At 72.2% G+C, this 230,686-nt stretch carries 182 protein-coding genes, 5 tRNA genes and 1 pseudogene (1 of these 188 running past the window's edge); 132 read left to right on the top strand and 56 right to left on the bottom strand.

Annotation, left to right across the window (positions count from 1 at the left end; genetic code table 11):
• The 4 genes from ACH4MY_RS02545 to ACH4MY_RS02530 form a co-directional block, all read left to right on the top strand.
• On the top strand, positions 1-1,765 hold the end of the coding sequence (locus ACH4MY_RS02545) for an ABC transporter ATP-binding protein (RefSeq protein ID WP_397996417.1). Its footprint begins 1,979 nt before the window's first position; the window shows 1,765 of its 3,744 coding nt (coding positions 1,980-3,744); the start codon falls outside the window, past its left edge; its stop codon occupies positions 1,763-1,765.
• 83 nt (positions 1,766-1,848) lie between these two features.
• The gene (locus ACH4MY_RS02540; RefSeq protein ID WP_397996415.1) at positions 1,849-2,202 is read left to right on the top strand and encodes a hypothetical protein; all 354 of its coding nucleotides are present in this window, start codon (positions 1,849-1,851) and stop codon (positions 2,200-2,202) included.
• 86 nt (positions 2,203-2,288) lie between these two features.
• Positions 2,289-2,714, top strand: a complete 426-nt coding sequence (locus ACH4MY_RS02535) for a hypothetical protein (protein WP_397996413.1) — start codon at positions 2,289-2,291, stop codon at positions 2,712-2,714.
• Positions 2,715-2,813: 99 nt separating this feature from the next.
• Positions 2,814-4,259 (top strand): aminopeptidase, encoded by a 1,446-nt coding sequence (locus ACH4MY_RS02530; protein ID WP_397996410.1) that lies wholly within the window; start codon positions 2,814-2,816, stop codon positions 4,257-4,259.
• A 56-nt stretch (positions 4,260-4,315) separates the two neighbouring features.
• On the opposite strand, the gene ACH4MY_RS02525 is transcribed toward ACH4MY_RS02530, so the two are convergent.
• On the bottom strand, positions 4,316-6,142 hold the full coding sequence (locus ACH4MY_RS02525; protein WP_397996407.1) for a glycoside hydrolase family 3 protein: 1,827 nt from the start codon (positions 6,140-6,142) through the stop codon (positions 4,316-4,318).
• Between the two features lie 109 nt (positions 6,143-6,251).
• On the bottom strand, positions 6,252-7,181 hold the full coding sequence (locus ACH4MY_RS02520) for a LysR substrate-binding domain-containing protein (protein WP_397996404.1): 930 nt from the start codon (positions 7,179-7,181) through the stop codon (positions 6,252-6,254).
• Positions 7,182-7,290: 109 nt separating this feature from the next.
• Between ACH4MY_RS02520 and ACH4MY_RS02515 the strand changes: the two genes are divergently transcribed.
• Positions 7,291-8,220 carry an EamA family transporter gene (locus tag ACH4MY_RS02515; protein WP_397996402.1) on the top strand — a complete coding sequence of 310 codons (930 nt, stop codon included), beginning with the start codon at positions 7,291-7,293 and terminating at the stop codon, positions 8,218-8,220.
• Here ACH4MY_RS02515 and ACH4MY_RS02510 read toward each other — a convergent pair.
• Positions 8,207-9,097: a LuxR C-terminal-related transcriptional regulator gene (locus ACH4MY_RS02510; protein ID WP_397996400.1), complete on the bottom strand. Its 891-nt coding sequence runs from the start codon at positions 9,095-9,097 to the stop codon at positions 8,207-8,209. The genes ACH4MY_RS02515 and ACH4MY_RS02510 overlap by 14 nt on opposite strands.
• A gap of 410 nt (positions 9,098-9,507) precedes the next feature.
• Here ACH4MY_RS02510 and ACH4MY_RS02505 point away from each other — a divergent pair, with 410 nt between their 5' ends.
• The 15 genes from ACH4MY_RS02505 (at position 9,508) to ACH4MY_RS02435 (ending at position 27,896) form a co-directional block, all read left to right on the top strand.
• A complete protein-coding gene (locus tag ACH4MY_RS02505; protein WP_397996397.1) occupies positions 9,508-10,308 on the top strand; it encodes a hypothetical protein in 801 nt (266 codons plus the stop codon).
• A 190-nt stretch (positions 10,309-10,498) separates the two neighbouring features.
• On the top strand, positions 10,499-11,089 hold the full coding sequence (locus tag ACH4MY_RS02500; RefSeq protein WP_397996394.1) for a GNAT family N-acetyltransferase: 591 nt from the start codon (positions 10,499-10,501) through the stop codon (positions 11,087-11,089).
• A gap of 386 nt (positions 11,090-11,475) precedes the next feature.
• A complete protein-coding gene (locus ACH4MY_RS02495) occupies positions 11,476-12,060 on the top strand; it encodes a cysteine hydrolase family protein (RefSeq protein ID WP_397996391.1) in 585 nt (194 codons plus the stop codon).
• A gap of 29 nt (positions 12,061-12,089) precedes the next feature.
• Entirely contained in the window at positions 12,090-13,118 is a 1,029-nt protein-coding gene (gene hypE / locus ACH4MY_RS02490; RefSeq protein WP_397996389.1) for a hydrogenase expression/formation protein HypE, read from the top strand.
• Between the two features lie 30 nt (positions 13,119-13,148).
• Positions 13,149-15,530 (top strand): carbamoyltransferase HypF, encoded by a 2,382-nt coding sequence (gene hypF / locus ACH4MY_RS02485; protein WP_397996387.1) that lies wholly within the window; start codon positions 13,149-13,151, stop codon positions 15,528-15,530.
• A gap of 4 nt (positions 15,531-15,534) precedes the next feature.
• Entirely contained in the window at positions 15,535-16,869 is a 1,335-nt protein-coding gene (locus ACH4MY_RS02480; protein ID WP_397996385.1) for a diaminobutyrate--2-oxoglutarate transaminase family protein, read from the top strand.
• Between the two features lie 55 nt (positions 16,870-16,924).
• Positions 16,925-17,626 (top strand): hypothetical protein, encoded by a 702-nt coding sequence (locus ACH4MY_RS02475; RefSeq protein ID WP_397996382.1) that lies wholly within the window; start codon positions 16,925-16,927, stop codon positions 17,624-17,626.
• Positions 17,623-18,960 carry an MFS transporter gene (locus tag ACH4MY_RS02470; RefSeq protein ID WP_397996380.1) on the top strand — a complete coding sequence of 446 codons (1,338 nt, stop codon included), beginning with the start codon at positions 17,623-17,625 and terminating at the stop codon, positions 18,958-18,960. The genes ACH4MY_RS02475 and ACH4MY_RS02470 overlap by 4 nt, the downstream gene beginning before the upstream one ends.
• 7 nt (positions 18,961-18,967) lie before the next feature.
• The gene (locus ACH4MY_RS02465) at positions 18,968-20,251 is read left to right on the top strand and encodes an amidohydrolase (RefSeq protein WP_397996377.1); all 1,284 of its coding nucleotides are present in this window, start codon (positions 18,968-18,970) and stop codon (positions 20,249-20,251) included.
• Positions 20,248-21,498, top strand: a complete 1,251-nt coding sequence (locus ACH4MY_RS02460; protein ID WP_397996375.1) for an acetyl-CoA carboxylase biotin carboxylase subunit family protein — start codon at positions 20,248-20,250, stop codon at positions 21,496-21,498. Before ACH4MY_RS02465 ends, ACH4MY_RS02460 begins: the two co-directional genes overlap by 4 nt.
• 90 nt (positions 21,499-21,588) lie before the next feature.
• Positions 21,589-24,207 (top strand): ATP-grasp domain-containing protein, encoded by a 2,619-nt coding sequence (locus ACH4MY_RS02455; RefSeq protein WP_397996372.1) that lies wholly within the window; start codon positions 21,589-21,591, stop codon positions 24,205-24,207.
• A complete protein-coding gene (locus tag ACH4MY_RS02450; RefSeq protein ID WP_397996369.1) occupies positions 24,204-25,595 on the top strand; it encodes an MFS transporter in 1,392 nt (463 codons plus the stop codon). Before ACH4MY_RS02455 ends, ACH4MY_RS02450 begins: the two co-directional genes overlap by 4 nt.
• Positions 25,592-26,839, top strand: a complete 1,248-nt coding sequence (locus tag ACH4MY_RS02445) for a PLP-dependent aminotransferase family protein (protein WP_397996366.1) — start codon at positions 25,592-25,594, stop codon at positions 26,837-26,839. The genes ACH4MY_RS02450 and ACH4MY_RS02445 overlap by 4 nt, the downstream gene beginning before the upstream one ends.
• A 53-nt stretch (positions 26,840-26,892) precedes the next feature.
• Positions 26,893-27,264 carry a nuclear transport factor 2 family protein gene (locus tag ACH4MY_RS02440; RefSeq protein ID WP_397996363.1) on the top strand — a complete coding sequence of 124 codons (372 nt, stop codon included), beginning with the start codon at positions 26,893-26,895 and terminating at the stop codon, positions 27,262-27,264.
• A gap of 83 nt (positions 27,265-27,347) precedes the next feature.
• On the top strand, positions 27,348-27,896 hold the full coding sequence (locus tag ACH4MY_RS02435; RefSeq protein ID WP_397996360.1) for an AAA family ATPase: 549 nt from the start codon (positions 27,348-27,350) through the stop codon (positions 27,894-27,896).
• Positions 27,897-28,029: 133 nt separating this feature from the next.
• On the opposite strand, the gene ACH4MY_RS02430 is transcribed toward ACH4MY_RS02435, so the two are convergent.
• Positions 28,030-29,076 (bottom strand): LacI family DNA-binding transcriptional regulator, encoded by a 1,047-nt coding sequence (locus tag ACH4MY_RS02430; RefSeq protein WP_397996357.1) that lies wholly within the window; start codon positions 29,074-29,076, stop codon positions 28,030-28,032.
• A gap of 111 nt (positions 29,077-29,187) precedes the next feature.
• On the opposite strand from ACH4MY_RS02430, the gene ACH4MY_RS02425 reads away from it, so the two are divergent.
• From ACH4MY_RS02425 to ACH4MY_RS02415, 3 genes are read left to right on the top strand one after another with little or no spacing between them, the layout of a single operon-like run.
• Entirely contained in the window at positions 29,188-30,339 is a 1,152-nt protein-coding gene (locus tag ACH4MY_RS02425) for a Gfo/Idh/MocA family protein (protein ID WP_397996355.1), read from the top strand.
• A complete protein-coding gene (locus ACH4MY_RS02420; RefSeq protein ID WP_397996353.1) occupies positions 30,336-31,487 on the top strand; it encodes a dihydrodipicolinate synthase family protein in 1,152 nt (383 codons plus the stop codon). Before ACH4MY_RS02425 ends, ACH4MY_RS02420 begins: the two co-directional genes overlap by 4 nt.
• The gene (locus ACH4MY_RS02415) at positions 31,484-32,287 is read left to right on the top strand and encodes a sugar phosphate isomerase/epimerase family protein (RefSeq protein WP_397996350.1); all 804 of its coding nucleotides are present in this window, start codon (positions 31,484-31,486) and stop codon (positions 32,285-32,287) included. The genes ACH4MY_RS02420 and ACH4MY_RS02415 overlap by 4 nt, the downstream gene beginning before the upstream one ends.
• 246 nt (positions 32,288-32,533) lie before the next feature.
• On the opposite strand, the gene ACH4MY_RS02410 is transcribed toward ACH4MY_RS02415, so the two are convergent.
• A complete protein-coding gene (locus ACH4MY_RS02410; RefSeq protein WP_397996347.1) occupies positions 32,534-33,004 on the bottom strand; it encodes a DUF937 domain-containing protein in 471 nt (156 codons plus the stop codon).
• 141 nt (positions 33,005-33,145) lie between these two features.
• Here ACH4MY_RS02410 and ACH4MY_RS02405 point away from each other — a divergent pair, with 141 nt between their 5' ends.
• Positions 33,146-35,377 (top strand): ATP-dependent RecD-like DNA helicase, encoded by a 2,232-nt coding sequence (locus ACH4MY_RS02405; protein ID WP_397996344.1) that lies wholly within the window; start codon positions 33,146-33,148, stop codon positions 35,375-35,377.
• A 179-nt stretch (positions 35,378-35,556) separates the two neighbouring features.
• A complete protein-coding gene (locus tag ACH4MY_RS02400) occupies positions 35,557-36,846 on the top strand; it encodes a citrate synthase (RefSeq protein WP_026057844.1) in 1,290 nt (429 codons plus the stop codon).
• A 374-nt stretch (positions 36,847-37,220) separates the two neighbouring features.
• Here the strand turns inward: ACH4MY_RS02400 and ACH4MY_RS02395 are convergent, their stop codons facing one another.
• Both ACH4MY_RS02395 and ACH4MY_RS02390 read right to left on the bottom strand, forming a co-directional pair.
• Complete coding sequence (locus ACH4MY_RS02395; RefSeq protein ID WP_397996340.1) at positions 37,221-39,482, bottom strand: heavy metal translocating P-type ATPase; 2,262 nt, start codon at positions 39,480-39,482, stop codon at positions 37,221-37,223.
• A 71-nt stretch (positions 39,483-39,553) separates the two neighbouring features.
• Positions 39,554-39,778, bottom strand: coding sequence for a heavy-metal-associated domain-containing protein (locus tag ACH4MY_RS02390; RefSeq protein ID WP_397996337.1), 225 nt, complete (start codon positions 39,776-39,778; stop codon positions 39,554-39,556).
• 113 nt (positions 39,779-39,891) lie between these two features.
• Here ACH4MY_RS02390 and ACH4MY_RS02385 point away from each other — a divergent pair, with 113 nt between their 5' ends.
• On the top strand, positions 39,892-41,100 hold the full coding sequence (locus ACH4MY_RS02385) for a cation:proton antiporter (RefSeq protein WP_397996335.1): 1,209 nt from the start codon (positions 39,892-39,894) through the stop codon (positions 41,098-41,100).
• On the opposite strand, the gene ACH4MY_RS02380 is transcribed toward ACH4MY_RS02385, so the two are convergent.
• Positions 41,078-41,776 (bottom strand): TetR/AcrR family transcriptional regulator, encoded by a 699-nt coding sequence (locus tag ACH4MY_RS02380; protein ID WP_397996332.1) that lies wholly within the window; start codon positions 41,774-41,776, stop codon positions 41,078-41,080. The two genes, ACH4MY_RS02385 and ACH4MY_RS02380, sit on opposite strands and share 23 nt — an antisense overlap.
• A 164-nt stretch (positions 41,777-41,940) precedes the next feature.
• On the opposite strand from ACH4MY_RS02380, the gene ACH4MY_RS02375 reads away from it, so the two are divergent.
• The 3 genes from ACH4MY_RS02375 to ACH4MY_RS02365 are packed head-to-tail and all read left to right on the top strand — an operon-like array spanning position 41,941 to position 46,517.
• Entirely contained in the window at positions 41,941-44,244 is a 2,304-nt protein-coding gene (locus ACH4MY_RS02375; RefSeq protein WP_397996329.1) for an MMPL family transporter, read from the top strand.
• Positions 44,245-44,265: 21 nt separating this feature from the next.
• The gene (locus ACH4MY_RS02370) at positions 44,266-45,582 is read left to right on the top strand and encodes a hypothetical protein (protein ID WP_397996327.1); all 1,317 of its coding nucleotides are present in this window, start codon (positions 44,266-44,268) and stop codon (positions 45,580-45,582) included.
• 38 nt (positions 45,583-45,620) lie between these two features.
• A complete protein-coding gene (locus ACH4MY_RS02365) occupies positions 45,621-46,517 on the top strand; it encodes a hypothetical protein (RefSeq protein ID WP_397996324.1) in 897 nt (298 codons plus the stop codon).
• A gap of 83 nt (positions 46,518-46,600) precedes the next feature.
• On the opposite strand, the gene ACH4MY_RS02360 is transcribed toward ACH4MY_RS02365, so the two are convergent.
• A complete protein-coding gene (locus ACH4MY_RS02360) occupies positions 46,601-46,798 on the bottom strand; it encodes a helix-turn-helix transcriptional regulator (protein WP_397996322.1) in 198 nt (65 codons plus the stop codon).
• Between the two features lie 262 nt (positions 46,799-47,060).
• Positions 47,061-47,990 carry a sugar phosphate isomerase/epimerase family protein gene (locus tag ACH4MY_RS02355; RefSeq protein ID WP_397996319.1) on the bottom strand — a complete coding sequence of 310 codons (930 nt, stop codon included), beginning with the start codon at positions 47,988-47,990 and terminating at the stop codon, positions 47,061-47,063.
• A gap of 180 nt (positions 47,991-48,170) precedes the next feature.
• Here ACH4MY_RS02355 and iolC point away from each other — a divergent pair, with 180 nt between their 5' ends.
• From iolC to ACH4MY_RS02325, 6 genes are all read left to right on the top strand, one after another.
• Complete coding sequence (iolC, locus tag ACH4MY_RS02350) at positions 48,171-49,127, top strand: 5-dehydro-2-deoxygluconokinase (RefSeq protein ID WP_397997362.1); 957 nt, start codon at positions 48,171-48,173, stop codon at positions 49,125-49,127.
• 9 nt (positions 49,128-49,136) lie between these two features.
• The gene (gene iolB, locus ACH4MY_RS02345; protein ID WP_397996316.1) at positions 49,137-50,015 is read left to right on the top strand and encodes a 5-deoxy-glucuronate isomerase; all 879 of its coding nucleotides are present in this window, start codon (positions 49,137-49,139) and stop codon (positions 50,013-50,015) included.
• A complete protein-coding gene (iolD, locus tag ACH4MY_RS02340; protein ID WP_397996313.1) occupies positions 50,012-51,880 on the top strand; it encodes a 3D-(3,5/4)-trihydroxycyclohexane-1,2-dione acylhydrolase (decyclizing) in 1,869 nt (622 codons plus the stop codon). The genes iolB and iolD overlap by 4 nt, the downstream gene beginning before the upstream one ends.
• Before the next feature lie 14 nt (positions 51,881-51,894).
• Positions 51,895-53,406, top strand: coding sequence for a CoA-acylating methylmalonate-semialdehyde dehydrogenase (mmsA, locus tag ACH4MY_RS02335; RefSeq protein WP_397996311.1), 1,512 nt, complete (start codon positions 51,895-51,897; stop codon positions 53,404-53,406).
• A 222-nt stretch (positions 53,407-53,628) separates the two neighbouring features.
• Complete coding sequence (locus ACH4MY_RS02330) at positions 53,629-56,400, top strand: alpha/beta fold hydrolase (RefSeq protein WP_397996309.1); 2,772 nt, start codon at positions 53,629-53,631, stop codon at positions 56,398-56,400.
• Positions 56,397-57,272 carry an ABC transporter permease gene (locus ACH4MY_RS02325; protein ID WP_397996307.1) on the top strand — a complete coding sequence of 292 codons (876 nt, stop codon included), beginning with the start codon at positions 56,397-56,399 and terminating at the stop codon, positions 57,270-57,272. Before ACH4MY_RS02330 ends, ACH4MY_RS02325 begins: the two co-directional genes overlap by 4 nt.
• Before the next feature lie 33 nt (positions 57,273-57,305).
• On the opposite strand, the gene ACH4MY_RS02320 is transcribed toward ACH4MY_RS02325, so the two are convergent.
• On the bottom strand, positions 57,306-58,025 hold the full coding sequence (locus ACH4MY_RS02320; protein WP_397996305.1) for a DNA-binding response regulator: 720 nt from the start codon (positions 58,023-58,025) through the stop codon (positions 57,306-57,308).
• A gap of 215 nt (positions 58,026-58,240) precedes the next feature.
• Between ACH4MY_RS02320 and ACH4MY_RS02315 the strand changes: the two genes are divergently transcribed.
• The 4 genes from ACH4MY_RS02315 (at position 58,241) to ACH4MY_RS02300 (ending at position 63,907) form a co-directional block, all read left to right on the top strand.
• Positions 58,241-59,863 (top strand): VWA domain-containing protein, encoded by a 1,623-nt coding sequence (locus ACH4MY_RS02315; RefSeq protein ID WP_397996304.1) that lies wholly within the window; start codon positions 58,241-58,243, stop codon positions 59,861-59,863.
• Positions 59,864-59,957: 94 nt separating this feature from the next.
• A complete protein-coding gene (locus ACH4MY_RS02310; protein WP_397996302.1) occupies positions 59,958-60,425 on the top strand; it encodes a DUF1772 domain-containing protein in 468 nt (155 codons plus the stop codon).
• A gap of 377 nt (positions 60,426-60,802) precedes the next feature.
• The gene (locus tag ACH4MY_RS02305; protein WP_397996300.1) at positions 60,803-61,684 is read left to right on the top strand and encodes a BTAD domain-containing putative transcriptional regulator; all 882 of its coding nucleotides are present in this window, start codon (positions 60,803-60,805) and stop codon (positions 61,682-61,684) included.
• A gap of 189 nt (positions 61,685-61,873) precedes the next feature.
• A complete protein-coding gene (locus ACH4MY_RS02300; protein ID WP_397996298.1) occupies positions 61,874-63,907 on the top strand; it encodes a helix-turn-helix domain-containing protein in 2,034 nt (677 codons plus the stop codon).
• Positions 63,908-63,952: 45 nt separating this feature from the next.
• Here the strand turns inward: ACH4MY_RS02300 and ACH4MY_RS02295 are convergent, their stop codons facing one another.
• Positions 63,953-65,215, bottom strand: coding sequence for an IS701 family transposase (locus ACH4MY_RS02295; RefSeq protein WP_397996295.1), 1,263 nt, complete (start codon positions 65,213-65,215; stop codon positions 63,953-63,955).
• A 362-nt stretch (positions 65,216-65,577) separates the two neighbouring features.
• Between ACH4MY_RS02295 and ACH4MY_RS02290 the strand changes: the two genes are divergently transcribed.
• Both ACH4MY_RS02290 and crcB read left to right on the top strand, forming a co-directional pair.
• Positions 65,578-66,006, top strand: coding sequence for a CrcB family protein (locus ACH4MY_RS02290; RefSeq protein WP_397996292.1), 429 nt, complete (start codon positions 65,578-65,580; stop codon positions 66,004-66,006).
• The gene (gene crcB / locus ACH4MY_RS02285; protein WP_397996289.1) at positions 66,003-66,356 is read left to right on the top strand and encodes a fluoride efflux transporter CrcB; all 354 of its coding nucleotides are present in this window, start codon (positions 66,003-66,005) and stop codon (positions 66,354-66,356) included. The genes ACH4MY_RS02290 and crcB overlap by 4 nt, the downstream gene beginning before the upstream one ends.
• 31 nt (positions 66,357-66,387) lie before the next feature.
• Here the strand turns inward: crcB and pucL are convergent.
• A pseudogene (pucL, locus tag ACH4MY_RS02280) lies at positions 66,388-67,050 on the bottom strand (factor-independent urate hydroxylase); the annotation flags it as partial.
• A 173-nt stretch (positions 67,051-67,223) separates the two neighbouring features.
• Here pucL and ACH4MY_RS02275 point away from each other — a divergent pair.
• From ACH4MY_RS02275 to ACH4MY_RS02255, 5 genes are read left to right on the top strand one after another with little or no spacing between them, the layout of a single operon-like run.
• Entirely contained in the window at positions 67,224-67,478 is a 255-nt protein-coding gene (locus ACH4MY_RS02275; RefSeq protein WP_397996287.1) for a hypothetical protein, read from the top strand.
• Positions 67,475-67,564 (top strand): K(+)-transporting ATPase subunit F, encoded by a 90-nt coding sequence (gene kdpF / locus ACH4MY_RS02270; protein ID WP_033204243.1) that lies wholly within the window; start codon positions 67,475-67,477, stop codon positions 67,562-67,564. Before ACH4MY_RS02275 ends, kdpF begins: the two co-directional genes overlap by 4 nt.
• An 8-nt stretch (positions 67,565-67,572) precedes the next feature.
• A complete protein-coding gene (gene kdpA, locus ACH4MY_RS02265) occupies positions 67,573-69,237 on the top strand; it encodes a potassium-transporting ATPase subunit KdpA (protein ID WP_397996284.1) in 1,665 nt (554 codons plus the stop codon).
• Positions 69,234-71,339, top strand: a complete 2,106-nt coding sequence (gene kdpB / locus ACH4MY_RS02260; RefSeq protein WP_397996281.1) for a potassium-transporting ATPase subunit KdpB — start codon at positions 69,234-69,236, stop codon at positions 71,337-71,339. The genes kdpA and kdpB overlap by 4 nt, the downstream gene beginning before the upstream one ends.
• 5 nt (positions 71,340-71,344) lie before the next feature.
• The gene (locus ACH4MY_RS02255) at positions 71,345-72,019 is read left to right on the top strand and encodes a potassium-transporting ATPase subunit C (protein WP_397996279.1); all 675 of its coding nucleotides are present in this window, start codon (positions 71,345-71,347) and stop codon (positions 72,017-72,019) included.
• 72 nt (positions 72,020-72,091) lie between these two features.
• On the opposite strand, the gene ACH4MY_RS02250 is transcribed toward ACH4MY_RS02255, so the two are convergent.
• Positions 72,092-73,246, bottom strand: a complete 1,155-nt coding sequence (locus ACH4MY_RS02250) for a winged helix DNA-binding domain-containing protein (RefSeq protein WP_397996276.1) — start codon at positions 73,244-73,246, stop codon at positions 72,092-72,094.
• 52 nt (positions 73,247-73,298) lie between these two features.
• Between ACH4MY_RS02250 and ACH4MY_RS02245 the strand changes: the two genes are divergently transcribed.
• The 3 genes from ACH4MY_RS02245 to ACH4MY_RS02235 all read left to right on the top strand — a co-directional run bounded on the left by ACH4MY_RS02245 (position 73,299) and on the right by ACH4MY_RS02235 (position 77,430).
• Complete coding sequence (locus ACH4MY_RS02245) at positions 73,299-74,972, top strand: DUF2079 domain-containing protein (protein WP_397996274.1); 1,674 nt, start codon at positions 73,299-73,301, stop codon at positions 74,970-74,972.
• Positions 74,973-75,068: 96 nt separating this feature from the next.
• Positions 75,069-75,935, top strand: coding sequence for a hypothetical protein (locus tag ACH4MY_RS02240; protein ID WP_397996271.1), 867 nt, complete (start codon positions 75,069-75,071; stop codon positions 75,933-75,935).
• Positions 75,936-76,107: 172 nt separating this feature from the next.
• Entirely contained in the window at positions 76,108-77,430 is a 1,323-nt protein-coding gene (locus tag ACH4MY_RS02235; RefSeq protein WP_397996268.1) for an esterase-like activity of phytase family protein, read from the top strand.
• A gap of 104 nt (positions 77,431-77,534) precedes the next feature.
• On the opposite strand, the gene ACH4MY_RS02230 is transcribed toward ACH4MY_RS02235, so the two are convergent.
• Positions 77,535-77,607, bottom strand: a tRNA-Arg gene (locus tag ACH4MY_RS02230).
• A gap of 302 nt (positions 77,608-77,909) precedes the next feature.
• Here ACH4MY_RS02230 and ACH4MY_RS02225 point away from each other — a divergent pair.
• From ACH4MY_RS02225 to ACH4MY_RS02190, 8 genes are all read left to right on the top strand, one after another.
• On the top strand, positions 77,910-79,520 hold the full coding sequence (locus ACH4MY_RS02225; RefSeq protein WP_397996265.1) for a dynamin family protein: 1,611 nt from the start codon (positions 77,910-77,912) through the stop codon (positions 79,518-79,520).
• Positions 79,521-79,803: 283 nt separating this feature from the next.
• Positions 79,804-81,477, top strand: a complete 1,674-nt coding sequence (locus ACH4MY_RS02220; protein WP_397997360.1) for a GTP-binding protein — start codon at positions 79,804-79,806, stop codon at positions 81,475-81,477.
• Between the two features lie 296 nt (positions 81,478-81,773).
• Positions 81,774-82,364 (top strand): single-stranded DNA-binding protein, encoded by a 591-nt coding sequence (locus ACH4MY_RS02215; RefSeq protein ID WP_397996263.1) that lies wholly within the window; start codon positions 81,774-81,776, stop codon positions 82,362-82,364.
• A gap of 223 nt (positions 82,365-82,587) precedes the next feature.
• Complete coding sequence (locus ACH4MY_RS02210) at positions 82,588-84,027, top strand: LAETG motif-containing sortase-dependent surface protein (protein WP_397996260.1); 1,440 nt, start codon at positions 82,588-82,590, stop codon at positions 84,025-84,027.
• Positions 84,028-84,309: 282 nt separating this feature from the next.
• Positions 84,310-85,974 carry an energy-dependent translational throttle protein EttA gene (ettA, locus tag ACH4MY_RS02205; RefSeq protein ID WP_266891988.1) on the top strand — a complete coding sequence of 555 codons (1,665 nt, stop codon included), beginning with the start codon at positions 84,310-84,312 and terminating at the stop codon, positions 85,972-85,974.
• Positions 85,975-85,976: 2 nt separating this feature from the next.
• Complete coding sequence (locus tag ACH4MY_RS02200) at positions 85,977-86,399, top strand: acyl-CoA thioesterase (protein WP_397996257.1); 423 nt, start codon at positions 85,977-85,979, stop codon at positions 86,397-86,399.
• Positions 86,396-87,070 (top strand): hypothetical protein, encoded by a 675-nt coding sequence (locus ACH4MY_RS02195; protein WP_397996254.1) that lies wholly within the window; start codon positions 86,396-86,398, stop codon positions 87,068-87,070. Before ACH4MY_RS02200 ends, ACH4MY_RS02195 begins: the two co-directional genes overlap by 4 nt.
• On the top strand, positions 87,067-87,489 hold the full coding sequence (locus tag ACH4MY_RS02190; protein ID WP_397996251.1) for a GNAT family N-acetyltransferase: 423 nt from the start codon (positions 87,067-87,069) through the stop codon (positions 87,487-87,489). The genes ACH4MY_RS02195 and ACH4MY_RS02190 overlap by 4 nt, the downstream gene beginning before the upstream one ends.
• Here the strand turns inward: ACH4MY_RS02190 and ACH4MY_RS02185 are convergent.
• The 5 genes from ACH4MY_RS02185 to ACH4MY_RS02165 all read right to left on the bottom strand — a co-directional run bounded on the left by ACH4MY_RS02185 (position 87,443) and on the right by ACH4MY_RS02165 (position 96,129).
• Positions 87,443-88,081, bottom strand: a complete 639-nt coding sequence (locus tag ACH4MY_RS02185) for a hypothetical protein (RefSeq protein WP_397996248.1) — start codon at positions 88,079-88,081, stop codon at positions 87,443-87,445. The genes ACH4MY_RS02190 and ACH4MY_RS02185 overlap by 47 nt on opposite strands.
• Positions 88,082-88,130: 49 nt before the next feature.
• On the bottom strand, positions 88,131-89,117 hold the full coding sequence (locus ACH4MY_RS02180; protein ID WP_397996245.1) for an ABC transporter ATP-binding protein: 987 nt from the start codon (positions 89,115-89,117) through the stop codon (positions 88,131-88,133).
• On the bottom strand, positions 89,114-91,909 hold the full coding sequence (locus ACH4MY_RS02175; protein WP_397997358.1) for an FtsX-like permease family protein: 2,796 nt from the start codon (positions 91,907-91,909) through the stop codon (positions 89,114-89,116). Before ACH4MY_RS02175 ends, ACH4MY_RS02180 begins: the two co-directional genes overlap by 4 nt.
• Positions 91,910-92,094: 185 nt before the next feature.
• Positions 92,095-95,445, bottom strand: a complete 3,351-nt coding sequence (locus ACH4MY_RS02170) for an FtsX-like permease family protein (RefSeq protein WP_397996242.1) — start codon at positions 95,443-95,445, stop codon at positions 92,095-92,097.
• Between the two features lie 279 nt (positions 95,446-95,724).
• Positions 95,725-96,129 (bottom strand): globin, encoded by a 405-nt coding sequence (locus ACH4MY_RS02165; protein ID WP_397996239.1) that lies wholly within the window; start codon positions 96,127-96,129, stop codon positions 95,725-95,727.
• An 85-nt stretch (positions 96,130-96,214) separates the two neighbouring features.
• Between ACH4MY_RS02165 and ACH4MY_RS02160 the strand changes: the two genes are divergently transcribed.
• A complete protein-coding gene (locus tag ACH4MY_RS02160; RefSeq protein WP_397996236.1) occupies positions 96,215-97,168 on the top strand; it encodes a methyltransferase domain-containing protein in 954 nt (317 codons plus the stop codon).
• Between the two features lie 9 nt (positions 97,169-97,177).
• Here the strand turns inward: ACH4MY_RS02160 and ACH4MY_RS02155 are convergent, their stop codons facing one another.
• From ACH4MY_RS02155 to ACH4MY_RS02090, 14 genes are all read right to left on the bottom strand, one after another.
• Positions 97,178-98,629: an FHA domain-containing protein gene (locus ACH4MY_RS02155; protein WP_397996233.1), complete on the bottom strand. Its 1,452-nt coding sequence runs from the start codon at positions 98,627-98,629 to the stop codon at positions 97,178-97,180.
• A gap of 41 nt (positions 98,630-98,670) precedes the next feature.
• Positions 98,671-100,002, bottom strand: a complete 1,332-nt coding sequence (locus ACH4MY_RS02150; protein WP_397996229.1) for a VWA domain-containing protein — start codon at positions 100,000-100,002, stop codon at positions 98,671-98,673.
• A 52-nt stretch (positions 100,003-100,054) separates the two neighbouring features.
• Positions 100,055-101,530 (bottom strand): protein phosphatase 2C domain-containing protein, encoded by a 1,476-nt coding sequence (locus ACH4MY_RS02145; RefSeq protein ID WP_397996225.1) that lies wholly within the window; start codon positions 101,528-101,530, stop codon positions 100,055-100,057.
• A 2-nt stretch (positions 101,531-101,532) separates the two neighbouring features.
• Positions 101,533-104,049, bottom strand: coding sequence for a tetratricopeptide repeat protein (locus tag ACH4MY_RS02140; RefSeq protein ID WP_397997356.1), 2,517 nt, complete (start codon positions 104,047-104,049; stop codon positions 101,533-101,535).
• A gap of 76 nt (positions 104,050-104,125) precedes the next feature.
• Positions 104,126-105,403, bottom strand: a complete 1,278-nt coding sequence (locus ACH4MY_RS02135; protein ID WP_397996222.1) for a hypothetical protein — start codon at positions 105,401-105,403, stop codon at positions 104,126-104,128.
• 70 nt (positions 105,404-105,473) lie between these two features.
• On the bottom strand, positions 105,474-106,502 hold the full coding sequence (locus ACH4MY_RS02130) for a glutamate ABC transporter substrate-binding protein (protein WP_397996219.1): 1,029 nt from the start codon (positions 106,500-106,502) through the stop codon (positions 105,474-105,476).
• Between the two features lie 11 nt (positions 106,503-106,513).
• The gene (locus ACH4MY_RS02125; protein ID WP_397996216.1) at positions 106,514-107,950 is read right to left on the bottom strand and encodes a hypothetical protein; all 1,437 of its coding nucleotides are present in this window, start codon (positions 107,948-107,950) and stop codon (positions 106,514-106,516) included.
• A 254-nt stretch (positions 107,951-108,204) separates the two neighbouring features.
• Positions 108,205-109,194 (bottom strand): N-acetylglucosamine kinase, encoded by a 990-nt coding sequence (locus ACH4MY_RS02120; protein WP_397996214.1) that lies wholly within the window; start codon positions 109,192-109,194, stop codon positions 108,205-108,207.
• Positions 109,185-110,450: a 6-phospho-beta-glucosidase gene (locus ACH4MY_RS02115; RefSeq protein ID WP_397996211.1), complete on the bottom strand. Its 1,266-nt coding sequence runs from the start codon at positions 110,448-110,450 to the stop codon at positions 109,185-109,187. Before ACH4MY_RS02115 ends, ACH4MY_RS02120 begins: the two co-directional genes overlap by 10 nt.
• A gap of 8 nt (positions 110,451-110,458) precedes the next feature.
• Complete coding sequence (locus ACH4MY_RS02110; RefSeq protein ID WP_397996209.1) at positions 110,459-111,343, bottom strand: carbohydrate ABC transporter permease; 885 nt, start codon at positions 111,341-111,343, stop codon at positions 110,459-110,461.
• 3 nt (positions 111,344-111,346) lie between these two features.
• Positions 111,347-112,345 carry a carbohydrate ABC transporter permease gene (locus ACH4MY_RS02105; RefSeq protein ID WP_397996206.1) on the bottom strand — a complete coding sequence of 333 codons (999 nt, stop codon included), beginning with the start codon at positions 112,343-112,345 and terminating at the stop codon, positions 111,347-111,349.
• 16 nt (positions 112,346-112,361) lie between these two features.
• A complete protein-coding gene (locus ACH4MY_RS02100) occupies positions 112,362-113,705 on the bottom strand; it encodes an ABC transporter substrate-binding protein (protein ID WP_397996203.1) in 1,344 nt (447 codons plus the stop codon).
• 57 nt (positions 113,706-113,762) lie between these two features.
• Positions 113,763-114,977, bottom strand: a complete 1,215-nt coding sequence (locus ACH4MY_RS02095) for an ROK family protein (protein WP_397996200.1) — start codon at positions 114,975-114,977, stop codon at positions 113,763-113,765.
• 163 nt (positions 114,978-115,140) lie between these two features.
• Positions 115,141-116,220, bottom strand: a complete 1,080-nt coding sequence (locus tag ACH4MY_RS02090) for a mechanosensitive ion channel family protein (RefSeq protein ID WP_397996198.1) — start codon at positions 116,218-116,220, stop codon at positions 115,141-115,143.
• Between the two features lie 238 nt (positions 116,221-116,458).
• On the opposite strand from ACH4MY_RS02090, the gene ACH4MY_RS02085 reads away from it, so the two are divergent.
• A complete protein-coding gene (locus tag ACH4MY_RS02085; RefSeq protein ID WP_015033643.1) occupies positions 116,459-117,022 on the top strand; it encodes an HNH endonuclease in 564 nt (187 codons plus the stop codon).
• 65 nt (positions 117,023-117,087) lie between these two features.
• Here the strand turns inward: ACH4MY_RS02085 and ACH4MY_RS02080 are convergent, their stop codons facing one another.
• Positions 117,088-120,261 carry a beta-N-acetylglucosaminidase domain-containing protein gene (locus tag ACH4MY_RS02080; protein WP_397996195.1) on the bottom strand — a complete coding sequence of 1,058 codons (3,174 nt, stop codon included), beginning with the start codon at positions 120,259-120,261 and terminating at the stop codon, positions 117,088-117,090.
• Positions 120,262-120,495: 234 nt separating this feature from the next.
• On the opposite strand from ACH4MY_RS02080, the gene ACH4MY_RS02075 reads away from it, so the two are divergent.
• Genes ACH4MY_RS02075 through ACH4MY_RS02065 form a run of 3 tightly spaced genes read left to right on the top strand, consistent with a single transcriptional unit; the run spans position 120,496 to position 123,045 of the window.
• A complete protein-coding gene (locus tag ACH4MY_RS02075) occupies positions 120,496-120,696 on the top strand; it encodes a hypothetical protein (RefSeq protein WP_397996193.1) in 201 nt (66 codons plus the stop codon).
• A 1-nt stretch (position 120,697) separates the two neighbouring features.
• On the top strand, positions 120,698-122,797 hold the full coding sequence (malQ, locus tag ACH4MY_RS02070; protein WP_397996191.1) for a 4-alpha-glucanotransferase: 2,100 nt from the start codon (positions 120,698-120,700) through the stop codon (positions 122,795-122,797).
• A 20-nt stretch (positions 122,798-122,817) separates the two neighbouring features.
• Complete coding sequence (locus tag ACH4MY_RS02065; protein ID WP_371636413.1) at positions 122,818-123,045, top strand: hypothetical protein; 228 nt, start codon at positions 122,818-122,820, stop codon at positions 123,043-123,045.
• Between the two features lie 75 nt (positions 123,046-123,120).
• Here the strand turns inward: ACH4MY_RS02065 and ACH4MY_RS02060 are convergent, their stop codons facing one another.
• The gene (locus tag ACH4MY_RS02060; protein WP_397996188.1) at positions 123,121-123,627 is read right to left on the bottom strand and encodes a MarR family winged helix-turn-helix transcriptional regulator; all 507 of its coding nucleotides are present in this window, start codon (positions 123,625-123,627) and stop codon (positions 123,121-123,123) included.
• Between the two features lie 142 nt (positions 123,628-123,769).
• Between ACH4MY_RS02060 and ACH4MY_RS02055 the strand changes: the two genes are divergently transcribed.
• The 5 genes from ACH4MY_RS02055 to ACH4MY_RS02035 all read left to right on the top strand — a co-directional run bounded on the left by ACH4MY_RS02055 (position 123,770) and on the right by ACH4MY_RS02035 (position 129,728).
• On the top strand, positions 123,770-124,744 hold the full coding sequence (locus tag ACH4MY_RS02055; protein WP_397996185.1) for an EamA family transporter: 975 nt from the start codon (positions 123,770-123,772) through the stop codon (positions 124,742-124,744).
• Positions 124,745-124,758: 14 nt separating this feature from the next.
• Complete coding sequence (locus ACH4MY_RS02050; RefSeq protein WP_397997354.1) at positions 124,759-125,754, top strand: DMT family transporter; 996 nt, start codon at positions 124,759-124,761, stop codon at positions 125,752-125,754.
• A 10-nt stretch (positions 125,755-125,764) separates the two neighbouring features.
• Positions 125,765-126,691: a LysR family transcriptional regulator gene (locus tag ACH4MY_RS02045; protein WP_397996182.1), complete on the top strand. Its 927-nt coding sequence runs from the start codon at positions 125,765-125,767 to the stop codon at positions 126,689-126,691.
• 59 nt (positions 126,692-126,750) lie between these two features.
• Positions 126,751-127,872, top strand: a complete 1,122-nt coding sequence (gene alc, locus ACH4MY_RS02040; protein WP_397996179.1) for an allantoicase — start codon at positions 126,751-126,753, stop codon at positions 127,870-127,872.
• 116 nt (positions 127,873-127,988) lie between these two features.
• On the top strand, positions 127,989-129,728 hold the full coding sequence (locus tag ACH4MY_RS02035) for an FG-GAP-like repeat-containing protein (RefSeq protein WP_397996176.1): 1,740 nt from the start codon (positions 127,989-127,991) through the stop codon (positions 129,726-129,728).
• A gap of 121 nt (positions 129,729-129,849) precedes the next feature.
• Here the strand turns inward: ACH4MY_RS02035 and pepN (ACH4MY_RS02030) are convergent, their stop codons facing one another.
• The 4 genes from pepN (ACH4MY_RS02030) to ACH4MY_RS02015 form a co-directional block, all read right to left on the bottom strand.
• Positions 129,850-132,432 carry an aminopeptidase N gene (gene pepN, locus ACH4MY_RS02030; protein WP_397996173.1) on the bottom strand — a complete coding sequence of 861 codons (2,583 nt, stop codon included), beginning with the start codon at positions 132,430-132,432 and terminating at the stop codon, positions 129,850-129,852.
• A gap of 163 nt (positions 132,433-132,595) precedes the next feature.
• A complete protein-coding gene (locus ACH4MY_RS02025) occupies positions 132,596-133,612 on the bottom strand; it encodes an aspartate-semialdehyde dehydrogenase (RefSeq protein ID WP_397996170.1) in 1,017 nt (338 codons plus the stop codon).
• A 154-nt stretch (positions 133,613-133,766) separates the two neighbouring features.
• Complete coding sequence (locus ACH4MY_RS02020; protein WP_397996167.1) at positions 133,767-137,087, bottom strand: S8 family serine peptidase; 3,321 nt, start codon at positions 137,085-137,087, stop codon at positions 133,767-133,769.
• Positions 137,088-137,262: 175 nt separating this feature from the next.
• Positions 137,263-137,805 carry a CGNR zinc finger domain-containing protein gene (locus ACH4MY_RS02015; protein WP_397996164.1) on the bottom strand — a complete coding sequence of 181 codons (543 nt, stop codon included), beginning with the start codon at positions 137,803-137,805 and terminating at the stop codon, positions 137,263-137,265.
• 132 nt (positions 137,806-137,937) lie between these two features.
• On the opposite strand from ACH4MY_RS02015, the gene ACH4MY_RS02010 reads away from it, so the two are divergent.
• The 5 genes from ACH4MY_RS02010 (at position 137,938) to ACH4MY_RS01990 (ending at position 141,810) form a co-directional block, all read left to right on the top strand.
• Complete coding sequence (locus ACH4MY_RS02010) at positions 137,938-138,393, top strand: VOC family protein (protein ID WP_397996161.1); 456 nt, start codon at positions 137,938-137,940, stop codon at positions 138,391-138,393.
• 109 nt (positions 138,394-138,502) lie between these two features.
• On the top strand, positions 138,503-139,408 hold the full coding sequence (locus tag ACH4MY_RS02005) for a pyridoxamine 5'-phosphate oxidase family protein (RefSeq protein WP_397996158.1): 906 nt from the start codon (positions 138,503-138,505) through the stop codon (positions 139,406-139,408).
• A gap of 58 nt (positions 139,409-139,466) precedes the next feature.
• Positions 139,467-140,090 carry an HPP family protein gene (locus ACH4MY_RS02000; RefSeq protein WP_397996155.1) on the top strand — a complete coding sequence of 208 codons (624 nt, stop codon included), beginning with the start codon at positions 139,467-139,469 and terminating at the stop codon, positions 140,088-140,090.
• A gap of 9 nt (positions 140,091-140,099) precedes the next feature.
• Complete coding sequence (locus ACH4MY_RS01995; RefSeq protein WP_397996153.1) at positions 140,100-140,567, top strand: NUDIX hydrolase; 468 nt, start codon at positions 140,100-140,102, stop codon at positions 140,565-140,567.
• Between the two features lie 100 nt (positions 140,568-140,667).
• Positions 140,668-141,810 (top strand): serine hydrolase domain-containing protein, encoded by a 1,143-nt coding sequence (locus ACH4MY_RS01990; protein ID WP_397996150.1) that lies wholly within the window; start codon positions 140,668-140,670, stop codon positions 141,808-141,810.
• A gap of 16 nt (positions 141,811-141,826) precedes the next feature.
• Here ACH4MY_RS01990 and ACH4MY_RS01985 read toward each other — a convergent pair whose 3' ends face one another.
• Entirely contained in the window at positions 141,827-142,831 is a 1,005-nt protein-coding gene (locus ACH4MY_RS01985; protein WP_397996147.1) for a hypothetical protein, read from the bottom strand.
• A gap of 182 nt (positions 142,832-143,013) precedes the next feature.
• The gene (pepN, locus tag ACH4MY_RS01980) at positions 143,014-145,575 is read right to left on the bottom strand and encodes an aminopeptidase N (protein WP_397996144.1); all 2,562 of its coding nucleotides are present in this window, start codon (positions 145,573-145,575) and stop codon (positions 143,014-143,016) included.
• 164 nt (positions 145,576-145,739) lie between these two features.
• On the opposite strand from pepN (ACH4MY_RS01980), the gene ACH4MY_RS01975 reads away from it, so the two are divergent.
• Positions 145,740-146,375: a DsbA family protein gene (locus tag ACH4MY_RS01975; RefSeq protein ID WP_397996141.1), complete on the top strand. Its 636-nt coding sequence runs from the start codon at positions 145,740-145,742 to the stop codon at positions 146,373-146,375.
• A 106-nt stretch (positions 146,376-146,481) separates the two neighbouring features.
• Here the strand turns inward: ACH4MY_RS01975 and ACH4MY_RS01970 are convergent, their stop codons facing one another.
• From ACH4MY_RS01970 to ACH4MY_RS01960, 3 genes are all read right to left on the bottom strand, one after another.
• Positions 146,482-147,126 (bottom strand): superoxide dismutase, encoded by a 645-nt coding sequence (locus ACH4MY_RS01970; RefSeq protein ID WP_397996138.1) that lies wholly within the window; start codon positions 147,124-147,126, stop codon positions 146,482-146,484.
• A gap of 203 nt (positions 147,127-147,329) precedes the next feature.
• A complete protein-coding gene (locus tag ACH4MY_RS01965; protein ID WP_397996136.1) occupies positions 147,330-148,748 on the bottom strand; it encodes an amino acid permease in 1,419 nt (472 codons plus the stop codon).
• 117 nt (positions 148,749-148,865) lie between these two features.
• Positions 148,866-150,239, bottom strand: a complete 1,374-nt coding sequence (locus tag ACH4MY_RS01960; RefSeq protein WP_397996134.1) for an amino acid permease — start codon at positions 150,237-150,239, stop codon at positions 148,866-148,868.
• A gap of 254 nt (positions 150,240-150,493) precedes the next feature.
• Here ACH4MY_RS01960 and ACH4MY_RS01955 point away from each other — a divergent pair, with 254 nt between their 5' ends.
• Positions 150,494-151,087 carry a biotin transporter BioY gene (locus ACH4MY_RS01955; protein ID WP_397996131.1) on the top strand — a complete coding sequence of 198 codons (594 nt, stop codon included), beginning with the start codon at positions 150,494-150,496 and terminating at the stop codon, positions 151,085-151,087.
• Positions 151,088-151,170: 83 nt separating this feature from the next.
• Here ACH4MY_RS01955 and ACH4MY_RS01950 read toward each other — a convergent pair whose 3' ends face one another.
• Entirely contained in the window at positions 151,171-152,619 is a 1,449-nt protein-coding gene (locus ACH4MY_RS01950; protein WP_397996128.1) for an amino acid permease, read from the bottom strand.
• A gap of 196 nt (positions 152,620-152,815) precedes the next feature.
• On the opposite strand from ACH4MY_RS01950, the gene ACH4MY_RS01945 reads away from it, so the two are divergent.
• Both ACH4MY_RS01945 and ACH4MY_RS01940 read left to right on the top strand, forming a co-directional pair.
• Positions 152,816-153,310 (top strand): ribose-5-phosphate isomerase, encoded by a 495-nt coding sequence (locus ACH4MY_RS01945; RefSeq protein ID WP_397996126.1) that lies wholly within the window; start codon positions 152,816-152,818, stop codon positions 153,308-153,310.
• Positions 153,310-154,119, top strand: coding sequence for an Fpg/Nei family DNA glycosylase (locus tag ACH4MY_RS01940; RefSeq protein ID WP_397996123.1), 810 nt, complete (start codon positions 153,310-153,312; stop codon positions 154,117-154,119). The genes ACH4MY_RS01945 and ACH4MY_RS01940 overlap by 1 nt, the downstream gene beginning before the upstream one ends.
• On the opposite strand, the gene ACH4MY_RS01935 is transcribed toward ACH4MY_RS01940, so the two are convergent.
• Entirely contained in the window at positions 154,116-155,345 is a 1,230-nt protein-coding gene (locus ACH4MY_RS01935) for a GNAT family N-acetyltransferase (RefSeq protein WP_397996120.1), read from the bottom strand. The genes ACH4MY_RS01940 and ACH4MY_RS01935 overlap by 4 nt on opposite strands.
• A gap of 106 nt (positions 155,346-155,451) precedes the next feature.
• Here ACH4MY_RS01935 and ACH4MY_RS01930 point away from each other — a divergent pair, with 106 nt between their 5' ends.
• Both ACH4MY_RS01930 and ACH4MY_RS01925 read left to right on the top strand, forming a co-directional pair.
• Positions 155,452-156,597, top strand: coding sequence for a PP2C family protein-serine/threonine phosphatase (locus tag ACH4MY_RS01930; RefSeq protein ID WP_397996117.1), 1,146 nt, complete (start codon positions 155,452-155,454; stop codon positions 156,595-156,597).
• Positions 156,598-156,768: 171 nt separating this feature from the next.
• Positions 156,769-156,963 carry a hypothetical protein gene (locus ACH4MY_RS01925; RefSeq protein WP_266891893.1) on the top strand — a complete coding sequence of 65 codons (195 nt, stop codon included), beginning with the start codon at positions 156,769-156,771 and terminating at the stop codon, positions 156,961-156,963.
• Positions 156,964-156,997: 34 nt separating this feature from the next.
• Here the strand turns inward: ACH4MY_RS01925 and ACH4MY_RS01920 are convergent, their stop codons facing one another.
• A complete protein-coding gene (locus tag ACH4MY_RS01920; protein ID WP_397996113.1) occupies positions 156,998-157,621 on the bottom strand; it encodes an amphi-Trp domain-containing protein in 624 nt (207 codons plus the stop codon).
• Between the two features lie 159 nt (positions 157,622-157,780).
• Positions 157,781-157,854: transfer RNA gene (locus tag ACH4MY_RS01915), tRNA-Gly, on the bottom strand.
• A 132-nt stretch (positions 157,855-157,986) separates the two neighbouring features.
• Here ACH4MY_RS01915 and ACH4MY_RS01910 point away from each other — a divergent pair.
• From ACH4MY_RS01910 to clpX, 5 genes are all read left to right on the top strand, one after another.
• A tRNA-Pro gene (locus tag ACH4MY_RS01910) sits at positions 157,987-158,063 on the top strand.
• 171 nt (positions 158,064-158,234) lie between these two features.
• Positions 158,235-159,620, top strand: coding sequence for a trigger factor (gene tig, locus ACH4MY_RS01905; RefSeq protein ID WP_397996111.1), 1,386 nt, complete (start codon positions 158,235-158,237; stop codon positions 159,618-159,620).
• Between the two features lie 240 nt (positions 159,621-159,860).
• Positions 159,861-160,478, top strand: a complete 618-nt coding sequence (locus ACH4MY_RS01900; RefSeq protein WP_383786439.1) for an ATP-dependent Clp protease proteolytic subunit — start codon at positions 159,861-159,863, stop codon at positions 160,476-160,478.
• 59 nt (positions 160,479-160,537) lie between these two features.
• Positions 160,538-161,200 carry an ATP-dependent Clp protease proteolytic subunit gene (locus ACH4MY_RS01895; RefSeq protein WP_397996107.1) on the top strand — a complete coding sequence of 221 codons (663 nt, stop codon included), beginning with the start codon at positions 160,538-160,540 and terminating at the stop codon, positions 161,198-161,200.
• Between the two features lie 168 nt (positions 161,201-161,368).
• The gene (gene clpX, locus ACH4MY_RS01890; RefSeq protein ID WP_397996104.1) at positions 161,369-162,652 is read left to right on the top strand and encodes an ATP-dependent Clp protease ATP-binding subunit ClpX; all 1,284 of its coding nucleotides are present in this window, start codon (positions 161,369-161,371) and stop codon (positions 162,650-162,652) included.
• A gap of 99 nt (positions 162,653-162,751) precedes the next feature.
• Here the strand turns inward: clpX and ACH4MY_RS01885 are convergent, their stop codons facing one another.
• Positions 162,752-163,726, bottom strand: coding sequence for a hypothetical protein (locus ACH4MY_RS01885; protein ID WP_397996101.1), 975 nt, complete (start codon positions 163,724-163,726; stop codon positions 162,752-162,754).
• 138 nt (positions 163,727-163,864) lie between these two features.
• Between ACH4MY_RS01885 and ACH4MY_RS01880 the strand changes: the two genes are divergently transcribed.
• Both ACH4MY_RS01880 and ACH4MY_RS01875 read left to right on the top strand, forming a co-directional pair.
• Positions 163,865-166,492, top strand: a complete 2,628-nt coding sequence (locus ACH4MY_RS01880) for a valine--tRNA ligase (RefSeq protein WP_397996098.1) — start codon at positions 163,865-163,867, stop codon at positions 166,490-166,492.
• 136 nt (positions 166,493-166,628) lie between these two features.
• On the top strand, positions 166,629-167,780 hold the full coding sequence (locus tag ACH4MY_RS01875; RefSeq protein ID WP_397996095.1) for a sensor histidine kinase: 1,152 nt from the start codon (positions 166,629-166,631) through the stop codon (positions 167,778-167,780).
• Between the two features lie 105 nt (positions 167,781-167,885).
• Here the strand turns inward: ACH4MY_RS01875 and ACH4MY_RS01870 are convergent, their stop codons facing one another.
• Positions 167,886-168,905: a rod shape-determining protein gene (locus ACH4MY_RS01870; RefSeq protein ID WP_397996092.1), complete on the bottom strand. Its 1,020-nt coding sequence runs from the start codon at positions 168,903-168,905 to the stop codon at positions 167,886-167,888.
• A 112-nt stretch (positions 168,906-169,017) separates the two neighbouring features.
• Here ACH4MY_RS01870 and ACH4MY_RS01865 point away from each other — a divergent pair, with 112 nt between their 5' ends.
• The 20 genes from ACH4MY_RS01865 to galE all read left to right on the top strand — a co-directional run bounded on the left by ACH4MY_RS01865 (position 169,018) and on the right by galE (position 197,462).
• Positions 169,018-170,520 (top strand): glutamate ligase domain-containing protein, encoded by a 1,503-nt coding sequence (locus tag ACH4MY_RS01865; protein WP_397996090.1) that lies wholly within the window; start codon positions 169,018-169,020, stop codon positions 170,518-170,520.
• A 5-nt stretch (positions 170,521-170,525) separates the two neighbouring features.
• Positions 170,526-170,891: a DUF4233 domain-containing protein gene (locus ACH4MY_RS01860; RefSeq protein WP_397996088.1), complete on the top strand. Its 366-nt coding sequence runs from the start codon at positions 170,526-170,528 to the stop codon at positions 170,889-170,891.
• A gap of 66 nt (positions 170,892-170,957) precedes the next feature.
• A complete protein-coding gene (gene ndk, locus ACH4MY_RS01855; RefSeq protein WP_329278755.1) occupies positions 170,958-171,371 on the top strand; it encodes a nucleoside-diphosphate kinase in 414 nt (137 codons plus the stop codon).
• A gap of 301 nt (positions 171,372-171,672) precedes the next feature.
• Entirely contained in the window at positions 171,673-172,692 is a 1,020-nt protein-coding gene (locus ACH4MY_RS01850; RefSeq protein ID WP_397996085.1) for a rod shape-determining protein, read from the top strand.
• A gap of 94 nt (positions 172,693-172,786) precedes the next feature.
• A complete protein-coding gene (mreC, locus tag ACH4MY_RS01845) occupies positions 172,787-173,794 on the top strand; it encodes a rod shape-determining protein MreC (protein WP_397996082.1) in 1,008 nt (335 codons plus the stop codon).
• Positions 173,791-174,459: a rod shape-determining protein MreD gene (mreD, locus tag ACH4MY_RS01840; RefSeq protein ID WP_397996079.1), complete on the top strand. Its 669-nt coding sequence runs from the start codon at positions 173,791-173,793 to the stop codon at positions 174,457-174,459. The genes mreC and mreD overlap by 4 nt, the downstream gene beginning before the upstream one ends.
• Positions 174,460-174,478: 19 nt before the next feature.
• Complete coding sequence (mrdA, locus tag ACH4MY_RS01835) at positions 174,479-176,731, top strand: penicillin-binding protein 2 (protein ID WP_397996077.1); 2,253 nt, start codon at positions 174,479-174,481, stop codon at positions 176,729-176,731.
• A gap of 4 nt (positions 176,732-176,735) precedes the next feature.
• Positions 176,736-177,935: a rod shape-determining protein RodA gene (rodA, locus tag ACH4MY_RS01830; RefSeq protein WP_397996074.1), complete on the top strand. Its 1,200-nt coding sequence runs from the start codon at positions 176,736-176,738 to the stop codon at positions 177,933-177,935.
• A 49-nt stretch (positions 177,936-177,984) separates the two neighbouring features.
• Positions 177,985-179,502 (top strand): CHAD domain-containing protein, encoded by a 1,518-nt coding sequence (locus ACH4MY_RS01825; RefSeq protein ID WP_397996072.1) that lies wholly within the window; start codon positions 177,985-177,987, stop codon positions 179,500-179,502.
• Between the two features lie 52 nt (positions 179,503-179,554).
• Positions 179,555-181,483: a TIGR03960 family B12-binding radical SAM protein gene (locus ACH4MY_RS01820; RefSeq protein ID WP_397996069.1), complete on the top strand. Its 1,929-nt coding sequence runs from the start codon at positions 179,555-179,557 to the stop codon at positions 181,481-181,483.
• A gap of 76 nt (positions 181,484-181,559) precedes the next feature.
• Positions 181,560-183,005 carry a hypothetical protein gene (locus tag ACH4MY_RS01815; protein WP_397996066.1) on the top strand — a complete coding sequence of 482 codons (1,446 nt, stop codon included), beginning with the start codon at positions 181,560-181,562 and terminating at the stop codon, positions 183,003-183,005.
• A 122-nt stretch (positions 183,006-183,127) separates the two neighbouring features.
• Positions 183,128-183,919 carry a TIGR03936 family radical SAM-associated protein gene (locus tag ACH4MY_RS01810; RefSeq protein WP_397996063.1) on the top strand — a complete coding sequence of 264 codons (792 nt, stop codon included), beginning with the start codon at positions 183,128-183,130 and terminating at the stop codon, positions 183,917-183,919.
• 235 nt (positions 183,920-184,154) lie between these two features.
• A complete protein-coding gene (locus tag ACH4MY_RS01805) occupies positions 184,155-187,991 on the top strand; it encodes a ribonuclease E/G (RefSeq protein ID WP_397996061.1) in 3,837 nt (1,278 codons plus the stop codon).
• A gap of 250 nt (positions 187,992-188,241) precedes the next feature.
• Positions 188,242-188,562: a 50S ribosomal protein L21 gene (gene rplU / locus ACH4MY_RS01800; protein WP_015033583.1), complete on the top strand. Its 321-nt coding sequence runs from the start codon at positions 188,242-188,244 to the stop codon at positions 188,560-188,562.
• Between the two features lie 13 nt (positions 188,563-188,575).
• Positions 188,576-188,830, top strand: a complete 255-nt coding sequence (gene rpmA / locus ACH4MY_RS01795) for a 50S ribosomal protein L27 (RefSeq protein WP_030317577.1) — start codon at positions 188,576-188,578, stop codon at positions 188,828-188,830.
• 107 nt (positions 188,831-188,937) lie between these two features.
• Positions 188,938-190,377, top strand: coding sequence for a GTPase ObgE (gene obgE, locus ACH4MY_RS01790; RefSeq protein ID WP_397996057.1), 1,440 nt, complete (start codon positions 188,938-188,940; stop codon positions 190,375-190,377).
• A gap of 145 nt (positions 190,378-190,522) precedes the next feature.
• On the top strand, positions 190,523-192,160 hold the full coding sequence (locus ACH4MY_RS01785) for a glycosyltransferase (RefSeq protein ID WP_397996054.1): 1,638 nt from the start codon (positions 190,523-190,525) through the stop codon (positions 192,158-192,160).
• Positions 192,161-192,369: 209 nt separating this feature from the next.
• Positions 192,370-195,153, top strand: a complete 2,784-nt coding sequence (locus tag ACH4MY_RS01780) for a CDP-glycerol glycerophosphotransferase family protein (RefSeq protein ID WP_397996051.1) — start codon at positions 192,370-192,372, stop codon at positions 195,151-195,153.
• Positions 195,146-196,300, top strand: coding sequence for a glycosyltransferase (locus tag ACH4MY_RS01775; RefSeq protein WP_397996049.1), 1,155 nt, complete (start codon positions 195,146-195,148; stop codon positions 196,298-196,300). Before ACH4MY_RS01780 ends, ACH4MY_RS01775 begins: the two co-directional genes overlap by 8 nt.
• Positions 196,301-196,478: 178 nt before the next feature.
• Positions 196,479-197,462, top strand: a complete 984-nt coding sequence (gene galE / locus ACH4MY_RS01770) for a UDP-glucose 4-epimerase GalE (RefSeq protein WP_397996047.1) — start codon at positions 196,479-196,481, stop codon at positions 197,460-197,462.
• 94 nt (positions 197,463-197,556) lie between these two features.
• Here galE and ACH4MY_RS01765 read toward each other — a convergent pair whose 3' ends face one another.
• Complete coding sequence (locus ACH4MY_RS01765; RefSeq protein ID WP_397996045.1) at positions 197,557-199,350, bottom strand: proline-rich domain-containing protein; 1,794 nt, start codon at positions 199,348-199,350, stop codon at positions 197,557-197,559.
• A 368-nt stretch (positions 199,351-199,718) separates the two neighbouring features.
• Between ACH4MY_RS01765 and ACH4MY_RS01760 the strand changes: the two genes are divergently transcribed.
• The 7 genes from ACH4MY_RS01760 (at position 199,719) to ACH4MY_RS01730 (ending at position 206,274) form a co-directional block, all read left to right on the top strand.
• Complete coding sequence (locus ACH4MY_RS01760; protein WP_397996042.1) at positions 199,719-200,714, top strand: glycosyltransferase family 2 protein; 996 nt, start codon at positions 199,719-199,721, stop codon at positions 200,712-200,714.
• Positions 200,714-201,181 carry a GtrA family protein gene (locus ACH4MY_RS01755; RefSeq protein ID WP_397996039.1) on the top strand — a complete coding sequence of 156 codons (468 nt, stop codon included), beginning with the start codon at positions 200,714-200,716 and terminating at the stop codon, positions 201,179-201,181. Before ACH4MY_RS01760 ends, ACH4MY_RS01755 begins: the two co-directional genes overlap by 1 nt.
• Positions 201,182-201,289: 108 nt before the next feature.
• Positions 201,290-202,393, top strand: a complete 1,104-nt coding sequence (proB, locus tag ACH4MY_RS01750) for a glutamate 5-kinase (protein WP_397997352.1) — start codon at positions 201,290-201,292, stop codon at positions 202,391-202,393.
• Between the two features lie 155 nt (positions 202,394-202,548).
• Positions 202,549-203,070 (top strand): hypothetical protein, encoded by a 522-nt coding sequence (locus tag ACH4MY_RS01745; protein WP_397996037.1) that lies wholly within the window; start codon positions 202,549-202,551, stop codon positions 203,068-203,070.
• A gap of 110 nt (positions 203,071-203,180) precedes the next feature.
• On the top strand, positions 203,181-204,464 hold the full coding sequence (locus ACH4MY_RS01740) for a glutamate-5-semialdehyde dehydrogenase (protein ID WP_397996034.1): 1,284 nt from the start codon (positions 203,181-203,183) through the stop codon (positions 204,462-204,464).
• Between the two features lie 76 nt (positions 204,465-204,540).
• The gene (locus ACH4MY_RS01735; protein ID WP_397996031.1) at positions 204,541-205,101 is read left to right on the top strand and encodes a hypothetical protein; all 561 of its coding nucleotides are present in this window, start codon (positions 204,541-204,543) and stop codon (positions 205,099-205,101) included.
• Between the two features lie 90 nt (positions 205,102-205,191).
• A complete protein-coding gene (locus ACH4MY_RS01730; RefSeq protein WP_397996028.1) occupies positions 205,192-206,274 on the top strand; it encodes a hypothetical protein in 1,083 nt (360 codons plus the stop codon).
• Between the two features lie 103 nt (positions 206,275-206,377).
• On the opposite strand, the gene ACH4MY_RS01725 is transcribed toward ACH4MY_RS01730, so the two are convergent.
• The gene (locus tag ACH4MY_RS01725) at positions 206,378-207,502 is read right to left on the bottom strand and encodes a M48 family metallopeptidase (RefSeq protein ID WP_397996025.1); all 1,125 of its coding nucleotides are present in this window, start codon (positions 207,500-207,502) and stop codon (positions 206,378-206,380) included.
• 128 nt (positions 207,503-207,630) lie between these two features.
• Between ACH4MY_RS01725 and ACH4MY_RS01720 the strand changes: the two genes are divergently transcribed.
• From ACH4MY_RS01720 to ACH4MY_RS01690, 7 genes are all read left to right on the top strand, one after another.
• Positions 207,631-207,855 carry a hypothetical protein gene (locus tag ACH4MY_RS01720; RefSeq protein WP_397997438.1) on the top strand — a complete coding sequence of 75 codons (225 nt, stop codon included), beginning with the start codon at positions 207,631-207,633 and terminating at the stop codon, positions 207,853-207,855.
• A gap of 83 nt (positions 207,856-207,938) precedes the next feature.
• Positions 207,939-208,100, top strand: a complete 162-nt coding sequence (locus ACH4MY_RS01715) for a hypothetical protein (RefSeq protein ID WP_030550482.1) — start codon at positions 207,939-207,941, stop codon at positions 208,098-208,100.
• A gap of 51 nt (positions 208,101-208,151) precedes the next feature.
• Positions 208,152-208,772: a nicotinate-nucleotide adenylyltransferase gene (nadD, locus tag ACH4MY_RS01710; RefSeq protein WP_397996021.1), complete on the top strand. Its 621-nt coding sequence runs from the start codon at positions 208,152-208,154 to the stop codon at positions 208,770-208,772.
• A 19-nt stretch (positions 208,773-208,791) separates the two neighbouring features.
• A complete protein-coding gene (locus ACH4MY_RS01705; protein ID WP_397996019.1) occupies positions 208,792-210,516 on the top strand; it encodes an LCP family protein in 1,725 nt (574 codons plus the stop codon).
• A gap of 84 nt (positions 210,517-210,600) precedes the next feature.
• Positions 210,601-211,068, top strand: coding sequence for a ribosome silencing factor (rsfS, locus tag ACH4MY_RS01700; RefSeq protein WP_397996016.1), 468 nt, complete (start codon positions 210,601-210,603; stop codon positions 211,066-211,068).
• Positions 211,065-211,718: a histidine phosphatase family protein gene (locus ACH4MY_RS01695; RefSeq protein WP_397997349.1), complete on the top strand. Its 654-nt coding sequence runs from the start codon at positions 211,065-211,067 to the stop codon at positions 211,716-211,718. Before rsfS ends, ACH4MY_RS01695 begins: the two co-directional genes overlap by 4 nt.
• A gap of 95 nt (positions 211,719-211,813) precedes the next feature.
• Positions 211,814-211,886 (top strand) — tRNA-Ala (locus tag ACH4MY_RS01690).
• Between the two features lie 42 nt (positions 211,887-211,928).
• Here the strand turns inward: ACH4MY_RS01690 and ACH4MY_RS01685 are convergent.
• A complete protein-coding gene (locus ACH4MY_RS01685; RefSeq protein ID WP_397996013.1) occupies positions 211,929-212,798 on the bottom strand; it encodes a helix-turn-helix transcriptional regulator in 870 nt (289 codons plus the stop codon).
• A gap of 101 nt (positions 212,799-212,899) precedes the next feature.
• Between ACH4MY_RS01685 and ACH4MY_RS01680 the strand changes: the two genes are divergently transcribed.
• Positions 212,900-214,333: an MFS transporter gene (locus ACH4MY_RS01680; protein WP_397996010.1), complete on the top strand. Its 1,434-nt coding sequence runs from the start codon at positions 212,900-212,902 to the stop codon at positions 214,331-214,333.
• A 137-nt stretch (positions 214,334-214,470) separates the two neighbouring features.
• Entirely contained in the window at positions 214,471-214,704 is a 234-nt protein-coding gene (locus ACH4MY_RS01675) for a hypothetical protein (RefSeq protein ID WP_017239283.1), read from the top strand.
• Here ACH4MY_RS01675 and ACH4MY_RS01670 read toward each other — a convergent pair.
• The gene (locus ACH4MY_RS01670) at positions 214,683-215,903 is read right to left on the bottom strand and encodes a glycosyltransferase 87 family protein (RefSeq protein WP_397996006.1); all 1,221 of its coding nucleotides are present in this window, start codon (positions 215,901-215,903) and stop codon (positions 214,683-214,685) included. The genes ACH4MY_RS01675 and ACH4MY_RS01670 overlap by 22 nt on opposite strands.
• A 121-nt stretch (positions 215,904-216,024) precedes the next feature.
• On the opposite strand from ACH4MY_RS01670, the gene ACH4MY_RS01665 reads away from it, so the two are divergent.
• The 10 genes from ACH4MY_RS01665 to ACH4MY_RS01620 all read left to right on the top strand — a co-directional run bounded on the left by ACH4MY_RS01665 (position 216,025) and on the right by ACH4MY_RS01620 (position 228,852).
• Positions 216,025-216,097: transfer RNA gene (locus ACH4MY_RS01665), tRNA-Ala, on the top strand.
• Positions 216,098-216,398: 301 nt separating this feature from the next.
• The gene (leuS, locus tag ACH4MY_RS01660) at positions 216,399-219,275 is read left to right on the top strand and encodes a leucine--tRNA ligase (RefSeq protein WP_397996003.1); all 2,877 of its coding nucleotides are present in this window, start codon (positions 216,399-216,401) and stop codon (positions 219,273-219,275) included.
• A gap of 123 nt (positions 219,276-219,398) precedes the next feature.
• Positions 219,399-220,148: a hypothetical protein gene (locus ACH4MY_RS01655; protein ID WP_397996000.1), complete on the top strand. Its 750-nt coding sequence runs from the start codon at positions 219,399-219,401 to the stop codon at positions 220,146-220,148.
• A 143-nt stretch (positions 220,149-220,291) separates the two neighbouring features.
• On the top strand, positions 220,292-221,137 hold the full coding sequence (locus ACH4MY_RS01650; RefSeq protein ID WP_397995998.1) for a DegV family protein: 846 nt from the start codon (positions 220,292-220,294) through the stop codon (positions 221,135-221,137).
• Between the two features lie 541 nt (positions 221,138-221,678).
• The gene (locus tag ACH4MY_RS01645) at positions 221,679-222,371 is read left to right on the top strand and encodes a helix-hairpin-helix domain-containing protein (protein ID WP_397995995.1); all 693 of its coding nucleotides are present in this window, start codon (positions 221,679-221,681) and stop codon (positions 222,369-222,371) included.
• Positions 222,372-222,433: 62 nt separating this feature from the next.
• Positions 222,434-225,031 carry a ComEC/Rec2 family competence protein gene (locus ACH4MY_RS01640; RefSeq protein ID WP_397997346.1) on the top strand — a complete coding sequence of 866 codons (2,598 nt, stop codon included), beginning with the start codon at positions 222,434-222,436 and terminating at the stop codon, positions 225,029-225,031.
• A gap of 55 nt (positions 225,032-225,086) precedes the next feature.
• Entirely contained in the window at positions 225,087-225,710 is a 624-nt protein-coding gene (locus tag ACH4MY_RS01635; protein WP_397995992.1) for a winged helix-turn-helix domain-containing protein, read from the top strand.
• Positions 225,707-226,993: an MFS transporter gene (locus ACH4MY_RS01630; protein ID WP_397995989.1), complete on the top strand. Its 1,287-nt coding sequence runs from the start codon at positions 225,707-225,709 to the stop codon at positions 226,991-226,993. Before ACH4MY_RS01635 ends, ACH4MY_RS01630 begins: the two co-directional genes overlap by 4 nt.
• A 23-nt stretch (positions 226,994-227,016) precedes the next feature.
• Complete coding sequence (locus ACH4MY_RS01625) at positions 227,017-227,862, top strand: arylamine N-acetyltransferase (RefSeq protein WP_397995986.1); 846 nt, start codon at positions 227,017-227,019, stop codon at positions 227,860-227,862.
• Between the two features lie 99 nt (positions 227,863-227,961).
• A complete protein-coding gene (locus ACH4MY_RS01620) occupies positions 227,962-228,852 on the top strand; it encodes a YceI family protein (RefSeq protein WP_397995983.1) in 891 nt (296 codons plus the stop codon).
• An 86-nt stretch (positions 228,853-228,938) separates the two neighbouring features.
• Here the strand turns inward: ACH4MY_RS01620 and ACH4MY_RS01615 are convergent, their stop codons facing one another.
• Positions 228,939-229,199 carry a hypothetical protein gene (locus ACH4MY_RS01615; protein ID WP_397995981.1) on the bottom strand — a complete coding sequence of 87 codons (261 nt, stop codon included), beginning with the start codon at positions 229,197-229,199 and terminating at the stop codon, positions 228,939-228,941.
• Positions 229,200-229,309: 110 nt separating this feature from the next.
• On the opposite strand from ACH4MY_RS01615, the gene holA reads away from it, so the two are divergent.
• Positions 229,310-230,302, top strand: a complete 993-nt coding sequence (gene holA, locus ACH4MY_RS01610; protein ID WP_397995978.1) for a DNA polymerase III subunit delta — start codon at positions 229,310-229,312, stop codon at positions 230,300-230,302.
• The last annotated feature ends 384 nt before the right edge of the window (positions 230,303-230,686 follow it).

Here is a 230,686-nt window from a genome sequence, read left to right as displayed (position 1 = left end):
GGACGCCTACGGGCTGCGCCGGCTGCTCCGCGGCTTCGGGGCCCCGCTGCTGATCAGTCTCGGCCTGGTCGCCCTCGACGCCGGCGCCGGACTGCTGCTCCCCGTCCTGATCCGGCACGGCATCGACGAGGGCGTGAACCGGCTCGCGATCGGGGCCGTCTGGGCGGCCTCCGCGCTGGCCCTGGTCACCGTGCTCGTGCAGTGGGTCGCGCAGACCGCGGAGACGCGGATGACCGGCCGTACCGGCGAGCGGGTCCTCTACGCGCTGCGTCTGAAGATCTTCGCCCAGCTCCAGCGGCTCGGTCTCGACTACTACGAGCGCGAGCTGACCGGCCGGATCATGACCCGGATGACCACGGACGTGGACGCCCTGTCCACCTTCCTGCAGACGGGCCTGGTCACCGCCTTCGTCTCGGTCGTGACCTTCTTCGGGATCATGGTCGCTCTGCTGGTGCTCGACCTCCAGCTCGCCCTGGTCGTCTTCGCGACCCTGCCGGTCCTCGCCGTCGCCACGTACTACTTCCGCCGCTCCAGCGTGAAGGCGTACGAGCTGGCGCGCGAGCGGATCAGTGTGGTCAACGCCGACCTCCAGGAGTCCGTCACCGGTCTCCGGATCGTGCAGGCCTTCCGCCGCGAGCGGTCCGGCGCCGCCCGGTTCGCCGAGCGCAGCGACCACTATCGCGAGGCGCGCGTCCGGGGGCAGTGGCTGATCTCGGTCTACTTCCCGTTCGTGACGCTGCTGTCCTCGGCCGCCGCCGCGGCCGTCATGATCGTCGGCGCCAACCGGATCGAGGCGGGCACGCTCACCACCGGCGCCCTCGTCGCCTATCTGCTCTACATCGATCTGTTCTTCGCCCCCGTGCAGCAGCTCTCGCAGGTCTTCGACGGCTACCAGCAGGCCGCCGTCTCGCTGAAGCGGATGCAGGAACTCCTCCAGGAGCCCACGTCGACGGCCGCCGCCGACGCGCCCCTGGACGTGCTGTCGCTGCGCGGCGAGATCGCCTTCGAGGACGTCTCCTTCGCGTACGGGGGAGAGGACGGCGCGGCGAAGGACGAGACCGCCCTCACCGGCATCGATCTGCGCATCCCGGCCGGTCAGACGGTCGCCTTCGTCGGTGAGACCGGCGCGGGCAAGTCCACCCTGGTGAAGATGGTCGCCCGGTTCTACGACCCGACGTCCGGCCGGATCACCGCCGACGGCGCCGATCTGCGGGACCTCGACCTCACCGCGTACCGGCACCGGCTGGGCGTCGTCCCCCAGGAGGCGTACCTCTTCGCCGGCACGGTCCGTGACGCCATCGCCTACGGCCGTCCCGACGCGAGCGACGCCGAGGTGGAGGCGGCGGCCCGCGCGGTCGGCGCCCACGACATGATCGCGACCCTCGACGGCGGCTACCTCCACGAGGTGGCCGAGCGGGGCCGCAATCTCTCCGCAGGCCAGCGCCAGCTCATCGCGCTGGCCAGGGCCGAGCTCGTCGACCCGGACATCCTGCTTCTCGACGAGGCCACGGCGGCCCTGGACCTGGCCACCGAGGCGCAGGTCAACCAGGCCACCGACCGGCTCGCCGGCCGCCGGACGACGCTGGTCGTCGCCCACCGGCTGACCACGGCGGCCCGCGCCGACCGGGTGGTCGTCATGGACCACGGCCGGGTCGCGGAGGACGGCACCCACGAGGAGCTGCTCGCGCTGGGCGGCCGGTACGCGTCGCTGTGGAGCACGTTCATCGGGGAGCCGGTGGACGAGGAGGAGCCGGAGCGGGTGTGAGCGGCGGGATGAGTACGGGCCGTCCGCCCGTCTGAGTATCCGGACGGATGCCCGGGCCGCCGTCCGCGGGCTTGGATGGGGGCATGAGCCACGACTCCCGTACCCGCGCGGCCTCGCCCGTCCCGATCACCCCGCCGGACGTCGAGGGTGCCCGGCTGCGGAAGCGGTCCACGGTCTGGGCGGGGCTGTTCGTGCCCGCGAGCCTGCTCGCCGGCATCCTCGTGCTCACCCGTGAGGACACCGCGAGCTGCCTCGCCCACGGGACGAACTGCGACGGCACCCCGGGCTTCCTGTACGCCGCGGCTCTGGTGGTCTTCGTCGCGGCCCTGGTGACCGTACGGAGCACCTCCCGCCCCGAGGTCCGCAGGGCCGCGTTCCGGACCCAGATCGGCGCCGAGAGCGTCTTCCTGCTTCTCCTCCTCACCGCGTTCTCGTAGGAGCCCACGCCGGAGGCAACCATTCCGGTGATCGGCGCGTCGTAGGTCCGTACACCCGTACGGCGATCCACCCGGGAGGGGAACGCATGCCCACGGACACGAAGAACGCACGACGTGGCCCACGGCCGCTCACCCGCGTCCTCGCGCCGCTCCTCGCCGCCCTCGCGCTGACCCTGACCCCGGCCACCCTCGTCCCCGGTCTCGGCGCCACCACCGCGGAGGCCGCCTCCGTCTGCCAGGGCCGTCCCACCCGCACGATCACCTTCGCCACCGGCGAGCTGCGCCTCTACAAGACCCGCCACTACGCCTGCGCCGTCACCGTCGCCAAGCGCCCCGGCGCCCGCCGCGCGATGACCGTCTCCCTCCAGCCGCGCGGCGGCCGGCCCGCCGTCCGGTCCGGACGGTTCGACCGGCAGGCCGGGCCCGTCACCGTCCACGCCCTCAACCGCTGTGTCCGGGCGGCCGGTTCGGTGGCGGGACGGGGCACGACCACCGGCTGGATCCTGTGCTGATACGAAGGAAAGTCCAAGGGTAAGGACCAACTGGGTCTGGCGGTCCACACGTTGCCCCCGCTAGGTTCGCGTGACCGTTGTGAACCAAGGGGAGGGTGAATGCGCAAGTCGCTGAGATGGGCGCTGTCGCTTTCGGTGCTCATAGGCACCGTGGCACCGACCGGCGTGGCTACCGCCGCGGATACGGACACGGGCAGCACGGCCGTCGTCGACTCGCAGAGCACGGACATCAAGGACCGCATCCTGGCGATCCCCGGGATGAGCCTGATCGAGGAGAAGCCGTACGCGGGCTACCGCTTCTTCGTCCTGAACTACAAGCAGCCGATCGACCACCGGCGCCCGTGGGCCGGCACGTTCGACCAGCGGATCTCCGTCCTCCACAAGGACACGGGCCGCCCCACCGTCTTCCGCACCAGCGGGTACTCGCTCAGCACCACGCCGAGCCGTGCCGAGCCGACCCGGATCATCGACGGCAACCAGGTCTCCATGGAGTACCGCTTCTTCACGCCGTCCCGGCCGCAGCCCGCCGACTGGTCCAAGCTGGACATCTGGCAGGCGGCGAGCGACCAGCACCGGATCTTCACCGCCCTCAAGAAGATCTACGGCGAGAAGTGGCTCTCCACCGGAGCCTCGAAGGGCGGCATGACCGCCACCTACTTCGAGCGCTTCTACCCGCGGGACATGGACGGTGTCGTCGCCTACGTCGCCCCGAACGACGTGGTCAACAAGGAGGACTCGGCCTACGACCGGTTCTTCGAGACCGTCGGCACCAAGGACTGCCGCGACCGCCTGAACAACCTGCAGCGCGAGGCCCTCGTCCGCCGCGCGCCCCTGGAGGCCAAGTACAAGGCGTGGGCCGAGTCCGAGGGCGCCACCTTCAACACGGTCGGCACGCTCGACAAGGCCTTCGAGGCCGTCGTGCTCGACTTCGTGTGGGGCTTCTGGCAGTACTACGGCGAGGACGTCTGCGACCAGATCCCGGTGGCGAAGACCGCCACCGACGACGAGGTGTACAACACGATCGACGCCTACTCGGGCTGGTCCGCCTACACCGACCAGGGCCTGGAGCCGTACACCCCGTACTACTACCAGGCGGCGACCGAGCTCGGCTCGCCCACCATCACGCAGCCGCACCTCAAGGGCCTGAGCCGCTACGGCTACCAGCCGGCGAGCAACTTCGTGCCGCGCGAGATCCCCATGAAGTTCAAGCAGCACGCCATGCGTGACGTGGACAACTGGGTGCGCAAGAACGCGAACAAGATGCTCTTCGTCTACGGCGGCAACGACCCGTGGGGCTCCGAGAAGTTCCACCTCGGCAAGGGCGCGCGCGACAGCTACGTGTACGTGGCCCCGGGCGCCAACCACGGCGCCAACGTCGCCGGGCTCGTCGAGGCCGAGCGGAACAACGCCACCGCCCGCATCCTCGCCTGGGCCGGCGTCCCCGCCCCGGCCGTCCAGGCGGCGCAGCCGCTGGCCCGCTTCGACGCGCGTCTCGACAAGCCCGTCGACGAGGACGCGACGAAGGAGCACGGCCTGCGGCCGTGACATCCCGCGGCAGGTGAGGCGGGGTGCGTCCGGCTCGGACGCACCCCCCTTCCGGGTCAGCGGTACGACAGGCCGTGGCCGACCGGGTAGAGCACCTTCGCCGGGTCGTCCGCGTCCTGCACGGGAACCGGCAGACGGCCGAGGGGCCGCGCCCGCCCGGCCAGGACCCGTACGGCCGCCCGGAGTTCGACATCGGTCCAGGAGTAGGCGGCGAGCGTCGCCCGCTGGCCGCTGATCCGGGCGATGTCGTACGGGTTGCGGATCGCGATCGTCACGACGGGGACCCCGGTCGCGACGAGCCGCGCCACGAGCGTGCGCTGCGGGCTGGCCGCGGTGACGTTGTACGTCCCGACGAGGACCACGTCCTTGCCCGCTGCCGCCGCCACCGCCTCCTCGATCCGCGCGGCCGTCGGGGTGATCCCGGTGGAGAGCGCGGTCGCCGTGAAGCCCAGCTCCGTCAGGGCCGTCGTGAGCGTGGTGGTCGGCGGCCCCGTCGTCCCCGACGGCGAGGCCGGATCGGCACCCACGACGAGGACCGAGCCGAGGCGCGCCGGGTCCAGCGGCAGGAAACCGCCCTCGTTGAGCAGCAGGGTGGTGGTCGCCTCGGCGATCCGGTCGGCCTGGGCGAGGTGGGCGGCGGTGCCGACCGTCCGCTCGACGCCGGCCCGGGTCACGTAGGCGTGACGGAAGAGGCCGAGCTTGGCCTTGAGCCGCAGGATCCGCAGGATCGATTCGTCGAGCCGGTCCTCCGTCAGTTCGCCGTCCCTGACCGCCTTCAGGACCGCGTTCCACGCCACGTCCAGCTTCGGCGGATTGAGCAGCTGGTCCACCCCCGCCTTGAGCGCGAGCACCGGGACGCGCTCGTCCCCGTACTTGGTGCGCACCCCCTCCATGCCGAGCGAGTCGGTGACCACCACACCGTCGTAGCCGAGCTGCTCGCGCAGGATGCCGGTGAGGATGGGCCGGGAGAGGGTCGCCGGATCCTCGCTGGGATCGAGCGCCGGGACCACGATGTGCGCGGTCATGATCGAGTCGATGCCGGCGGCGACCGCCGACCGGAACGGCGGGGCGTCGAGCTCCGCCCACTCCGCCCGGGTGTGGGTGATCGTCGGCAGCCCGTAGTGGCTGTCGACGGCGGTGTCGCCGTGCCCCGGGAAGTGCTTGGAGGTGGCCGCGACCCCGGCCCGCTGGTAGCCCTTGACCTGCGCGGCGACCAGACCCGCGACCGCCGCCGGGTCGGAGCCGAAGGACCGGACGCCGATGACCGGGTTGGCCGGGTTGACGTTGACGTCCGCGACCGGGGCGTAGTTCTGCCGGATGCCCACGGCCGCGAGCTCCTCGCCCGCGATCTGGGCCGCCTTGCGGGCGTCCGCGTGCGAGCGGCCGGCGCCGAGGGCCATCGCGCCCGGCACCAGGGTGGCGGGTTCGCCCACCCGGCAGACGATGCCGTGCTCCTGGTCGGTGGAGATGAGCACCGGGACCGGGGTGGGCTGCGCGAGAGCGGCCTGCTGGATGCCGTTGGAGAGCGCGGCGATCTGCTGCGGGTCGCGGGTGTTGTGGGCCCAGGTGAAGTAGATGACACCGCCCACGTGATAGCGCTCGACCAGCTCGGCGGCCGTACGGACACCGATCTCCTGGAGGTTGGCGTCGATGTCGGCCTGGTCGGGTGCGGTCGCGGAGTGGCCGTACACCCGCATCACGAAGAGCTGGCCGACCTTCTCCTCGAGGGACATGCGGTCGATGATCCGCCGGAGCTTCCGGTCGTCGTGCCGGTCCTTCTCGGCGTGGGCGGGGGTGCCCACCCCGGTGACGGCGGCCGCTGCCGCGGCGGCGGTCACCGTGAGGAGAGTGCGTCGGGAGGGGGCGGGGGCGCGGTGGTGCACTGATGCTCCTTCCGGCCGTGCGAGGTTGGAGGAAACGCTCGGAAGGCTCCTTCCGCCTTATGAAGGAAACTTCCAAGGAGTCACGGATAGCCCGAAAGTAACTGCCAGGTCAAGGACCCGCGCACGAATCACCCACGGCGGCGATCCCGGGCCAGAGTTCCTGGAGCGTACGGACCGTCTCCCGGATCGCCGGGCGCCGCGCCGCCCCGGTCCGCCACATGGCGTGCAGCCGGCGCGTCGGCATCGGGTCGAGCCGCACCGGCGCCACCTCCGGCGGCAGCGCCCCGCGCCCGAGGCGCGGCACGAGCGCGATCCCCAGACCGGCCGCCACCAGGGCCACCTGCGTGTGGTTCTCGCCCGCCTGATGGACGATCAGCGGTTCGTACCCCGTCGCCCGCAGCGTCTGTACCAGCCAGTCGTGACAGACCGACCCCGGCGGCTGGGAGATCCACCGTTCGGCCGCCAGCTCCCCCCGGCGCACCGAGTCCCGCGCCGCCAGCGGGTGGTCCCGGGGTACGAGGATGTCGCACAGGTCGTCGCCGATGACCGCCTGCTCGACACCCGGCGGCGCGGGCAGCGGCGCGATGTCCCAGTCGTGCGCCACCGCCAGGTCGATCACGCCCCGTGCCACCAGGTCGATCGACAGGTGGGTGTCCACCTCCGAGAGCCGGGCGTCGAGGTCCGGGTGGAGGCGCGCCAGTTCCGCGAGCACCCGGGGCATCAGTCCGCGCGCCGCACTCGGGAAGCAGGCGATCGCCAGGCGGCCGGAGGGGCGGCCCCGCCGCTCCTCCAGCCGCACCTCCGCCTCCTCCATGAGGGCGAGCAGTCGGCTCGTCGTGGCGGCCAGCTGATGGGCCTCGTCGGTGAGGCGGATGCCGCGGCCCTGCCGTTCGAGCAGGGTCGTGCCGGTCTCCCGCTCCAGCTTGGTGATCTGCTGGGAGACCGCGGACGGCGTGTAGCCGAGGGCCGCCGCTGCGGCGCCCACCGTCCCGTGGACGGAGACGGCGTGCAGGGCCCGCAGGCGGCCGAGATCCAGCACCAGGATCACTCCGGAGACGTCGAAGGAGAAGTGGATGTAGCAACGCTACATTCAACGATGAAGCAATTCGTGCTGGTGCTACATGGTCATCTGCGGGGATGCTCGGATCATGCGCCCCGCCCACATCGCCCTCGCAGCTCTGGTCGCCGCTGTCTGGGGAGTCAATTTCGTCGTCATCGAGATCGGCCTCGGGCACTTCCCGCCGCTGCTCTTCTCGGCCCTCCGCTTCCTCGCCGCGGCACTGCCCGCCGTCTTCCTCGTCGGCCGTCCCAAGGTGGCCTGGAAGTGGATCATCGGCGTCGGCCTCGTCCTGGGCGTGGCCAAGTTCAGCTTCCTCTTCATCGGCATGGACCTGGGAGCCCCCGCGGGTCTCTCCTCGCTGATCCTCCAGATCCAGGCCGTCTTCACCGCCGTGTTCGCCTACTTCGCGCTCGGGGAGCGGCCGGGGCGCGTCAAGCTCGCGGGCATGGGCATCGCCCTCGCGGGCATCGCGGTCGCGGCGGTCGACGAGGGGACCTCGGGCCCCCTGATCGGCTTCCTCCTGGTGATCGCGGCGGCGGTCTGCTGGGGCGTCTCCAACGTCCTGACCCGCAAGGCCTCACCGCCGGACGCCCTCAACTTCATGGTCTGGGTCAGCACCGTGCCCGTGCTGCCGCTGCTCGTGCTCTCCCTCCTGGTGGAGGGGCCGGAGCGGGACCTCGCCGCGCTGCGCGGACTCGACTGGGCCGGCGTCGGCGTGATCGTCTACGTCGCCTGGATCACGACCATCTTCGGCTTCGGCACGTGGGGCTGGCTTCTGCGCCGCTACCCGGCCTCCTCCGTGGCGCCGTTCTCGCTGCTCGTCCCGGTCTTCGGGATGTCGTCGGCGGCGCTGTTCCTGGGGGAAGGGGTGAGCGGGCTGCGCTGGTGCGCGGCGGCCCTGCTGGTCGGTGGTGTGGCGCTGACGTCGCTGTGGAGATCGTCACCGCCGGCGCCGCGGTCGTCGCCGCCCGCGGCGCCGGAGGGGTCCCTCCCGGCCCCGCTGCCTAGTGGCCGCTGAACGGCTCCTTGCTCAGCAGATAACCCGCGTGCAACCGATTGCGGGCGCCGATGCTTTTCATGATGTGGGAAATGTGGCGTTGACAATTCCGCAGCGATATTCCGACGACTTGGGCGATCCTTTTGTCGGACTCGCCCTGGGTGAGCAGCGAGATGATCGTCTGCTGAATTTCCGACGTGGCGGTGGCCCGATAGGCCCGGCCGTCCTCCGTGGTGAGGTCGGAGGCGATCGTCCACGCTCGGTCGAAGGCCTCCGCCACGAAGGAGATGACCAGCGGATCCCGGACGATCACGGCCCCCTTCGACCCGTCGAGGAGCGGCAGGACGCCCACCTTCCGGTCGAAGATGATGCAGCGGGGAAATCCGCCCGCGAGCGTCCGCACCCGTGCGCCCAGCGGGGTCACCAGGCTGACATAGGAGAGGGTGGCGGGGCTGAAGCGCGCGGTGTGCTGGTAGAGCGTGCGCATTTTCACGCCTCGGCCGAGCAGCCTGGTCGTGCGGTCCATGCTGTCGGCGAGAACCTCCTCCATGCGGGCGCCGCCGGGCTGCGAGGACAGCGCCTCCTCGTCGCACTCGTCGGCGAAGTTGGTGATGAGCCGCCGGACATCGGCCAGGTCGGGAACGATCTCCGACGAGGAGTCCCCGTGCTGGAGCGGCTGGGTGTGCAGTTCGAGCTGGTCCAGCACGTCCTTGAGCTCGTCGACCAGCGCCTGTTGGCGGGTCAGCGCCCGCTGGAGCGGATTGAGGACCTTGACCCGGGCGAAGGTCACGGAGTGCGGGGTCAGCGCGTCCGGTCCTGTCGGGTCGGGCCCTTCGCAGCGCAGAAGGCCGAGTTCGCGAAGATCGTGGACGGCCTCGTCGACCTCCCGCTGGTCCATGCCCAGCGTCGCGGAGGCGGCCTCCGCCGTGAACCCGGGTGATTTTACGACAAAACGGTAGAGACGGTCAGCAGCGGTATTGAGGAGTGGAGGGGTAATCGCACCACTTCTGCCAGTTTCATCCAATGTATCCCCCTGTCATGTTTCCGCCAGGAACAACATGATCCCAGAGGGGACTGGCCCTGAAACTGCTTTCCGCCAGAGGATGAGGCGCAGCGCTGACAACCTCAACGCTCGTTCGAAAGGTAGGGGTTTTCCATGGCACGTGCAGCGAGAGACCTTCTCGCCATCACGGCTTCTGCGGCTCTGTCCTTACTCCTCGTACAGGGAATCGGCGCTCCGTCCGGGGACACCAACCTCGCCGGGGCCCGACAGAGCAATGTGATCAACGACCTCGGGTGGGGATGACCATGCCTCGTAGCAAGTCGTACAACACGTACTCCAGCCTCCAGCGCCCCGAGTTCCGCCGGCGCGTGGACGAGCTCCTCCTGAAGTTCGAACGTGACTTCTACGAGAAGAGCAAGGGCGCGGAGGGCATGCTCGACGCGGCCAGTTTCGACATGGACCTCTACAAGCGCCACAACGTCGAGACCATGATCCGGATCGGCCTCAAGCGCGCCGTCGACCCGCTGGTGGCCAACTACTGGGCCACCCGCGACCCGCAGCTCGCCAAGGAGTGGGGTCTCTACGGCGCCGAAGAGGGCCGCCACGACCGCATGTTCGCGGGCGACCTGCACAAGGTCGGGATGACGGACGAGGAGATCTACGCGATCCGTCCGACCTTCGCGACCGAGCTCCTGAACGGCTACTTCTATTACACGCTCGCCACCGAGGGCCCGCTCGCCTCGATGATCAGCGGTTTCTACCTCGAGTACATCGCCGGCAAGACCCAGCCGGACTGGCTCGACATCATGGAGCAGCACGTCGGCGCGAACAACACCAAGGGCGCCCGTGCGCACCTCGCGCTCGACGAGGACGACGACCACGTCGACATGGTCTGGAACATGATCATGCGCGTGATCAAGGACGAGGACGACGAGGAGCGCTTCGTCGAGCACCTCACGAAGATCAACTCCCTCTTCGTCTCGTACTTCGTCGAGGTCTACGCCTCCACCGTGCTGGGCGCAGGCGGCGACCCGTCGCTGCTGACGCAGGCGGCCCCCGCCGCCGCCGTGCAGACCAACCTGCAGTCCCGCGTCGCCGCGGTCTGAGGTTCCGAGGGCAACGGCACCCCGGAGCACTCCGAGGGTCCGCCCGGCACCCGAACACCCCCTGGCGGCACCGGACATCGCGCGAACGCACGCACCACCCACGCTGCCCGCCGCAGCGCCGGGCGGCGCGGGCGGCGATGTCCGGTGTCCCTGCGGGCTGCCCACTGTCCGGCAAACCACAGGAAGACCCATGCGATACGAATGGCCGCGTGAACTGTCCGAGAAGGACATGCGCGAAATGATCGAGCTGATGGACGCCGTCGCGGTCAAGGAGCAGACCCTGGGCTTCTACGAGCCCGTCGGGCTGGAGAAGGGCCTTCCGCTGCTGCGGGCCTTCGACGCCGACCTGCGCAAGGGCGCCATCGACGTCCTGACCGTCCGGGACGAGACCGACGACGACAGGATCGTCGGCATGGTGACCCTCGCCCGGGCCCCGCTGCCGGCACGTCGCCACATCGTCGACATGCGCCGCTGTGTCATCGCCCCCGACCGCAGGGGCCAGTTCCTCCTGGAGGGCTGGGCCGTGGCCCTGCACAAGGCCCGCGACATGGGCTGCGAGGTCATCACCCTCGAAGTCCGCGGCGACGGCCCGGTCGAACTCTGGGAGCGGCTCGGCTTCCGCCCCTACGGCGTGCTGCCCGACTACGCCCGCCTCGACGGCCGCGAGGCCGTGACAGGTCACTACCTGTACGCGCGCATCGCCGACATCCTGGCGCACTTCGAGACGACGGGCAGCTGGCTGCACGAGCCCGAGCGGGACACCGTCGGCGCCGTGAGCTGACCCCGCACGCCTCAACTCCGGGGCATCGCGCACGGCGGACAGCACCACATCCGCACATCGCGCAGGGCACACGGCCGCGGCACACGGCGGACGCCGCACCGCACCCGCCGCACGGCGCGTCTCCCTCGCGCACGCCGCACCGCGCACGCCGTATCGCGCCCGCGGCACTCGCGCACCGCGCACGGCATCACCGCACGCCGTCCCGCCCGGACCCCGCTCACGCACCGGGGACCGCGCCGCGGTGCCGCCCCGCCGTCGGCCCCTACGGCGACAGCCCGGCACGGCCGCGCGGAACGCGCCGCCGCCGAGCCCCCGAATCGCTCTCCCCGGCGCGCCTCCGCGCGCCCGGCATCAAGACATCCAAGGCCTCACCGAAGGGCACACCCATGTCCAAGATCGCCGTACTCACCAACGACCTCCAGTACGAGCTCGTGGAGAAGAACCCCGAGCGCGTCGCGGCCGTCGCCGCCGCCACCCCGCACTTCACCGGCTTCCTCGACGAGATCCGCCGCCGCGGCCACCACGTCTTCCACCTCCAGCTGGTCAACGACCCGGACGACCCGAACGCCGAGCGCTACGACGGCCACCTCCCGGTCCAGCGCGGCACGCGCGGCGCCGAGGTCATGGAGGAGTTCCTCGCCCCCGAGGACGTCGTCATGGAGAAGAGCAAGGACTCCGGCTTCTACGAGACGGACCTGCACGAGCGCCTCCAGGCCCTCGGCGTCGACACCGTCCTCATCACCGGCATGCAGACGCAGATCTGCGTCCAGACCACCGCCGCCGACGCCTTCTTCCGCGGCTACAACATCTGGGTCCCCGCCGACTGCGTGGTCTCCGCCCGTACGGAGGACAAGGACCGCGCCCTGGAGTGGCTGGCCGGCTACTGCGCCACCGTCTCCGACTCCGCCGAGGTCATCAGCGTCCTCGACGCCGAGGGCGCCCTGCCCCGCAAGAACATCAAGACCCCGTGACCGCGACCCTCCCGGCGGAAGGAACAGCCATGCCCGCGAGCACGGCCAGCAGCAGTGACGAGATCCTCCTCGACCACGGCACCGGCGCGAAACTGAGCCAGGAACTGGTGCAGCTGATCGCGGAGACCCTCGGCGACGTCTACGTGGGCATCATGGAGGACAGCGCGATCCTCCCGGTCGAGACCGGCCGGATCGCCATGACCACCGACTCCTTCGTCGTCGACCCGCCGTTCTTCGGCAACGGCGACATCGGCAAGATCGCCGTCTGCGGCACGGTCAACGACCTCGCCGTCGCGGGCTCCCGCCCCAAGTACCTGACGCTCGGCCTCATCCTGGAGACGGGCCTGCCGATCGAGCGCCTCAAGCAGGTCCTCGTGTCGATCCGCGAGACCGCCCGCGAGGCGAACGTGCAGATCGTCGGCGGCGACACCAAGGTCGTCCGCAAGGGCGAGGCCGACCAGCTCTACCTCAACACCGCGGGCGTCGGCGTCTTCGAGCGCGAGCCGCTCTCCATGACCGACGTACGCCCCGGCGACAAGGTCATCCTCAGCGGGCCCATCGGCAACCACACCGTCCACCTGCTCTCCATCCGCGAGGGCCTGGGCTTCGAGCAGCGCGTCGGCAGCGACTGCGCCCCGCTCAACAACCTCATCGACGGCGTCCTCAGCCGGGTGCCGGCCGGCGCCGTCCGCTCGATGCGCGACGTCACCCGCGGCGGTCTGACCGCCGTCCTCCACGAGTACGCGGGCAAGCTCGGCCGTACCGTGCGCGTCGACACCCCGAGCCTGCCGATCCAGCACGAGACCGCCATGGCGGCCGACATGCTCGGCATCAACCCGCTGCACTGCGCCAACGAGGGCTGCCTGGCCGTCTTCGTCGACCCCGCCGCCGAGGCGGAGGTCCTGGAGGCGCTGCGCTCGCAGCCGTACGGCGAGCACGCCGTGACCATCGGCGAGATCTCGGAGGACACCGAGGCCCTGGTGCTGCTGCGGGACGCCGAAGGCCGGGAGACACAGCTCGAAGAACTGCTCGGGGCCGAACTGCCCCGGCTGTGCTGAGGACCTGACCCAGAACCTGAGGAGATCGCCATGAGCACCGTGACTTCTCCGCCGGACACCGCGAGCGCCCCGCCGTACACCGAACAGTGGCGGCTGCGGGTCACCGGGGTGGTACAGGGCGTCGGCTACCGGCCGTTCGTCTACAAACTGGCCCACGAACTGGGCCTCTCCGGCTGGGTCCGCAACGACCCGGAGGGCGTCCTGGTGGAGGCGTCCGGACCGGACGCCGACCTGGCCCGGTTCGCCGCGGCCCTCACGGACCGCGCGCCCGAACTCGCCCGCGTCGACGGTGTCATGGTGACCCGGGGGCTCCCCGCGGGCAGCGTGCCCGAGGGACCCTTCGCCATCGTCCACAGTGAGCAGGCCGGCGCCCGCTCCGCCCTCATCCCGGCCGACACCCACGTGTGCGGCGACTGCCAGGGGGAGCTGCGCGACCCCCTGGACCGCCGCCACCGCTACCCCTTCATCAACTGCACCAACTGCGGGCCCCGTTACTCCATCATCCAGGCCCTGCCCTACGACCGGCCCATGACCACCATGGCGTCCTTCACCATGTGCGAGGCCTGCGCGGCCGAGTACGAGGACCCCATGGACCGGCGCTACCACGCCCAGCCCAACGCCTGCCCGGACTGCGGCCCCCGGCTGCTGCTCACCGACCGCGAGGGCGGCACCTCCGAGGGCGACACCGCCCTGCGCAGGGCCGCCCAGGTGCTGGCCGACGGCGGCATCGCGGCGATCAAGAGCGTCGGCGGCTTCCACCTCGCGGTGGACGCCACCCAGCCGGAGGCCGTGGCCCTGCTGCGCCGCCGCAAGCGCCGCGACTCCAAGCCGTTCGCGGTGATGGTCCGCGACCTCGCCACCGCGCAGCGCCTGGCGGTGCTCTCCGAGGACGAGATCGACGTCCTGCGCTCGCCCGCCCGCCCGATCCTGCTCGCCCGCAAGCAGCCGGACGCGCTGCCCGAATCGGTCGCGCCCCGCAATCCCAACCTCGGGATCATGCTGCCGTCGGCGCCCCACCACCACCTGCTCCTGGACGAGCCGGGCCTGGAGGCCCTGGTGATGACCAGCGGCAACATCTCCGGCTACCCGATCGCGTACCGCAACGAGGAAGCCCTGGAGCAGCTCTTCGAGATCGCGGACGTCATCCTCTACCACGACCGCGACATCGAGATCCGGGTCGACGACTCCGTGGTGCGGCTCTCCGTCCACGACGAACTCGACGCCCCGCTCCTGCAGTTCGTCCGCCGGGCCCGCGGCTACGCCCCGTATCCGGTGGACGTCGGCCGCGAGATCGTGCCCGCCGTCGCCCTCGGCGCCGAGCTGAAGACGACGGTCGCCCTCTCGCACGGCTCGAAGGTCTTCCTCAGCCAGCACATCGGTGACCTCAAGAACGACGAGACCTTCGCCTCCCACCGCCGCACCGCCCGCCACCTCGCGCGCCTCTACGCCCTGGAGCCGCGCCTGACCGCGCACGACCTGCACCCGCAGTTCCGCTCCACCCGGGCGGCTCTCGACGAGGACGGCGCGGGCCGCACCGTCGTCGAGGTGCAGCACCACCACGCGCACATGGCCTCCTGCATGGCCGAGAACCACGTCACCGGCACCACTCTCGGCGTCATCTTCGACGGCTTCGGCTACGGCGAGGACGGCACCGTCTGGGGAGGCGAGTTCCTCCTCGGTGACTACGCCGCCTACCAGCGGGTCGGCCGGCTCCGCAGGCTGCCGCTGATCGGCGGCGACCAGGCGGTGCGCGAACCGATCCGTACCGGCTACGCCCTCGCCCTCGACGCCTACGACGGCGACCGGGAACGGGCCGCGGCCGCCTTCCCGGCCCTCGCCGGCCTGGACGACCAGCAGCGCCACGTGTACGCCACGATGGCGGCCCGCGGCATCAACTCCCCGGCCACCTCCAGCATGGGGCGGCTCTTCGACGGGGTCGCCGCGCTCGCCGGAGTGTGCGCCAGGGCCGAGTACGAGGCGCAGGGGCCCATCGAGCTGGAGGGCCTGCTCCTGCGGGACTCCGCCGTGGAGCCGGCGTACCGGTTCGAGGCCCGGGTGCCCGACGGGGACGGGGCCGGCCCGGTCGAGATCGACCCGAGGCCCGTGATCCGGGCCATGGCCGAGGACATCGCGGCCGGCCTGCCCGCCGACCGGGTCAGCCGCCGCTTCCACACCGCCGTCGTGGAGATGGTCCGCGAACGCTGCCGGGCCTTCCGCCAGGAGACGGGCGTGAGCCAGGTCGTGCTCTCCGGCGGTGTGTTCCTCAACGAGTTCCTGCTGCTCAACTGTCTGACCGGGCTCACCGCCGACGGTTTCGACACCTACGTCCACCGACAGGTCCCGACCAACGACGGGGGAATCGCCCTCGGTCAGGTCATGGTCGCGGACGCCCGCACACCAGCTGGGAAGTGATGACGTGACCACCCTCACGCCGGACCAGATCTTCGAGTACGTCCGGGCCCGCGAATCCGGCGCCCGGACCTACGCCAACGCCTTCGGCCAGGTGCTCCAGGACGGCCGCGACACCCGCATCCGCGACGGTCACGGCCGCGAGTACATCGACTGCCTGGCCGTCGCCGGCACCCTGGCCCTCGGCCACAACCACCCCGAGGTGCTCCGCCGGGTCCGCGAGTACCTGGACTCCGGCCAGGTGCAGCAGGCCCTCGACCTGACCACACCCGCCAAGTACGCGTTCCTGTCGGCGCTCTACCAGTGGCTGCCCGGCACGATGGCGGACACCTTCCGCACCCAGTTCTGCGGCCCCTCCGGCGCGGACGCGACCGAGGCGGCGGTGAAGCTGTTCAAGACCGCCACGGGACGCCGCACGGTGCTCTCCTTCCACGGCGCCTACCACGGCATGACCGCCGGTTCGCTGGCCCTCACCGGCAACCTGGGGGCCAAGGAGCCGGTGCCGTCCCTCATGCCGGACGTGCACCACCTGCCGTACCCCTACGACTACCGCTGCCCGTTCGGACTCGGCGGAGAGCAGGGCGTCCAGGTCGGACTCACCTACATCGAGCGGCTGCTCACCGACCCGGAGAGCGGCATCACCAAGCCGGCCGCCATCATCCTGGAGGCCGTGCAGGGCGAGGGCGGCGTGATCCCCGCGCCCCCGGAATGGCTGCGCGGACTGCGCGAGATCACGACCCGGCTCGACATCCCGCTCGTCCTGGACGAGATCCAGGCGGGCTGCGGCCGCACCGGCACCATGTGGGCCTTCGAGGAGTCCGGCATCGAGCCCGACGCGATCCTCGTCTCCAAGGCCATCGGCGGCGGCTTCCCGCTCTCCCTGCTGCTCTACCACGGCAGGTACGACACCTGGCAGCCCGGCGCCCACGCGGGGACCTTCCGCGGCAACCAGATCGCGCTGGTGGCCGGCGCCGCCACCCTCGACGTCCTCGCCGAGGAGGGTCTCGTCGAGAAGGCCGCCGCCAAGGGAAGGCTGCTCGGCGACCTGCTGCGGCGCCTCGCCCGGACCCGTCCGGAGATCGGCGACGTCCGCGGCAGGGGCCTGATGTGGGGCATCGAGATCGTCGATCCCGACGGTCCCGCCGACGCGCTGGGGGCGAAGCCCGCCGACGGCGACCGCACCCGCCGCATCAAGAAGGCCTGCCTGGACCACGGTCTGCTCCTGGAGAGCGGCGGACGGCACGGCGCCGTGCTGCGGCTCCTCCCGCCCCTCACCATCACCGAGGAGGAGATCCACACCGTGGTCGGCTCCCTGGAGAAGGCACTCATCGACGTGACCTGAGGGCGCACTCCCCGGAGCCAGGGCACGACGCGACGAACGTGAGGAAAGAAAGCACATGACGACGGGAACCGGTCCCGAGCAGTGGCGCGTCGACTTCGACGCCGAAGTGGTCTTCAGCAACGGGGGATCCCTGCGCACCGAGGGGTTCCGCCTCGACATCCCCCGTGACCACATCGACGACGCGGAACTGGGTGAGCTGCTCGTACGGCACCTGGGGCTGTTGATGGTCGGCGGTACGTCCGTCAGCCGCAAGGAACTGATCCGGGAGCCGCACAAGGGCTCCCGGAACACCGAGGCGGCCGAGGCCGGGACGGGCCGCCGCGCGATCGGCCTGACCGGGGCCGGGACCCGGCTCGACCGGCCCGCCGGGGCACCGGCCGGGCTCGTGGACCTCGTCGACCTGCCGGTCGTCCTGGTCCGCCTCGCCGGCACCGACGAACCGGTCGCCGACCGGCTCGCGCTCGCCCCGTTCGAGCCGGCCGGACACGCCGTCGTCATCCACACCGGCCGCGCGGACGGCCCCTGTCTGACCCCGGACGCGGTCGCGCTCCTCGCCGAGCGCGGCGCGGTCCTCGTCGCCACGGACAGCACCGACCGCGAGGGACCCGTGGCCGAGGCGCTCGCCAAGGCGGGCCTTCCCTCCCTGACCGGCCTCACCGGCCTCGCGGAACTCCCCGCCGTGGGCGTACGGCTGCACGCCGTGCCCCACCCGTCCGCCGAGGGCGAGCGCGTCCAGGTGTACGGGGTGGCCGAATGACCAGCTCCGAGACCCGTCCCGCGGCCCCCGCGGCGACACCCACGAGTGCCGCGGGCGCGGCGAAGGACGCGCCCCCGCGCAAGCCGCGCCGTGAACTCCTCGCCGCGAGCGCCGGCTCGGTCGTGGAGGCGTACGACTGGACCATCTACGGAGTCCTCGCCCCCTACTTCGCCGAGGACCTCTTCCCCGGCTCCTCGCCCACCGCCCGGCTGATCGCCGCCTACCTCGGCTTCGCCCTCGGCTTCCTGGTGCGCCCCCTCGGCAGCGTCGTCATCGGCCGGCTCACCGACACCCGGGGAAGGCGCTTCGGCCTCACCCTGACCGTCGGCCTCATCGCGGCCGGATCGCTGCTCCTCGCGGTCGTCCCCGGCCACGCCGCCATCGGCATCGCGGCCCCGCTCCTCGTGGTCGCGGCCCGGCTGGTCCAAGGTCTGTCCGTCGGCGCCGAGAACCCCAGCGCCGCCGCCTACGTCACCGAGACGGCACCCGGCCGCCACCGCTACTTCTACAGCGCGGTCTCCTACGGCGGCGTGGTCCTCGGCAGCGCCCTGTCGTTCATCGTCATGAGCGTCCTCCTCGGCGTGTTCGGCGAGACGGGCGTCGAGGACGGCGCCTGGCGCCTCGCCTTCGTCTTCGGAGCCCTCCTCGGGCTGACGGCCCTGTGGATCCGGCGCGGCGCCGCCGAGAGCGAGGTCTTCACCAAGGACGCCGAGGAACGCGGCGGGGTCGACCTGTGGCCCGTGCTCCGCGCCCATCTGCGCCCGCTCGCCGTGGTGTTCGCCATCACCTCGGGCGCGACGACGGTCTTCTACTTCCTCACGGTCGACTTCCCCGCCTACGCCCGCGACGCGGGCGCGGCGACGAAGGAGGAGGCGTCCGGAGCCCTGCTCCTCGGCATGGTGGCCCTCCTCGCCGGCATGCTCGGCGCGGGCAGGGCGGCCGACCGGTTCGGGGCGCTGGGCGTCCTGCGCGTCGGCTTCGCCGGACTCGCGCTCGGCTCGGTCCCGCTGCTCGCCGGCATGGTCGCGGGCCATGTGCCCGTCCAGGTCGTCACCGTCGTGCTGCTGTTCCTGCTCTCCCTGCCGCTCGCCGTCAGCAACGTCTTCGCCGGCCAGCTCTTCCCGCCGGCCGTCCGGGCCGTCGCCGTCGGTCTCCCGGCCGCGCTCGCGATCAGCCTGTTCGGCGGCACCTTCCCGGCCCTCGCCGAGCTGCTGCGCTCCGCGGGCCACGGCGCCTGGGTGCCGTGGTGGCCCGCGATCACCTGTGCGGCGGCCCTGCTCGCCTCCTGGGGCGTACGCGAACACCCCCTTCCCACCACCCCTATCCCCGAGTGAGGACGCCATGGACGCCTTGACCTCAGTGCTCGACGCGCTTGATCCGCTGCTCCCCGGTCTTGAGGCCGACTACGAGGACCTGCACGCGCACCCCGAACTCGCCTTCCAGGAGAAGCGGACGGCGGCCCTGGTCGCTGAGCGGCTCGCGGCGCAGGGCGGCTGGGAGATCACCACCGGCGTGGGCCGTACCGGAGTCGTCGGCGTGCTGCGCAACGGCGAGGGCCCGGTGGTCATGCTGCGGGCCGACATGGACGCGCTGCCGGTGAAGGAGGCCACGGGCCTGCCGTACGCGAGCACCGTCACCGCGACCGACGACTCCGGCACCGAGGTGCCGGTGATGCACGCCTGCGGCCACGACATGCACGTCGCCGCGCTGATCGGCGCGTGCGCGCTGCTCGCCGCCCGTACGGAGCACTGGAAGGGCACGGTCGTGGCCGTCTTCCAGCCCGGCGAGGAGAGCGGCTACGGCGCCCGAGAGATGGTCGACGACGGCCTGTTCGAGCGCTTCCCGCGCCCCGACGTCCTTCTCGGGCAGCATGTCGGCCCCGGCCCCGTCGGCCTGATCGCCACCGTCCCCGGGACCGTCATGGGCGCCACGGACTCCCTCACCGTGAAGCTGTTCGGCCGCGGCGGCCACGGCTCCAAGCCCGAGTCCGCGGTGGACCCGGTCGTCATGGCGGCCTCCCTCGTCCTGCGGCTCCAGACCATCGCCTCCCGCGAGATCGCCGCCCAGGAGCCGGTCGTGGTCACCGTCGGCAAGCTCCAGGCCGGCACCACCGCCGCGGTCATCCCGGACACCGCCGAACTCGGCATCAACGTCCGCACCAGCTCGGCCCCGGTCCGCGAGAAGGTCCTCGCGGCCATCGAGCGGCTGGCCAGGGCGGAGTCGGCCGCGGCCGGCGCGACCGCCGACCCGGACATCACCTCGGTCTACCACCTGCCGATGACGGTCAACGACACGCCGGCCGCCGCGCGGGTCGCCGACGCCCACCGCAGGGCCTTCGGCGACGGCGCCGTGATGACCATGGGGCCGACCACGGCCAGCGAGGACTTCGGCATCCTCGCGACGGCGGCCCAGGTGCCGTCCGTGTACTGGTTCTGGGGCGGTCTCGACCCGGAGGTGTTCATGACCGCGTTCGCCGCCGGCCGCGTCGACGAGGACATCCCGCAGAACCACTCGTCCACCTTCGCCCCCCAGGCGGGACCCGCGCTGAACATCGGCGTCAGGTCGCTGGTCGCCGCCGCGCTCGCCTGGCTGGACGGCGAGCCGACGGACGGGACGACGGCATGACCGGTCACCGGCCGCACGTGACGGTCCTGCACCGCTGGCGGGACACCCACGCGCTGTACGCCGACTACGTCGACCACCGCACGCACCGGGTCACCTACATCAGCACCGAGCTCGGCCGGACCTCGATACCCGAGGGCGCCGAGGCCGTCGCCGTCGTCGGCCTCACCGACGACGTGCCCGCCGTGCGGGCGGCCCTCGCCGCGCTCGTGGAGACGTACGGCACACCGCGGTCGCTGGTCGCCCTCAACGAGGGCGACCTCGACACGGCGGCGCTGATCCGCGAGGAGTTCGGGATCGCCGGGCAGACGCCGGAGGAGCTCGCGGTCTTCCGCGACAAGCTGCTCATGTGCACGACGGTGGCGGACGCCGGACTGCCGGTGCCCGCGCTCGCCCACGCCGCGGACCTCGGCGCGGTACGGGAGTTCGGCCGTACGCACGGCTGGCCGCTCATCTGCAAGCCGCACCGCGGCACCGCGAGCAGGGGGGTGGTCCGGCTCGACTCGGAGGCCGACCTGGACGCGCACCACGAGCTCGCCGAGAACCTCGCGGCCGAGCCGTTCCTGGTGCAGACGTACGTCGACGCGCCGATCCTGCACATCGACGGCCTGTGGGAGGGCGACCGGCTCGGCAGCTGGACCGCCTCGCGCTATGTGGGCGGCACCTGCGCCGACTTCACCCAGGGCAACTGGCTGGGCTCGGTCGAGGAGGACGACCCGGTGCTGCTCGCCGAGGTGGAGCCGTTCGCGGCCGCCGTCGGGGCCGTGCTCGGCGGAGACCGGCCCTGGGTCTTCCACCTGGAGGCCTTCGTCACCCGGGGCGAGGACGGCGGACCGGCCCTCGTGTTCCTCGAATGCGGGGCCAGGGTGGGCGGCGGCGAGATCCCGTTCACCTGGCGGGACGTCCACGCCGCCGACCTGATGGCCGCCGCGGCCGACATCCAGCTGGGCCGGGTGCCGATCCTGCCGGCCCTGAAGACCGGCGAGGTCGGCGGCTACCTGCTGCTTCCGCTGCCGGTGCCGGCCCCCTGCCTCGTGGAACGCGCCGACTGGGTCGTCGCCCCGCCCGAGGGCAGCGAGCCGTACGCGGTGCTGCACGTGCCCGTCGGCCGGCGAGTGCCCCCGATCAGCGGCTACGAGCACGTGGGCACCCGGTTCCGCTTCCGCGGCTCGACCACCACCGCCGTGGAGGAGGCCATCGAGGCCGCCGCGAACGGCTTCAGGCTCACCTGCACCCCCCTGGACGCATGACCGACCGGCGCCCCGGGCGCACCCGCACCACTCGCACCACGTGTCGCACAGGGGCCGCCAGCACCGCCCCGCATCGGAAAGGAACACACCGTGTCCGTCACCACTGAACGCCCGCGCGTCATCCTGGTCGGCAGCCGCATACGTCAGTACCGGGAATACGCCCTCGCCTCCCTCGCCGCACGGTATGAGGTCACCCTGATCGCCCCCGAGGCACCCAGCTGGCAGGCGAAGTACGTCGACACCCACCGGATCGCCGACACGACGGACGCGCACAAGCTGTTCCCCGCCGTCGCCGACCTGCGCGGCGAGGTCGCCGAAGCCGCGATCGTCACCTGGGACGAATGGTCGCTCGCGGCCGTCTCCTCGGTCGCCGCGCGCCTCGGCCTGCGGGCCATGGACCCGGCCGCCGCCAAGATCTGCCGGGACAAGTACGCCACCCGCCAGGCCCTCGAAGCCGCCGGCATGGCCACCGTCCGCCACGCGCCCGCCGGCAGCGAGGACGAGGCCGTCGCCGTCGCCGAGACCATCGGCTTCCCCGTCGTCGTCAAGCCCCGCACCCTCGGCGGCAGCTTCGGCGTCATGGTCGCCCGGGACGCCGACGGCCTGCGCCAGGCCTACCGCCTCGCCTCCGTCAGCCGCCTCCAGGGCGCCGGCACCGCCGACACCGTCCTCATCGAGGAGTACGTCGAGGGCCCCGAACTGAGCGTCGACAGCACCGTCGTGGACGGCGTCGTCACCCCGGTCTGCATCGCCCGCAAGCGCCTCGGACCGCAGCCGTACTTCGAGGAGGTCGGCCACCTCGTCACCTCCTGGCGGGACGAGCCCTGGGCGGAGGCGGTCGTCGAGCTCGTCAGGGACGCGCACCGCGCCGTCGGCGTCGACTACGGCGTCACCCACACCGAACTGCGCGTCAGCGCCGAGGGACCGCGGCTCATCGAGCTGAACGGCCGCCTCGGCGGCGACCTCATCCCGCACGTCCACCAGCTCGCCACCGGCATCGACCTGGCCCGGGCCGCCGCCGAGATCGCCTTCGAGCGCACCCCCGACCTCACCCCGACCCGCGCGCTCAGCGCCGAGATCCGGTTCCTGTACCCCTCGTACGACGGCACCGTCGACCGGGTCGTCCTGCCCGAGCCCTCCGAGGTCGACGGACTCGTCGAGGCCGTGGCCCTCGCCGCTCCCGGCGACGAGCTCCAGCTCCCGCCGCGCGGCCTCACCCCGCGCTCCGCCGCCCTCATCGCCGTCGGCGAGACGCCGGCCGAGACCCGCCGCGCCCTGGACCGCGCCGAGGGCCTGTCCCGCACCGAGGTGACCGGCGCCGGCACGCACCGGCTCGGCGCACGCGTCGAGAACGCCGTCACCCGCCGGTTCTTCGACCACGAGCGCACAGCGGCCCGGATGAGCGTCTCCGGAGTCCGCGGCGTCGAGTGGTTCCGCTACGGCGCAGGCGGCGGCGAGGGCCTCAACCGCCCCGTCTTCCTCAGCGCCGACGACGTGGCGGGCCTCGAACACGACCTGAACGGCCTCTTCGAGCTCCTCAAGTCGGTCCCCGAGCGCCTCTTCGGCGGCGACCTGCGCGCCTTCGCCAAGGCCGTCGGCATGAGCGAGACCCAGGCCGACCTGGTGCTGCGCGGCGCGGCCGACGAGATCCCGCCGCTCTCCCGGGCCGACCTCTACCGAGAGACCGGCGGCTTCCGCCTCATGGAGCTGAACACCGGCTCCTCGCTCGGCGGCTGGCAGATGGGCGAGTTCGCCCGCGCCCTGATCCAGGACGAGGAGTTCGCGGCCTTCGCCGCCGAGGAGAACCTCGTCTACCCCGACCCGCTGGCCCGCATCACCGAGGTGCTGCGCGACCGGGCCCCGGCCCTCAACGGGATCGAGCGCCCGCTGCTCGCCATCACCGACTGGCCCGAGGGCTTCGAGAAGTCCAAGTGCTGGATGGAGTTCGTCGTCCCGGCCTTCAAGGCCCTCGGCTTCGAGCCCGTCGTCTGCCACCTCGGCGACTTCACGTACGAGAACGGCGACGTCCTCCACGAGGGACGCCGCGTCGACGTCGTCTACCGCATGTTCCTGCCCGGCGAGATGCCGGACGAGCCGCGTACCTACGAGCTCGTCAACCCGCTCCTCGACGCCGCGGAGGCCGGCCGGGTCGAGCTGTTCGCCTCGCTGGACTGCGAGCTGTACGGCAACAAGGGCAGCCTCGCCATGCTCAGCGACGAGCGCAACCGGGCCGCCTTCACCGAGGAGGAGCGCGAGCTCGTCGACCGCATCCTCCCCTGGACCCGCTTCGTGCGCGACGAGAAGGTCACCTTCGAGGGCGACAAGATCGACCTCCTGCCGTACGCCGTCGCCAACAAGGACCTCCTGGTCCTCAAGCCCACGCTGCTCTACGGCGGCGTCGGCGTCACCCCCGGCTGGACCACCGACCAGAAGGAGTGGGTGGAGAAGCTCCACCAGGCCGTCGACGGCCCCTTCGTCCTCCAGCGCCGACTGCTCCCGACCACCGAGCGGTTCCTCTCCGACGACGGCGTCACCACCCAGGACATGGCCGTCGCCTACGGCACGCTCATGGTCGACGGGAAGTACGCCGGCACGCTGGCCCGCGGCGTCACCGACCCGGCCGTCGGCATCGTCAGCATGCTGCGCGGCGCCCAGATCGGCTGCGCCTTCCACGTCACCGAGCCGGCGGACGGCGAGGTAGCGGGGTGACCGAGTCCACCGACTCGAACGGTTCGACGGACCCGGCCGACTCCACAGGGTCGGCGGGTCCGGCGGACCCCGGCGACGGCACACCGACCGTCGCCGCGGGACGCGAGCGCGGAGCGCTCTGGCGCGACGCCGAGTTCATGAAGTTCTGGACGGGCGAGGGGATCTCCCAGATCGGGGCCCAGGTCACCACCCTGGCGCTGCCGCTGACGGCGGTGCTCACCCTGGACGCGTCCTCCTCGCAGGTCGGTCTGGTGAACGCCGCCTCGTACGCCCCGTTCCTGCTCGTCACCCTGCTCGTCGGGGTCTGGGTGGACCGCGTCCGCCGACGGCCGCTGATGATCGCGTCCAATGTGGGACGGGCCCTGCTCGTCACCGCGGTCCCCCTGCTGGCCGTACTCGACCTGCTGCGGATCGAGTACGTGTACGTGGCCGCGCTCCTCATCGGCTCGCTCACCGTCGTCTTCGACGTCGCCTACCAGTCGTACCTGCCGACACTGATCGGCAAGGAACACCTGGTGGAGGGCAACAGCAAGCTCCAGGGCACCAGTTCGCTCGCCCAGATCGGCGGACCCGGCCTCGCCGGTCTGCTCATCGGCTGGGTCACGGCACCGTACGCGCTGCTCATCAACGGTGCCTCGTACCTGGTGTCCGTGGTCACCCTGCTCGCGGTCCGGCGGCCCGAACCGCCGCCCGCCGAGCCCGAGCGCCCCACCGGGCTGTGGAAGAGCGTCGGCGACGGCATCCGGATCATCTGGCGGAGCGCCCATCTGCGGGCCTGCGCCCTCCAGTCCGGACTCTACAACCTGTGCTGGATGTCGCTGCAGACCGTCTTCGTGCTGTACGCGGCCCGGCGCCTCGACCTGTCTCCGGGCACCATCGGCCTGCTGCTCGGCACCGGCGCGGTCGGCTCGCTCGGCGGCTCCCTGGTGGCGGGGCGGCTGAAGCGGTCCATCGGCCTCGGCCCGGCGATCCTGGGGGCGCTCGTGCTCTGCTGCGTCGCCCCCGTGATCATCCCGCTGGCCCCGGTGAGCGGCGGGTTCGTCACGTTCGCCCTGTTCGTCGCCGCGTTCGCGCTGATCGGCGCGGGCGGCACGATGGCCAACATCCACATCATCAGCCTCCGTCAGTCGATCACCCCGGACGAGCTCCTCGGCCGGATGAACGCCGGCTACCGCTTCGTGTCCTGGGGCATGCTCCCGCTCGGCGCGCTCATCGGCGGCCGGCTCGGCGACCTGATCGGCCTGCGCGAGACGCTGTTCGTGACGGCGGCCGCCTTCCTCTCCGCGGTGCTCGTGGTCCTGCTCTCCCCGGTGTGGCGTCTGAAGGACTTCCCCGCGCAGATCGGCACGGAGTCCGGTACGCCCGAGACGGCGGCGGTGACGTCATGACGGAAGCGAAGGCAGCGAAGGAAGCGAAGGGAACGGCGGGTCCGGCCGGAGAGTTCTCGCACCTCCTCGCGCGGCGCACCGCCTGGGGCCGCTCCGACGCCATCGGCCGCATCCTGTCCGCCGCGAACGCGCCGGGCGTGCTGTCGATGGCGGGCGGCATCCCGGCCCCCGACAGCTTCCCCGTGGAGAGGCTGGCGGAGGTGACCGCCCGGGTGTTCTCCCGCTCGGCCACCTCCGCCCTCCAGTACGCCCCGACCGAGGGGGTCCCCGCGATGCGCCGGGCCCTGGCCGCGCGGGCCGGCGAGACCGGCGCGGCGGTCGGGGTGGAGCGGGTGATGGTCACCGGCGGAAGCCAGCAGGGCCTCGACCTGGTCGCCCGCACCCTCCTGGACGAGGGCGACGTGGTGGCCCTGGACGACCCCAGCTACCTGGGCGCCGTGCAGTCCTTCCGGGGCGCCGGAGCCCGGCTGCTGCCGCTGCCCACGGACCGGGACGGCATGCGGGTGGACGTGCTGGAGGAGCGGCTGACCGCCGGCGTCAGACCCAAACTCGTCTACGTCGTCCCGCACTTCCACAACCCCACCGGCGGACTGCTCACCGAGGAACGGCGACGCGCGCTCGGCGCTCTCGCGGAACGGTACGGATTCCTCGTCGTCGAGGACGACCCGTACGGCGACCTCGCCTTCGAGGGCGAGCGTCTGCCGTCCACGGACGTCCACAGCGAACGCGTCATCCGGCTGATGAGCCTGTCGAAGACACTGTGCCCGGGACTCCGGGTGGCCGGTCTGTCCGCACCCGCCGGCCTCATCGGCGAACTCGTGGCGGCCAAGCAGAGCAGCGACCTCCAGACCAACACCCTCGGCCAGTACGTCCTCGCCGAACTGCTCGGCGACCCGGCGTTCCTCCCGGCCCACCTCGCCCGGCTGCGCACCCTGTACGGGGACAAGGCGCGCGCGACGACGGCGCTGCTCCGCGAGCGGCTGCCGTGGCTCCTCTTCGACGACCCGCGCGGCGGCCTGTTCTTCTGGTGCACCGTCGACGACCCCCGGGTCACCTCCGACCTGCTGTACGAGCACGCCCTGGCACAGGGGCTCGCCCTCGTGCCCGGCGCGCCGTTCTGCATCGAGCGGGACGGCTCCCGGATGCTGAGGCTGTCCTTCGCCACCCTCGACGAGGAACAGCGACGGGAGGGCGTCTCCCGGCTGGAGACGGCCTTCGACAAGGCCCGCGCCGACGCGCGCTGATCCCCGCGTTCCCCGACCCCTCCCGTACAGGCAAGAGACGAAGGAGCACGGACGTGACACTCGCACACTCCTCGGTGACCGCCGATTCGCTGGTGGCCCGGCTGTTCCAGGTGGTCGACTCCCGCTCGTGGGACGACCTCGGCGAGGTCTTCGCCGAAGAGGCGGTCTACGAACGTCCCGGCTACCCGGCCCTGGAGGGCCTGGACCGGATCCGCCGCTTCTACGAGCACGAGCGGATCATCGCCTCCGGCGCGCACGAGGTCGACCAGGTGACGGGCGGCCTCGCGGCCGCGGCCTGCTGGGGCCGCTTCCGCGGGGCGAGCAGGGACGGGACCCCGCTGGACGAGGGCTTCGCCGACACGTACCTGGTGCGCGACGGGAAGATCGCGTACCGCAGGACGTACTTCTACCGCGCCGCGATCTGACGCCGCGGGGGCGGGCGGGGTCCGGTCCTTCCGGCCGCCCCCGTCCGGCCCCCTCGCCCCGCTCCGGGCTAGGGTCTCGGATCATGGAACTCGTCCCGGTCGACCGCGCCCCCGCACCTGGCGCCGTCCTTCTCAGCGGCATTCCCGGCAGCGGCAAGTCCACCGTCGCGGCGGCCCTCGCCGCCCGCTTCGCCATGTCGGCCCACATCGAGGTCGACGCACTCCAGTCCCTCATCGTGAGCGGCTGCCACTGGCCGACCCCGGACGGCGACCCGGAGGCGGACCGCCAGATCTTCCTCCGCGCCCGCAACGCCTGCCTGCTCGCGGAGAGCTTCACGCGGGCCGGCTTCCTCCCCGTCGTCGACGACGTCGTGGTCCGCCGCTCCCACCTGGACTTCTACCGCGCCCACACGAAGGCGGTCCCGCTCCATGCCGTGATCCTGGCCCCCGGCCCGGAGAAGGCCTGGGAACGCAACAACGCCCGCGACAAGCGTCTGACGACCGACTGGTCGTTCCTGGACGAGGCGATGCGGTCGGAACTGTCGGGCGAGGCCGTCTGGATCGACAACGCGGACCAGACGGTGGAGGAGACGGTGGAGGCGGTCCTGACGGCCACGGGCCTGAAGGCCTGACGGCGCCGGGTCCTGACGGTGCCGGGTCCTGACGGCGCCGGGCCCTGACGGCGCCGCGCGCTGGACGCACCGCGCGCAGGCCACGCCGGTGTCCCTGCCGCAGGCCCCCGAAGAGCGCGCCCGCCGCGCCCCGTCAGCCCCGTGGCCGTCCCGTCGAGCCCCGGACCACCAGCTCCGCCGGGACCCTCTCCAGGCCGCCCGTACGGGGCTCCTCCGTGCCCATCGCCAGACGGCCCGCCCGTACCCCCGCCTCGTGCAGGGGGAGATGGACGGTCGTCAGGGACGGGACCGCGTCGATGGAGAAGGGCAGGTCGTCGAAGCCCGCCACGGACACGTCTCCCGGGATGTCCAGGCCCCGTTCCCGCAGAGCCGCGCAGACGCCGAGGGCCACCGTGTCGTTGGCGGCGACGACCGCCGTGAGGTCCGGGTCGCGGGCGAGGAGCTCGGCCGTGGCCTCGTAGCCGGCCTGACGGTCGTACGCGCCGTGGACCGTCGGGCCCTCCTCGACGCCCGCCGCCGCCAGCGCCGCGCGGTGGCCTTCGAGGCGGTGCCGGGTCGTCGTCCGGTCGTCCGGTCCCGCCGCGTAGCCGATGCGCCGGTGGCCGAGTTCGAGGAGGTGCTCGGTGAGGCGCCGCGCGCCGGTCCGGTTGTCGAAGACGAGCGCCGCCGTGTTCGCGTCGCCGGTGACCGGCGGGCGCCCGCACAGCACGACCCGGGTCCCCGCCTCCGCGAGCTTGGCGAGTTTGGCCGCCGTCGCCGCCAGGTGCCCGGGGTCCTCCAGGGAGCCGCCCATGAGGATCACGGCCGCGGCCCGCTGCCGCTGGAGCAGGGTGAGGTAGGTCAGTTCGCGTTCGGGGGAGCCGCCGGTGTTGCAGACGACGGCGAGTTTCTCGCCGCCGCCGCGCCCCGACGCGCCCTCTCCGATGGCGCTCTGCGCCGCGCTCGCCATGATCCCGAAGAAGGGGTCGGCGATGTCGTTGACGAGGACGCCGACCAGGTCGGAGGTGGCGGCGGCGAGTGAGCTCGCGGGGCCGTTGAGGACGTAGTCCAGTTCGTCCACGGCGCGCAGGACCCGTTCGCGCGTCGACGCGGCGACCGGGTAGTTGCCGTTGAGGACGCGGGAGACGGTGGCGGGGGAGACCCGTGCGCGGGCGGCCACGTCCGCCAGGGTGACGGTCATCGTGTGCGTACCTCCAGGGCCCTTGTCGACGGCGATGTCGGCAGGCTAGCGTCATCCGCGATGGAAAGCGCTTTCTATCGGAGCGCGGCACACCGGGGAGAGGAACCTTTCGTGACACGCAGGACAGTCCGCATCGCCATGAACGGCGTCACCGGACGCATGGGATACCGCCAGCACCTCGTCCGTTCGATCCTCGCCCTGCGCGAACAGGGCGGCCTCGACCTCGGCAACGGCGAGACCCTCTGGCCCGAGCCGGTCCTCGTCGGCCGCCGCGAGCCGGCCCTGCGCGCGCTCGCCGAGCGCCACGGACTCACCGAGTGGTCGACCGACCTCGACGCCGTCCTCGCCGACGACAGCATCGACATCTACTTCGACGCCCAGGTCACCTCCGCCCGCGCCGATGCGATCACCAGGGCCGTCGAGGCCGGCAAGCACATCTACACCGAGAAGCCCACGGCGGCGGACCTCGCCGGCGCCCTGGCACTCGCCCGCCTCGCCACCGAGAAGGGCGTCAAGCACGGCGTCGTCCAGGACAAGCTGTTCCTGCCGGGCCTGCTCAAGCTCAAGCGCCTCATCGACGGCGGCTTCTTCGGCGAGATCCTCTCCGTGCGCGGCGAGTTCGGCTACTGGGTCTTCGAGGGCGACTGGCAGGACGCCCAGCGCCCCAGTTGGAACTACCGCGCGGAGGACGGCGGCGGCATCGTCGTCGACATGTTCCCGCACTGGGAGTACGTGCTCCACGAGCTCTTCGGCCGGGTCACCTCCGTCACCGCCCAGGTCGCCACCCACGTCCCGCGCCGCTGGGACGAGCAGGGCAAGCCGTACGAGGCCACCGCCGACGACGCCGCCTACGGCATCTTCCAGCTGGAGGGCGGCGCCATCGCCCAGATCAACTCCTCCTGGACCGTCCGCGTCAACCGCGACGAACTCGTCGAGTTCCAGGTCGACGGCACCCACGGCTCCGCCGTCGCCGGACTCCGCGACTGCCGCGTCCAGCACCGCTCCGCCACCCCCAAGCCCGTCTGGAACCCCGACATCCCGGCGACCGAACCCTTCCGCGACCAGTGGCAGGAGGTCCCCGACAACGCCGAGTTCGACAACGGCTTCAAGGCCCAGTGGGAGCTCTTCCTGCGGCACGTCACCCTCGGCGAGCCCTACCACTGGGACCTGCTCGCCGGCGCCCGCGGCGTCCAGCTCGCCGAACTGGGCCTGAGGTCCGCCGCCGAGGGCCGCCGCCTCGACGTCCCGGAGGTCGCCCTGTGATCCGCCTGCCCGGCATCGACGGCGGCGTACGGGAGTACGCGCCCCGCACCGAGCCCCTCACACGGAACGGAGGCGGCCCCCTCACCTCCCGTACGGTCTTCTCCGCCGCCCACGTCGTCGCCGACCCGTACGCCGACACCACCCCCGACTCGCCCGCCGCCGTCGACTGGGACGCCACCCTTGCCTTCCGCCGCCACCTCTGGTCCCACGGCCTCGGGGTCGCCGAGGCCATGGACACCGCCCAGCGCGGGATGGGCCTCGACTGGACCGGGGCGGCCGAGCTGATCCGCCGCTCCGCCGCCGAGGCGAAGGCCGTCGGCGGACAGATCGCCTGCGGCGTCGGCACCGACCAGCTCACCGGCCCCGCCGGCCTGGCGGCCGTCCGCAAGGCGTACGAGGAGCAGCTCGCGCTCGTCGAGGAGACCGGCTCCCGGGCCGTCCTCATGGCCTCCCGCGCCCTCGCCGCCGCGGCGGAGGGCCCGGACGACTACCTCGACCTGTACGGCCACCTCCTCCGCCAGGCGAGCGAGCCGGTGATCCTGCACTGGCTCGGCCCGATGTTCGACCCGGCGCTCGACGGCTACTGGGGCTCGGCCGACCTGGACACCGCGACCGAGACCTTCCTGGAGGTCATCGCCGCGCACCCCGACAAGGTCGACGGCATCAAGGTCTCGCTCCTGGACGCCCGGCGCGAGGTCGAACTCCGCCGCCGCCTCCCGGAAGGCGTCCGCTGCTACACGGGCGACGACTTCCACTACCCGGAGCTGATCGAGGGCGACGAACAGGGCTTCAGCCACGCCCTGCTCGGCATCTTCGACCCGCTGGCGCCGCTGGCGGCGCAGGCCGTCCGCACCCTCGACACGGGGGACGCGCACGGTTTCCGTGCCGTCCTCGACCCGACGGTCGCCCTCTCCCGCCATCTCTTCGAGGCGCCGACCCGCTTCTACAAGACGGGCGTCGTGCTCCTCGCCTGGCTCGCCGGGCACCAGGACCACTTCACGATGGTCGGCGGACTGCAGTCCGCCCGCTCCCTCCCGCACCTCGCCCGCGCCTACGAACTCGCCGACGGACTCGGCCTGTTCCCTGACCCCGCGCTGGCCGAGGAGCGCATGCGATCCCTCCTGGCGGTCCACGGAGGCCTGCGATGAACCTCGACCGCTTCAGCGTCAACCAGATGACGGTCAAGCAGCTCGCCCTGCCGGACCTGGTCGCCCACTGCGTCCGCCTCGGCATCCGGGGCGTGGGGCTGTGGCGCGAACCGGTCCAGGAGTTCGGGGTCGAGGCGGCCGCCGACCTGGTGCGGGACGCGGGCCTCACCGTCACCACCCTCTGCCGCGGCGGCTTCTTCACCTCGGACGGCTGGGAGGCGGAGAACCGGGCGGCGATCGACGAGGCGGTCACGCTCGGCACCGACACCGTCGTCCTGGTCTCAGGCGGCCTCACCCCCGCCTTCCCGGACCTGCCCTCCGCCCGCGCCCGCGTCACCGAGGCGATCGGCGCACTCGCCCCCTACGCGGGCGAACGCGGAATCCGCCTGGCCGTCGAACCCCTCCACCCCATGTACGCCGCCGACCGGTGCGCGGTCTCCACCCTGGACCAGGCGCTGGCCGTCGCGGAGCACTTCCCGCCGGAGCAGGTGGGCGTGGTGGTCGACACGTACCACCTCTGGTGGGACGACCGGGCCCCGGCGGCGGTGGAACGCGCGGGCGCGGCGGGCCGCATCCACTCCTTCCAGCTCGCGGACTGGACGACCCCGCTGCCGGCCGGCGTCCTGACCGGCCGCGGTCAGCTCGGCGACGGTGCGATCGACCTCCGTGCCTGGGCGGACCTGACGGAGAAGGCGGGCTGGACGGGCCCGGTGGAGGTGGAGATCTTCAACGACGACCTGTGGGCGAGGGACGGCGTGGAGGTCCTGGAGGAGACGCTGGAGCGGTTCCTGACGGTCTGACCGACTCCGGTCCCGGCGGCACCGCGCGAGCCGAGGAGCTCCGGGACGGCCCGGTGGCACCCGCGCGAGCCGAGGAGCCCCGGGACGGCCCGGTGGCACCCGCGCGAGCCGTCACCCGCCCAGGTGCCGTACGTCCTGCCGCTCGACCTCCTTGAGGACCCGGGCGAGCGCGGCGAAGTCGTCGTCCCGGTGCGGCAGGGTCAGGCAGTGAGGGACGGCCGTCCACGGCGGCCGACGCCCGGGGTGCTACCGGCGGCCCCCGCCCAGGATGTCCCCCAGCCCGCCCGCCGCCGCGTCGCCGCCCTTCCGGGCGGCGGCGCGCTTCGTCATGACCGCGAGGACCACGGGGACCAGGATGTCGACCGCCCGGGTCATCGTGGCGGGCGGGATGCCGGTCTTCTTCGCGATCGCGTTCGCCGCCGGGCGGGCCAGCCTGCCCAGGACGCCGGCCATGAGGCCGCCGGCCGCCAGGCCGCCGAAGGAGGCGACGCCCTGGAGCGGGGGCTCGGCCGAGGTCACCTCGTCGACGGCGGCGCGGACCTCGTCCGCACTGGAGGGTTCGGCCGCCGCCAGGCGCAGTTCGCCGGAGAGCTCGGCCACCGAACCGCCCACGACCTCCTGCGCCCCGTCGGTGTCCGTGCCGAGCAGTCCGGCGATCTCCTGGAGCCTGTCGTCGCCGAGCTCGCTCAGGACGTCGTCCTGGAAGGAATCACTCATGCCGGAAACGCTACGACCTGCCCCGTTCGTCGGCACGCCGAGAAGGAGGGGGATCCGGGAGGCCGGGACCGGCGTCCGGATGTCCCCGGCCGGTGGCCGACACCCCGGCGGGGTGTCCGAGGCCTTCGCTACGGTCGGGGCATGTCCAATGAGGGTCGCGGGCCGGGTCCCGCGGTGGTCGAGGGTGTTCTGGAGCGGATCACCTATGCCAATGAGGAGAACGGGTACACGGTCGCCCGGGTCGACACCGGCCGCGGGGCCGGGGACCTGCTCACGGTGGTCGGTTCCCTGCTGGGGGCGCAGCCGGGGGAGTCGCTGCGGATGGAGGGGCGTTGGGGCTCCCATCCGCAGTACGGCAAGCAGTTCACCGTCGACAACTACACGACCGTGCTGCCCGCGACGATCCAGGGCATCCGGCGCTATCTCGGCTCGGGGCTGATCAAGGGCATCGGCCCCGTCTTCGCCGACCGCATCACCCAGCACTTCGGTCTGGACACCCTCCGGATCCTGGAGGAGGCCATCGGCCGGCTGATCGAGGTCCCGGGTCTGGGCCCCAAGCGCACGAAGAACATCGGCGCGGCCTGGGAGGAGCAGAAGGCGATCAAGGAGGTGATGGTCTTCCTCCAGGGCGTCGGTGTCTCCACCTCCATCGCGGTCCGGATCTACAAGAAGTACGGGGACGCCTCGATCTCCGTCGTGCGGAACCAGCCCTACCGGCTCGCCTCCGACGTCTGGGGCATCGGCTTCCTCACCGCGGACAAGATCGCCCAGGCGGTGGGCATACCGCACGACAGTCCCGACCGGGTGAAGGCCGGTCTCCAGTACGCGCTGTCGCAGTCGGGCGACCAGGGGCACTGCTTCCTCCCCGAGGAGAGGTTGATCGCGGACGCGGTGAAGCTCCTCCAGGTCGACACCGGTCTTGTCATCGAGTGCCTCGCCGAACTGGCCGAGGATCCCGAGGGGGTCGTACGGGAGACCGTCCCCGGGCCGGAGGGGACGCCCGTGACCGCCGTGTACCTGATCCCGTTCCACCGGGCCGAGCTCTCGCTCGCCGGGCAGCTCCGGCGGCTGCTGAGGACGGAGGAGGACCGGATGCCGGCCTTCCGGGACGTGGCCTGGGACAAGGCCCTCGCCTGGCTCGCCGAGCGGACGGGGGCCTCCCTGGCGCCCGAGCAGGAGGAGGCCGTGCGGCTGGCCCTCACCCGCAAGGTCGCCGTGCTCACCGGCGGTCCCGGCTGCGGCAAGTCGTTCACGGTCCGCTCCATCGTGGAGCTGGCCCGTGCCAAGAAGGCCAAGGTCGTCCTCGCCGCCCCCACCGGGCGGGCCGCCAAGCGCCTCGCCGAGCTGACCGGCACCGAGGCGTCGACCGTGCACCGGCTTCTGGAGCTCAAGCCGGGCGGCGACGCGGCCTACGACCGGGACCGGCCGCTCGACGCCGACCTGGTGGTGGTCGACGAGGCCTCCATGCTCGACCTGCTCCTCGCGAACAAGCTGGTGAAGGCGGTGGCGCCGGGGGCCCATCTGCTGCTCGTGGGCGATGTGGACCAGCTGCCCTCGGTCGGCGCGGGCGAGGTCCTCGGTGATCTGCTCGCTCCGGGAAGCCCCGTGCCGGCGGTCCGGCTGACCCGGATCTTCCGGCAGGCCCAGGAGTCCGGTGTCGTCGTCAACGCGCACCGGATCAACGCCGGCACCCCGCCGAGGACCGAGGGCCTGCCGGACTTCTTCCTCTTCGCGGAGGAGGAGACCGAGGACGCCGCCCGGGTCGCCGTGGACGTGGCGGCCCGCCGGATTCCGGCCAAGTTCGGTCTCGACCCGCGCCGTGACGTCCAGGTCCTCGCCCCCATGCACCGCGGCCCGGCCGGCGCCGGCTCGCTCAACGGACTCCTGCAGCAGGCCCTCACCCCGGCCCGCCCGGACCTTCCGGAGAAGAGGTTCGGCGGCCGGGTCTTCCGGGTCGGCGACAAGGTCACCCAGATCAGGAACAACTACGAGAAGGGGGCCAACGGGGTCTTCAACGGCACGGTCGGCGTCGTCACGGCGCTGGACGTCGAGGAGCAGCGGCTGACCGTGCGGACGGACGAGGACGAGGAGGTGCCGTACGACTTCGACGAGCTGGACGAACTCGCCCACGCGTACGCGGTCACCATCCACCGTTCGCAGGGCAGCGAGTATCCGGCCGTGGTGATCCCGGTCACGACGAGTGCCTGGATGATGCTTCAGCGGAACCTGCTCTACACGGCGGTGACCCGGGCCAAGAAGCTCGTCGTCCTGGTCGGCTCCCGCCGGGCGATCGCCCAGGCGGTCCGTACGGTCTCCGCAGGCAGGCGCTTTACCGCACTCGCGTTTCGGCTCACAGGGACGGCCCTCGTGTGAAAGATCACGGAGGACTACCGGAACCGGGGCGAAGGGGGCAGGATATGAAGGTTGGCGGCACTGAGTGCCGCCGATTGGCCCAATGGTCGACCCCGAGTGCACTCTCCTGAGCCAAATGGGGGATGGTAGAGACAGTCAGGGCACCTCGAAGAAGAGGCACTACGTCGGTGAGGGATGACGTGAGCGACAACTCTGTAGTACTGCGGTACGCGGACGGTGAATACACCTACCCGGTGGTCGAGAGCACCGTCGGCGACAAGGGCTTCGACATCGGGAAACTCCGAGCCCAGACCGGTCTGGTCACCCTGGACAGCGGATACGGCAACACCGCCGCCTATAAATCCGCGATCACCTACCTCGACGGTGAGCAGGGGATCCTGCGGTACCGCGGTTACCCCATCGAGCAGCTGGCCGAGCGCTCCACCTTCCTTGAGGTGGCGTACCTGCTGATCAACGGTGAGCTGCCCAAGGTCGACGAGCTGGCGACCTTCAAGAACGAGATCACGCAGCACACGCTGGTCCACGAGGACGTCAAGAACTTCTTCCGTGGTTTCCCGCGGGACGCCCACCCGATGGCGATGCTGTCCTCGGTGGTCTCCGCGCTGTCCACCTTCTACCAGGACAGCCACAACCCGTTCGACGAGGAGCAGCGGCACCTCTCCACGATCCGGCTGCTCGCCAAGCTGCCGACGATCGCGGCATACGCGTACAAGAAGTCGATCGGTCACCCGTTCGTCTACCCGCGTAACGACCTCGGGTACGTCGAGAACTTCCTGCGCATGACCTTCTCGGTCCCGGCGCAGGAGTACGACCTGGACCCGGTCGTCGTCAACGCGCTCGACAAGCTGCTGATCCTGCACGCGGACCACGAGCAGAACTGCTCGACCTCCACCGTGCGTCTGGTCGGCTCCTCGCAGGCGAACATGTTCGCCTCGATCTCCGCCGGCATCTCGGCCCTGTGGGGCCCCCTGCACGGTGGCGCCAACCAGTCGGTCCTGGAGATGCTCGAAGGCATCAAGGCCAACGGCGGCGATGTCGACTCCTTCATCCGCAAGGTGAAGAACAAGGAGGACGGCGTCCGCCTGATGGGCTTCGGCCACCGGGTGTACAAGTCCTTCGACCCGCGCGCCAAGATCATCAAGGCGGCGGCGCACGATGTCCTCTCGGCCCTCGGCAAGTCCGACGAGCTGCTGGACATCGCGCTCAAGCTGGAGGAGCACGCGCTCTCCGACGAGTACTTCGTCTCGCGCAACCTCTACCCGAACGTGGACTTCTACACGGGCCTGATCTACCGCGCCATGGGCTTCCCGACCGAGATGTTCACCGTGCTCTTCGCGCTCGGCCGGCTCCCCGGCTGGATCGCCCAGTGGCACGAGATGATCAAGGAGCCCGGCTCCCGCATCGGCCGCCCGCGCCAGATCTACACGGGCGAGGTTCTCCGCGACTTCGTCCCGGTCGAGGCGCGCTAGCCGCTTCGCCGGAGAAGCGAGAAGCGCCCCGCTACCGATCCCCCCACGGGTCGGTAGTCGGGGCGCTTCCCATATCCCGGTGCGGATTCCCCCCACGGGATCCGGGCCGGGCGTCTGCCGTGTCAGCAGAAGCTACGCGGGTCGGGCGCGACGCGGTCTGCCGGGGTACGTACGGGAGGGCCGCTCAAAGCTCCCCGGTGCACGTGCCCCGGCCAACGCTTGCCTGGAACATCCCCCAAGACATTCCATGAACGTCCCCCAAGACGTTCTTCGGCATCGCCCACTTAGACTCGCGAACAGCCCAGATGGTTACCCCCCAATATCTGTGATCTAGGTCTCCTTGTGAAGGTCCTGTGCGTCACGTGTAGGTGAATTCAGGCGAAGCGCCGTAGACGAAGGCTGTTGGATACGACGAAGACGGACGAAAAGGCCATGGCGAGACCGGCGATCATCGGGTTGAGAAGCCCGGCCGCCGCGAGCGGCAGCGCCGCCAGGTTGTAGCCGAAGGCCCAGCCGAGGTTGCCCTTGATCGTCGCCAGGGTCCGGCGCGAGAGCCGGATCGCGTCCGCCGCGACCCGCAGGTCGCCCCGCACCAGGGTCAGATCGCTCGCCTCGATGGCCGCGTCCGTGCCCGTCCCCATCGCCAGACCCAGATCGGCGGTGGCCAGGGCGGCCGCGTCGTTCACCCCGTCGCCGACCATCGCGACCGTCCGGCCCTCCGCTCGGAGCCGCCGGACGACCTCGGCCTTCTCCTCCGGCAGCACCTCCGCGATCACCTCGTCGATGCCGACCTCGGCGGCCACGGCCTCCGCCGCGGCCCGGTGGTCCCCGGTGAGCAGGACCGGCCGCAGTCCGAGGCCGCGCAGCAGGGCGACGGCCTCGGCGCTGGTCTCCTTGACGGTGTCCGCGACGGTCAGGGTGCCGCGGGCGACCCCGTCCCAGGCGACGTGGACGTCGCCGGGCCCGGCCCCCGCGGGGACCTCGACGCCCTCCGAGCTCAGCAGGGCGGCGCGTCCGACGAGGACCAGGCGGCCGTCGACGGAGCCGCGCACGCCGAGCCCGGGGACGTTCTCGAAGGTCTTCGGTACGGGCAGCTCCCCGCAGCGGCCGGCGGCGGCGGTCGCGACCGCGCGGGCCACCGGGTGCTCGGAGGAGTGCTCCAGGGCCCCCGCGAGCCGCAGGAGACCGTTCTCGTCGACGCCCGCGCCCTCGTACACGCGCACCGACCGCAGGGACATCCGGCCCGTGGTGACGGTGCCCGTCTTGTCGAGGACGACGGTGTCGACGCGGCGGGTGGATTCGAGGACCTCGGGGCCCTTGATGAGGATGCCGAGCTGGGCGCCGCGGCCGGTGCCGACCATGAGGGCGGTCGGGGTGGCGAGGCCGAGGGCGCAGGGGCAGGCGATGATCAGGACGGCGACGGCGGCGGTGAAGGAGGCCGTCGGGTCGTCGGTGACGAGCAGCCAGGTGACGAGGGTGGCGAGCGCGATCAGCAGCACCACCGGTACGAAGACGGCGGAGACCCGGTCGGCGAGCCGCTGCACCTCCGCCTTGCCGTTCTGGGCGTCCTCGACGAGCTTCGCCATGCGGGCGAGCTGAGTGTCGGCGCCGACCCGGGTGGCCCGGACGACGAGCCGGCCGGAGACGTTGACGCAGCCGCCGGTGACCGCGCTGCCCTCGGTGACGTCGAGCGGCAGCGATTCACCGGTGAGCAGGGAGGCGTCGACGGCGGACGCGCCCTCGGCGACGGTGCCGTCGGTGGCGATCTTCTCCCCGGGGCGCACGACGAAGAGGTCTCCGGCCCGCAGCGCGGCGACCGGGATCCGTACCTCGGTGCCCCTGCGCAGGACGGCCACGTCCTTGGCGCCGAGTTCCAGCAGGGCCCGCAGTGCCGCGCCGGCCTTCCGCTTGGCGCGGGCCTCCAGATAGCGGCCGAGCAGGATGAAGGTGATCACCCCCGCCGCGACCTCAAGATAGACGGCGGAGGAGGCGGTGGAGCGGTCCACGGTCAGGTCGAAGCCGTGCCGCATGCCGGGCATGCCCGCGTCGCCGAGGAAGAGGGCCCAGAGCGACCAGCCGAAGGCGGCGAGGGTGCCGACCGAGACGAGGGTGTCCATGGTGGCGGCGCCGTGCCGGAGGTTGGTCCAGGCGGCCCGGTGGAAGGGCAGTCCGCCCCAGACGACGACGGGGGAGGCGAGGGTGAGGGAGAGCCACTGCCAGTTGTCGAACTGGAGCGCGGGGACCATGGCGAGCAGGACGACGGGCGTGGCGAGGAGCGCGGAGACGAGGAGCCGCTGCCGGAGGGCGGCGAGCTCGGGGTCCCGCGCGGGGGTTCCGGACCGGGTCCCGGCCGGCGTGTCCGCCGCGGGCTCCGGGAGGGGTTCCGGCTCGGGCGGCGGGGGCTCCTCGGCGGTGTAGCCGGTCTTGACGACGGTGGCGATCAGCGCCTCGACGCCGACCCCCGGCGGGTGCTCGATCCGCGCCTTCTCCGTGGCGTAGTTGACGGTCGCGATCACTCCGTCCATCCGGTTGAGCTTCTTCTCGACGCGGGCCGCGCAGGAGGCGCAGGTCATCCCCCCGATCGTCAGCTCGGTGACGGTCGGGGCCGGAGGGGTTTCGGTGACGCTGGAGGTCATGTGCCGTTCCAAAGGAGAGCAGGGCCGTACCGTTAACGGTACGGCCCTGCGCGGTGTCCGCGGGGGAGCGGTCAGACCAGCTCGTAGCCGGCCTCGTCGACGGCGGCGCGCACGGCCTCCTCGTCGAGCGGGGCGGCGGAGACGACGGTCACCTGCCCGGTGGCGGCGACGGCCGTGACGGAGGAGACCCCGGGCAGCTCGGAGATCTCGCCGGAGACCGCGCCCTCGCAGTGGCCGCAGGTCATGCCCTTGACCTGGTAGACGGTGGTGAGGTCGGTCTTCGTCTCTGCGGTCATGGCGCTCTCCTCGTGGGTTCAGGACCGTACATGCGCAGTTTATACCCCTAGGGGGTATAAATTCCAGTCGAGGCGCACCCGTTTCCGACCGGAGCCTATGGTAAACACCCGATATGTCGCATTCGGGGACCACGCTCATCCTGATCATGGCGATCGCCGTCCTGGCGCCGCTGCTCGCCTACGGAGTCGGCCGCAAACTCCCCGTCCCCCTCGTCATCTTCGAGATCCTGCTCGGCATCCTCGTCGGCCCCGACGTCCTGGACTGGGCCCACACCGACGCGCTGATCGACGGACTCTCCGAACTCGGCCTCACCATGCTGATCTTCCTCGCGGGGTACGAGATCGAGTTCGGCAAGGTCCGCGGCGACACCCTCCGGCGCTCCGTGCGGGCCTGGCTGATCGCCCTCGTGCTCGGACTCGCCACCGGCGTCCTGCTCGGCGGCGGATACACCAAGGGCGTCTTCATCGGAGTGGCGCTCACCAGCACCGCGCTCGGCACCGTCCTGCCCGTGCTCCGCGACGCCGGCGACCTCCACGGACGCTTCGGCTCGGTCGTCATGGCCTTCGGCGCGGTCGGCGAGTTCGGCCCGATCATCGCGATGGCGCTGCTGCTCAGCGGGCGGGGCGCGGGCGAGTCGACCGTGCTCCTCGCGGTGTTCGCCGCGCTCACCGCCGGGGCCGTCTACTGGGCGCTGCGCCCGCGCCCGCCCTGGTTCTCCCGGATCATCGCCAAGACCCTGCACACCAGCGGGCAGTTCGCGGTCCGCTTCGTCTTCCTGCTGCTCGCCGTGATGCTGGGCGCCTCGCAGGCCCTCGGGCTCGACATCCTGCTCGGCGCCTTCGCCGCCGGGCTCATCACCCGGCTGGTGCTGACCGGGGCCGCACCCGAGGCGGGGCCGCAGATCCTGGAGAAGATCGAGGGGGTCGGCTTCGGCTTCCTCGTCCCGGTCTTCTTCGTCGTCACCGGGATCGAGTTCGACCTGGCCTCGCTCCTCGACGGCGGCCGGACCCTGCTCCTGCTCCCGGTCTTCCTGCTGCTCTTCCTGGTGGTGCGCGGCGGACCGATCTGGTTCCTCGCCCCGCGCGACCTCGACCGGAAGGACCGGGGCGGGCTCGTGCTCTACGGCTCCACCGCGCTGCCGCTGGTCGTCGCGATCACGACCATCGGCGTGGACGACAAGGCGATGACGGCCGGCGAGGCGGCGGCGCTCGTCGGGGCCGGCATGGTCTCGGTCCTCGCCTTCCCGCTGATCGCGCTGAAGTCGCGGTCGGGGGCGAAGGCGCGCCCCGTCGAGGGGATCAGCGGTTCGGAGTCGTGGTGACCGGAGTCGCGGCGGGCGCGGGGGCGGAGGCGGGTGCGAGGGGTGCCGTCTCGCCGGTCAGCGGGGAGAGGTAGCGCAGGAGGAGGGTCTTCAGCTCGGCGATCGTCGCGTCCCGCTCGGGGCCCTCGGGCGCCGCGAGGACGAGGTCCAGGCCGCCCTTGAAGGTCGCGAAGGTCATGTCGGCCACGCGGGCGCGGTCCGCTTCGGGCAGTGCGGGGGCGTAGTGGGCGATGACCTCCCGTACGCGGGCGAGGAGCGAGGCGTGCAGGGCGTCGTGCTCCTCGGCGATCCGGCCGGGCACCTCGGATCCGTGCATCAGCGCCAGGAAGACGGGGTTCGCGCAGTTGAACTCGATCATCGGGTCGACCACGGCGTCGAGCAGTCCGGGCAGCGGCAGCGCGAGGTTCTCCTCCGTGAACGCCTGGCCGTGGGCCTCCCGCATCTCGTGCAGGAGGCGGTCGCCGAGCTCGATCGCGATGGCCTCCTTGTTCGGGAAGTACTGGTAGAGCGTGCCGGGCGAGACATGGGCCTCACGGGCGATCGCGTTGGTGCTGGACGCCGTGTAGCCGTTCGCGCAGAAGACGTTCGCGGCGGCCTGGAGCAGCTGCGCGATGCGGCGCTCGCCACGGGCCTGACGGCGGCGCGGCTTCGGCTCTTCGGACCTGTCCTCGGACATGGCTGTCCCCAGCTTTCCTCAACACGTTTGACAAACGCGAGAGGTCGCTCGCATTCTTGAGAAACGCGAGTGATCACTCGTGTTTGCCAGTCTATGGCAATGGGCGCCCCATGTGACCTGCCGGGAAGCGAGCACAGGGGGTCAGGTGAAGGGGACACCTCGTCATGGCCGAAGTCAAGAAATCAGCACCCGGCGGGGGCGGACACGGGGCCGAAACCCCAGGTCGGGCCGGGCGGTCGGCCGGAGCACCGGGGGGCGGATGGACGCGGTTCGTGACCGCCCGCCCGCGGCTCACCCTCCTCGTCGCCCTCGTCCTCACCGCCCTCGCCGTCCTGGCCGGCGGCGGGGTCGCCGACCGGATGGGCAGCGGCGGCTGGGAGGACCCGGCCGCCGAATCCACGTACGCGACCGCGGCCCTCGAAGACCGGTTCCCCGGCTCCCAGCCCAATCTGCTCCTGCTCGTCGACGCCGGAGCGGCCGGAGCCGACGCCCCCGCGGTCGTCGCCGAGGCCCGGCGGCTCGCCGAGCGGCTCGACGCCGAACCGGGTGTCGACGGCGTCGGCTCCTACTGGTCCACCGGCTCGCCCGCCCTCCGCTCCGAGGACGGCCGGAAGGCCGTGATCGCCGCCCGTATCGCCGGCGAGGAGAAGGACGCCGCCGCCGTCCTCGACCGCATCGCCCCCGAGTACCGGGGGACGCACGGCCCCGTCGAGGTCTCCCTCGGCGGCGGCCTCGCGGTCCGCCACGAGATGCAGACGGTCATCCAGGAGGACCTGCTGCGGGCCGAACTCATCGCCCTGCCCCTCACCCTCGTCCTGCTCGTCATGGTCTTCGGCAGCGCCGTCGCCGCGCTGCTGCCGCTCGGCGTCGGCATCGTCGCCATCCTCGGCACCAACGCCGCCCTGCGGGGCATCACCGAGTTCACGGACGTCTCCGTCTTCGCGCAGAACCTGACGACGGCCCTCGGACTCGGACTCGCCATCGACTACGCCCTGTTCGTCGTCCGCCGCTACCGCGAGGAACTCGCCACCGGGGCCGACACGTACACCGCCGTCCGCGCCACCCTGCGCACCGCAGGGCGGACCGTGCTCTTCTCCGCCCTCACCGTCGCCGTCTCGCTCGCCGCGATGCTGGTCTTCCCGCAGTACTTCCTGCGCTCCTTCGCGTACGCCGGGATCGCCGTGGTCCTGCTCGCCGCGGCCGCGGCCCTCACCCTGCTCCCGGCGGCCCTCGTCCTGCTGGGCGACCGGGTCAACGCACTCGACCTGCGCAAGCTCCTCCGCCGGGGCCGGGCACCCCGGGAGACCGCCGCCGAGGGCGCCGGCGACGGAGCGGGCTGGGGACGGGTCGCCGCGCTCGTGATGCGCCGGGCGCCGGTCTTCGCGGTTCTCACCACCGCCGGGCTCGTCCTCCTCGGACTGCCCTTCCTCGGCGTGAAGCTCGGCACCGCCGACGACCGCCAGCTCCCCGCCACCGCCTCCTCCCGGGTCGTCCAGGACCAGCTGCGGGACGGCTTCCCCGGAAACCCCGGCGGCGGGATCACCGTCCTCGCCGAGGGCAAGGCCACCCCCGCGCAGTACGCGGCCTACCGGGAGCGGATCGGCGCCCTCGACGGTGTCGCCCGCGCCGACGGGCCGGTGACCGCGCCCGGCGGACACGCCTACTTCACCGTCGTGCCCGAGGGCGAGACCGTCGGCCCCGACGCCCAGCGGGCCGTGGCCGAACTGCGCGCCGCACCCGCCCCGTTCGAGACCTCCGTCACCGGACAGGCCGCCGTCCTGGTCGACTCCAAGGGCGCCCTCGCCGAGCGGCTGCCGTGGGCGGCGGGCATCATCGTCCTCGTCACCCTGCTCCTGGTCTTCCTGCTCACCGGCAGCGTGCTCATCCCGGTCCAGGCCGTCGTCCTCAACGCCCTCAGCCTCACGGCGATGTTCGGCGCGGTGGTCTGGGTCTTCCAGGACGGGCACCTCGCGGGACTCCTCGGCTTCACCCCCACCGGGGACATCGAGACCACCCTGCCCGTGCTCATGTTCTGCGTGGCCTTCGGGCTCTCCATGGACTACGGCGTGTTCCTGCTGTCCCGCATCAAGGAGGAGTACGACCTCACCGGCGACCACGAGCACTCGGTCCGCTTCGGGCTGCGCCGCACCGGCGGGCTCATCACCGCCGCCGCCGTGATCCTGGCCGTCGTCATGGTCGCCATCGGCACCTCACGCGTCACCAACACCAAGATGCTCGGCCTCGGCATCGCCCTCGCCGTCCTGATGGACGCCATGGTCGTCCGCAGCCTCCTCGTGCCCTCCGTGATGAAGCTGACCGGCCGCCTCACCTGGTGGGCCCCGGGCCCGCTGCGGCGCCTCCACGACCGCTTCGGAATCAGCGAGTCGGACGCGTACAACCCTGGGGGGAGTTCGGGTGTCGAAGAGGTGTCAGAGGAGGTGCGGGAGACCGCTTCCTCGCTTCAATGAGCGTGATGCATGGGGGAATTCGTGGCACGTATGCGTGCGGGCCTGGTCCTGGCGACGGTCCTCGTCGCCGGGATCGCACCGGTGGCGTTCGGGGGAGCGGCGGCGGTCGCCGCACCGGTGACGGTCCGGGCGGGAAGCACCGCCGAGCCGGGCACGGTGGTGCAGGACGGGGGCCGGCTGGCCGTGCCGGCGGGGGACAACCCGCCGGCGGTCCTGCGGCTGAAGGTCACGCTCCCGCAGGGTGTGACCGGTCCGGTGACGGCGCGGCTGGGTCTGCCCGTCCCCTACCTCCCGGGTGGCGGCACACCCCCGCGGCTCGCCGCGAGGCTCCGCACCACCGCCTCGGCGGACGGCGTCGCTCTCGGACCGCTCGGGTGGCGGACGCCGGACGAGGAGACGGAGCCCGGAGAGCACTCGGTCCTGCTCGATCTGCCCGCGGTCGACACGGAGGACGGCACACTGACGTACGAGCTCGCGATCGGCGCGGAGTCCCGGCTCTCCGAGATCGGCTCCATCGATGGCGACTTCACGGTGAAGGACGTGTCCGGAACCGTGGCGGCTCACGGGCGGGTCCTCCTCGACTTCGTCGCGGGCACCCCTGAGCCGTACTACCGCGGTGCGGTCCACGCCCGGGACCGGGACGGCGTCCTCTGGCGGTACGAGGGGACGGGGAAGCCCGAGGGGCCACTGAAGCCCCGCAAGCGGGTGGGCGCCGGCTGGAATGTCTACAACACGATCACCCAGCTCTCCAGGACGACGGCGTACGGCAGCGGTGACCTGGTGGCCCGGGACAAGGCGGGTGTCCTCTGGTACTACCGGGGCTCGGGCGACCCGGCGGCCCCGTTCAAGCCGCGCGTGCGGGTCGGCGGCGGCTGGAACGTGTACACGAGCCTCGCCCCCTACAGCGACGGGCTCGTCGCCAGGGACAGGAACGGCGTCCTCTGGCACTACGAGGCGACGTTCTCCGAGTCCCCGTTCAAGGCGCCCGTGCGCGTGGGCGGCGGCTGGAACGCGTACACCGCCATCAGCCGGTTCCAGGACGGACTGGTGGCCCGCGACAAGAGCGGCGTGCTGTGGAAGTACAACGCGTACAGGTCCGGGGCCGACCCCGCCGCCCCCTTCTCCCCGCGCGTGCGGGTCGGCGGCGGCTGGAACGTCTACCGCGACATCGTGGGCGCCATGGACCTCTGTGGTGCCTGGAGCGACTCCGTCGTTGCCCGTGACACGACCGGTGAGGTGTGGGTGTACAAGGGCCGGACGTCGGGCTTCGGCTTCGTCCCCGGCTCCGCCCGGACGCGGATCGGCTGGGGCTGGGACATCTACACCGCGGTGATCTGACACGCCGGGGCGACCCGACACCTCTCCAATGGGGATCCATGAGGCCCACGAGACCCACCCGTATGTTTCTGGTCGCGGCGAGCGTACTGCTCGCCGCGCTGATCCCCCCGGCCGCCGGAGGGGGGCAGGCTCTCGCCTCGCCCCTCGCGGCGGCCACCCCCGGCCCGGCCGCCGCCGACGTGGGGACGATCGTGCAGGAGGGGGGCCCGCTGGTCGTGCCCGCCGGCGAGGAGGGCCCGGTCACCACCCGGCTCACCGTCACCCTGCCGCCCGGGGCCACCGGGCCGCTGCTGCCCCAACGCCTCACGTTCGAGGGGCCCTACCGGGCCGAACCGGGCCGCCCCGGCCTCCTGTTCACCTCCACCTGCGCCGTGAACGGCGGCACGTTCGAGCCGTGCGCCTGGGACTCGCCCGACCCGGAGACCGTCGACGGCGTCTGGCTCGTCCTCGACCTGCCCGGCGCCGAGGTGCCCGCCGGATCCTCGACCGTCACCTACGGCATCACCGTCGACGTGCCCTCGGGCGCCGAGTGGCTCGGCACCCTCTCCACCACCGTCGAACTCGGCACCGGACACGGTGTCGTGGCGCGCGGAGACCTCTCCTTCCGGCTGACCACGGGCACCCCCGAGGCCTCGCGGCGCGCCTCGCTGCACGCCCGCGACCGCGACGGCGTGCTCTGGCAGTACGACGCCACCGGGAGGAACGAGCCGCTGCTCAAGGCGCGCAAGCGGGTCGGCGGCGGCTGGAACGTCTTCACCGCCCTCGCGGGCACGGGCCTCGTCGGCGGCCACGACACCTCCCTGGCGGCCAGGACCAAGGACGGCAGGCTGCTGATGTACGGCGTGGTGCGATGGGGCGAGCGGGGCGCGAACAGCGAGCCGCACGACCCGCGTCCGGCCGGCCACGGCTGGAACATCTACGACCTGATCGTCTGAGCACGACTCACGCGCACGACTCACGCGCACGGCGCCGGGCCCGGAGGAATCCGGGCCCGGCGCCGTGCGCGTGCGGGGCGGGGTCAGTCGCGGCGGCCCCGGTTGCCGGGGCGGCTGGCGACCCAGGCGCGGATCGTGTCCGCGTACCAGTAGGGCTTGCCCGACTCCACCTGGTCGGGGGCCGGCAGCAGTCCGTGCTTCCGGTAGGAGCGGACCGTGTCGGGCTGCACCTTGATGTGTGCGGCGATGTCCTTGTACGACCAGAGCCTTCTGTCCGTCATGCCTGGTACCTCCCTGCGCGCCGCGCAGCGGCGGCGGGGGTGCCGTTCGGGGGCGCTGCGGGCGTGCGTTGGCGATCACTGAGCCATTGCCCCCTGCAACGACCCCTCCAGACCGGAGGAGAGCGCCTGTCGAGCGCCTGTGACGGAAACCCCGCGTAACGGAGATATGCGTGACGACAAAGGGACGTACGTGACGAAAGTGAGGCACGGGGACATCGGTGTGTCCTCCCGCGTCGTCCCCGGTCGGAGCGGTATGCGCCGGCTACACGCCGCAGGAACGGAGGAAGCGCCGGGTACGGAGCGCGATCGGGTACGGGACGTCCGCCTCGCACGGGTACATGTCCTGCTCGACGATCGCGAACAGGTCCACGTCCAGCGCCGCCGCGGCCGCGAGCACCGGTTCGAGAGCCGGCACCCCGGACGGCGGCTCGCACATCACGCCCCGGGCCACCGCCGGACCGAACGGCACCCCCTCGGCCACCACCCCGGCCAGGACGGCCGGGTCGACCTGCTTGAGGTGGAGGTAGCCGATCCGCTCGCCGTACGTCTCGATCAGCTTGACGCTGTCCCCGCCGGCGTACGCGTAGTGCCCGGTGTCCAGGCAGAGCGAGACCGTCTCCGGGTCCGTGGCGTCGAGGAACCGCGCCACGCTCTCCTCGCCGTCGAGATGGGTGTCGGCGTGCGGATGGACGACGATCCGCAGCCCGTACCGCTCGCGCACCTCCCGGCCCAGACGCTCGGTGAGCCGCGTCAGGTCCCGCCACTGCCCGGCGGTGAGCGTCCGGTCCTCCAGCACCTCGCCCGTGCGGTCGTCCCGCCAGAAGGACGGGATGACGACGAGATGCCCCGCCCCCACGGCCTGCGCGAGGGCCGCGTTCTCGGCGACGTGCGCCCAGGTCCGGTCCCAGACGTCCGGGCCGTGGTGGAGGCCGGTGAAGACCGTCCCCGCCGAGACCCGGAGCCCGCGCCGCGCGGTCTCCTCGGTCAGGACGGCCGGATCCGTGGGCAGATAGCCGTACGGACCGAGCTCGATCCACTCGTAGCCCGCGCCGGACACCTCGTCGAGGAACCGCTGCCAGGGCACCTGTCGGGGATCGTCGGGGAACCACACCCCCCAGGAGTCCGGGGCGGAACCGATCCGGATGCGGGACGGTGTCGGGTGCGAGGACGGCTGCGGTGACGGCTTCGTCATGCCTGCCACCTTCGCCGGGGCCCGCGAGCAGCGTCAAGCATGCCGCTCCGGCCCGGTCGGGTCGTCCGAATGTCCGGACATATCGTTGACACGCCTCCGGGCGGACGACTAGACCTGGGTGCGGGAAGCCGGACGCGAGAGGTGGCGCGGGTGGAGTCGGAGCCGTACGACCTGATCACCATGGGACGCCTCGGCGTGGACCTCTATCCGCTCCAGGCCGGGGTCGGGCTCGACCGCGTCGAGACCTTCGCCAAGTTCCTCGGCGGCTCCCCGGCCAACGTCGCCGTCGCCGCCGCCCGCCTCGGCCTCCGCACCGCACTCCTCTCCCGCACCGGGGCCGACCCCTTCGGCACCTATCTGCGCCGTGAGCTGAAGGGCTTCGGGGTGGACGACCACTGGGTGACCGAGGTCGAGGAGTACCCCACCCCCGTCACCTTCTGCGCGCTCTTCCCGCCCGACGACTTCCCGCTCACCTTCTACCGCCGCCCCAAGGCCCCCGACCTGGAGATCCGTCCGGACGAGCTGGACCTCGACGCCGTCCGCGCCGCCCGGGCCTTCTGGGCGACCGGCACCGGTCTGTGCGACGAGCCGAGCCGTACCGCGACCCTGACGGCGCTGCGGGCCCGCTCCGGCCGGGAGGTGACGGTTCTCGACCTGGACTGGCGGCCGATGTTCTGGGCGGACCCGGCGGCCGCCCGCCCGTACTACGCCGAGGCGCTGCGGCACGCGACCGTCGCCGTCGGCAACCTCGACGAGTGCGAGGTCGCGACGGGGGAGCGCGAGCCCCACGCGGCCGCCCGCGCGCTGCTGGCCGCCGGAGGCGACGGCGGGCCGCGGCTCGCCGTGGTCAAGCAGGGCCCCGAGGGCGTCCTCGCGCTCGCCGCCGACGGGACGAGCGCCGAGGTGCCGCCGCTGCCGGTGGAGGTCGTCAACGGCCTCGGAGCGGGCGACGCGTTCGGCGGGGCGCTCGTCCGCGGACTGCTCGCCGGACAGGACCTCGGCACGGTCCTGCGCCACGCCAACGCCGCCGGCGCGATCGTCGCGGGCCGACTCGCCTGCTCGTCCGCCATGCCGTACGCCTCCGAGATCGCCGAGGCACTCGCCGGCGGAAGCGGCACCCTCCCCGAGAAGGGGTAGGGATCGGCCATGAACACCGACCGACCCCCGTCCCACCCGCAGCCTCCACCCCCCGGCCACCCCCCGTCCCACCGCCGGTTCCCGTCCCTCCACATCCCCGCGGGGACCGCCGCCCGGGGCCCGTACGCGCTCGACATCGACCCCGGGCGGGCCGGATGGACGTACTCCGCACTCCGGGTCCTCACCCTCGGACCGGGAGAGATCCACTCCTTCGAGAGCGGGGATTCCGAATGGGTCGTGCTTCCCCTCTCCGGTGCCTGTAGCGTGCGCGTCGACGGCGAGATCCTCGAACTCCTGGGCCGCGCGAGCGTGTTCGACGGAGTGACCGACTTCGCCTATGTACCGCGCGACGCCCACGCCCAGATCGCCTCCGGTGCGGGAGGCCGCTTCGCTTTGGCAGGAGCGAAGTGCGAGCGACGACTCCCCGCCCGCTACGGCCCCGCGCCGGAGGTTCCCGTCGAGACCCGCGGCAGCGGCAACCGCGCCCGCCAGGTGCGGAACTTCGCCTCCGCCGACGCCTTCGACTGCGACCGGCTCATCGCCGTCGAGGTCGTGACGCCCGGCGGCAACTGGTCCTCCTACCCGCCGCACAAGCACGACGAGCACCGCCCCGGCGCCGAGTCCGTCCTCGAGGAGATCTACTACTACGAGACCGAGGGCCCGGGCGGCCTCGGCTACCAGCGGATCTCGCCGTCCCGGCCCGGCGGCGCCGACCTCCTCGCCGAGGTCGGAACCGGCGACGCCGTCCTCGTCCCCGACGGCTGGCACGGCCCCTCGATCGCCCAGCCGGGTCACGCTCTCTTCTATCTCAACGTCATGGCGGGCCCCGGACCCGAGCGGGAGTGGAAGATCTGTTTCCACCCGGACCACACGGAGGGATACGCATGAGCATCCGGCTGACCGTCGCCCAGGCGCTCGTACGCTTCCTCGCCGCCCAGCACACGGAACGCGACGGGGAACGGCAGCGGCTCGTCGCCGCCACCTGGGGCATCTTCGGGCACGGCAACGTCGCCGGAATCGGCCAGGCCCTCGTCGAGAGCCCCGCGCTCATGCCCTTCCACCAGGGCCGCAACGAACAGGCCATGGTCCATGCCGCCGTCGGCTACGCCCGGCAGTCCAACCGGCTCTCCGCCCACGCCGTCACCACCTCCATCGGCCCCGGCGCCACCAACCTCGTCACCGGCGCCGCCCTCGCCACCGTCAACCGTCTCCCGGTCCTGCTCCTGCCCGGCGACACCTTCGCCGGACGCCCCGCCGACCCCGTGCTCCAGCAGCTCGAAGTCCCCTACGCGGGTGACGTGTCCGTCAACGACTGTCTGCGTCCCGTCTCGAAGTACTTCGACCGGATCGGACGCCCCGAAGCCCTGGTCCCCGCCGCGCTCGCCGCGATGCGGGTCCTCGCCGACCCCGCGGAGACCGGCGCGGTGACCCTCGCGCTGCCCCAGGACGTCCAGGCGGAGGCGTACGACTGGCCCGAGGAGTTCTTCGCCGAGCGGGTCTGGCGGATCCGCCGCCCCCGCCCCGACACCGCCGAACTCGACGCCGCCGTACGGGCGATCGGCGAGGCGAGGCGACCGCTCCTCGTCGTGGGCGGCGGGGTGAGACACAGCCGCGCCGAGGACGCCCTGCGCACCCTCGTCGAACGGACCGGCATCCCCGTCGCCACCACCCAGGCCGGCAAGGGCGCCCTGCCGTACGACCATCCCTGCGAGACCGGCGGCATCGGCCACACCGGCAGCCCCACCGCGAACGCCCTGGCCAGGACCAGCGATCTCGTCCTCGGCGTCGGCACCCGGTACACCGACTTCACCACCGCGTCCGGCACGCTCTTCCCCGGGGACGCCCGCTTCGTCAACCTCAACATCACCGGCTTCGACGCCCACAAGCAGGCCGCCCTGCCGCTCGTCGCCGACGCCCGCGAGGGGCTCACCGCCCTCGCCGAAGCACTCGGCGAGCACCCTCACGGGCGGCAGGGGACAGCGCGGTGGACCCGCGACAAGCACGAGTGGCAGGAGCGGGTCGACGCCGCGTACGCCGTCCCCGACGAGGACGCCCGCCCCACCCAGGCCCAGGTCCTCGGCGTACTCGACACTCTGGTCGACGGCAGCGACATCCTGATCAACGCCGCCGGATCCCTCCCCGGCGACCTCCACCAGCTGTGGCGGACCCGGTCGCCCGACCAGTACCACGTCGAATACGGCTACTCCTGCATGGGCTACGAGATCCCCGCCGCCCTCGGAGTGCTCCTCGCCGCACCCGGCCGGCCCGTCTGGGCGCTCGTCGGCGACGGTACGTATCTCATGAACCCCACCGAAATCGTCACCGCCGTGCAGGAACGCCTCCCCCTGCGGCTGATCGTCCTCCAGAACCACGGCTACGCCTCGATCGGCGGCCTCTCGGAGGCGGTCGGCGCCGAACGCTACGGCACCGACTACCGCCACCGGGACACGGACGGCGGATTCACCGGACCCCCGCTCCCCGTCGACCTCGGCGCCAACGCCGCCTCCCTCGGCATGCGGGTGCTGCGCCCCCGAACCGTGCGTGACCTGCGGGAAGCCCTCGCCGACACACGGAGGGCGACGGTTCCCACATGTGTCTACGTCGAGACCGAAACGCCAGACACTGTGTCGGGCCCGCCCCCGGCCGATGCGTGGTGGGATGTGCCCGTGGCCGAGACCTCGACCCGCCCGTCGGCGGTCAAGGCCCGGGAGGAGTACGACCGGCACGTCACCGCCCGACGCCGCCATCTCTGAAGGAGCATTTCGTCATGACGAACACCGTCAAGACCGTCAACCACTGGATCGGTGGCAAGACCGTCGAGGGCACGTCGGGCAACTGGGGCCCGGTCACCGACCCGGCCACCGGCGCCGTGACCACGCGGGTCGCGCTCGCCTCCGTCGAGGAGGTCGACGCCGCCGTCGCCGCCGCCAAGGACGCCTGGGCGACCTGGGGCACCTCCTCGCTGGCCCAGCGCACCACCATCCTCTTCAAGTTCCGCGCACTGCTCGACGCCAACCGCGACGCGATCGCCGAGCTGATCGTCGCCGAGCACGGCAAGGTCCACTCCGACGCGCTCGGCGAGGTCGCCCGCGGCCTGGAGATCGTCGACCTGGCCTGCGGCATCACCACCCAGCTCAAGGGCGAGCTCTCCACCCAGGTGTCGAACCGGGTGGACGTGGCGTCGATCCGCCAGCCGGTGGGCGTCGTCGCGGGCATCACGCCCTTCAACTTCCCGGCCATGGTGCCGATGTGGATGTTCCCGATCGCCATCGCGACCGGCAACACCTTCATCCTCAAGCCGAGCGAGAAGGACCCCTCGCCGTCGCTGAAGATCGCCGAGCTGCTCGCCGAGGCGGGCCTCCCGGACGGTGTCTTCAACGTCCTGCACGGCGACAAGGTGGCCGTCGACCGCCTCCTGGAGCACCCGGACGTCTCCGCGATCTCCTTCGTCGGCTCGACCCCGATCGCCCGGCACATCCACACCACCGCCTCCGCCAACGGCAAGCGCGTCCAGGCGCTCGGCGGCGCGAAGAACCACATGCTGGTCCTCCCGGACGCCGACCTCGACGCGGCGGCCGACGCGGCCGTCTCGGCGGCCTACGGCTCCGCCGGCGAGCGCTGCATGGCCATCTCGGCCGTCGTGGCCGTCGGCGCCATCGGCGACGAGCTGGTGCAGAAGATCCGCGAGCGCGCCGAGAAGATCAAGATCGGCCCCGGCACCGACCCCACCTCCGAGATGGGCCCGCTCATCACGGCCGTCCACCGCGACAAGGTCGCCTCCTACGTGTACGGCGCGGCCGACGAGGGCTGCGAGGTCGTCCTCGACGGCACCGGCCTCACCGTCGAGGGCCACGAGGACGGCCACTGGATCGGCCTCTCCCTCCTGGACCACGTGCCGACCACGGCCAAGGCCTACCAGGACGAGATCTTCGGCCCGGTGCTCTGCGTGCTGCGCGCCGAGTCGTACGAGGAGGGCCTCGCCCTCATCAACGCCTCCCCGTTCGGCAACGGCACCGCGATCTTCACCCGCGACGGCGGCGCCGCCCGCCGCTTCCAGCTGGAGGTCGAGGCCGGCATGGTCGGCGTGAACGTGCCGATCCCGGTGCCGGTGGGCTACCACTCCTTCGGCGGCTGGAAGGACTCGCTCTTCGGCGACCACCACATCTACGGCAACGACGGCGTGCACTTCTACACCCGCGGCAAGGTCGTCACCACCCGCTGGCCGGACCCGTCCGACGCCCCGGCCGGCGTCGACCTGGGCTTCCCGCGCAACCACTGACAGCCGTCGGTACCGAGACCGGCCCCCGGGTGCGACACACCGCCCCCGGGGGCCGGCTCCGTGCCGGGGGGCGGCCGGCGGATACCGCGGGCGGACACCGGCGGCCGCGGGCGGATACCGCGCCCGTGGTACGCGGCCCCCGCACCGTACGACTCCAGGAGGGCGGGCAGCTCCGTCCTCGGACAGCCGAGGTCCGCGGCGGACCCGCTTAGGCTCGACACCATGCGACTCCGACTTCCCCGGTGGGCCGCGGTCACCGCCGTCCTCGCCGTTCTCGCGGGTGCCGGCACCTGGACCGCCGTCGCCTCGGACGATCCGCCGCCCGTGCACCGGGCGGACCGGATGCTCGACCTCGACGGCGCCCGGCTCGACACCTCGTACTTCACCGGCGACGGTGACGGGCGACGGCCGGCCGTCCTCCTCGGCCACGGCTTCGGCGGCTCCAAGGACGACGTCCGCGCCCAGGCCGAGCAACTCGCCCGCGACGGCTACGCCGTCCTCACCTGGTCCGCGCGCGGCTTCGGCGCCTCCACCGGCGAGATCGGCCTCAACGACCCCGACCACGAGGTGCGGGACGTCCGGAAGCTGATCGACTGGCTCGCCGCCCGGCCCGAGGTCCTCCTCGACAAGGCCGGCGACCCGCGCGTCGGCGTCACCGGCGCCTCCTACGGCGGGGCGATCTCCCTCCTCGCCGCCGGGCACGACCCCCGCGTCGACGCCATCGCCCCCCAGATCACCTACTGGAACCTCGCCGACGCGCTGTTCCCCGAGGGCGTCTTCAAGAAGCTCTGGGCCGGGATCTTCTTCTCCGCGGGGAACGGTGCGGGCGCAGGGCCGGGGTCCGCGACCGCGCCGGGCACCGGGACGGGCGACGGCACCGGGACAGACACCGGCACGGGGACCGGAAACGGCACGGGGACCGGAAACGGCCCGAAGGGCGCCACCGGCCCCGGGGCCGCGGCAGGGAAGCCCGCCGCCTGCGGACGCTTCACCGCCGAACTCTGCTCCCTCTACCAGCGCGTCGCCGTCGCCGGGAAGCCCGACGCCGCCGCCCGCGCCCTCCTGGAGGCCCGCAGCCCCTCCGCCGTCGGCACCCGCGTCAAGGTGCCCGCGCTCCTCGTCCAGGGCCAGTCCGACTCCCTCTTCACCCTGGCCCAGTCCGACGCCATGGCCCGCACCCTGACCGCCAACGGCGCCCCCGTCGCGGTCGACTGGATCGCCGGCGGCCACGACGGCGGCGACCGCGAGACCGAGCGCGTCGAGCGGCGCGTCAGCACCTGGTTCGACCGCTGGCTGAAGCGCGACACCTCCGTCGACACCGGCCCCGCGTTCCGGGTGAGCCGCACCGGCGGCGTCGACTCCACCGACGGCCGCGCCACCCTGCGCGCCGCCACCGCCGACCGCTACCCGGGACTCACCGCCGGCGCCACGACCGTCCCCCTCGCCGGGCGGCCGCAGACCTTCTCCAACCCCGCGGGGGCCGCACCGCCCGCCGTCTCGGCCGTCCCCGGCCTCGGCGGCGGAGTCGCCGGACTCTCCTCCCTCGGCGTCGGCATCTCCCTCGACTTCCCCGGCCAGCACGCCAGGTTCGACGCGAAGCCGCAGGACGAGCCGCTCCGGATCACCGGTTCACCGAGCGTCCGGGTCAAGGTGACCTCCACCGCCCCCGACGGCTCCGCCGTCCTCTTCGCCAAGGTGTACGACGTCGGGCCCGACGGCCGGCAGCAGGTGCTGCCCGCCCAGCTCGTCGCCCCCGTCCGCGTCGACGGCGCCAGGGCCGGGAAGCGCGTCACCCTCACCCTGCCCGCCGTCGACCACGAGGTGGAGGCCGGGCACCGGCTCCGGCTCGTCGTCGCCGCCACCGACCTCGGTTACGCCTCCCCGGTCGTCCCCGCCGGCTACACCGTCGCCGTCGAGAGCCCGCTGACCGTTCCCACCGCGCCCGGCCTCGACACCCAGGCCGCCGCCCTGCCCTGGTGGGTCTGGGGCCTGCCGCTCCTCGGCCTCGCCGTCGCCGCCGTGCTGCTCCTCACGGCCCGCCGCCGCGTCGCCGCCCCCGCGCCCGACCCCGGGCTCGTCTCCGTGCCGCTCCAGATCACCGGGCTCTCCAAGAAGTACAAGGGCGGCGACCGGTACAGCGTCAAGGACCTGTCCTTCCGCGTCGAGCAGGGCCAGGTGCTCGGTCTCCTCGGGCCCAACGGCGCGGGCAAGACCACCACCCTGCGCATGCTGATGGGCCTGATCACCCCCGACGAGGGCGAGATCAGGGTCTTCGGCCAGGCCATCCGGCCCGGCGCCCCGGTCCTCTCCCGGGTCGGTTCCTTCGTCGAGGGCGCCGGCTTCCTGCCGCACCTCAACGGGCGGGAGAACCTCGACCTGTACTGGAAGGCCACCGGCCGCCCCGCCGAGGACGCCCATGTCGAGGAGGCCCTGCGCATCGCGAACCTGGGCAGCGCCCTCGAACGCGCCGTCCGCACCTACTCGCAGGGCATGCGGCAGCGCCTCGCCCTGGCCCAGGCCATGCTCGGCCTGCCGGACCTGCTGATCCTGGACGAGCCCACCAACGGACTCGACCCGCCGCAGATCCGCGAGATGCGGGAGGTGATGATCCGGTACGCGGCCGGTGGCCGTACCGTCATCGTCTCCAGCCACCTCCTCGCGGAGGTCGAGCAGTCCTGCACCCATCTCGTCGTCATGGACCGGGGGCAGCTCGTGCAGGCCGGACCGGTCGCCGAGATCACCGGCTCCGGCGACACCCTCCTGGTCACGCTCGGGGAGAGCGTCCCCGACGCCCTCGTGGAGAAGATCGGCGCCCTCCCGGGCGTCACCGCGGCGACCCGCACCGACGGCGGGCTCCTCGTCCTCCTCGACGGCCTCGACCCGACCGCCCTCATCGGCGAACTCGTCGGCCTCGACGTGCCGCTGACCGGGATCGGACCGCACCGCCGCCTCGAAGACGCCTTCCTGACCCTGATCGGAGGAGGAGCCGCATGAGCCTGCTCGACACCCCCGCGGCCCCCGTGGATTCCGCCCCCGGCTACCGCGCCGGACGCACCCTGCCGCTGCGCGTCGAGGCCCTGCGCCAGTGGAAGCGGCGCCGCACCCTCGTGATGGGCGGGATCCTCGTCGCCCTGCCGTTCGTCCTGATCATCGCCTTCGCGGTCGGCGGCGAACGGGACGGCGGCGCCAACGGCCGCATCACCCTGATGGACACGGCGACCGCGTCCGGCGCCAACTTCGCCGCCACCTGCCTCTTCGTCTCGGCCGGATTCCTCCTCGTCATCCCGGTGGCGCTGTTCTGCGGGGACACCGTCGCCTCCGAGGCGAGCTGGTCCTCACTGCGCTACCTCCTGGCCGCGCCCGTACCCCGGTCACGGCTGCTCGCCTCCAAGCTGGCGGTCGCCCTCGGCTACAGCGCGGCCGCGATGGTCCTCCTCCCGCTCGTGGCCCTGGCCGCGGGCACGGTCGCCTACGGCTGGGGGCCGCTCCAGCTGCCCACCGGCGGCTCGGTGCCCGCAGGGGACGCGCTGTTCCGGATCGCCGTGGCCGTCGCCTTCGTCTTCGCCTCCCAACTGGTCACCGCGGGACTCGCCTTCTGGCTCTCGACCCGCACCGACGCGCCGCTCGGCGCCGTGGGCGGCGCCGTCGGCCTGACCATCGTCGGCAACGTCCTGGACGCCGTCACGGCGCTCGGCGACTGGCGCGAGTACCTGCCCGCGCACTGGCAGTTCGCCTGGATCGACGCGCTCCAGCCGCAGCTGGAGTGGGGCGGCATGGTGAAGGGCACGGCGATCTCGCTGACGTACGCCCTCGTCCTCTTCGCGCTCGCCTTCCGCGGCTTCGCCCGGAAGGACATCGTGTCGTAGGGGGCGTCCTGCCCCGGGGGACTCAGGGTCTTCTCACAGCCACCCCCTTCGAGCCGCTTCCGCGCCCGCGCGGAAGCGGCTCGTCGTGCCGAGGGCCGCCATCAGCTCGCCCACCCGGCGGCTGTACGTCCGCGCGGACATGCCGAGCCTGGCCGCCGCCGTCTCGTCCGTGAGTCCCGACAGGAGGGCGTCGAGCACCGGACGCAGCTGCGGCGGCAGATCGCACGGCGGAGGCGGTGGCACCGGCGCGTACGTCAGCTCCTCGGCCGTCACCCAGCAGGCGTGATGGGCCCGGGCGAGGGCCTGCACCACCACCGGGTCGCGGATCAGCAGCAGTCCGTTGTAGAGCAGCTCCAGGTCGAGCGGGACCGCGGCCACCGTCCGGTCGACGACGATCATCTTGAACGGGATCGACTCCGCCAGACGGGCCCGGCCGGGCATCCGGAGACCGCCCTCCAGCAGATGCAGGGCATGCCGCGGCACGATCCGTCTGACCTCGCCCGCCCGCTCCGCCGCGGCCCGCATGCACGCCTCCGCGAGCTCCAGGAACGGCTCGGGGATCGCGCAGCCCGCCGAGGCGACCGGGTCGTCGAAGGTCAGCAGTTCGTACCGAGTGGAAGCGGCCAGCCCGGCGAGCGCCGCGCTGATGCGCCGCGCGCCCCGGACCGGGCGCCCCGCGGGCCGCTGTCCCTCGGTCGCGGCCCGGTTCATCGCCGAACGGGCGAGCATCACGGAGCCCGCGCTCTCTGCCACCGCTGACCACCCCCGCCCGATCGATGTCCACTCCATGTACGCACGCGACTGCACACGGTGACAACCCCTGTTGAGAAGGATGGCGAATCCATGCCACCGGTTGTCTCGTCGGCCGCCGTTGCCGCATCGAGATCCATCCGCAACCCCTTCGACTGCTCCCGGCGGGCCTCTCGTTCGTCACATTCACAAGTGCCTTACCAAGAGGGGGAGATGACATGGAACGACACATCACGGGGGCGGCCCGGCGCCGCCGTGGCCGGTTCTCGGCCACGGTCGCGGGTCTGCTCGCGGCCGGACTCGCCGTCGGAGGCTGCGGCGCGGGCAATGACGGGAGCACCGCCGACCGGTCGGCCCGCGAGACCGGCCGCACCGCCCCGGCGGTCCCCGACGGCGGGGGGAGCGCGAACCGGGAGGGCGTGCGGGAGGACGGCAGGCCCTCCGCGGCGCCCGCCCCCGACTACCTCTCCACCTTCGCCCTGGACGTGGACACCGCCTCGTACGGCTACGCCCGCCGCACCCTCGCCGAGGGGCGGCTGCCCGACCCGGCGACCGTGCGGCCCGAGGAGTTCGTCAACAGCTTCCGTCCCGACTATCCGCGCCCCTCGGACAACGGCTTCAGCGTGACCCTCGACGGGGCCCGCGCCGGCCGGGACGGCTGGTCCCTGGTCCGGGTCGGTCTCGCCACCCGGGCGGCGGACGCGAAGGGCGAACGCCCGCCCGCCGCCCTCACCTTCGTCGTCGACGTCTCCGGCTCGATGGACGAGCCGGGCCGCCTCGACCTGGTCAGGGAATCCCTCGGGCTGCTCGCCGACGAGCTCCGCGACGACGACTCGATCGCGCTCGTCACCTTCAGCGACACGGCCGAGACCCGGCTGCCGATGACCCGGGTGGGGGAGGCCCGCGGCCGGATCCGCGAGGTCGTGAACTCCCTCGCGACGAGCTCCTCCACCAATGTCGAGGCGGGCGTCCGCACCGGCTACGACGTCGCCGTCGACGGCCACCGCGAGGGCGCCACCAACCGGGTCGTCCTGCTCTCCGACGCGCTCGCCAACACCGGTGCCACCGGGGCGGGGACGATCCTCGAACGCATCGACGCGGAGCGCAGGAAGTACGGGATCACCCTCTTCGGCGTCGGGGTGGGCAGCGAGTTCGGCGACGCCTTCATGGAGCGGCTCGCCGACCGGGGCGACGGGCAGACCACGTACGTCTCCACCTCCGCGCAGGCCCGCAAGGTCTTCGTCGACCAGCTGCCCGCCCATGTCGAGCTGCGCGCCCGCGACGCCAAGGCGCAGGTCTCCTTCGACCGGCGGACCGTCGAGAAGTTCCGGCTGATCGGCTACGAGAACCGGGAGGTCGCCGACGAGGACTTCCGGAACGACCACGTGGACGGCGGCGAGGTCGGCGCCGGGCACACCGTCACCGCGCTGTACACGGTGCGGACCAGGGCGGGCGCCACCGGCCCGGTGGCCACCGCCACCGTCCGCTGGCTCGACCCGGCGACCCGTGCGCCGCACGAGCGGTCCGGCACGGTCGGGACGGCCGGTCTCACCGCCGACATCTGGGGCGGTGGCCACGACAGCCTGCAACTGACGGCGATCAGCGCCTACTTCGCGGACACGCTGCGGGGCGGCGGGCTGCCGGGCGCCCCGGGGCTGCCGGCGCTCGCGGAGCGCGCCGAGTCCATCGCCGGCCGGTCGGGTTCGGCGGTGGTCGGGGAGCTGGCCGCGGCGGTGCGGCAGGCCGACGGGCTGCTCGGGCGGTCCGAGGGGCCGGGGCGGGAGCCGGGCGGGGATGCCACGCGCGAGGGCGAGTTGAGGTCGGGCGACCCGTACAGCTGACGCGGGTGGAAGGCGGCAGGGGGGCGGCCGTGGGCCGTGTGCCGGAAGTGGCGTGTGCGGGTCACGGCGGCCGTTCGCGGGTCAGAATGGCCGCATGGCCTCCCTGCTGCTCGCCCTCGCTGTCGGATGCACCGGCCTCTACGCCGGTTTCATGCTCGTCTTCCAGACCGGGATCATGCCCGCGCTCGCCCGTCTGACGGACGCCGAGTTCGTCACGGCGATGCGCCGGATCAACGAAGCCGTGCCCAGGGGCGTGTTCCTGGTCGTCTTCCTCGGGGTGATCGCCTTCCCCGCCGCCGCGTTCTTCGTCCCGGTCGACGGGCGTACGGACACCCAGAAGTGGCTGGTCCTCGGGGGGCTCGTGTGCGCGGCCCTCAATCACGCGGTCACCCTCGGCGGGAACATCCCGCTCAACAACGCGCTGGCCGCCTCGGAGGCCACGGGTGACGAGCCGGCGGCGGTCCGCGCCGCCTTCGAGAAGCGCTGGAACTCCTTCCACGGGATCCGTACGCCGCTGATCGTCGTCGCGTTCGGCCTGCTGACCGCCGCCGCCGTCCTCTAGGCCCGCGGCGGCCGCCGTCCGGCCCGCCGTCCAGCTGCCGGGGTATATGCCCGAACTGTCCTGGAGGGGCTGCTTCCGGAACCGTACCCGGCGGGCGGTTTCTGGCGTGAACTCGCGCGTGTCGCCCGCTGCGCCATCCGCAAGGACCCTGCGAAAGCGTACCTCCGAGTCCGGAAACAGTCTTCCGGCATGTGTTGGTCTGCGCCAGTGACGAAAATCTTGCGCCCTTATACTCGCACAAAGGGGGTGAATCACCCCGATATCCCGGGTTGGTATTCCGTACCCTCCGGTTTCTTATTGACATGCCTACGGGGGTCTTTTCTAATCATCGAGAGTCAACCCGCGCGCTGACACCGCACAGGCACTGAGGGGGCAAGGTGGACGTCCGGATTCTGGGGGGACTGTCGGTACGTGAGCACGGGGTGTCGATCACCCCGACATCGGCCGCGCCCCGGCAGCTCCTCGCCCTGCTCACCGCCAGCGCCGACCAGGTCGTCCCCGTGACGGTGCTCACCGAGGAACTGTGGCCGTCCGGTGCGCCACGCGGCGCCCGCGCCGAACTCCAGTCCCACATAGCCGAGTTGCGCACCCTCATCACGAGCGCGCTGCGCGGCGCCGCTCCGGCGGACCCCGGCCCCGGCTGGTCCGACCGGCGCACCGCCGACGCCATCCTCCTCTCCCAGCCCGGCGGCTACCGGCTCGACACCGGCGGCGGAGTCAACGACGTCTGGCAGTTCGAGCGCGCGGCGGGCGCCGGCTACCGCGCCATGGAGGCGGGCGACCTCCCGCGCGCCGCGCTCCGCCTCGGCGAGGCACTCGCCCTGTGGCGCGGCGAACCGTACGCGGGCGTCGCCGCCGGACCCCGGCTGCGCAGAGAGATCGAGCGCCTCGAAACCTCCCGGCTGAGCGTCCTCGACCAGTGGGTGGAAGCGCAGCTGGGCCTCGGCCGGCACGCCGACCTCGTCTCCGAGCTCTCCGGACTCGTCGCCCGCTACCGCACCAACGAACCGCTCCACGCCCACTACATGGTGGCCCTGCTGCGCTGCGGACAGCACGACGAGGCCCTCACCGTGTACGAGCGGCTGCGCCTCGCCCTGAAGGGGGAGAGCGGCATGGAACCCTCGGCGCGCCTCCGCCGCCTCCAGCGCTCGGTCCTCGCCGTACGGAACACCGCGGTCCGCCCCGCCTACGCCCCCCGCATCCCCGCCCAGTACAGCCCGGTCAGGAACCGGCTCGTACCCGCGGGTTCCGTCGGCTGACCACCTGACGGAACGGCGGTACCGCCATACGGACCCCGCCGGGAACCGTGACGTCACGGCGGGGCCGTGACGGGGAATGAAGTGCGGCAACTCACCGTTGACCGACTCCCGAAGCCGAATTAGTTTCGGCGAGCAGGACGGGTTTCCTCCCAGGTGCCCGATTTCGCTCGACCACGGGGGTATGGGGCCATGACGTTGCACGGCGCGGACGGAGCCGGTGGTGCCGACGCGCTGCTCACGGTCCTCGAACTACTCGCCCGGCAGGCCACGCCCGCCCGCTTCGACACCCTCCTCGCCGAGGCCCGGCTCACCGGACTCGCGGGCGAGGAACTCGCCCGCCTCGAACGGGCCGTCGCACTCGCCGGCGAGATACGGACCGGCCACGAGCAGGACGCCCGCCGCGAGGCCGGACTCGCCACCCTCACCGACACCGCCCGCGACCTCACCTTCTCGTACGACCTCGACAGCCTGCTGCGCGTCATCACCCGCCGCGCCCGGCGGCTCCTCGGCCTCGACCTCGCGTACGTGACCCTGCGCGGCCCGCACGGAGCCTGCTACGTCCACACCACCGAGGGCTCCCGCGCCGGTCACGGCACCGAGGGGCCGCGGCTCGCCCCCGGGCTCAGGATCGCCGAGGGATACGGACTCGGCGGCGCCGTCCAGGCCCACGGCGAGCCCGTCTGGACCGCCGACTACCTCGCCGACGAGCGCTTCGCCCCCTCCGGCTCACTCGACGCCGGCGTCCACGCCCCGGCCTTCGACGAGGCCGCCGAGGCCGCCCTGCGAGGCGAGGACCTCCACGCGATCATGGCCGCCCCGCTGCGCAGCGGCGACACCGTCATCGGCGCCCTGCACGGCGCCGACCGGCGCGTCCGCGACCACACCCCCGAGGAGATCGGACTCCTCGCCGCGCTCGCCGACCTCGCCGCCCTCGCCGTGGAGAAGGCCGGACTCCTCGACCGGACCCGGGCCGAGGTCTCCGAACTGGAAAGGGACAGCTCCCGGGTGCGCACCAGCCTCACCCGGATGCGGCACGTCAGCGAGGCCCACGGCCGCATCATGAACCTCGTCCTCGCGGGCGGAGACCTGTGCAACGTCGCCAAGGCCGCCGCCGACGCCCTCGACGCGACCGTGATGATCCGCGACCAGGGAGGCCGTCTCCTCGCCACCGCCGGAGACATACCCGGCTTCGACGAGGAGGCCGTCGCCAAGGCCTCGCTCGACGCGCACGCCCGCCGCCGCCCCGTCCTCGCCGACGACGACACCTGGGTCGCCCCCGTCATCGCCGGCTCCGAGGACCTCGGCGGCCTCGTCATCCGCGCCGCCGGCGGCCTCACCGGCGAGGACGAGCGGCTCCTCGAACTCGCCGCCCAGTCCGTCGCCTTCCTCCTCCTCATGCGGCGCTCCACCGCCGTCGCCGAAGGACCCGTACGCGACGAACTCCTCGACGACCTCATCGCCGACCCGCCGCACGCGCCGCAGCAGATAGCCCAGCGGGCCCGCCGGCTCGGCGTCGACCTGCGCAAACCGCACGTCCTCGTGCTCGCGCGGCCGGAGGGCGGCGAACAGGGCAGGGCCGTGGTGTGGGCCTCCTCGTACGCGTACCGGCTCTCCGGCCTGAAGACCGTGCAGGGCGGCTGCATCGTGCTGCTGCTCCCCGGCATCGACGCCTCCGCCGCCGCGAAGGCCGTCGCCGCCGAACTCTCCCCGCTGCTCGGCCACCCCGTCTCGGTCGCCGCCGCCGGACCGGGCTGGAGCCCGGACGGCGTCGCGCGGATGTACCAGGAGGCCGGGCGCTGCCTGGACGCGATGAGCGCGCTCGGCGGCACGGGCTCGGCCGCCTCCGTGCAGGACCTCGGCTTCCTGGGGCTGCTGCTCTCCGACGACAACGACGTGGACGGCTTCGTCGAGGCGGCGATAGGGCCCGTACTGGACTACGACGCCGAGCGGTTCACCGATCTCACCCACACCCTGGAGGCGTACTTCGCCTCCGGCGGCAGCCCGACCAACGCGGCCGAGGCGCTCCACGTCCACCCCAACACGGTCTCGCGCCGCCTGGAGCGGATCGGCGAACTCCTCGGCCCCGAATGGCAGAAGCCGGGCCAGGTCCTGGAGGTCCAGCTGGCGCTGCGCCTGCAGCGCACCCGGGAGGTGCTGGCCAGGGGACGCGTCACGGCGGACCCGACACGTCAGCTGTCGGGCCCGCCGGAGCGCGGTGTCTGAGGGCGGTACGCGGTACCCGGCAGGCCGTCCCGCCGGCCCCGCCCGTCAGCTCGCCGTACGCCCGGAGCCGTAGCCCGGGGCGTAGGACGCCTCCCAGTCGGTGGCGGCCATGACCGTCGCCGCGTGGGCCGCCGACGCCAGCGTGATGTGCCGGTGCCAGCCGCGGAACGAACGGCCCACGAAGTCCCGCAGCCCCGCCCCCTCGCCGACCTCGACGAAGTCCCGCTCCACCCGGCGGGCCAGCTTCGTCAGCCGCAGCAGGGAACCGACCGGCGAACCGGTCAGATCGCTGATCCACACCCGGGCCGGGGCACGCCGGGGGTCGTCCCACTCGCCGAGCAGCACCAGGGGCCGCATCCGCTCCCCGCCCGGCGTGGGCAGCGCCACCCGGACGGCGGTGGCGAGCGAGGTACGCGAAGTCCGCGCGCCGGCCACCGTGTCCACCCAGCTCACCGGCCTGCGCAGGCCCTTGAGCGACTCCAGGATCTGGAGCGCCGACAGCGGGCCCGCCCCGAACCCGGGCAGCGAACGGTCGGCGATCGCGAGCCGGGAGCCCGGACCGATCCGGGCCACGACCGGCACCCCGGCCCCGGCGAGCCGGGTGAGGGCCGCCCGCCCCGCACCGCCCCGGATGTCGAGCAGCACCGGCTTGCGGCTGACGTCGGACCAGCGGGCCGTGTCGAGCGCCGCGGCGACCGCGCACTCCTCCAGCGTCTCCTCGCCGGCCTCCTGGGGAACCTCCGCACGATCGCGCCGCGTGCGGTCGTTCACCCAGGGATCCGGCAGGAACAGACGCCAGTTGACGGGCACGCTCAGCTCGTCGCTCGCGAACCACACCCCGAAGGCCTGCTGGCCGTGGAAGACCTGGCCGCGCTCCGGGTCGAAGCGCCGGTCCACGCCCACCGAGTGCTCCCCGGCCTTGGGGATCGGCATGGGCCGCACCACCCAGGCCTGCGGGCAGCTGTTGCGCTCCAGGTACCGGGCGAGCGACGCCCGCATCGGCTGCCAGTCCCAGGTGGAGCTGGAGACGAAGTGGTGCAGGCTCTGCTCGGCCGCGGGACCGCCTATCTGCGCGGCGATGTTGCGGATGGACTTGCGGCCCTGCGCGGTGAGCAGGCCGTGCAGATACTGCTCGGCCTTCAGACGCTGGTCGCGGCGCGGGAAGCCGGAGAACAGCGCGGCACACAGCTCGGCGTAGACGTCCTCGCGCGAGCCGGCCGCGCCGACGGACCTGACGACGCCCAGGGGCGCGGCCGGGGGAACAGCCCCGGTGACGGCCCTGCGCTTGATTGCGACGGATGTACTCACGACACTCCTGCCCGAAGGTTGCGCAGCTCCCTCCCGCTGCTCCACCACCGTCGCCCGTACCCGCCCCCGGGGACGAGGTGTACCCGGCACCCGAATCGGCCGCCTGATGGTGGCCGGACCACCTCTCGTCGTGTCGTCGCAGGTCGCAGCGGTCTTCACGCACCCCGGACGGGCCCTCGGGGCGGCCTTCCCGAATACCCCTCGGGGGATCTGACAGACTCGCCGACCCCGCTTTGACCCGTCGCAGGGCGTGGCCGGACCATCGCAGAGCGAGGCTGCACGGGCCGGACTCCGGTTAATGCCCCAGGCCGGGGGCCGTGCCTGTGCGCCTCGCCTTGACCCGTCCCTCGTACGCTGGGGTGATGCGACTCCGCGCCGAACTCCCGGCCGTCGGGGCGGTGGCCGCCGGCGGTGCCCTCGGCGCCTCCGCCCGCTACGGCGCGGGGCTGCTCTGGCCGACCCCCGAAGGCGCCTTCCCCTGGACGACGTTCACGGTGAACGTGGTGGGCTGCGCCCTGCTGGGTGTGCTGATGATCCTGCTCACGGAGCGGCCCGCCGAGTGGTCGACCGAGCCCCCGCACCCGCTGCTCCGCCCCTTCCTCGGCACCGGGTTCTGCGGTGGGTTCACCACCTTCTCCACGTACGGCCTCGAGACGCGGCGGCTGCTGAGCGCCGGCGACCCGACGCGCGGGCTGCTCTATCTCGGCGCGACCGCGGTCACCGCGCTCGCCGCCGTCGGGGCCGGGGTCGCCGTCACCAGGGCCGCCCTCGGGAGAGGGGAGCGGGCGTGAACTGGCTGCTCGTCGTCGCCGGAGCCGCCGTCGGCGCGCCCCTGCGGTACCTCACGGACCGTGCGGCGCGGGCCCGCTTCGGACCCGGCTTCCCCTGGGGCACGTTCACGGTGAACGTCGTCGGTTCCTTTGTGCTCGGGCTGCTCACGGGGGTGGCCTCCGCCCAGCTCCACCTGCTGCTCGGCACGGGCCTGTGCGGGGCGCTGACGACGTACTCGACCTTCTCGTACGAGACGCTGAAGCTGTACGAAAACGGGGCGAAGGGGTACGCGGCGCTCAACGTCGCCGGGAGCCTGGCCGCCGGACTCGGAGCCGTATGGCTGGGAGTCCGGACGGCCGGGCTGTTCTAGGCGAGGGACCTCACCGGGGGACGGGCGGGACTCAGGCGGTGATCCAGTCGCTGGTCGCGATCACCGGCTGGACGCCGTCACGGTGGACGGTGCCCTCGATCAGGCCGTACATCCGGTCCGCCGCGAAGTACACCTCGTTGTCGTTCTCGAGGTCGAAGGGCTCCAGGTCCACCAGGAAGTGGTGCTTGTTCGGCAGGTTGAGCCGGACCTCGTTGACCGTGGAGACGTTGTCCAGGACCCGGTCGGCCATCGCGTGCAGGGTCTGCTGGAGCGAGTAGCTGTACGTCTCCGCGAACGCCTCCAGCACGTGCCGCCGCACCTTCTGGTACGAGCGGTCCCAGTCGTGCTCCTCGTCCGCCGCCGCCGGGGCCGAGTTCGCCCAGCGGGCGGTGACCTTGGTGGCGAGGATCCGGTCGTACGCCTCCTTGAGCGTCGTGTACCGGTCCTTGACGAAGCCGTGGAACTCGGAGTTCGTCGAGTTCATGACGGTGAGCTCCTTGAGGCCCGAGAGGACCTGGAGTCCGGTGTTCGCCGAGTAGGTGATCTGTGCGGTGCGGACCTCCTGGCCCTTGCGGACGAAGGAGTGCTGTTCCTTGCGGGTGGGGACGGAGATCCGCTCCCAGGCGTACTCCTCGACCCGGATCTGCGCCAGGACGTGCTTGCTCATGTGCTGCTCAGCTCCTGCGGGTACGTGGATACGGATATCCCGTACGCCCGGCGTCCAGCGCCCCCGTCGTCCCTGAGGGTCCGCTCCCCGCCGTCCGGCCCGTGAACGGCGGGCCGCCCCGGGACTGACGAGCATCCCGGTCCGTAGGTTTCGCTCGAAGATATGTCCCCTTCAGGCCACTGGCAATGGGGGAGCGGCGGGTGCCGGGAGGCCCCGCTCGTACGGGAAGCGTCAAGACGGGCATTCGCGGCGTTAGGGGCACGTCAACGGAGGCGGCGAGCGGCCGGGAGGGAGGTTTCCTCATCTCGTCCGAGAATCCGTTTCTCGTCCGAGAACCCTTTCTTCCTTCTTCCTGCATCCGGGAGCTCACGATGGCCGACGTGGCCTTCGTCGTCACCACGATCGCGGTCTTCGCGCTGGTGGCCTTCATCGCCAAGGGGGTGGCCAAGCTGTGAGTGCCGAGAACATCGTCGGTCTGCTCGTGGCCGCCGCCCTGCTTGGCTATCTCGTCCTCGCCCTCGTCAAGCCCGAGAGGTTCTGAGTACGGATATGAGTCCCGTCCTCGCTGGGATCCTCCAGCTCCTCGCGCTGATCGTCGCGCTCGGCCTGTCGTACCGGCCGCTCGGCGACCACATGGCCCGGGTCTACTCCTCCGACAGGCACCTGCGGGTCGAGAAGTGGATCTACCGGGCCATCGGCGCCAACCCGTCGGTGGAGATGCGCTGGCCGGCGTACCTGCGCGGCGTCCTGGCCTTCTCCGCCGTGAGCGTCCTGTTCCTCTATCTCCTCCAGCGGGTGCAGGGCTCGCTGCCCGGCTCGCTCGGCTTCGTGTCGATCGACCCCGACCAGGCCTTCAACACGGCCGCCTCCTTCGTGGCCAACACCAACTGGCAGTCGTACTACGGCGAACAGGCCATGGGCCATGTCGTACAGACCGGCGGCCTCGCGGTGCAGAACTTCGTGTCGGCGGCGGTGGGCATCGCGGTCGCCGTCGCCCTGGTCCGCGGCTTCGCCCGGTCCCGTACCGGAGAACTGGGCAACTTCTGGGCCGACCTGGTCCGGGGCGTCGTCCGCATCCTGCTCCCGATCTCCGTGATCGGCGCGCTGGTGCTGGTCGCCTGCGGTGCGATCCAGAACTTCGCCGGCATCCACGAGGTCGGCCAGTTCACGGGCGGGTCGCAGCAGTGGAACGGCGGGGCGGTCGCCTCGCAGGAGGTCATCAAGGAGCTGGGCACCAACGGCGGCGGCTACTTCAACGCCAACTCGGCCCACCCCTTCGAGAACCCCGACGGGCTCTCCAACCTCTTCGAGATCTATCTGATCCTGCTCATCCCCTTCGCGCTGACCCGCACCTTCGGCCGCATGGCCGGCTCGCTCAGGCAGGGGTACGCGATCCTCGGCGCGATGGCCACCATCTGGCTCGGCTTCACCGCGCTGATGATGTGGACCGAGTTCGCCCACCACGGGCCGGCGTTCGACCTGGCCGGCGGCGCCATGGAGGGCAAGGAGACCCGCTTCGGGATCGGCGGCTCGTCGCTCTTCGCGGTCGCCACCACGCTGACCTCCACGGGAGCCGTGAACTCCTTCCACTCCTCGTACACCGGCTTCGGCGGCGGCATCACGATGCTGGGCATGCAGCTCGGCGAGATCGCGCCCGGCGGTGTCGGCTCCGGCCTCTACGGCATGCTGATCATGGCGGTCATCGCCGTGTTCATCGCCGGCCTGATGGTCGGCCGCACCCCGGAGTACCTGGGCAAGAAGATCGGCACCCGCCAGATCACGTTCGCGGCCTGCTACCTCCTCGTCACCCCCGCCCTCGTCCTCGGCTTCACGGCGGTCGCGATGGCCCTGGACACCCCGGCGCACTCCATGACGAACTCCGGCGCGCACGGCTTCTCCGAGATCCTCTACGCCTACACCTCGGGCGCCAACAACAACGGCTCGGCCTTCGCCGGTCTCAACGCGGACACCCAGTGGTTCAACTCGACCATCGGCCTCGCGATGCTGCTCGGCCGGTTCCTCCCCATGGTGTTCGTCCTCGCGCTCGCCGGCTCGCTCGCCGAGCAGACACCCGTACCGGAGACGGCGGGCACCCTGCGCACCGAGAAACCGCTGTTCACCGGCCTCCTCGTCGGCACCATCATGATCATCGCCGGTCTCACCTACTTCCCGGCCCTCGCGCTGGGACCGCTCGCCGAAGGGCTCGCAGCATGAGCACCATCACTCCCACCCGGCCCCCGGAGGCGGGGGCGCCCGACGGCCGTCCGGCCGGGACCGGACGCGTCGGCGGTGGACTGTTCGACCCGAGGCAGCTGGTGAAGTCCTTCCCGGACGCCCTCCGCAAGCTCGACCCCCGGATCATGGTCAAGTCCCCCGTCATGTTCGTGGTGCTGATCGGGTCGCTGGTCACCACCGCGCTGGCCGTGACGAACCCCGGCGACCTGTTCGGCTGGGCGATCACCGCCTGGCTCTGGCTCACCACGGTCTTCGCCAACCTGGCGGAGGCCGTGGCCGAGGGCCGAGGCAAGGCACAGGCCGACACCCTGCGCAGGGCCAGGACCGACACCGTCGCCCGCCGGATCACCACGACCGGCGAGGAGGAGGTGCCCGGCACCGAGCTCCGCGTCGGCGACCTGGTGGTCTGCGAGGCCGGCGACATCATCCCCGGCGACGGAGACGTCGTCGAGGGCGTCGCGAGCGTGGACGAGTCCGCGATCACGGGCGAATCGGCCCCGGTCATCCGTGAGTCGGGCGGCGACCGGTGCGCGGTGACGGGCGGCACGAAGGTGCTGTCCGACCGGATCGTCGTCAAGATCACGACCAAGCCCGGCGAGACCTTCATCGACCGGATGATCGGCCTCGTCGAGGGCGCCGCCCGGCAGAAGACCCCCAACGAGATCGCGCTCAACATCCTGCTCGCCTCGCTGACCATCGTCTTCCTGCTCGCCGTCGTCACCCTCAAGCCCTTCGCGATCTACGCGGGAGCCGACGAGCAGACCTCCCTCATCGTCCTCACGGCCCTGCTCGTCTGCCTGATCCCGACCACGATCGGCGCGCTGCTCTCCGCGATCGGCATCGCCGGCATGGACCGGCTCGTCCAGCGCAATGTGCTCGCGATGTCGGGCCGCGCGGTCGAAGCCGCCGGTGACGTGTCGACCCTGCTGCTCGACAAGACCGGCACGATCACCCTGGGCAACCGGCAGGCCTCGGAATTCGTCCCCGTCGCCGGGACCACGGAGGCCGAACTGGCGGACGCCGCCCAGCTGTCGTCCCTCGCCGACGAGACCCCGGAGGGCCGCTCGATCGTGGTCCTGGCGAAGGAGAGGTACGGGCTGCGCGAGCGCCGCCGGAACGAACTCGCCGGCGCCGAGTGGATCGAGTTCACCGCCCAGACCCGGATGTCGGGCGTCGACGTGGACGGAGAGAAGGTACGCAAGGGCGCGACCGGTTCGGTCGTGGCATGGGTGGAGGAGCGGGGCGGCCGTGTCTCCGAGGACACGCAGACGCTCACCGACCGGATCTCCCAGGCCGGCGGCACCCCGCTGCTCGTGGCCCTGGAGGACGGCGAGGGCGCCCGGGTCCTGGGCGTCGTCCACCTCAAGGACGTCGTGAAGGAGGGCATGCGGGAGCGGTTCGACGAACTGCGCCGCATGGGCATCCGTACGGTCATGATCACCGGCGACAACCCGCTGACCGCGAAGGCCATCGCCGAGGAGGCGGGCGTCGACGACTTCCTCGCCGAGGCGACGCCCGAGGACAAGATGGCGCTCATCAAGCGGGAGCAGGCCGGCGGAAAGCTCGTCGCGATGACCGGCGACGGCACGAACGACGCCCCCGCGCTCGCGCAGGCGGACGTCGGCGTGGCGATGAACACGGGCACGTCGGCCGCGAAGGAGGCCGGCAACATGGTCGACCTCGACTCCGACCCGACCAAGCTCATCGAGATCGTCGAGATCGGCAAGCAACTCCTCATCACCCGAGGAGCGTTGACGACCTTCTCGATCGCCAACGACGTGGCGAAGTACTTCGCGATCATCCCCGCGATGTTCGCCGTCGCCCACCCGTCGCTCGACAGGCTCAACATCATGGGCCTGTCCTCGCCCGAGTCCGCGATCCTCTCGGCCGTGGTCTTCAACGCGCTGATCATCGTCGCGCTCGTGCCCCTCGCCCTGAAGGGCGTGCGCTACCGGCCGTCCGGCGCGGACTCGATGCTCCGGCGGAACCTGGGGATCTACGGCCTCGGCGGCCTGATCGCCCCCTTCGTCGGCATCAAGATCATCGACCTGGTCCTCTCCCTCATCCCCGGAATCGGCTGACGCGCATGAACAACTCCGTAGGAAACACCGGACGCCTGCTCTGGGCGGGCCTCCGCGCCCTCCTCGTCCTGACCGTCGTGTGCGGCGTCCTCTACCCGCTCGCCGTCACCGGCATCGCCCAAGCCGCCTTCCCCGCACGGGCGAACGGCTCCGAGGTCACCGACGCGAGCGGCAGGGTCGTCGGCTCCGAACTGATCGGCCAGCGATACGACCTGCCGCTGAAGGAGGGCGAGGAGGCGGCGGCCCCGGACCTGAGGTGGTTCCAGCCGCGCCCCTCCAACGGCCTGGGCTCCAACAGCGTCAACACCCGGTACTCGATCATCCTCTCCGGCGCCACGAACCGCTCGGGCGACAACGCGGAGCTGATCCAGTGGGTCACGGACGCGAAGGCGGCCGTGGTCGAGGACAACTCCACGGCCACGTACACGGTGAAGCCGTCGGACGTCCCCGCCGACGCCGTCACCTCCTCCGGCTCCGGCCTGGACCCGCACATCTCCCCGGAGTACGCGAAGCTCCAGGTCCACCGCATCGCCGAGAAGAACGGCCTCGACGTCGCGGCGGTCGACACGCTGGTCGCCGACCACACCGACACCCGCGTCCTCGGCTTCATCGGCGAGCCCCGCGTCAACGTCCTCCGGCTCAACATCGCGCTGAGGGCGCTGGTGGCGGCGAAGGGCTGAGCCGCGACCGGCGGACGGCGGGCCGGGCGTCGACGGGCGTTCGTCGACAGCCGGCTCGTCACTGGGCTGTCGTCAGCGGGCCCCGGGAAGCACCCGGGTCTCGGCCACCGGCAGCCCCTTGACCCACCAGTGGTCGTACCGGCCGTAGACCCGGGGGTCCCGGGCCGCGAGGAAGCCGCCGAGCGCCGCGGCCTCGCCCGCGAGTTCCTCCCACACCCGGGCGGACAGCGGGTGGAAGGCCGAGGCCTCGACGCCTCCCTCGACGGGGCGCCAGACGCCGGCCACGTACCCGTCGACGAGCAGCGTCGGCAGGGTGTCGCCGTTCACACGGATCACGTGCTTGCGGTACTCGGCCGGGATGACACGGCTGCGGTCCGCGTAGGCCAGCAGGACGCTGTCCCACATCGCCATCAGCCGGGGCGGAGCCGGAACGTCCCCGTCGGGCAGCGGCGCCCCCGGCACGTCGTAGAGCACCGTCCCCTCGGGCCCCTCCAGGTGCTCCAGTTCGCCGTCGAGCAGCCGTACCGCCTCGCGCACCTTGCCCCGCGGCGCCAGCGTGAACTGCGCCATGTCGGGTACGGACGCGGGTCCGAAGCCCTCCAGATAGCGCCGGATCAGCACGGCGAGTCCCGCCGTCGACGCCTCCGGGTCGCCGAGCACCGGCAGCGGCCCGCTCGCCGTCACGAACGCCTGCGCCGCCCCGAACGACCACGGCGGCCCCGTCGGCGCGTGCCACAGCGGCGCGTACTGGCGCATCATCCGCCAGACGACGGCCTCCACCGGCCCGCCCCGCGCCTCCTCCAGACGCTCCCGCATCTGGGCACCGGTCCGCGCCTCCCCGGCGTACTCCAGGAGCGCGGGCAGCAGCGCGTCGGCGTCGGCCGCCGTGAACCCCGCGGCCTTGAACCGGGGATCGTGGAGCCGCGAGCCGCGCAGGGTCGGCTCCATGCCCTCCCGGAAGGCCCGGTAGTCCTCGGCGTGCACCAGGTGCAGCGTGAGCCGCATCAGGGTCGATCTGACCAACTCGTAGCTCTCCAGGGCCTTGTCGAGGCGGGCCGGGTCGAAGTCCACGACGCGGTTCCACAACGCCACGTAGGGCGAACCCGGTTGCTGGGCCTGCAGGGCCACCACCCGCCGCACGGCGTCCTCGACACCGATCGTCGCCCGGTCGAGCAGCAACTGCCTTGAAAGAGTGGAGCGGTTGAGTCCGCGCGCGGTGATCGCCATGGTGCGATTCTCCCTCCCCGAGGCCACGAACACACACCGTAGGGTCGTGGCCATGGGGGCTCTGTCGACACACACATCCGTACGACCGCAGGTGCAGGCATCGGGGGCGGCGCCACGCGCGCGTACGGCGGTCCTCCGGCCGGCACCGGTCGTCCCGCGAGGTGGCGCGGAGACCGAGTCGCACCGGCGCGGCATCGCCCTCACCGTGCTCTGCCTCGTCGTCTGCTGCGGCCTGGGACTGCAGTCGTGGACGGCCATGCGGCTCACCGGTTTCGACCTCGGCATATTCGACCAGGCGGTCCGCGCGTACGCGCACGCCGAGCTGCCGAGGTCGTCGATCAAGAACGTCCACCACGAGTTCCCGCCCGGATTCTCCCTCCTCGGCGACCACTTCACCCCGGCGCTCGCCCTGCTCGCGCCGCTGTACTGGGTGTGGGACGACCCGAGGGTCCTCGTCCTCGCGCAGGCCGCGCTGTTCGCCGCCGGCGTGCCGGTGGTCCGGCGCATCGCACGGCACTGCTTCACGGGCGCGGCGCCGCGCACCGTAGAGAGGGCGGCGGATCTCGGCGGCCTGGTGTACGCACTGGGGTGGCCGCTCCTCACCTCCGCGTACAACGGCTTCCACGAGGTGGCCTTCGCGGTGCCGTTCACCCTGCTCATGCTGGAACGCGGCCTCGCCCACCGGTACGGCGCGGCGGCCTGCTGGGCGGCCCTGCTGTGTACGGCCAAGGAGGACATGGGACTGGTCGTCGGCGCCTTCGGCCTGGTCCTGGCGGTACGGGCCCACCGCTCCGGCCACCGGACGGGCAGGACCACCGGGCTCGCGCTCGCCCTGGCCGGGCCGCTGGTGTCCGCCCTCGTGATCTGCTGGTTCCTGCCGGCGATGGGCGGCCCCGAGGGCTACTACTGGTCGTACGGGAGCCTCGGCGCCGACCCGGGCGCCGCCCTGGCCCGTGTCCTCACCGAGCCGTGGGTCCTCGTCCAGGTCGCCGTCACCCCGACCGTGAAGGTCGCCATGGTGGCCTGGATCCTGGGCACCCTGGCCCTGCTCCCGCTGGGCTCCCCGACCTTCCTGCTCGCCGTACCCCTCCTCGCGGAACGGGTCCTCTCGGACAACCCCAACCACTGGCCGGTGATCAACCACTACGACGCCTTCCTGTGGCCGATCCTCCTGACGGCGGCGCTCGAGACGCTGGGGCGTCCGCACGGGCAGAGCCCGTGGTCCCGCCGCCTGTTCCGCCCGCCGTCCCTCCCGTGGGCGGTCACCGTGGGGATCGTCCTCTCCTCGGCGGCGTCCGTCGGCCTGGGCCTGATCCTCTTCGTCCAGCCGGGCGCGTGGCGGGCCCCGGCCGACAGGAACGCCCTCGCGGCGGCGGCGGAACTCATCCCGGACGGAGCCACGGTGGAGGCGGACAACGCCGTCGCGCCCCGGCTCACCGCCCGGACACGGGTGGTCATAGCGGACGCGACCCCACGGGGCGCCGACTGGGTCCTCCTCCGGGTGTGGGGCCGGACGTTCCCCTTCGCCTCGCTCGAAGACCAACAGCGGCGCGTGGCCCTCCTCCTGGCCCACGGCTACACGGAGGTCCGGCACCAGGAGGGTGCGGTCCTCCTCCACCGCACGACCCGGACCCCGATCCCCGGCATGCGTCTCCCGGGCGCGCACAGCACGCCGATCCGGGAGGCCGTACCCGGGGACGTGGGCACCAGCCTCTTCCTGCGGTAGCCGCACAAGGCGCGGGCGCGTTCTGGACGCCGCCGGTTCACCGAACCCACCTCCGGGGGACACGCGGTTCTCACCCGCCCTCGTGACCATCGCCGCATGACCTTCACCTTCCGGGCCGCGCGCCCGGCCGCCGCCGGTTCCGCCGTCGCCCTCGCCGTCGCCGTCGCGCTCCTCTCCCCGACCTCGCCCGCGTACGCCGCGAGCAACGCCGTCCCGACGTACGAGGTGAAGATCAACCTCACCGCTGCCGCGCTCGACGCCTCCCACGCCCCGAGCGCGGCGGTCAAGTCGGCGTTCGGCATCACCGGTTCGGCCAAGGCCCGCTCGTACAGCTACTACGACACCGACGCCCTGGCGCTCGACGCCGAGGGATGGAGCGTCCGCCTCCGCCACAAGGACGGCTCCTCCTTCGAGGAGACCTACAAGAAGCGCTTCCCCGTCACCGGCGGGAACATCGACGCCGCGCTCACCACGGCCAACGCCGCCGGCTTCGACAGCGGCGACACCAACTACGAGGCCGAGGTCGACTGGGGCTACGCCAAGCAGACGCTCAGCTTCAGCAACGAGAAGAGCCGCAGCGCCAAGGGCTACTCGGGCACCTCGCTGCCGACGAGCACCACCGGCCGCGGCTGGCTGGTCGGCGACATCCCCGGCAAGCTGGAGGACTGGCGCAGCGCCGCCTGGGGCACGAACACCCTCCAGGCCTCCCGCGCGCACGGCCCGGTGACCGCGAAGGTGTACGGCGGAGCCTGGGGCGCCTCGGACGACGCGAGCGTCGAGGTGCTGCCGGTGGTCGGCGCGGGCGGGACGGGCACGGAGTACGTGGTCGAGCTGTCGTTCAAGACCGACTCGTACGCCGACGCGGCCGAGCTGCACGGGGACGCGATCGACGTCGCCGAGGCCAACGGCTGGCTGTACCACGGGGACATCCTCAAGACGCAGCTGATCCTCGACCGCTACTGAGCGCGGGTCCTGCACCGGGCGCGGGTCCTGCCCCGAGCGCAGGCCCCGTCCCGAGCCACCCGTTCACCCAGGACTCCCCTCGTCGTCGTCCACACGATGCCCACCGTTGTGGCCGGAATTGGACCATGAGGCGCCCCCACGGGCGACATCCATGTGTTCAAAGGGAGTTCAGATGAATCCGCGCCTCCTGCGCCGGCCTGCCGTCGTGGTACTGCCGCTGTCCACCGCGCTCGCGCTCTCGGTGGTCATGGGTACGGCCGAGGCGGAGCCGGCGCGGCACGGCTCCGCCGCCCGGGTCGTCTCCACCTCGACCCTGCCGGACATCCCGCTGGCCGGCTTCAGCAACGGCCTGCTCCCCGGCAGTGTCGACGACGACCGGGACGTCGACCTGGGAGGCATCGGCAGCGACCTGTACCCGGCCGAGCGGCGGGGCGAGTACTGGACGGTCACCGACCGGGGCCCCAACGGCCAGATAGCGGTGGGCAAGGACAAGCGGCGCACCTTCCCGGTCCCCGGCTTCGACCCGGCGATCGTGAAGGTCCGCACGGTCGGCGGCCGGATCCAGGTCGTGAAGTCGATCCCGCTCACCACCGCGTCGGGCGCCCCGGTCACCGGCCTGCCGAACCAGCCGGGCCGCGACGAGGCCCCGTACGACTACAACGCCACGACCCCGCTCGCGTACAACCCGAACGGCCTCGACACCGAGGGTCTCGTACGGGACCGGGACGGCAGCTTCTGGCTGGTGGACGAGTACGGCCCCTCGCTGGTGCACGTCTCCGCGAAGGGCCGGGTCCTCGCCCGCCACGTCCCCAAGGGCCTCGGCCTGACCGGCGCGGACTACCCGGTGATCGAGTCGCTGCCGGGGGTCTTCCTCAAGCGCAAGATCAACCGCGGCTTCGAGGGCCTCGCGCTGCTCCCCGACGGCGACCTGGTCATGGCCCTGCAGAGCCCGCTGCTCAACCCCGACAAGGCCACGGGCGAGGAGTCCCGCACGACGAGGCTGCTGCGCTTCTCGACCCGCGAGAACCGGGTCACGGCCGAGTACGCCTACGGCTTCGACCCGGTCGGCGTCGTCGAGCCCGGCCAGACGAAGACGTCCGAACTGAAGATCTCCTCGATCGTGGCGCTCGGCGGCGACCGCCTCCTGGTCCAGGAGCGCACCGACAAGTCCTCCCGCGCCTACGAGGTACGCCTCCGCCGCGGCGCCGACATCCTCGGCTCCCCCTGGGACACCACGGCCACCCCCACCCTGGAACAGGCCACCGACGCCCCGCTCCTGAGCAAGCGCCTGGTGGTCGACTTCAACACCGTCGCGGGAGTCCCCGGCAAGGTCGAGGGCATCGCCCTGGAAGGCTCCTCCACCCTGGTCCTCGTCAACGACAACGACTTCGGCATGACGGACGGCCCCGAGGCCTTCGACACGAACGGCCGCCTGGTCGACAGCACCATCGAAACCACCCTGGTCCGCGTAAGGCTCCCCCGCCCCCTCCGCTGACCGCCAGGACACCCAGGCCCCCTCGGCACCAGAGCCCCGCCGAGGGGGCTTCGCGCTGCCCCGACCAGCAAAAAGACCCTCCCGAAGGAGGGTCAATCGCGGAGCGCCCCCGGCAGGACTCGAACCTGCGGCCAAGTGCTTAGAAGGCACCTGCTCTATCCACTGAGCTACGGGGGCCGGGTGGTGGCCGTGTGGCCAGGAGCCCCTTTTGGGTGGGGTGTGGCCTGTCGGGACAAGGATAGGGCTCCGATCGCCTTGGCCCGGTTGCTTCACCTGCGTGGCACGATGTGGAGGTTCGGTGAAGCGGAACGATAATCGCAGGCAGGTGCGATTCGCGCAGCGCTTTTCGCGTCGCTCGGGGCGGGTGTTGTGCACTCGTTATGCCTGAGCTTCCGGTCGCCACCCCTCTCTTCGGCGCGCAGGGCCGCAATAGGCTTCAAAAACACTCATAAATTGGGCATTCTTCGCATGTGGTGACCTTGGACGAACGGCCTCAGCTGATCGACGCACTCTCCGCCCTGCGCGACCGTGTCGCCGCCGTGCGTCTCCCCCTGCCCCTTCCCGACACGCCACGCGCCCGGCAGACCAGAGCCGAGCTGCTCGCCCAGCTCGACGACTACCTGGTCCCCAGGCTCAAAGATCCCGACGCCCCGCTCCTCGCCGTCGTCGGCGGTTCCACCGGGGCCGGCAAGTCCACGCTCGTCAACTCCCTTGTGGGACGGCGCGTCAGCGAGTCGGGTGTGCTCCGGCCCACCACTCGTACACCTGTGCTCGTCTGCCACCCCGAGGACCACCACTGGTTCGCCGGAATGCGCGTCCTCCCTCAGCTCACCCGCGTCTGGCTGCCCCAGGCCGACGAGGACCACCCCGCCGACGAGCCGCCCCCCGAGGAGAACGCCCTGCGCGTCGAGACGGCCTCCTCCATGCCCCGCGGCCTCGCCCTCCTCGACGCGCCCGACATCGACTCCCTCGTCGTCGAGAACCGGCTCCTCGCCTCCGAGTTGATCTGCGCCGCCGACATCTGGGTGATGGTCACCACCGCGTCGCGGTACGCCGACGCCGTGCCCTGGCACCTCCTCCGTACCGCCAAGGAGTACGACGCCACCCTCGTCACCGTCCTCGACCGCGTCCCCCACCAGGTCATCGGCGAGGTCTCCCGCCAGTACGAGGCCCTGCTCGACAAGGCGGGCCTCGGCGACGTGCCCCGCTTCACCATCCCCGAACTCCCCGAGTCCGCCGACGGCGGCAGCGGGCTGCTCCCCGACTCCGCCGTCGCCGCCCTGCGCGGCTGGCTCGCCCACCGCGCCCAGGACCCCGCCGCCCGCCAGCAGGCCGCCGACCGGACCGCCACCGGCGTCATCGACTCCCTCGACGCCCGGCTCCCCGAGCTCGCCGGCGCGGTCGCCGCGCAGTACGCCGCCGCCGTCCGCCTCGGCGGCGCCGTCGAGGCCGCCTACGGCGAACAGGCCAAGCGGGTCCGCAAGGAGCTGGGCCGGGGCGCCGTCCTCGCCGGGGACGCCCGCACCCGCTGGCGCGGCTACCCCCGCGACAGCACCGCCGACGAACTCCTCGACGCGATCGTCGAGTCCCTCGCCGCCCTCCTCCACTGCGCCGTCTCCGCCGCCGAGGAGAAGGTCCGGGACAGCTGGCGCCGCGAACCCGCCTCCGAGGCCCTCGGTCCCGTGCGGACCGGCGGCGACCGCGAGACGGGGGAGCGGATCGGCGTGGAGGTACGGCGCTGGCGCCGCGTCCTCGAAGAACTGGCCGAGGAGGAGGTGCGGACCGTGGAGCGCCCCTCCACCTCCCGTACGGCCGTCCCCGAGGCCGACACCGTCGCCGCCCTCCTCGCCGCCGCCCTCCTCGGCGGCCGGCGCACCCGGCCCGCGGGCGAACGCCTCGCCGAACTCCTCGGTGCCCAGGCCGCCCTGCGGCTGCGCGACAAGGGCGGCGAACTCGTCCTCTCGTACGTCGACCGTGTCCTGCGCGCCGAACGCGACCGGCGCCTCGCGCCCCTCGAAGCGCTCGACGTGACCCCCGAGCCGCAGGCGGAGCTGATCGCCGCGCTCTCCGTACTGCAGAAGGAGAAGTGACGTGGTGGATGTCGACGGCGAGGCCGATCCCGGTGGGGACGGCGGCACGAGGCGGCGGGGCGACGGGGCTCGCGAGGGCGAGGACGGGCGGGGGAGACGCCTGGGCCGGGAGAGGGAGGACGGGCCGGACCTCGGTCGGGAGAAAGGGCCGGACCTCGGCCGCGAGGAGGACGGCGACCGCGTCCCCTGGGACGACGGACTGATCGCGCGCCGCGCCGGCCGGCGGGCCGTCGTCGTCGCCGACTCCCGCGCCGAGGAGACGGACCCGCGGGAGGAGGACAACCTGCCGCCCCTCGGCGGGCACTACGGCGGCCCCCTGCGCAGCCGCCTCGACGCCCTCCACGAGCTCGTCGGGCTCTCCCGTACACGGGTCGAGAGCGAGGCCCTCGCCGAGGCCGGGCGGGTGCTCGACGAGGCCGCCGCCCGCCAGCGGCTCTCCTCCCGGCACACCGTGATCGCGATCGCCGGCGCCACCGGCAGCGGCAAGTCCACGCTCTTCAACGCCCTCGCCGGAGTCCCCGTCTCCGAGACCGGACTCCGCCGCCCCACCACCTCCGCACCCATCGCGCTCAGCTGGTCCGAGGGCGCCGCCGGGCTGCTCGACCGGCTCGCCGTCCCCGGCCGGCTGCGCCGCCGCCCCCTCGCGGGCGGCGCCGCCGACACCGAGCTCCAGGGACTCGTCCTCATCGACCTGCCCGACCACGACTCGGCGGTCACCGCCCACCGCGACCAGGTCGACCGGGTCCTCGGCCTCGTCGACGCCGTCATCTGGGTCGTCGACCCCGAGAAGTACGCGGACGCCGCCCTCCACGAGCGCTACCTCCGGCCGCTCGCCGGGCACGCCGAGGTCACCTTCGTCGTCCTCAACCAGATCGACCGGCTCGGTACGGAGGCCGCCGACCTGGTCCTCGACGACCTGCGCCGCCTCCTCGACGAGGACGGTGTCGCGCTCGGCGAGCACGGCGAGCCCGGCGCCACCGTTCTCGCCGTCTCCGCGCTGACCGGCGAGGGCGTCCCCGAACTGCGGGACATGGTCGCCGCATTCGTCCAGGAACGCACCGCCCCCGAACGCCGGCTCGCCGCCGACGTCGACGCGGCCGCGGCCCGGCTGCGGCCCGCCTATCTCGCCGACGGACGGCCCGGACTCGACGAACGGGCCCGGGAGGCCTTCACGGACCGGCTCGCGGTCGCCGTCGGCGCCCAGGCCGCGGGCGAGGCCGCCGAACGGGTCTGGCGCCGGGGCGCCATCCGCGCCTGCGGCACCCCCTGGCTACGGCTCTACCGCTGGTACGAGCGGATCCGCGAGCACGGCTCCACCGACCCCCACCTCGCCGGCCCGGTCGAGGAGGAGCTGACGGCACGCCAGCGGGTGGAGCAGGCCGTACGGGTCGTCGCCGACGAGGCGTCGCGCGGACTTCCGACGCCCTGGGCACAGGCGGTGCGCGAGGCGGCGGCGCGCGGGGCGGAGGGGCTCCCCGAGGCCCTGGACGAGCTGACGGTCACCATCGGCGACGCGGCGGCCCGGCCTCCCCGGCCCGCCTGGTGGCCCGCCGCCGTCCTCGCCCAGGTCGTCATGACGCTCCTGCAGATCTTCGGAGCGCTCTGGCTGATGGGGCAGATCGTCGGCGTCGTCGAACCGGGGCTGCTCCCGCCGGTCCTGGTGATGCTCGGCGGCATCATCGGCGGACCGCTCGTCGAATGGGCCTGCGAGGGAGCGGTCAAGGGCCCGGCCAGGCGCTACGGGCAGGAGGCCGAACGGCGCCTGCGCGAGGCGGCGGCGGCCTGCGGCCGGGCCCGGGTGCTCGACCCGGTGGCCGCGGAGCTGATGCGCTACCGGGAGGTGCGCGAGCAGTACGCGACGGTGGTCGGTACGCGGCCTTCGGCGCGGATCGTCGGCGGGGGCCGCGGCGGTGTGGGCCGACTGGGTGCGACGCGGGCGGGGGTTCGGGGGAGGTAACTCGGCTGTGGGGTGGCGGGGTGGCGGGGCGATGGGATGGGGGATGGGGGGGGCGCCGGGGCGCCGCGCCTGGGTGCCTGCCCCTCCGGTTCACGCTTCCGGTACGCCTCCGGTTCACGCCCCCGGTTCGTCCTTCCGGTTCACCCTCCCGAGTGGGGGAGTTGTCCACTTTTCCGTCTCTGTCCACAGCCCCCGGCGAGATCTTCTCCGCCGTCCCACGATGGTGCGGACCGGTCGCGGACCGGTTGCGAAACGGAAGAAGACAGCAGACCGAACGCAGGGTGGGGGACGGGATCATGAACGACACGACGGTGACGCTCGTCGGCAATGTGGCGACGGCGGTGGAGTACCGGGACACGGCCACGGGCGGGGTGGCCAGGTTCCGCTTCGCGGTGTCGGCGCGCCGCTGGGACCGGGAGAAGGGGCTCTGGTCCGACGGGCCGACCAGCTTCTACACGGTGTCGGCCTGGCGCTCGCTCGGGGCCAATCTCGCGGCCTCGGTGTCCGTCGGGGAACCGCTCGTGGTGCACGGCCGCTTGAGGGTGCGTGAGGACGAGCGGGACGGGCAGCGCAAGACGTTCGTGGACGTGGCGGCGCTGGCGGTGGGCCACGATCTGAGCAGGGGGACGGCGGCCTTCCGGCGCGCGGTGAGGTCGGATCCGAGGGCCGATTCCCGGCCCGACCCCAGGTCAGAGCCCTGGTCGGAGCCCCGGTTCGAGCCCGGTCCGGACTCCGTGTCAGATGCGGGGGCGGGGTCGGGGACACTGTCGGACGGCAGGCGGGGTGCGGGGCCGGTGCTCGGCCCCGCGTCGGAGCCGGACCCGTGGGCGACGGCGGCCGCGGACGCCGTGGCCGAGGAGACAACCCGGTTGGTGACCGTTCCCTGACCTTGAGTTGTGGCGATTTGTCGACCAACTCGCCCTGCCCGATAACGATTCCGATTCGGAATGGTTATCTGACCGTATGGCCGGGCACCGGGGGGTTCCGCATCCCTAGGATTCCCGGGTACTCATGTGGCACGTGAGCCCATCGGGTCTGTGATCTGCTGGCGTGCGCTCCCCCCACGCGAATCAACATGTTCGTGGAGCGACTCGCCCGGAGGGGAAAGCAATGTATTCAGTACGTGGCCGAGGCGCTGCCCGCCTCGCCGCCGCCGCCCTCGTTTCCGGCCTTGTCATGGCCGGTGCGATAGCGACCGCCGGTCCTGCGCTTGCCGAGGACGGTGCCCCGGGCACCGGCGGCGTGACGGCGAAGCTCGGCGGCATGACCGACCGTGACGATGTCAAGATCGTCGAGAAGGACGGCTCGCACTGGGGCGTCAAGGGCGGTCTCTTCAAGATGCAGGTCGAGGGCGGGGGAACTCTCCAGACCTACTGCATCGACCTCCGGACGCCGGCCAAGCACGACTTCGACTACAAGGAAGTCGGCTGGGACGAGTCCTCCCTGCACAACAACGAGAACGCCGGAAAGATCCTCTGGGTCCTCGAGAACGGCTACCCGAAGCTCTCCGCCGAGGAGCTCGGCAAGAAGCTCGACGTCGACCTGTCGAAGAACGAGGCCGCCGCAGCCACCCAGGCCGCGATCTGGACCCTGTCCGACAACGTGACGGCGACGCCGAAGAGCCCGGACGCGCAGAAGCTCACCGAGCAGCTGCTGAAGGACGCGGTCAAGCTCGAGGAGCCGAAGGCCTCCCTCTCGCTCTCCCCGTCCTCGGTCGCGGGCAAGGCCGGTGACCGGCTCGGCCCGATCACCGTCTCCACCAACGCCCAGATCGCCAAGCTGGCGACCGCCCCGGGCACCCCGGACGGCGTCAAGATCGTGGACAAGGACGGCAAGCCCGTCACCGAGGCCAAGAACGGCGACCAGGTCTACTTCGACGTTCCCGCCGGCACCGCCGACGGCGCGGCCGAGCTGACCGCCGAAGCCACCACCAAGGTCTCCCTGGGCCGCGCGTTCGTCTCCATCGACGGCCCGTCGCAGACCCTGATCCTGGCCGGCTCCAGCGACTCCACCGTCACCGCGAAGGCCTCGGCCACGTGGGCGAAGAAGGGTGCTGTCCCGGCCGTCACGGTCGCCAAGGACTGCGCCAAGGGCGGCCTGGAGATCATCGCCTCCAACAAGGGCGACGAGGCCTGGACCTTCGACCTGAAGGGCACCTCCTACTCCATCGCCCCCGGTGAGACGAAGACCGTGACGGTCCCGCTCGCCGAGGACGAGGCGTACAAGTTCACCATCACCGGCCCGAACGGCTTCGAAGAGACCTTCGAGGGCGTCCTGGACTGCAAGACGGCCACCCCCGGCCCGAAGCCGTCCGAGACCCCCACCACGGAGCCCTCGACCGAGCCCTCCCCGTCGACCTCCGGTCCCACGACCGGTGACACCACGGGCGGCACCGGCACCACCGGCTCCACCACGACCGGTGGCGGCGACCTCGCCGAGACCGGCAGCTCCAACGCCACTCCGATGATCGCCGGCATCGCCGCCGCGCTCGTCGTGGTCGGCGGCGGCGCGGTGTTCTTCCTCCGCAAGAAGAAGGCCGCCGGCGCCTGAGGCCGGGCCCCCGGTGCCGGCCCCGCCGGCACCGGGACGCCAGACCTCGCCGAGTGATCCGCGTCACATCGGGATCACCGCGTGAGACCCGCACGACCCCGGACCGCATCCGCGTCCGGGGTCGTCGCACGTCCGGGCCCCGATTCCGCCCCCTACCGCCCGGTACGCCGCCGCCGGGGCCCCTTCGGAGCCTCCGCCCGCGCCTTACCGGTTTCCGCCCGGGGGCGCCGGTCAGGCAAGATGGGTGTATCTGCCCACTCACTCCTTGCCGGACGGTTTCTCTTGGCTGAGTACATCTACACGATGCGCAAGACGCGCAAGGCGCACGGCGACAAGGTCATCCTCGATGACGTGACGCTGAGCTTCCTGCCGGGCGCGAAGATCGGTGTGGTCGGCCCGAACGGTGCCGGTAAGTCCACCGTTCTCAAGATCATGGCTGGCCTCGAGCAGCCGTCCAACGGTGACGCGTTCCTGTCGCCCGGTTTCACCGTCGGCATCCTCATGCAGGAGCCGAAGCTCGACGAGTCGAAGACCGTCCTGGAGAACGTGCAGGACGGCGCCGCCGAGCAGATGGGCAAGCTCAAGCGCTTCAACGAGGTGGCCGAGCTCATGGCCACCGACTACAGCGACGCCCTGATGGAGGAGATGGGCAAGCTCCAGGAGGACCTGGACCACTCCAACGCCTGGGACCTCGACGCCCAGCTGGAGCAGGCCATGGACGCCCTGGGCTGCCCGCCCGGCGACTGGCCGGTCGTCAACCTCTCCGGTGGCGAGAAGCGGCGTGTCGCGCTCTGCAAGCTCCTCATCGAGGCCCCGGACCTGCTCCTCCTCGACGAGCCCACCAACCACCTCGACGCCGAGTCGGTGAACTGGCTGGAGCAGCACCTCTCGAAGTACTCCGGCGCCGTCGTCGCGGTCACCCACGACCGCTACTTCCTGAACAACGTCGCCGAGTGGATCCTGGAGCTCGACCGCGGTCGCGCGATCCCCTACGAGGGCAACTACTCCACCTACCTCGACAAGAAGGCCACCCGCCTCAAGGTCGAGGGCAAGAAGGACGAGAAGCGCGCCAAGCGCCTCAAGGAAGAGCTGGAGTGGGTGCGGTCCAACGCCAAGGGGCGTCAGACCAAGTCCAAGGCCCGTCTCGCCCGCTACGAGGAGATGGCGGCCGAGGCCGACAAGATGCGGAAGCTGGACTTCGACGAGATCCAGATCCCGCCGGGCCCGCGTCTGGGCTCCATCGTCGTCGAGGTCGAGAACCTCTCCAAGGCCTTCGGCGACAAGGTCCTCATCGACGACCTGTCCTTCACGCTCCCGCGTAACGGCATCGTCGGTGTCATCGGCCCGAACGGCGCCGGCAAGACCACGCTCTTCAAGATGCTGCAGGGCCTGGAGACCCCGGACTCCGGCTCCGTCAAGGTCGGCGAGACCGTCAAGATCTCGTACGTCGACCAGACCCGCGCCAACATCGACCCGAAGAAGACGCTGTGGGCCGTCGTCTCCGACGAGCTCGACTACATCAACGTGGGTCACGTCGAGATGCCGTCGCGGGCGTACGTCTCCGCGTTCGGCTTCAAGGGTCCGGACCAGCAGAAGCCGGCCGGTGTCCTCTCCGGTGGTGAGCGCAACCGTCTGAACCTCGCGCTCACCCTCAAGCAGGGCGGCAACCTGCTGCTCCTCGACGAGCCCACCAACGACCTCGACGTCGAGACCCTGTCGTCGCTGGAGAACGCCCTCCTGGAGTTCCCCGGCGCCGCGGTCGTGATCTCCCACGACCGGTGGTTCCTGGACCGGGTGGCCACCCACATCCTCGCCTACGAGGGCGAGTCCAAGTGGTACTGGTTCGAGGGCAACTTCGAGTCGTACGAGAAGAACAAGATCGAGCGGCTCGGCCCGGACGCGGCCCGTCCGCACCGTGCCACGTACAAGAAGCTGACCCGAGGCTGAGCGTGCGCCACATCTACAGCTGTCCCCTGCGCTGGTCGGACATGGACGCCTTCGGGCACGTCAACAACGTCGTCTTCCTGCGGTACCTGGAAGAGGCGCGGATCGACTTCATGTTCCGGCTCGCGCCGGGGGACGGTTCCCCCTCGTTCTCCGGCGGGTCCGTCGTGGCCCGGCACGAGATCGACTACATGCGGCCGCTGGTCCACCGGCACGAGCCGGTGACCATCGAGTCCTGGGTGACGAAGATAGGCGCGGCGTCGCTGACGATCGCGTACGAGATCAAGGACCCCGAGGTCACGTACGTACGGGCGTCCACGGTCGTCGTGCCCTTCGACCTGGAGGCGCAGCGACCGCGCCGGATCTCCGCCGAGGAGCGCGAGTTCCTCCAGGAGTACGTCGACGACGGGATGACGTCCGCAGCATGACCGTGCTCGCGCCGCTGCACTTCGCAGACGCCAGGGAGGCGGCGGCCCTCGCCGCCTTCCTGACCCGGCTGGTCCACTACGACCGGGCCGCCGCCGTCCGCCTCCAGGCGGGCGGCGGAGCGCTGGCCGTCTTCGGCCGGCCGCCGTCCTTCGAGGCGCTCGCGATCCGCACGGCGCGACTCGTCGACGCCGTGGACCTCGATGTCACCGTCTCCGCCGGCGAACTCCTCGAAGGCATCGAGGAGTCGGCGGGCAAGGCGGTCGTCCCCGACTCCGTGACCGGACCGCCCTGGACGGGTGTCCTCCCGCCGCGGGCCGGCTGGCGGCCCGTCGCCGGGCTGCCGGGCGCCGCCGAGATGCGGGGCGCGGTCGCCGCGGCCGTCGCCGAGTTCCGGGCGCGGGACGAGGAGCTGCCCGAGGAGCGGCGCACCAGGGCCGAGCGCGAGCGCATCGGCCGCGAGATCTGGTCCAGGACCCTCGGCCCCACCGGACTGCCGCTGCGGGCGGTGCACGCGGCGCAGTCCCTCGGCTTCCTGCCGCCCGCGGACGCCGATGCCCCGGTCGCCCTCTTCGCCTCCGGGCCCTGGCTGCGGCTCCGTACCCCGTACGGCTCGATCGCCCTCCGTACGGTGTCCATGTCGCTGACCGTCACCCCCGGTCCCTCCGTGTGACGGCCGCCGTAGTCGAGGTCGACGGGCCGCTCACCGGCGACGAGCTCAACGTCCTCTTCCACGCGGCCTGGCCCGGGCACCAGGACGCCGACTTCGGTCCGGTCCTCGCCCGCGGTCTCCTCCGTGTCACCGCCCGGCGGGCCGGGAGGCTCGTCGGGTACGTGAACGTCGTCGGCGACGGTGGCGTGCACGCCTTCCTCCTCGACACCACCGTCCACCCCGACGAGCGTCGGCAGGGGCTCGGCGTCACCCTCGTCCGCGCCGCCGCCGAGGCCGCCCGGCAGCGCGGCGCGCACTGGCTGCACGTGGACTTCGAACCCCACCTCACCGCCTTCCACGAGCGGTGCGGCTTCCGGCCCACGGCCGCCGGACTCATGGCCCTGAACGCGCCTCCCGGTCCCGTCGGCCCGCCCGGCTGAACCGCCGCGCCCCCGCCGTCGCGACGGCGAGCAGCAGCACGGCGAGGAACCCCTGGCCCCACGGCGGGGCGGAGCCCTCCACCGCCGGTGCCACCCGCCGCCGCGGATCGTAGGCGACCCGGACCTCCCCGCCGTCCGGGGCGACCCGGCGGTCCTCCGACAGCTCGGCGGGATAGCCGCCCGGACAGCGCAGGGTGTGGCGGTACACCGTCCGCTCGCCGCCGCCCTCGCCGACCGACACGTGCCGTTCCTCGTGGACCTTCACGACGGCACAGTCCGCGACCGCCCCTCGCGAGGCGGTCCGATCGGCGACGGCCACCGTCAGGAGCAGCGCGCCGACCAGCGCGAGTGCGCCCCAGAGGCCCATGACCCCGTCGACGAGCAGGTAGTACGCGACCGCCGCGCCGAGGATCACCGCCCCGCCGACCGAGACCGCGACCGTGGTGGACGGCGCCGAGGCGGAGCCGAAGGACCAGGCGGACCAGGCGTAGACAGCGACCGCGCAGACCGCGGGCAGGACCGCGGCCGTCCAGCTCCCCGTGCCCCCGGGGCTTCCCGTACGCCCGGAACGCCCCGTACCCGTAGATGACATGGACATCACCCCCTGGTGGCTGGGACGTCCGGACGCGCCTCCCGGTTGCTCAGCGCTCCGCGTCGTCCGGCCACACCCCGATGTGGTCCTGTTCGAGCTCCAGGGCCACCCGGTGCTCCATACCGAGCGACTGCGTGTAATCGGCCGGGAGCTGGAGCCGGCCCGCGCGGTCGAGCATCGCGTACTCCCGCGCCACCAGCGACTCCATGCCCTGCTCGTCGACCTCCGTGCGACGCAGGACCTCCGAGGAGGTGCGGCCGTCGCGGATGGCGACCGTACGGCGCACCTCGGAGGCGACCGCCTGGTCGTGGGTGACGATCACGATCGTCGTGCCCAGCTCCTCGTTGGCGCGGCGGAAGGCCGCGAAGACCTGCTCGCCGGTGGCCGAGTCCAGCTCGCCCGTCGGCTCGTCGGCGAGGAGCACGGAGGGGTTGTTGGCGAGGGCGACCGCGATGGCCACCCGCTGCTGCTGGCCGCCGGAGAGCTGGTGCGGCCGCCGGTCGCGGGCGTCCGCGATCCCCAGCATCGAGAGAAGCTCCTCGGCCCGATCCGCCTTCTGCTTCGAACGGCCCCTCAACTGCATCGGGAGGGCCACGTTCTGGGCCGCCGTCAGATAGGGGAGGAGGTTGCGGGCGGTCTGCTGCCAGACGAAGCCGACGACCTCGCGGCGGTAGCGGAGCCGCGCCTTGCCGTCCATGGCGAGGAGGTCGCAGCCGGCGACCCGGGCCGCGCCGGCGGTCGGCACGTCCAGGCCCGCGAGGATGTTCATGAGCGTCGACTTGCCGGAGCCCGAGGCGCCGACCAGAGCCATCAACTCGCCCTCCTTCACCAGGAGGTCGAGCCCCTGGAGGGCCTGCACCTCCACCCCGTCCGTGGTGAAGATCCGGACCAGCCGGTCGCAGGCGATGAGCGCGTCATGACCGTACGAGGGCCGGTCGCGGTGCGCGGTCGCCCGCCGCTCCAGCTCCTCCAGGGTGGTGGTGTCCGAAGCGGTCCCCGGCGCACCGGCCCGGCTCGACGTGTCGGTCTTCGTCATCGTGCGTCTCCTGCCCTGAGTTCCTTGATCGAGCCCCTGCGTCCCGCCCACCAGGCCTGTCCCGCCGCCGCCACCGCCGTGATCAGGACGACCGCGATCGCGGGCACCACCAGCGACCACGGGTCGGCCCGCAGCGGAGCGCTGTCCAGCGTCGCGAACCCCGGTGTCGTGGCCAGCGCCAGCCGGAACAGGTCGATGCCCGGGGCGAGCAGCGGCACCGTCGCCCAGCCGACCAGCATGCCGCCGAGCGCCGCGAGGACCGCCTGCGGGAGCGCTTCGAGGCCGAGCAGCCGCCGCCCCTGCCGGCGGGTCAGTCCCATGGTCCGCAGCCGGGCGAGGAGCGTGGTCCGCTCCGGCGCGCTCTGCATCAGCGAGAGCAGCACGGCCACCACGGCGAACCCGGCACCCGCGCCGATCGCGCCGAGGTACATCCGCTCGGCGCCCGACTGGAGCGGCGAGTCCACATAGGTGGCCCGCTCCTCGGTGCGCATCGACACCAGCAGGGCGGCGGACTTCGCCTTCACCACGGCCCGCAGCGCGGCGCCGTCCTCCGGGCCCGTGACGAGCAGGGCCGTGTTCGCCCGGTGGGTGAGGTCGGCGGCGTTGACGAGGAGGAAGTCGGCGCCCTGCAGGGCCGGGGTGTTCGACCGGACCGCGACGACCTTCACCCGGAACACTCCGGCGGCCGTCACGATCTCCTGCGGCGAGCCGCCGAGCCGCTCGGCGACCGACGGCGAGGCGATCGCGGGCAGCACCCGCTCCGTGTCCGCGGCGACCTCCTTGCCGCCCTTCCCCGTGGACGCGAGCAGCGCCGCGGGGAACGGGCCGAAACCGGTCCGCTGCGCGAGCCGGGTGTACGAGTCCGGTTCGACGCCCACGAGCGCCGAGCTCATCGGCGGGGCGGAGGCGCCCTCGTGGGACGGCAGGGACACGCCGTACTCGATCTGCAGCGGCGCCGTGTCCCGTACCCCCGCCGTGTCGCGCACCGCCTCGACGAGGCCGGCCGGCAGCGGGGTCCACTCGACCGAGCCGTCGATCCGGGCGTCCGCGCCGGTCGCGAGGAGCGCGGCCCGGTCGCGGGCGTCGGCGACGCCGGCCAGGACCGAGCCGCCGAAGGCCGCCGTGGTCAGGGCGAGGACGAGTGCGAGCAGGGGCAGGGTGCCCGCCGAGGACGTGCGTCCGGCGCGGGCCAGGGCCAGCGGGCCGACGGCCCCGCGCAGCCGGCGGGCCGGGCGGCCCAGCCAGCGCAGCGGCAGTGGATAGATCCGTACGAGGACCATGGCGGCGATCAGGCCGACGAGCACCGGGGCGGCGCTCACCAGATGGTCCCCGGAGTCGCCGGTGCCCCGGAGCCGCAGCGAGGCGACCGCGCCCACGGCGAGGACCAGCAGGGTGAGTTCGAGGACCGTGCGGCGCCGGGAGGGGCGGGCGGTGAGCAGGTCGTCGCGCCCGCCGTGCAGCCGCGGGCGCCGGTGCAGGACGACGGCCCGCAGCGGCAGGACCAGCATCGCGAGCAGGGCGACGGCGGAGGCGGCGAGGACCGAGGGGAGCAGGGGGAGGCCGCCGGACCCGCCGTCCGGGCCTCGCACCGTGGTCACGGCCAGTCCCAGCGCGAGCGCCGCGGCCGGTACGGCGACCGCCGAGGTCTCGCCGAGCAGCCGCAGGCCGATGCCGGTGAGCGAGGCGCCCCGGGAACGGATCAGGGCGAGTTCGCTGTCGCGGCGGGCGACGAAGAGGCCGCCGGTCATGGCGAGGACGACCGCGGCGACCGCGCCGATCCCGAAGACGGCGACGGCCACGACCGGAGTGATCGCCTCGCGCATCGAGCCGTACGAGTCGACGATCGAGTCGAGGTCGGTGGTCAGCGCACCGGCGTCCCCCAGGACCTTGCGCATCCTGACCAGGTCGGGTCCGCCGGTCGCCGAGTCGAGCGCGGCGGTGATCCGGTCGGTGTCGCGCCCGGTGAGATGCCCGGAGACGGGCAGGAAGCGGAAGAAGATCTCCGGATCGCCGAGGGTGTTGAGCACGGCGGGCGCCGAGGCGGGGGAGAGGAGCAGGGCCCCCTGCCAGTAGTACTTGATCTCCTGGCCGACGAGCGGGGCGAGCACCGGGGTGCGGAGCAGCGGCTCCACGGCCCAGTACGGGCTCTCGGGGCCGCGCGGCTCCACGATCCCGGTGATCGTGAGGGCGATCGGCTCCGCGCTGAGCCGGCCGGGCACGTGGACGACGGAACCGGGCTTCAGACGCAGCGACTCGGCGGTCTTCGCGGTCACGACCGCCTCCGGCCGCTCGGCCGTGCCCGCGGGGAGCCGGCCCTTGCGCAGCGTGGTGTGACCGTTCAGGTCGGACGGGGAGGAGAGCACGAGCTCGGGGGAGATGCCGTCCGGTCGGGGCAGCCACGGGTCGAGCCCCTCGACCCGCTTGACCGTACGGACGCCGTGGACGGTCTCCTTCGGGTCGGTCCGCAGCGGCTCGGGCAGCAGGCTCCGGAGCTCGTCGCGCTGTCTCCCGAGGACCGAGGGGGAGACGTCCGCGTCGCGTGCCGACACCGGCAGCGCGGCGGTCACTTCGAGGACGCTGTTCCGGGGGGCGGCCGTCGTGATGTCGTGCCGCAGGCCTTCGGTCTCGTAGGCGTCCACGGCGCGGGGCAGCGCGGCCGCGAGATAGGCGGTGACGAGGACGAGCAGCGCGAGGGAGGCCGCGGCCCAGGGCGCGGTCCGCAGCCGGGTCCGCACCCAGGGCGCCACGGCGCGGGCGGGTTTGTCGGACCGGGACGACCGGGACCGGGGCATGTCGGGGGCCTTCCTGCGTACGGCGGGTGTGTCGGGGTTCTCCCTGCTCAGGTCGGGGTGCTCCCCGCTCGGGTCCGGGCGCTTCCCGTTCGGCTCGGGGTTCGCCCCGCTCGGGTCCGGGCTCTGCCCGCCCGCCTCGGGGTTCGCCTCGTTCGGGTCCGGGTTCTGCCCGGCCGTGCCGGACATCAGTTCTCCCCCTGGTGGCGGAGCGTCACGGCCGGGTCGGTGCGCCGCAGGGCGATCGCGGCGACCATCGCCAGCGGCAGCGCGGCGACGCCGGCGAGCAGGAGGGCCACCTGGCCGAGGGGCAGTTCGACCAGGACCGGAGGTACGGGCCGGGTGGCCTGGCCGGTCAGGACCACGAGCGGGACGACGGCTCTCACGAGGACGGCGCCGAGACCGATGCCCACGAGCAGACCGATGGCGATGAGGAGCCCCTGTTCGGCGGCGATCAGCCGGGCGAGGCGGCGGCGCGGTGCGCCCAGCGCCCGCAGGACGCCGAACTCGGCGGACCGTTCCCGCATCGCGCCGGCCGAGCCGACCGCGAAGCCGACGGCGGCGAGCGCGGCGGCGGCGGCAGCGACGGCCATGAGCGCGGCGTTGGGGCCGGCCCCGAGCGGGTCGCCGAGCAGCTCGGCGGCGGCCTCGTCGCGTACGAGGACCTGGGCGGGGTCGGCGTTGGGCCGGGCCCGCAGGGCCCTGGCGACGTCGTCGGCCCGGCCGGGTTCGACGGTCAGCCACCACTCGGTGGCCGCGACGCTCATGCCGTCGTCGGTGGACAGGTACTGGTTGACGGAGGCCAGGTCCAGGAGGATCGCGCCGCCGTCCTCGGGGGTGGCGGCGGGACCGGTCGCGGAGCCGGCCCGGCCGCCCGGGCCGGTGGTGGGCAGTTCCTCGACGACCTGTTCGACGGCGACGGCGACGCGGCGGCCGCCGAGGGCGACCTCGATCAGGTCGCCGGGCTCGGCGCCGGTCGCCGTCATGAAGGTCCCGGTGGCCACGGCGGACAACTGGCGGGGTGCCTTCGGACCGGGGGCGTTCATCTTCAGGTTGAACTCCTCGGTGGCCCAGTAGGGGACGTCGAGGGGTGCGCCGGTGACGGCGAAGGTGAGGGCGAACGGGGCGGGCCGGCCGCCCGGCTTCGCGGCGCCGGGGACGCCGGAGGTGGGGGTCTCGGTCAGGGCCTCGGCCTCGGACTGCTCGAAGGAGTGCGCCCAGGAGGTGAGGACCCGGCCGGGGGCGTGGACCTTCTCGCCGCCGTCCGCGCCGACGACGCCGAACCGCTCGACGTGCAGGGTCTGGGTGCCCTTCGCGCCGTCGGCGACCGTACCGGTGAACTCCAGCCCGATGAGGGTGAGCAGGCCGGCCGAGCCACCGGTGCCGTCGCCGCCGGATCCCGCGGTCAGGGCGCCGAGGTCGAGCGTCAGCCGGTGCGTCCGGCCGTCGTCGGGCAGCGGACCCAGGGTCTGCCGGTAGGGGACGCCGTTCGGGTCCTCCAGGACGGCGGTGACCCGGGCGGCGCCCTTCGGCTCGGCGAGCCGCAGGTCGGCGGTGAGCGTCCGGGTGCCGGCGGGCAGCGGGAGGCCGGGGCGGGTGGCGGCCTCGGGGGCCAGCGGGGAGACGAGGGAGCGGACGGGGACCTCGGCGAGGTCGGGGCGGAGCAGCAGACCGTCGGCGGCGTTACGGGTGTCCACGGCCAGCACGGTCGCGTTCTTCCCGGCCACGTCCATGGTGGTGCGGTGCACCGGTGCCACCGCGCGGACGCCGGGCACCCTGCCCAGCTGTTCGGTCTCGGTGGGCTCGCCGGGGCCGGCGCCCAGGACACGGACGGCCGAGCCGACACGGAAGTCGGCCTGGTCGCGCTGCGAACGCTCCCACGAGCCGCTCTGTCCGATGGCCAGCATGCCCATCGCCACGGCGAGGACGAGCAGCAGGACCGGGCCGGCGCCGCGCAGCGGCCGACGGCTGAACTGCCAGCCGGCGAGGGCGGCGGAGAGGCCGCGCCCGCCCGCCGCGCGCCGCTCCGCCAGCTTGGCGGCGGGCGGCAGCAGACGCAGCGTCAGGACGGTGCCGGCGAGCAGGGCGAGGGCGGGCGCGGCGACGAGCACCGGGTCGACGGAGCCGCCGCCGTCCCCGTCCGCGCCGAGGGTGCCCCCCGCGGCGGCGGGCCGCTGCAACTGCCAGTAGGCGACGGCGGCGACGGCGAGCAGTCCGAGGTCCGCGCCGGCCCGTACGGGGCCGGGGAGCGAGGCCGAGCGGGCCTTGCGCAGGGAGACGCCGGAGCCGTCCCCGGCGGCGAGGGCGGGTGCGACGACGGCCGCGGCGCAGCACAGGGCCACGGCGGCGGCGACCAGCCACACCTGGAGCGAGGGGGTCGTGTCGAGCCGTACGCCGAGGGCGGAGAGCGCGGACCGCTCGGCGAAGAGCCGGGTCAGGGGTCCCGACAGGAGCGGGGCGGCGATCGCGGCCGGCAGGGCGAGCAGCAGCGCCTCGGCGGCGGCGAGACCGGCGATGCGGCGCCGCGAACCGCCACGGGCCCGCAGCAGCGCCGTCTCGCCGGAACGCTCGGTGCTGAGCAGCCGGGCGACGAGCAGCAGCGCGTACGCGGCGAGGATCACCAGCTGGACGGCGACGATCAGCAGCGTGGAGCGGGAGACGAGCAGGGACCGCTGGGTCTGCTCCAGGACGGTCGGGAGTGCGGTGGACGCGCTGATCGTCGTACCGAAGCGGTCGGTGGCACCGGCCAGGGCCTTCGGGCCCTCGGTCGCGGTGGCGCGCAGGGCGTCGATGCGGTCGGTGGTGAAGCCGGTGAAGTCGGCGGAGCCGAGCCAGGACATCTCACCGGAGCTGAGCGCCCCGGAGGCGACGACGGCCGGGTCGACGAGGAGCGGGCCGTACGTCGTGAACGCGACGGTCCGGACACCGCGCCCGCCCGCCGGATCCAGCTGCCAGTACAGGTCGGCGGTGTCGACGGGCCGGTAGACGCCGGTGATCCGGGCCTTCAGCCTGCGGTTGTCGAGCCGGTCGGTCAGGTCGAGTACGGTCCCGGGGCCGATCCGCAGCCGTCGTGCCGCCTCCTCGGGCACCGCCGTCTCGACGACACCGGCCGTCCGGGTGGCCGAGGGCCAGGCGCCCTTGGCGAGGGAGAGCCGCGAGCGGTCGAGCGCGGCGAAGTGGGTGAGGTCGGGGTCGCCCTTACGGGCGGCGGGCGGCTGGAGACTCCGGGGCAGGGCGTACGGCCCCGAGCGTTCGAGGCGCCGTACGGTCACGGGCAGCCCGTCGAAGGTCTTCCGCATCCCCTCCTGGACGGCCTCCTCGGCACTGGCCCGCCTGGCGGCGGGCACCTGCCCGCTCACCAGCAGCGACGCGGCGGCGGCCGACCGGCCCCGCAGCCCGGCCTGGAGCGCGGCGTCCCCGATCGCCCCGGAGAACGAGGCGAGGGTGGCGAGCACCGAGGTCGTCAGGAGCACGGCGAGCAGCGCCGCGGAGAGCAGCAGCCGGTGCGCCCTGACACGCAGAAATACGAACCCCGTCACCCATCCCCCTGGCCACCCTGATCACGGTGCGCACGTCGAACATGTTCCGAACGCTCCCGAAACTTCTCTCGGATGCTTTCAGAGTGCATGTGCCGCTGGAAACCGCTTGCGGGCCCACCTTGATGCGATCGTGACCGTTATTCGGGGTTCCGGCTCCGGAATGTGTCCGTCCATGCCGGGCGGGACGGCGCGGGGGCGCGAAAAGGGCGGCGGGGGAGGGTGAAGGGAGGAGGAAGGGAGGGAAGAGGGGAAGGGGAGGGAGAGGGGAGTGAAGGGCCGTCAGCCGGCCGTGTTCACCATCGTGGCCGCCGCGTACGTCAGGTAGCGCCACAGTTCCCGCTCGTGCTCGGGGGCCAGGGCGAGCTCGTCCAGGGCCGCGCGCATGTGGAGGAGCCAGGCGTCGTGGGCCGCCTGGTCCACGGTGAACGGTGCGTGGCGCATCCGGAGGCGGGGGTGGCCCCGGTGGTCGCTGTAGGTACGCGGGCCGCCCCAGTACTGCATCAGGAAGAGCGCGAGACGCTCCTCGGCCGGGCCGAGGTCCTCCTCCGGGTACATCGGGCGCAGCAGCGGGTCCTCCGCGACTCCCTCGTAGAAGCGGCGGACCAGACGGCGGAAGGTCTCCTCGCCGCCGACCTGCTCGTAGAAGGTCTGCTCCTGCACTGTTTCCCCGGGAATCTCGTTCACCGTTCCATCGTCTCAGATGCCCCGCCCTAGGACTTGAGGCCCAGGACCGCTCGCCGGGGCCGCCGGGCGGCGGGAGAGTGGAGGCATGGGTGAGCTGCGGGACGAGTTCGCCGAGGCCGGAGCGCGGGCGCGACGGGCCCTCGTGCGGATGGTCGAGGCGGACGGCGAGCTGACCGATCCCGCCTGGCGGGAGGCCTTCGCCGAGGTCCCGCGCCATCTCTTCGTCCCGTACTACTACGTCCCCGGGACCGGCGGCTACGAGCGGCTCTGGTCCGGCGACCCCGATCCCGTCCGGCGGGACCGCTGGCTGAGCGGGGCCTACGAGGACACCGCGATCGCCACCCGGGTACGGGACGGGGAACTGGTCTCCTCCGCCAGCCAGCCCTCCCTGATGGCGCTGATGCTCCAGGCCCTGGACGTCCGCGAGGGCGACGACGTCCTGGAGATCGGCGCCGGGACCGGCTATCACGCGGCCCTGCTCTGCCACCGCCTCGGCGAGGAGCACGTCACCACCGTCGACCTGGACGAGGAGATCGCCGAGTCCGCCAGGACCCATCTGGCCGCCGCCGGGTACCGGCCGACGGTGATCGCCGCCGACGGCGCCCGCGGCTGCCCCGGGGGCGCGCCCTACGACCGGATCGTGGCGACGTGCGCGGTGCCCTCGGTCCCGTACCCCTGGCTCGCCCAGTGCGGGACCGGCGCCCTCGTCCTGACCCCGCTCTCCACCGGGCTCCTGCTGCTGCGGGTGCACGACGCCACCCACGCGGAGGGACGGTTCCTGGAGACGTCGGCGTACTTCGTGGCGCTCCGGGGCGTCGCCGGCCGGGTCCCGCGCCACGGCCCCGCCGGGGACGAGCGCTTCCGCTTCTTCTGGGGCCTGGTGGACCGGGCCCTGGACAGGAACGAAGCGCTCTCGCTCTGGCTGCGCGAGGGGCGGCCGGAACGGGAGCGCTTCGGTGTGACGGTCAGCGGCGACCGGCAGTGGGCCTGGCTGGACGACCCGGCGGGGCCGTACGCCTGGCCCCTGGCCGGTGCCTGAGGCGGCTGCTCAGCCCCGGCGGATCGTGATCGTCGTCCAGGCGCCGACGTGCACCCGGTCGCCCTCCTGGAGCGGGACCGGGACGTAGGGCTGGATCGGCTCCTCGCCGCCGTTGATCGTGGTGCCGTTGGTGGAGTTCTGGTCCACCACCGCCCACGAGCCGTCCGGCTGCTGCACCAGCACGGCGTGCTGGTGCGAGACGCCCGGGTCCTCCGGCGGCACCGACAGGTCGATGTCGGGGGACTCGCCGGTGGAGTGCCGGCGGCGGCCGATGGAGATCTGGTTGCCCTGGAGCGGCAGGTGCTTGTCCGGCGAGTACGCGGGCAGGTTCAGGCCCCCGGCCTCGGGACCGCTGCGCTGCATCATCGCCATGAAGTAGTCACGGTCCGGGCCGATGACCGCGGTCCACGACAGCGGCTGCTGCGGCGGCTGGTACTGCTGCTGCGGGGGCGGCGGCGCCTGCTGCTGGTACTGCCCCTGCCCCTGCCCCTGGTGCTGTTGGGGCGGCGGAGCCATGTGCTGCGGGGGCCCCTGGTGCTGCGGGGCCTGCGGCGGCTGGTGCTGCTGCGGGGGCGCCTGGTGCTGGGACGGCGGCGGAAGGAGCCAGTCGTCGTCCGCGCGGGGCTGCGGCGGCGCGGGCGGCGCCGGGGCCTGGGCCGGAGCGGCCGGGGCCTGGAGGTACGCCGGAGGCTGCTGCTGCGCGGGAGGCTGCTGCGCCGACGGGCGCTGCGGCGGTGCCTGGTGGTGCGTGGGGTCGCCGCCCAGCGGCTCGGCCGGGCGGTTCACCTGCGAGGGCCGCGAACCCTGGTAGTCGAACGGGTCGTGCGGCTGCTGCTGCCCCTGCGGGGGCGGCGGCGTGGACTGGAAGCCCGGCGGCAGGTTCAGACCGGGCGGCGGGCCCTGCTGGCGCTGCGGGGACGGGACGTTCTGCGGGGCCACCGGCGTGTAGGAGGTGGCCGTGTTCGTGAGGAAGTTCCAGCGGCACTCCTCACAGAACGGCGCCATGTGCTCGCGCGGGGTACGGCACTGCGGGCAGAGCTCCGCCTGGGCCGTCGCGTTCGGGTCGCCGCCGGCGCCGAAGCCACCGGAAGCGGGGGGCGGAGCACCGTGGCCGCCGGGACCACCCGGGCCGCCGTAGCCACCGGGCGCGCCGGGGCCGCCGTAACCACCGGGGCCGTCGGGGTTGCGGTAGCCGCCGGGGCCCTCGGGGTTGCCGTAGCCGCCGGGCGCACCGGGGCCGTCGGGCGAGCCGTAGCGGCCGGGGCCTTCGGGGGAGCCGGGCGGCGGGCCCGTCGGGGGCTGGCCGGGGCCACCGGGGCCGGGATATCCGTACGCGGGGGGCGGCGGCGGGGGAGGCGGCGGTACGGCACCCGTCGGCGCACCCGCCCCGGCCATGCGATGGCCGCAGACCTCGCACCAGTCGTCGGAGACCGACTGGTGTCCGTTCGGGCAGGTAGGCATGTCGGTGCTTCCCCCTCTCGTCGTCCGGCCCGCTGGCCGGGCTACCTCTTGACGCGAACGGTCTTGGTGGAGCGGGTTTCGAGTGTCATCTCGTCCGCTTCCGCGACCTTCGCCTTCAAACGCACAGTACCGGTCGCCGCATCGACGACGTCGACCACCTTCGAAAGCAGTTTCGCCGTATCCGCGTTGCCGGAGGCCGCCGCGAGCTGCACGGCGCGGCCCAATTTGGCCGTCGCGCCGTCGCGATCGCCCGATTTGCGGGCATCGAGCCCCTGCTGGATGACGTCCGCGAGCTCGGCCTGGCCCGTGTAGTGCGCGACCTGCGGGTTGATCGAGGTCGACATCGCCAGGTCGTCGGTCCACACCGCCCGTACCAGTCCTTGGGACAGCGGCCGCGGGTCGCCGCCCAGCGGGTCCGGCGCGAGGAGGGAGACCCGGGCGGCGAGCATCTCCTGGCCGACCACGGCCTGCGGCACCCGCACGCTCACGTGGTAGTCGCGGGACTCGTCGCCCCACGAGCCCGTCGGGTAGTCCCCGGCGCGGGGCCCGGCCTCCGTGCGCCGTCCGGTCAGGTCCTCGACCGTCGGCGCCACCTGCTTCACGAAGGCGATCTCCACCCCGACCGGCGTCCACAGGCGCAGGGCGACGTCCGCCACGCCCTTACCCATCGCCTTCTCCATCATCGTGGTGAAGTCGACGGCGAGGGAGGCCGGGTCGGCGACGATGTCGGCGGTGCCGAGGAGCGCCGAGGCGATCCCGGTGACCTCCTTGACCTCCCAGTCGGTGCCCACCCCCCGCGCGTCGCAGGTGAAGCGGCCCGCGCAGGCGTCGAGCGCGGCCCGCAGCTCCTCCGGCGACTCGTGCTCGTTGCGGCCGTCGGTGAGCAGGATGCCGTGCCGGATGCTGAGCTCGGTGGAGGAGAGCAGCCGGTCCGCGAGGCGCAGCCAGGTGCCGATCGCCGTGCCGCCGCCCGCGCTCAGCCGGCGCAGCGACTCCTTGGCCTCGGCCCGGGTGCGGGCGTCGGCGACGGCGAGGCGGCCGTTCCCCGGGTAGACCTCCTTCGCCACGTGCGTACCCGCGACGACGGCGAAGGCGGTGCCGTCGCGCAGGGTGTCGACGGCGGCGGCGGTCGCCTCCCGGGCGCCCCGCATCTTGGTGGAGGGGTAGTCCATCGAGCCGGAGCAGTCGACCATGATCACGACACCGGCCGCGCCGGCGCCCCCCGGGGCGAACAGCCGCTGATCAGTGGTGCCGCCCCCGGTGGAGGTGACCGTGACGATCGCGCTCACGTCCCGGCCGCCCTCGGGCAGGAACTCGTTCTGGTAGACGTCCACCGAGAACTGCGGCACGGTCGACTTGGAGAAGTTCGCCATCTGTTACGGCTCCTCGGACAACAGCGGTGAAGGGACGGGGATCGGCGACCGCTCAGGCGGATCCTGCCCCTTGGGGTTCGACGGTGAACGGCACGAGCGCGACCGTGATGTTGTCGTGGCCTCCGCCGTCCAGGGCGTGACCGACCAGCACCTGGGCGCTGTGCAGCGGGCGGTCCGACGCGTCGGCCGGGACGACCCGCGCCATGTCCTCGGCGCCCTCCGCGTAGTTCCACAGGCCGTCGGTGCAGACCACCACCACACCGGACCGGTCCGGCTTGAACGCGGCCGTGTGCGGCTCCAGTTCGTACGCGTCGGCGCCGAGCCAGCCGGTGATCGCGTGCGCCCGCTCGTCCGCGTACGCCTCCGCCTCGTTCATCAGGCCCGCCGCGACCATCTGCGCGGCCCACGAGTCGTCCTCGGTGAGCCGGGCGGCCGGGGTGGCCCGGTCGTCCGGCACCCAGTAGACCCGGCTGTCGCCGACCCAGCCCACGATCAGCAGGCCGTCGGCGACGACGGAGCCGACGATGGTGCAGGCCGGGGCGTTGCGATGGCGGTGCGGATCGTGCTCCGCCCCGTCCTGGCCGGGCTCCTCCGCGAGGGAGTTGACGGCCTCGGCGGCGGCCACGATGGCCTCGTGCATGGCCTGCTGAGGGTGGGTGCCCCGGGGCAGCGCGGCGAGCAGCGAGGCGCCGGCCGCCTCGGCGGCGGCGGCGGAGGCCTCGTCGGGCCGGGTCGCCGAGGACACGCCGTCGCAGACGATGGCGAGGGTGGCGGGGGAGCCGTCGGGGAGCGTGGTCGCCGAGACGGCGAACGCGTCCTCGTTACGGTGATGGCGCAGCCCCCGGTCACTGACGGCGGCGACGCTGCCGAGCTCCCGCTCCATGTGGTCGCGCTCGCGGGGCTGCGCGTGTCCGCAGTTCTCGCAGTAGCCGTCGGTGTCCACCCGGCCGGCCCGGCAGGCCACGCACAGGGCGGAACCGGCGGCCGGGGCGGAGACGGCGGCCGGTGCGGGCGCGGGTGCGGGTGCGGGTGCGGGCGCGGGTGCGGCGGGCGCGGCCGCAGCCGGTGCCTGAGCCGCGGCCGCGACCGGTGCCTGAGCCGCGGCCGCTGCCGTCGGGGCCGGAGCCGCCGGGGCCGGGTCCGCCCGTACCGCCGTGCGCGGGTCCGGGGCGGCCAGCTCGAAGTCCCCGCTGCCCGTCGTGGTCTCCCCGGCGGCGACGGGCGGCACGGGCGGCCCGTCCGTGCGGACCGCCATCGTGGGCAGATCACGGCCACCGGAGTCGGTGCCCGGGAGGTCGCCCGGGTGCTGGGTCAGGGTGGACAGCGAACCGGCGTCCCGGGGAGGGGCGTCCGGCCAGGCCACGGGGGCGCCGATGGCCACGGTGGGGCGGTCCGGCTCGACACCGGCGACCGGCACGGCCGTCAGGTCGTGGCCGCAGGCCCCGCAGAACCGGTCACCCGGCTCAAGGGGTTCCGTGCAGTCAGGGCAGGCGGTGAGACCGTGCGACGGCTTCGGCTTCTGGGACATCCTCACACCCACGTCCGGGGACGGAAGCGGTTGGCCCGCTCCACCAGTTCGATCCTCTCCTCGCCCTGCTGGGCGAGCCGGGCCAGTACCCGGTAGGAGCGTTCGAGGCCGAAGCGCAGTCCGCGCTCGTCCAGTTCACTCCCGAGCAGCAGCACGCCGCCGCCCTCTTCCGCACCGGGACTCCCGGAGAGTACCCAGTCGAGGGCCGTCCCGAGGACCTCCGTCGACAACCGTTCCCGTCGCACCGCGTCCAGACCGAAGCCCTGGAGCGCGGAGACCTGCGCGGCGGCCGCCGTCAGATCGGCGCCGAGCGGCTCCCACGCCGGGCGCCGCCGCAGCCGCGCCCGCACGGTCGCCACCCGGGCCGCCGTGTAGTGGATCGAGGCCTCCGGCACGGATTCCAGGGTCCGTACGGCTCCGGTGCGGTCGCCCGCCGCGAGCTGCACCCGGGCGAGCCCGAAGGCCGCGCTGACGAAGCTCGGGTCGGTGGCCCACACCAGGCGGTAGTACTCGGCGGCGTTGTCCAGCTGGCCGAGGACCTCGGCGCAGATCCCGAGGGCCAGCTTCGGCGACGGCTCGCCGGGGAATGCGTCGTACACCGCGTCGAAGGCGAGCGCCGCGTGCTCGTGGTCACCGGTGACCAGGGAGGTGACTCCCCGGTACCAGACGACCCGCCAGTCGTCCGGGTCCCGCTCCTCCAGACCGGCCAGGGTCCGGACGGCGGACGGCAGGTCGCGCAGCTCCAGCTGGGCCCGCAGCGTGCGCAGCCGCAGCTCCGCGGAGGGCGCGGGCGCGGCCTGGAGCGCGGCGAGCAGTTCACCGGGCGCGGCGGCGGCCAGACCGGCGAGGAAGCCGGCGTTGGGGTCGCTCGTGTCGACGCGCGGCACGGGCAGCGCGAGCGCTGTGCCGGGCGCGTCGAGCGGCGCGAGCAGCTCCCCGAGCCCGGGCCCCCCGGCGGAGGGCCCCGCACCGGTCGGTCCCGTGCCTGGCCCGGCGGAGGGCCGCGCACCCGGAACCGCACCCGGAACCGCACCCGGCAGCGCGGGCTGCCTGCGGCCCCTGCGGGCCCCGAGCAGCGACACGTCCTCCGTCAGCTCGGCGAACAGGGTCGTGTCCGTGACCCGTACCTCCGTGCCGAACAGCGTCGAGAGCGCCGGACGCGGCCGCCCCGACTGCAACGCCACCACCTCCCGCAGCACACCCGTCAGCTGCTCCGCCATCTCCTGCGCGGAGGCGAACCGGCGCGCCGGGTCCGGGTCGGTCGCGCGGACCAGGAAGCGGTAGAAGGACTCGTACGTCCGGAAGACCGTGATGTTGTCCGGGTCGGGCAGCGAGTCCACGAAGACGTTCGTGTAGCCCTGGAAGTCGAAGGCCATCACCGCGAGCGTGCGCGCCACCGTATACAGGTCGCTCGCCACCGAGGGGCCGACCTCGGCCACCTCCGGCGCCTGGTAGCCGACCGTGCCGTAGATCGCGGACTCGTCGTCGTCCATCCGCCGGACCGCGCCCATGTCGATGAGCTTCAGCTGGTCCTCGGACTGGATGGCGTTGTCGACCTTGAAGTCGCAGTACAGCAGGTTCCGGCTGTGCAGGTGCCCCAGCGCCTCCAGCGCCTCGATGCCGTACGCGCAGGCCTGCTCGACCGGCAGCGGATCGCGCCGGCCGTCCGGGGTGCGCCGGTCGTTCGCGATCTCCTTGAGCGACTTGCCGCCGACGTACTCCATGACGATGTAGCCGTCCATGGAGCCGGTGCGCTGGTCGAGATGCTCGACGAAGTTGTAGATGCGGACGATGTTGGAGTGCTCGATCTCGGCGAGGAAGCGGCGCTCGGAGATCGCGGCGGCCATGGCGTCCTGGTCGCCGGTGTCGAGGAGGCCCTTGAGGACGACCCACCGGTCGGAGACGGCCCGGTCGACGGCGAGGTAGACCCAGCCGAGACCGCCGTGCGCGAGGCAGCCCGCGACCTCGTACTGGCCGTGGACGATGTCGCCGCCGCGCAGCTTCGGCACGAAGGAGTAGGGGTGCCCGCACTTGGTGCAGAAACCCTCCGTGCGGCCCGGCCGCTCGCCCCGCGAACGGCCCACCGGGGCACCGCAGTCGGAGCGGGAGCAGAATCGCTTCCGCTCGGGAACCTCGGGGTTCTCCATCACCGCGCCGCGCGGATCGGGACGCGGCACCTCCGGGATCGACACCAGACCCGCGCCCAGCCGGTTCCTGGCGGACTGCCCGGTCGACGTCCCCGAGCTGCGCACCGACACCGAGCGGGACGTGGAGGCCCCGGAGAGCGAGCGCGAGAGCCGCCCGGAGACCGAACGCCGGGAGGTGGACGAGCGCGACGAGGCCCGCGAGGACGCCCGCGAACTGCTCCGCGAGGAGCTGGAGTCCGGACCGCCGACACCGCCCGTGCCCGTACCCCTGCCGGGCACGGCCATCCCCGTCGGCGTCGAGCCGATGAGCCCGCCGGGCGCGACCACCGGGGCGAGCCCACAGGTGTCGCAGTACAGCTCGCCGCCTCCCATGTCCTCGTACGAACCCTCGCACGAAGGACGCTGACAGCTCCCCACGCCCGTCTCCCCGCTCACCACTGTTCCCCGCTCACCACTGTCGTCCTCCCGCGTCTCTCGGGCCGGACAGTACGTCCGCCGCCGCCTGCTGGTAGCGCAGCACGGCCTGTTCCGCGACCCGCAGATCGCAGGGCGCGCTCCACAGCATCCGGCGGGCCGCGTCGTACCGCTCCATGAGCAGCGGGTCCTCCGCCGCGCCCAGCCGCGCCACCTTCGCCTTGTACGCGTCGAGCCGGCCGCGCAGCTCGGCCCGGACCGCGAGCGGTGCCGTGACCGCGGTCAGCGACTCCCGGGCCCGCATCAGCTCGTCCTCCGCCTCCCGCTCCAGGGACTCCAGGAGCGGGGAGAGCCGGTGCCACTGGGCGTGCCTGCGGTAGTCGGCGGCGGCCGCGAGCCGCTCCTGGAGGACGATCGGCGGCCCGCTGACGGCCGGCACCTCGGAGGCGGCGATCTTCGCCAGGACCTCGCCGCGCGCGGCCCGCGCCTCGGCGAGCGTACGGTCCGCGCGCGAGAGCACGTCACGCAGCCGGAGCAGCCGGTCCTCGGAGTCCTGCCGGACCGCGAGCACCGCCTCGATCTCCCGCCGGATGTCCTCAAGGGCCAGCGCGGCCCGGTCGTACCGCTCGGTGTCGGGGCGGCCCCCGCCGGGCGCCGAACTCCCCACCGCCGGACGCCAGAAGGTCAGCGGGTCGGTCACCACCTGGGAGCGGAGCGCGGTCAGCTCGGCGGTGATGTCCTCGAGTTCGTCGCCGGCCGGGTGCTCCCCGGGCCGTACACCGACGGAGTGGGCGAGCGAACGCGTCCGGCCCAGCTCGGCGGCGAGAAGGTCTATCCGGGCGGGCAGCGCCGACCAGACGGCGTCGGCGGTGACCACCATGTCGAGCGAGGACGCGTACAGCTCGTTCATCCGCCGGACGAGGCCCTCCAGCGTGAACCGCTCGGTGAGCAGCCCCTGCTCACCCGCCCCGCCCGCGACGAGGACGCTCTCGCCGCGCAGCCGGTCGGTCAGCTCCACGAGTTCCTCGCGGCCGGGCCAGCGGCGCCGGGAGCGCACCTCACGGGCGTCCCGCAGGGCTCCGGTGTACACGTCGAAGCAGGTCCAGAGCAGGGTGATGGTCCGCTCGGTCGCCACCCAGCGGTCCCGGGTCGCGCCGGTCAGCTCGGCCCCTTCGAGCAGTCTCCGGCCCGCGTGGTCCTGGAGCGCGAGGAGCGAGTCCTCGACCGCCTTGTGCTCGGCGCCGAGCCGCGCCAGCGCACGGTCCACCTCGTCCCGGTCCATCACCGGCCCAGGGGGTCCCGTGACGCCCATCGATCACCTCTTCCTCTCCGTGTACAGGGCTCATGCGTACGGGGCTGTCCGTACGGGGGCGTGTACGGGGCTACTTGTACAGCGGAGGGGGCGGCCCGGTTATCCCGGGCAGGTCCTTCTCCAGCCAGTTCTTGTACGCCTGCTGCCAGGGGCCCTGCCGGTAGCGCACGAGGACCTGGTTGACCCGGCGGACCAGGTCGTCGTTGCCGAGCTTGGCGGCCACTCCGTAGAACTCGGTGGTGAACGGCGTGCCCTTGAGCTCGACCGCGGGGTCCTGCGCGGCCTGGCCGGCCGCCAGGGCGTTGTCGGTGACGACCGCGTCGACCTCGCCCATCTGGAGCCTGGCCAGGCAGTCCAGCTGGTTGGGGACGGTCAGCAGGTCCTTGTCGTCCTTGGTGCCGTCGCCCTCGTCCTTGAAGAGCGCGCCGAAGGACTTCTCCTCCAGGGCCTCGTAGGCCGTGGAGCCCTCGGCGGTGCAGACCCGCTTGCCGCGCAGCGAGGCGTCGTAGCCGGTGATGTCCTTGGCGAGCTTCGGTGCGAGGACCTGCTGGCCCGCCTGGAAGTAGGCGGTGGAGAAGGCGACCTGCTGGATCCGCTTGCAGTTGATCGTCATGGTGCGCACGACGAGGTCGACCTTGCCGCTGTCGAGGGCGGCGATCCGCTGGTTGGTGGGGATGGCCCGGAAGATGACGGCGTTCTCGCTGCCCAGGATGTCCTTGGCGACGGCCCGTGCCAGATCGATGTCGAAGCCTTCGAGGGCGCGGGTCTCCGGGTTCCGGTAGCCCCAGCGGTAGCTGGACTGGTCGACGCCGACGACGAGCTTCCCGCGCTTCCTGATCGCCTCGATCGTCGGTCCGTCCGCCGACGAGGGGGTGAGGGAGGCCCAGGGCTTCTCGCAGGTGTCCGCCTTGATCTGGACCCCGGTGCCGACGCCGGTGCCGTGGGTCCCGGGCGCGGCCGCCGCCCCGCCGTCGTGGGCCAGCGGAAGCAGGGTGAGCGAGGCGGTGAGCCCGCAGGCCACGGCCATGGCGGCCACTCCGCCCCAGCCCCGGAACCGCAGCGCCGTCCGCCGCACCAGCGGGTACGTGCCGTTCGGCATCCCGCCCCCTCTCACCGGTACTCCGACAGTCTGCGGTTGATGCCGAGCACGGCGCCCGCCGCGCCCAGGATCCCGAGGGCCGCCGCGCCCAGCGGCAGCGCCGTCAGCGCGTCCCGGGCGTCGGCCGCGGAGCGGGTGAACTCGGTCTGCTCGTGCGCGAGGGCGCGCTCCAGGGCCGCGTCGACTTGGTCGAAAGACTGCCCCGTCGACTGCCCCGACTCCTTCGAGCCGACGATCCGGCCGAGGGCGCCGTCGTAGTCGCCGGCCTCGTCCTTGGCGCGGGCGTCCTTGTGGCGCTGCTTCCATTCGGCGGTGCGGGCGGCGGCCTCGTCGACCGGGCCGCGGCCGGCGTCGTCGTCGGCCCACCCCCGTGCCGTGGCGAGCGCGTCCGTGAGGGCGCCCATGCTCGACGTGTACTCGGCCTCGTACTTGTCGTTCTTGCCGTCCTCGGTGAGGACGGCGCCCCGGGCGACCAGCGTCAGGTTCTCGTTGGCGCGGGCCGTGAGCGAGCTGATCCGGGCGGAGTTGAGGACCTGGAGGGACTCCTGCCCGTGCACGCGCGCGCTGTCGAGTCCGGTGCGCGCGATCGTGTGCGCGGCGAGCAGCCAGAGCACGACGACCACCGCGGCGGCGCTGGCGGCGAGCAGTCCGTGGTTGAAGACCCGGTGCGTCCTGGTGTAGTTGCGGCGCTGGGCCCAGACGAGGACGGCGAGGGTGAGCAGACCGAGGCCGAGCGAGAGGAACGGCCAGGTGCGGGCCGACTCGTCGTCCTCCTGGAGGTGCACCGTCTCGGCCGCGTACAGCCGCTCGGCGGCGGGGAGCAGGGTGCTGGTCATCTGCTGGCTGGCGTACCGCAGATAGGCCCCGCCCAGCGGCAGGCCCTGCCGGTTGGCGGCCCGGGCCCGCTCGATCAGGCCCGTGTAGCGCGGGAGCTGTTCGTTGAGCGTGGCGATCTCGCGGGCCGACTCGCCCGAACCGTCGGTGCTCGCGGCGGCCTTGACGAGCAGCCGCGCGGCGGTGGCGATGTCCCGGTCGTACCGCTTGCGGGACTCCTCGGGCTCCAGGGTGCCCGCGAGGAAGCCGCTGGCGGCCGTGGTGTCGGCGTCGGCGAGGGAGCGGTAGATCGCGGCGGCGTCGGCGGACAGCGGCTGGCTGCGGCTGACGACGTCGTCGGCGGCGGTGGCCCGGTCGTCGACCTGGAGGGCGGTGACGGCTCCGAACGCGACGACGAGCAGTGCGAGGACGGCCCCCAGGATCTGGAGCCGGCCGGGCTCGGTCGTCGTGGCGACCCGCAGGCGCTCCCGTCCCACGGCCCAGGCCCCACGCCCCGCGGGCGGGGCGGCGCCGGGCACGGGCGACGGCTGCGCGGGCACGCCGGCCGGGCGTGCGGGCGCGGGCGCCGTGCCCTGTGCCGCCGGTGCGGCGGGCGCGTTCGGCGGGTGTGTCACGTGACCTCCCCCTGTGGTCGCAGACTTCGGCCGGTCCGGCCTGCAGTATGGCCTCAGGGGGCCGTCCGCACACCGGGATTGACCCGATCTTGTTCCTATCGTGCCGCATGCCCCCGGCACATCCCCGGGCGAACCCCTCACTCTGAATACGTCGCCGGGCCGTGATCGGTTCCGTTCCGGACGTCGCTCGAACAGGTGAACACGACTGCGGGGCGCCTCCCCGGACAGAGGAAGCGCCCCGCGAACCGTCTTGTTCAGGCCCCGTAGTGCCGCCGCAGCAGAGCCGTCGCCGCCGGAGCCGCCGCCACCTCGTCCAGGGCGAGCAGCCCCGCCCCGAGGACCGGCGGCGCCGTCACGAAGCCGATGACGGCCTTCGGCGCCCGCTCGGCGAGGAGTTCGCGGATCCGCTCCTCCAGCTGCGGGTGACGCGCGGCGAGCACGCTGCCGCCCAGCATCACCGGAGCCGCCTCGTCCAGCAGGCCGAGCCGGCCGAGCGCGACCGCCGACAGCGCCACGACCTCCTCGGCGAGCCGGTGGACCAGCGAGAGCGCGACCGGGTCGCCCGCCGCGCTCACCCGGAACAGGACGGGCGTCAGCTCGTGCCGCCGCACCAGGGGCACGAGCCCCAGGTGCAGCGCCTCGATCAGCGCGTACATCGTCTCCAGACCGAAGTGCGCGGGCAGCGCGCGCGCCAGCTCGGACGGCGCGCCGCGCCCGTCCTCGGCGCGCGCCGCGGACCAGAGCGCCTCCTCGGCCATGGCGCTGCCGCCGCCCCAGTCCCCGGAGATCTTCCCGATCGCCGGGAAGCGGGCGGTCCGCCCGTCGGGGGTCATCCCGACGCAGTTGATCCCCGCCCCGCACACCACCGCGACCCCGCGGGGCTCGTCGAGCCCGGCTCGCAGGATGGCGAAGGTGTCGTTGTGCACCCGCACCGACCGGCTCCAGCCCCTGGCGAGGAGCGCGGCCTGCAGGGCCGTCTCCTCGACGGGCAGGTCGGCGTTGGCGAGACAGGCCGTGACATGGGCGAACGCGGGGGAGCGGCCGGCGCCGCCGGCCTCCTCCCAGGCCCGCCCGACGATCTCCGCCAGGGTGTCGACGGCCGTCGGCACCCCCACCACCGGCGGCTGGAACCCGCCGCCGCGGGCCGCGCCCAGGACGGTGCCGCCCCGGGAGAGGACCGCGACGTCGGTCTTGCTGTTCCCCGCGTCGATCGCGAGGAGGACGCCGTCCAGGTTCACGCCCACGCGAGGTGCTCCCGGTTGTGCGCGATCAGCCGGTCGGTGAGCCCGTCGGCGTACGCGTACTGCCCCACCAGCGGATGGGCGAGCAGCGCCTTGAACACCCGGTCCCGGCCACCGCGCAGCGCCGCTTCGAGCGCCAGGTCCTCGTAGGCCGTGACGTTCGCGATCAGACCGGCGTACAGCGGGTCCACCGGCGCGACCGGCAGCGGCGCCGCCCCGTGCGCGCCGACCGCGGCCTGCGTCTCGATGACGGCGTCGTCCGGCAGGAACGGCAGCGTGCCGTTGTTGTACGTGTTGACCACCTGGTACGGCGAGCCTCCGCCGCCCAGCAGGGAGGCGGCAAGGTCCACGGCCGCCTCCGAGTAGAAGGCGCCGCCGCGCTTGGCGAGCAGGGCCGGCTTCTCGTCGAGCGCCGGGTCCCCGTACATGTCCAGGAGTTCCTTCTCCATGGCGGCGACCTCGGCGGCCCGCGAGGGCTTCGTGCCGAGCTCCCGGACGACCTCGTCGTGCGCGTAGAAGTAGCGCAGGTAGTACGAGGGGACGACACCGAGCCGGTCCAGGACCGGGCGCGGCAGCCGCAGGTCGTCGGCGATCGCGTCGCCGTGCTCGGCGAGCAGCCGGGGCAGCACGTTCTCGCCCTCGGGCCCCCCGAGGCGTACCGCGCGCTCCCAGGTCAGGTGGTTGAGCCCGACGTGGTCGAGGTGGACCTCGGACGGGGTCACACCGAGGAGCGCGGCGAACTTCCGCTGGAAGCCGATGGCGACGTTGCACAGGCCGACGGCCTTGTGCCCGGCCTGGAGCAGCGCGCGCGTGACGATGCCGACGGGGTTGGTGAAGTCGATGATCCAGGCGTCCGGGTTGGTGCGCCGGACCCGCTCGGCGATGTCCAGGACCACCGGGACCGTCCGGAGCGCCTTGGCGAGACCGCCGGCGCCGGTGGTCTCCTGGCCGACGCAGCCGCATTCCAGCGGCCAGGTCTCGTCCTGCTGACGGGCGGCCTGTCCGCCGACGCGCAGCTGGAGCAGGACGGCGTCGGCGCCCTCGACCCCGGCGTCGAGGTCGGTGGTGGTGACGATCTTCCCCGCGTGGTCCTGCTTGGCGAAGATGCGGCGGGCGAGGCCGCCGACCAGCTCCAGCCGCTCGGCGGCCGGGTCGACGAGGACGAGTTCGGTGATGGGCAGGGTGTCGCGCAGCCGCGCGAAGCCGTCGATCAGTTCGGGGGTGTAGGTGGAACCGCCCCCCACGACAGTGAGCTTCATGGTGTGATTCAGCCCTTCACTCCGGTCAGTGTGACTCCCTCGACGAACGCCTTCTGGGCGAAGAAGAAGACGAGGATCACAGGGGCCATGACCAGGACGGTCGCGGCCATGGTCAGATTCCAGTCGGTGTGGTGCGCGCCCTTGAAGGACTCCAGGCCGTAACTGAGCGTCCAGGCGCCCGGGTTCTCGGAGGCGTAGATCTGCGGCCCGAAGTAGTCGTTCCAGCAGTAGAAGAACTGGAAGAGGGCGACGGCGGCGATGCCGGGCTTCGCCATCGGGAGGACGACCCGGATCAGGGTGCGGAACTCGCCGCACCCGTCGATCTTCGCGGCCTCGATGTACTCGTTCGGGATGGTCAGCAGGAACTGGCGCAGCAGGAAGATGGCGAAGGCGTCGCCGAAGGCCATCGGGACGATGAGCGGCCACAGCGTGCCGGAGAGGTCCATCTGCTGGGCCCAGAACAGGTACATGGGGATGATCACGACCTGCGGCGGCAGCATCATCATCGAGATGACCAGCAGCAGCGACAGGTGCCGGCCGCGGAAGCGGAACTTGGCGAGCGCGTACGCCACGGGTATCGAGGACACCACGACGAGGACGGTGCCGAGCCCCGCGTACAGCAGCGAGTTCTTCCACCAGGTGAGGAAGCCGGGCGTCTCGAGGACCCGGACGTAGTTGTCCCAGTGCCAGGAGTTCGGCGTCAGGTCCCGGGTGAGCGCCTGCTGGTCGCTCATCAGGGAGGTCAGGAGGACGAAGACGAACGGGAGCACGAAGAACAGGGCCGCGGCGATGCCGAGCGAGTGCACGGCGATCCAGTGCAGCAGCGATCTGCGGCGGGCCTTCTTCTCGGCGGGGCTCGCCGAGGGACGGGCGGGAGCGGTTGTGGTCGTCATGTGTCAGTCACCCGAGCCGATCAGGCCGCCGCGCCGGCGCATCAGGAGCGCGGTGAAGGCCATGGAGAAGGCGAAGAGCACCAGCGCCACGACGCAGGCGGCGCCGTAGTTGAACTGGCTGAAGCCGAGGTTGTAGACCAGCTGCGGGAGGGTCAGCGTGGAGTCGTCCGGGTAGCCGGGGACGAAGACCTCGCCGGAGCCGCCCATCTTCCCCGAGGCGACCTTCGCGGCCACGATCGGCTGTGTGTAGTACTGCATCGCGCCGATGACCCCGGTGACGACCGCGAAGAGCACGATCGGCGAGATGTTCGGCAGGGTGATGAAGCGGAACCGCTGCCAGGGGGACGCGCCGTCGAGTTCGGCGGCCTCGTACTGCTCCTTCGGCACGTCGAGCAGGGCGGCCATGAAGATGACCATGAGGTCGCCGACGCCCCACACGGCGAGGACGGTCAGCGCGGGCTTGGACCAGTCGGCGTCGTTGAACCAGGAGGGGGCGGGGAGGCCGACCGCCTCCAGGAGCGAGTTGACCGGGCCGGTGCCGGGGTTGAGCAGGAAGACGAAGGCCAGTGTGGCGGCCACCGGCGGCGCCAGGTACGGCAGGTAGAAGAGGGTGCGGTAGACGCCGGCCCCGTTCTTGATCTTGGTGATCAGCAGGCCGACGCCGAGGCCGAACAGCACCCGGCAGGCGACCATGACGACGCCGAGCCAGAGGGTGTTCCGCAGGGCCGGCCAGAACTGGGGGAAGTCGGTGAAGACGTACGTCCAGTTCTCCACGCCCCGCCATTCCGGCGGGTTGAGGCCGTCGTACCTCATGAAGGAGAAGTACAGCGTGGAGAGGAGCGGATAGGCGAAGAAGAAGCCGAATCCGATCAGCCAGGGCGCCATGAACGCCAGGGTGAGGAGGGCGTTGCGCCGGCGCCTCGACCGCAGCGTGTTCCGTCCTCCGGGGGAGGGGGCGGCCGGGGCGGCCGCCTCCTTCGCGGGCAGGGTGTCCGTGCTCATGGGTGGGTTCCGGCCGTCACTTCGCCGCTGCGATGTCGCGGTCGATCTGGGCCGCGGTGTCGGCGAGGCCCTTCTTCAGGTCCGGGACCTGGCCCTTCTCGTACTGCTGGGCGAACTTCTGGATGGTGTCCTGGTAGGCGGAGCCGTTGACCGCGCCGTCCGACGTGGTGGACGCGGGGTGCCGGGCGATGTCCAGGAAGGTCTTGAAGCGCGGGTCGAACTTCAGGTTCGGGGACTTCAGCGCCTCCAGCGTGGAGGGCACGTTGCCGATGTCGTTGGCGAAGCCGACCACGGCGTCCGTGTCCGTGGTCATGTACTTGACCAGCTCCCAGGCCGCGTTCTGCTTCTTGCTCTGCGGGGCGATGCCCATGATCGTGCCGGAGAGGTAGCCCTTGCCGTACTCGGCGATCTCGTCGTCGGCGACGGGCAGCGGGGCGACGCCGATCTCGAAGCCGACGTTCGCGGCCTTGGCGAACTTCAGCCGCCACTCGCCGTCCAGCTGCATCGCGACCTGGCCGGTCTGGAAGGGGTGCTTCGCGCCCCACTCGTCGCCGAAGGTCGTGCGGTACTTGTCGAGCTTCGCGAAGCCGCCGAGGCTGTCGACCAGCGACTTCTGGTACGTCATCATCTCGGCGAAGGCCGGATCCTTGCCGATGTTCGACTTGCCGTCCTGGTCGAAGTACGTGTGGTCCCACTGCGACATGTAGTGCGAGACGACGGTCTCGTAGCCGAGGTAGGTCGGCATGAAGCCGAGCCGCTCGTAGGAGTCGCCCTTGGTCTTGGTGAGCGTCTTGGCGACCTTGGCGAACTCGGACCAGGTCTTCGGCGGGGCGTTCGGGTCGAGGCCGGCCGCCTTGAACGCGTCCTTGTTGTAGAAGAGGCCGTACGCGTCGGAGAGCAGCGGCAGGCTGCACCGCCTGCCCTCGAACTGGGTGTACTCCTGGAGGACCTTCGGGAAGGTCTTGTCGAGGTCCAGCTTCGACTTCTCGATGAAGGGCTTCAGGTCCGCGAGGGCGCCCGAGGCGCAGAACTTGCCGACGTTGGCCGTCGTGAAGGAGGAGACGACGTCCGGGCCCTTCGACCCGCCCGCGCGCAGCGCCTGGCCCAGCTTGTCGTCGTTGATGCCGCCGATGACCTTCACCTTGATGTTCGGGTGGGTCTTCTCGAAGCGGGCGATGTTGGCCGTGATGGCCTTCACCTCGGCGGGGTCCGACCAGCCGTGCCAGAAGGTGATGGTGGTCTCGGCCTTGGGGTCGTCGGAGGCCGCGTTGTTCGCGGAGCCCGTACAGGCGGAGGCGAAGAGGGCGATCGAGGCGGTGGCGGCGAGCGCGGCGACTGCTCTGCGCGGACGTACGGGCATGACGGTGTCTCCCTGTGGCGAAGGGGGGGGATTGGGGCGGGGTGGGACGGTCGTGGGTCAGCGCGAGGTGTCGAAGACCTCGTCGCGTGTGGTGGCGAGGGCGCTTTCGAGTGCGCCGCGCAGCACGGGATGCCGGGGGACGGCGCTGAGGACGAGCCGTGGCCGGGAGGCGGCGAGGTCGGCGAGCTGGGACTGCACGCGGGCGCGCAGGGGTTCGCCGCCGGCGACGAGGGCGGCGCCGGACAGCACGATCAGCTCGGGGTCGAGGACCGCGACGATCGAGGCGAGTCCGGTGGCGACGCGCTCGGCGTACCGGTCGAGCAGCTCCTCGTACCGGGGGTCGTCGCCGTGTGCCTCGACGGCATGGGCGAGCAGCCCGCTCGCGACCGGTACGTAGGGCTGCTCGGGGGTCTCGATCCCGGCGGCGCGGGCGATCCGGGGCACGGCCTGGACGCCCGCGAGCTCCTGGAAGCCGCCGGAGTTGGCCTTGGTGACCTGTCGTACGAGCGGGGTGCCGGGCACGGGCAGGAAGCCGACCTCGCCGGCGCCGCCGGTGAAGCCGCGGTGGAGTCGCCCGCCGAGGACGAGGGCGGCGCCGAGGCCCTCCTCGTTCCACAGCAGGGCGAAGTCCGCGTGGCCGCGGGCGGCGCCGACGCGCTGTTCGGCGACGGCGACGAGGTTGACGTCGTTCTCGTACTCGAACGGCATGGGCAGGACGGCGGCCAGCTCCTCCAGCAGGGTGGGGGAGTGCCAGCCGGGCAGGTGGGAGGCGTACCGCAGGCGCCCGGTGGCCGGGTCGAAGGCGCCGGGGGTGCCGATGACCAGGCGCCGGACGTCCTCGCGGGTGATCCCGGCGGCCTTGACCGCCCCGTCGAGGGCGTCGGTGACCTGGCGGACGACGCCGGAGGACGCGCGGCCGGGGGTGCGGAGCTCGTACTCGCCGACGATCTCGCCCGTGATGTCGGCGACGGCGGCGTGGATGCGGGACTGGTTGACGTCGAGTCCCGCGGCGTACGCGGCGCGCGCGTTCACCGCGTAGAGCTGGGCGTTCGGTCCTGGCCGGCCCTCGGTGGTGCCGGTGGCGACGACGAGCCCGGCCGCTTCGAGGCGGGCGAGCAGCTGGGAGGCGGTCGGCTTGGACAGGCCGGTGAGCTTGCCGATCCGGGTCCGCGAGAGGGGGCCGTGCTCCAGGAGCAGGTCCAGGGCGGCGCGGTCGTTCATGGCGCGCAGGACACGCGGCGTGCCGGGGGTTCCCGGGGTCGTACCGGCCATGAGGTCGCACCTGCCCTCGTACGGTGAATCACTGTTAGGAAAGTTTCCTATTCGGTGGGAGGAAAATAAGGCGGCCGTCACCGGGGCGTCAATACCCGGGCACGCGAGACGCCCCCGAAGGCAACCAAAGCGTTACCCGCGGGGGCGCCGTACGCGCGTGTCGTTACTTGTGGAGGTCCGGCCTCGGCAGCGGGGTCGCCGCCGCGGACTGCGGCGAGGTCGCCGACGAGAAGGCCGACGGGGCCGCCATGCCCGCGGTCGGATCGGCGGCCGACTCCTCGGCCTGCGCCGGGAGCCCGCCGACGATCCGGATACCGGCCTCGTCCAGGCCCCGCTTGATGCGCCAGCGCAGCTCGCGCTCCACCCCGAGCGCCTTCCCCGGCATCGTCTTCGCCGAGACCCGGACGGTCATCGAGTCGAGCAGCACCTCGTTCAGACCGAGCACCTCCACCGGACCCCACAGGCGCTCGTTCCACGGCTCTTCCTTCGCCATGGACTCCGCGGCCTCGGTGATCACGGACCGCACCCGCTCCAGGTCCTCCGTCGGCCGGACCGTCACGTCCACGCCCGCCGTCGCCCAGCCCTGGCTGAGGTTTCCTATCCGCTTGATCTCGCCGTTGCGCACGTACCAGATCTCGCCGTCCACACCGCGCAGCTTGGTCACCCGCAGGCCGACCTCCACGACCTCGCCGGAGGCCACACCGGCGTCGACCGAGTCACCCACGCCGTACTGGTCCTCCAGGATCATGAAGACGCCCGAAAGGAAGTCCGTCACCAGGTTCCGGGCGCCGAAACCGATCGCCACACCGGCCACACCGGCGGAGGCGAGCAACGGCGCCAGATCGATCTTGAAGGCGCCCAGGATCATCAGCCCGGCCGTGCCCAGGATCAGGAACGACGCCACCGAACGCAGCACCGAGCCGATCGCCTCCGAGCGCTGCCGCCGGCGCTCGGTGTTGACGAGGAGGCCGCCCAGGGCCGTCCCCTCCACCGCCTGCGCCGAACGGTTCATCCGCTCGATCAGCTTCGTCAGGGCGCGGCGGACCGCCATCCGGAGGAGCAGCGCGACGATCAGGATCAGCAGGATGCGCAGACCGGTGTTCAGCCAGGTGGACCAGTTCTCCTCCACCCAGCTCGCCGCGTTCGTCGCCTTCTCCGCGGCCTCGTCCAAGGTCACCGGAAGGGGCTCGGGTTCGGTGGCAGCCGCAAGGGCGGACCAGGACACGGGACAACCTCCAGGCATCGCGGACGCAGGCCTTCCACAGTAACGGGGCGTCGGACATGGTCCCGTAGCCCTGTTCGAGGGAGAGACGGACCTCACCCGGGAAAAGAGAAGGGAGACATGCCGATGTGGTCGAGAACACGCCGGGCCCGTCACCCCGATCCCGGTACGTGGTGGCGTTCCGACCAGGCATGAGGAGAGACTGAGAGCAGTTCGTCCCGGCGCGAGCCACGCGCCGCCGGCGTCATAGGAGGCATCCGTGCCGCATGTCCTGGTCCTCAACGCGTCGTACGAGCCGCTCGGCGTCGTACCGCTCCGCCGCGCACTCGTCCTCGTCCTGGAGAACAAGGCTCTCTGCCTCGAGGAATCCGGCGCCTTCCTGCACAGCGAGACCCAAGTCGTCCCCGCGCCCAGCGTGGTGCGACTGAAGCGCTTCGTGCGGGTCCCCTACCGGGGGCCCGTTCCCTTGACCCGCAGAGCCCTCTTCGCCCGTGACGGCGGGCGCTGCATGTACTGCGGGGCCGTCGCGACCAGCGTCGACCACGTCATCCCGCGCAGCCGCGGGGGTACGCACGCCTGGGAGAACGTGGTGGCGGCCTGCCGCCGCTGCAACCACGTCAAGGCCGACCGGCACCTGCGTGAGATCGGCTGGCGGCTGCGCCACCAACCGGCCCCGCCGACCGGCCTGGCCTGGCGGATCATCGGGACCGGACACCGGGACCCCCGCTGGCTGCCGTACCTCCAGCCGTACGGAGCCGAGGATGTGATGGCCCGGATCGACTCCGTCGCCGACGCCCCCGTGAGGGCGCTGACGACGGGTTGAGCCGGGCCTTTCGTGTACGCGGGGCGGTTTTACGGCACGGGAGCGGCACGGGAGCGGCACATCCCTCAGGGGGCGGGCCGCTCCTCCGGCGCGCCCGCACCGGGGCCGGGCGGCTGTGACGGCTCCGACGGCGTGGCCTCCCGGGTCTCCTCCGAGGGCTTCTCCACGGGCTTGTCCACGGGCTTGTCCACGGGCGGGTCGGCGGGCTTCTCCGGCGGGGCCACGGCATAGGTCTCCACCGACCAGAGCGAGTAGCCGTACCGGGTCGCCCGCGTCTCCCCCTGCACCCGCAGGAAGCGGGTGTCCGCCGCGTCCATCCGGACCGACTCCCGGCCGCCCCGGCCCTCGGCGACGGTCGCCGCCGTACGCCAGACCCGCCCGTCGGCCGAGACCTGGACCCGGTAGCGGGAGGCGTACGCGTCCTGCCAGTGCAGCACCACCTGCCCTATCCGGGCCGGCTCGGGGAGCTCCAGCTGCCACCAGGCGCCGTCCTCCGCCGGGGAGGACCAGCGGGTGGCCGGATCGCCGTCCACCGCCGAGGCGGCCGGGAAGTCCCCCGTCTCGTCGCCCGAGGAGGAGGCCGTCGCGGCCCGCGCCAGATCCGGCCCCGCCGTACGGGGGAAGGCACGCACGGTCAGCACCCGCTCCTCGCCCGCGAAGGACACCGGCACCCGGTACGCGCCCGCGGGCACGTCCGGCGCCACCGACACCTTCAGCGGGACGGTCGTCCGCGCACCGCGCTCGACCACCGCCTGCTTCGGCAGCTCGACCGTGATGCCCTTCGGCGCCTTCGCCGTCAGCGGCCCGCGCACCTCGCCCGCGCGCCGGCCCGACAGCTCCACGTCCACCCGCTGCGCCGGGCCGCCGATCTCCGCGTCCGTCTCCGCCCGGGCCAGGTCGAGTCCGGCGCGCGGCCCGTCGGCGAACCAGGGCACGAGCGAGCGCACCTCCGGCGCCGGCCCGTCGCCGCTCCACACGACCCGCAGCGCCTCGGCCCGCAGCCCCTTGAGTTCGGCCTGTGTCCAGCCGGACGCCGACAGCGGACCGAGCGGCCGCCAGCCCTCGCCCCGGACGTACGCCTCCACGCGCGCGTCGCCGCCCGCACCCGCCCCGGGCTCGGTCATCACCGTCAGGGCCTCGACGGGCCGCGCCCGGTCGAGCCGCACGGTGTACGAGCCGGTGCCGCGGTCGGCGGGGGCGGCCGGGGGCCGGTCGGCGCCGGTCCAGGCCGTCGCCCGGTCCACCGCGCGCGCGAGGAACGGGTCGAGCACACCCGTGCCGACCGTCACCGGGCTCGCCCCGAGGTCCTTCCGCAGCCCTTCGAGGCTCCACTGCGCCCGCCAGGCCGCCGCGCCGTCGCCCGCCGTCTGGGCGAGCAGCATGTCGACCGCCGTCTCGCCCGCAAGGCCGTACCGGGAGAGCTGCTCCAGCCAGGGGCCGGTCTCGTCGTCGAGGGTGCCGTCGGCGGTGGCGGCGAGCCGTCCGGGGGCCTCGCGCATCACGGTGAAGGCGGCCCGCAGTTCGCGCGCCGCCTTCTCGCGCCGCGCGTCCGCGCCGGGGCCCGTGGTCGTACGGGAGGCCCAGAAGGCCGTCAGGAGCGGCTTCAGATAGGCCGATTCGCCCGCCGGGTCGAGGACCGAGGAGGAGCCGTTCCCGGCGAGCGCCCGCAGTGCCTCCCGGGCGGCCGGCTCCGGGCCCGCGAGGTCGTCGACGGCCGCCTGCCAGGACTCCCGGGGCCGGTAGCCGCGCGGGTTCCACGCATAGTCGGCGGTGGTGAAGAGCGGGACGCGGGAGGCCGCGGGCTGCTCCATGGCGTGGGCGAGGAAGGCGGCGGAACCGGCGGCCACGGCCGGCTCCCGGCCCGTGGCGGGGCCGAGGAACAGCCGGTCCTGCGCGTAGTCGTTCACCGGGTAGTTGTCCATGGTGACCAGCGGGTGGCGCAGGGCGCCGCGGGCCGCCGCGAGCTCGCCGCCGGTGATCGTGCGCGGTACGACGCCGACACCGGTCCACGCGACCCGGACGTCCGTGTCGAGGGCCTCGCCGAGCTTCGTGCGGTACGCGGTCGCGCCGTCCTGGTAGTACTCCGTCGGCATCACCGTCAGCGGCTCGGCGTCCGGCCGCCGTTCGGCGAGATGCCGGGCGAGCGTGTTCGCCACGCGCGCGTGGGCGGCGGCAGCCGCCTCGGGGCCGTTCCCGAAGGTGTCGGCGTCCCGGTCGCAGTGCCACTCGTCGTACGAGGCGTCCTGGAACTGGAGCTGGAAGGAGCGCACGCCCAGCTCCCACATCGCGTCGATCTTCCGTGTCAGCGCGGCCATGTCGCCGGCCGAGGTCAGACACATGGACTGGGCGGGCGCCACGGCCCAGCCGAGCGTCACGTGGTTGGCGCGGGCCCGTTCCGCGAGCGCGCGGAACTCCTGCTGCTGCGCGGCCGGGTAGGGCTCACGCCACTGCGCCCCGCGATACGGGTCGTCGCCGGGCGCGTACAGATAGCGGTTCTGCTTGGTCCGGCCCAGGAAGTCGATCTGGGCGAGCCGCTGTTCCGCGGTCCAGGGGCGTCCGTAGAAGCCCTCGGTGATCCCGCGCTCGGCCGTGCCCGGCCAGTCGCGGACGACGACGCCGGGGATCTCCCGGCCGGTGCCGAGGAGCTGACGCAGCGTCTGCGTGGCGTGGAACAGGCCGTCCTCGCCCACCCCGTCCAGGACGACCGTGTCGCGTCCCCGGAGGCGGCCCGTCGCGAGCCGGTAGCCACCGCGGGGCAGATCGAAGCGGTCGGGTACGCGCAGGGCGCTCAGCGCGTCCTCTGCGGCCTCGCCGGAGGGCCCCGAGACCCGGAAGACCGTCCCCCGGCCCGGGAGCCCGGTGTGGACGGTCCGTACCCCGGCGGCCCGCAGCAGCCCGCGCAGGGCGGCGAGGGCGTACGGATCGGCGTCCTCGTCCGCGAGCAGCGTCACCTCGTCCCCGAGCCGTACGGAGGGCCCGGCGGCGGTCAGGGACTGCGGGCGCGGCCAGACGGGCGGCACGCGCGTGGTGGCCGCGTCCGCCGTGGCGGGGGAGGGGGGCGCCGGTGTCACCGGGGCGGACGGGTCCTCCGGGGCCGTCGGCGCCGTCGGTGCCGTCGGGGCGAACGGCGCCGCCTTCGGGAGCGCCTGCGCCGAGCCCGGCACCGCCCCGCCGAGGAGGCCGCCGATGACGGCGGCGGCGACGGCCGTCGCGGTGCGCTTCCTGCCCCCCAGGTGCACGGGGTCTCCCTTCGGCCGGGCCCGGCCGCTCCGCCGGATGGTAACGAGTGGGTCACGAGCCCACCACCCGTCGCACTGAGGTGTCAATGCGCGTGGCCGATGTGTCGGCTTTGCCCGGCGAGCCGTCGGCGAGGTGACGTCACTTCGCCACTTTCCGCCGGTAAAACGAGGTGCGGTGGGTAGGTCTCAGTCGTTACCCAGGTCCCACCTGTCGAGACGAATCGGGAGACCCCCGTGACCACGACCGCCCCGCACCTCGGACGGATACGGATTCCTCAGCAGTCGGCCCCCGTCGGCGAACCGCTGACCAGCGAACCGCCGCTCCCCGACGCCGCCCCTCTCACCAGCGAACCGCCTCTGACGGTCGCGACCCCCCTCACCAGCGAACCCACCGCCCCAGGAAGTGCGGGCGGCGCGGAGTCCCCCGGAGTGTGAAGTGACCCTGGCCCGTCTCGCCGCCCGTCACGGCGTCGCCACCGCATACCGCCCCTCCGAAGGCGTCACCGTGCCCGTGCCGGACACGACCGTGGTGGCCGTCCTCGGCGCCCTCGGCGTGGACGCGGCCACACCGGAAGCGCTCGCCGCCTCCCTCGACGCCGCCGACCGGGCCGACCGGGAGCGCCTGTTGCCCCCGACCCTGGTCCGTTGGCGCGGCGGGGAACCCGTACGCCCGCCCGCGGACCTGCCGCCCGGCACCCGGCTCCGGGTCACCACCGAGGACGGCGCCGTCGTCACCGGCCGGGACTGGGAGCCGCTGCCCCTCGGCGTCCACACGGTCGAGGCGCGGACCCCCGACGGGCGCGCGGCCACGGCCACCCTGATCGTGAGCCCCCCGCGCGTGCCCGGGCCCGAGCGCCGCGCCTACGGGCTGCTCGTCCAGCTCTACTCGCTGCTCTCCACCCGCTCCTGGGGCATGGGCGACCTCGGCGACCTGCGCGAACTCGCCACCTGGGCGGGCCGCACCCACGGCGCCGGGTTCGTCCAGGTCAACCCGCTCCACGCGGGCGTGCCCGGGGCTCCGAGCGACCCCTCCCCGTACCGCCCCTCATCCCGCCGCTTCCCGGACCCCGTCCATCTGCGGATCGAGGAGATCCCCGAGTACGCCCTGGTCGGCCCCGAGCACCGCGAGGAGCTCGACCGGATCCTCGCCGAGGCCGCCGAACTGCGCGAACGGGTCCTCGGCAAGGGCGCCGCGATCGACCGGGACGCGGTGTGGGAGGTCAAGCGGCGCGCCCTCGAACTCGTCGTCGGGAGCGTGGAACTCGGCCCCGGGCGGCGCGCCGACTTCCACGACTTCCTCGCCGCGCGGGGCCGCGCCCTGGAGGACCACGCCACCTACCAGGCCCTCGCGGAGCGGCACGGTCACCACTGGCGCGACTGGCCGGGGGAACTGCGCGGCCCGCGCGCGGCGGAGGCCGTCGTGCGCGACGATCCCGCCCTCGCCGCCCGGGTCGACTTCCACTGCCGGCTCGCCTGGCTGACGGACCGGCAGCTGGCCGACGCCGCCGCGGCCGCCCGTGGGGCCGGGATGGAGGTCGGGATCGTCCACGACCTGGCGGTCGGCGTCCACCCGGAGGGCTCCGACGCCTGGGCCCAGCAGGAGGCCTTCGCGGCCGGCATGTCCGTCGGCGCCCCGCCCGACGCCTTCAACTCCCGCGGCCAGGACTGGGGCCTGCCGCCCTGGCGCCCCGACGCCCTCGCCGCCGCGGGCTACGCCCCGTACCGCGGGCTCCTGCGCGAACTCCTGCGCCACGCGGGCGCGCTGCGCATCGACCATGTGATGGGCCTGTTCCGGCTCTGGTGGGTGCCGGAGGGCCTCGAACCCACCGCGGGCACCTACGTCCGGTACGACGCCGAGGCCATGCTCGCCGTCCTCGTCCTGGAGGCCCACCGCGCCGGGGCCCTCGTCATCGGCGAGGACCTCGGCACGGTCGAGCCGGGCGTCCGGGAGGAGCTGGCCGGGCGCGGGGTGTTCGGCACCTCCGTGCTCTGGTTCGAGCGGGACTGGGCGGGCACCGGCCGCCCGGTGCCCGCGGGCGACTGGCGCGCCGACTGCGTGGCCACCGCCACCACCCACGACCTGCCCCCGACCGCGGCCCGGCTCTCCGGCGACCAAGTCGCCCTGCGGCACCGGCTCGGCCTGCTCTCCGGCGAACTGGAGCGCGAGCGGGCGGCGGACGCGGCCGAGACCACCGAGTGGCTGGGCCTGTTCCAGCGGCTCGGGCTGCTCCCGGAGGGCCCGGGGGACGAGGAGGCCGAGATCAGGGCCGTCCACCGGTTCCTGCTCGGCACGCCGGCCCGCATGGTGGGGGTGTGGCTGCCGGACGCGGTGGGCGACCGCAGACCGCAGAACCTGCCGGGCACCTGGGACGAGTACCCCAACTGGCGGCTGCCGCTCGCCGACGCGGACGGCCAGCCGCTCACCCTGGAGCGGCTCGCCGCCTCGCCCCGGGCGCACGCCCTGCTGCGTGAGCTCCATGCCCGTACGGCGGGCCGCGACGCCCGTACGGCACCCCCGGGCGCGCGGTCCGATTAGGTGTTCGCTACGTTTGCACCGTGGACAAGAAGAACGCACTGCGCGCCGGCTCGCTCGCGGCCGGTACGACGCTGATGATGCTGCTCATGTCGTCCCCCGCGCTCGCGCTCACCCGCGACGACGGCGACGACCCGGCCCCCAAGCTGGAGGTCATCGAGACCCTCGGTCTGTTCGTGGCCGCACCGCTGGTGCTTTTCCTGGTCATCGTCGGCCTGGTGATGGTGCTCGACAAGTCCAAGAAGGCCTGACCGCCTCCTCCTCCGCTTCGCCGAGGGCGCCGCACGGTATCCACCGTGCGGCGCCCTCGCGTGCGTCCAGGGGTTTCACGCGGTGGTCGCGAGCAGCCTGCGCAGCAGCCCGGTCAGCTGCTCCGCCTCCTCGGCGGTGAGCGCGCCCTCGAGGGCCGCCCGCTGCTCCGCGAGGCCGGCCCCGACCGCTTGGTCCACCAGCTCCCTGCCGCGCTCGCTGAGGGTGACCCGCAGCCCGCGCCGGTCGTTCGGGTCGGGGCTGCGGGTGAGCAGCCCGGCCTTCTCCAGCTTGTCGAGCCGGCCGGTCATTCCGCCGGTGGTGATCATCAGCGTCGCGGTCAGTTCGCGGGGTGAGAGCGTGTACGGCTCTCCGGAGCGGCGCAGGGTCGCGAGCACGTCGAACTCGCCGAGAGCCATGCCGTAGGGCGAGTACGCCTTGTCCACCCTGCCGCGCATGGCGTTGGACAGTCGGTAGATCCGCCCGAAGACCGCCATGGGGACGGTGTCCAGGTCCGGGCGGACGGCTGCCCACTGGTCGGCGATGGCGTCGACGGCGTCGTGGGCGGGGGTCTGCGTTTCCATCGTCCCAGTGTTCCCCTCTCTCCTCCTCGATGGCAACCAAGCCACTTGTAAGTAAGTAGCTTAGTGGTAAGTTAATTATCGCCAAGCCAGTTCGGTGCGCGCAGCACCGGCACTCGCCGCACGCATCGAGGGGGAAACCGTCATGTCCCGCAAGGCCGCCGTCGTCGCCCTGACCGCCCTCGCCCCGATCTCCTGGGGCTCCACCTACTTCGTCACCACGGAGTTCCTGCCGCCCGACCGGCCGCTCTTCACCGGCCTGATGCGCGCCCTGCCCGCCGGACTCCTGCTCCTGGCGGTCACCCGCAAGCTCCCGCAGGGTGCCTGGTGGTGGAAGTCGGCCGTCCTCGGGGCCCTCAACATCGGCGCCTTCTTCCCCCTGCTCTTCCTCGCCGCCTACCGGCTCCCCGGCGGTGTCGCCGCCGTCGTCGGCTCGGTCGGCCCGCTCTTCGTGGTCGGCCTCGCCGCCCTCTTCCTGGGCGACAAGCCCACGGTGAAGTCCCTGGTCACCGCCGTCGCCGCCGCCCTGGGCGTCAGTCTCGTGGTCCTCAAGGCCGGGGCCGCGCTCGACCTCGTCGGCGTGGTCGCCGGACTGCTCTCCGCCCTCTCGATGTCGGCGGGCGTCGTCTTCACCAAGCGCTGGGGCCGTCCGGCGGGTGTCGGCGCCCTCGCGCTCACCGGCTGGCAGCTCACCGCCGGCGGCCTGGTCATCCTGCCGATCGCCTTCCTGATCGAGGGCGCCCCGCCGGCCCTGACCGGCGCGAACCTGGCCGGCTACGCCTACCTCGCCCTCGGCAACACCGCGATCTCGTACTTCCTCTGGTTCCGCGGCATCGAGCGGCTGGGTGCCTCCTCGGCCACCCTCCTCGGCCCGCTCTCGCCGCTCACCGCCGCGATCATCGGCTGGGCCGCGCTCGGTCAGGCGCTCGGCCCGGTGCAGGTGCTCGGCATGGTGATCGCCTTCGGCGCGACCCTGGCGGGCCAGCTGAGCCCCCGCGCTCCCCGGCTGCCCGCCTCGAAGGAGCCGGCTCGGGGGACCGCCACCGAATCGTTCAGCTCAGCTGAAAAGAACGGTCAGGAAGTTTCGATGGACCTGGAGGATTCGGGAGTGCGACGGTAGGCGCCATGAGCGCCATGAGCCCGATCACCGCCCGCCACCCGACCACCACCTCCACCGCGACCACCACCCCCGCCACCACGACCCCCGCCACCGCGACCCCCGCCACCACCCGGAAGCCGGCGCCCGCCCGAGGCGCCGGCCTCGGCGTGCTTCTCGCCCTGCTCGCCACCGTCGTCTGGTCCGGCAGCTTCGTGGCCGCCCGCGCCCTGCACGACACCGTCCCGCCCGTCCAGGCCGCCTTCTGGCGCTGGATCGTGGCGATCCTCGTCGTCACCCCCTTCGCCGCCCGGGCCACCTGGCGGCAGCGCCGTCTGATCCGCCGTCACGCGGGCTTCGTCGCCCTCGCCTCGCTGCTGGGCATCACCGTCTACAACACCCTGGTCAACCAGGCCGGACTCACCACCTCCGCAGGGAACATGGGCATGATCATGGCCGCGTCCCCCGTGGTCATGGCGGTGTACGAGCGGTTCGGCGGCGCCCGGCTCGGGGCCCGGCGCGTGACCGGCATGGTGATCGCCTGCGCCGGGGTGCTGCTCCTGGTCGGCAAGGGGACGGTTCCGTCCCGGCTCGGCGCCGGCGATCTGTGGATGTTCGCCGCGGCGCTCAGCTTCGCCTCGTACAGCGCCCTGCTCAAGCGCCGCCCGGACGGACTCGGCGGGGTGGTCTTCCTCTACGCGACCTTTCTCCTCGGCGCCCTGATGCTGCTTCCGGTGTACGCGGCCGACCTCGCGGCCCGCGGCGGCTTCGAGCCCACCGCCGGCACCGTCGGCCCGCTCGTCTACGTCGGCGTCCTCTCCTCCGCCCTCGCCTTCTTCGCCTGGAACAGGGCCGTCTCCCTCATCGGCGCCGCCCGCGCGGGGATCGTCTACTACCTCCAGCCGGTCTGTGTCGCCGTCCTGTCGTACGCCCTGCTCGGCGAGGAACTCGGCGTCCTCGGCGGCCTCTGCACGGCCCTGATCCTGGGCGGGGTCGCCCTGGCCTCGGCCACCGGAGAGCGCAGGGCCGGATAGGTTGCGCCCCATGACCGAGTGGGACATCAAGAAGCTCCAGATCCTCCGCACCCTCCGTGACCGCGGCACCGTCACCGCGACGGCCGAGGCCCTGCTCATGACCCCCTCGGCCGTGTCGCAGCAGCTCACCAATCTCGCCAAGCAGCTCGGCGTGCGGCTCCTGGAGGCGCAGGGGCGCCGGGTCCGACTCACCGACGCCGCCCATCTGGTGCTGCGGCACGCCGAGGTGGTCTTCGCGCAGCTGGAGCGCGCCGACGCCGAGCTCGACGGATATCTGCGCGGCGAGGCGGGGCAGGTGCGGGTGGCGGCGTTCTCGACGTCCGTGCCCGCGCTCCTCGTGCCCGCCGTACGGCAGCTGCGGAGCGCCCACCCCGGGCTCGACGTCCGGATCCGGGAGGCGGAGGCGGCGGAGGCGTACGAGCTGCTCTCGGCCGGAGAGGTCGATCTCGCGCTCTCGCTCGCCGCCCACGCGCCCTCGGCGCGCGACCCCAAGTTCAGCCGGGTGCCGCTGCTCGCCGATCCGCTCGACGTGGCGCTGCCCGCCGGGCACCCGCAGGCCGACGCGCCGGGACTGCGGCTCGCCGACCTCGCGGCCGAGCCGTGGATCTTCGGCGGCTCGGGGCCCTGGTCGGAGATCACCACCGCCGCCTGCGAGGCGGCCGGTTTCGTGCCCGAGCAGGCCCACAGCGCCTCCGGCTGGACGGCGATCCTCGCCATGGTCGAGGCCGGGATGGGGATCGCCCTGGTGCCCCGGATGGCCTCCGCCGAGCGCCGGGGCGGCACCGGGGTCGTCATGCGCGTCCTCGCCGCCGACCAGCCGCGCCGCCATGTCGTCGCGGCGGTACGGCGCGGGGCGGAGGAGGGGCCGGCGGTGGCGCGGGTGCTCGCCGCGCTCCGGCAGGCGGCGGCCCACCGCGAAACCGTTCAGAAGAACTGAACAGGCCTGTCGAAAACATTCGATGGACCCACCAGGTCTCCCGGGCGCACAGTCGAGCCATGACCTTCGAGCCGAGCCAGGACCCGCACGCCAACGACGCCGCCCCCTACTCCGGCGGAGACCCCTACGCCGACTACCGCACCGGTGACTTCCCCTTCACCGAGCTGGTCGACCTCGCCGACCGCAGGCTCGGCGCCGGGGTCGTCGCCGCGAACGACGAGTTCTTCGCCGAGCGGGAGAACCTCCTCGTCCGCGAGCGGGCCGTCTTCGACCCGGAGCACTTCGGTCACAAGGGCAAGATCATGGACGGCTGGGAGACCCGCCGACGCCGCGGCGCCGACGCCGAGAACGTCTTCCCCGCCCCGGAGGACCACGACTGGGCGATCGTCCGGCTCGGCGCCCCCGGCGTGATCCGCGGGATCATCGTCGACACCGCCCACTTCCGCGGCAACTACCCGCAGCGGGTGAGCATCCAGGCCACCTCGGTGGAGGGCTCGCCGAGCCCCCGGGAGCTGCTCGACGCCGCCTGGGAGGAGCTGGTCCCGCCGACCCCCGTCCGGGGCCACGCCGCCAACGGCTTCACGATCACCGCCGAGCGCCGCTGGACCCACCTCCGGGTCTGCCAGCACCCCGACGGCGGCATCGCCCGCCTCCGCGTCCACGGCGAGGTCGTGCCCGACCCCGAGTGGCTGGAGCTGCTCGGCACCCTCGACCTGATCTCCGTGCTCAACGGCGGTTCGTACGAGGACGCCTCGGACAAGTTCTACTCCTCGCCGACCCAGATCATCCTGCCCGGCACCTCCCGCAAGATGGACGACGGCTGGGAGAACCGCCGCCGCCGGGTGCGCGGCACCAACGACTGGGTGCGCTTCCGGCTCACCGCCCAGGGCGCCGTCCGCGCCGTCGAGATCGACACCGCCTACCTCAAGGGCAACTCGGCCGGCTGGATCGCGCTCCAGGGCCGTAACGGCGACACGGGCGAGTGGTTCGAGATCATCCCCCGGACCAGGCTCCAGCCCGACACCCTCCACCGCTTCAAGCCGCCCGCCCAGGCCGTCGTCACCCACGTCCGCCTCGACGCCTTCCCCGACGGCGGCGTCGCCCGGATGCGGCTGCACGGAGCGCTCACGGAACAGGGAGCGGCCGATCTCCGCGCCCGGTTCACGGCGCTCGGCGGCTGACCCCCGGACTTCCGCCCGGCGGCGCGGCAGCGCGCCGACGCCCGCCCGCCGGGCGGACCTCAACGGCCGGCTCCCGAAGATCGTTACGCGTCATGACGATCAGTACGCTGATCCGAATGACCCACCTTCGAAGAACCGCCCTGCGCTGGGGAGTTCGGCTCACCGCCGTCCTGGCGCTGCTCGCCGGCACGGTGACCGCGGCCGCGGCCGACACCGTGGACCCGGTCACCGCGCCGCCGGTGCGCACCCTCACGTACAACGTCTGCGGCCAGTCCTCCGCCTGCCGGAGCGCGCTGGAACTCCCCGACTGGACCGCCAAGGTACGGGACCAGGTCCTGGACTGGGACGCGGACGCCGTCATGCTCCAGGAGCTCTGCTTCGGGCAGTGGGACGCGCTGCGCACCGCGCTGGCCGGCCACGGCTACACCCCCGTGTGGACGAGCACCAAGCCCGCCACCTCCGGCTGCGCCCACTGGTCCACCACCGACACCGGCTTCGGCCAGGGCCTGTTCGTCAAGGCCCCGGCCGTCCAGAAGTACACGGCCCAGCTCACGGTGCCCACCGGGGAGGAGGCGCGCTCGGTGCTCTGCGCCCGCGCCCCCGTCGACGGCCGCACCACCCTGCTGTGCACCACCCACCTCGCCCAGTACATCCGCCCGGACAACGGCGCCTCCCAGGTGATGGCCCACATCGACACCTGGGCGGCCGGAATCCCGGTGATCCTCGGCGGCGACCTCAACGCGGGCCCCGGTGCGACGTACGACGCGACGCTGGACCCGATCCGCAACGGCACGCCCGGCACCGGCCCCTTCGCCGAAGCCGACGAGAACGACCGCGACCACTTCACCGCCGCGTGCCTCGAGGCCGACGTCGCCACCTGCCACTCGGGCGCGCCGACCACCGCCGAGGGCATGAAGTTCGACCATGTCTTCCTCAGCTCCCGCGACTTCCACACGGTGCGCGCCGACGCGATCGAACCCGAGCCCCTGGGCACGCCCCCGCTCTCCGACCACAAGCTGCTGCGCGCCGCCGCCCACCCCGAGACCCGGGCGGGCTCCGGCACCGGGGGCGACCTCACCGGCGACGGCCGCCCGGACTTCCTGGCCGCCAAGGACGACGGCAACCTTCGCCTCTACTCCGGCATCGGCGGCGGCGGGGTCGGCGTCCAGCGCCAGACCGGCACCGGCGGCTGGGCCGACGCGGTGATCAGCCACCGCGGCGACTGGACCGGCGACGGCCGTGAGGACGTCGTCGCCCGGATCGGCGGCACCCTCTGGGTCTATCCCAACACCGGGAGCGGCGAGCTCGGCCCCCGCATCGCCATGGGCGGCCGGCCGACCGGCTGGACGGACGGCGTCACCCCGGTCAGTGTCGGGGACGTCGACGGCGACGGACTGCCGGACGTCGTCGCCAGGAGCGTCACCGGGCTGTGGCTGCACCGCGGCGCGGCCCCCGTCGACGGTGTGCCCACCTTCGCCCCCCGTGCCGCCGTCAAGATCGGCAAGCCGGAGTGGGCGGGGTACGACGTGCTCGCCCCGGGCGATGCCGACCGCGACCGCCGGGCCGATCTCTGGGCCCGCGACCGTGCCACCGGCGCCGTCAAGGAGTACCGCTCCGCGGGCACCCAGGAGCTCGTCGAGGTCCGCACCCTCGACGGCGGCCCGCTGACGCCGGCCGACCGGCGCCTGGTCGTGACGTCCGGCGACGTGAACGGCGACGGCTCGCCGGACCTGTGGACGACCAGGACCGCGGGCACCGCCGAGAACCTGGAGTTCCTGCCGGGCGGCCCGACCGGGTTCGGCGCGCCGGTCACCATCGGCACCGGCGGCTGGCAGTGGATGAAGGCCCTGGGCTGACCCTCGGGGCCGCCGGTCCGTGGATGAAGACCCCGGGCCGATCCTCTGGACCGCCCCCCGGTACGACGAAGGGGCTCCGGACCGACATGGTTCGGAGCCCCTCCGCCGCTCACCCGTCGGCCTACTTGGCCGCGGCCGCGGCCGCGTCCGCCGCCTGCGCGCGGAGTGCGCGCTCGACGCCCGCGCGGCACTCCGTCACCAGACGCCGCAGCGCCGGGGCCGGGTTGTGCTCGGAGATCCAGGCGTCCGTCGCCTCCAGCGTCTCCTGCGAGACCTGGAGCGTCGGGTAGAGGCCGACCACGATCTGCTGCACGATCTCGTGGCTGCGGGTCTCCGAGACGCCCTTGATCGACGCGAAGTACTTCGCCGTGTACGGGGCGAGCAGCTCGCGCTGATCGGTCTGGACGAAGCCGCCGATGACGGCCTCCTGCACGGCGTTCGCCAGCTTGTCCTCCTCGACGACCGCGGTCCAGGCCTCCGCCTTCGCCGCCTCCGTCGGGCGGGCCGCGCGCGCGGTCGCCGCGTGGCGCTCGCCCGCGGCCGTGCGGTCGCGCTCCAGCTCGGCCTCGATCTCCGTCTCGTCGTAGACGCCGGTCGCCGCGAGCCGCTGCACGAAGGCCCAGCGCAGCTCGGTGTCGACCGCTAGGCCCTCGATCGTCTCGCGGCCCTCCAGGAGGGCGGCCAGCAGGTCGAGCTGCTGCGGGGTGCGGGAGGTCGCCGCGAAGGCGCGCGCCCACGCCAGCTGGTGGTCGCCGGCCGGCTCGGCCGCCCGCAGGTGCGCCAGCGTCGCTTCGGTCCAGCGGGTCAGGCCGGCCTCGCGCCACTCCGGCGCCGCGTACAGGTCGAGGGCCGCCTTGACCTGGCCCTGGAGCGACTGGACCATGCCGATGTCGGATTCCTTGGCGACACCGGAGAGCACGAGCTCCAGGTAGTCGCGGGTGGCCAGTTCGCCGTCGCGGGTCATGTCCCAGGCCGAGGCCCAGCACAGGGCGCGCGGCAGCGACTCGGCGAAGTCGCCGAGGTGCGCGGTGACGTTCTTCAGGGACACCTCGTCGAGGCGGACCTTGGCGTACGACAGGTCGTCGTCGTTGAGGAGGACGACCGCCGGGCGGGGCTTGCCCACGAACTGCGGTACGGCGGTCAGCCCGGCGGCCTCGATGTCGAGTTCGAGGCGCTCGGTGCGGACCAGCTTGCCGGTCTCGTCCAGCTCGTAGAAGCCGATGGCGATCCGGTGCGGGCGGAGGACGGCCTCGCCCTTGGCGCCGGCGGGCAGGGCCGGGGCCTCCTGCCGGACGGCGAAGGAGGTGATGGCGCCGTTCTCGTCGGTCTCGATCGCCGGGCGGAGGATGTTGATGCCGGCGGTCTCCAGCCATGCCTTCGACCAGGTCTTCAGGTCGCGGCCGGAGGTCTCCTCGAGCGCGCCGAGGAGGTCGGAGAGGCGGGTGTTGCCGAAGGCGTGGGCCTGGAAGTAGGCCTGGACGCCCTTGAAGAACTCGTCCTGGCCGACGTAGGCCACGAGCTGCTTCAGGACGCTCGCGCCCTTGGCGTACGTGATCCCGTCGAAGTTGACGAGCACGTCCTCCAGGTCGTTGATCTCGGCCATGATCGGGTGCGTGGAGGGCAGCTGGTCCTGGCGGTAGGCCCAGGTCTTCTCCGCGTTGGCGAAGGTCGTCCAGGCGTTGGGCCAGCGGGTGCCCGCCACCGAGGCCTGGCAGGCGACGGAGGTGTAGGTGGCGAACGACTCGTTCAGCCAGAGGTCGTTCCACCACTCCATGGTCACGAGGTCGCCGAACCACATGTGGGCGAGCTCGTGCAGGATCGTCTCGGCGCGCCGCTCGTACGCCGCGTCCGTCACCTTGGAGCGGAAGACGTACTGGTCGCGGATGGTGACCGCGCCCGCGTTCTCCATCGCGCCCGCGTTGAACTCCGGCACGAAGAGCTGGTCGTACTTCGCGAACGGGTAGTCGTACGCGAACTTCTCCTGGAACCAGTCGAAGCCCTGGCGCGTGACGTCGAAGATGTGGTCCGCGTCGAGGAACTCGGCGAGCGACGGACGGCAGTAGATGCCCAGCGGGACCGTCTGCCCGTCCTTCTCGTACGACGAGTGCACCGAGTGGTACGGGCCGACGATCAGCGCGGTGATGTACGTGGAGATCCGCGGCGTCGGCTCGAAGACCCAGACGTCGTCCTTGGGCTCCGGCGTCGGCGAGTTGGAGATCACCGACCAGCCGTTCGGCGCCTTCACCGTGAACTGGAAGGTCGCCTTGAGGTCGGGCTGCTCGAACGAGGCGAAGACGCGACGCGCGTCCGGCACCTCGAACTGCGTGTACAGATAGGCCTGGTCGTCGACCGGGTCGACGAACCGGTGCAGACCCTCACCGGTGTTGGTGTACGCGCAGTCGGCGACGACCTTGAGCTCGTTGCGGCCCTCGACGAGGTGGGGCAGCGCGATCCGCGAGTCGCGGAAGACGACGGCGACGTCGAGCACACGGTCGTTCAGGATCACCTCGTGCACGGCGGGCGCGACGAGGTCGATGAAGGTCGAGGCACCGGCCTCGGCGGAATCGAAGCGGACGGTGGTGACGGACCGGTAGGTGCCGCCCTCCTGCGCACCGGAGAGGTCCAGTTCGACCTCGTACGCGTCCACGGTCAGCAGCTTCGCCCGCTGCTGCGCCTCTTCACGGGTCAGGTTTGTGCCAGGCACCCGGTCAACTCCTCGGTTTCGTGACGTTTGGGCCATCCTTCCACGGGCCGGCTCGGCGGCGCACGGAACATTTTCCGGCCCGTCGCCGCAGCTCCGCGCCCCGGGCACGCCGAAGGGGCGGCTCCCCGCAACGGGTCGCCGCCCCTCCTGGGGGTCGTACGGGTCAGCCCTTGAGCTCGGCCGCGACCAGCTCCGCGATCTGCACGGCGTTCAGCGCCGCGCCCTTGCGCAGGTTGTCGTTGGAGAGGAAGAGCGCCAGACCGTTGTCGACGGTCTCGTCCACACGGATACGGCCCACGTACGAGGCGTCCTTGCCGGCCGCCTGGAGCGGGGTCGGGATCTCGGAGAGCACGACCCCCTCGGCGTCCTTGAGCAGCTCGTAGGCGCGCTCGACGCTGATCGGGCGCTCGAAGCGGACGTTCACCTGGAGGGAGTGGCCGGAGAAGACCGGGACGCGCACGCAGGTGCCCGAGACCTTGAGCCCGGGGATCTCCAGGATCTTGCGGGACTCGTTGCGGAGCTTCTGCTCCTCGTCGGTCTCGAAGGAGCCGTCGTCCACGATCGAGCCGGCCAGCGGGACCACGTTGAACGCGATCGGACGCTTGTAGACGGCGGGCTCGGGGAACTCGACGGCCTCGCCGTCGAACGCCAGCTGATCGGCGGTCTCGGCCACGGCACAGGCCTGCGTGCGCAGCTCGGCGACACCGGCCACGCCCGAGCCGGAGACGGCCTGGTAGGTGGTGGCGATCAGCGCGGTGAGGCCGGCCTCCTGGTGGAGCGGCTTGAGGACCGGCATGGCGGCCATCGTGGTGCAGTTCGGGTTGGCGATGATGCCCTTGGGGCGGTCCTTGATCGCGTGCGGGTTGACCTCGGAGACGACCAGCGGGACCTCGGGGTCGCGGCGCCAGGCGGAGGAGTTGTCGATCACGACGGCGCCCTGGGAGGCGACCTTCTCGGCGAGGGCCTTGGAGGTGGCGCCGCCGGCGGAGAAGAGCACGATGTCCAGGCCGGTGTAGTCGGCCGTGGAGGCGTCCTCGACCGTGACACCGTCCACGACGGTGCCGGCGGAGCGGGCGGAGGCGAAGAGCCGCAGCTCGTCGAGCGGGAACTCGCGCTCGGCCAGGATGCTGCGCATGACTGTGCCGACCTGACCGGTGGCTCCGACGATTCCGACCTTCACGGGGACTCCTCCGTACGTATGTGCAGGCTGCTGCCGGTCCATGATGCGTATGTCCCGTGCCACCTTGTCCAATCCATTGTCCAAGGGTCGGGACACGAAAGGGGCGGGCCCCGGTTCCGGGACCCGCCCCTCACTCACCTGGTGCTACAGGGTGTCACGGGGTGACCGCGCCGATCACGACGCTGCCGGTGCCCGCGACGGTGCCGCGGCTGTTGACCAGCTGCACCTCGCCGAAGAACTGGCGTCCCTCGGGAGCGGCGCCGGCGACCAGGACCTCGGCCGCCACCGGGGCGGACGCGCCGTTGGCCAGCTTGACCGGCTTCGAGCCGTCGACCTTCACGGTGCCGAGCGCGGACGAGTAGTACACGTCCTTGTAGTCGTACGTGGTGCCGCCCGCGGCCTGGACCGAGTAGCCGTCGATGACGACGGTGTACGTGCCCGCGGCCGGCTTCAGCAGGGAGACGGACTCCTCCGAGTCGCCGTCCGCCGACTGGCCGACCTGCTTGCCGTTCAGGAGAACGGTGAGGTCGAGGTCGGCGGCCCGGTCGGAGGTGTTGCCGATCCCGATGTCGAGCCGCTCCACGCCCTCGCCGACGGTGACGGTCCGGGTGTGCGTCTCGTGGTGCTGGATGGTCGGCGTCTCGGTCTTCTGCGAGCCGAGGGAGCCGCCCTTGAGCGTGCCCTCGATGCCCGCGAAGCGGTTGGTGACCGTCCACTGGACCGCGGCCGGGGTGCCGATCTTCGCCTCGGGAACCGTCTGCACGGCCGGGTCGAAGTCGGCGCCGAGGACGGAGACGCCCAGGGTGTACGGGTTGTCCAGGTCCGGCGACGTACGGCGGGACTCGACCTCGATCTCCCAGACGCCGGGCGTCGGGTCCGCGTAGGACCGCAGGTCCGGGCGGCAGGTGTTGGCCGGGTTGTAGTGCGGGTAGCACATGGTGGTGGCGCTGTCCTCGATGCCCACGCCGACCGGGTGGATCGAGATGAACCGGGTCTGGCTCTTCTCCTTCAGCCCGCTCAGCGCGACCTCCAGCGTCTTGGCGCCCGCGGGCACGGTGACGAAGTAGGACGTGCTGCTGTTGCGCTGCACCGAGCCGGTGGCGGAGAAGCCGTAGCCCGGGGAGACCAGGTCGTTCGCGACGATCGAGGTGGCGAGGATCTGCTTGTCGACGCCCTCGGTGCGCTCGTCGTCGGCCTCCAGGATGACGCTGTGCGCACCGGCGGTGGCGGCGCGGGCCTGGAGCTTGACGGTGACCGGCTTGTTCAGCGGCAGGTCGATCTCGTCGTCGCCGAGGATGCGGAAGGTGCCGTCGTTGTACTTGAGGTCCAGCTCGTGCTCGATCGGCCGGTTCGGGCCGCTCGTGCGCGTGATGGTGACGTCGTAGACGCGCTTCTGGCCGACCTTGAGGCCGCCCTCACGGTCGTACACACCGGTGCCGGTGTGCGGGGCCGGGAAGATCAGCGTGTCGACCGGGGCCTCGACCTTGTAGTCGTGCGCCGTGGCGCCGTCCTTGATCGACTCCCAGGCCTCCTCGATGTCCATGAGGCCGGCGCCCTGCTCGTGCGCGGCGACACCGGGGATGCGCTGCGCGGTGGAGGTCAGGGCGGTCCGCAGGGTGAGCGGGGAGAGCTTGATGCCCCGCTGCTTCGCGGCCGAGATCAGCAGCGCGCTCGCGCCCGCCGCCTGCGGCGAGGACATCGAGGTGCCGTTGAGCATGCCGTAACCGGCGGGCAGCGTGTAGCCCGACTCGGGGACGCCGGCGCCCGGCAGCCAGGTCGGGATGGTGTTCACGGCCGAGCCGGGGGCGGTGATCGTCGGGGTGAAGCCGCCGTCCTCGCGCGGGCCGCGCGAGGAGAAGGGGAACATTGCGTACTTCTTGGTGACGGCCGAGCCGTAGTTGGCGGCCCAGGTCTCCTTGGAGACGGCCGCGCCGACCGAGAGGACCTTGTCGGCCAGGCCGGGGTCGCCGATCGTGTTGATGCCGGGGCCCTCGTTGCCGGCCGAGATGACCAGCTGGACGCCGTACTGGTCGATCAGGCGGGTGTAGAGGCGCGAGCGGACGTTGTCGCCGTCGTTCTGCTGCGGCAGGCCGCCGATCGACATGTTGACGATGTCGACGCCGCGGTTGACGACGAGGTCCGTCATGCCCTCGGTGAGGGCGGTGTTGGTGCAGCCGCCGGTCCAGGTGCACGCGCGTGCGGAGACGATCTTCGCGCCGGGGGCGGCGCCGCTCATCCGGCCGCCGAAGAGGCCGTTGGCGGCGGTGATGCCGGCCACGTGGGTGCCGTGCGAGGACTCGACGAGACCGATGTTGACGAAGTCGGCCTTCTTGCCGACCCAGTCGCCGCCGATCGGGTCCATCGGGACGTCCTTGCGGATCTCCACGACGAACGGGGTCTTCTCGACGACCTCGGTGGCCGGGTTGTCGGTGCCGAAGTACCCGATCTGGAAACCGGCCTTGTACGGCTTCATCGGCGCGTTGTCCGTGAAGTCGTTGTTCTGGTCGGTGTCCACGCGGACGGTTCCGGCGGCCGGGTCGTACAGCATGCCGAAGACGTCGGTGGTGTCGCCGTCCCGGTTGATGTCGCCCTTCGGGTCGCCGCCCGCGGTGACCGCCTCGGTGAAGCGGCTGAACTGGTACGAGCCCGCCGGGGCCGTCCAGCTCTGCGTGGAGGCGGTGAAGACGGGGCCGGTGACCGGGGTGATCTGGGCGCGCCAGGTGGCGTCGCTCTCGGTCAGCGGGTCGGTGGCGGTGACCCAGTCGACGATCTTGCGCTCGCCGGTGGTGGTCTTCTGCAGGGCCGGGTGGCCCAGGTCGACACCGGAGTCCAGGATGCCGATGGTCACACCGCGGCCGTCGGCCTTCGGGTGATCCTTGACGAAGTCGACCGCGCCCGTCTCGTGGGAGGGGTTGTACGGGTTCTTCGCCGGCGTGTCGCGGCCCGGGGCCGGGTACGTCGTGGTGACGGTGGTGCCGGTGACGGCACCCGTCGCGGCGCCCGCGTCCGGCGTCGGGTCGTCCAGGGGGATCTCGGCCTGGAGGTCGACGGACTGGACGGAGGAGAGCTTCGTGGCGGCCTTGATGGCGGCCTCGGCCTTGGCGGTCGGCAGGGTGGCGCGGACGTAGCCGAGCGCGTCCTGCTGCTTGCCGACCGAGGCGCCGGCGACGGCGTCCAGCTGGGCGGCGACCTGCTCGGTGGCACCGGGGGCGGTGGCGACGAGGACGGTCACGTTCTTCTGGCCGCCGACCTGCGCCTCGGTGAGCCGCTGGGCGTCGATGGCGCCGAGCTTGTCGGCGGAGTCCGAGGCCTTGACCGGGGGAGTGACCGCCGGGTCGTCGGCGGCGAGCACGGGCGCGGAGCCGGTCGCGACGAGCGCGGCGACGAGTCCCGCGGCGGCCGCGATGCGCGCCGCACGTCTGTGCCCGTGTGCCGAGCGCCCGGGTATGGCGCTCCCAGTTTCGGGTGTGGTCATGAGCATCCCTGTTTGTGAAAGAAGAGGGTCCGGATATCGGTGCCGGAAGACCGCTCAGCCTTTCGCAAATGACAGGGGTTTGTGGAGAGTTGCCGGTGACCGGGTTTACGCCGCGGCACAAACCCGCCAGCGCGCCCGTTGCGTCATCGGGGACGAAACCACCCCAACCGGGATGTCAGCTCTCCTTCGTCCGGGCGTAGTGGCGCGAGGCCTTGGCGCGGTTGCCGCAGATCGCCATCGAGCACCAGCGGCGCGTGCCGTTCCGCGAGGTGTCGAAGAAGTGCAGGATGCACGCCTCGTGGGCGCAGGCCCGGATGCGGTCCGGGGCGCTGCGCAGCAGATCGAGGTAGTCGCGGGCGGCCGTCCAGCCGGGACCCCAGGCGGGGTCCGTGAACTCGGGTCGCTCGCCGGGGCCGTCGGCGGTGAGCGTGGCCCGGATGCGGCCGTGGCCGAGGACGGCGTCGACGCGGGCGGTGGCGGACGGGTCGCCGGGCCGGTCGACGAGCGCGGCGAGCGCGTCCCGGGCGGCGAGGGTGTGGCGCAGGGTGGTGGCGTCGGCGGCGAACCGCTCCTCCAGGCCGTTGGCGGTGAGCCAGACGGCGAGCCCCTCGACCCCGGTGAGCAGGTCCTGGCGGACGCCCTCCTCGTTCCAGCGCGTGTTGAGGAGGTCCAGGGAGACGGGCTCGCCGGTGAGCGGCCGTGGGTCGATGGCGGTCATGGCGGTGAACCCTCCTCGGTGAACTAACCCCTCAAGAGTACGTGAGCGGTTGACGCCCTCCGCGTCTAACCTCTAAAGTCGAATTAAGAGGTTAGCCCAAGGTGGGCCGGCCACGCCAGGGAGAGAACCGCCATGACCGCGATCGGCACGCTCGCCACCCACCACGTCGGCCTCAACGTCACCGACCTCGACCGCTCGCTCGCCTTCTACGGCGAGGTCCTCGGCTTCGAGGCCCTCGGCAAGGGCGAGGAGGGGGACAGCCGCTTCGCCTTCCTCGGACAGGACGGCCGACTGGTCCTCACCCTCTGGCAGCAGGCCGACGACTCCTACGCCCCCGCCCGCGCCGGCCTCCACCACCTCGCCTTCGAGGCGGAGTCCCTCGACCGCGTCCGGGCCGCCGAGGCCGCGCTCACCGCCCGCGGCGCCGCCTTCGCGTACGAGGGCGTCGTGGCCCACCGCGAGGGCGCGGCCTCCGGCGGCATCTTCTTCCACGACCCCGACGGCACCCGCCTGGAGATCTCGGTCCCCCGGGGCACGGAGGGCGCCGAGGCCCCCTCGGAGTCGGCCCCCACCTGCGGCTTCTTCTAGCCGGACAGCCGGACAGCCGGACAGCCGGACAGCGGTGCGGGCGTGGGCACGACCCGGAACACCCCCGCGCCGGGGCCCGCACCCCGCCCCGTACCCGAAGGAGGACCCGATGAGCACCCGGTCCACGCACCCCGTCCCCGCCTACCACGAAGGCTCCCTCACCGTGCAGACCCGCCTCGGCGTCCAGGACCTCGCCGAGCACGTGGGCCGCTCCATCACCCCCGGCATCCGCCCCGTCGCCGCCGCCTTCCTGGAGGCCCAGCCGATGCTGATGATCGGCGCGGCGGACCTCGCGGGCCGCGTCTGGGCCGCCCTCCTCACCGGCACGCCCGGCTTCGCCCGCGCCACCGGCCCGCACAGCGTCTCGGTCGCCGGCGGCGTCCCCGCCCACGACCCGCTCGCCGGCGCGATCACCGCCGAGGGCACCCCCGTCGGCACCCTCGCCCTCGATCCCCGCACCCGTCGCCGGATGCGCCTCAACGGCATCGCCCGCCCCAGTGCGCGCGGCTTCACGATCGAGGCCGAACAGGTCTTCTCCAACTGCCCGAAATACCTCCAGAAGCGGGAGTGGTACGGCTCCGATCCCGCCCGCTCCGAGACCGGCGCCGTGCGGCACGGCGAGGTGCTGAGCCCCGACCAGGTGCGCCGCGTCCGTGCCGCCGACACCTTCTTCGTGGCCAGCGCCGCCCCCGACGGCGTGGACACCAGCCATCGCGGCGGCAACCCCGGTTTCGTCCGGGTCGACGCGCCCCGGGAGCTCAGCTGGCGCGACTACCCCGGCAACGCGATGTTCCTGACCCTGGGCAACCTGGAGGCGGACGGCCGGGCCGGTCTGCTCTTCCTCGACTGGGAGACCGGGACGACCCTGCAGCTCAGCGGCCTCGCCCACACCGAGTACGGTCCCGAGGGACGCGTCACCCGCTTCCGTATCGAGCGCACGGCCGAGACCCCGGCCGGCAGCCCTCTGCGCTGGTCGGCCCCGGAGTACTCACCGGCCAACCCGATCGCGGCCTGACCGCCACGGCGCCGTACCCCGTACGCCTCCGCCCGCCCGACGACACCCCGAGGACCCCGTGACCACCACCCCGGCCCCCGACACCACCCTGCCCGTCACCGGAACCGCGACGGTTGCGCCCCCGGGCCCCGCCGGAACCACCCCGGCCGCCGGCACCCCAGCCGGCACTCCAGTCGGCAATGCTCCCGGAGCCGCCCCCGCCCGCCGTCCGGGACCGCCCCCGCGTCCCCGCCCCCGGATCCTGCTCCTCTCCACCGCCGGCAGTGTCGCCGCGCTCCTCATCCTGGTCGCCGTCGGGACCGTCCTCGACCAGCCCCTGCTCATCCCGCCGCTCGCCGCGAGCATGGCCCTGGTCGCGGGCGCCCCCGACCTGCCGCTCTCCCAGCCGCGCTCGGTCGTCGGCGGTCAGCTGCTCTCCGCCCTCACCGGCTTCGCCGTCCTCGCGGCGGCCGGTCCCGGCTTCTGGACCGCCGCCGTCGCGGGCGGCCTCGCCCTGGGCGTGATGATGCTGGCCCGTACCCCGCACTCGCCCGCCGCGGCGACCGCCGTGATCGTGGCCCTCCAGTCCCCGCCGTTCTGGTTGTTTCTCGGCCTTCTCGCCCTCGCCTGTGCCGTCCTGGTCGCCGTCGGTCTCGGGGCGGCCCGTGCGACGGGCCGGACGTACCCCACGTACTGGTTCTAACCTCGGCTCATGAAGCAGGAGTTGAGGGTGGCGGCCTACGCCGTGTGCGTACGGGACGGGCAGGTGCTGCTGGCCCGCTGGGTGGCTGGCGACGGCACCAGGCGGTGGACCCTGCCGGGCGGCGGCATGGACCACGGCGAGGAGCCGGTGCGGACCGTGGTCCGCGAGGTGGAGGAGGAGACGGGCTACCTCACCGAACCCACCGCCCTTCTCGGCATCGACTCCATCCGCCGTTCGTGGCTGCGCCGCCTCGCGGGCCCCGGAGACTTCCAGGGGCTGCGGATCATCTACGAGGTGCAGGTCACCGGGGGTGCGCTGCGCAACGAGACCGGCGGTTCCACGGATCTCGCCGCCTGGTACCCGCTCGACGCCGTCCCCGGTCTGGAACGCGTGGAACTCGTCGACATCGGCCTCGACCTGTGGCGCGAGCGGCCCCCGGTCGGCCGCTCCCGGCTCGCCGATCCGTCGAACGGCTGAAAAGCGCTCAACCGGCGCAACCCGCTCAACCACCCCGCGGGCCCCGCGGTCCTCCCCGCCGACCGCAGTACACGCACAGCAGAATCACAGGGGAGCCCGCATGTCAGCCGTACGCACGACCCGCACCGTCCTCGCCGCCGCCCTGGTCGCGGGGCTCACCGCGACGGCCCTCGCCACCCCCGCCCTCGCCGCCGCACCGGCGAAGCGGGACCACGCGGCCACCCAGCAGGCGCTCCGGGCCGCGGTCGACGCCGGTGTCCCCGGTGTCGTCGCCCAGGCGCGGGACGGACGGGGCGGCTGGACCGGCACCGCCGGCGAGCGCCGGGGGAACGACCGCTTCCGGGTCGGCTCCATCACCAAGACCTTCGTCGCCACCGTCCTCCTCCAGCTCCAGGCCGAGGGCCGGCTCGACCTCGACGACCCGGTCGAGAAGTGGCTGCCCGGTGTCGTCCGGGGCAACGGCCACGACGGCCGCGAGATCAGCGTCCGCCAGCTGCTCAACCACACCAGCGGCGTCTACAGCGTCACCGCCGACCCCGGCTTCCAGGCGAAGATCTTCGGCCCCGGCTTCCTGGAGCACCGCTACGACCGCTGGACCCCGCGGCAGCTCGTCGACATCGCCATGACCCACGCGCCGGACTTCGCCCCCGGCACCGACTGGAACTACTCCAACACCAACTACGTGCTCGCCGGCATGGTGATCGAGAAGGTCACCGGCCGCCCCTACGGCAAGGCGGTCGAGAACCGCATCATCAAGCCGCTCAAACTCCGCGCCACGAGTGTCCCCGGCACCGACGTGACGATGCCGAACCCGAGCTCCCCCGCCTGGTCCACCCTCTCCGCCGATCCGGGCGCGCCGGTCCACGACGTCAGCGAGCTCAGCCCCACCATCGCCTCCGCGGCCGGCGAGATGATCTCCGACTCGCGCGACCTGCAGACCTTCTACCGTGCGCTGCTCACGGGCCGCCTGCTCCCGAAGGCCGAGCAGCGGGAGCTGACCACCACGGTGGCCGCCGGCCGGATGGACCCCTCGATCCGGTACGGCCTCGGAGTGATGCAGATCCGGCTGAGCTGCGGCAAGGAGGTCTGGGGTCACGGCGGCGGCATCCACGGCTCCTCCTCCGAGGCCGTGACCACCAAGGACGGCCGGCACTCGCTCGCCCTGAACTTCAACGCCGACTGGACGGGCGACAGCATGTCGGTCGTGGAGGCCGAGTACTGCGGCACGGCCCCCAAGGAGTAGCCCCCGGCAGGCCGCCTCACCGCGGCAGGACGACGACGTACGCGGCGGGCTGCCGGTCGGGCGCGGCCATCAGGGCCGTACGCACCACGGTGGCCTGCTGGTCCATCGCCTCGCGCAGCTTGCGCGGGGTGAGGTGGACGACCGTGATGCCGAGCCGCTCCAGGTGCTCCCGCTTGCGGGTGTACTCGGACCAGAGCGCGTCGTCCTCTTGTCGCGGCGCCCGGGTGTCCAGCTCGACGGCGACCGCCTGGTCGGGCCAGTAGGCGTCCACCCCGCCCAGGTGGGGGCCGCCCGGCAGCCGCAGGTCCACGTTCCACAGCGGGTCCGGCAGGGCGAACTCGCGCACCATCTCGTACAGCCGCTCCTCGGAGAGCGAGCGCCCCTCGGCGAGCAGCGCGTCCACCGCGTCCACCACGTGTGGCCGGGTGAGCAGCCGCGCGCGGCTCAACTCGCGTACCACCGAGCCCGGTTCGCAGTGCCCGCCGCGGACCGCCTCGGTGAGCAGCCGGCGTACGGTCTCCGCGTCCGTGAGCCCGGACACCGCGTCGGCGACGGCGCGGGCCACCGGGGCGACGGGGACTCCGGTCAGCTCGGCCGGCTCGGGGGACTCGACGGCGCGCACCACCCGCACCCAGCCGGTCGAGCGCAGCCGCCGGGTGCGCGGCACCAGGACGTCGATCCGGTCCAGGGTGGTGAGCGGGGGAGCGGAGGAGAAGCGGTGCAGGGTCAGGGCGGCGAGGCCGGTGATCATCGCGTCGGGGCCCTGCGGGGGGACGGCCCCCGTCCTGCGGGCGTAGAGCAGTGCGGCGTGCAGCCGGTCCTCGCTGGTGGGCGGCCCCGGCTGGAGGAGGAAGACGCCGGGAAGGAGCTGCTGCCAGGCGCCGGGTCGGCAGCGGGCCGCGACCTCACCGGCGGGGATGCCCTGGGCCCTCAACTGGTCGGCGGACGCCAGGCGTTGCGTACCCGTGGTGCGGGGGGCGACGGGGAGGGGGAGGGGGGTGATGGGGGTGTTGTGGTTCATGCCGGGGGTCTTCCGCCCCCGAAGGCTCCCCTAACCTCTGTTACACGCTCGTCGACAATTGGGGACAAGCTCGCCCTAAAGTACGCGCGTTCGAGTGCCGATGAAGGGCGCGCGCAAGAGGTCCGGAAAGCCCGACGGGGGCCGCGGGCCGAAGCCCGCGCCCCCCGTCGTCGGTGGGTGTCTCAGGCGGCCAGGCGGTCGCAGGCCTGCGCCCGCAGCGCCCGCGCCAGGTCGTCGCGCGACTCGAGGACCAGGCGGCGCAGCGCCGGCGCGGCCGTCTCGTGCGCCGACAGCCAGGCGTCCGTGGCGGCCAGCGTCGCCTCGTCGTCCTGGAGCCCGGGGAACAGGCCCCGGACGACGTCCATGCCGATCTGGATCGACCGCTCGGCCCACAGCCGCTCGATCACGGCGAAGTACTTCTCGGTGTACGGGGCGATCAGCTCACGCTGCGAGGGCTGGACGAAGCCCGCGATGGTCGCCTCGACCAGCGCGTTCGACAGGGTGTCCGACTCGACGACCTGCGCCCAGGCCTGCGCCTTGACGGCCGCCGAGGGCCGCGAGGCCAGGCAGCGGATCTGGTGGCGCTTGCCGGTCGCGGTGTCGTCCCGGGCCAGCTCCTCGCCGATCCGCGCCTCGTCCGCGCGGCCGTGCACGGCCAGCGGCGAGAGCAGCGACCAGCGCAACTCCTGGTCGACGTCGAGCCCGTCGATCCTCGCCGTGCCGTCGAGCAGCCCCTCCAGGAGCTGGAGGTCGGCCTCGGAGGAGGCCGTCGCGGCGAAGAAGCGCGCCCAGGTCAACTGGTGCTCGCTGCCCGGCTCGGCCACCCGCAGCTCGCGCAGGGCGCCCTCGGCGGCCTGCCGCCCGCCCTCCTCGCGCCACTCGGGGGCCGCGTAGAGCGTGACCGCCGACTTGGCCCAGGCGTGCACCATCTGGAGGACGCCGATGTCGGTCTCGCGGCCCGCGAAGGCCAGCACGACGGCGACGAAGTCCCGGGCGGGCATCAGCCCGTCGCGGGTCAGGCTCCACAGCGCCGACCAGCAGAGGGCGCGGGCGAGCGGGTCGGTGATGTCGCCGAGGTGCGCGCGCAGGGTGGCGAGCGAGCCCTCGTCGAAGCGGACCTTGCAGTAGGTGAGGTCGTCGTCGTTGACGAGGACGAGGTCGGGCTTCTCCTCGCCCGCCAGGTCGTCGACGACGGTCCGGGACCCGGTGATGTCGGCCTCGGCCCGCGCGTACCGGACGAGCTCCCCGTCGGAGAGCCGGTAGAGGCCGACGGCGGCGCGGTGCGGGCGGAGCTCGTCGCCCTCCTGGAGGACGGCGAGCTCGGTGATCCGGCCCTCCGCGTCGTAGGTGACGGCCGGCGTCAGGGTGTTCACGCCGGAGGTCTGCAGCCAGGACTTCGCCCAGGCCTTCATGTCGCGGCCCGAGGTCTCCTCCAGGATCGTGAGGAGGTCGGCGAGCCGCGTGTTCCCGTAGGCGTGGCGCTTGAAGTAGCGGCGCGCGCCCTCCAGGAACGCGTCCCGGCCCGCGTAGGCGACCAGCTGCTTGAGCACCGACGCGCCCTTGGCGTACGTGATGCCGTCGAAGTTGAGCTTGGCGGCCTCCAGGTCACGGATGTCGGCCGTGATCGGATGCGTGGACGGCAGCTGGTCGGCGCGGTACGCCCAGGCCTTGCGGTTGTTGGCGAAGGTCACCCAGCTGTTGGTGAAGCGGGTCGCCTCGGCCAGCGAGAACGAGCCCATGAAGTCCGCGAAGGACTCCTTCAGCCACAGGTCGTCCCACCACACCATGGTGACGAGGTCGCCGAACCACATGTGGGCCATCTCGTGCAGGATGACGTTGGCCCGGCGCTCGTACGCCGCCTGCGTCACCTTGCCCCGGTAGATGTACTCCTCGCGGAAGGTCACCATGCCCGGGTTCTCCATCGCGCCGAGGTTGTACTCGGGGACGAAGGCCTGGTCGTACTTCCCGAAGGGGTACGGGTAGTCGAAGTTGTCGTGGAAGAAGTCGAAGCCCTGCTTGGTGATCAGGAAGACGTCGTCCGCGTCGAAGTGCTTGGCGAGGCCCTTGCGGCACATCGCGCCGAGCGGGATCTCCAGCTCGGTCCCGTCGGCCAGCGTGCGCGTGTACGTGTCCGTGACGTAGTGGTACGGGCCCGCGACGACACAGGTGATGTACGTGGAGATCGGCGCCGTCACGGCGAACCGCCACACGCCCTCGGCGTCCTGCTCGCCCGCGCCGTTCGACCAGACCGTCCAGCCCTCGGGCGCGGTCACCGAGAAGAGGTGCGGGGCCTTGAGGTCGGGCTGCTCGAAGGTGGCGTACACCCGGCGGGCGTCGGCCGGCTCGTACTGCGTGTAGAGGTAGACCTCGCCGTCTTCCGGGTCGACGAAGCGGTGCATGCCCTCGCCGGTCCGGCTGTAGGCGCACCGCGCGTCCACCACGAGGGTGTTCTCGTCGGCGAGGCCGTCGAGCGCGATCCGTGTGCCGTCGAAGACGACCGCCGGGTCGAGGGAGCGCCCGTTGAGGGTGACCGCGGTCACGGAGGGGGCGATCAGGTCCGCGAACGTGCTCGTGCCCTCGCCGGTGCGGCGGAAGCGGATCGTGGTCTCCGAGCGGAAGGTGCGCACCGCCTCGTCGGAGTCGCCGACCGCGGAACGCAGGTCGAGGACGACCTCGTACCCGTCGACGGACAGCAGCGCTGCCCGCTCGTGGGCCTCGTCGCGGGACAGATTCTCACCGGGCACGGTCACTCCTTCGTGGCGCGTTCGAAACAGCACCGATCCTCCCATGTGCAGCTGTCACCCGAGACACGGGAATGCCGTCGGGCGTCCGAGGGTTCCCTCCTTTCGGCGCACCACCGTCTTCTTTCCGCCTTTTCTTTTCCGCCACGGCCGTACCGAGGAGTGACATGTCCGAGAGCAGGACCATCGCCGACTTCTACTTCGATCCGCTGTGCCCCTGGGCCTGGATGACCTCCCGCTGGATGCTGGAGGTGGAGCAGGTCCGCCCGGTCGACGTGCGCTGGAAGGTCATGAGCCTGGCCGTGCTGAACGAGAACCGGCTCGACGAGGTCCCGGTCGAGTACCGGGAGATGCTGGAGACCAAGGCCTGGGGCCCCGTCCGGGTCGTCGTCGCCGCCCAGCAGCTGCACGGCGACGAGGTCGTCGGCAAGCTCTACACGGCGCTCGGCACCCGTTTCCACAACAACGGCGAGGGCCCGACCCGCGAGGCGATCGTCGGCGCCCTGACCGATGTCGGTCTGCCCGAGGACCTGGTCGAGTACGCCGACAAGGACACGTACGACACCGAGCTGCGCGCCTCCCACACGGAGGGCATAGAGAAGGTCGGCCAGGACGTCGGCACCCCGGTCATCGCGGTGCCGGGCCCGGACGGCGACGAGGTCGCCTTCTTCGGTCCCGTCGTCACCCCGACCCCGCGCGGCGAGGCGGCGGCCCGGCTGTGGGACGGCACCCTGCTCGTGGCGTCGACGCCGGGCTTCTACGAGATCAAGCGCACCCGGACGGCGGACCCCAGCTTCCACTAGTCCGCGCGCGAGCGAACGGCCCCCGCGGTTCACGTCACCGCGGGGGCCGTCCTCTTTTCCGCCTGCCCCGTGAAGGTTGAGAAGACGATCACGAGCAGGACGTTCCTCAGAAGCCGATGAGCGGGGTACGCCCCTTGGCGTCGGCGTAGCGCCTGCTCACGTCCTGCCAGTTGACGACCTGCCACATGGCCTCGATGAAGTCCACCTTCTGGTTCTTGTACTGCAGGTAGAAGGCGTGCTCCCAGGCGTCGAAGACCAGGACCGGGACCGAGCCCTGGCCGACGTTGCCCTGGTGGTCGTAGACCTGCTCGACGATGAGCCGGCCGCTGATCGGCTCGTACGCGAGGACACCCCAGCCGGAGCCCTGGGTGGTCGCGGAGGCCTTGGTCAGCTGGGCCTTGAACTTGGCGAAGGAGCCGAAGGACTCGGTGATCGCGTCGGCGAGGTCGCCGACGCCGTCGGCGGCCAGCGGCTCGCCGCCGCCCCCGTCCTTCGGGCTGCCCATGTTGTTCCAGTAGATGGAGTGGAGGATGTGGCCGGAGAGGTGGAAGGCCAGGTTCTTCTCCAGGCCGTTGATCGCGCCCCACTGGTCCTTGTCGCGCGCCTCCTCCAGCTGCTCCAGGGTGTCGTTCGCTCCCTTGACGTACGCGGCGTGGTGCTTGTCGTGGTGCAGCTCGATGATCTGCGGATTGATCACCGGATCCAGCGCCGCGTAGTCGTACGGCAGCTCCGGAAGTGTGTAGATCGCCATTGCCGAGCCCTTCGCCTGACCTCTTGTTGCAAGCTATATGCAAGTGCAGGCTAACAGTAGGTGCGGCCGAAGTTGATCAGACCTCGGTCCTGGGCCGGTCCCGGGTCCGCCGTCGGAAACGGCGCCGCCGTCGGAAACGGCGCCGCGCCCCGCCGAGCGTGAGCTCGACGGGGCGCGGCGCCGGGACGGCGTGGGTGGGGGACTCAGGCCTCCTCGGCCACCCGGCCCCGCAGCTTCTGGCGGGCGAAGCCGACCACGGCGAGCACCAGCGTCAGGGCGCCCGTCCAGTACAACTGCACCCGCGTGCCCTCCTCGCGGGCCATCAGGAAGAAGATCGTCGCCATGCCGGCGAGCGCCACCCAGGTCAGCACCGGGAAGGCCCACATCCTCACGACCAGCTTCTCGGGCGCCTCGCGCTCGGTGCGGCGGCGCAGCACCAGCTGGGAGGCGGCGATGAAGAACCAGACGACCAGGATGATCGCGCCGATCGTGTTGAGCAGCCAGACGAAGATGTCGTCCGGGCGCCAGTAGCTCAGCAGCACACAGGCGAAGCCGAAGACGGAGGAGACGAGCACCGCCGGACGGGGGACCCCGCCGAAGGTGCGGCCGAGGGCCTTCGGGCCCTGACCGCGCGAGACGAGCGAACCGGCCATCCGGGAGGCGCCGTAGATGTTGGCGTTCATCGCCGACAGCAGGGCGACGAGCACGACCACGTTCATGATCTCGCCGGCCGCCGGGATGCCCAGGTGGTCGAGGGTCGCGACGTACGGACCCTTCTCGACGACCGCCTTGTCGTCCCACGGGACCAGGGTGACGATGACCGCCATCGAACCGATGTAGAAGAGCGCGATCCGCCACATCGCCGTCCGCACGGCCTTGGCGACGCCCTGCACCGGGTGCTCGGACTCGGCCGCCGCGATGGTGACCGTCTCCAGGCCGCCGTACGCGAACACCGAGGCGAGCAGACCCACGATCAGGCCCTCGGAACCGTGCGGGAAGAAGCCGCCGTCGCCGGTGAGGTTCGTGGAACCGGGGGCGTCCGCGCCCGGCAGGACGCCGACGATCGCGAGGACGCCGATGCCGAGGAAGAGGACGATCGCGCCGACCTTGAGCGCGGCGAACCAGAACTCGAACTCGCCGAAGTTCTTCACGGCCGCCAGGTTGGTGACGCAGAAGACCAGCATGAAGAGCGCGACCCAGGCCCACTCGGGGCTGCCGGGGAACCAGCCGGTCATGATCTTCGCGGCGCCGATGCCCTCGAGACCGACGGCGACGCAGAGCAGGAACCAGAAGGCCCAGCCGGCGGTGAAGCCGGCCCAGGGGCCGAAGGCCCGCTCGGCGTGCACGGAGAAGGAGCCGGAGGCCGGGTTCGCCGCGGACATCTCGCCGAGCATGCGCATCACCAGCATCACGAGGATGCCGGAGATCGCATAGGCGATCACGATGGACGGTCCGGCGGCGGCGATGCCGGCGCCGGAGCCGACGAAGAGCCCGGCGCCGATGACGCCACCGAGGGCGATCATCGAGAGATGGCGCTGCTTGAGGCCGTGGGTGAGGCCCTCGGCGGATGCGGTCGCGCCGTCCTTGCGGTCGGCCGGCGCGGGCGCGGTGGTCCGAGACATGGGCGAACCCTGTTCACTAGCTGAGACGGGGGAGGGAGCCCACAGTCTGGGCGGGCACACCGCTCACAGGGAACCGGAGTCCGCTATACGGGCACGACCTTCACACAATGTGAAGGATCAATTCCGATTCGTACGCGGCTCCCGCAGCCAGGCCACCAGGAGCACCGCCCCCGTCGCCGCCCCCGACCACAGCACCTGGGGCCGGGCAGCGTGGTCCGACAGCATCAGGACCAGCACCGCGCCCATCGCGGCGAGCGCCACCCAGGTGAGCCAGGGGAAGCCCCACATCCGCAGCGTCAGCGTCTCCGGCGCCTCCCGCTCGATCCGCCGTCGCAGCCGCAGCTGCGAGACCGCGATCAGCGCCCAGACGAAGAGCAGCACCGCGCCGACGGCGTTGAGCATGTAGAGGAAGACCGAGTCCGGCCACTTCAGATTGAGCAGCACGGAGACGAACCCGAAGGCCACCGAGGCGAGCACCGCCCGGCGCGGCACCCCTCCGCCGGAGACCCGGAGCAGCCCCTTCGGGGCCTCCCCGCGCTCCGCGAGCGAGAACACCATCCGCGAGGAGCCGTACAGGTTGGCGTTGAGCGCCGAGAGCAGCGCCACGAACACCACCACGTTCATGATCTGGCCCGCCGCCGGCACGCCGATCGAGTCCAGGACCGCCACGTACGGCGACTCGCCCGGCTTCATCGAGGTCCACGGCAGCAGCGTCACGATGACCAGCATCGAGCCCACATAGAAGAGGAGGATCCGCCAGACCGCGCTGCGCACCGCGCGCGCCACGTTCCGCGCCGGGTCGTCGGACTCGGCCGCCGCGATCGTGACGACCTCCAGGCCGCCGAAGGCGAAGACCACCGCGAGGACCCCGGAGATCACCCCCGACCAGCCGTTGGGCAGGAAGCCGCCCTGGCCGGTCAGGTTCGTCAGCCCCACCGGGTCGGTGTCGGGCAGCAGGCCCACGATCGCGAGCACGCCGAGCACCAGGAAGAGGACGATCGCACCGACCTTGAGCGCCGCGAACCAGAACTCGAACTCGCCGAAGTTCTTCACCGCCGCGAGGTTGGCGAGGGTGAACACGATCATGAAGATCAGCACCCAGCCCCACTGCGGGACCCCCGGCACCCAGCCGTTCGCGATACGCGCCGCACCCGTCGCCTCCACCGCGAGGACCACGACGAGCAGGAACCAGTACAGCCAGCCCACCGAGAAGCCGGCCCACCGGCCGAGGGCCCGCTCGGCATGGACGGAGAAGGCCCCGGACGCGGGCATCGCCGCCGACATCTCGCCCAGCATCCGCATCACCAGCATCGCGAGCGCGCCGGCGATCAGATACGAGACCACGATGCCGGGTCCGGCGACGGCGATGCCCGCCCCCGAGCCGACGAACAGCCCGGCGCCGATCACGCCGCCCAGGCCGAGCATCGTCAGATGACGCTGCTTCAGGCCGTGGGAGAGGGGCTCCGGTTCGGAGGCGGGGGAGTCGTGCATGTGGAGGCTCGTGCTCTCTGACGGTTTATGGAGACCCCACAGTCTCTCCAGTGAACGACCTCCGGCGCAAAAGGGACCTCCATGCAGGACTTCCCAGTGACAAGCGTCACGTGGCGAGATGTGTGAGCGGCGGGGTTTGTTCGGTCTCCACGAAGCACTCGACCGTCGCTTTGTCGGCGGCTGACGGTGATCGAGCGTTCACTCCTGGCATACCGTCAACCTGTCCCACCCACCCTCACCCCCGCGGAGTACCGATGAGCACCGCCGCCGCCCCCGTCCGTTCCCTCCGGGCGGGCACCGTCCTCGCCGACCTGCTCCCGGCGAGCCGCACCCGCGACATCGCCCTGGTCGTCGGCGGCGCCGCCCTCACCGGCCTCGCCGCGCAGCTCTCGGTCCCGGTCCCCGGCTCCCCGGTCCCCGTCTCCGGCCAGACCTTCGCCGCGCTGCTCGTCGGCACCGCGCTCGGCGCCCGCCGCGGCTTCCTCGCCCTGGCCCTGTACGCGGTGGCGGGCATGGCGGGCGTGCCGTGGTTCGCGCAGGCCTCCTCGGGATACGCGATGCCGTCCTTCGGCTACGTCCTCGGCATGCTCCTCGCCTCGACCGTCGTCGGCGCGCTCGCCCGCCGCGGCGCCGACCGCTCAGTGCTCCGCACCGCCGGAGCGATGGTCCTCGGCTCCGCGATCATCTACGCGGTCGGCGTGCCCTACCTGGCCCTCGCCACCGGGATGAGCCTCGGCCAGGCCGTCGCCGCCGGCCTCACCCCGTTCCTCATCGGTGACGCGCTCAAGGCGGCGCTCGCCATGGGCGCCCTGCCGACCGCCTGGAAGCTGGTCGGCCGCAAGGGCTGAGCCCTTCCGCGCAGACGAAGAGGGCCCGTCGTTCCCCGAGGAACGGCGGGCCCTCTCGCGTGGGACGCCCTGGCGTCGGAGCGCTAGACGAGCTCGGAGTCCCGCTTCGGGGACTTCACGAACCGGTCCTTGACCAGCGCGATCGCGATGACCAGCGCGGCCACCAGCAGCGAGAGCACGACCTGCTCACGGGCGCTGCCGCCGTCGTAGATCATGTAGCCGAGGACGAAGACGATCATGGCGATCGTCGCCCAGGTCAGGTACGGGAAGAGCCACATCTTCACGACCAGCTTCTCCGGCGTCTCGCGCAGGATGATGCCGCGCATCCGCAGCTGGGTCACACAGATGACCAGCCAGACGAAGAGCGCCACCGCGCCGGAGGAGTTGAGCAGGAAGGCGAAGACGGTGTCCGGCCACTTGTAGTTGAAGAAGACCGCGACGAAGCCGAAGACGACCGAGCCGAGGATCGCCGCCGTGGGCACGCCCCGCTTGTTGACCTTGGCGAAGGCCTTGGGCGCGTCGCCGCGCCGGCCGAGCGAGAAGGCCATGCGGGAGGCCGTGTAGAGACCCGAGTTCAGGCAGGAGAGCACGGCCGTCAGGACGATCACGTTCATGATCTGACCGGCGTGCGCGATGCCGATGGAGTCGAGGGCGGCGACGTACGAGCCCTTCTCGACGATCGACTTGTCGTTCCACGGCAGCAGGGTCAGGACGATGAAGATCGAGCCCAGGTAGAAGACGCCGATCCGCCAGATCACGCTGTTGGTGGCCTTGGTGACCGCCTTCTGCGGGTTCTCGGACTCGCCGGCGGCCAGGGTGACGATCTCACTGCCCATGAAGGAGAAGACGACCATCAGCACACCGGTGAGGATCGCTCCCGCGCCCATCGGGAAGAAGCCCCCGCTGTCGGTGAGATGCGCGAATCCGGCGCCCGGGTTGTCCGAGCCGGGCAGCACGCCGAAGACGGCGAGCATGCCGATGACGACGAAGGCGCCGATGGCGACGACCTTGATGCCGGCGAACCAGAACTCGAACTCGCCGTAGGAGGCGACCGAGCCGAGGTTGGTGGCGGTGAGCACCACCATCACGATGAGCGCCCAGCCCCACTGCGGGACGGCCGGGATCCAGCTCTCCAGGATCTTGGCGCCCGCGGTCGCCTCGACGGCGAGGACGACGACCCAGAAGAACCAGTAGAGCCAGCCGATGCTGAAGCCGGCCCAGCGGCCGAGGGCCCGGTCGGCGTAGGCGGAGAAGGAGCCGGAGGACGGCCGGGCGGCGGCCATCTCGCCGAGCATCCGCATGACGAAGACGACCATGGCGCCGACGAGCGCGTAGGACAGCAGGATCGCGGGACCGGCGGCGGCGATGCCGGAGCCGGAGCCGACGAAGAGGCCGGCACCGATGACGCCGCCGATGGCGATCATCGAGAGGTGACGGTTCTTGAGACCGGCCTTGAGGCCGTCGGAGGAGTGCGGTGCCCCGGGGGTACCGGTCTCCTCGCCGTCCTTCGTCAGGGTCGGTTGCGTGTTCATGAACGCTTCCTTGCGTGTGGGGGGCGCTCGGGTCGCGAGCCCGAGCATTGAACCCTGTGAACGGGGATGATCGGAAGGCCTCATTCCGGATTGTTGTGCGGGCCACGGCGCGAGAGTCGAAGGTCCGTACCAGGCCGGGCGAAGGTCCCGACCCCGATGCCTGCTACCCGGTCCCCGACATGCCACACTCGGCTTCATGCGCGTCTACATCGGTTCCGACCACGCCGGCTTTGAACTCAAGAACCACCTCGTCGAGTGGCTCACGGCACACGGCCACGAGCCCGTCGACTGCGGTCCCCACATCTACGACGCCCTGGACGACTACCCGCCGTTCTGCCTGCGTGCCGCCGAGAAGACGGCCGCGGACCCGGACGGCCTGGGCATCGTCATCGGCGGTTCGGGCAACGGCGAGCAGATCGCCGCGAACAAGGTGAAGGGGGTGCGCGCCGCCCTCGCCTGGAGCGAGCAGACCGCCGCCCTCGGCCGCGAGCACAACAACGCCAACGTGATCTCCGTCGGCGGCCGGATGCACACGCGGGAAGAGGCGACCAAGTTCGTCGAGATCTTCCTCGCGACCCCGTACTCCGGTGACGAGCGTCACACCCGCCGGATCGACATGCTCACCGCGTACGAGAACACCGGCGAGCTCCCCCCGATCCCGGCCCACCACCCGCAGGAGCCGACCGCCTGATGCCCGAAGGGCACACGATCCACCGACTGGCCGCCGACCACCGGGAACGGTTCGGCGGCCGGTCCGCACGTGTCTCCAGCCCGCAGGGCAAGTTCACCGACTCGGCGGCGCTCCTCGACGGCACGGTGCTCGACACCACCGAGGCCCACGGCAAGCACCTCTTCCTCGGCTTCGCCGGCACGGGCTGGGTCCACATCCACCTCGGCCTCTTCGGCAAGGTGAACTTCGGCGACGCCCCCGCCCCGCCGCCCACGGACACGGTCCGGCTGCGCCTCGCGAACCCGGAGTCGTACGTCGACCTGCGCGGCCCCACCACGTGCACCCTGATCACGGACGCCGAGAAGCGGGCGATACACGACCGGCTGGGCCCGGACCCGCTCCGCGCGGCCGACGACCCCGACAAGGCCTGGCGCCGGATCTCCAAGTCCCGCACCACGATCGCCGCCCTGCTCATGGACCAGAAGGTCATCGCCGGCGTCGGCAACGTCTACCGCGCCGAGGTCCTCTTCCGGCACGGCATCGACCCCTACCGCGCCGGCCGGGACCTGACGCGCCGGGAATGGGACGCGATCTGGTCGGACCTCGCCGCGCTGATGCGCGAGGGCGTCCGCCTCAACCGCATCGACACCGTCCGCCCCGAGCACACGCCGGAGGCGATGGGCCGCCCGCCGCGCGTCGACGACCACGGCGGCGAGGTGTACGTCTACCGCAGGACCCACCAGCCCTGCCTGGTCTGCGGCGACGAGATCCGCACCGCCGACCTCGCCGCCCGCAACCTCTTCTGGTGCCCCGGCTGCCAGACCCGCTAGAACCCGTGCGGCAGCCACGGGGCCACCGGGGACCCGAAGGCGACCGACGCCTCGACCAGCGCGCCCTCCCGCAGCTCCCGCACCCGCCCGGCCGACGCCAGCGACATCAGCGGGACTCCGCCCAGGTACGCCGCGCCCAGCTCCCGTACGGACAGCGCGAGGTCCGCCGGATCCGAGGTCCGGACACAGGTCGCGCCCTTGGCGTCACCCGTCAGCCGCCAACGCCCCTCGTTCCAGGGACAGAAGGCGTCCTCGACCTCGAACACCACGTCCACCGGCGCCTGGTACGCCCGCGCCTCCAGGGCCGCGCCCACCTCCACCAGACGCACATGCAGCACGTCCCGCAGCGTCGGGGCGCAGCGCCGCACATCGCTCACCAGGTGCTGCCAGGCGTCGTCCACCGGACGGCTGTGGATCCGTACCTCCCTGGTCAGGTCCACCGAACAGAGGAAGCGCCACAGCGCAGCCTCCGCCACCGCGTCGCGCCCCATCAGCTGATGCACCGCGACCGACCCGTCGGCACCCGTGGTCGACCACTCCGGCTTGATCGCGTACTGCGCGAACCCCACGACCTCCCCGGCCCGTTCGGCGAGCACGCACAGCCGCGGCGAGGAACCCTCCCGCTGCGCCGGCGGGTCGATCAGCGCCAGCCGCTCCCACTGGGGCAGCCGGGCGATCATCCCCGGCCGGCCGGGCACCAGCTTCGCGTACACCGCCTCGCACACGGCGGACGACTCCGTCGGATCCGCCAGCCGCAGGGTCACCCCGTCCGTGCCCTCCGGCACCGAGAGCCGCACCCGGGTCGTGTCGATCGTCGCCCGCGCCGCGAACGTGGCGACGCCGTAGCCGAACCGCCCGTAGATCTCCGGCTCCGAGGCCGTCAGCACCGCGAGTGACTCGCCCGCGGCCCGCAGATCGTCAAGCTGGCGCCGCATCATCGAGGTCAGGATCCCGCGCCGGCGGTGCGTCCCCGCCACGCTCACCATCGTCACCCCGCCCGCCGGCACCGACGCCCCGCCCGGCACCGTGAGCCGGAACGAGAACGCGCCCGCCGTCCCCACACACAGATCGCCGTCCCACGCGCCCATGAAGCGGTCGAATTCGGTCAGATCGCGCCACAGGGTCCGTTCCTCCGGGGCCTCCGCCACACCCCCGAACGCCAGCTCCAGGACCTCGTACCAGCGGTCCCACTCGGTCGGGTCGAGAACCCGCAGTTCAGTAGTCATATGCCATCGATATCAGCGGCGCCCGCCCGGGGCGACCCGATTTCACGCACATTGTCACCGGGGTACCCCTGCGCGATGTCGGACGGGATGGATAGGGTCCAGGCCAATGGGACACCGCGCCGGAGTGAACACGTACGCGGCCCGCATGCGCCGACGCGCCCGCCGGGCCCGCATCGCCCTGCGCAAGTCCGGCGTCGACTACTTCCGCGGGGACGGCTCCGACTGGCTCGCCTTCGCCGGACTCCTCCTGATGATTCCGGCCATCGCCTGCGGCACCCTCCTCGACCCGGTCTGGTGCGCACCCGCCGCCCTGGTCCTGCCCATCGTGGCCGGCGGTCTGCTGCTGCGCCCCGCCAGCCTCCTCGGTCTGTACGCGGCCGCCGCGGGCGCCCTCATCGTCGAGTCCGTCGTCCTCGGCCCGTACACCCAGGGCCCCGCCCGGGTCACCCCCGGCACCGTCCTGGTCGTCGCCGCCTGCGGTCTCTTCGGGCTCCTCATCGCCCAGTTCCGGGCCCGGGTCGGCGTGCCCTGGCGGCGCGGCGGCACCATGCTCTTCGACCTGCGCGAACGCATCCGCGTCCAGAGCGCCCTGCCCCGGCTCCCCCAGGGCTGGCACCGCGAGATGGCACTGCGCCCGGCCGGCGGCCAGTCCTTCTCGGGAGACTTCGTCGTCGCCGCCCGCACCCACGGCGGCCGCACCCTGGAGATCGTCCTCACCGACGTGTCCGGCAAGGGCATGGACGCGGCCTCCCGCTCCCTGCTGCTCTCCGGCGCCTTCGGCGGACTCCTCGGCTCACTCCCGCCCGACGGCTTCCTCCCCGCGGCCAACGGCTATCTGCTGCGCCAGAACTGGGACGAGGGCTTCGCCACCTCCATCCATCTCGTCCTCGACCTGGACTCCGGGGACTACGAGCTCTTCTCCGCCGGCCACCTCCCCGCCCTCCAGCTCCACGCGGGCAGCGGCCGCTGGGAGGAGAAGGCCGCCGACGGCCCCCTGCTCGGCGTCTACGACGGCGCCGAGTTCCACCCGGTGAAGGGCTCGCTGCGCCCCGGCGACGTCCTCATGCTCTTCACCGACGGCCTGGTCGAGGCCGCCGACCGGGACATCGCCGAGGGCATCGACCGCCTCACCGGCGAGGCCGACCGCTGCGTGGCCGAGGGCTTCGAGGGCGTCGCCTGGCACCTGATCGAGGCCGTCGCCAAGGACGTCAACGACGACCGCGCCCTGCTCCTGCTCTCCCGCCCGGTCTGACCTCCCCACGGGCCCCGAGCCCCGCCGTGACGCCCCCGCGACGTGATCTTCTCCACGACGATTCGTCACCAGGCAGCGGGGGCAGGGGGGTTGGTGGCACGATGGAGACAGCGGGGGGTGGACACGGGCTCCCTGGTGGGCAAGGCGGACCGACCAAGGGTGTGATCAGTTGTGGCCATTTCACTGTCTGTGGTGTTGCTGTTGGCAATCATCCTGGTGGTGCTGATCCGCGGGGGGAGCCTCAAGGGCGGCCCGGCCGTCGTCGCCGTGCTCTTCGGCTTCTTCCTCGCCTCCACCGGCATGGCCGACGACATCCAGCGCTTCCTCGACTCGATAACGCAGACGGTCGCCTCGATCAAGTTCTGAGCCGACCGTCTCCCGGTCGGGCGCGGGGAGGGCCTCAGGAGGCCTTCGAGGCCGCCTGCTTCGTCCCGTCGCCGCCACCGGGCGCCGTCGCGGGCTCGGCCGCCGACGACTTCGCCGTCCCCTTGGCGGGCCCGGTCTCGGCGGAACCGGTCACCTTGGACTTGGCCGGCTTGGCCGTCGCCGGCTTCGCGGTCTTGGTGGGCTTGGACGGCTTGGACGGCTTGGCGGCCTCGGGCTTGGCCGACTTGGCGGCCGCCGGCTTGGCCGCCGACGACTTCGCGGGCTTCGCCGCCTTGGGCTTGACCGCCTTCCCGGCCGCCGACTTCGCCGACTTCGCGGTCCTGGCCGCCGCAGGCTTCGCCGGCTTCGCCGACTTCGAAGGCTTCGCCGACTTCGCGGCGACCCGCTCGGCGGCCGCACCCTTCTTGGGCCGGCCCGTCGACCAGGTGAGCTCGATCTCCAGCTCGATCTCCCCGTCCTCGACCTCCAGCTCCACCTCGCAGCGGAGCTCGTCGGGGATCCGCAGGCTCAGCGTCCCCGCCCCCAGCTTCAGATCGGCCTCTCCACCCTTCCGCAGGGCGTTGGCGAGCACCATGAGCTGCTCGGCCGCCTCGACGCGGGACAGTGAACGCTCCTGCTCGAACTTCAGGTCCTTCATGAACTGCCTCCGATGCGACGCTGCGGCGGGGAGGGGCGGCAGCGAGAGGGGACTGATCTCAGCCCAGTCTGCGTGCGCCCGCCCGACCCGGCATCTCGGGCCCGGAAACGCCTCGGGGCCGGTCCTGGAGAAGACTTCTCCGGACCGGCCCCGAGGGTGTGGAGCGGGTGACGGGAATCGAACCCGCGTAGCTAGTTTGGAAGACTAGTGCTCTACCATTGAGCTACACCCGCACAGCATCGCGCCGCAGGTCACGAGGACCGCGGCACGAAGAGCATGGTAGCGGTTCCCGGGCCGTTCGTGCACACCCCGAAAACAAAGGGCGCCGCACAGTCCCCGTCCATGTACCCTACGTGTCGCACCGACGGGGTGTGGCGCAGCTTGGTAGCGCGTCCGCTTTGGGAGCGGAAGGCCGTGGGTTCAAATCCCGCCACCCCGACCATGACGATCACGTGCCCACCTTGCGCGCTCTTGATCACGTTGTGGGCGTCATCCCGCTTGCGGTTACTATGCAAGCTGCGTGCCCGTGTGTCTTTCTGACCGGGCCGACCCGCCGGAACCGCTCCAAGCGGTACCGGTGGATTCCAGGAATCAGCCACAAGGAGACCGAACCGTGAAGAGCGCCGTGGAGACCCTGAACCCGACTCGGGTTCGGCTCACTGTCGAGGTGCCCTTCGAGGAGCTCAAGGACAGCCTCGACGCGGCGTACAAGAAGATCAACCAGCAGGTCACGGTCAAGGGCTTCCGTAAGGGCAAGATCCCTGCTCGCGTGATCGACCAGCGGTTCGGCCGCGGCGCCGTGCTGGAAGAGGCCGTCAACGACGCGCTCCCGAAGTTCTACACCGAGGCCGTGAACGAGGCCGAGGTCAACCCGCTCGGCCAGCCCGAGGTCGACATCACCGAGCTGAAGGACGGCGAGCTGCTGGCCTTCACCGCCGAGGTCGACATCCGCCCGGCGCTCGAGATCCCGGACTACTCCGGCATCGAGGTCACCGTCGACGCGGTCGAGGTCACCGACGAGGACGTCGAGAAGTCCGTGGAGCAGCTCCGTGAGCGCTTCGCCTCGACCTCCACGGTCGAGCGTGCCGCCCAGGACGGCGACGTCGTCACGATCGACCTCGAGGCCAAGGTCGACGGCGAGATCCTCCCCGACGGTGTCGCCGACGGTGTCTCGTACACCATCGGTTCCGGCGAGCTGCTCGACGGCATCGACGAGGCCGTCAAGGGCCTGGAGGCCGGTGGCGAGGCCACCTTCACCTCGCAGCTGAAGGGCGGCTCCGCCGAGGGCAAGGACGCGGAGGTCACCGTCAAGGTCACCACCGTCGCCGCCCGTGAGCTTCCCGAGCTGAACGACGAGTTCGCGCAGATGGCGTCGGAGTTCGACACCCTCGACGAGCTCAAGGCCGACAGCCTCAAGCGCCTCGAGAACATGAAGCAGTTCGACCAGGCCACCCAGGCCCAGGAGCGCGTCCTCGACGAGCTCCTCAAGCTGGTCGAGGTCCCGATGCCCGAGAAGCTTCTCGAGGACGAGATCAACACCCGCAAGCACAACCTGGAGCACCACCAGCTCGGCCAGATGGGCCTCGACCTCGCGAAGTACCTGGAGATCCAGGGCAAGACCGAGGAAGAGTTCCTGGCCGAGACCAAGGAGCAGGCCGAGAAGGGCATCAAGACGCAGTTCATCCTCGATGAGCTCGTCAACAAGGAGAAGCTCGAGGTCTCCCGCGAGGAGCTCACCGAGCACCTGTTCCGCCGTGCCGCCTCCTCCGGCATGAGCCCGGACCAGTTCGCCCAGGCCGTGGCCGAGGGTGGCCAGGTGCCGATGCTCGTCGGCGAGGTCGCCCGCGGCAAGGCCCTCGCGGTCGTCGTCGAGGCCGCCAAGGTCGTCGACACCAACGGCGAGGTCGTCGACCTCTCGGACGACGAGGACGAGGTCGAGGCCGCCGCCGAGGCCGTCGAGGCCGTCACCGGCGAGGCCGAGGTCTCCGAGGACAAGTAAGGGGCCCCCGCCCCGCGCGGACCCTGTTCCACGGGCCCGTACGCACTCCTGTGCGTACGGGCCCGTGGACGTACGAGGACCCCCTTACGCGCCCCCAACTACCTTGCGCTCCCAGCGAACAGTTCGGGAACCGGGATGGCGTTGTCCTACCTGCGCGTTAGGGTCCATGAATACGAGGGCAGTGCCCTCCGAACGAGACGCTGAGACGGCCCTGGCCGTCGGAGACGAGCAGGTGGATACGTGACGAATCTGAAGCCTTACGCCGCGGGTGAGCCGTCCATCGGTGGCGGCCTCGGCGACCATGTCTACAACCGGCTGCTCGGCGAGCGCATCATCTTCCTCGGCCAGCAGGTCGACGACGAGATCGCCAACAAGATCACCGCTCAGATGCTCCTCCTGGCCGCCGAGCCGGAGAAGGACATCTTCCTGTACATCAACAGCCCCGGCGGCTCGGTGACGGCCGGCATGGCGGTCTACGACACCATGCAGTTCATCCCGAACGACGTCGTCACCATCGGTATGGGCATGGCGGCCTCCATGGGCCAGTTCCTGCTCACCGCCGGTGCCCCCGGCAAGCGCTTCGCGCTGCCGAACACCGACATCCTGATGCACCAGGGCTCCGCCGGTATCGGTGGCACCGCCTCCGACATCAAGATCCAGGCCGAGTACCTCCTTCGTACGAAGAAGCGCATGGCCGAGATCACCGCGCAGCACTCCGGCCAGACCGTCGAGGCGATCATCCGCGACGGCGACCGCGACCGCTGGTTCACCGCGGACGAGGCCAAGAGCTACGGCCTCATCGACGACATCATCACGCATGCCGCGGGCGTTCCGGGCGGCGGCGGCACGGGCGCCTGAGCCCACTGCCCGCCCAGCGCCCCAGCCCACCGAACGCCACCAGGACGGTGAACACCCAGATGCAGAACAACCTCTCCGCGAGCGGCCTCTACACCGGCGCGCCGATGGACAACCGCTACGTCGTGCCGCGCTTCGTGGAGCGCACCTCGCAGGGCGTGCGCGAGTACGACCCGTACGCGAAGCTCTTCGAGGAGCGCGTGATCTTCCTCGGCGTGCAGATCGACGACGCCTCCGCCAACGACGTCATGGCGCAGCTGCTGTGCCTGGAGTCGATGGACCCGGACCGCGACATCTCGATCTACATCAACAGCCCCGGTGGCTCCTTCACCGCGCTGACGGCGATCTACGACACGATGCAGTTCGTGAAGCCGGACATCCAGACGGTCTGCATGGGCCAGGCGGCCTCCGCCGCGGCCGTGCTGCTCGCCGCCGGCACCCCCGGCAAGCGGATGGCCCTGCCGAACGCCCGCGTGCTGATCCACCAGCCGTCCGGCGGCACCGGCCGTGAGCAGCTCTCCGACCTGGAGATCGCCGCCCGCGAGATCCTGCGCATGCGCAGCCAGCTCGAGGAGATGCTGGCCAAGCACTCCTCGACGCCGATCGAGAAGATCCGCGACGACATCGAGCGCGACAAGATCCTGACGGCCGAGGACGCCCTGGCGTACGGGCTCGTCGACCAGATCGTCTCGACCCGTAAGTCCACGGCCTCCTCGGAGCGCTGACGTCCGACCTTCTCGTGGCACGGTGAGCATTCCGGGGATCATGGCGCATTCCCGTCCATGTGAACCGTGCCAAGGGGGGCCCGAACGGGGGGCCCGGCAAGGTACCGTCGAATATGAGGCACCAGGAGTCGCTGAACCAGGCGCTCCCAGGCGAAGGGGAAGCACCTCGTGGCACGCATCGGTGATGGCGGCGACCTGCTCAAGTGCTCGTTCTGCGGAAAGAGCCAGAAGCAGGTGAAGAAGCTCATCGCGGGACCCGGTGTGTACATCTGCGACGAGTGCATCGACCTCTGCAACGAGATCATCGAAGAGGAACTCGCGGAGACGAGCGAGGTGCGCTGGGAGGAACTCCCGAAGCCCCGCGAGATCTACGAGTTCCTCGAGGGTTACGTCGTCGGGCAGGAGCCCGCGAAGAAGGCCCTCTCGGTCGCGGTGTACAACCACTACAAGCGCGTTCAGGCCGGCGAGAACGGCGGCGCGCAGGGCCGGGACGACGCCATCGAGCTGGCGAAGTCCAACATTCTGCTGCTCGGCCCCACGGGCTCCGGGAAGACGCTGCTCGCGCAGACCCTGGCCCGGATGCTCAACGTCCCGTTCGCCATCGCCGACGCGACGGCGCTGACGGAGGCCGGCTATGTCGGCGAGGACGTCGAGAACATCCTGCTCAAGCTGATCCAGGCGGCCGACTACGACGTCAAGAAGGCCGAGACCGGGATCATCTACATCGACGAGATCGACAAGGTCGCCCGTAAGAGCGAAAACCCGTCGATCACGCGCGATGTCTCCGGCGAGGGCGTGCAGCAGGCCCTGCTGAAGATCCTGGAGGGCACCACGGCCTCCGTACCGCCGCAGGGCGGACGGAAGCACCCGCACCAGGAGTTCATCCAGATCGACACGACGAACGTGCTCTTCATCGTGGGCGGCGCCTTCGCCGGCCTGGAGAAGATCATCGAGTCGCGGGCGGGCGCCAAGGGCATCGGCTTCGGGGCCACGATTCGCTCCAAGCGCGAGATCGAGGCGAGCGACCAGTTCCAGGAGGTCATGCCGGAGGACCTGGTGAAGTTCGGGATGATCCCCGAGTTCATCGGCCGTCTCCCCGTCCTCACCTCCGTGCACAACCTGGACCGCGAGGCGCTCCTCCAGATCCTGGTCGAGCCGCGGAACGCACTGGTGAAGCAGTACCAGCGCCTCTTCGAACTCGACGGTGTGGAGCTGGACTTCGACCGCCCGGCCCTGGAGGCCATCGCCGACCAGGCGATCCTGCGCGGCACCGGCGCGCGTGGCCTGCGGGCCATCATGGAGGAGGTCCTCCAGTCGGTGATGTACGAGGTCCCGTCCCGCAAGGACGTGGCCCGGGTCGTCATCACCGCGGACGTCGTCCGCAACAACGTCAACCCGACGCTGGTCCCGCGCATCGTGAAGAACGACGGCAGGCACGAGAAGACCGCGTAGTCGTCCGCGCGGGACGAGACGCTCACGCCCGATGTTCCCGTCGGGCCGGACGAACGACGAATGGGGGGCGGGCCGTCGGCCCGCCCCCCATTCCGTCCGTCACGCCTTGCTGCGCGAGGCCTTGTAGTGCTGGCCTGCCAGTTCCGCGACCTGGTCCAGAGTGAAACCGGTCCCGCCGGTCACCATCGTCGACATGTCGAGGGCGTTCACGACGCCCAGCGTGCTGTAGTCCGCCCAGATGCAGGTGGGCACCTCGAAGGACTTCGGGCCGGGGGCCGTCGTCGCACCGGTGCTCTCGAACCTGATGCTCTGGCACTTCATCAGCGCGCCCTCGAAGCCGGCCGGCGTCTTGGACTCGGGGCTGCCGATGGGCGTCATCTTGACGTCCTTCATCGTGGCGGCCTGGTCCTTCTCGTAGTTCGCGAACGCGGTGTCGACCGCCTTCTCCGGGTCGGCGATCGCGCCCCACATGCCGTTCAGGCTCATGGACTTGCCCTTGAGGGGATCACTGGCGTCGCCGGACTTGTAGGAGGCGGCGACCATCTGGGGGTTCTCGATCCCCATGGCGGCGGCGTTGGCCTTCTGCTCCGAGGACATGGCGCCCTTCTTGTCGGCGCCTTCCTTCTTGAAGTCGCCGACGGCGGCAGCCGGGGTGATCTTGTAGCCCTTGGTGTCGTCGGCCACGGCACCGTTGCCGCCGCTCCCGCCCAGGACGAAGTACGCGCCCACACCGAGGGCCGCGACCACCGCGACCGCGCCGATGATCCAGCCCGCGTTGGACTTCTTCGGGGCCGGCGGGTGCGGGACGTAGCCGCCGGGGCCCTGGGGGGCGCCGTACTGCGGCTGCTGGCCGTACGGGCCGGGCTGCTGGGGCTGGGGGTAGCCGTAGGGAGGCTGCTGCGGCGGGACGCCCTGCGGGGCCTGCTGGGGGTACCCGTAACCAGGCTGGGGGGCCTGCGGCTGGCCGTACGGGCCCGGCTGCTGCGGCTGCTGGCCGTACGGGCCCGGCTGGCCGTAGGGGCCGGGCTGCTGGGGCGGCTGGCCGCCGTACGGGCCCGGCTGGTTGTAGCTCATCGACAGGTTCCCCTCACAGGATGTTTATGCCTACCGAACATCCTGGCGGAACCACGGCCCCGCCCATGCGGCGGGGGCCACACCGTTACCGAACAATCGCGTTTCAGGACCACGCCGTGACACCCCTAAACTGGCCCCGTGACCGAGAACACTCAGCAGCAGACAGCGCCCACCACCGAACTGCCGACCCAGTACGCGCCGGCCGAGGTAGAGGGGGAGCTGTACCAGCGCTGGGTGGACCGGGGGTACTTCACCGCCGACGCGACGAGCGACAAGCCGCCGTACACCATCGTCATCCCGCCGCCGAACGTCACCGGTGCGCTCCACCTGGGCCACGCCTTCCAGGTGACGCTCATGGACGCGCTGACCCGCCGCAAGCGCATGCAGGGCTTCGAGACGCTCTGGCTGCCGGGCATGGACCACGCCGGCATCGCGACCCAGAACAAGGTCGAGCAGCAGCTCGCCGAGGAGGGCAAGTCCCGCCACGACCTGGGCCGTGACGAGTTCGTCGACCGCGTCTGGCAGTGGAAGGACGAGTACGGCGGCCGGATCCTCGGCCAGCTGCGCCGTCTCGGCGCCGGTCTCGACTGGTCGCGCGAGCGCTTCACCATGGACGAGGGTCTCTCCAAGGCCGTCCAGAAGATCTTCAAGGACCTCTACGAGGACGATCTGATCTACCGCGCCGAGCGCATCATCAACTGGTGCCCGCGCTGTCTGACCGCCATCTCCGACATCGAGGTCGAGTACCAGGACGACGCCGGCGAGCTGGTCTCCATCCGGTACGGCGAGGGCGAGGACTCGCTGGTCGTCGCCACGACCCGCGCCGAGACGATGCTCGGTGACACCGCCGTCGCCGTCCACCCCGAGGACGAGCGGTACAAGCACCTGGTCGGCAAGCAGATCAAGCTGCCGCTGACCGACCGTACGATCCCGGTCGTCGCCGACGAGCACGTCGACCCGGAGTTCGGCACCGGCGCCGTCAAGGTGACCCCGGCGCACGACCCGAACGACTTCGAGATCGGCCGTCGTCACGACCTGCCGTCCCTCACCGTCATGGACGAGCACGGCGTCATCACCGTCCACGGTCCCTTCCTCGGCCTGGACCGCTTCGAGGCCCGCTCGACGATCGTCGGCGCGCTCAAGGAGCAGGGCCGGATCGTCGCCGAGAAGCGCCCGTACATGCACTCCGTCGGACACTGCTCGCGCTGCAAGACCACCGTCGAGCCGCGTCTGTCGATGCAGTGGTGGGTCAAGGTCGGCCCGCTGGCGCAGGCCGCCGGTGACGCCGTCCGCGACGGCTCCGTCGAGATCCACCCGAAGGAGCTCTCCCGGCGCTACTTCGACTGGGTCGACAACATGCACGACTGGTGCATCTCGCGCCAGCTGTGGTGGGGCCACCGCATCCCGATCTGGTACGGCCCCGAGGGCCAGGTCGTCTGCGTCGGACCCGACCAGGAGGCGCCCGGCACCGAGGCCGAGGGCTGGACCCAGGACCCCGACGTCCTGGACACCTGGTTCTCCTCCGGCCTGTGGCCGTTCTCCACGCTCGGCTGGCCGGAGAAGACCCCGGACCTGGCGAAGTTCTACTCGACCGACGTCCTGCTCACCGGCCACGACATCATCTTCTTCTGGGTCGCCCGGATGATGATGTTCGGTCTGTACGCGATGGACGGCGAGGCCCCGTTCAAGACCGTCGCCCTGACCGGTCTCGTCCGCGACGAGTTCGGCAAGAAGATGTCGAAGTCCAACCCGAACGCGGTCGACCCGCTGGACTGGATGGACGCGTACGGCTCCGACGCCGTCCGCTTCACCCTGGCCAAGGGCGCCAACCCGGGCGCCGACGTGCCGATCGGCGAGGACTGGGTCCAGGCCTCCCGGAACTTCGCCAACAAGATCTGGAACGCGACACGCTTCGCGATGATGAACGGCGCCACGATCGAGGGCCCGCTGCCGGACGCCTCCGAGATGTCCGCCACGGACCGCTGGATCCTGTCCCGCCTCAACGAGACGGTCGCCCAGGTCGACGCGTACTACGAGGACTTCCAGTTCGCCAAGCTCAGCGAGTCGCTCTACCACTTCGCGTGGGACGAGGTCTTCGCCTGGTACGTCGAGCTGTCGAAGACCACGTTCTTCGCGGGCGGCGAGGGCGCCAAGGTCTCCGGCCGGGTCCTCGGCGAGGTCCTGGACGTCATGCTGCGGTTGCTCCACCCGATCGTCCCGTTCGTCACGGACACCCTGTGGACCACCCTCACCGGCGGCGAGTCCCTGGTGATCGCCGACTGGCCGAAGGACTCCGGCTTCCGCGACAAGGCCGCGGAGCAGGAGATCGAGCTCGTCCAGCGGGTCGTCACCGAGGTCCGCCGCTTCCGCAAGGAGCAGGGCCTCCAGGACGCCCAGAAGGTCCCGGCCCGTCTCACCGTCGAGGGCACCCCGCTCGTCGCGCACGAGGCCGCCATCCGCCAGATCCTGCGCCTCCAGCCGGAGGGCGAGGGCTTCGCCGCCACCGCCACCCTGCCGGTCGCGGGCGCCACGGTCGCGCTCGACCTGTCGGGCACGATCGACGTGGCCGCGGAGCGCAAGCGCCTCGCGAAGGACCTCGCGGCCGCCGAGAAGGAGAAGGCCCAGGCGAACGGGAAGCTCGGCAACGAGGCGTTCCTGGCCAAGGCTCCGGACAACGTGGTCGACAAGATCCGTACCCGCCTCGCCAAGGCGGACGAGGACATCGCCCGCATCGAGGCCCAGCTGGCGAACCTGCCGCAGGCCTAGTACGACACGACGAAGGGGCCCCGAACCGCGACACGGTTCCGGGCCCCTTCGTCATGCCCCGAGGAATACGGACGAAGTGCCCGATCTCACATCAGACGGGACTTCAGGTCCTCGGCGTCGGGACGAAGGACCTTGGATGATGGAAGGCATGCTCCGCCTCCCCACCGTCCCCGCGCTGCGCCGTCGCGTGGACCGGTGGGCGGTCTCGCCCCGCGCCCTCGACGTCGTCGCCGCGCTCTTCGCCTTCGGCCTCATGTGCCTGGACGTACCGGGGCTCGCCCGCGCCGACAACTCCCTGACCGGAGTCACCGCGACCCTGGTCCTCGCGGGCGGGGCCGCCACCCTGGTGCTCCGGCGCCGGCTGCCCTGGGTGCCGTACCTGGTGGCGCTCGGCCTGATGGGCTGGCTGCACGAACTGACCATGATCCAGTTCGCGCTGTACTCGATCGGCCGGTACCGGGGACGGCGGGCCGCCATCGCCGCGACCCTGCTGTACGTCGGAGTCGCCTACGCCCTCTTCCAGACACCCGGCTGGCCCGCCCGGCACGGCGACACCCTGAGCGACTTCCTGAGCCTGGTCGTCCCGATCGGAGTCCTCGCCGCGGGCGTCGGCATCGCCGCCTACCGGCAGGACCTCGTCCGCGCCCTGGAGGTCCAGCGGCGCGAGGCCGTCGCCCGGGAGGCCGTCCAGGAGGAGCGGATCTCCGTCGGCCGGGACGTTCACGACCTGGTCGGCCGAGAGCTCACCGTCCTCGCGGTACGGGCCGAGGTCCTCGCCGTACGGGCCAGGGGGGAGTCCCACCGGAAGGACTTCGAGGAGCTCGCGGACACCGCCCGGCGCGCCCACCTCATGCTCAACGAGACGATCGTGCGCCGCGCCGACCGGGACGCGGCCACCCCCGGCCTGGAAGGCCTCGCCGCGCTCGCGTCGGAGAGCGAGCGGATGGGCAGCCCCGTGGAGCTGTCGGTCGCCGAGGAGGCCAAGGCGCTCTCGCCGCTGCGGCAGGCGGCCGTCCACCGGGTCGTCCGGGAGTGCCTGACCAACGCCGCCAAGCACGCGCCCGGGCTGCCGGCGACGGTGGTGATCACGGTGGAGGGCCCCGATCTGCGGATCGAGGTGCGCAACCCGCTGCCGAAGACCCCGCCGGACCCGGCCCCCGTCTCGACCGGCACCGGCCTGTTCTCCATGGAGGAACGGGTCACCAGCATGGGCGGCACGCTGAAGGCCCGCCGGGAGGACGGCTGCTACGCGGTGACGGCACTCCTCCCGGCCGGCCTGGCGCGCTGACGCGACCGGAGCCCACCGCCGGACCCTGTCGGACCGCGCCGGAGCCCGCCGCGCCGACGCCGTCGACCCCGCGCCGGCGCCGTCGACCCCCGCCCCGGTGATCGCTCAGCGCACCGTCTCCGCCTTCCCCAACACCCGCTGCAGCCCGTCGAAGTCCTCCACGCACCGCCCCGACCCCAGCACCACGCAGTCCAGCGGCCGGTCCGCGACGAAGACCGGGATGCCCGTCGCCGAGGCCATCCGCAGGTCGAGGCCCGGCAGCAGCGCGCCGCCGCCGGTCAGCACGATGCCGTGCTCCATGACGTCGCCGGAGAGTTCCGGCGGACACTCCTCCAGCGTCACCCGTACCGCCGAGATGATCGCCTCCACCGGCTCGTCGAGGGCCGTCCGGATCTCCGGCACCGTCAGTTCCACCGTCCGGGGCAGCCCGCCGACCCGCTGCCGGCCCCGCACGGTGAAGGTCCGCCCCTCCCGCTCCTCCTCGCCCGGCACCGGCCAGGCCGTGCCGATGGCCACCTTGACGTCCTCGGCGGTCCGTTCGCCGATGAGCAGCGAGTGCTCCTTGCGGACGTAGTCGGTGACGGCCGCGTCGAGGCGGTCGCCGCCCACCCGCAGCGACCGGGCCGTGACGATCCCCCCGAGCGAGATGACGGCCACCTCGGTCGTACCGCCGCCGATGTCGACGACCATCGAGCCGCGCGGGTCGGAGACCGGGAGCCCGGCGCCGATCGCCGCCGCCATCGGCTCCTCGATCAGATGGACCGCCCGCGCGCCCGCCGACAGGGAGGCGTGCACGATCGCCCGCCGTTCGACCTGGGTCACCCCGCTCGGCACACAGACCACCATCCGGGTGCGGGGCCGGCGGCCCGGCACGGCCTTGCGCACGAAGTGCCGGATCATCTCCTCGGCCGCCTCGTAGTCGCTGATCACACCGTCCCGCAGGGGACGGATCGCGGTGATCGAGCCCGGTGTGCGCCCGATGGTCTCCTTCGCCTCCGTACCGACCGCGAGCGCGTGCCGCGAGCCCTCCCGCACCGCCACCACGGACGGCTCGTTGAGCACGATGCCCTGCCCGCGCGCGTAGAGGAGTGTGTTGGCCGTGCCGAGGTCGATCCCTATGTCCATGATCGCCAAGTTTGCCCGGCCGGTACGGTGGACGGTGGACCGAAAGTCCCGAAAGGGCCGGGTCCATGGTCCTGTCGGTCGTGGTGTCGGAACCCGTCCGTAGACTGGGCCCGTGAGTGAGCCGAGCGACCAGAGCGACGACCAGTTCGACGACATCGTCGACACCGAGACCCAGCGCGACCCCGACCTGGCGGTGATCGAGGCCGGCAGCCGCACCCTGCGCACGCAGGGCGGCGCGCCCCAGGGCGACCCCGTCCCCGGCCGCCCGGAGGACCCGGAGCTGGACAAGGCGCTCCGCGAGGTCGAGACCGAGCTGTCCACCCGCTGGGGCGAGACCAAGCTGGAGCCCTCGGTCACCCGGATCGCGGCCCTGATGGACGTCCTCGGCGAGCCGCAGCGCGCGTACCCCTCGATCCACATCACCGGCACCAACGGCAAGACGTCGACGGCCCGGATGGTCGAGGCCCTGCTCGGCGCCTTCGAACTGCGCACCGGGCGGTACACCTCGCCGCACGTGCAGTCCATCACCGAGCGGATCAGCCTGGACGGCGCCCCGATCTCCGCCGAGCGGTTCATCGAGACGTACCAGGACGTCAAGCCGTACGTGGAGCTGGTCGACGCGCGCGAGGAGTACCGGCTCTCCTTCTTCGAGGTCCTCACCGGAATGGCGTACGCGGCCTTCGCCGACGCCCCGGTCGACGTGGCCGTCGTCGAGGTCGGCATGGGTGGCACCTGGGACGCGACGAACGTCATCGACGCCTCCGTCGCCGTCGTCACCCCGATCGACCTGGACCACACCGACCGGCTCGGCGGCACGACCGCCGAGATCGCCGGCGAGAAGTCCGGGATCATCAAGCAGGGCGCGACCGTGATCCTGGCCCAGCAGCCGGTGGACGCGGCGCAGGTCCTGCTGAAGAAGGCCGTCGGGGCGGACGCCACCGTCGCCCGCGAGGGCATGGAGTTCGGGATCGTCTCCCGCGAGGTCGCGGTCGGCGGCCAGCTCCTCACCCTGCGCGGCCTGGGCGGCGAGTACGACAACATCTTCCTGCCGCTGCACGGCCCCTACCAGGCGCACAACGCCGCGGTGGCGCTCGCGGCGGTCGAGGCCTTCTTCGGGATCGGCGCGGAGCACGCCCGGACCCTGGACATCGACACGGTCCGGCAGGCCTTCGCCCGGGTGGCCTCGCCCGGCCGTCTGGAGATCGTCCGCTCGTCCCCGACGGTGATCCTGGACGCCGCGCACAATCCGCACGGCGCGCGGGCGACGGCGGAGGGCGTCAGCGAGGCCTTCGGCTTCTCCCGGCTCGTCGGCGTCGTCTCCACGAGCGGCGACAAGGATGCCAAGGGGCTCCTGGAGGCCTTCGAGCCGATCTTCGCGGAGGTCGTGGTGACGGCGAACTCCAACCCCCGTGCCACCGACGTGGACGCGCTCGCCGCGGTCGCGGTCGAGGTCTTCGGCGAGGACCGGGTCGTCGTCGAGCCGCGGCTGCCCGACGCCATCGAGGCGGCCATCACCCTCGCGGAGGAAGAGGCCGAGTACGGCGGCGCGGGTGTCCTGGTGACCGGTTCGATCTTCACGGTCGGCGATGCCCGGCTGCTGCTGCGAAGGGGCTGAATCGGATGCGTACGCTCTGTTCCTCGACGCTGATCGGCGAGTTCTTCGTGATCGGCTTCGCCGGGCTCGTCGCCATGAAGGACGACAGCCTCGCGATGTCCACCGTCTGGTGGGTCTGCGGTGTCGCGATGGTCTTCTCGGTGCTGCTCTGTGGGACGGTCACCCGTCCCGGCGGTGTGCAGCTCGGCTGGGCCCTGCAGATCGGCCTGATCCTCAGCGGTTTCTTCGTCCCGACGATGTTCTTCCTCGGGGCGGTCTTCGCCGGCCTGTGGTGGGCCTCCGTTCACTATGGGCGACGGATCGACGACATCAAGGCACGGTGGGCCGAGGCCCAGGCCGCAGGGGCTTCGGCAGGGCCTGACGCTGCGTAATCGTGGGGCGTGCGGGGCCTGTAGCCTCGGAGGTCCCGCACACCGCTTTTCCGAAGGAGTTCCCCCGTGAGCCAGCGCACGCTCGTCCTGCTCAAGCCCGACGCCGTCCGCCGTGGCCTGGTCGGCGAGATCATCGGCCGTATCGAGCGCAAGGCCGGCTGGACGCTGGCGGCCCTGGAGCTGCGCGAGCTGGACCAGGAGACCCTGGAGCAGCACTACGGCGAGCACAAGGGCAAGCCCTTCTACGAGCCGCTGATGGGCTTCATGGCCTCCGGTCCCGTCGTGGCGCTCGTCGTCGAGGGCGAGCGGGTCATCGAGGGTGTCCGCCAGCTGGCGGGTCCGACCGACCCGATCGCCGCCGCGCCCGGCTCGATCCGCGGCGACTTCGGCACCATCGTCCGGGAGAACCTGATCCACGCCTCCGACTCGGAGGAGTCGGCCCTGCGCGAGCTGAAGATCTTCTTCCCCGGTCTCGTCTGAGCCGACCCGATTTCGCTGACTCGGCGTCAGCCGAACGCAGCAGCCTGTGGGGCGACCGAAGGAATTCGGTCGCCCCCAGGCATATGAACGCCGATCCCGGGAACGGATCGCCGCGTCCTACCGTCACCTGTACAAGAGGTGGACCACCGCGCGGTATCCGGGCGGGCGGCACTACGATGGAAAACTCCACGCCGCACCACCTTCAGCCACCCATTTCAGCCACCGTTTCGCCTGCCTGAGAAGCCGTCAACGCTCGCTGGGGAAGGCCCGAAGCATCCTCATGGGAAACAAGGGGAACTCAATGTCGTTCATCGGCCGTGACATGGCTATCGACCTCGGGACTGCCAACACGCTGGTGTACGTCAGGGGGCGTGGCATCGTCCTCAACGAGCCGTCCGTCGTCGCGATCAACACCAACACCGGCGGCATCCTCGCGGTGGGCTCCGAGGCGAAGAAGATGATCGGCCGGACCCCCGGCAACATCGTCGCCGTCCGGCCCCTGAAGGACGGCGTGATCGCCGACTTCGAGATCACGGAGCGGATGCTCCGCTACTTCATCCTCAAGATCCACAAGCGCCGCTACCTGGCCCGCCCGCGGGTCGTCGTCTGCGTGCCCTCCGGCATCACGGGAGTGGAGCGCCGCGCCGTGATCGAGGCCTCGACGCAGGCCGGCGCGCGCCAGGTGCACATCATCGAGGAGCCCATGGCGGCGGCCATCGGCTCGGGCCTCCCCGTCCACGAGGCCACCGGCAACATGGTCGTGGACATCGGCGGCGGCACCACCGAGGTCGCCGTCATCTCCCTCGGCGGAATCGTCACGGCACAGTCCATCCGGGTCGCCGGCGACGAGCTGGACAGCGCGATCATCCAGCACATCAAGAAGGAGTACTCGCTCCTCCTCGGTGAGCGCACGGCCGAGCAGATCAAGATCACCATCGGCTCCGCGTACGACCTCGACAAGGACGAGCACACCGAGATCCGCGGCCGCGACCTCGTCTCCGGTCTCCCGAAGACCGTGGTCATCTCCGCCGCCGAGGTCCGCAAGGCCATCGAGGAGCCGGTCAACGCGATCGTCGACGCCGTGAAGACCACCCTCGACAAGTGCCCGCCGGAGCTCTCCGGTGACGTCATGGACCGCGGCATCGTTCTCACGGGTGGCGGCGCCCTGCTGCGCGGCCTCGACGAGCGTCTCCGCCGCGAGACCGGGATGCCGATCCACATCGCCGAGGACCCGCTGGACTCGGTGGTGCTCGGTTCCGGCAAGTGCGTGGAGGAGTTCGAGGCGCTCCAGCAGGTCCTGGACGCCCAGCCGCGCCGCTAGCACCACCCGTACGGCCCCACGAGACGACAACCGCACAGGGTTTCACCCGTACAGCCGAACAACCGAACCACGAGGAAAGGCACGGCCGCCGCACGTGAGGGACACACGAGAGAGCCGGCTGCTCCTGGTGCTGCTGATCGCCATCGCGTTCGCACTGATCACGGTGGACATCCGCGGCGGTCAGGAGTCACCCGTCGACGGTGCCCGGCAGGCCGCAGCGGCGGTCTTCGGGCCGGTCGAGAACGGTGTGGCGGCCGCCGTCGATCCCATCGGCAACGCCATAGGCGCGGTCAGGGACTCCGGCGAGCGGCACACCCGGATCGCCGCCCTGGAGAAGGAGAACGCCGAGCTCAAGGCCGAGCTCGGCAGCGACGACCGCAACCGCAACCGGCTGCGCGAACTCGACTCCATGCTGAAGACCGCCGGCGCCGGGCAGTACGGCATCAAGGGCGCCCAGGTCATCGCCATAGGAGCGGCCCAGGGCTTCTCCTGGACCGTCACGATCGACGTGGGCGCCCGCGACGGCATCAAGCGGGACATGACCGTCCTCAACGGCTCCGGACTCGTCGGACGGGTCACCACCGTCGGCCCGTCCACCGCCACGGTCCTCCTCGCCAACGACCCCGACTTCACCGTCGGTACGCGCATGGAGAAGTCCGACGAGCTCGGCTTCGCCACCGGCCAGGGCGACCGGCCGCTGCTCGTGCAGCTGCTCAACGGCAAGGCCAAGGTGAAGCCGGGCGACCGGCTCGTCACCTTCGGCTCGCGCGCCGACAAGCCCTTCGTGCCCGGCGTCCCGGTCGGCGAGGTCGTCCGCGTCGACCCCGCGGGCGGCGGCCTGACCCGCAACATCTACGTCCGCCCGTACGTCGGCTTCACCAAGCTCGACATCGTCGGCGTCGTCGTCCAGGCCCCCCGCTCCGACCCGCGCGACGTGGTCCTGCCGCAGAAGCCCAAGCCCGCGCCGACCGTCACGGTCACGGTGACACCGCCGCCACCGGACGGCCGGCAGGCCGCCGACGGACAGCAGCCGAACACCGCACAGCAGGACCAGAACCCGCAGAACCAGCAGGGCCGGGACCAGGGGGACGCGACACCGTGAAGTTCAACCGCATCCTCCTCTCCGCCACCCTGATCGTGGTGGCCCTGGTCGTCCAGGTCTCCGTCCTCGCCAGGCTCCAGCTCCCCGGCGCCGTCCCCGACCTGGTCCTCCTCACCGTCGTCGGCCTCGCCCTCGTCTACGGACCCGTCAGCGGCTCGCTCATCGGCTTCACCGCCGGACTCCTCGCCGACCTGGCACCGCCCGCCGACCACGCCGCCGGCCGCTACGCCCTCGTGCTCTGCGTCATCGGCTACCTCGTCGGCCTGGCCCGCCCGGAGAACGGCCGGCTCACCTCCGCGACCGGCCCCATGGCCGTCGTCGTCGCGGCGGCCGTCGGCTCCACCCTGCTGTACGCCGGAGTGGGCGCCCTCGTCGGCGACACCGCCGCCCGCCATGTCGGCCTCGGGTCGCTGCTGTTCACCGCGGCCGTGTACGACCTGCTCCTCGCGCCCTTCACGGTGCCGCTCATCATGGCCCTGGCCAGACGCGCGGAGAACGACCCGCTCGCCGACGCCGGCGGGGGCAACGGCGCCGACGTCGCCTCCGGCTGGCTCTCCTCCGGCACCGGCCTGAGGATCGGGACCCAGCGCGGCGGCCTGCGGGTGAAGACCGCCCGGAGCCGCGCCTCACGGGCCGGACGCATCAAGGGAGTCAAGCGACTGTGACCGAGGGGGCACCGGCAGTATGAGCAACATCCCCGAGACAGGGCGGACCCCCCGGGTCCAGATCCGGCTCGTCGTCATCCAGATCCTCGTCTTCTCGCTGCTGCTGACCCTGGGGGGCCGGCTCTGGTACCTCCAGATCCGCAACGGCAAGGAGTACACGGACGAGGCGAAGAACAACCACGTCCAGCAGGTCGTGCAGCCCGCCGTGCGCGGCTCCGTCCTCGACGCCCGCGGCGTCCCGCTCGCCGACAACGAGACCCGCCTCGTGGTCTCCGCGTCCCGCACCGAGCTGATGAAGATGAAGGACCGCGGCAAGACCGTCCTGACCCGGCTCGCCGACGTCCTCGACATGAAGCCCGACGACGTCATCAACAAGATCCGGCTCTGCGACTCCAAGACCCCCAAGCCCTGCTGGAACGGTTCGCCCTACCAGCCGATCCCGGTCACGGACGAGGCCACCACCCAACAGGCCCTCCAGATCCGCGAGCGCGCCGAGGACTTCCCCGGCATCACCGCCGAACCCACCGCCGTACGCCGCTACCCGGCCCCCGGCAAGTCCCGCACCTCGCAGGTCCTCGGCTACCTCTCGCCCGTCACCGACGGGGAGATCGAGAAGGCCAAGGACACCGACTCGCCGTTCCTCCGCTCCGACCAGGTCGGCCGCTCCGGCCTGGAGCGCACCTACGACAAGGAACTGCGCGGCAAGGCCGGCGTCACCCGCTACGAGGTCGACAACCTCGGCCGCGTCATCGGCCAGGCCAAGAGCGACCCCGCCGTGCCCGGCTCCAACGTCGTCACCTCCATCGACGCCCGCGTCCAGGCGGTCGCCGAGTGGGAGCTCCACAACGCGATGGTGGAAGCCCGCAAGGTCTACGACAAGAACACCAGCGAGAACTACAAGGCCGACGCCGGCGCCGTCGTCGTCATGGAGAACAAGACCGGCCGGATCGTCGCCATGGCCTCCCAGCCCGACTACGACCCCAACGCCTGGGTCGGCGGCATCTCGGCCAAGGACTACGCGGCCCTCACCGGCAAGGACTCCAACTTCCCGCTCCTCAACCGGGCCATCCAGGGCCAGGCCGCCCCCGGCTCGATCTTCAAGGTCATCCCGACCACCGCGGCCGTCAACGCCGGATACGACTTCAACGGGCGCTACCCGTGCCCCTCCTCGTACTCCATCGGCAACCAGGTCTTCAAGAACTTCGAGTCCCAGGGCCACGGCTCCATCACCCTCGGCCAGGCCCTGGAGGTCTCCTGCGACACCGTCTACTACGCCCTCTCCCACCAGCAGTGGCAGAAGGACGGCGGGATGAAGCCGAAGAAGAACGCCAACGACTGGTTCTACAAGACGGCCCACCAGTTCGGCCTCGGCGCCGAGACCGGCATCGACCTCCCCAACGAGGTCACCGGCCGCGTCCCCGACCGGAAGTGGAAGCAGGACTTCTGGAGGGACAACAAGGACTACTGGTGCCGCATCGGCAAGAAGGGCGGCACGTACGTCCAGCAGCTCTCGTACGAGAACTGCCTCGAAGGCAACCTGATGCGCGCCGGTGACTCCGTCAACTACTCCATCGGGCAGGGCGACACCCTCGTCACCCCCATCCAGATGGCCACCATCTACGCCGCCATCGCCAACGGCGGCACCCTCTGGAACCCCACCGTCGGCAAGGCCGTCATCAGCCCCGACGGCAAGAAGGTCACCGAGATCAAGCCCAAGGCGCACGGCAAGCTCCCCATGGACACCAAGACGCAGGCCTTGATAGGGGAAGCCCTCGCGGGAGTCGCCACCCGCGGTACCGCCGCCTGGCGATTCGGCGGCTGGCCGCAGGACAAGATCCCGATGCACGCCAAGACGGGTACCGCCGAGGTCTACGGCAAGCAGACGACCTCCTGGTTCGCCACGTACACCAAGGACTACGCGATCGTCATGACGATCGCCCAGGGCGGTACGGGCTCCGGCGCCTCCGGCCCCGCCGTGCGCAACATCTACGACGCGCTCTACGGACTCGACGACGCGGGCAACCAGGACCTCAAGCGGGCCCTGCTGCCGCAGCCGCAGAAGACCCTCCCGAAGATCGAGGCCGACGGCTCCATCGACGCCCCGAAGGTCGGGCCCTACGACCCGGAGATCGGGAAGATCGACCCGAACGCGCCCCTGAGCACGCCGGACGACACACAGCAGCCCGACCCGGACAAGCCCGACCGGGCCGACCCCGACAAGCCGGACCAGCAGGAACTCGCCGGTCCGCCGGCCACCCGGCGGAGGGACTGAACCGATGACCGCACCCCACGGTTTCTCCGTCTCCCGGTACGCCCCCGAGCGCGGCACGCTCGCCAAGCTGGCCGCCCGCGACTCGGTGGTCCGCCGGCTCGACTGGCCGATCCTGCTCTCCGCGCTCGCGCTCTCCTTCATCGGGGCGCTGCTCGTCTGGTCGGCCACCCGCGGCCGCACCGAGCTCAACAACGGCGACCCGTACTACTTCCTCTTCCGGCACGTGCTCAACACCGGCATCGGCGTCGCCCTGATGATCGGCACGATCTGGCTCGGCCACCGCACCCTGCGTGGCGCGGTCCCGGTCCTCTACGGCCTCTCGATCGTGCTGATCCTCGCCGTCCTCACCCCGCTCGGCGCCACCATCAACGGCGCCCACGCGTGGATCGTCGTCGGCGGCGGCTTCTCCCTCCAGCCCAGCGAGTTCGTGAAGATCACGATCATCCTGGTCATGGCGATGCTGCTCGCCGCGAAGGTCGACGCCGGAGACCAGATCCACCCCGACCACCGCACCGTCGCCAAGGCCCTCACCCTGGCCGCGCTCCCCATGGGCATCGTCATGCTGATGCCCGACCTCGGGTCGGTCATGGTCATGGCCGTCATCGTGCTCGGCGTGCTGCTCGCCTCCGGCGCCTCCAACCGCTGGGTCCTCGGGCTGATCGGCGCCGGCGTCGGAGGCGCGGTCCTGGTCACCGCGCTCGGCATGCTCGACGAGTACCAGATCAACCGCTTCGCGGCCTTCGCCAACCCCGACCTCGACCCGGCCGGTGTCGGCTACAACACCAACCAGGCCCGCATCGCGATCGGCTCCGGCGGCCTCCTCGGCTCCGGACTCTTCAAGGGCTCCCAGACCACCGGCCAGTTCGTGCCCGAACAGCAGACGGACTTCGTCTTCACGGTGGCGGGGGAGGAGCTGGGCTTCGTCGGCGCCGGCCTGATCCTCCTGCTCCTCGGCGTCATCCTCTGGCGCGCCTGCCGGATCGCCCGCGGGACCACCGAGCTCTACGGCACGGTCGTCGCGGCCGGGATCATCGCCTGGTTCGCCTTCCAGTCCTTCGAGAACATCGGCATGACGCTCGGCATCATGCCGGTCGCGGGGCTGCCGCTGCCGTTCGTGTCCTACGGCGGCTCGTCGATGTTCGCGGTGTGGGTGGCGATCGGACTGCTCCAGTCGATCAGGGTGCAGCGGCCGATGACGGCCTGAGCCCCCTGTGCCCCTGCCGCCGCGTTCGCTTCCCGTCTAGATTCGATTCATGGCGGACACGAAGCGAGAGATCGAGCGGAAGTACGAAGCCACCTCCCGGACCGGCCTCCCGGACCTCACCCGGGCGGCCGGGGTGGCCTCGGTCACCGACGTGGGCGTCACCGAACTCGACGCCGTCTACTACGACACGCCGGATCTGCGGCTCGCCGCCGACGCGCTCACCCTGCGCCGCCGCACCGGCGGCGAGGACGCCGGCTGGCACCTGAAGTTCCCCGTCGCCTCCGGCATCCGCGACGAGATCAGAGCCCCGCTCTCGGACACGCTCCCGCGTTCCCTGGCGGGGCTCCTGCGTTCCCGGGTCCGGGACGGCGAGGTCGTCCCCGTCGTCCGCCTCCGCTCGGCGCGGGACGTCCGCCACCTCCGCGACGGCGACGGCACCCTCCTCGCCGAGGTCTCCGTGGACACCGTCCGCGCCGAACGCCTCACGGGCGAAGGGGTGACGGCCTGGACCGAGATCGAGGTCGAACTCGCCGACGACGCCGACCCGGCGATCCTCGACGCCGTCGAGAAACGCCTCAGGAAAGCCGGCATCAAGCCCTCCGCGTCCGCCTCCAAACTGGCCAGGGCCCTCGCCGAGACCGGCGCCGAACCCGAGGCGCCCCCGGCCGACGCCGGGACACCCGGCACCGCCGGAGCCACCGTCCTCGCCTACGTACGCGAACAGGTCGACGCGATCGTCGCCCACGACCCCGCCGTACGGCGTGACCTGCCCGACGCCGTGCACCAGCTGCGCGTCGCCTGCCGCCGGCTGCGCAGCGCCCTCAAGACGTACGGTCGCGTCCTCGACCGGGAGATCACCGACCCCGTCGGCGAGGAACTGAAGTGGCTCGCCGGAGAGCTCGGTGTCGCCCGCGACCAGGAGGTCCTCGACGAACGGCTGCGCGCCCGCCTCAAGGACCTGCCCCGCCCCCTCGTCCTCGGCCCGGCCAAGGCCCGGCTGCGCCGCCGGGACGCCGCGCTCGCCAGGAGCACCCGACGCCGGGCCCTCGCCGCCCTCGACTCGGCCCGTCACCTCGCCCTCCTCGACCGCCTCGACGGGCTCCTCGCCCACCCGCCCCTCCACGAGGACGCCGGCCGCGACGCCCGCGAGGTCCTCGGCCGCGCCGTCCGCAAGGACCACGACCGCCTCGCCGCCCGGATCGCGCACGCCCTCTCCCTCGACCCCGGCCATCGGCGCGACCTCGCCCTCCACGAGGCCCGCAAGGCCGCCAAGCGCGCCCGGTACGCGGCCGAGGCGGCCCGCCCCGTCCTCGGAAAGCCCGCCAGGAGGCTGGCGAAACGGGTGAAGGCCGTCCAGTCCCTGCTCGGCGAACACCAGGACGCCGTCGTCGCCCGCGGGGCCCTGCGGGAACTCGCGGTCCAGGCCCACGGGGCCGGCGAATCGGCCTTCACCTGGGGACTTCTCTTCGGACGCGAGGAGGCCGCCGCCGAGGCCGCGGAGCGGGAGCTCCCCGGCGTCTGGGCCCGGGCCTCGGCCCCGCAACTCAGGGCGGCACTGACCCGCTGAGCACCGGGGTACGCTTGAGAGTCGCCCCCCTGCCAGCTCACGAAGGTTCGAGATGTCTGCTGCCGAGTCTGTCTTCCCGCAGCTCGAAGCTCTGCTCCCGCACGTGCAGAAGCCGATTCAGTACGTCGGTGGAGAGCTGAACTCCACGGTCAAGCCGTGGGAGTCCGCCGATGTCCGCTGGGCGCTGATGTACCCGGACGCGTACGAGGTCGGTCTGCCCAACCAGGGCGTCATGATCCTCTACGAGGTGCTCAACGAGCGCGAGGGCGTCCTCGCCGAGCGCACCTACAGCGTCTGGCCGGACCTCGAAGAGCTGATGCGGGAGCACAAGGTCCCGCAGTTCACGGTCGACAGCCACCGGCCCGTCGGCGCGTTCGACGTCTTCGGCCTGAGCTTCTCCACCGAGCTCGGCTACACGAACATGCTCACCGCCCTCGACCTGGCCGGCATCCCGCTGGAGGCGAAGGACCGGACCGTCGACCACCCGATCGTGCTCGCGGGCGGCCACGCGGCCTTCAACCCCGAGCCGATCGCGGACTTCATCGACGCGGCGATCATCGGCGACGGCGAGCAGGCCGTCCTCGACATGACCGAGATCATCCGCGCCTGGAAGGCCGAGGGCCGGCCGGGCGGCCGCGAGGAGGTCCTCTTCCGCCTCTCGAAGACCGGCTCGGTGTACGTCCCGGCGTTCTACGACGTCGAGTACCTGCCGGACGGCCGCATCGGCCGCGTCGTACCCAACAGGTCCGGTGTGCCGTGGCGCGTCTCCAAGCACACCGTCATGGACCTCGACGAGTGGCCCTACCCCAAGCAGCCCCTCGTGCCGCTCGCGGAGACCGTCCACGAGCGCATGTCCGTCGAGATCTTCCGCGGCTGCACCCGCGGCTGCCGCTTCTGCCAGGCCGGCATGATCACGCGCCCCGTGCGGGAGCGAAGCATCACCGGCATCGGCGAGATGGTCGAGAAGGGTCTCAAGGCGACGGGCTTCGAGGAGGTCGGCCTCCTCTCCCTCTCCTCCGCGGACCACACCGAGATCGGTGAGATCGCCAAGGGCCTCGCCGACCGGTACACGGAGGACAAGGTGGGCCTGTCCCTCCCGTCCACCCGTGTGGACGCCTTCAACGTGGACCTGGCCAACGAGCTGACCAGGAACGGGCGTCGCTCCGGCCTCACCTTCGCCCCCGAGGGTGGCTCCGAGCGCATGCGCAAGGTCATCAACAAGATGGTCTCGGAGGAGGACCTCATCCGGACCGTCTCCACCGCGTACGGCAACGGCTGGCGCCAGGTGAAGCTGTACTTCATGTGCGGCCTGCCGACGGAGACCGACGAGGACGTCCTCCAGATCGCCGACATGGCGATGAACGTGATCGCCGAGGGCCGCAAGGTCTCCGGCCAGAACGACATCCGCTGCACCGTCTCCATCGGCGGTTTCGTCCCCAAGCCGCACACCCCCTTCCAGTGGGCCCCGCAGCTGTCGGCCGAGGAGACGGACGAGCGGCTGCGCAAGCTCCGCGACAAGATCCGCGGCGACAAGAAGTACGGCCGCTCGATCGGCTTCCGCTACCACGACGGCAAGCCCGGCATCGTCGAGGGCCTGCTCTCGCGCGGCGACCGCCGCATCGGCGCGGTCATCCGCGCGGTGTACGAGGACGGCGGCCGCTTCGACGGCTGGCGCGAGCACTTCTCGTACGACCGCTGGATGGCCTGCGCCGACAAGACGCTGCCGGCCATGGGTGTCGACGTCGCCTGGTACACGACCCGCGAGCGCACCTACGAGGAGGTCCTGCCCTGGGACCACCTGGACTCCGGTCTCGACAAGGACTGGCTGTGGGAGGACTGGCAGGACTCGCTCGACGAGACCGAGGTCGAGGACTGCCGCTGGACGCCGTGCTTCGACTGCGGTGTCTGCCCCGCGATGCAGACCGAGATCCAGGTCGGCCCGACGGGCAAGAAGCTGCTGCCGCTGTCGGTCGTGAAGTAGGGCCGTTCGGGTAACGCTCCGGCGACGGCCCGGCGTGAGGGGAAACCCTCCGCCGGGCCGTCGCGTCATTTCCGGCATGAGCATGGAGAACCCGCCGCCGCCCGCGCTGATCCGCATCCCGATCCGGATCGTCGTGCTGGTCCTCGTCCTCCCGGTCCGGATGGCCTGGGACGCCCTCGCGGCCTCGGCCCACCTCCTCGACCGCACGATCCTGCGCCCGACGGGCCGGGGCATCGCGTGGGCCCTCACGGGGGTGGGCCGGGGACTCGCGTGGGTGTTCACGGGTGTGGGGCGCGGTCTCGGGTGGGTGTTCACCGGGGTGGGGCGAGCTCTCGCCTGGGTGTGCACCGGAGTGGGGCGAGCCCTCGCCCTGGTCTTCCGTCACACGGTGACCCGCCCGGCGCGGTGGCTGTACGGGGCGGTGCTCACGCCGGTGGGGCGAGGGATCGCGTGGGTGTGCACCGGCGTGGGGCACGGCCTCGGGTGGGTGTTCACCCGGGTGGGCCTGGGCCTGGCGTGGTTCTTCACCGGTGTCGGGCGGGGGATCGCCCGGTTCCTCACCGGTCTGGGGCGGGGGATCGCCTTCGGAGCCGGCCGGCTGTGGCGGGGGCTGTCGGCCGTCGGGCGCGTGCTGGCCATGGCGGTGTTCGTCTGGCCGTGGGTGGGGCTCTGGCGGTACGTGGTCGTCCCCGTCTGCCGCTACGGGATCGCCGTACCCGCCGTCCGGCTGTACCGGCAGGTCCTCGCCCCGCTGGGCACGGGCCTCCTGTTCCTGCTGGAGAAGGGGGTGCTCGTACCGGTCGCCGCGTTCTTCCGGTACGTCCTCGTCCCGCTGCTCCGGTACGGCCTCGTCGTGCCGGTCCTCTGGTTCGACCGGTACGTGCTCACCCCGGTCGGCCAGGGGCTCGGATGGTTCTTCCCCCGGCTCGGCCACGGCCTCGCCGTCGGCACGGTCTGGCTGGCCAAGGCCGTGTTCGTGTGGCCCTGGGCGGGGCTCTGGCGCTTCGTGCTCGTGCCGGTCGTCCGGTACGGGATCGTCCGACCCCTCGCCTGGCTCTGGAACCGGGTCCTCGTGCCGGTCGCGCGGGAGGTCGGGGACGCGCTCGCCGTCTGCTGGCGGATCGCCGGCCGCCTGTCGCTCGCCGTCGGCCGCGCCCTCCGATGGGTGTTCCGGACCCTGGTCGGGCGGCCCGTGACCTGGTTCTGGCAGAGCGTCTGCACCCCTGTCGGGCACTGGGTCCGCGACAGCGTCTGGGCCCCGGCCCGCCGGGCCGCCGTCCAGGTGGGCCGGGTGGCGAAGGAGGCCCTCACCGCGGCCCGCGCCTCCGTACGCGACGCCCTCGCCACGGCCCGCGCCACCGTCCGGGAGGCCCGCCGGGACGCCTGGCGTGCCCTGGTCGGCGGAGTCCGGTCGTCCGAGCCCGGGGAACCGGAGGCGGAGCGGGCGCGTACTCTGGGTAGTACAACGAACGTCCCCGGCGCGGCGCCCGCCCCCGAGATCTCCCTGCGAAAGCGGGGGTGAACCGGGCGGGACCCCCGAGGCAACCCGTACATCTCGTGGACGGCGCCGAACGCGCCGCCCCGCACCGAGGAGAAGAACCACTGGGCAAGCGACAGCCCGAAGGCCCGCCGCCCGCACCGGCGGTGCAGCGCATCCGACTGCGCTACACCAAGCGCGGCCGCCTCCGGTTCACCAGCCACCGTGACTTCCAGCGCGCTTTCGAGCGTGCGCTGCGCCGTGCCGAGGTGCCCATGGCGTACTCGGCCGGCTTCACCCCGCACCCCAAGGTGTCGTACGCCAACGCCGCCCCGACGGGTACGGGCTCCGAGGCCGAGTACCTGGAGATCGCCCTCACCGAGACGCGCGACCCGGAGACCCTGCGGGCCCTGCTCGACGAGTCCCTCCCGGCCGGCCTCGACATCACCGACGCCGTCGAGGCCCGGACCTCGGGTCTCGCCGACCGGCTCACCGCCTCCGTGTGGGAGCTGCGTCTGGAAGGCGTCACCGTCGAGGACGCCTCGAAGGCGGCCGGGACGTTTCTCGCGGCCGAGGCGGTGGAAGTACAGCGCAAGACCAAGAACGGCGTCCGCACCTTCGACGCGCGTTCCGCGGTCACCGAGCTGACGGCAGCCGCTCCCCAGGGTGATCCCCAGGGTGATAGGCCGCTGGACAGCGCCTGTGCGATACTGCGGCTGGTTGTTCGGCACGTGACACCTGCCGTGCGACCCGACGACGTCCTGTCCGGTCTCCGAGCTGTGGCCGACCTGGCGCCGCCGGTCCCCGCTGCGGTGACCAGGCTGGCGCAGGGGCTCTTCGACGAGGAGTCCGGCACGGTGACCGACCCGCTCGCGCCCGACCGCGAGGCAGTCACGGCCGCTTCTACCACGGCCGCCGCGACCGCCTCTGCGACGGCGCCGGGTGACGGCATCGCGTAAGGAGCGGTCGTTGTAGCGCAGCCCTGGCACTCGGGAGCCACCTGGGTCGGGCCGCGCACAGACCAGGAGACTTTCGCCAGGCCGTCCGCAACAAGGGCGTACGGAACCGGCGAGCCAGACATAGAGCTCCCGTGCGGCGCCCGCGCCCCGGACGGTGGCACCGCGCCCCAGGCGCGACCGTGCCACCGGACCGGAACCAGACGCGGCGCCCGGGAGCGTGACGGGAGAACCCCGCATGCTCGAGTCCAACGAAGACACCAATGCCCCCGGTGACAAGCTGCCGCCGCGCCGCAGGCGCCGTGCCGCTTCCCGCCCCGCCGGTCCGCCGGTGACGGGCGCCACCGCCGACACCACCGAGACCACGCCGGCCGCCGAGGCCCCCGCCGTGGAGAACGCCCCGGCCGAGGCCGAGGCAGCACCCGCGCCGCGGACCCGCCGCCGCGCCACCCGCAAGGCCACCGCACCGGCCGCGGAGACCGCCGCCGTGGAGACCCCTGAGCCGGTCGTGGAGACCGCCGCGGCCGAGGCCGTCGAGGAGGCCCCCGAGGCCGCTCCCGCCCGCCCGCGCCGCCGCGCCACCCGCAAGGCCACCTCGCCGGTGACCTCCCCGGTCGTCGCCGAGGAGCCCGCCGCGGAGCCCACCGAGCAGCCCGCGGCAGCCGAGGCCGTCGTGGAGGAGGCCCCCGAGGCCGCCCCGCCGGCCCGCACCCGTCGCCGTGCCACCCGTAAGGCCACCGCTCCGGCCGGCGCTCCCGCCGCCGAGGAGACCGTGGCCGTGGCACCCGCCGCCGCTCCGGTCGCCGAGCCGGCCGTCGCGGCCGCCGAGGTGACGGAGGAGGCCGCCGCGCCCGCCCCGCGTGCCCGCCGCCGTGCCACCCGTAAGGTCACCTCGCCCGAGGCGACCGCCGAGGCGACGCCCGAGGCGTCCGCCGAGCCCGCCGCCACCGGTGAGTCGCTGCCGACGGCCGTCGTCGCGCAGATCGCCGCCGACGAGGCGGAGGTCACCGCCGCCGAGACCGCCGCCACCCGTGGCCGCGGCCGCCGCCGCGCGACCTCGCCGCAGTTCACCTCCGAGCCGGCCCCGGTCCGCGAGTCGCGCCGTGCCGCGCGCCCCTCCGTCGCCGTGTTCCAGGCCCCGGTCTTCACCGAGCCGATGTTCCAGACCCCGGAGACCGCCGCCGCGGCCGCCGCCGCCGGCGTGGTGGAGCCGGAGGACGAGGAGGAGACGGTCGAGGAGATCGAGGCCGTCGAGGCCGAGGTCGAGACCGAGGCCGAGCCCGTGGAGGCCCCCGAGCCCGCCGAGCGCGCCGAGGCCGGCTCCCGCCGTCGCCGTCGCCGCCGCGGCGAGCCCGTCCCGGCCACCGTCGCCGACGAGCCCGAGGTCGAGGCCGTCTCCGACGAGATCGAGGAGGCCGAGGAGACGGACGAGTACGAGGACCGCCCGTCCCGTCGTCGCCGTCGTGGCGGCCGTCGCCGTCGCCGCGGTGAGCTCACCGAGGTCGAGGAGGCCGAGGAGGGCGAGGAGCCGCACGCCGAGGACGAGTCCGACGACTCCGAGGAGAGCGAGGAGGAGCAGGACGACGCCGAGGGCTTCGCCGGCGGCTCCAGCAGCTCCCGCCGTCGCCGTCGCCGCCGCCGTCGCAGCGGGGACGCCTCCGCCGACGCCGAGGGCGCCGACGAGGAAGGCGTCCGTACGGTCGTCAAGGTCCGCGAGCCCCGCCCGGCCCGCGAGAAGGCCGAGCCCGGCACCGGCGTCGACGAGGTCCAGTCCATCAAGGGCTCGACCCGTCTGGAGGCCAAGAAGCAGCGCCGTCGCGAGGGCCGCGAGCAGGGCCGCCGTCGCGTCCCGATCATCACCGAGGCCGAGTTCCTGGCCCGCCGTGAGGCCGTCGAGCGCGTCATGGTCGTCCGCCAGAGCGGCGAGCGCACCCAGATCGGCGTCCTGGAAGACAACGTGCTCGTCGAGCACTACGTCAACAAGGAGCAGGCCACCTCGTACGTCGGCAACGTCTACCTGGGCAAGGTCCAGAACGTCCTGCCGTCCATGGAGGCCGCCTTCGTCGACATCGGCAAGGGCCGCAACGCCGTCCTGTACGCCGGCGAGGTCAACTTCGAGGCGCTCGGCATGGGCCACGGCCCGCGCCGCATCGAGTCCGCGCTCAAGTCCGGCCAGTCGGTCCTCGTCCAGGTGACGAAGGACCCGATCGGCCACAAGGGTGCCCGCCTGACCAGCCAGGTCTCGCTGCCCGGCCGCTACCTCGTGTACGTGCCCGAGGGCTCGATGACCGGCATCAGCCGCAAGCTCCCGGACACCGAGCGCGCCCGTCTCAAGACCATCCTCAAGAAGATCGTCCCCGAGGACGCGGGCGTCATCGTGCGCACCGCCGCCGAGGGCGCGAGCGAGGACGAGCTGCGCCGTGACGTCGAGCGTCTGCAGGCGCAGTGGGAGGACATCCAGAAGAAGGCGAAGAGCGGCAACGCTCCGACCCTGCTCTACGGCGAGCCGGACATGACCGTCCGCGTCGTCCGCGACATCTTCAACGAGGACTTCTCCAAGGTCATCGTCAGCGGTGACGACGCGTGGGAGACCATCCACGGGTACGTGCACCACGTCGCCCCCGACCTGACCGACCGCCTGTCCAAGTGGACGAGCGAGGTCGACGTCTTCGCGACGTACCGGATCGACGAGCAGCTCATGAAGGCGCTGGACCGCAAGGTCTGGCTGCCGAGCGGTGGCTCGCTGGTGATCGACAAGACCGAGGCGATGATCGTCGTCGACGTCAACACCGGCAAGTTCACCGGTCAGGGCGGCAACCTCGAAGAGACCGTGACGAGGAACAACCTCGAAGCGGCCGAGGAGATCGTGCGCCAGCTACGGCTGCGCGACCTCGGCGGCATCGTCGTCATCGACTTCATCGACATGGTCCTGGAGTCCAACCGCGACCTGGTGCTCCGTCGCCTCCTGGAGTGCCTGGGCCGGGACCGGACCAAGCACCAGGTGGCCGAGGTCACCTCGCTCGGCCTGGTCCAGATGACCCGTAAGCGGGTCGGCCAGGGCCTCCTGGAGTCCTTCTCCGAGACCTGCGTCCACTGCAACGGCCGCGGTGTCATCGTGCACATGGAGCAGCCGACCACCGCCGGTGGCGGTGGCGGCGGCAAGCGCTCGAAGAAGCGCGGCCGCGGCGGCGCCGAGCACGTCCACGAGCACGAGCACGACCACGCCGAGGCCGCGGAGACCGAGGCCGAGACCGGTGAGGTCGAGACCGAGGCCGAGGTCGCGGCCGAGCTGGCCGCCCCGGTGGCCCTGCCCGAGCCGATCGCCGCGGACGAGGAGCTGTACGGCTCCATCGCCGAGGCGGAGGCCGCCGCCACGCGTGGCCGTGGCCGCCGTCGCGCCACCCGCAGGGTGTCCGCGCCGGTCGCCGCACGGCCGGTCGTGGAGACCGAGGCCGTCGTGTTCGAGGCCAAGCCGGAGCCCGTCGCGGCCCCGGAGCCGGTCGTCGAGCCGGAGCCGGTCGTGGAGGCGGTCGTCGAGACCGTCGCCGAGCCGGTGGCCGAGGAGACCCCGGCCCCGCGCGGCCGTCGCCGTGCCACCCGCCGGGCGACCTCCCCGGTCGTCTCGACCACGGAGCCGGCCGTCGAGCCGGTCGTGGTCGAGCCGGTCGTCGAGACCGCCCCGGAGCCCGTCGTGGAGCCGGTCGCCGAGGCCGTCGCCGAGCCCGTCGTCGAGGAGGCCCCCGTGGCCGCCCCGCCGCGTGCCCGTCGCCGGGTGGTCCGCAAGGCCACCGCGCCCGCCGGTTCGCCCTCGGGCGCCGAGGAGGCGGCCGTCGTCGTGGTGACCGCGGCCCCGGCCGAGGCCGCCCCCGAGGCCGCCGAGGCGCCCGTCGAGGCCGAGCCCGCCCCCGTCAAGAAGACGGCGGCGCGCAAGACCGCGGCGAAGAAGACCACGGCCAAGAAGGTCGCGGTCAAGAAGACGGCGGCGACCAAGAAGACCGCGGCGAAGAAGACCACCACCAAGAAGGCCCCGGCCAAGAAGACGGCGGAGAAGACCGCCGCCCCGGCCCAGGACTGATCCACGGGTACGGGCCGCCGCCCCGCACACCGGGGCGGCGGCCCGTACCGAACGGGCGAATTTGACCCTCCGAGGCCGTCGCCCGTAACCTAGACCGTCGGCGTGTCTATCGACGCGTCGCGCCTCTGAGCAACTTCCCTCCCGCTCGTCGGGAGAGGCCGCTCGTCCGATTCCGGAACGCCGCGGGCCCTCGGGTCCGTGTGAGCGGCTGGCCTCAGAGGTTTCGATCCCGAGTGAGAGAGAGATCCGCGTGTACGCCATCGTGCGCAGCGGTGGTCGCCAGCACAAGGTTGCTGTCGGCGACATCGTTGAGGTTGACAAGATTTCCACTGCCAAGGTTGGCGACACGGTCGAGCTCTCGACCCTGCTCGTTGTCGACGGTGACGCTGTCACCAGCGACCCGTGGGTCCTGGCCGGCATCAAGGTCACGGCCGAGGTCGTGGACCACCACAAGGGCGCCAAGATCGACATCCTGCGCTACAAGAACAAGACCGGCTACCGCCGTCGCCAGGGTCACCGCCAGCAGTACACGGCGATCAAGGTCACCGGTATCCCCGCGGCTGCGAAGTAAGAGGGACTGAGACATGGCACACAAGAAGGGCGCATCGTCCACCCGGAACGGGCGCGACTCCAATGCCCAGCGGCTCGGCGTGAAGCGCTTCGGCGGTCAGGTCGTCAACGCGGGTGAGATCCTGATCCGCCAGCGTGGCACCCACTTCCACCCGGGCTCCGGCGTCGGCCGTGGCGGCGACGACACGCTGTTCGCCCTGCAGGCCGGTTCGGTGCAGTTCGGCACCCACCGTGGCCGCAAGGTCGTGAACATCGTTCCGGTCGCCTGATCGGATCTTTTGCGGAGGCGGACCTCACTTCCCGTACGGGGAAGCGGGTCCGCCTTTCGCGTGTTACTAGATAGACATTCCGTACGCAAGTAAATGGAGGCACAACCATGACCACCTTCGTGGACCGCGTCGAGCTGCATGTCGCCGCGGGTAACGGAGGCCACGGCTGCGCCTCCGTTCACCGGGAGAAGTTCACGCCGCTCGGCGGCCCCGACGGCGGAAACGGCGGCCGTGGCGGCGATGTGACCCTGGTCGTCGACCAGGCGGTCACCACGCTCCTCGACTACCACCACTCGCCGCACCGCAAGGCCACCAACGGCCAGCCCGGCGCCGGCGACAACCGCTCCGGCAAGGACGGCCAGGACCTCGTCCTGACCGTGCCCGACGGCACCGTCGTCCTCGACAAGGACGGCAACGTCCTCGCCGACCTCGTCGGCCAGGGCACCGTCTTCGTCGCGGGCCAGGGCGGCCGCGGCGGCCTCGGCAACGCCGCGCTGTCCTCCGCGCGGCGCAAGGCCCCCGGCTTCGCGCTCCTCGGCGAGCCCGGCGAGGCGCGGGACATCGTCCTGGAGCTGAAGACCGTCGCCGACGTGGCGCTCGTCGGCTACCCGAGCGCCGGCAAGTCCTCGCTCATCTCCGTCCTGTCGGCCGCCAAGCCGAAGATCGCGGACTACCCCTTCACCACCCTGGTGCCGAACCTGGGCGTCGTGACGGCCGGCTCGACCGTCTACACGATCGCCGACGTCCCGGGCCTGATCCCGGGCGCCAGCCAGGGCCGCGGCCTGGGCCTGGAGTTCCTCCGCCACGTCGAGCGCTGCTCGGTCCTCGTGCACGTCCTGGACACCGCGACGCTGGAGTCCGACCGCGACCCGGTCTCCGACCTCGACGTCATCGAGGAGGAGCTGCGGCAGTACGGCGGCCTCGACGACCGGCCCCGCATCGTCGTCCTCAACAAGATCGACATCCCGGACGGCCAGGACCTCGCGGACATGATCCGCCCGGACCTGGAGGAGCGCGGCTACCAGGTGTTCGAGGTCTCCGCCGTCGCCCGTCTGGGCCTCAAGGAGCTCTCCTTCGCGCTCGCCGGCATCGTCGGCGAGGCGCGCGCGGCCAAGCCGAAGGAGGAGGCGACCCGTGTCGTCATCCGCCCGAAGGCCGTCGACGACGCGGGCTTCACCATCGTGTACGACGAGGCCGAGGACGTGTACCGGGTGCGCGGCGAGAAGCCGGAGCGCTGGGTCCGCCAGACCGACTTCAACAACGACGAGGCCGTCGGCTACCTGGCCGACCGCCTCAACCGCCTCGGCGTCGAGGACAGGCTGATGAAGGCCGGTGCCCGCGCGGGCGACGGCGTCGCGATCGGCTCCCTGGAGAACGCGGTCGTCTTCGACTGGGAGCCCTCGATGATGGCCGGCGCCGAGATGCTCGGCCGCCGCGGGGAGGACCACCGCCTCGAAGCCCCGCGTCCGGCGGCCCAGCGCCGTCGGGACCGCGACGCGGAGCGCAGCGACCCGCAGCGCGAGTTCGACGAGTTCGACCCCTTCTAGCGGGACCGGGCGGCGCGCCGTTCCGTCGGACGGAGTCCGGCGCGGCCGTCCCCGTCTTTCACCGGCCGGGCACCCTGGGTGCCCGGCCGGTCTCGTCGGTTCTCCGGCATCCGGGGGCCGTACGGGGGCCACGTAGGATTCACGGGTGAGTGAGAGCCCCCGGCCGCAGGCCCCCGCGCGTGTCAGTGTCGTCGTCATCGCGTACAACGACGCGGCGCACGTCGGCGACGCCGTCCGTTCCGCGCTCGCCCAGGGCGAGGCGGTCGGTGAGGTCCTCGTCGTCGACGACGCCTCCGGGGACACGACGCCCGAGGTGCTCGCCGGGTTCGCGGGCGAGCCGAGGGTCAGGCCGCTGATCCGGACGGAGAACAGCGGCGGCTGCGGCACCCCCCGCAACGACGGCATGGACGCCGCCGCCCACCCCTACGTCCTCTTCCTCGACAGCGACGACCTGCTGCTGCCCGGCGCCGTCGACGGGCTGCTCGCCGTCGCCACCGAGCGGCACGCGGACGTCGTCGCCGGGATCTGTGTGCGGCGCGAGCTCCCCGAGGGCCGGGAGACGGTCTGGGCGCCCACGCTGTACGACGTGTCCCAGGGCGCCACGCTCCCCGGCACCGTCCTCGACGGCGTCGAGAAGAACCCCGAGTTCGTCCTCGACACCCTCTCCGTCAACAAGCTCTACCGGCGCGACTTCCTCGACCGGCACGCCATCCGCTTCCCCGACGGCGCCTTCCACTACGAGGACTTCGTCTTCAGCGCCCGGGTCCAGGCCGCCGCCCCGCGGCTCGCCGTCACCGACGTGCCCGTGTACGTGTGGCACGTGCGACGTCAGGCCGCGACCCTGTCGATCTCGCTGCGCCGCGCCTCCCTGGCCAACTGGGAGCACCGCATCGCCGCGCACGCCGCCGTCGTCGAGGTGTTCCGTACGGCGGAACGGCCCGCGCTCGCCCGCGCGGCGCAGACGAAGTTCCTCGACTACGACCTCCCCATGTATCTGCGCGAGCTGCCGCAGCGCACCGCCGCCTACCGGGCCGGCTGGTGGACGGTCACCCGCGCCCATCTGGCCGGGTTCGAGGCCGCCGCGGTCGGCGAGGCCGCGGTGCCGTCGCGCTGGCTGCACGCCGCGTTCACGGCGCTCCCCGCCGTCCCCGAGGGGCGGGAGCTGACCCGGTTCGTCGAGCTGTCCGCGCCCCTGCCCCGGCTCGTCCCGCCGTACCCGCGTACCGAGGACGGCGCGCCGGTGCTGGCCGCCGCCCCCGCCGACGTACCGCTGGACGGTCTCGCGGAGCTCGCGCCCGCCGGGCTCCCGGTGGCCGTGGACGGTGAGGTGACCGTCGGCGCGTCGACCGCGCTGACCCTGACCGTGCACGATCTGTACGGGCGTGTCGCCGCACTCGGCCCCGTCGCCGTGCGTGTCGCGTTCACCGAGCGGGTCTCGGCGGACGAACTGTCGGCCGACGCGCCGCTGCTCCCCGCGGACGAGGGCTGGACGGCGACCGTGACACTCCCCACCTCCAAGCTGCTCCGCGCGGGCCGGCTCGCCGCCTGGTCGCTCCACGCCGAGCTGCGGTACGCCGACGGATCGACCGGAAACGCCGAGGTCAGGGCCCCGCAGGGGTTTGCGGGCCGGCGTGGCATGGTCCTCGGGCGACTGGGCCGGGTGCTGCTCGTCCAGGTCGTCGCCTCGGCGCGCCGCGGGCTCGTCCTGCGCTTCGCGGGCGGCGCGGTCGGCGCACGTCAGGTCATGTCCGGCCGCTTCAAGAGGCTGTTTGCGATGCGGTGAACATCACCGAAGGCCCGGGAGAGCAGGTATGGAACAATTCCTCCTGCCGGGTAATCTTTCCGGTCGCCGGGTGGCGCTCGTCGAACACAGCGGGGCGGCACCCTTCACCACTGAAGGCAGTAGTGCGCCATTGACCATGGCGCAGGCAGCGCCGCGCCTGGCCGGAACGCGTGCCAGATGTTGCCGCACGCACTTGTGAGAGGACTTGGATGCCGACTAGCGACGTCCCTGATGTGAGCGTCGTCGTCATCGTCTACAACGATGAGGAACGGCTCCCGCGAGCGGTTCGGTCACTTCTCGACCAGACCCTGAACAACCTCGAAGTGATCATCGCCGACGACTGTTCGACCGATGGCACCGAGCGCGTCGCGCGCGCCCTGGAGGCATCCGACCCGCGCGTGCGCTATGTGCGTCTGGAGCAGAACAGCGGCGGCTGCAGCGCGCCCCGCAACCGCGGCATCGCGGTCGCGCGCGCCCCGTACGTCATGTTCCTGGACAGTGACGACGAGCTGCCGCGGCACGCCTGCAAGAGCCTGCTCCTCGTCGCCGAGGAGACCGGCGTCGACTTCGTCACCGGTGAGGTGACCCGGCTGTTCGAGGAGACGAACACCACCGGCCTCTGGTACCCGCACCTCTTCACCGAGAAGCGGGTCGTGAACGGCATCGCCGAGCGCCCCGAGTACTTCTTCGACCACCTGTCGACGAACAAGCTCTACCGGACCGCGTTCATCCGGGACAACGAGCTCACCTTCCCCGAGGGCATCCACTACGAGGACCAGCTGTTCTCCGCGCAGGCGTTCTCGCTCGCGGAGACCTTCGCCGTCGTCCCGTGGTCGGTCTACACCTGGCGCCTCGCCCCGGAGAGCGTCTCCATCTCCTCCAGCCGCCACAAGATCCAGAACGTCGCGGACCGCATCGGTGTGGCCCGGCTCATCGACACCTGGTTCGAGGAGAACGGCCACGCGGGGCTGCGTGCGGAGAAGGACTACAAGTTCCTCCGCCACGACTTCCGTCTGTACCTGGGCGACCTGCCGTTCCGTGATCTCGAATGGATCGCCGAGTTCGCCGAGGTGGTGAACCCGTACCTGGACGAGATCTCCGACGAGACCTACGCCCGGCTCTCCCGTGAGGAGCGCATCTGCATCCACCTGCTGCGCACCGGCCGCCTGGAGGACCTCCAGATCGCCGCCCGCCAGCTGGGCCGGCCGCAGCTCGCCCCGCGCTTCGCCACGGACGAGGGCGAGGCCAGCTACTGGGGCGCCGTCGCCCCCGCCGACGACGCGAGCCGCAGCGAGCTGGACATCAGCGAGTGGTACATGCGCGAGCAGGTGCTCGCCACCGGCCGCATCCGGCACGAGCTGACCTCCGTGTCGATGCGGGGCCCGGTCCTGCACCTGGAGATCCGCACGTACGACCCGGCCGGTCTGATCACCGAGGGCACCAAGGCCTCGGTGAAGCTGGCCGCCCACAAGACGCCGCTCACGGTGCCGCTGACGCTGCGGCCGGAGGGCGACGGCCAGTACGTCTCCGAGGCCGCGCTCGACTTCCGCAAGGTGCCCGTCGGCAAGGTCGGCGTGGCGACCCGCCGCCACCCGGTGGTCGCCCTGGAGCGCGACGGCGCCCGCCGCACGGACATCCTGCTGGCCGAGCACGACCAGCCCGACTTCCGTGCCACCGTCACCTACCACACGTTCGGCATCCACCACCTGCGCGTCAAGGCGGAGCAGAAGGGTGCCGGCCGCCTCGAGGTGACCTGGCAGCGGTCCGGCGTCCTGAAGTCGCTCGAACCGCTCGGCCCCATGGCCCGCAAGGCCAAGGGCAAGGTCGGCAAGGTCAGGAAGATCCTCGTCGGCAACGAGGGCAAGGCCACCGCGTACGACGCCGTGGCCAAGCTCCCGCGCAAGCGCAGCCTCGCCGTGTTCGAGGCGATGGAGGGCCGCGGCTACGCCGACAGCCCGCGCTACATCTACGAGGAGCTCAAGCGCCGCAACCTCCCGATCGACGTGGTCTGGGCGTACTCCGGCGACCGCTCGTCCTTCCCGAAGGACGTCACGCTCGTCCGTCGCGGCAGCTTCGCGTACGGGCGTGCGCTGGCCCGGGCCACCTACTGGGTCGACTCGCACAACCTGCCGTATCTGTACCCGAAGCCCAAGGGCACCCGGTACCTGCAGACCTGGCACGGCCAGACCTTCAAGGCGATGGGCTTCGACGTGCCCTCGCTGCGGGGCGCGTCGGAGATCGAGAAGGGGCGCTTCCGCTCCGCCGTGGGCCGCTGGGACGCGCTCGTCTGCCCGAGCGCCGAGTTCGAGAAGACCTTCGTCCCCGCCTTCGAGGTGTCGGCCGACCTGATCCGCTCCGGCTACCCGCGCAACGACGTGCTGGTGCGCTGGGCCGAGCCCGAGCAGCAGGCCAGGGCCGCCGCCGTCCGCGAGGCCCTGAACATCCCGGCCGAGAAGAAGGTCCTGCTGTACGCCCCGACCTTCCGTGACGCGGCCCGCCGCACCGGCCAGTCGGTGCGCGTGGACTTCGAGGCGCTGGCCCCGCACCTGTCCGACGAGTGGATCATCGTCGTACGGACCCACCCGTACGACCGGTTCAAGATCGCCCCGGAGCTGGGTCACTTCCTCCGCGACGGCTCCTCGTACGCCGACATCAACGATGTGATGCTGGCCTCGGACGCGGTCCTCACGGACTACTCCTCGCTGATGTTCGACTACGCCAACACCGGCCGGCCGATAGTCCTCTACACGGACGACTACGAGGCGTACAAGGGCGGCGACCGCGGCACGTACTACGACCTCGAAGAGATCGCGCCCGGACCGATGGTGACGACCACCGAGGACCTCGCCGCCGCCGTGCGGGACCTGGAGGGCACCCAGGAGCGCCACGCGCAGCGGTACGCGCGCTTCCAGGAAATGTTCTGCTCGTACGAGACCGGCCACGCCAGCAAGATGGTGGTCGATGCTTTTTTCGAAGGCGGCACCCATGACTGAGGCCTCCCCTGTCCGCAACGTGTTCTTCGTCGGCATCGACGTCGACTCGATGGGCGGATCCCAGCGGGTGCTGCACACCCTCGCCCAGGGCATGGGGGAGCGCGGTCACCGTGTCGAGCTGATCGGCATCCGGCCCAGCCCGGAGCCGTTCCCGTACAACGCCACGCGTTCCTACGGACACACGACGCTCTACCCGGCCCCCTCCGAGCCCAAGCCGCCCGTGCGCACGGTCGGCGACCGGATGAGCCTGGCGCGGCGTGCCGAGGCCCGGCGCGCCCGGTCCGACCGCGACAACGCGCGGGCGGAGTTCGAGCGGAAGCTCGCCGAGGTCGAGGACGGCTACATCGTCTTCGGCTCGCCGTGGGCGGTCGACTGGGTCATGCCGCTGAAGTGGGGCCACCTCAAGGGCATCGGGCAGTACCACGAGTCCTTCGCGCAGGCGAAGCGGAGCGCCAACCTCGGCCTGATCCGGCGTCACTACCCGGTGCTGGAGCAGACCCTGGTGCTCTCCGAGGGCGACGCGGTCGAGTTCGTGAACCAGCGCGTGCCGAACGTGCGGGTCATGCCGAACCCGCTGCCGTTCTTCCCCGACGAGCTCGCCCCGCTCGACACCCGCAAGATCGGCGCGGTCGGCCGGCTCGACCCGATCAAGCGGTACGACCGGATGATCGAGGCCTTCGCGGAGGCCCACAAGGGCCGCGACGGCTGGGAGCTGCACCTCTTCGGCGAGGGTCCGCTGGAGGAAGAGCTCCGGATGCGCGCCGAGGACCTCGGCGTCGCCGACCAGGTCGTCTTCCGGGGCACGGCGCAGGACATGGCCGCCGCCTACCGCGAGCTGTCCGTCGTCGCGATCAGCAGTGAGCGCGAGGGCCGCCCGATGGCGCTGGCCGAGGCCGCCGCCTGCGGTGTGCCGTGTGTGAGCTTCGACGTCTCCGGCGGTGTCCGGGAGCTCGTCGCGGACGGTGTCTCCGGCACCCTGGTGCCGCCGGCCGACGTGCCGGCGCTCGCCGCCGCGCTCGGTGAGCTGATGGACGACGGCGCGATGCGCCAGCGGTACGGCAAGGCCGGGCGTGAGCACGTCGCGCACCTGGCGCTGCCGCACGTGCTGGACCAGTGGGAGGCGGCGTTCGAGGAGATCGAGCGCTAGACCCTCCGGGACACGCCCGTGTCGCGGAAGCGTGCGGCGGAGGCCTGCGGCCGACCCGTGCGGCGGAAGCGTGTGAAAGAAGCGTGTGGGGGAGGCCCCGCCGAGACCTCGGTCACGGCGGGGCCTCCCCTTTTCCCGGGCCCCGGGGACGTCCCCGGGGGGTGGCTACACTGTCGGAATGACCTGGCTCATCACCGGCGGCGCCGGTTACATCGGTTCCCACGTCGTCAAAGCAATGCTCGAAGGCGGCGAGCGCGTCGTCGTCGTCGACGACCTCAGCACCGGCAACCCGGCGCGCATCCCCGAGGGCGTCGTCCTGGAGCAGGGCACGGTCCTCGACCGCGAGTTCCTCGACCGGGTGCTGAGCGAGCACCGGATCAAGGGCATCGTCCACCTGGCCGGCAAGAAGCAGGTCGGCGAGTCCGTCGAGAAGCCGCTGTACTACTACCACGAGAACGTGACGGGCCTGCAGATCATCCTCGCCGCGGCCGCCGCGGCGGGAGTGAAGAGCTTCCTCTTCTCCTCCTCCGCCTCCGTCTACGGCATGCCCGACGTGGACCTCGTCACCGAGGACACCGAGTGCCTGCCGCTCAGCCCGTACGGCGAGACCAAGCTCGTCGGCGAGTGGATGGCGCGCGCCGTCGGCCAGGCCCACGGCGTCTCCACGGCCTGCCTGCGGTACTTCAACGTGGCGGGCGCGGCCAAGCCCGAGCTCGCCGACACCGGTGTCTTCAACCTGGTGCCGATGGTCTTCGAGCGCCTCGACGCCGGCGAGTCCCCGCGCATCTTCGGTGACGACTACCCGACGCCCGACGGCACCTGCATCCGCGACTACATCCACGTCGCCGACATCGCGGACGCGCACGTGGCCGCGGCCCGTGCGCTCGTCGCGGCGGGCGAGGCCGGCGACACGGCCGCGCTGACCCTGAACATCGGGCGCGGCGAGGGCGTGTCGGTGCGCGAGATGGTGAACCTGATCAACGAGATCACCGGTCACACCGTCGAGCCCCTGGTCACCCCGCGCCGTCCGGGCGACCCGGCCCGTGTGGTCGCCTCGGCCGAGCGCATCGAGTCGGAGCTCGGCTGGAAGGCGCAGCACGACGTCCGCTCCATGATCGGCTCCGCCTGGGAGGGCTGGATCGCCAACCGCGTGACGGTCTGATCCCCCTCGGATCCCGTCCGGCCTCGTCGTCGGCCGGAAGCGGGGTGTCCCCCCTGCGGGGCACCCCGCTTCCGCATGCCCTCCGACGTCCGTCTCAGGGCCGGTGGACGCGGTCCACGCGGTAGTACTTCGCCGTGCACTGCGCCGCCCAGTCCCGCGCGTACGTGGACGCGAAGAGGGGTTCGGTGAGGCCGCCGATGAGGAGCGGCCCGTAGGCGACGTCCCGGGCGCCCGCCGCCACCTCCTGCCGGATGCGGGCGTTCTGCCGGTCCCAGGCGGCCGCGCGTACCACCGTGTCCGTGGTCAGCGTGTAGACCGGCTGCACCAGGGCGGCCGCACTGCCGACGGCGACCGCGCCGGCCGTCACGAGCGCGGCGGCGCGGCCGGCGGGGCGGCCGGGCGTCAGGAGGCGCCGCCCGAGCAGGTGGCCGCCCCAGGCCCCGTACGCGCAGAGGACGAGCAGCAGCGGCAGGAGGAAGCTCGTCCAGGTGCGGCCGTACGTCCAGCCGACGTCTCCGTAGCCGCTGCGCAGTCCGAGGACGACGGCCAGGCTGGCGAGGGCGATCAGCGGCAGCGGCAGGAGCACCACCACACGGAACAGCGTGCGCGGGGGGAGTGCCGGGCCCGAGGAGGCCCGGCGGTCGGCACGGTCCCGGGGAGGCCGGGGGGCGTCGCCGTCCGGGGGAGTCCCGCCGTCGTTCCCGGGAGGCGGGCCGTCGTTCCGGGGGGTGCCGCCGTCGACGGGGGTCCGGCCTTCGTTCCGGGGGGTGCCGCCGTCGACGGGGGTCCGGCCTTCGTTCCGGGGGGTGCCGCCGTCGACGGGGGTCCGGCCGTCGTCCTGCCGGGGGCCGGTGCCGTTCGGGGCGAGGCCCTCCCGGCGCGGGCCGGTGGCCGCGAGGGCCAGGCCGAGCAGTACGCCGACGGCGACGGCCCCCAGGTACGCCCACTGGCCGCCGACCGTCTGCCAGAGGCGCCACCAGTCGTGGAAGGTCTCACCGATCTGCGCCGCCGACATCGGCTCCTGCGGATTCTGGGCCCGCCGCCAGCGCGCGCCCGGCGAGGTGTAGAGCAGGGTGAGGCCCCCGAGGAGCCCGAGGCAGGCCGCCGCGCACCAGGTGGAGACGTACCGGGTCCGCGCCCAGCCGAGCCGGGGCAGACAGAGAACGCCCACGGTGACCGCGAACAGACCGCCCACCAGTGTGAACGGCTCGCTCAGCATGCCGAGCGCCGCCCCGATCAGCAGCGCCGATCCCACGGCGGCGGTCCTGGCCCACCGCAGGCCGCTGCGCGCGGCCCGGACGGCGACGAGCACGGTCCAGAGGCCGATCACGCTCGGCAGGGTGTGGGAGATGGTGGCCGGTGCCCAGAGCAGTACCTGGTACGAGCGGGTGCCGGCGAAGAACAGCAGCGCGGAGACGAGCGCCGCCGCGGCCACGAGGAGCACGGCGGGCGGCTCGGCGGGCCCGCCGCCCGGCCGGGTCGCTCGGCGCAGGGAGCGCAGGGCCGCACGGCCGAGCAGGAACAGGCCGCTGACGAGCGCGACCACGAGGAGGGCGGGCAGCAGCTTCGGACCCCGCATGCCGTCGGAGTAGAGCAGCCCGGTCACGAAGGCGTTGGTGACACGCCCGTTCTGGGTTCGGTAGAAGTCCGCGGTGATGCCGAGGGCCCCCATGTCCCGGGCCTTCCAGAGGGCGCACCAGTCGTCGGACGTGGGGCGCACGTACAGACCGAGGAAGGCGCCGACCGCGAGCAGCGCCCCGGAGCCCGCGGCGACGACGAACGCGACCCACGGGAGCGCCCGTCGCAGTCCGCCCCAGGTGCCGGTGTCCAGTCCGTCGCCGTCCGCCATCCGTGCATCACCGCGCTCCGAGAGGGTCGTCCTACTCACCGGTCATCGCTCCAGGTGGCCGAGGTCCGTGCGCCCGCGGCCATGACACGGCGGCGCCGGGACAGGGCGGCGCCAGGACGTGGCGGTGCCATGGGGCGGCGACGCGTGACGTGGCGGCGCCGTGGCGCGGCTGTCGCCAGGGCGCTGTCACTACGGGGCTCAATGGGTGACAAAAGGGTAAGAATGCCACCTATATCACTATCTGCCCCGCATGCTTTGCTGCATGGACGACATGCCGACCGGGGCTGGTCACTCGGGCGACGCCGGACGGTCACCGCCGCTCCGTACCCTGACCGCGCTGCTCGAAGGAGAGTTCGGTGGCGGTCCCTCAGGACGTACTCTCGCCCATCCCTCTGGAGTGACCGTTCATGACCAGGCTTTCCGTCGTCGTCCCCTGCTTCAACGAGGAGGACGTCGTCGAACGCTTCGACGCGCGGATGCGCCAGGTGCTCGACACCCTTCCGGTCGGATACGAGATCTGTTACGTCGACGACGGAAGCTCCGACGGAACGCTGGGCAAGCTGCGCGAGATCGCCGCCCGGCACCCGCACCGGACCCAGTACGCCTCCTTCAGCCGCAACTTCGGCAAGGAGGCCGCCATGCTCGCCGGCCTGCGCAAGTCCACCGGCGACGCCGTGGTCATCATGGACGCCGACCTCCAGCACCCGCCCGAGCTCCTCGCACGCATGCTGGACCTGCACCACCAGGGCCACGACCAGGTCATGGCCCGCCGGACCCGCGAAGGGGACAAGAGGCTCCGCTCCGCGTTCAGCCGTATGTACTACCGGGCCGTCAACCGCTGGGTCGACGTGGAACTCACCGACGGAGTCGGCGACTTCCGTCTCCTCTCCCGACCCGCCGTCGACGCGCTGCTCTCACTGCCCGAGTACAACCGCTTCTCCAAGGGGCTCTTCTCCTGGATCGGCTTCGACACCGTCACCTTCGACTACCAGAACGCCGCACGCGAGGGCGGTGAGACGAAGTGGAAGTTCAGCTCCCTGATCAACTACGGCATGGACGGGCTGATCTCCTTCAACAACCGCCCGCTGCGCATCGCCCTCTGGCTCGGGATGATGCTGAGCGGACTCGCCGCCGTGTACGCGATCTGGATCACCGCCGCCGCCCTCACCCAGGGCGTCACCGCCCCCGGATACGTCACCCTGGTCGCGATCATCGTGGGACTCGGGGGCGTGCAGATGGTGATGCTGGGGCTGATCGGGGAGTACATCGGCCGTATCTACTACGAGACCAAGCGCCGACCGCACTTCCTCGTGAAGGAGACCCACCGCTCCTTCGGACGCGGAGCCGCCGAACACGCCGCCGCCGCCCGGGTCCGTGTCGCGGCCACCGAGGGGGAGCACTGATGGCGACGGCATCCGGCACGGCGCGGCGCGGCCGGCTCGCCGAGATATTCCGCTTCGCCCTGGTCGGAGGCGTCAACACCGGCACCTTCTTCGGGTGTTACCTGCTGCTGCACCCCTGGCTGCCGTACTTCGCCGCCTACTCCCTCGCCTTCCTCCTCAGCATGATCGGCTCCTTCTTCCTCAACACCTACTTCACCTACCGCACCCGGCCGACCTGGAAGAAGTTCGCCCTCTTCCCCCTCACCAACGTCACCAACTACCTGGTGCAGAGCGTCGGTCTGTACGCGCTCGTCACCTGGGCCGGAATGGACGACAGAATCGCGCCACTCGTCGCGGCCGTCGTCGCGATCCCGTTCACCTACCTCATCTCCCAGCGGATCCTGGTGCCCCGGGGCGCCGGACAGGACCCCGCGGCCTCCGGTCCAGGGAGCGAAACGGACGAGCGGCAGCCGTCCCCGCTCGCGTAGATTGCCTGGCAGCCGCGGCGGGCTCCACGCGGCGCGCGGGACAGCCGAGTGAGGACGACGCAGGTGGCGACGCAGGTGACGGGACAGACGGACGTGGCAAGGCAGTACGTGACGGAGGCCCGCAGGATCGTCGTCAAGGTCGGCTCCTCCTCGCTGACCACCGCCTCCGGAGGCCTCGACGCCGACCGCGTCGACGCCCTCGTCGATGTGCTCGCCAAGGTCCGCAGCGGCGGCGAGAAGGAGATCGTCCTCGTCTCCTCCGGCGCGATCGCCGCGGGACTCGCACCGCTCGGCCTCACCCGCCGCCCCAAGGACCTCGCCCGCCAGCAGGCCGCCGCCAGCGTCGGCCAGGGGCTCCTCGTCGCCCGGTACACCGCCTCCTTCGCCCGCTACGGCGTCCGCGTCGGCCAGGTCCTCCTCACCACCGACGACACCAGCCGGCGCGCCCACTACCGCAACGCCTACCGGACCCTCGACCAGCTCCTCGCCATGGGTGCCCTGCCGGTCGTCAACGAGAACGACACCGTCGCGACGGACGAGATCCGCTTCGGCGACAACGACCGGCTGGCCGCCCTCGTCGCCCATCTCGTCCGCGCCGACCTGCTCGTCCTGCTCTCCGACGTCGACGGCCTCTACGACGGGGACCCGTCCAAGCCCGGTACGTCGAGGATCGCGCAGGTCACAGGCCCCACGGACATCGCCCACGTCGAGATCGGCGCGGCGGGCAAGGCGGGGGTCGGCACCGGCGGCATGGTCACCAAGGTCGAGGCCGCCCGGATCGCCGCCGCCGCCGGAATCCCCGTGGTCCTCACCTCCGCGAGCCGCGCCGCCGACGCCCTCGCCGGCCGCGACACCGGCACGTACTTCCACCGCACCGGCCGCCGCTCCGCCGACCGGCTCCTCTGGCTCGCCCACGCCTCCACCCCGCAGGGCTCCCTCACCCTCGACGACGGAGCCGTACGCGCGGTCGTCGACGGCAAGAAGTCCCTGCTCGCGGCCGGTGTCGCGGGAGTCGAGGGCGACTTCGTGGCCGGCGATCCCGTCGAACTGCGCGACACGGCGGGCCGGGCCGTCGCCCGCGGCCTCGTCAACTTCGACGCCAAGGAGATGCCCCGGATGCTCGGTCGCTCCACCCACGCGCTCGCCAAGGAGCTCGGACCCGAGTACGAGCGCGAGGTCGTCCACCGGGACGACCTGGTCGTCATCCGCTGACCCTCGCGCCCCTCCCGAAACGGCTGAAAGTGCGGCCATCCGGAAGGGACGTTTACCAAAACCGCCCCAAGTGCCGCCTCGGGCTGGTCAACTTTGTCTCGGGGGTAAGAGCAGGGCGGGGTACAGCACCACACGCATCACACAGGAGGCCGCCGGTGAGACGAGCGCGCCCAGGGGCACCGCCCCGAGGGACTGCCGAACGCGCCCTGACCAGTGTCGAGGCCGGAGCCGACTTCGACGAGGCACGGGACAGGTCCACGGAGAGAAAGACCGAGACCACCACCGAGACACGCGAGGTTCGCGAGGCACGTGAGGCACGCGCCAAGGAACAGCCCGTGTCCAAACTCTGGCACATCACCCTCAGCGTGTCGGGTGTGGAGTCGCCGCTGAAGGAGGTGCGACGCGGGCTCGAACAGCTGGCCCACGACCACCCCTTCCTGCTGACCAGCCGCTATGCCAACGACCATGCCGAAATCCGGTACTGGGAGGAGGCGCGCGACCTGCACGACGCCGCGGCCGTCGCCCTGCGCCTGTGGGGCGAGCACCGGCAGACCGCCAAGCTGCCGCCGTGGGAGATCGTCGGCCTCGAGGTCATCGACCGCGAGACCTACCACCAGCGCATCGCGGAGGGCTACGGCCCGCCGCCGGCGGCACCGGTCGGCGTCCACCCGTACTGAGCGGGACCTTCGGGACGCCCGTCCCGCACGCTGTCCCGGAACAGCGCGGGCACGTCTCGGAGTGCGGGATACGTGAGGGATGTCCGCAGGGGTGCCAGTACCCTGCGGGCATGACCTCGCTCACGCCCCTCGACAACCTCTCCCCGGTCACCCGGGCCGCCTACCGGGCCCGTGGCGCCGCCGCCGAAATCGCGCCACTCCCGCGCGCGGCCAAGGACGACGCCCTGCTCGCGATCGCGGACGCCCTCGAAGTCCGCACCGCGGAAATCGTCGAGGCCAACGCCGAGGACATCGCCAAGGCCCGCGCGGCCGGGACCAGCGAGGCGATCATCGACCGGCTCACTCTCACCCCCGAGCGCATCCGGGCCATCGCCGCCGACGTCCGCGACGTGGCCGCGCTGCCCGACCCGGTCGGCGAGGTCGTCCGCGGCTCGACCCTCCCCAACGGCATCGACCTGCGCCAGGTCCGCGTACCGCTCGGTGTCGTCGGCATCATCTACGAGGCCCGCCCCAACGTCACCGTCGACGCCGCCGCCCTCTGCCTCAAGTCCGGCAACGCCGTTCTGCTCCGGGGCTCGTCCTCGGCGTACGCCTCCAACAGCGCCCTGGTGAAGGTCCTGCGCGACGCCGTCGGCGGCGCCGGGCTGCCCGCCGACGCCGTCCAGCTCGTCCCCGGCGAGTCCCGCGAATCGGTCCGCGAGCTGATGCGCGCCCGCGGCCTCGTCGACGTCCTCATCCCGCGCGGCGGCGCCTCCCTGATCAGGACCGTCGTCGAGGAGTCCACCGTCCCGGTCATCGAGACCGGCACCGGCAACTGCCACGTCTACGTCGACGCCCAGACCGACCTCGACATGGCCGTCGAGATCCTGATCAACTCCAAGGCCCACCGGGTCAGCGTCTGCAACGCGGCCGAGACCCTCCTCGTCCACCAGGACGTCGCCGCCGCCTTCCTCCCCAGGGCCCTCGACGCCCTCGCGGAGGCCGGCGTCACCGTCCACGCCGACGAGCGGGTCCTCGCCCACGCGGAGGGCTCCAAGGCCACCGTCGTACCGGCCACGCCCGAGGACTGGGAGACCGAGTACCTCTCGTACGACATCGCCGCCGCCGTCGTCGACTCCCTCGACAAGGCCGTGGAGCACATCCGGACCTGGTCCTCCGGCCACACCGAGGCGATCGTCACGACCTCGCAGGCCGCGGCGCGCCGCTTCACCCAGCTGGTCGACTCCACCACGGTGACGGTGAACGCCTCCACCCGGTTCACGGACGGCGGACAGTTCGGCTTCGGCGCGGAGATCGGCATCTCCACCCAGAAGCTGCACGCCAGGGGCCCCATGGGCCTTCCGGAGCTGACCTCGACCAAGTACATCGTCACCGGCGACGGTCACATCCGGTAACCGATCCATTCGGTACGGGCGGGGAGGGTTCCCCCACTCCCTGCCCAAAACCCCCTTCCCGGTCTACTCTGAATCCGTGCCGGACGACGTGGGGGGCACGCCGTTCCCGAACGGCGAGGACCCTGAGGACTCTGTCGACCGCGGAGGCGCCGACGAGGTCTACGCCGACGTGGTGTTCGACGAGGACTTCGTGCGGGCCGCGACCATCCACGAGCCGAGCGCCGTCGAGCGGCTCCTCGCCGCCGCCCAGGCCCGTGCCGAGGCCGAGGCGGCCCGCGCCCGCACCGGAGGCGGATCGTCCGACGAGGACCTCTACGAGGGGCTCCACGACCCCTCCGGGCTCACCTACGAGCCCGACGACATCGGCGACGACGCCAGCCCCTACGGCCGCCACGGCGGCGCCCTGCGCCCCTACCGGGGCAGCGCCCGCTGGCACCGGCCCGTCGCCTGGCTCCTCGCCCTCGTCATGGGCGTCGGCATGGTCGCCCTGGCCTTCAGCGCCGTCTACCGGGGCGCGGCGGCCAGCCGCCAGGACCAGGTCCCGCCGCCGGCCACCACCGGTGTCGACACGCCCAATCCGAACCCCGCCCCGCCCGCCGCCCACGCGCCCGCGGCACGGTCGGCGTCCCCCAAGTAGCGGCCGGCGTCCACCCCGACGGCGGAATTCTTCCGACTTTGTCGTGTACCTGGGCGTTTATCGAAGCCTCCGCGGACCTACCCTGAAGGTATGGCAGGGCGTGGCGACCCGCCTGAGGGGACGCCCGAGGGTCTCCCCGGCGGTGAGGACGAATACCGATCCGTCGTCTTCGACGAGGCGTTCGTCCGTGCTGCCCACCTTCAGGAGTTCTCGGCCCGGGAACGGATGGGCGAGCACGCCCAGGCCGTCCGCAACCGCCCGTCCCCCTGGGAGGGCCGCAGCAGCTCCCGTCAGGCCATCCTGCTGGTCCTGCTGATCCTCCTGGCCTTCGGCACCGCCATCTACCTCGGCGTCCGCAACCCGTACCAGCCCCCCGTCGACCAGCGGGCCGAACCGCTGCGGACCACGGTGGTCGCCCTCGCGCCGCAGGGCCCGGTGCCGGGCGGCGTGCCCGACCGGCTCTTCGACCACAGCCCCGTCGCCGAGTACCGCACCGGGGCGGCCGGCATCAACCTGCCGGTCGCCGGACGCACCACCCACTTCGCCGAGAGTCAGGTCGTCGCCGCCCTGAGCATCGCCAAGGAGTATCTGGTGGCCTCCTCCCTGGAGCCCGACGTCCTGTCCGGGGCGACCGTGCGGCCCGCGCGCCTGCTGATCGACCCCGACCAGCTGGCACAGTTCGACCGGAGCGTCGAGGCACCGGCCGACGACGGCCGGCACGCGCTCGCCGGCTGGCTGGTCCGCTTCGACCCTCGGCAGGTCGTCCTCGCGGATCCCGGCGCCCGCGTCCAGGGCACCCTCCGCTTCGAGGAGACCGGCCCCGACACCCTGGACGTCATCGCGGACCACACGTACACCTACGCCGTCCGCGCGGCCGGTCAGGGCGCGGGACCCGTCGGCGCGGCGTCCCTCTTCACCGTCCACCGCGAGGTGCACTTCCGCCTCGACCGGGAGGACCTGCGCATGCACCGGGCCGAGCTGGTGACCAGCACCGTCGAGGCGGGCCCGCAGGCGTGCGGCGCCGACACCACGGGCTCCCTGAAGCCGCTGCTCGCGGGAGAGCGGGCCCCCGAGGCGGGCGGGCCGGTGGTCACCGACCCGTACGCCACGGGCCGTCCCGCCGCCCCCTCGCTGTGCGGAGCGCTGGCACCGAGCGCCCAGCCGTCGCTCTGACGGTCCTGGTCGCGGCCCTGGCCACCCCGGGATCCCGGTCCCCGCGGTTCCGCTCAGCGGCGGCTTCGACGGTTCGGCTCAACGCCGGCTTCGACGGTTCGGCTCAGCTCTGGTTCCGGCCGTCCCCGGTGCCCTTGTCCGGGCCGCCCTTGTCGTCGCCGGCCGTCCCGCCGTCGTCCGACTTCTTCGGGCCCTGGGCGGCGTTGAAGCGGTCGCGCAGCTTCCCGCCCAGGTCGCCCGCCAGGTCCCCGGCGCCCCCGGCTATGTCGCCGACCAGCTTCATCAGCGGATCCTTGCTGGTCCGCACCGTGTCGGCGTAGTGCCCCGCGGACTCGCGGAAGGAGTCCGTGACCGAGGTGTCCTTGTCCTCCGAGCGCTTCGGGTAGTGGCCGTCCATGATCCGCTGGAAGTCGCGGTTCTCGGACCACTTCTTCAGCTCGGCCGCCCGGACGGTGGTGAAGGGGTGCGTGCGCGGCAGCACGTTGAGGATCTTCAGGACCGAGTCCCGCAGGTCCCCGGCCTTCTCGTACTCGTCGGCCTGGGCGAGGAACGCGTCCACGTTCATCTCGTGGAGGTGGTTGCCTCCGGCGATCTTCATCAGGCCGCGCATCGAGGCCTGCACGTCCTGGCCGACGAGGAGTCCGGCCCGGTCGGCGGAGAGCTCCGACTTGCGGAACCACTCGCGCAGGGCGGTCACGATGGCCATGATCGCGACGTTCCCCAGCGGGATCCAGGCGACCTTGAGGGCCAGCCCGGTGAGGAAGAGCAGCACGGTGCGGTACACGGAGTGCCCGGAGAGGGCGTGGCCGACCTCGTGGCCGACGACCGCCCGCATCTCCTCCTCGTCGAGGAGCTCCACGAGACCGGTGGTGACGACGATGATCGGCTCGTCCAGGCCGATGCACATCGCGTTGGGCTTCGGGTCCTGCGTCACGTACATCGGCGGGACCTTCTCCAGGTCCAGGATGTAACAGGCGTCCCGCAGCATGTCGTTGAGATGGCTGAACTGCGCGTCGCTCACCCGGACGGAGTCCGAGAGGAAGAGCAGTCGCAGACTGCGCTCCGGCAGAAGTCCGCTGAGCGCCTTGAAGACCGTGTCGAAGCCGCTGAGCTTGCGCAGCGCCACCAGCGCCGAGCGGTCGGCCGGATGCTCGTAGGCCCGCGAGGAGATGCCGGGGAACCGCTTCCGCTGCCTGCTCGGCACGGTCCCCTGGTCGTTCTCGGTCATGGATGCCCCCTGTTCGTACGAGTCGGTGCTCGTCCCCCTGACGAACACCAGCCTAGGCGCTGGCGCTACGGTGTGCCGGGGCCTGTGGATAACTCGGGCACCGAGGACGACCGAGGAGCACGACCGACATGCCGGACACCGTCGACACCGCTGCCGCGCTGCTCGCGGCCGCCGCACAGCAGGGGCCGGGCGACACGCTCCGCATCGTCCTGCTCGTCTCGATCGTGGGCGGCCCCCTGCTCGCCTGGTTCCTGCTGCGCGGCTATCGGAGCGGCGACACCGGTGACGAGGGCCCCGGCGACGGCACCGACACCGCCGCGGGTGCCACCAAGGACCGCGACGCCAACGCCTGAGTCGGCGTGAGCCTGTCCGGACCGCCCGCATACGATGTGCGCGAAGTCTCCGCTCCCATCCCCGATCGATAGGTCTGCCGAAGATGAGCCTCCACAGCACCGCCGCCAACCTGGTCTCTCTCGCCGAGGGCGCCGAGCACGGCGGCAACCATGAAAGCCTCAGCCCCTACCTCACCGGCTTCGGCGCCTTCGGTGCCCTGATGCTGCTGCTGTGGATCACCACCCGCTTCAACCGCGACCGCTGAACCGCCGACCCTGATCCGGCGTCCGCCGCCGTGCCAGTAGGCTCTGCACGCATGGGAGAGCAGGAAATGCCTACTGGCGGGCGCGGGAAGCGCCGACTCGGCGTGATGGGCGGAACCTTCGACCCGATCCACCACGGACACCTGGTGGCGGCCAGCGAGGTCGCCGCCCTGTTCCACCTGGACGAGGTGGTCTTCGTACCGACCGGGCAGCCGTGGCAGAAGAGCGACCGGGCCGTTTCGGCGCCCGAGGACCGCTATCTGATGACGGTCATCGCGACGGCGTCCAACCCGCAGTTCTCGGTCAGCCGGATCGACATCGACCGCGGCGGAGCGACCTACACCATCGACACCCTGCGGGACCTGCGCTCCCTCAACAGCGACGCCGACCTCTTCTTCATCACCGGGGCGGACGCGCTGTCGCAGATCCTCACCTGGCGCGACGCCGAGGAGCTCTTCTCGCTCGCGCACTTCATCGGCGTCACCCGGCCGGGCCACGACCTCACCGACGACGGACTGCCCAAGGGCGGCGTCTCGCTGGTCGAGGTGCCCGCGCTCGCCATCTCCTCCACCGACTGCCGGGCGAGGGTCGCGAAGGGCGATCCCGTCTGGTACCTGGTCCCGGACGGCGTGGTGCGCTACATCGACAAGCGCCAGCTGTACCGCGGCGAGTGAGCTTCGGGGAGGGGCACCGGTGAACGATCAGCAGCATCCGTACGACCCGTACTATCCGCAGTCGCAGATCATCGGCTACGACGAGTACGGGCAGCCGGTGTACCAGCAGCCGCAGGCGCCCCAGCAGGCTCAGGGGCAGCACTACGACCCGTACGGCGGCCAGCAGCAGTCCCAGCAGCCGCAGGCGCAGCAGGGGTACGGCTACGACCCCTACGCCCAGCAGCAGTACACGGAGCAGCAGCAACAGCAGCCCCAGGGGCCGCAGTACGACCCGTACGGGCAGCAGGGCTACGCCTACCCCTCCTACGACACGGGGCAGCAGTGGGCCGCCCAGCCGGAGCCCGCCCAGGCCCCGGCTCCCGCCCAGCCCTCCACGCAGGCTCCCGCCCAGGCCGCGCCGGTCGCGGCCCCGCCCGGTGTGCCCGGTCAGCGCCCCGCGTCCGAGCGGCCCGCGCCCGCCCGGCCGGCCGATGACGAGGACCGGGACTACCGCACCGAGCAGTTCTCCTTCATCGAGGAGCCGGACGAGGACTCCGAGGACGTCATCGACTGGCTGAAATTCACCGAGAGCCGCTCGGAGCGGCGCGAGGAGGCCAGGCGCCGCGGCCGCAACAGGATCATCGCGCTCGTCGTCGTCCTCGTCCTCGCCGTCGCGGGCGGCGTCGGCTACCTCTGGTCCGCGGGCATGCTCCCCGGGTCGTCCGACGAGGGGCGGAAGGGGGGCACGGCGACCGGTCCGCAGCAGCGCGACACGATCGTCGTCCACCTCCACGACACCACGGGCGGCGGGACCTCCACCGTCCTCCTCGTGAACAACACCACCACCGGCCAGGGCACCACGGTCCTCCTCCCCGACTCCCTGGTCGTCGCCGACGACGAGGGCTCCGCGACCACCCTCGGCAAGTCCGTCGAGGACGACGGGTCCAGCGGCACCCGGGAGGCGATCGGCAACCTCCTCGGCGCCAGGATCACCGGCACCTGGCGCCTGGACACGCCGTACCTGGACACCCTCGTCGACCTCGTCAGCGGGATCGAGACGGACACCGACGCGACCGTGCCCGGCCCGAAGAAGGGTGACGAGCCGCTGGTCGAGAAGGGCGAGAAGCAGTCCCTGAACGGCCGCTCCGCCGTCGCCTACGCGACCTACCGGGCGCCCGGCGAGGCCGAGAGCAAGCAGCTCCAGCGCTTCGGCCAGGTCATGTACGCGGTGCTGCGCAAGATCTCCGACGATCCGGCGTCCGCCACGATGACCGTCGAGAGCCTCACCCAGATCTTCGACCCCTCGCTCTCCGAGAAGGACCTCGGCGCCGCCCTCGCCAAACTCGCCGAGCACGCCAAGGTCGGCGACTACAAGACGGCCCTGCTCCCGGTGGCGCAGGACGGCGCGCTGAGCGAGGACGCGAGCGACAGTGTGGTGAAGGACATCCTGGGCGGCAAGATCACCGCTCCCGAGGTGGGCGACGTGGCCCGGGTCTCGGTGCGGGACGCCTCCGGCAAGAAGGCGACCGAGGCCGCCAGGATCGTCCTGGTCAACGGCGGCTACGTCTTCGTGGGCGGTACGGAGACGGACACCCGGGAGAAGTCGCAGGTCGTCTACGGCGACGACGCCCAGAAGGCGACGGCGGTCGAGGTGGCCAAGACACTGGGCCTGCCGGCCGGCTCGGTCACCAAGGGCAAGCCCACCGGAGCGGCCGCGGTCACCGTGGTCCTGGGCCAGGACTACAAGGTGCCGGAGGCCCGGTAAACGGCGCTCCGGAAAACGTTGGCGGGGCCGTCGGCGGTCCGTGAGACCCTGGAGGGGTACTGGACCGCCGACGAAAGCCTGCTTGTGACCGCCACGGATCGTTCCATCGAACTCGTCAACGCCGCCGCTCAGGCGGCCGCCGACCGGCTCGCGCACGACATCATCGCGTACGACGTCAGCGATGTGCTGTCGATCACCGACGCCTTCCTGCTCGCCTCCGCGCCCAACGACCGCCAGGTCAAGTCGATCGTCGACGAGATCGAGGAGCGCCTGAACAAGGACCTGGGCGCCAAGCCGGTCCGCCGCGAGGGCGACCGCGACGCCCGCTGGATCCTCCTGGACTACGTCGACATCGTCGTCCACGTCCAGCACAGCGAGGAGCGTGTCTTCTACGCCCTCGAGCGCCTGTGGAAGGACTGCCCCGAGCTGCCGCTCCCCGAGGACGCGCAGAGCACCCGCGGGAAGGGCGCCGAGCACGCCGCCCTGACCGGCGTGGACCTCTCCGAGCACGCCGCCGGCCTGCCCGACGAAGTGGACGGTGAGCTGCGCTGAGCACCACCAAGGGCGGCACCGGCCGCCGTATCGTCCTCTGGCGCCACGGCCAGACCTCCTGGAACCTGGAGCGCCGATTCCAGGGTTCGACCGATATCGAGCTGACGGAGGCCGGCGTCGCTCAGGCGCGCCGTGCCGCCCGGCTGCTCGCCGCGCTCAAGCCGGACGTCATCGTGGCCTCCGACCTGAAGCGGGCGGCGGCCACCGCCGCCGAGCTTGCCGTTCTCACCGGCCACACCGTCGCTCACGACTCCGCGCTGCGCGAGACGTACGCGGGGGAGTGGCAGGGGCTGACCCACGACGAGATCGTGGCACGGTACGGCGAGCAGTACGCCGCCTGGAAGCGCGGCGAGCCCGTGCGCCGGGGCGGCGGCGAGCTGGAGACCGAGGTGGCCGACCGGGCCGCCCCGGTGGTCCTGGAGCACGTCGACAAGCTTCCGGAGGACGGAACGCTCGTCGTGGTGAGCCACGGCGGCACGATCCGGACCACCATCGGCCGGCTCCTCGGTCTGGAGTCCCAGCACTGGGAGAGCCTGGGCGGCCTCTCGAACTGCTGCTGGTCGGTGCTCGGTGAGGGCGCCCGCGGCTGGCGTCTGATGGAGCACAACGCGGGCACGCTGCCCGAGCCGGTCCTCGGCGACGACGACTGAGCCCCGTGACCGGCCTGCCGGACCCGGATTTCACTTTCCGGCAGGTCACAGGCTAAAGTTCTTCTTGTTCGCAGCGCAGAGCGCGAAGAACACGAGGGGCTATAGCTCAGTTGGTAGAGCGCCTGCATGGCATGCAGGAGGTCAGGAGTTCAATTCTCCTTAGCTCCACAATCACCGGATCCCGTCCCCAACAGGGGGCGGGATTCGTCGTTACGCCGTCTCTCTCAGCACCGCGAGCCCATGGCGGCTCGCCTCGTCGTTCGGCGTGTAGGCCACGATGCGGCACTCCGGCATCCCGTTCACCGACAGGGAGACCGAGGTCAACCGGACCTCGCCCACCCGCTCGTGACGGAAGACCTTCACCCGCGTCCCCGGCGGGACCACGTCACCGCTGCGCCACAGCCGGGCGAACTCGGGGCTGGCCTCCGCGAGAGCCCGTACGTACTCCTCCCAGGCCGGCTCGCCCACATGGCGTCCGTACGCGCCCCGCAGCTGGGCCACCATCAGCGGCAGCTCCCGCTTCCGGTCGACCACGGGGCAGGTGGGGCCGGGGACGCTGAAGAGCGCCCACAGCACGTTGCGTATGCCGAAGGGGCCGGTGTCCAGGTCGTCCCGGCCCTCCTGGAAGAAGAGCCGCTCGTACATGGCGTTGGTCGCGAGCACGTCGTACCGCGCGTTGTAGAGCACCGCCGGGTGCGGATCCAGGGCGTCGAGGATGCCCTGGATCTCCGGGCTCACCACCGCCACGTCCGCGCCGGACCTCTCCGGCGCGTACGGCACCTCGGCCAGGTGGTAGAGGTGCTCGCGCTCGGGCCGGTCGAGCCGGAGCGTACGGGCGACGGCGTCGAGCACCTGCGCGGAGGCGTTGATCGGGCGCCCCTGTTCCAGCCAGGTGTACCAGGTGACGCCCACCCCGGAGAGCTGGGCGACCTCCTCGCGCCGCAGCCCCGGCGTGCGGCGCCGGAGTCCCGGCGGCATCCCCACGTCCTCCGGTGTCACCCGGGCCCGGCGGCTGCGCAGGAACGCGGCCAGTTCCGGTCGCTTGCGTCGCTGAGTCGCTACTGATGCCACGATCGTCACACCCCCATGGTCGAGTCCCCGTGCCGCCGCTGCCAGGTGGTGTCAGTACCAGCATCAGCGGGCTCTCGTTACCCGTATCCGATCGAGGTCACGCTCGACGCATGACCTCCACCACAACACGTCCCGTACTCAGTAAAGACGGTGGCACCGACAATCGCCCCGGCCTGCTGCTGGGCGTGGTCCTCGCCGCCCAGTTCATGGCACTCCTCGACGTCTTCATCGTCAACGTCGCCGCCCCCACGATCCGCGCCGAACTCTCCGCCTCCGGAGCCGCGCTCCAGCTCGTCGTCGCCGGATACACCATCGCCTACGCGGTACTGCTGATCACCGGAGCCCGCCTCGGCCACCTGCTCGGGCACCGCCGGATGTACCTGGGAGGCCTCGCCCTCTTCACCGCGGCCTCCCTCGCCTGCGGACTCGCCGCCGACACCGGCCAGTTGATCGCCTTCCGGCTCGTGCAGGGAGCGGGCGCGGCCCTGATGATCCCTCAGGTGCTGAGCCTCATCCAGCGCAACTTCACCGGTGAGCACCGGGTCCGGGCCCTCAGCGCCTACTCCGCGGTCCTGGCGACCGGCGCCGCCGCGGGACAGGTCGTCGGGGGCGTCCTGGTGAGCGCCGACCTCTTCGGCACCGGCTGGCGGCCCGTCTTCCTCGTCAACGTCCCCATCGGGATCGCCCTGCTCGTCCTCGGCGCCCGGTTCCTGCCCCGAGACGCCCGGACCGCACCCACGCGCGCGCGTGCCCTCGACCTTCCGGGCCTCGTGCTGCTCGCCGCCGCCGTGACCCTGCTGACCGTCCCCCTGGTCCTCGGACAGGAGCAGGACTGGCCGCTGTGGTCCTGGCTCTCGCTCGGCGGATCCCTGGTGCTCCTCGCCCTCTTCGGTACGTACGAGTCCCGGCTCGCCCGGCGCGGTGGCGCCCCGCTCATCGCCCCGCGGGTGCTGCGCCTCCCCGGCATGGGGCGGGCCGTCCTGTGGATCACCGTGGCGATGGGAGTCAACGCAGGCTTCCTGTTCACCCTCACCCTGCATCTGCAGGGCGGGCTCGGCCACAGCGCCCTGCGGGCCGGACTCACCTTCGGACCCGCCGCCGTCGTCTTCGGCGTCGTCGGACTGACCTGGCGGCGCTGGCCGGCCGGACTGCGCCGCGCGCTGATCCCGGGCGGCTTCCTGCTCGCCGCCGCGGGAGCCCTCGCGGTCGGCGGGCTGCTCGCGGACGGCGGTACGGGAGGCTGGGGGCTCTTCCCGGCGCTCGGCGCGCTCGGCGCGGGCATCTCACTGGCGTTCAGCCCCGCGCTGACCGGCGCGCTGGCCTCCGTACGGCCCGAGGACGCGGCGGACGCGAGCGGACTGCTCGCCACCGTCACCCAGCTCGGTCAGCTCATCGGGGTCGCCGCGTTCGGCACCCTCTACCTCGGTGCGGTGGCCGGACCCGGAGCGGAGAACTCCGCCGACGCGCTGTGGACGACCATGCTCGCGCTGGCCGTCGCCGCGGTCGTCGGAGCGGTGGCCGGGGCGGCGCGCCGAGCACGCTGACCCTCTTGCGAGGCCATGGCAGAATCGGACGGCCGGAGGGGGACGAGGATCCGGACGGGAGGGTGGCCCAAGTGCTCGGCGACAACGGCGGGGTGTCCTATGGGTGCACGGCCTGCGGCCACAGCTGGAGCTGACTGATGGGTGCACACAGGCGGAAGTGCGACTGGTGCGGCAGCGGCACGCCCATCGTGCGGGACATGGACCCCGTCAACACAGGGTTCCAGTACTGGTGCGAGGAGTGCGCGCGGGCGCTGATCATAAAAGGCGACCCCATCGAGACGTACCGCGAGCTGGAGGGGGAGCCGATCTACGGCCGGCTCCTCGACGAGCACTGCACCCTCAAGCGGTTCTACTCCTTCGCCACGGCCTGACGCCGCAGCGTCAGCATGTACCCCACGAGCAGCGCCGTCGTCGTCAGCGGATAGATGGCGGACAGCACCATCTGACCCGCGTTCTGGTCCAGTTCGGGCCGGCCCGGGTCGTGTGGAACCCACCACAGCGCGAACGAGGCGAAGGCCAGGGCCACGGCTCCCGTCACCGGCCACACGCGCGTGGCGCGGTCCGCGAGCAGGATCAGCAGCGGCACGCACCAGACCCAGTGGTGGGACCACGAGATCGGGCTGATCATCAGCGCCGTGAACGCGCAGACCACCACCGCCACCGCCTTGTCGCCGCGCACCGCGGCCCGCACCGCGAGCGCCATCGCCAGGCCGCCCAGGGCGGCCGCGGTCACCGCCCACCACATGCCCGGGTCGTCGGTGTGCATCAGCCGGGCCAGGACCCCGCGGATCGACTGGTTGGCGGTCTCCTCGGCGAAGCCGACCCGGCCGGTCTCGAACAGGGTCTCCGTCCAGAACCGCTTCGAGTCCGCGGGGAGGGCCAGCGCCACGGCCAGCGTCGTCCCCAGGAACACCCCGGTCGCCGTCACCGCCGTACGCAGCCACTGGTTCCAGCTCCGGTCCCCGCGCCACAGCAGCAGCCCCGCGACGAGCAGCAGGACCACGAAGAGGCCCGGTGTGAGCTTCACCGCGGTCGCCAGGCCGATGCCCAGGCCCGCCCAGCGGCTGCCCCGGCGCCGGGTGAGGTCCCAGAGCACCGCCACCGCTATGAGGAGGTTGATCTGTCCGTACCGCAGGGTCGTCCACACCGGCTCGCACCACACCACGACGGCGGCGACCCACAGTGTCGTACGCCACAGGTCCGTACGGGACAGCGACGGGCGGACCAACTGGAGCGACAGCTGGACCAGCGCGACCACCAGGAGCAGATTCCCCGCGGTGGAGAGCGTCCGCATCACCGGCACGCTCACCAGGGTCAGCGGGACGAACAGCAGGGCGGCGAAGGGCGGGTAGGTCATGGCGAGGTTCGCCGACGTGGCGCGCATCGCGTACAGGTCGCCGCCGGCCCGCACCGTCTCGCCCTCGGCCCGGTAGACCATCACGTCGAGCATGTTCACGTGGGCGAGGCGTTGCGCCACCCAGAAGGCCGCGAACGAGAGCAGACAGACCGCCGCGGCGGTGGCCAGGGGCCACGGCCGGGCGCGGGTTTTGGAGAGCACGGAGACGGACACAGTCGGCGACCCTACCGGGCAGGTCAGGAGGGCCCCGAGAATCGATTTGGAGATCTGCCGGGGGGCCGGTTAATGTTCTGTCTGTCGCCGCGAGGGAAACCAAAACGGAGACGGAAAGCAAGGGGCTATAGCTCAGTTGGTAGAGCGCCTGCATGGCATGCAGGAGGTCAGGAGTTCAATTCTCCTTAGCTCCACAGAAAAGAAGCGGGTCACCCGGATCGGGTGGCCCGCTTCTTCGTGTTCGGCCCACCACGCCTTCCTCCGTCCCCACCGCGTGCCGCTCCGTGGAACGTCGGTGCGGCCCGCGCGGGCCCTGCGGTACCCTGGCGCCATGCGTGCCGTACGCCTTCTGCTTACCGAGCCGCGCTGATCAGTCCCGACGGATGACAGACATCTGTCGGAGTCGGCGCGGCGTCCCCTCCTGTGCGAGGGGTTTTTTCATTTCACGGCAGTCCGTGGCAGTGGGCAGAGACGATCGATGGAGCTTCAAGGACCATGACCGAGATCAATACGGCCGCCGAGACGGCGGCCCCGCATCGCTACACGGCGGCCATGGCCGCCGACATCGAGGCACGCTGGCAGGACTTCTGGGACGCCGAGGGCACGTACGAGGCCCCGAACCCCACCGGTGACCTGGCGGGCGACCCCGCGATCGCCGCCCGGCCCAAGAAGTTCATCATGGACATGTTCCCGTACCCCTCGGGTGCGGGCCTGCACGTCGGCCACCCGCTCGGCTACATCGCCACGGACGTCTTCGCCCGCCACGCGCGCATGACCGGCCACAACGTGCTGCACACCCTGGGCTTCGACGCCTTCGGCCTGCCGGCCGAGCAGTACGCCGTCCAGACGGGCACGCACCCGCGCGTGTCCACCGAGGCCAACATGGAGAACATGAAGGTCCAGCTGCGCCGGCTGGGCCTGGGCCACGACAAGCGCCGGTCGTTCGCCACGATCGACCCCGAGTACTACAAGTGGACCCAGTGGATCTTCCTGCAGATCTTCAACTCCTGGTATGACGACGAGGCCGCCAAGGCCCGTCCGATCGCCGAGCTGATCGAGCAGTTCGAGAACGGCACGCGCGAGGTTCCCGGCTCCACGCGCGCGTGGAGCGAGCTGAGCGCCGCCGAGCGCTCCGACGTCCTGGGCGAGTACCGCCTGGCGTACGCCTCCGAAGCGCCCGTCAACTGGTGCCCCGGCCTGGGCACGGTCCTGGCCAACGAGGAGGTCACCGCCGACGGCCGCTCCGAGCGCGGCAACTTCCCCGTCTTCAAGTCCAAGCTGCGCCAGTGGAACATGCGGATCACCGCCTACGCGGACCGCCTGCTGGACGACCTGGACGCGCTGGACTGGCCCGAGGCCATCAAGCTGCAGCAGCGGAACTGGATCGGCCGCTCCGAGGGTGCCCGCGTCGACTTCCAGGTCGGCGAGACCGGTGCGATCACCGTGTTCACCACCCGCCAGGACACCCTGTTCGGCGCCACCTACATGGTCCTGGCGCCCGAGCACGACCTGGTCGAGAAGATCGTCCCGGCCACCTGGCCCGAGGGCACCCACGACGTGTGGACCGGCGGACACGCCACCCCGTCCGAGGCCGTCGACGCCTACCGCAAGCAGGCCGCCTCCAAGTCCGACGTCGAGCGGCAGGCCGACGCCAAGGAGAAGACCGGCGTCTTCACCGGCGCGTACGCGACCAACCCGGTCAGCGGCGAGCGGGTCCCCGTCTTCATCGCCGACTACGTCCTGATGGGCTACGGCACCGGCGCCATCATGGCCGTCCCGGCCCACGACAGCCGCGACTTCGCCTTCGCCCGCGCCTTCGAGCTGCCGATGCGCTGCGTCGTCGAGCCGAGCGACGACCGCGGCACCGACACGTCGACCTGGGACGAGGCCTTCTCCTCGTACGAGGCCAAGCTGGTCAACTCCTCGAACGAGGACATCGCGCTGGACGGCCTGGGCGTCGTCGACGCCAAGGCGAAGATCACCGCCTGGCTGGCCGACCGCGGCATCGGCGAGGGAACCGTCAACTTCCGGCTGCGCGACTGGCTGTTCAGCCGTCAGCGGTACTGGGGCGAGCCCTTCCCGATCGTCTACGACGAGGACGGCGTCGCCCACTCGCTGCCCGAGTCGATGCTGCCGCTGGAGCTGCCGGAGGTCGAGGACTACTCGCCGCGCACCTTCGACCCGAACGACGCGGACACCCGGCCGGAGACCCCGCTGTCCCGCAACGAGGACTGGGTCGACGTCACCCTGGACCTGGGCGACGGCGCCGGTCCGCGCCGCTACCGCCGCGAGACCAACACCATGCCCAACTGGGCGGGTTCCTGCTGGTACGAGCTGCGCTACCTGGACCCGCGCAACTCCGAGCAGCTGGTCGACCCGGCCGTCGAGCAGTACTGGATGGGCCCCCGCGAGGGCATGCCCACCGGTGGCGTCGACCTGTACGTCGGCGGCGCCGAGCACGCCGTGCTGCACCTGCTGTACGCGCGCTTCTGGTCCAAGATGCTGTTCGACCTGGGCCACATCTCCTCGGCCGAGCCGTTCCACAAGCTGTACAACCAGGGCATGATCCAGGCCTTCGTCTACCGGGACGCGCGCGGGATCGCCGTACCGGCGGCCGAGGTCGAGGAGCGCGACGGCGGCTTCTGGTACCAGGACGAGAAGGTCAGCCGCGTCCTGGGCAAGATGGGCAAGTCCCTGAAGAACGCCGTGACGCCGGACGAGATCTGCTCCGAGTACGGTGCCGACACCCTGCGCCTGTACGAGATGGCGATGGGCCCGCTGGACGTCTCGCGTCCCTGGGACACGCGCGCGGTGATCGGCCAGTACCGGCTGCTGCAGCGGCTGTGGCGCAACATCGTCGACGAGGCGACCGGTGAGGTCACCGTCGTCGACACCGCGCCTGACGAGGACACGCTGCGTGCCCTGCACAAGGCGATCGACGGTGTCGCGCAGGACATGGTCGCGATGCGCTTCAACACCGCCATCGCCAAGATCACCGAGCTGAACAACCACCTGACGAAGTCCGGCGGTGCGCTGTCCCGGTCGGTCGCCGAGCAGCTGGTGCTGCTGGTCGCCCCGCTGGCCCCGCACATCTCCGAGGAGCTGTGGCGCAAGCTGGGCCACGGCGAGTCGGTCGTCCACGAGGGCTTCCCGGTCGCCGACCCGGCGTACGTCGTCGACGAGACCGTGACCTGCGTCGTGCAGATCAAGGGCAAGGTCAAGGCCCGCCTGGAGGTCTCGCCGTCGATCACGGACGCCGACCTGGAGACGCTGGCGCTGGCCGACCCGCACGTCGTCACGGCGCTGGGCGGCGCGGAGATCCGCAAGGTGATCGTCCGGGCGCCCAAGCTGGTCAACATCGTCGCCGGCTAGCGGTACATAGGGGTTTCCCCTACGGGCAGGTTGGGGGTTCCGATGGAACCCTCGGCCTGCCCGTTCCGTTTACGGTGGAGGGACCACATCCGTGGGGACCGGACGGACGCCGGAGGGGCGCACATGGAAGCCGCGATTATCACGATCATGGCGCTGCTCTTCTTGTCCTTCGTGGCGCTGGGGGTCTACGTCGGCGTGAAGGCGGTCAAGGCCGCCAAGCGCGGGGTCGACCGCACTCTGGACCATGCCCGGCGCACGGTCGAGGACACGACACTGCGGGCCAAGAGCTTCGGCCAGGCCGGGGTCGCCGGCGAGCTGGCCAGACTGCGGCTCTCGCTGCGCACCTCCATGCGGGCCACGCAGGAGGCGCTGCAGGCCGGAGTCGGAGAGGACGCCTCGCTGAAGGAGTCGCTCGAACTGTTCCACCGGCTCAGCGGGCACGGGCTCGAACTGGACGGGGACCTCAAGCGCCTCGAGCACGAACCCGACCGGGCATGGGTGGCCGGGCAGCTCCCCGACCTCACCGCGCGCACCGAGCGGATCACCGGCTCGGCCGACGCGCTGCGCCGTGCCGCCCGGGACCGGGCCCTGAAGTTCGCCGAGGACGACCTGTCGGCGCTCAGCGCCCAGATCGACGTCGAGGCGGGTGCCCTGAGGCACTGGACGGAGCCGGAGGGCACGACCTCGGGGACCGTGCCGGGGACTGCCTCGGGGAGCGTTCCCGGGGCCGCGGACGGGTGGGGACGCCCTTCCGGGCAGGCCGGGCACGCGGGTCAGGCAGGCGGCGGGGAACCGTCCGCGATCACGGCGCCCGACCCCCGACGGACCGCCTACCCCTGGGAGAAGTCGGCGCGCCCGGAGACCACCACCTGACGGAGCGGTCGATCGGGACGTCGCCCCGGGCGCGAAGGCCGGGCGGGGCGCCCCGTGGTGTCCTGGTGTCCACGGTGGCGGCCGGGGCGTTCACGGAGGGGGCGGGCTGCCGTGCGGCGGCCCCGGCGGGTAACCTCCCGCTCATGTCCCGGCATGTCGCGATCGTCACCGATTCCACGGCCTATCTGCCACGCCAGACGAGGGAGCGGCACGCCATCACCACGGTTCCGCTCACCGTCGTCATCGGCGACCGCGCCCTGGAGGAGGGCACCGAGGCCTCGGCCAAGGCCCTCGCCGAGGCCCTGCAGAAGAAGCGGTCCGTCACCACCTCACGCCCGAGCCCCGAGACCTTCGCCGAGGCCTACCGCGAGGCCGCCGAGGCCGGGGCGACGGGCATCGTCTCCCTCCACCTCTCCGCCGAGATCTCCGGGACCTACGACGCGGCCGTGCTCGCCGCGAAGGACGCCCCCGTGCCCGTGCGGGTGGTGGACACCCGCATGGTCGGCATGGCGCTGGGCTTCTGCGCACTGGCGGCGGTGCAGGTCACGGAGGCGGGCGGTTCGCTCGACGAGGCCGTCGCGGCGGCCGAGAAGCGGGCCGCGGAAACCTCCGCGTACTTCTACGTCGACACCCTGGACAATCTGCGCCGGGGCGGGCGCATCGGGGCCGCGCAGGCGCTGCTCGGCTCCGCGCTCGCGGTGAAGCCGCTCCTCGAACTCGACGGCGGGCGGATCGAGCTGCGGGAGAAGGTGCGGACGGCCTCGAAGGCCATCGCCCGGCTCGAGGAGATCGCCGTGGAGCGGGCCGGCTCCGGCGCCGTCGACATCGCCGTCCACCATCTCTCCGCGCCCGAGCGGGCCGCCGCGCTCGCGGAACGGCTCGAGGAGCGGGTGCCGGGAATCGCGGAGCTGCACGTCAGCGAGGTGGGCGCGGTCATCGGCGCCCACACGGGTCCCGGACTCCTCGCGGTAGTGGTGTCGCCGCGCTGAGTCCGGTCGTCGTCGCAAGCGGGGCCCGGGTCGCAGACGGGGTCCGTGTCTCGGACGACCTCCGTGTCGCCGAGGCGGTCGCCGATGCCGTCCGTCCCTCGGGAGAGTGACGGAGTTTTCCACAGCGAGGGCCCTGTCCACGGGTCGTGAGTGAGCCCCGCACAGCACGGCGGTGACTCCTACCGTCACATGCATGACTCTTCGTACACGCATCGCATCGACCACTCCCGGCGCCCCGACCAGCGGTCCGGGCCGGGCGCCGGGCTCCGACGGGCGGAGCCGCCCCGGAGCCCGCGGCGCGCCTCCCGCGCGGGCCAGGAGGCGGACCCGGGGCGGCAGGGCTGCCACGGGTCCCGAGGCCGGAGTACGGCGGCGGGGGGACGCGCTGTTTCCGGGGGTGTCGCCGGGGGAGGCGTCGACCTGTTCCGAGGTGCCGGGGACGCCGACGGTGCCTCCTGCGCCTCCGGCGGTGGAGCGTGGATCCCCGCCCGGGGCGGGGGCGCGGCTGAGGGCCGCGCTGCGGGAGCGGACCCCTGTGTGGGTGCAGACGCGGTGCGGGCTGGAGCCGAGGGCGCTGGCCGCGCTGACGGTCGTCCTGATCGTGGCGGCGGGTCTCGCCGGCGGGTATTTCTGGACGGGGAGGCCGGAGTCGGTGCGCGCTCCCGAGCTCGTCCGTGCCGTACCGGTGGCGGCCGCACCGGCCACGCGGGGCGGGCCGGAGGCCGGGACCGGGGTGGGGGCGGCGGCGGTGTCCGGGGCGGCCGCCGGGTCGGGAGCGGGGCCGACGGCGGGTGGCGCGAGGGTGATCGTCGACGTCGGCGGCAAGGTGCGCAGGCCCGGGGTGCTGACCCTGCCGGCGGGCTCGCGGGTGGCGGACGCCCTGCGCGCCGCGGGCGGGGCGAAGCCCGACGCCGATCTCACCGGAATCAATCGGGCCCGAGTCCTCTTCGACGGTGAGCAGGTCCTCGTCGGCCTGCCGGGGACGCCGGTCGGCGGTTCGGACTCCGGTGCCGGGGGCGGGGCCGGGGGCGGTGGCCCCGGGGTGCCGCTGAGCCTCAACACGGCCACGGTGGAGCAGCTCGACACCCTGCCAGGCGTCGGGCCGGTCCTCGCCCGGCACATCGTCGACCATCGCACGGAGCACGGCGGTTTCCGGTCGGTCGGGGAGCTGCGGGAGGTCAACGGCATCGGTGAGCGGAGGTTCGCCGAGCTCGAACCGCTGGTCCGGCCATGAACCGACGCGACGGGACGGCCGAGGCGACGGACGGGGCTGCGGCCGGGAGGTCTGTCGAGGCGATGGTCGGCGGTGCGGCCGGGAGGACTGCCGATGGTGCGGACGGGGAGCGGGTGGTCCGGAAGTCCTCATGGGAGGAAGGGCCCGCCGATCTGCGGCTCGTTCCGCTCGCGGTGGCGGCCTGGGCGGCGGCGGCCTGCGCGGTGGGGGTGGCCGGGTGGTGGACGGTGGCCGGCGTCGCGGTCTGTCTGCTGGGAGCCGCCGTCCTGCTGACGCCGGCCTCGGCCCGCCGGCTCGGCGGCACGGACGCTCCGGGCGGTGCGGACGTTCCGGGCGAGGGGCCGGTACGGCGGGGGGTGTCCGGGGGGCGGTTGCGGGCGACGGCGTGTGCCGGGGTCCTGCTGTGTGCCGCCGCCGGGGCCGCCTCTGCGGGTCTGCATGCGGCGGACCTGCGGCGCGGTCCCGTACCGGCTCTGGCCCAGGAGTACGCGCGGGCGCAGCTGGAGGTGACGGTGACCTCCGATCCTCGGCTCACCCGGCCCCGGGTGCGGGGCAGCGAGACGGTCCCGGTCTCTGTCGTCCTGGACGGGGAGGTGACTCGGGTCGAGCGGTCGGACGGCACGGTCCACCGGACGCGGGCGCCGGTCCTGCTGATCGTGCCGCCGGGGGAGGGGCGGGCGGAGTGGCTGCGGCTCCTTCCCTCCACCCGGCTGGAGATCGGCGCACGGCTCGCGCCGCCTTCGAGCCCGGATGATCCCTTCGCGGCGGTGGTCAAGGTCCGAGGGGGCGGACCGCCCCGGATCATCGGCCCCCCGAGCGCGTTGCAGCGGACGGCGGGGGATCTTCGCGCCGGGCTGCGGCGGGCGACCGACGGCCTCGCCCCGGACGCGCGGGCCCTGCTGCCCGGACTGGTCGTCGGGGACACCTCGCGGATCGGGACCGAGCTGCGGCAGGCCTTCGAGGCGACCGATCTCACCCACCTGCTCGCTGTGTCGGGCAGCAATCTGTCGGTGGTGCTGCTTCTGCTCGTCGGTCGTCCCGGGCGGGCGCATCAGGTGGAGCGGGGCGGGCTCGCGCCCCGGCTGGGGCTGTCGTTGCGGGTGACCGCGGTGGCCGGGGGAGTGCTGACGCTCGCCTTCGTGGTCGTCTGCCGGCCCGATCCGAGCGTGCTGCGCGCCGCGGCCTGTGGGTTCGTCGTGCTGCTCGCGATCGGCACCGGCCGGCGGAGATCGCTGCTCCCGGCGCTGGCCGCCGCCGTTCTCGTCCTGGTGCTCTACGACCCCTGGCTCGCGCGGAGTTACGGATTCCTGCTCTCGGTCCTGGCCACCGGGGCCCTGCTGACGGTGGCCCCGCGGTGGAGCGAGGCGCTGCGGCGGCGGGGGGTGCCGGGCGGGCCGGCGGAGGCGTTGGCGGCGTGCCTGGCCGCGCAGGCGGTGTGCGCGCCCGTCGTGGTGGTCTTCGCCGCCCGGGTGAGCCTGGTCGCGATTCCGGCGAACCTGTTCGCCGAGCTCGCGGTGGCACCCGCGACGGTGCTCGGCTTCGCCGCGCTCGCCCTGGCGCCGGTCTGGACCCCGGCAGCGGAGGGCGTGGCGTGGGTGGCGGGATGGCCCGTCGGGTGGATCGCGCGGGTGGCCCGTACCGGGGCCGCTCTGCCGGGGGCGGAGCTGGCCTGGCCCGGTGGATGGTGGGGCGGCCTCGCGCTCGCCCTGCTCACGGCTCTGGTGGTGCTCGGGGTGCGCAGATTGCCGTACCGGGCGCCGGTCGGTGTGCTCGTCGCCGCGGTGCTTCTGCTCGTGGTGGTGCGGCCGGCGCCGCTGACCCGGTGGGTGAGTGGGTGGCCGCCGCCGGGCTGGGTCTTCGCGATGTGCCAGGTGGGCCAGGGGGACGCCACGGTCCTCGCGGCGGGCGGGGACGCGGCCGTCGTGGTGGACGCGGGTCCCGACCCCGTACCGGTGGACCGCTGTCTGCGTGAACTCGGGGTGCGGCGGGTTCCGTTGCTGGTGCTGACCCACTTCCACGCGGATCATGTGGCCGGGTTGCCGGGGGTGTTGCGGGGGCGGTCGGTGGGGGCGATCCAGACGACGGGGCTGGCGGAGCCGCCCGCCCAGGCGGCGTTCGTCCGGCGGACGGCGGCGGCCGCGAAGGTGCCGCTGATCCGTGCGGAGGCGGGGGAGCGGCGGAGGGCCGGGGCGCTGGAGTGGACCGTGCTCTGGCCGGAGGCCACGAAGGCGCCGACGGCCGGTTCCGGGGTGGGTTCCAGGGGGCCGGCCGGCTCCGGGGAGGAGTCCGGTGGGCCGAACGATGCCAGTGTCACGTTGCTCGTCCGGGCTGCCGGCGGGCTGACCCTGCTCCTTCTCGGTGATCTGGAGCCGCCGGCCCAGCGGGCCTTGCTGCGCGCCCATCCGGGGCTCGCGCCGGTGGATGTGCTCAAGGTGGCCCACCACGGTTCCGCGCACCAGGACCCGGCGCTGATGCGGGCCGTGCGGCCGCGGCTGGCTTTGGTGTCGACCGGGCGCGACAACCCGTACGGGCATCCCTCGCCCCGGACGGTGGAGTCGTTGAGGGCGGGTGGGGCGCGAGTGCTGCGGACCGATCGGGACGGGGCGATCGCGGTCGTGGGAGCGGGGGCCGGGCTCGTGGCCGTACCGGGGGGAGGGTGAATCGCCGTGGAGGAGAATCCTTGTAAAGAAGTCTTTCTAAAGATATCTTTTTATCGTGACGGAAGAGAGCAGTGACCCGCGGCCCGAGGGCGAGCAGCCCCGCAGTGTCCGACTCACCGACCCGCGAGCCCTGCGGGCCTACGCCCACCCCCTTCGGATGACCCTGGTGGGGCTGCTGCGCGGCAGCGGGCCCTTCACCGCCACCCGGGCCGCCGAGCTGACCGGGGAGTCCGTGGCCAGCTGCTCGTACCACCTGCGGATACTCGCCAAGTACGGGCTCGTGGAGGAGGCGCCGGGCGGCCGGGGGCGGGAGAAGCCCTGGCGGGCCACGGCCCGGTACACGGAGTGGCCCGAGTACAGCGAGGACCCGGCTGTCTCGGAGGCCGCCGACGCGCTGGGCGTCGCGGTCGCCGGGCTCTACTTCGAGCGGGTCACCCGGGCCATGGAGAACCGGCACCTGCTGCCGAAGGAGTGGCGGGAGGCCGAGCAGTTCGGCGACTCCCTGCTCCATCTCACCCCGGAGGAGCTGACCGGCCTCGCGGCGAGGATCGACGAGCTGCTCCGGCCCTACGAGGCCCGCGCGTCCGACCCGTCCCTCCGGCCGGAGGGCGCTCGGCCCGTGGCCGTCCTGCGGATCGCCTACCTGGACCAGGAAACCCCCGAGAGCGGCAAGGAGTGAAGCGGATGAGCCTCGTGGAACGTATACCGGCGCTGCTGCGCGAGCGGACCTTCCGCCGCTACTGGACCGGGCAGACCATCTCCCTCGCCGGGGACCAGATATCGCTCATGGCGATCCCGCTCGCCGCCGTCCTGGTGCTCGGGGCCGACGCCGCGGCGATGGGTTGGCTCAAGGCCGCCGAACTGCTGCCCGCGCTCCTGCTCAACCTGCCGTTCGGCGCTTGGGCGGACCGGCAGACCAGCCGCAGGCGCGCCATGATCGCGGCCGACGTCGGGCGGGCGGCGCTGGTGCTGACCCTTCCCGTGGCCTACGCGTTCGACATGCTGTCGCTCACCCAGCTGTACGTGGTGGCCTTCGGGATCGGCGCGCTCACGGTGCTCTTCGAGGTCTGCAACACCACGCTCTTCGTGGCGCTCGTCCCCACCGAGCGCTATGTGCAGGCGAACTCGCTTGTCAACGGCAGCCGTTCGACGGCCTGGCTGGCGGGGCCCGGGGTGGGCGGCCTTCTCGTGCAGTTCCTCACCGCCCCCTTCGCCCTGGTCGCGGACGCCCTCACCTATCTGGTGTCGGCGGGCTACCTGGCCCGGATCGATCCGGTCGAACCCCCGCCGGCCCCCGTGGCCAAGGGCCACTTCACCGAGGGGCTGCGCTGGGTGGTGCGGGAACGCTCGATGCGCGCGCTGTTCGCGGCCTCCGGCACGGTCCAGTTCTTCAACTACATGTTCCACACCCTCTTCGTGCTCTACGCGACCGCCGAACTCGGCATCGGAGCGGGCCTGCTCGGCCTGATTCTCGGGGCGGGGGCCGTGGGAGGTCTCCTCGGAGCGGTGTGCAGCGGGGCGGTCGTCCGGCGGATCGGCGTCGGCGGCTCGCTCGTCGCCGGATTCCTCGGATTCACGCTGCCGCTGGTCCTGATACCCCTGGCCGACGGTCCGCTGCCGCTCGTGGTGTTCGTGCTGTTCGTGGCGGAGTTCCTCTCCTGCGTCGGCGTGATGCTCGTGGACGTCGCCGCGGGATCGTTGCAGATGGCGCTGATACCCGACGGTGTACGGGCCCGGGTGATGGGCGCCTTCCGGACGCTCAACCACGGGTTCCGCCCGCTCGGCGCGCTCGTCGGCGGATTCCTGGGCACCGCGATCGGGCTGCGTCCGACGCTGTGGGTCGCCACCGTCGGGGCCGTCTTCGCCGTGCTGTGGGTGCTGCCCTCGCCGTTGCCGCGCATGAGGGAACTGCCCTCTCCGAAAGAGGAGTCGGTACCGGCCGGACAGGCGGGGGGCGCGTGAGGCCGGGCGGGCAGACTGGCCGTATGACGACACGAGCGACGACTCCCGTTCCCACCGAGCCCTTCGTCCCCACGCCGGGGGACGTCGAGGCCTATCTGCGGCGCATCGGAGCGGAGCGGCCGGACCGCGAGGACTCCGACGCGCTGCGCGAGCTGCATCTGCGCCACCTGCTCACCGTGCCGTTCGAGAACCTCTCCATCCATCTCGGCGAGGACATCGTCCTGGACGAGAAGGCGCTGCTCGACAAGGTGGTCGGCGCGCACCGGGGCGGCTTCTGCTACGAGATCAACACCGCGTTCGCCGTGCTGCTGAGGGGCCTCGGCTTCGAGGTGTCACTGCTTCAGGCACGGGTCTTCGGCCCGGAGGGAAAGCCGGGCATCCCGTACGACCACATGGCGCTGCTCGTGGAGACCACCGACGGGGAGCGATGGCTCGCCGATGTCGGCTTCGGTGATCACAGCCACCTTCCGCTGCGCTTCGACGACCGCGGGGACCAGGAGGACCCGGGCGGCGTCTTCCGGATCGTGGAGGGCGCCGAGGGCGATCTGGACGTGCTGCGGGACGGGAAGCCGCAGTACCGGGTGGAGCGGCGGCCGCGTGAGCTCGCCGACTTCACGGCCGGGGCCTGGTACCACCGGACCTCACCTGACTCGCACTTCCCGCGGAACCTCGTCTGCTCCCTGCTCACCGAGGACGGCCGGATCACCCTCAGCGACCGGAAGCTGATCACCCGGACACGCGACGGGCGCGACGAGCGGACCCTCGACGGCGACGAGGAGGTGCGGGGCGCGTACCGGGACCTGTTCGGGATCGTGCTCGACGCGTTGCCGGTCGTACGAGGTGGAATTTCCGTTTCGAACCCTCGGTAACGCTTGCTCGGCTCTTGCCCGGTTTGCCTCGAACGCCCCAACGGTGATCGGATGCGACTTCGTTGCACAGTGAACGAGTCGCACGGGGGTGCGTGAAGAATGTTCGATCGTCTCTTCGGGAAGCGTGCGGCGGGCGCCGCACGGGGCGGTCCGCTCGCCGGTGTCGTCGTCCCCTCCTCGGCCGGGGTGCTGAGCTGCCGGGTGCTCGACCCCGTGCACGAACCCGTCCGACAGGCCGAGTTCGTCCTCAGCGACGCCGTCGGACGCAAGGTGCTCGCCGGGGAGACCGACCCGTACGGCACGGCGCTCGCGACCGTGCCGGCGGGCGAGTACCGGCTCGCCGTCACCGCCGAGGGCTACACGCCGCACCACGGCAGCGCCGTCGTCGCCCAGGGCGGCCACACGGGGCTCGGGGACGTCCTGCTCCAGATCGCCCCGCAGCCCCAGCTCCCCGAGCCGGGTGACTGGGAGATCGACCCGACGCACTCACAGATCGGGTTCACGGCGCGCCACATCGGGCTCGCCCGGATCCACGGCCGGTTCAACGGCTTCGCCGGCGCGGTGCGGATCGGTGACCGCATGGAGGACTCCGCGATGCACGTCGTCATCGACGCGGCCTCCATCGACACCGGGGTCCAGATGCGCGACGACCATCTGCGCTCCGGTGACTTCCTCGACGTCGGCGCGTACCCGACGCTGGAGTTCTTCAGCGAACGCTTCACGCACAGGGGCGGCAGCCGCTGGGCCGTCACCGGGGCGCTCACCCTCCACGGGGTGAGCCGCACGGTGACGCTCGACACCCAGTACCTGGGCCTCGGGAGCGGTCTCGAGGGCGAGGCCCGGTGCGCCTGCCGGGCCACCACCGAGCTGCACCGGGAGGACTTCACCCTCACCTGGCAGACGCTGCTCGCGCGGGGGATCGCGGCGGTGGGGTCGAGCATCAGCATCGATCTGGACATTCAGATCGTGCCCAAGGTGTCGCGGGGCTGAGAGGGGCTGAGAGGGGCTGGGGGGAGCGGAGTCGAGGCAAGGCCGGGGGAGCGTGAGCCGAGGCCGGGGGTAGGGGTGGCGGGGGCTTACGGGGCCTCCAGCCAGCCCTCGTACTCGGCGGCCAGCTCGTCCAGTGCCGTCGGGTCCAGCCGGCCGTCCGGGTCCTCGACGACCACCAGCCACTGGGCGTCCTCGGCGTCGTCCTCCCCGGCCAGGGAATCCCGTACGAGCTGAGGTTCCTCGGCGACGCCGAAACGGTCGGGGAGTTCGCCCGCGAGCTCCTCGGCGGCGTCGCGGTCGGGGAGTACCAGTACGTGTCGTTCACTCACCCGGCCATTCTCGGGCATCGCCGTCGTCGGCCGTCACGGGCATTGGTCGTCATGGGCGCGGGGCGTCGGATGTCGGGTGCCGGCTGTACGGGCGTCGCTGTCGGTGGCCCGTGGGATGCTGGATCGCGATGGCCACCAGAAAGACTTCCCCCGACGACCTCCTCGGCCCCGTGACGCTCGCCGTGGGGCAGGAGGACCTGCTCCTCGACCGCGTCGTCCAGGCGGTGGTGGCGGCCGCCCGCGCCGTCGACGCCGACACGGACGTGCGTGACCTCGCGCCCGAGCAGCTCCAGCCCGGCTCGCTCGCCGAGCTGACCAGCCCCTCGCTCTTCGCCGAGCGCAAGGTGCTGGTCGTGCGGAACGCGCAGGACCTCTCCGCCGACACGATCAAGGACGTCAAGGCGTACCTCGACGACCCGATCGAGGACATCTCGCTCGTCCTGCTCCACGCGGGCGGCGCCAAGGGCAAGGGGCTGCTCGACGCGGCGCGCAAGGCCGGGGCGCGTGAGGTGGCCTGCCCGAAGACGACCAAGCCGGCGGAGCGGTTGACGTTCGTGCGCCAGGAGTTCCGGACGCTCGGACGGTCCGCGACGCCCGAGGCCTGCCAGGCGCTCGTGGACTCCATCGGCAGCGACCTGCGGGAGCTCGCCTCCGCCGTCGCACAGCTCACGTCCGACGTGGACGGGACGATCGACGAGGCCGTCGTCGGGCGGTACTACACCGGCCGGGCCGAAGCCTCCTCCTTCAACATCGCCGACCGCGCCGTCGAGGGGCGGGCGGCGGAGGCCCTCGAAGCCCTGCGCTGGTCGCTCTCGACCGGGGTCGCCCCGGTGCTCGTCACCAGCGCGCTCGCGCAGGGCGTCCGGGCCATCGGCAAGCTGTCCTCCGCGCGGGGCGGGCGGCCCGCCGACCTCGCGCGTGAGCTGGGCATGCCGCCCTGGAAGATCGACCGCGTCCGGCAGCAGATGCGGGGCTGGACCCCGGACGGGGTGTCGCTGGCACTGCGGGCGATCGCGGAGGCGGACGCGGGGGTGAAGGGCGGCGGGGACGACCCGGAGTACGCGCTGGAGAAGGCGGTGGTCGCGGTGGCGCGGGCGGCGAGGATGCGGCGCGGGGGGTAGGGGGGGCGGATTCCCCCACCCCGCCCCTTCCCGAAACCCTGCCGGGGGCTGGTGGGGGTTGAGGTGATTCCCGGGGGCTCCGCCCCCGCCCCCGGGAGGGCGGCGGCTTCGCGCGGCGGGGCCTGGGGCTGTGGTGCGGGTGGTGGCTTTGCGTGGCGGGGGTTGGTGAGCTGGATTCCCCCACCCCGCCCCTTCCCGAAACCCTGCCGGGGGCGAGTGGGGGCTGAGGCGATTCCCGGGAGCTCCGCCCCCGTCCCCCGGAGGGCGGCGGCGGCTTCGCGCGGCACGACCCCCGTCCCCCGGAGGGCGGCGGCGGCTTCGCGCGGCACGACCCCCGTCCCCCGGAGGGCGGCGGCGGCTTCGCGCGGCACGACCCCCGTCCCC

This window comes from Streptomyces sp. NPDC017246, assembly GCF_044331325.1.
Taxonomy (GTDB): Bacteria; Actinomycetota; Actinomycetes; order Streptomycetales; family Streptomycetaceae; genus Streptomyces.
Note: the sequence above shows the minus strand (reverse complement) of the source record. Positions and strands in the feature narration are given on the sequence as shown.

What these genes read in the sequence shown, in the direction of transcription:
- ACH4MY_RS02540 (WP_397996415.1), top strand. Translation starts at nt 1,849, where the DNA reads ATGAGCCACGACTCCCGTACCCGCGCGGCCTCGCCCGTCCCGATCACC.
- ACH4MY_RS02535 (WP_397996413.1), top strand. Translation starts at nt 2,289, where the DNA reads ATGCCCACGGACACGAAGAACGCACGACGTGGCCCACGGCCGCTCACC.
- ACH4MY_RS02530 (WP_397996410.1), top strand. Translation starts at nt 2,814, where the DNA reads ATGCGCAAGTCGCTGAGATGGGCGCTGTCGCTTTCGGTGCTCATAGGC.
- ACH4MY_RS02515 (WP_397996402.1), top strand. Translation starts at nt 7,291, where the DNA reads ATGCGCCCCGCCCACATCGCCCTCGCAGCTCTGGTCGCCGCTGTCTGG.
- ACH4MY_RS02510 (WP_397996400.1), bottom strand. Translation starts at nt 9,097, where the DNA reads ATGGACCAGCGGGAGGTCGACGAGGCCGTCCACGATCTTCGCGAACTC.
- ACH4MY_RS02505 (WP_397996397.1), top strand. Translation starts at nt 9,508, where the DNA reads ATGCCTCGTAGCAAGTCGTACAACACGTACTCCAGCCTCCAGCGCCCC.
- ACH4MY_RS02500 (WP_397996394.1), top strand. Translation starts at nt 10,499, where the DNA reads ATGCGATACGAATGGCCGCGTGAACTGTCCGAGAAGGACATGCGCGAA.
- ACH4MY_RS02495 (WP_397996391.1), top strand. Translation starts at nt 11,476, where the DNA reads ATGTCCAAGATCGCCGTACTCACCAACGACCTCCAGTACGAGCTCGTG.
- hypE (WP_397996389.1), top strand. Translation starts at nt 12,090, where the DNA reads ATGCCCGCGAGCACGGCCAGCAGCAGTGACGAGATCCTCCTCGACCAC.
- hypF (WP_397996387.1), top strand. Translation starts at nt 13,149, where the DNA reads ATGAGCACCGTGACTTCTCCGCCGGACACCGCGAGCGCCCCGCCGTAC.
- ACH4MY_RS02475 (WP_397996382.1), top strand. Translation starts at nt 16,925, where the DNA reads ATGACGACGGGAACCGGTCCCGAGCAGTGGCGCGTCGACTTCGACGCC.
- ACH4MY_RS02470 (WP_397996380.1), top strand. Translation starts at nt 17,623, where the DNA reads ATGACCAGCTCCGAGACCCGTCCCGCGGCCCCCGCGGCGACACCCACG.
- ACH4MY_RS02465 (WP_397996377.1), top strand. Translation starts at nt 18,968, where the DNA reads ATGGACGCCTTGACCTCAGTGCTCGACGCGCTTGATCCGCTGCTCCCC.
- ACH4MY_RS02460 (WP_397996375.1), top strand. Translation starts at nt 20,248, where the DNA reads ATGACCGGTCACCGGCCGCACGTGACGGTCCTGCACCGCTGGCGGGAC.
- ACH4MY_RS02445 (WP_397996366.1), top strand. Translation starts at nt 25,592, where the DNA reads ATGACGGAAGCGAAGGCAGCGAAGGAAGCGAAGGGAACGGCGGGTCCG.
- ACH4MY_RS02435 (WP_397996360.1), top strand. Translation starts at nt 27,348, where the DNA reads ATGGAACTCGTCCCGGTCGACCGCGCCCCCGCACCTGGCGCCGTCCTT.
- ACH4MY_RS02430 (WP_397996357.1), bottom strand. Translation starts at nt 29,076, where the DNA reads ATGACCGTCACCCTGGCGGACGTGGCCGCCCGCGCACGGGTCTCCCCC.
- ACH4MY_RS02415 (WP_397996350.1), top strand. Translation starts at nt 31,484, where the DNA reads ATGAACCTCGACCGCTTCAGCGTCAACCAGATGACGGTCAAGCAGCTC.
- ACH4MY_RS02410 (WP_397996347.1), bottom strand. Translation starts at nt 33,004, where the DNA reads ATGAGTGATTCCTTCCAGGACGACGTCCTGAGCGAGCTCGGCGACGAC.
- ACH4MY_RS02405 (WP_397996344.1), top strand. Translation starts at nt 33,146, where the DNA reads ATGTCCAATGAGGGTCGCGGGCCGGGTCCCGCGGTGGTCGAGGGTGTT.
- ACH4MY_RS02395 (WP_397996340.1), bottom strand. Translation starts at nt 39,482, where the DNA reads ATGACCTCCAGCGTCACCGAAACCCCTCCGGCCCCGACCGTCACCGAG.
- ACH4MY_RS02390 (WP_397996337.1), bottom strand. Translation starts at nt 39,778, where the DNA reads ATGACCGCAGAGACGAAGACCGACCTCACCACCGTCTACCAGGTCAAG.
- ACH4MY_RS02385 (WP_397996335.1), top strand. Translation starts at nt 39,892, where the DNA reads ATGTCGCATTCGGGGACCACGCTCATCCTGATCATGGCGATCGCCGTC.
- ACH4MY_RS02380 (WP_397996332.1), bottom strand. Translation starts at nt 41,776, where the DNA reads ATGTCCGAGGACAGGTCCGAAGAGCCGAAGCCGCGCCGCCGTCAGGCC.
- ACH4MY_RS02375 (WP_397996329.1), top strand. Translation starts at nt 41,941, where the DNA reads ATGGCCGAAGTCAAGAAATCAGCACCCGGCGGGGGCGGACACGGGGCC.
- ACH4MY_RS02365 (WP_397996324.1), top strand. Translation starts at nt 45,621, where the DNA reads ATGAGGCCCACGAGACCCACCCGTATGTTTCTGGTCGCGGCGAGCGTA.
- ACH4MY_RS02360 (WP_397996322.1), bottom strand. Translation starts at nt 46,798, where the DNA reads ATGACGGACAGAAGGCTCTGGTCGTACAAGGACATCGCCGCACACATC.
- ACH4MY_RS02355 (WP_397996319.1), bottom strand. Translation starts at nt 47,990, where the DNA reads ATGACGAAGCCGTCACCGCAGCCGTCCTCGCACCCGACACCGTCCCGC.
- iolC (WP_397997362.1), top strand. Translation starts at nt 48,171, where the DNA reads ATGGGACGCCTCGGCGTGGACCTCTATCCGCTCCAGGCCGGGGTCGGG.
- iolB (WP_397996316.1), top strand. Translation starts at nt 49,137, where the DNA reads ATGAACACCGACCGACCCCCGTCCCACCCGCAGCCTCCACCCCCCGGC.
- iolD (WP_397996313.1), top strand. Translation starts at nt 50,012, where the DNA reads ATGAGCATCCGGCTGACCGTCGCCCAGGCGCTCGTACGCTTCCTCGCC.
- mmsA (WP_397996311.1), top strand. Translation starts at nt 51,895, where the DNA reads ATGACGAACACCGTCAAGACCGTCAACCACTGGATCGGTGGCAAGACC.
- ACH4MY_RS02330 (WP_397996309.1), top strand. Translation starts at nt 53,629, where the DNA reads ATGCGACTCCGACTTCCCCGGTGGGCCGCGGTCACCGCCGTCCTCGCC.
- ACH4MY_RS02325 (WP_397996307.1), top strand. Translation starts at nt 56,397, where the DNA reads ATGAGCCTGCTCGACACCCCCGCGGCCCCCGTGGATTCCGCCCCCGGC.
- ACH4MY_RS02315 (WP_397996304.1), top strand. Translation starts at nt 58,241, where the DNA reads ATGGAACGACACATCACGGGGGCGGCCCGGCGCCGCCGTGGCCGGTTC.
- ACH4MY_RS02310 (WP_397996302.1), top strand. Translation starts at nt 59,958, where the DNA reads ATGGCCTCCCTGCTGCTCGCCCTCGCTGTCGGATGCACCGGCCTCTAC.
- ACH4MY_RS02300 (WP_397996298.1), top strand. Translation starts at nt 61,874, where the DNA reads ATGACGTTGCACGGCGCGGACGGAGCCGGTGGTGCCGACGCGCTGCTC.
- ACH4MY_RS02290 (WP_397996292.1), top strand. Translation starts at nt 65,578, where the DNA reads ATGCGACTCCGCGCCGAACTCCCGGCCGTCGGGGCGGTGGCCGCCGGC.
- kdpA (WP_397996284.1), top strand. Translation starts at nt 67,573, where the DNA reads ATGAGTCCCGTCCTCGCTGGGATCCTCCAGCTCCTCGCGCTGATCGTC.
- kdpB (WP_397996281.1), top strand. Translation starts at nt 69,234, where the DNA reads ATGAGCACCATCACTCCCACCCGGCCCCCGGAGGCGGGGGCGCCCGAC.
- ACH4MY_RS02255 (WP_397996279.1), top strand. Translation starts at nt 71,345, where the DNA reads ATGAACAACTCCGTAGGAAACACCGGACGCCTGCTCTGGGCGGGCCTC.
- ACH4MY_RS02250 (WP_397996276.1), bottom strand. Translation starts at nt 73,246, where the DNA reads ATGGCGATCACCGCGCGCGGACTCAACCGCTCCACTCTTTCAAGGCAG.
- ACH4MY_RS02245 (WP_397996274.1), top strand. Translation starts at nt 73,299, where the DNA reads ATGGGGGCTCTGTCGACACACACATCCGTACGACCGCAGGTGCAGGCA.
- ACH4MY_RS02240 (WP_397996271.1), top strand. Translation starts at nt 75,069, where the DNA reads ATGACCTTCACCTTCCGGGCCGCGCGCCCGGCCGCCGCCGGTTCCGCC.
- ACH4MY_RS02235 (WP_397996268.1), top strand. Translation starts at nt 76,108, where the DNA reads ATGAATCCGCGCCTCCTGCGCCGGCCTGCCGTCGTGGTACTGCCGCTG.
- ACH4MY_RS02215 (WP_397996263.1), top strand. Translation starts at nt 81,774, where the DNA reads ATGAACGACACGACGGTGACGCTCGTCGGCAATGTGGCGACGGCGGTG.
- ACH4MY_RS02210 (WP_397996260.1), top strand. Translation starts at nt 82,588, where the DNA reads ATGTATTCAGTACGTGGCCGAGGCGCTGCCCGCCTCGCCGCCGCCGCC.
- ACH4MY_RS02195 (WP_397996254.1), top strand. Translation starts at nt 86,396, where the DNA reads ATGACCGTGCTCGCGCCGCTGCACTTCGCAGACGCCAGGGAGGCGGCG.
- ACH4MY_RS02185 (WP_397996248.1), bottom strand. Translation starts at nt 88,081, where the DNA reads ATGTCATCTACGGGTACGGGGCGTTCCGGGCGTACGGGAAGCCCCGGG.
- ACH4MY_RS02180 (WP_397996245.1), bottom strand. Translation starts at nt 89,117, where the DNA reads ATGACGAAGACCGACACGTCGAGCCGGGCCGGTGCGCCGGGGACCGCT.
- ACH4MY_RS02175 (WP_397997358.1), bottom strand. Translation starts at nt 91,909, where the DNA reads ATGCCCCGGTCCCGGTCGTCCCGGTCCGACAAACCCGCCCGCGCCGTG.
- ACH4MY_RS02160 (WP_397996236.1), top strand. Translation starts at nt 96,215, where the DNA reads ATGGGTGAGCTGCGGGACGAGTTCGCCGAGGCCGGAGCGCGGGCGCGA.
- ACH4MY_RS02155 (WP_397996233.1), bottom strand. Translation starts at nt 98,629, where the DNA reads ATGCCTACCTGCCCGAACGGACACCAGTCGGTCTCCGACGACTGGTGC.
- ACH4MY_RS02150 (WP_397996229.1), bottom strand. Translation starts at nt 100,002, where the DNA reads ATGGCGAACTTCTCCAAGTCGACCGTGCCGCAGTTCTCGGTGGACGTC.
- ACH4MY_RS02145 (WP_397996225.1), bottom strand. Translation starts at nt 101,530, where the DNA reads ATGTCCCAGAAGCCGAAGCCGTCGCACGGTCTCACCGCCTGCCCTGAC.
- ACH4MY_RS02140 (WP_397997356.1), bottom strand. Translation starts at nt 104,049, where the DNA reads ATGGGAGGCGGCGAGCTGTACTGCGACACCTGTGGGCTCGCCCCGGTG.
- ACH4MY_RS02135 (WP_397996222.1), bottom strand. Translation starts at nt 105,403, where the DNA reads ATGGGCGTCACGGGACCCCCTGGGCCGGTGATGGACCGGGACGAGGTG.
- ACH4MY_RS02130 (WP_397996219.1), bottom strand. Translation starts at nt 106,502, where the DNA reads ATGCCGAACGGCACGTACCCGCTGGTGCGGCGGACGGCGCTGCGGTTC.
- ACH4MY_RS02115 (WP_397996211.1), bottom strand. Translation starts at nt 110,450, where the DNA reads ATGAAGCTCACTGTCGTGGGGGGCGGTTCCACCTACACCCCCGAACTG.
- ACH4MY_RS02110 (WP_397996209.1), bottom strand. Translation starts at nt 111,343, where the DNA reads ATGACGACCACAACCGCTCCCGCCCGTCCCTCGGCGAGCCCCGCCGAG.
- ACH4MY_RS02105 (WP_397996206.1), bottom strand. Translation starts at nt 112,345, where the DNA reads ATGAGCACGGACACCCTGCCCGCGAAGGAGGCGGCCGCCCCGGCCGCC.
- ACH4MY_RS02100 (WP_397996203.1), bottom strand. Translation starts at nt 113,705, where the DNA reads ATGCCCGTACGTCCGCGCAGAGCAGTCGCCGCGCTCGCCGCCACCGCC.
- ACH4MY_RS02095 (WP_397996200.1), bottom strand. Translation starts at nt 114,977, where the DNA reads ATGGCCGGTACGACCCCGGGAACCCCCGGCACGCCGCGTGTCCTGCGC.
- ACH4MY_RS02090 (WP_397996198.1), bottom strand. Translation starts at nt 116,220, where the DNA reads ATGCCTGGAGGTTGTCCCGTGTCCTGGTCCGCCCTTGCGGCTGCCACC.
- ACH4MY_RS02060 (WP_397996188.1), bottom strand. Translation starts at nt 123,627, where the DNA reads ATGGAAACGCAGACCCCCGCCCACGACGCCGTCGACGCCATCGCCGAC.
- ACH4MY_RS02055 (WP_397996185.1), top strand. Translation starts at nt 123,770, where the DNA reads ATGTCCCGCAAGGCCGCCGTCGTCGCCCTGACCGCCCTCGCCCCGATC.
- ACH4MY_RS02050 (WP_397997354.1), top strand. Translation starts at nt 124,759, where the DNA reads ATGAGCCCGATCACCGCCCGCCACCCGACCACCACCTCCACCGCGACC.
- ACH4MY_RS02045 (WP_397996182.1), top strand. Translation starts at nt 125,765, where the DNA reads ATGACCGAGTGGGACATCAAGAAGCTCCAGATCCTCCGCACCCTCCGT.
- alc (WP_397996179.1), top strand. Translation starts at nt 126,751, where the DNA reads ATGACCTTCGAGCCGAGCCAGGACCCGCACGCCAACGACGCCGCCCCC.
- ACH4MY_RS02035 (WP_397996176.1), top strand. Translation starts at nt 127,989, where the DNA reads ATGACCCACCTTCGAAGAACCGCCCTGCGCTGGGGAGTTCGGCTCACC.
- ACH4MY_RS02020 (WP_397996167.1), bottom strand. Translation starts at nt 137,087, where the DNA reads ATGACCACACCCGAAACTGGGAGCGCCATACCCGGGCGCTCGGCACAC.
- ACH4MY_RS02015 (WP_397996164.1), bottom strand. Translation starts at nt 137,805, where the DNA reads ATGACCGCCATCGACCCACGGCCGCTCACCGGCGAGCCCGTCTCCCTG.
- ACH4MY_RS02010 (WP_397996161.1), top strand. Translation starts at nt 137,938, where the DNA reads ATGACCGCGATCGGCACGCTCGCCACCCACCACGTCGGCCTCAACGTC.
- ACH4MY_RS02005 (WP_397996158.1), top strand. Translation starts at nt 138,503, where the DNA reads ATGAGCACCCGGTCCACGCACCCCGTCCCCGCCTACCACGAAGGCTCC.
- ACH4MY_RS01995 (WP_397996153.1), top strand. Translation starts at nt 140,100, where the DNA reads ATGAAGCAGGAGTTGAGGGTGGCGGCCTACGCCGTGTGCGTACGGGAC.
- ACH4MY_RS01990 (WP_397996150.1), top strand. Translation starts at nt 140,668, where the DNA reads ATGTCAGCCGTACGCACGACCCGCACCGTCCTCGCCGCCGCCCTGGTC.
- ACH4MY_RS01985 (WP_397996147.1), bottom strand. Translation starts at nt 142,831, where the DNA reads ATGAACCACAACACCCCCATCACCCCCCTCCCCCTCCCCGTCGCCCCC.
- ACH4MY_RS01975 (WP_397996141.1), top strand. Translation starts at nt 145,740, where the DNA reads ATGTCCGAGAGCAGGACCATCGCCGACTTCTACTTCGATCCGCTGTGC.
- ACH4MY_RS01970 (WP_397996138.1), bottom strand. Translation starts at nt 147,126, where the DNA reads ATGGCGATCTACACACTTCCGGAGCTGCCGTACGACTACGCGGCGCTG.
- ACH4MY_RS01965 (WP_397996136.1), bottom strand. Translation starts at nt 148,748, where the DNA reads ATGTCTCGGACCACCGCGCCCGCGCCGGCCGACCGCAAGGACGGCGCG.
- ACH4MY_RS01960 (WP_397996134.1), bottom strand. Translation starts at nt 150,239, where the DNA reads ATGCACGACTCCCCCGCCTCCGAACCGGAGCCCCTCTCCCACGGCCTG.
- ACH4MY_RS01955 (WP_397996131.1), top strand. Translation starts at nt 150,494, where the DNA reads ATGAGCACCGCCGCCGCCCCCGTCCGTTCCCTCCGGGCGGGCACCGTC.
- ACH4MY_RS01950 (WP_397996128.1), bottom strand. Translation starts at nt 152,619, where the DNA reads ATGAACACGCAACCGACCCTGACGAAGGACGGCGAGGAGACCGGTACC.
- ACH4MY_RS01945 (WP_397996126.1), top strand. Translation starts at nt 152,816, where the DNA reads ATGCGCGTCTACATCGGTTCCGACCACGCCGGCTTTGAACTCAAGAAC.
- ACH4MY_RS01940 (WP_397996123.1), top strand. Translation starts at nt 153,310, where the DNA reads ATGCCCGAAGGGCACACGATCCACCGACTGGCCGCCGACCACCGGGAA.
- ACH4MY_RS01935 (WP_397996120.1), bottom strand. Translation starts at nt 155,345, where the DNA reads ATGACTACTGAACTGCGGGTTCTCGACCCGACCGAGTGGGACCGCTGG.
- ACH4MY_RS01930 (WP_397996117.1), top strand. Translation starts at nt 155,452, where the DNA reads ATGGGACACCGCGCCGGAGTGAACACGTACGCGGCCCGCATGCGCCGA.
- ACH4MY_RS01920 (WP_397996113.1), bottom strand. Translation starts at nt 157,621, where the DNA reads ATGAAGGACCTGAAGTTCGAGCAGGAGCGTTCACTGTCCCGCGTCGAG.
- ACH4MY_RS01895 (WP_397996107.1), top strand. Translation starts at nt 160,538, where the DNA reads ATGCAGAACAACCTCTCCGCGAGCGGCCTCTACACCGGCGCGCCGATG.
- ACH4MY_RS01885 (WP_397996101.1), bottom strand. Translation starts at nt 163,726, where the DNA reads ATGAGCTACAACCAGCCGGGCCCGTACGGCGGCCAGCCGCCCCAGCAG.
- ACH4MY_RS01875 (WP_397996095.1), top strand. Translation starts at nt 166,629, where the DNA reads ATGATGGAAGGCATGCTCCGCCTCCCCACCGTCCCCGCGCTGCGCCGT.
- ACH4MY_RS01870 (WP_397996092.1), bottom strand. Translation starts at nt 168,905, where the DNA reads ATGGACATAGGGATCGACCTCGGCACGGCCAACACACTCCTCTACGCG.
- ACH4MY_RS01860 (WP_397996088.1), top strand. Translation starts at nt 170,526, where the DNA reads ATGCGTACGCTCTGTTCCTCGACGCTGATCGGCGAGTTCTTCGTGATC.
- ACH4MY_RS01850 (WP_397996085.1), top strand. Translation starts at nt 171,673, where the DNA reads ATGTCGTTCATCGGCCGTGACATGGCTATCGACCTCGGGACTGCCAAC.
- mrdA (WP_397996077.1), top strand. Translation starts at nt 174,479, where the DNA reads ATGAGCAACATCCCCGAGACAGGGCGGACCCCCCGGGTCCAGATCCGG.
- rodA (WP_397996074.1), top strand. Translation starts at nt 176,736, where the DNA reads ATGACCGCACCCCACGGTTTCTCCGTCTCCCGGTACGCCCCCGAGCGC.
- ACH4MY_RS01825 (WP_397996072.1), top strand. Translation starts at nt 177,985, where the DNA reads ATGGCGGACACGAAGCGAGAGATCGAGCGGAAGTACGAAGCCACCTCC.
- ACH4MY_RS01820 (WP_397996069.1), top strand. Translation starts at nt 179,555, where the DNA reads ATGTCTGCTGCCGAGTCTGTCTTCCCGCAGCTCGAAGCTCTGCTCCCG.
- ACH4MY_RS01815 (WP_397996066.1), top strand. Translation starts at nt 181,560, where the DNA reads ATGAGCATGGAGAACCCGCCGCCGCCCGCGCTGATCCGCATCCCGATC.
- ACH4MY_RS01805 (WP_397996061.1), top strand. Translation starts at nt 184,155, where the DNA reads ATGCTCGAGTCCAACGAAGACACCAATGCCCCCGGTGACAAGCTGCCG.
- rpmA (WP_030317577.1), top strand. Translation starts at nt 188,576, where the DNA reads ATGGCACACAAGAAGGGCGCATCGTCCACCCGGAACGGGCGCGACTCC.
- obgE (WP_397996057.1), top strand. Translation starts at nt 188,938, where the DNA reads ATGACCACCTTCGTGGACCGCGTCGAGCTGCATGTCGCCGCGGGTAAC.
- ACH4MY_RS01780 (WP_397996051.1), top strand. Translation starts at nt 192,370, where the DNA reads ATGCCGACTAGCGACGTCCCTGATGTGAGCGTCGTCGTCATCGTCTAC.
- ACH4MY_RS01775 (WP_397996049.1), top strand. Translation starts at nt 195,146, where the DNA reads ATGACTGAGGCCTCCCCTGTCCGCAACGTGTTCTTCGTCGGCATCGAC.
- galE (WP_397996047.1), top strand. Translation starts at nt 196,479, where the DNA reads ATGACCTGGCTCATCACCGGCGGCGCCGGTTACATCGGTTCCCACGTC.
- ACH4MY_RS01760 (WP_397996042.1), top strand. Translation starts at nt 199,719, where the DNA reads ATGACCAGGCTTTCCGTCGTCGTCCCCTGCTTCAACGAGGAGGACGTC.
- ACH4MY_RS01755 (WP_397996039.1), top strand. Translation starts at nt 200,714, where the DNA reads ATGGCGACGGCATCCGGCACGGCGCGGCGCGGCCGGCTCGCCGAGATA.
- ACH4MY_RS01740 (WP_397996034.1), top strand. Translation starts at nt 203,181, where the DNA reads ATGACCTCGCTCACGCCCCTCGACAACCTCTCCCCGGTCACCCGGGCC.
- ACH4MY_RS01730 (WP_397996028.1), top strand. Translation starts at nt 205,192, where the DNA reads ATGGCAGGGCGTGGCGACCCGCCTGAGGGGACGCCCGAGGGTCTCCCC.
- ACH4MY_RS01725 (WP_397996025.1), bottom strand. Translation starts at nt 207,502, where the DNA reads ATGACCGAGAACGACCAGGGGACCGTGCCGAGCAGGCAGCGGAAGCGG.
- ACH4MY_RS01720 (WP_397997438.1), top strand. Translation starts at nt 207,631, where the DNA reads ATGCCGGACACCGTCGACACCGCTGCCGCGCTGCTCGCGGCCGCCGCA.
- ACH4MY_RS01715 (WP_030550482.1), top strand. Translation starts at nt 207,939, where the DNA reads ATGAGCCTCCACAGCACCGCCGCCAACCTGGTCTCTCTCGCCGAGGGC.
- nadD (WP_397996021.1), top strand. Translation starts at nt 208,152, where the DNA reads ATGGGAGAGCAGGAAATGCCTACTGGCGGGCGCGGGAAGCGCCGACTC.
- ACH4MY_RS01680 (WP_397996010.1), top strand. Translation starts at nt 212,900, where the DNA reads ATGACCTCCACCACAACACGTCCCGTACTCAGTAAAGACGGTGGCACC.
- ACH4MY_RS01675 (WP_017239283.1), top strand. Translation starts at nt 214,471, where the DNA reads ATGGGTGCACACAGGCGGAAGTGCGACTGGTGCGGCAGCGGCACGCCC.
- leuS (WP_397996003.1), top strand. Translation starts at nt 216,399, where the DNA reads ATGACCGAGATCAATACGGCCGCCGAGACGGCGGCCCCGCATCGCTAC.
- ACH4MY_RS01655 (WP_397996000.1), top strand. Translation starts at nt 219,399, where the DNA reads ATGGAAGCCGCGATTATCACGATCATGGCGCTGCTCTTCTTGTCCTTC.
- ACH4MY_RS01650 (WP_397995998.1), top strand. Translation starts at nt 220,292, where the DNA reads ATGTCCCGGCATGTCGCGATCGTCACCGATTCCACGGCCTATCTGCCA.
- ACH4MY_RS01640 (WP_397997346.1), top strand. Translation starts at nt 222,434, where the DNA reads ATGGTCGGCGGTGCGGCCGGGAGGACTGCCGATGGTGCGGACGGGGAG.
- ACH4MY_RS01625 (WP_397995986.1), top strand. Translation starts at nt 227,017, where the DNA reads ATGACGACACGAGCGACGACTCCCGTTCCCACCGAGCCCTTCGTCCCC.
- ACH4MY_RS01620 (WP_397995983.1), top strand. Translation starts at nt 227,962, where the DNA reads ATGTTCGATCGTCTCTTCGGGAAGCGTGCGGCGGGCGCCGCACGGGGC.
- ACH4MY_RS01615 (WP_397995981.1), bottom strand. Translation starts at nt 229,199, where the DNA reads ATGCCCGAGAATGGCCGGGTGAGTGAACGACACGTACTGGTACTCCCC.
- holA (WP_397995978.1), top strand. Translation starts at nt 229,310, where the DNA reads ATGGCCACCAGAAAGACTTCCCCCGACGACCTCCTCGGCCCCGTGACG.